This is a genomic window from Aureibaculum luteum (assembly GCF_003449015.1).
In the GTDB taxonomy this organism is placed as follows: domain Bacteria; phylum Bacteroidota; class Bacteroidia; order Flavobacteriales; family Flavobacteriaceae; genus Aureibaculum; species Aureibaculum luteum.
On the sequence record NZ_QRGD01000001.1, the window covers coordinates 173,014 to 403,699 of the forward strand.

General features: G+C 32.0%; 194 protein-coding genes, 2 tRNA genes and 2 pseudogenes (2 of these 198 running past the window's edge). 96 read left to right on the forward strand and 102 right to left on the reverse strand.

The genetic code is table 11. From position 1 onward, the window contains the following. Nucleotides 1-1,297, forward strand: partial view of a TrkH family potassium uptake protein gene (locus D3P13_RS00895; protein WP_117879418.1) — the 3' portion only. 221 nt of this gene lie to the left of the window's left edge; 1,297 of the gene's 1,518 nt are visible here — the last part of the coding sequence; the start codon falls outside the window, past its left edge; its stop codon occupies nucleotides 1,295-1,297. A gap of 66 nt (nucleotides 1,298-1,363) precedes the next feature. Here D3P13_RS00895 and D3P13_RS00900 read toward each other — a convergent pair whose 3' ends face one another. From D3P13_RS00900 to D3P13_RS00910, 3 genes are all read right to left on the reverse strand, one after another. Further along, entirely contained in the window at nucleotides 1,364-2,848 is a 1,485-nt protein-coding gene (locus tag D3P13_RS00900; protein WP_117879419.1) for a SusD/RagB family nutrient-binding outer membrane lipoprotein, read from the reverse strand. Nucleotides 2,849-2,860: 12 nt separating this feature from the next. Continuing rightward, entirely contained in the window at nucleotides 2,861-6,007 is a 3,147-nt protein-coding gene (locus D3P13_RS00905) for a SusC/RagA family TonB-linked outer membrane protein (protein ID WP_117879420.1), read from the reverse strand. A gap of 597 nt (nucleotides 6,008-6,604) precedes the next feature. Next, on the reverse strand, nucleotides 6,605-8,119 hold the full coding sequence (locus D3P13_RS00910; RefSeq protein WP_117879421.1) for a helix-turn-helix domain-containing protein: 1,515 nt from the start codon (nucleotides 8,117-8,119) through the stop codon (nucleotides 6,605-6,607). A 249-nt stretch (nucleotides 8,120-8,368) separates the two neighbouring features. Between D3P13_RS00910 and D3P13_RS00915 the strand changes: the two genes are divergently transcribed. After that, nucleotides 8,369-8,692 carry a hypothetical protein gene (locus D3P13_RS00915; protein WP_117879422.1) on the forward strand — a complete coding sequence of 108 codons (324 nt, stop codon included), beginning with the start codon at nucleotides 8,369-8,371 and terminating at the stop codon, nucleotides 8,690-8,692. A 123-nt stretch (nucleotides 8,693-8,815) separates the two neighbouring features. Next, entirely contained in the window at nucleotides 8,816-12,295 is a 3,480-nt protein-coding gene (locus D3P13_RS00920) for a methylmalonyl-CoA mutase family protein (RefSeq protein ID WP_117879423.1), read from the forward strand. A 186-nt stretch (nucleotides 12,296-12,481) separates the two neighbouring features. Here the strand turns inward: D3P13_RS00920 and D3P13_RS00925 are convergent, their stop codons facing one another. After that, the gene (locus D3P13_RS00925) at nucleotides 12,482-13,729 is read right to left on the reverse strand and encodes an MDR family MFS transporter (protein WP_117879424.1); all 1,248 of its coding nucleotides are present in this window, start codon (nucleotides 13,727-13,729) and stop codon (nucleotides 12,482-12,484) included. Nucleotides 13,730-13,938: 209 nt separating this feature from the next. Here D3P13_RS00925 and D3P13_RS00930 point away from each other — a divergent pair, with 209 nt between their 5' ends. Both D3P13_RS00930 and D3P13_RS00935 read left to right on the forward strand, forming a co-directional pair. Next, nucleotides 13,939-14,559: a DUF1684 domain-containing protein gene (locus D3P13_RS00930; protein WP_117879425.1), complete on the forward strand. Its 621-nt coding sequence runs from the start codon at nucleotides 13,939-13,941 to the stop codon at nucleotides 14,557-14,559. Next, entirely contained in the window at nucleotides 14,549-15,487 is a 939-nt protein-coding gene (locus D3P13_RS00935; RefSeq protein ID WP_198679934.1) for a pyridoxal-phosphate dependent enzyme, read from the forward strand. Before D3P13_RS00930 ends, D3P13_RS00935 begins: the two co-directional genes overlap by 11 nt. 12 nt (nucleotides 15,488-15,499) lie before the next feature. Here the strand turns inward: D3P13_RS00935 and D3P13_RS00940 are convergent, their stop codons facing one another. The 5 genes from D3P13_RS00940 to D3P13_RS00960 form a co-directional block, all read right to left on the reverse strand. Beyond that, complete coding sequence (locus D3P13_RS00940) at nucleotides 15,500-16,042, reverse strand: hypothetical protein (RefSeq protein WP_117879426.1); 543 nt, start codon at nucleotides 16,040-16,042, stop codon at nucleotides 15,500-15,502. 73 nt (nucleotides 16,043-16,115) lie between these two features. After that, nucleotides 16,116-16,649 carry a hypothetical protein gene (locus D3P13_RS00945; protein ID WP_117879427.1) on the reverse strand — a complete coding sequence of 178 codons (534 nt, stop codon included), beginning with the start codon at nucleotides 16,647-16,649 and terminating at the stop codon, nucleotides 16,116-16,118. 100 nt (nucleotides 16,650-16,749) lie between these two features. Further along, on the reverse strand, nucleotides 16,750-17,118 hold the full coding sequence (crcB, locus tag D3P13_RS00950; protein WP_117879428.1) for a fluoride efflux transporter CrcB: 369 nt from the start codon (nucleotides 17,116-17,118) through the stop codon (nucleotides 16,750-16,752). A 75-nt stretch (nucleotides 17,119-17,193) separates the two neighbouring features. Next, a complete protein-coding gene (locus D3P13_RS00955) occupies nucleotides 17,194-18,291 on the reverse strand; it encodes a BT_3928 family protein (protein WP_117879429.1) in 1,098 nt (365 codons plus the stop codon). Nucleotides 18,292-18,300: 9 nt separating this feature from the next. Further along, nucleotides 18,301-18,837 (reverse strand): DUF1599 domain-containing protein, encoded by a 537-nt coding sequence (locus D3P13_RS00960; RefSeq protein WP_117879430.1) that lies wholly within the window; start codon nucleotides 18,835-18,837, stop codon nucleotides 18,301-18,303. A gap of 154 nt (nucleotides 18,838-18,991) precedes the next feature. Here D3P13_RS00960 and D3P13_RS00965 point away from each other — a divergent pair, with 154 nt between their 5' ends. From D3P13_RS00965 to D3P13_RS00980, 4 genes are all read left to right on the forward strand, one after another. Further along, the gene (locus tag D3P13_RS00965; RefSeq protein WP_117879431.1) at nucleotides 18,992-19,591 is read left to right on the forward strand and encodes an LOG family protein; all 600 of its coding nucleotides are present in this window, start codon (nucleotides 18,992-18,994) and stop codon (nucleotides 19,589-19,591) included. Beyond that, a complete protein-coding gene (gene folP, locus D3P13_RS00970) occupies nucleotides 19,588-20,412 on the forward strand; it encodes a dihydropteroate synthase (RefSeq protein ID WP_117879432.1) in 825 nt (274 codons plus the stop codon). The genes D3P13_RS00965 and folP overlap by 4 nt, the downstream gene beginning before the upstream one ends. A gap of 140 nt (nucleotides 20,413-20,552) precedes the next feature. After that, the gene (locus D3P13_RS00975; protein WP_117879433.1) at nucleotides 20,553-21,158 is read left to right on the forward strand and encodes an ExbD/TolR family protein; all 606 of its coding nucleotides are present in this window, start codon (nucleotides 20,553-20,555) and stop codon (nucleotides 21,156-21,158) included. A 113-nt stretch (nucleotides 21,159-21,271) separates the two neighbouring features. Further along, complete coding sequence (locus tag D3P13_RS00980) at nucleotides 21,272-22,066, forward strand: diadenylate cyclase (RefSeq protein WP_232829108.1); 795 nt, start codon at nucleotides 21,272-21,274, stop codon at nucleotides 22,064-22,066. A gap of 362 nt (nucleotides 22,067-22,428) precedes the next feature. Here the strand turns inward: D3P13_RS00980 and D3P13_RS00990 are convergent, their stop codons facing one another. Both D3P13_RS00990 and truA read right to left on the reverse strand, forming a co-directional pair. Next, on the reverse strand, nucleotides 22,429-24,195 hold the full coding sequence (locus D3P13_RS00990) for an ABC transporter ATP-binding protein (RefSeq protein WP_117879436.1): 1,767 nt from the start codon (nucleotides 24,193-24,195) through the stop codon (nucleotides 22,429-22,431). A 3-nt stretch (nucleotides 24,196-24,198) separates the two neighbouring features. Continuing rightward, complete coding sequence (gene truA / locus D3P13_RS00995) at nucleotides 24,199-24,951, reverse strand: tRNA pseudouridine(38-40) synthase TruA (RefSeq protein WP_117879437.1); 753 nt, start codon at nucleotides 24,949-24,951, stop codon at nucleotides 24,199-24,201. Nucleotides 24,952-25,031: 80 nt separating this feature from the next. Here truA and D3P13_RS01000 point away from each other — a divergent pair, with 80 nt between their 5' ends. Next, nucleotides 25,032-25,529: a metallophosphoesterase family protein gene (locus tag D3P13_RS01000; RefSeq protein WP_117879438.1), complete on the forward strand. Its 498-nt coding sequence runs from the start codon at nucleotides 25,032-25,034 to the stop codon at nucleotides 25,527-25,529. 6 nt (nucleotides 25,530-25,535) lie between these two features. On the opposite strand, the gene D3P13_RS01005 is transcribed toward D3P13_RS01000, so the two are convergent. From D3P13_RS01005 to D3P13_RS01020, 4 genes are all read right to left on the reverse strand, one after another. Next, nucleotides 25,536-27,323 (reverse strand): tetratricopeptide repeat-containing sensor histidine kinase, encoded by a 1,788-nt coding sequence (locus tag D3P13_RS01005; RefSeq protein WP_117879439.1) that lies wholly within the window; start codon nucleotides 27,321-27,323, stop codon nucleotides 25,536-25,538. Nucleotides 27,324-27,360: 37 nt separating this feature from the next. After that, nucleotides 27,361-28,047 carry a response regulator gene (locus D3P13_RS01010; protein WP_117879440.1) on the reverse strand — a complete coding sequence of 229 codons (687 nt, stop codon included), beginning with the start codon at nucleotides 28,045-28,047 and terminating at the stop codon, nucleotides 27,361-27,363. A gap of 132 nt (nucleotides 28,048-28,179) precedes the next feature. After that, nucleotides 28,180-28,566, reverse strand: coding sequence for a hypothetical protein (locus D3P13_RS01015; RefSeq protein ID WP_117879441.1), 387 nt, complete (start codon nucleotides 28,564-28,566; stop codon nucleotides 28,180-28,182). 545 nt (nucleotides 28,567-29,111) lie between these two features. Next, entirely contained in the window at nucleotides 29,112-29,546 is a 435-nt protein-coding gene (locus D3P13_RS01020; RefSeq protein WP_117879442.1) for a DUF4293 domain-containing protein, read from the reverse strand. Nucleotides 29,547-29,764: 218 nt separating this feature from the next. Here D3P13_RS01020 and rho point away from each other — a divergent pair, with 218 nt between their 5' ends. The 7 genes from rho (at nucleotide 29,765) to D3P13_RS01055 (ending at nucleotide 37,481) form a co-directional block, all read left to right on the forward strand. Then, complete coding sequence (rho, locus tag D3P13_RS01025) at nucleotides 29,765-31,423, forward strand: transcription termination factor Rho (protein WP_117879443.1); 1,659 nt, start codon at nucleotides 29,765-29,767, stop codon at nucleotides 31,421-31,423. A gap of 265 nt (nucleotides 31,424-31,688) precedes the next feature. After that, nucleotides 31,689-31,761, forward strand: a tRNA-Met gene (locus tag D3P13_RS01030). A gap of 563 nt (nucleotides 31,762-32,324) precedes the next feature. After that, entirely contained in the window at nucleotides 32,325-33,230 is a 906-nt protein-coding gene (ligD, locus tag D3P13_RS01035) for a non-homologous end-joining DNA ligase (RefSeq protein ID WP_117879444.1), read from the forward strand. Between the two features lie 31 nt (nucleotides 33,231-33,261). Continuing rightward, on the forward strand, nucleotides 33,262-34,572 hold the full coding sequence (locus D3P13_RS01040) for an erythromycin esterase family protein (RefSeq protein ID WP_117879445.1): 1,311 nt from the start codon (nucleotides 33,262-33,264) through the stop codon (nucleotides 34,570-34,572). A gap of 84 nt (nucleotides 34,573-34,656) precedes the next feature. Further along, on the forward strand, nucleotides 34,657-35,508 hold the full coding sequence (locus D3P13_RS01045; protein WP_117879446.1) for an OmpA/MotB family protein: 852 nt from the start codon (nucleotides 34,657-34,659) through the stop codon (nucleotides 35,506-35,508). A 101-nt stretch (nucleotides 35,509-35,609) separates the two neighbouring features. Beyond that, entirely contained in the window at nucleotides 35,610-36,455 is an 846-nt protein-coding gene (locus tag D3P13_RS01050; protein ID WP_117879447.1) for a universal stress protein, read from the forward strand. Nucleotides 36,456-36,761: 306 nt separating this feature from the next. After that, complete coding sequence (locus D3P13_RS01055; RefSeq protein ID WP_117879448.1) at nucleotides 36,762-37,481, forward strand: peroxiredoxin; 720 nt, start codon at nucleotides 36,762-36,764, stop codon at nucleotides 37,479-37,481. A 98-nt stretch (nucleotides 37,482-37,579) separates the two neighbouring features. On the opposite strand, the gene D3P13_RS01060 is transcribed toward D3P13_RS01055, so the two are convergent. From D3P13_RS01060 to D3P13_RS01105, 10 genes are all read right to left on the reverse strand, one after another. Continuing rightward, a complete protein-coding gene (locus tag D3P13_RS01060; protein WP_117879449.1) occupies nucleotides 37,580-38,023 on the reverse strand; it encodes an Hsp20/alpha crystallin family protein in 444 nt (147 codons plus the stop codon). Nucleotides 38,024-38,225: 202 nt separating this feature from the next. Further along, the gene (locus tag D3P13_RS01065; RefSeq protein ID WP_117879450.1) at nucleotides 38,226-39,893 is read right to left on the reverse strand and encodes an alpha-amylase family glycosyl hydrolase; all 1,668 of its coding nucleotides are present in this window, start codon (nucleotides 39,891-39,893) and stop codon (nucleotides 38,226-38,228) included. A gap of 114 nt (nucleotides 39,894-40,007) precedes the next feature. Next, nucleotides 40,008-41,891: an alpha-amylase family glycosyl hydrolase gene (locus D3P13_RS01070; RefSeq protein WP_117879451.1), complete on the reverse strand. Its 1,884-nt coding sequence runs from the start codon at nucleotides 41,889-41,891 to the stop codon at nucleotides 40,008-40,010. A gap of 6 nt (nucleotides 41,892-41,897) precedes the next feature. Then, nucleotides 41,898-43,019, reverse strand: a complete 1,122-nt coding sequence (locus tag D3P13_RS01075; RefSeq protein ID WP_117879452.1) for an alpha/beta hydrolase — start codon at nucleotides 43,017-43,019, stop codon at nucleotides 41,898-41,900. A gap of 68 nt (nucleotides 43,020-43,087) precedes the next feature. Continuing rightward, nucleotides 43,088-44,968 carry a glycoside hydrolase family 13 protein gene (locus D3P13_RS01080; protein ID WP_117879453.1) on the reverse strand — a complete coding sequence of 627 codons (1,881 nt, stop codon included), beginning with the start codon at nucleotides 44,966-44,968 and terminating at the stop codon, nucleotides 43,088-43,090. A gap of 39 nt (nucleotides 44,969-45,007) precedes the next feature. Beyond that, the gene (locus D3P13_RS01085; RefSeq protein WP_117879454.1) at nucleotides 45,008-47,122 is read right to left on the reverse strand and encodes a glycoside hydrolase family 97 protein; all 2,115 of its coding nucleotides are present in this window, start codon (nucleotides 47,120-47,122) and stop codon (nucleotides 45,008-45,010) included. A 16-nt stretch (nucleotides 47,123-47,138) separates the two neighbouring features. After that, complete coding sequence (locus D3P13_RS01090) at nucleotides 47,139-49,430, reverse strand: glycoside hydrolase family 65 protein (RefSeq protein ID WP_117879455.1); 2,292 nt, start codon at nucleotides 49,428-49,430, stop codon at nucleotides 47,139-47,141. 57 nt (nucleotides 49,431-49,487) lie between these two features. Further along, nucleotides 49,488-50,147: a beta-phosphoglucomutase gene (gene pgmB, locus D3P13_RS01095; RefSeq protein WP_117879456.1), complete on the reverse strand. Its 660-nt coding sequence runs from the start codon at nucleotides 50,145-50,147 to the stop codon at nucleotides 49,488-49,490. Further along, nucleotides 50,148-51,512 carry an MFS transporter gene (locus D3P13_RS01100; RefSeq protein ID WP_117879457.1) on the reverse strand — a complete coding sequence of 455 codons (1,365 nt, stop codon included), beginning with the start codon at nucleotides 51,510-51,512 and terminating at the stop codon, nucleotides 50,148-50,150. It lies immediately after the preceding gene. Between the two features lie 181 nt (nucleotides 51,513-51,693). Further along, nucleotides 51,694-52,725: a LacI family DNA-binding transcriptional regulator gene (locus D3P13_RS01105; protein WP_117879458.1), complete on the reverse strand. Its 1,032-nt coding sequence runs from the start codon at nucleotides 52,723-52,725 to the stop codon at nucleotides 51,694-51,696. A gap of 208 nt (nucleotides 52,726-52,933) precedes the next feature. On the opposite strand from D3P13_RS01105, the gene D3P13_RS01110 reads away from it, so the two are divergent. From D3P13_RS01110 to D3P13_RS01125, 4 genes are all read left to right on the forward strand, one after another. Then, nucleotides 52,934-55,894 carry a SusC/RagA family TonB-linked outer membrane protein gene (locus D3P13_RS01110; protein WP_117879459.1) on the forward strand — a complete coding sequence of 987 codons (2,961 nt, stop codon included), beginning with the start codon at nucleotides 52,934-52,936 and terminating at the stop codon, nucleotides 55,892-55,894. A 10-nt stretch (nucleotides 55,895-55,904) separates the two neighbouring features. Continuing rightward, a complete protein-coding gene (locus tag D3P13_RS01115) occupies nucleotides 55,905-57,770 on the forward strand; it encodes a RagB/SusD family nutrient uptake outer membrane protein (RefSeq protein WP_117879460.1) in 1,866 nt (621 codons plus the stop codon). Nucleotides 57,771-57,788: 18 nt separating this feature from the next. After that, nucleotides 57,789-59,138, forward strand: coding sequence for a SusE domain-containing protein (locus tag D3P13_RS01120; protein WP_117879461.1), 1,350 nt, complete (start codon nucleotides 57,789-57,791; stop codon nucleotides 59,136-59,138). Nucleotides 59,139-59,255: 117 nt separating this feature from the next. Next, nucleotides 59,256-62,027 (forward strand): alpha-amylase family glycosyl hydrolase, encoded by a 2,772-nt coding sequence (locus D3P13_RS01125; RefSeq protein WP_117879462.1) that lies wholly within the window; start codon nucleotides 59,256-59,258, stop codon nucleotides 62,025-62,027. Between the two features lie 172 nt (nucleotides 62,028-62,199). Here the strand turns inward: D3P13_RS01125 and D3P13_RS01130 are convergent, their stop codons facing one another. The 5 genes from D3P13_RS01130 to D3P13_RS01150 all read right to left on the reverse strand — a co-directional run bounded on the left by D3P13_RS01130 (nucleotide 62,200) and on the right by D3P13_RS01150 (nucleotide 67,752). Next, a complete protein-coding gene (locus tag D3P13_RS01130) occupies nucleotides 62,200-63,636 on the reverse strand; it encodes a Gfo/Idh/MocA family protein (RefSeq protein WP_117880219.1) in 1,437 nt (478 codons plus the stop codon). 10 nt (nucleotides 63,637-63,646) lie between these two features. Continuing rightward, nucleotides 63,647-64,567 (reverse strand): hydroxypyruvate isomerase family protein, encoded by a 921-nt coding sequence (locus tag D3P13_RS01135; protein ID WP_117879463.1) that lies wholly within the window; start codon nucleotides 64,565-64,567, stop codon nucleotides 63,647-63,649. 63 nt (nucleotides 64,568-64,630) lie between these two features. Next, the gene (locus D3P13_RS01140; RefSeq protein ID WP_117879464.1) at nucleotides 64,631-65,458 is read right to left on the reverse strand and encodes a 3-keto-disaccharide hydrolase; all 828 of its coding nucleotides are present in this window, start codon (nucleotides 65,456-65,458) and stop codon (nucleotides 64,631-64,633) included. An 11-nt stretch (nucleotides 65,459-65,469) separates the two neighbouring features. Beyond that, nucleotides 65,470-66,054 carry a gluconate 2-dehydrogenase subunit 3 family protein gene (locus D3P13_RS01145; protein ID WP_117879465.1) on the reverse strand — a complete coding sequence of 195 codons (585 nt, stop codon included), beginning with the start codon at nucleotides 66,052-66,054 and terminating at the stop codon, nucleotides 65,470-65,472. Between the two features lie 3 nt (nucleotides 66,055-66,057). After that, nucleotides 66,058-67,752, reverse strand: coding sequence for a GMC oxidoreductase (locus tag D3P13_RS01150; protein ID WP_117879466.1), 1,695 nt, complete (start codon nucleotides 67,750-67,752; stop codon nucleotides 66,058-66,060). 167 nt (nucleotides 67,753-67,919) lie between these two features. Between D3P13_RS01150 and D3P13_RS01155 the strand changes: the two genes are divergently transcribed. From D3P13_RS01155 to D3P13_RS01195, 9 genes are all read left to right on the forward strand, one after another. Next, entirely contained in the window at nucleotides 67,920-68,882 is a 963-nt protein-coding gene (locus tag D3P13_RS01155) for a sugar phosphate isomerase/epimerase family protein (protein WP_117879467.1), read from the forward strand. A 17-nt stretch (nucleotides 68,883-68,899) separates the two neighbouring features. Beyond that, nucleotides 68,900-70,075 carry an MFS transporter gene (locus D3P13_RS01160; RefSeq protein WP_117879468.1) on the forward strand — a complete coding sequence of 392 codons (1,176 nt, stop codon included), beginning with the start codon at nucleotides 68,900-68,902 and terminating at the stop codon, nucleotides 70,073-70,075. A 20-nt stretch (nucleotides 70,076-70,095) separates the two neighbouring features. Further along, nucleotides 70,096-71,235 (forward strand): Gfo/Idh/MocA family protein, encoded by a 1,140-nt coding sequence (locus D3P13_RS01165; RefSeq protein WP_117879469.1) that lies wholly within the window; start codon nucleotides 70,096-70,098, stop codon nucleotides 71,233-71,235. A gap of 13 nt (nucleotides 71,236-71,248) precedes the next feature. Beyond that, nucleotides 71,249-72,301 carry a sugar phosphate isomerase/epimerase family protein gene (locus D3P13_RS01170; protein WP_117879470.1) on the forward strand — a complete coding sequence of 351 codons (1,053 nt, stop codon included), beginning with the start codon at nucleotides 71,249-71,251 and terminating at the stop codon, nucleotides 72,299-72,301. 37 nt (nucleotides 72,302-72,338) lie between these two features. After that, on the forward strand, nucleotides 72,339-73,070 hold the full coding sequence (locus D3P13_RS01175) for a 3-keto-disaccharide hydrolase (RefSeq protein WP_117879471.1): 732 nt from the start codon (nucleotides 72,339-72,341) through the stop codon (nucleotides 73,068-73,070). Further along, on the forward strand, nucleotides 73,070-73,882 hold the full coding sequence (locus D3P13_RS01180) for a 3-keto-disaccharide hydrolase (protein WP_117879472.1): 813 nt from the start codon (nucleotides 73,070-73,072) through the stop codon (nucleotides 73,880-73,882). Before D3P13_RS01175 ends, D3P13_RS01180 begins: the two co-directional genes overlap by 1 nt. Nucleotides 73,883-73,906: 24 nt before the next feature. Further along, nucleotides 73,907-74,359 carry a D-aminoacyl-tRNA deacylase gene (dtd, locus tag D3P13_RS01185; protein ID WP_117879473.1) on the forward strand — a complete coding sequence of 151 codons (453 nt, stop codon included), beginning with the start codon at nucleotides 73,907-73,909 and terminating at the stop codon, nucleotides 74,357-74,359. 78 nt (nucleotides 74,360-74,437) lie between these two features. Continuing rightward, nucleotides 74,438-76,351: a DUF3857 domain-containing protein gene (locus D3P13_RS01190; RefSeq protein WP_117879474.1), complete on the forward strand. Its 1,914-nt coding sequence runs from the start codon at nucleotides 74,438-74,440 to the stop codon at nucleotides 76,349-76,351. Nucleotides 76,352-76,384: 33 nt separating this feature from the next. After that, nucleotides 76,385-78,379: a transglutaminase domain-containing protein gene (locus D3P13_RS01195; RefSeq protein WP_117879475.1), complete on the forward strand. Its 1,995-nt coding sequence runs from the start codon at nucleotides 76,385-76,387 to the stop codon at nucleotides 78,377-78,379. A gap of 118 nt (nucleotides 78,380-78,497) precedes the next feature. Here D3P13_RS01195 and feoB read toward each other — a convergent pair whose 3' ends face one another. The 3 genes from feoB to D3P13_RS01215 form a co-directional block, all read right to left on the reverse strand. Beyond that, nucleotides 78,498-80,606: a ferrous iron transport protein B gene (gene feoB / locus D3P13_RS01205; protein ID WP_117879476.1), complete on the reverse strand. Its 2,109-nt coding sequence runs from the start codon at nucleotides 80,604-80,606 to the stop codon at nucleotides 78,498-78,500. Beyond that, the gene (locus tag D3P13_RS01210) at nucleotides 80,585-80,839 is read right to left on the reverse strand and encodes a FeoA family protein (protein ID WP_117879477.1); all 255 of its coding nucleotides are present in this window, start codon (nucleotides 80,837-80,839) and stop codon (nucleotides 80,585-80,587) included. The genes feoB and D3P13_RS01210 overlap by 22 nt, the downstream gene beginning before the upstream one ends. 99 nt (nucleotides 80,840-80,938) lie before the next feature. Next, nucleotides 80,939-81,610 carry an SCO family protein gene (locus tag D3P13_RS01215; RefSeq protein ID WP_117879478.1) on the reverse strand — a complete coding sequence of 224 codons (672 nt, stop codon included), beginning with the start codon at nucleotides 81,608-81,610 and terminating at the stop codon, nucleotides 80,939-80,941. 64 nt (nucleotides 81,611-81,674) lie between these two features. On the opposite strand from D3P13_RS01215, the gene D3P13_RS01220 reads away from it, so the two are divergent. Continuing rightward, nucleotides 81,675-82,604: a T9SS type A sorting domain-containing protein gene (locus D3P13_RS01220; protein ID WP_198679935.1), complete on the forward strand. Its 930-nt coding sequence runs from the start codon at nucleotides 81,675-81,677 to the stop codon at nucleotides 82,602-82,604. A gap of 188 nt (nucleotides 82,605-82,792) precedes the next feature. Then, a complete protein-coding gene (gene rseP / locus D3P13_RS01225; protein ID WP_117879480.1) occupies nucleotides 82,793-84,142 on the forward strand; it encodes an RIP metalloprotease RseP in 1,350 nt (449 codons plus the stop codon). A gap of 606 nt (nucleotides 84,143-84,748) precedes the next feature. On the opposite strand, the gene D3P13_RS01230 is transcribed toward rseP, so the two are convergent. The 4 genes from D3P13_RS01230 to D3P13_RS01245 form a co-directional block, all read right to left on the reverse strand. Beyond that, nucleotides 84,749-85,042 carry a F0F1 ATP synthase subunit epsilon gene (locus D3P13_RS01230; protein WP_117879481.1) on the reverse strand — a complete coding sequence of 98 codons (294 nt, stop codon included), beginning with the start codon at nucleotides 85,040-85,042 and terminating at the stop codon, nucleotides 84,749-84,751. A gap of 18 nt (nucleotides 85,043-85,060) precedes the next feature. Then, a complete protein-coding gene (atpD, locus tag D3P13_RS01235) occupies nucleotides 85,061-86,572 on the reverse strand; it encodes a F0F1 ATP synthase subunit beta (RefSeq protein WP_117879482.1) in 1,512 nt (503 codons plus the stop codon). 236 nt (nucleotides 86,573-86,808) lie between these two features. Continuing rightward, nucleotides 86,809-89,664, reverse strand: coding sequence for a TonB-dependent receptor domain-containing protein (locus tag D3P13_RS01240; RefSeq protein ID WP_117879483.1), 2,856 nt, complete (start codon nucleotides 89,662-89,664; stop codon nucleotides 86,809-86,811). 128 nt (nucleotides 89,665-89,792) lie between these two features. Continuing rightward, a complete protein-coding gene (locus D3P13_RS01245) occupies nucleotides 89,793-92,519 on the reverse strand; it encodes a zinc-dependent metalloprotease (protein ID WP_117879484.1) in 2,727 nt (908 codons plus the stop codon). 41 nt (nucleotides 92,520-92,560) lie between these two features. Between D3P13_RS01245 and D3P13_RS01250 the strand changes: the two genes are divergently transcribed. The 4 genes from D3P13_RS01250 (at nucleotide 92,561) to serS (ending at nucleotide 96,095) form a co-directional block, all read left to right on the forward strand. Next, nucleotides 92,561-93,136 (forward strand): hypothetical protein, encoded by a 576-nt coding sequence (locus tag D3P13_RS01250; protein WP_157972794.1) that lies wholly within the window; start codon nucleotides 92,561-92,563, stop codon nucleotides 93,134-93,136. A 15-nt stretch (nucleotides 93,137-93,151) separates the two neighbouring features. Continuing rightward, nucleotides 93,152-93,736 carry a CHAP domain-containing protein gene (locus D3P13_RS01255; protein WP_117879486.1) on the forward strand — a complete coding sequence of 195 codons (585 nt, stop codon included), beginning with the start codon at nucleotides 93,152-93,154 and terminating at the stop codon, nucleotides 93,734-93,736. A gap of 88 nt (nucleotides 93,737-93,824) precedes the next feature. Then, nucleotides 93,825-94,784: a bifunctional riboflavin kinase/FAD synthetase gene (locus D3P13_RS01260; RefSeq protein WP_117879487.1), complete on the forward strand. Its 960-nt coding sequence runs from the start codon at nucleotides 93,825-93,827 to the stop codon at nucleotides 94,782-94,784. A 36-nt stretch (nucleotides 94,785-94,820) separates the two neighbouring features. Further along, nucleotides 94,821-96,095, forward strand: a complete 1,275-nt coding sequence (gene serS, locus D3P13_RS01265; RefSeq protein WP_117879488.1) for a serine--tRNA ligase — start codon at nucleotides 94,821-94,823, stop codon at nucleotides 96,093-96,095. A 226-nt stretch (nucleotides 96,096-96,321) separates the two neighbouring features. Here serS and D3P13_RS22030 read toward each other — a convergent pair whose 3' ends face one another. Next, a complete protein-coding gene (locus tag D3P13_RS22030) occupies nucleotides 96,322-96,465 on the reverse strand; it encodes a hypothetical protein (protein WP_175418955.1) in 144 nt (47 codons plus the stop codon). Nucleotides 96,466-96,628: 163 nt separating this feature from the next. Here D3P13_RS22030 and D3P13_RS01275 point away from each other — a divergent pair, with 163 nt between their 5' ends. From D3P13_RS01275 to mgtE, 4 genes are all read left to right on the forward strand, one after another. Continuing rightward, nucleotides 96,629-98,413, forward strand: a complete 1,785-nt coding sequence (locus D3P13_RS01275) for a tetratricopeptide repeat protein (protein ID WP_117879490.1) — start codon at nucleotides 96,629-96,631, stop codon at nucleotides 98,411-98,413. 109 nt (nucleotides 98,414-98,522) lie between these two features. Beyond that, nucleotides 98,523-98,849: a DUF4286 family protein gene (locus D3P13_RS01280; RefSeq protein WP_117879491.1), complete on the forward strand. Its 327-nt coding sequence runs from the start codon at nucleotides 98,523-98,525 to the stop codon at nucleotides 98,847-98,849. A gap of 8 nt (nucleotides 98,850-98,857) precedes the next feature. Next, the gene (gene rsmA / locus D3P13_RS01285; protein ID WP_117879492.1) at nucleotides 98,858-99,634 is read left to right on the forward strand and encodes a 16S rRNA (adenine(1518)-N(6)/adenine(1519)-N(6))-dimethyltransferase RsmA; all 777 of its coding nucleotides are present in this window, start codon (nucleotides 98,858-98,860) and stop codon (nucleotides 99,632-99,634) included. Continuing rightward, the gene (mgtE, locus tag D3P13_RS01290; RefSeq protein WP_117879493.1) at nucleotides 99,624-100,973 is read left to right on the forward strand and encodes a magnesium transporter; all 1,350 of its coding nucleotides are present in this window, start codon (nucleotides 99,624-99,626) and stop codon (nucleotides 100,971-100,973) included. The genes rsmA and mgtE overlap by 11 nt, the downstream gene beginning before the upstream one ends. On the opposite strand, the gene D3P13_RS01295 is transcribed toward mgtE, so the two are convergent. Further along, nucleotides 100,970-101,179 (reverse strand): zinc ribbon domain-containing protein, encoded by a 210-nt coding sequence (locus D3P13_RS01295; protein WP_117879494.1) that lies wholly within the window; start codon nucleotides 101,177-101,179, stop codon nucleotides 100,970-100,972. The genes mgtE and D3P13_RS01295 overlap by 4 nt on opposite strands. A gap of 121 nt (nucleotides 101,180-101,300) precedes the next feature. Between D3P13_RS01295 and D3P13_RS01300 the strand changes: the two genes are divergently transcribed. From D3P13_RS01300 to D3P13_RS01310, 3 genes are all read left to right on the forward strand, one after another. Then, on the forward strand, nucleotides 101,301-103,421 hold the full coding sequence (locus D3P13_RS01300) for a glutamine--tRNA ligase/YqeY domain fusion protein (RefSeq protein ID WP_117879495.1): 2,121 nt from the start codon (nucleotides 101,301-101,303) through the stop codon (nucleotides 103,419-103,421). Nucleotides 103,422-103,627: 206 nt separating this feature from the next. Beyond that, nucleotides 103,628-104,605, forward strand: coding sequence for a polyprenyl synthetase family protein (locus tag D3P13_RS01305; protein ID WP_117879496.1), 978 nt, complete (start codon nucleotides 103,628-103,630; stop codon nucleotides 104,603-104,605). Between the two features lie 172 nt (nucleotides 104,606-104,777). Continuing rightward, nucleotides 104,778-105,695, forward strand: a complete 918-nt coding sequence (locus D3P13_RS01310) for a C1 family peptidase (RefSeq protein WP_157972795.1) — start codon at nucleotides 104,778-104,780, stop codon at nucleotides 105,693-105,695. On the opposite strand, the gene D3P13_RS01315 is transcribed toward D3P13_RS01310, so the two are convergent. Then, a complete protein-coding gene (locus D3P13_RS01315) occupies nucleotides 105,692-106,261 on the reverse strand; it encodes a sigma-70 family RNA polymerase sigma factor (protein WP_117879498.1) in 570 nt (189 codons plus the stop codon). The two genes, D3P13_RS01310 and D3P13_RS01315, sit on opposite strands and share 4 nt — an antisense overlap. A 316-nt stretch (nucleotides 106,262-106,577) precedes the next feature. Further along, a complete protein-coding gene (locus tag D3P13_RS01320; RefSeq protein WP_117879499.1) occupies nucleotides 106,578-108,104 on the reverse strand; it encodes a GH3 auxin-responsive promoter family protein in 1,527 nt (508 codons plus the stop codon). An 84-nt stretch (nucleotides 108,105-108,188) separates the two neighbouring features. On the opposite strand from D3P13_RS01320, the gene purE reads away from it, so the two are divergent. The 5 genes from purE (at nucleotide 108,189) to D3P13_RS01345 (ending at nucleotide 114,253) form a co-directional block, all read left to right on the forward strand. Next, nucleotides 108,189-108,680 carry a 5-(carboxyamino)imidazole ribonucleotide mutase gene (gene purE, locus D3P13_RS01325; RefSeq protein ID WP_117879500.1) on the forward strand — a complete coding sequence of 164 codons (492 nt, stop codon included), beginning with the start codon at nucleotides 108,189-108,191 and terminating at the stop codon, nucleotides 108,678-108,680. A gap of 122 nt (nucleotides 108,681-108,802) precedes the next feature. After that, nucleotides 108,803-110,839, forward strand: coding sequence for a M3 family metallopeptidase (locus D3P13_RS01330; RefSeq protein ID WP_117879501.1), 2,037 nt, complete (start codon nucleotides 108,803-108,805; stop codon nucleotides 110,837-110,839). Continuing rightward, entirely contained in the window at nucleotides 110,836-111,609 is a 774-nt protein-coding gene (locus D3P13_RS01335; RefSeq protein ID WP_117879502.1) for a hypothetical protein, read from the forward strand. Before D3P13_RS01330 ends, D3P13_RS01335 begins: the two co-directional genes overlap by 4 nt. Nucleotides 111,610-111,672: 63 nt before the next feature. Beyond that, the gene (locus D3P13_RS01340) at nucleotides 111,673-113,049 is read left to right on the forward strand and encodes a DUF1800 domain-containing protein (protein WP_117879503.1); all 1,377 of its coding nucleotides are present in this window, start codon (nucleotides 111,673-111,675) and stop codon (nucleotides 113,047-113,049) included. A 10-nt stretch (nucleotides 113,050-113,059) separates the two neighbouring features. Continuing rightward, nucleotides 113,060-114,253 (forward strand): DUF1501 domain-containing protein, encoded by a 1,194-nt coding sequence (locus tag D3P13_RS01345; protein ID WP_117879504.1) that lies wholly within the window; start codon nucleotides 113,060-113,062, stop codon nucleotides 114,251-114,253. Here D3P13_RS01345 and D3P13_RS01350 read toward each other — a convergent pair. Beyond that, on the reverse strand, nucleotides 114,246-115,484 hold the full coding sequence (locus tag D3P13_RS01350; RefSeq protein ID WP_117879505.1) for a glycosyltransferase: 1,239 nt from the start codon (nucleotides 115,482-115,484) through the stop codon (nucleotides 114,246-114,248). The two genes, D3P13_RS01345 and D3P13_RS01350, sit on opposite strands and share 8 nt — an antisense overlap. Before the next feature lie 18 nt (nucleotides 115,485-115,502). After that, a complete protein-coding gene (locus D3P13_RS01355; RefSeq protein ID WP_157972796.1) occupies nucleotides 115,503-116,003 on the reverse strand; it encodes a hypothetical protein in 501 nt (166 codons plus the stop codon). A gap of 145 nt (nucleotides 116,004-116,148) precedes the next feature. Between D3P13_RS01355 and D3P13_RS01360 the strand changes: the two genes are divergently transcribed. From D3P13_RS01360 to pabB, 6 genes are all read left to right on the forward strand, one after another. Further along, nucleotides 116,149-116,652 carry a GbsR/MarR family transcriptional regulator gene (locus D3P13_RS01360; RefSeq protein ID WP_117879507.1) on the forward strand — a complete coding sequence of 168 codons (504 nt, stop codon included), beginning with the start codon at nucleotides 116,149-116,151 and terminating at the stop codon, nucleotides 116,650-116,652. A gap of 54 nt (nucleotides 116,653-116,706) precedes the next feature. Beyond that, nucleotides 116,707-117,528 (forward strand): DCC1-like thiol-disulfide oxidoreductase family protein, encoded by an 822-nt coding sequence (locus D3P13_RS01365; RefSeq protein WP_117879508.1) that lies wholly within the window; start codon nucleotides 116,707-116,709, stop codon nucleotides 117,526-117,528. A 355-nt stretch (nucleotides 117,529-117,883) separates the two neighbouring features. Then, nucleotides 117,884-118,783: a TIGR01777 family oxidoreductase gene (locus tag D3P13_RS01375; RefSeq protein ID WP_117879510.1), complete on the forward strand. Its 900-nt coding sequence runs from the start codon at nucleotides 117,884-117,886 to the stop codon at nucleotides 118,781-118,783. Nucleotides 118,784-118,844: 61 nt separating this feature from the next. Continuing rightward, nucleotides 118,845-120,263, forward strand: coding sequence for a dihydrolipoyl dehydrogenase (gene lpdA / locus D3P13_RS01380; RefSeq protein WP_117879511.1), 1,419 nt, complete (start codon nucleotides 118,845-118,847; stop codon nucleotides 120,261-120,263). A gap of 142 nt (nucleotides 120,264-120,405) precedes the next feature. Continuing rightward, nucleotides 120,406-120,858, forward strand: a complete 453-nt coding sequence (locus D3P13_RS01385; RefSeq protein ID WP_117879512.1) for a YybH family protein — start codon at nucleotides 120,406-120,408, stop codon at nucleotides 120,856-120,858. A gap of 9 nt (nucleotides 120,859-120,867) precedes the next feature. Further along, on the forward strand, nucleotides 120,868-122,184 hold the full coding sequence (pabB, locus tag D3P13_RS01390; protein WP_117879513.1) for an aminodeoxychorismate synthase component I: 1,317 nt from the start codon (nucleotides 120,868-120,870) through the stop codon (nucleotides 122,182-122,184). 4 nt (nucleotides 122,185-122,188) lie between these two features. On the opposite strand, the gene D3P13_RS01395 is transcribed toward pabB, so the two are convergent. From D3P13_RS01395 to D3P13_RS01465, 15 genes are all read right to left on the reverse strand, one after another. Next, on the reverse strand, nucleotides 122,189-122,563 hold the full coding sequence (locus tag D3P13_RS01395; protein WP_117879514.1) for a hypothetical protein: 375 nt from the start codon (nucleotides 122,561-122,563) through the stop codon (nucleotides 122,189-122,191). A gap of 95 nt (nucleotides 122,564-122,658) precedes the next feature. After that, a complete protein-coding gene (locus tag D3P13_RS01400) occupies nucleotides 122,659-123,030 on the reverse strand; it encodes a hypothetical protein (RefSeq protein ID WP_117879515.1) in 372 nt (123 codons plus the stop codon). 44 nt (nucleotides 123,031-123,074) lie between these two features. Continuing rightward, entirely contained in the window at nucleotides 123,075-123,563 is a 489-nt protein-coding gene (locus D3P13_RS01405) for a threonine/serine exporter family protein (protein WP_117879516.1), read from the reverse strand. After that, on the reverse strand, nucleotides 123,560-124,327 hold the full coding sequence (locus D3P13_RS01410; RefSeq protein WP_117879517.1) for a threonine/serine exporter family protein: 768 nt from the start codon (nucleotides 124,325-124,327) through the stop codon (nucleotides 123,560-123,562). Before D3P13_RS01410 ends, D3P13_RS01405 begins: the two co-directional genes overlap by 4 nt. 104 nt (nucleotides 124,328-124,431) lie before the next feature. Beyond that, nucleotides 124,432-125,715 carry an argininosuccinate lyase gene (argH, locus tag D3P13_RS01415; RefSeq protein ID WP_117879518.1) on the reverse strand — a complete coding sequence of 428 codons (1,284 nt, stop codon included), beginning with the start codon at nucleotides 125,713-125,715 and terminating at the stop codon, nucleotides 124,432-124,434. Nucleotides 125,716-125,781: 66 nt separating this feature from the next. Further along, complete coding sequence (locus tag D3P13_RS01420; protein ID WP_117879519.1) at nucleotides 125,782-126,843, reverse strand: M20 family metallo-hydrolase; 1,062 nt, start codon at nucleotides 126,841-126,843, stop codon at nucleotides 125,782-125,784. Further along, nucleotides 126,840-127,622 (reverse strand): acetylglutamate kinase, encoded by a 783-nt coding sequence (argB, locus tag D3P13_RS01425; RefSeq protein WP_117879520.1) that lies wholly within the window; start codon nucleotides 127,620-127,622, stop codon nucleotides 126,840-126,842. Before argB ends, D3P13_RS01420 begins: the two co-directional genes overlap by 4 nt. Further along, a complete protein-coding gene (locus D3P13_RS01430; RefSeq protein WP_117879521.1) occupies nucleotides 127,615-128,559 on the reverse strand; it encodes an N-acetylornithine carbamoyltransferase in 945 nt (314 codons plus the stop codon). Before D3P13_RS01430 ends, argB begins: the two co-directional genes overlap by 8 nt. Continuing rightward, nucleotides 128,559-129,338, reverse strand: coding sequence for a glutamate 5-kinase (proB, locus tag D3P13_RS01435; protein WP_117879522.1), 780 nt, complete (start codon nucleotides 129,336-129,338; stop codon nucleotides 128,559-128,561). Before proB ends, D3P13_RS01430 begins: the two co-directional genes overlap by 1 nt. Then, entirely contained in the window at nucleotides 129,322-130,518 is a 1,197-nt protein-coding gene (locus tag D3P13_RS01440; protein WP_117880221.1) for a glutamate-5-semialdehyde dehydrogenase, read from the reverse strand. The genes proB and D3P13_RS01440 overlap by 17 nt, the downstream gene beginning before the upstream one ends. Nucleotides 130,519-130,522: 4 nt before the next feature. After that, nucleotides 130,523-131,653, reverse strand: coding sequence for an aspartate aminotransferase family protein (locus D3P13_RS01445; RefSeq protein ID WP_117879523.1), 1,131 nt, complete (start codon nucleotides 131,651-131,653; stop codon nucleotides 130,523-130,525). Beyond that, entirely contained in the window at nucleotides 131,650-132,450 is an 801-nt protein-coding gene (proC, locus tag D3P13_RS01450; protein ID WP_117879524.1) for a pyrroline-5-carboxylate reductase, read from the reverse strand. The genes D3P13_RS01445 and proC overlap by 4 nt, the downstream gene beginning before the upstream one ends. Nucleotides 132,451-132,473: 23 nt before the next feature. After that, nucleotides 132,474-133,451, reverse strand: coding sequence for an N-acetyl-gamma-glutamyl-phosphate reductase (gene argC / locus D3P13_RS01455; RefSeq protein WP_117879525.1), 978 nt, complete (start codon nucleotides 133,449-133,451; stop codon nucleotides 132,474-132,476). Next, nucleotides 133,448-134,635, reverse strand: a complete 1,188-nt coding sequence (locus tag D3P13_RS01460) for an argininosuccinate synthase (protein ID WP_117879526.1) — start codon at nucleotides 134,633-134,635, stop codon at nucleotides 133,448-133,450. Before D3P13_RS01460 ends, argC begins: the two co-directional genes overlap by 4 nt. Beyond that, on the reverse strand, nucleotides 134,632-135,261 hold the full coding sequence (locus tag D3P13_RS01465) for a GNAT family N-acetyltransferase (RefSeq protein WP_117879527.1): 630 nt from the start codon (nucleotides 135,259-135,261) through the stop codon (nucleotides 134,632-134,634). The genes D3P13_RS01460 and D3P13_RS01465 overlap by 4 nt, the downstream gene beginning before the upstream one ends. A gap of 446 nt (nucleotides 135,262-135,707) precedes the next feature. Between D3P13_RS01465 and D3P13_RS01470 the strand changes: the two genes are divergently transcribed. The 3 genes from D3P13_RS01470 (at nucleotide 135,708) to D3P13_RS01480 (ending at nucleotide 139,911) form a co-directional block, all read left to right on the forward strand. Beyond that, on the forward strand, nucleotides 135,708-137,126 hold the full coding sequence (locus D3P13_RS01470) for a lytic transglycosylase domain-containing protein (protein WP_117879528.1): 1,419 nt from the start codon (nucleotides 135,708-135,710) through the stop codon (nucleotides 137,124-137,126). 189 nt (nucleotides 137,127-137,315) lie between these two features. Continuing rightward, nucleotides 137,316-138,854, forward strand: coding sequence for a lytic transglycosylase domain-containing protein (locus D3P13_RS01475; RefSeq protein ID WP_117879529.1), 1,539 nt, complete (start codon nucleotides 137,316-137,318; stop codon nucleotides 138,852-138,854). A 91-nt stretch (nucleotides 138,855-138,945) separates the two neighbouring features. Then, on the forward strand, nucleotides 138,946-139,911 hold the full coding sequence (locus tag D3P13_RS01480; RefSeq protein WP_117879530.1) for a DUF4837 family protein: 966 nt from the start codon (nucleotides 138,946-138,948) through the stop codon (nucleotides 139,909-139,911). On the opposite strand, the gene D3P13_RS01485 is transcribed toward D3P13_RS01480, so the two are convergent. Further along, nucleotides 139,900-140,904: an FAD:protein FMN transferase gene (locus D3P13_RS01485; RefSeq protein WP_117879531.1), complete on the reverse strand. Its 1,005-nt coding sequence runs from the start codon at nucleotides 140,902-140,904 to the stop codon at nucleotides 139,900-139,902. The genes D3P13_RS01480 and D3P13_RS01485 overlap by 12 nt on opposite strands. A 148-nt stretch (nucleotides 140,905-141,052) precedes the next feature. On the opposite strand from D3P13_RS01485, the gene D3P13_RS01490 reads away from it, so the two are divergent. Beyond that, nucleotides 141,053-141,919, forward strand: coding sequence for an OmpA/MotB family protein (locus D3P13_RS01490; protein ID WP_117879532.1), 867 nt, complete (start codon nucleotides 141,053-141,055; stop codon nucleotides 141,917-141,919). A 235-nt stretch (nucleotides 141,920-142,154) separates the two neighbouring features. Here D3P13_RS01490 and D3P13_RS01495 read toward each other — a convergent pair whose 3' ends face one another. Next, nucleotides 142,155-142,520: a Na(+)-translocating NADH-quinone reductase subunit F gene (locus D3P13_RS01495; protein WP_117879533.1), complete on the reverse strand. Its 366-nt coding sequence runs from the start codon at nucleotides 142,518-142,520 to the stop codon at nucleotides 142,155-142,157. Between the two features lie 232 nt (nucleotides 142,521-142,752). Here D3P13_RS01495 and D3P13_RS01500 point away from each other — a divergent pair, with 232 nt between their 5' ends. The 3 genes from D3P13_RS01500 to D3P13_RS01510 all read left to right on the forward strand — a co-directional run bounded on the left by D3P13_RS01500 (nucleotide 142,753) and on the right by D3P13_RS01510 (nucleotide 146,625). Next, the gene (locus tag D3P13_RS01500) at nucleotides 142,753-143,595 is read left to right on the forward strand and encodes an energy transducer TonB (protein WP_117879534.1); all 843 of its coding nucleotides are present in this window, start codon (nucleotides 142,753-142,755) and stop codon (nucleotides 143,593-143,595) included. A gap of 45 nt (nucleotides 143,596-143,640) precedes the next feature. Beyond that, nucleotides 143,641-144,585 carry an acyltransferase family protein gene (locus tag D3P13_RS01505; RefSeq protein ID WP_117879535.1) on the forward strand — a complete coding sequence of 315 codons (945 nt, stop codon included), beginning with the start codon at nucleotides 143,641-143,643 and terminating at the stop codon, nucleotides 144,583-144,585. A 111-nt stretch (nucleotides 144,586-144,696) separates the two neighbouring features. Beyond that, the gene (locus tag D3P13_RS01510) at nucleotides 144,697-146,625 is read left to right on the forward strand and encodes an alginate lyase family protein (RefSeq protein WP_117879536.1); all 1,929 of its coding nucleotides are present in this window, start codon (nucleotides 144,697-144,699) and stop codon (nucleotides 146,623-146,625) included. Nucleotides 146,626-146,705: 80 nt separating this feature from the next. Here D3P13_RS01510 and D3P13_RS01515 read toward each other — a convergent pair whose 3' ends face one another. Then, on the reverse strand, nucleotides 146,706-147,374 hold the full coding sequence (locus D3P13_RS01515; RefSeq protein WP_117879537.1) for an aspartate/glutamate racemase family protein: 669 nt from the start codon (nucleotides 147,372-147,374) through the stop codon (nucleotides 146,706-146,708). 338 nt (nucleotides 147,375-147,712) lie between these two features. Continuing rightward, nucleotides 147,713-148,438: a flavodoxin family protein gene (locus D3P13_RS01520; protein WP_117879538.1), complete on the reverse strand. Its 726-nt coding sequence runs from the start codon at nucleotides 148,436-148,438 to the stop codon at nucleotides 147,713-147,715. Between the two features lie 382 nt (nucleotides 148,439-148,820). Here D3P13_RS01520 and D3P13_RS01525 point away from each other — a divergent pair, with 382 nt between their 5' ends. The 3 genes from D3P13_RS01525 to D3P13_RS01535 all read left to right on the forward strand — a co-directional run bounded on the left by D3P13_RS01525 (nucleotide 148,821) and on the right by D3P13_RS01535 (nucleotide 151,209). Next, complete coding sequence (locus tag D3P13_RS01525; protein ID WP_117879539.1) at nucleotides 148,821-149,483, forward strand: TonB-dependent receptor plug domain-containing protein; 663 nt, start codon at nucleotides 148,821-148,823, stop codon at nucleotides 149,481-149,483. An 18-nt stretch (nucleotides 149,484-149,501) separates the two neighbouring features. Then, nucleotides 149,502-150,494: a Gfo/Idh/MocA family protein gene (locus D3P13_RS01530; RefSeq protein ID WP_117879540.1), complete on the forward strand. Its 993-nt coding sequence runs from the start codon at nucleotides 149,502-149,504 to the stop codon at nucleotides 150,492-150,494. Between the two features lie 79 nt (nucleotides 150,495-150,573). Further along, nucleotides 150,574-151,209 (forward strand): hypothetical protein, encoded by a 636-nt coding sequence (locus D3P13_RS01535; RefSeq protein WP_117879541.1) that lies wholly within the window; start codon nucleotides 150,574-150,576, stop codon nucleotides 151,207-151,209. A gap of 170 nt (nucleotides 151,210-151,379) precedes the next feature. On the opposite strand, the gene nqrF is transcribed toward D3P13_RS01535, so the two are convergent. Genes nqrF through D3P13_RS01565 form a run of 6 tightly spaced genes read right to left on the reverse strand, consistent with a single transcriptional unit; the run spans nucleotide 151,380 to nucleotide 157,524 of the window. Beyond that, nucleotides 151,380-152,690 carry an NADH:ubiquinone reductase (Na(+)-transporting) subunit F gene (gene nqrF / locus D3P13_RS01540; protein ID WP_117879542.1) on the reverse strand — a complete coding sequence of 437 codons (1,311 nt, stop codon included), beginning with the start codon at nucleotides 152,688-152,690 and terminating at the stop codon, nucleotides 151,380-151,382. Nucleotide 152,691: 1 nt separating this feature from the next. Beyond that, the gene (nqrE, locus tag D3P13_RS01545) at nucleotides 152,692-153,438 is read right to left on the reverse strand and encodes an NADH:ubiquinone reductase (Na(+)-transporting) subunit E (RefSeq protein ID WP_117879543.1); all 747 of its coding nucleotides are present in this window, start codon (nucleotides 153,436-153,438) and stop codon (nucleotides 152,692-152,694) included. 51 nt (nucleotides 153,439-153,489) lie between these two features. Beyond that, a complete protein-coding gene (locus D3P13_RS01550) occupies nucleotides 153,490-154,137 on the reverse strand; it encodes an NADH:ubiquinone reductase (Na(+)-transporting) subunit D (RefSeq protein WP_117880222.1) in 648 nt (215 codons plus the stop codon). Nucleotides 154,138-154,187: 50 nt separating this feature from the next. Further along, nucleotides 154,188-154,937 (reverse strand): Na(+)-translocating NADH-quinone reductase subunit C, encoded by a 750-nt coding sequence (locus D3P13_RS01555; protein ID WP_117879544.1) that lies wholly within the window; start codon nucleotides 154,935-154,937, stop codon nucleotides 154,188-154,190. A gap of 3 nt (nucleotides 154,938-154,940) precedes the next feature. Further along, entirely contained in the window at nucleotides 154,941-156,167 is a 1,227-nt protein-coding gene (locus tag D3P13_RS01560; RefSeq protein WP_117879545.1) for an NADH:ubiquinone reductase (Na(+)-transporting) subunit B, read from the reverse strand. Between the two features lie 10 nt (nucleotides 156,168-156,177). Beyond that, on the reverse strand, nucleotides 156,178-157,524 hold the full coding sequence (locus D3P13_RS01565; RefSeq protein ID WP_117879546.1) for a Na(+)-translocating NADH-quinone reductase subunit A: 1,347 nt from the start codon (nucleotides 157,522-157,524) through the stop codon (nucleotides 156,178-156,180). 256 nt (nucleotides 157,525-157,780) lie between these two features. Here D3P13_RS01565 and D3P13_RS01570 point away from each other — a divergent pair, with 256 nt between their 5' ends. The 3 genes from D3P13_RS01570 (at nucleotide 157,781) to D3P13_RS01580 (ending at nucleotide 160,940) form a co-directional block, all read left to right on the forward strand. After that, on the forward strand, nucleotides 157,781-159,004 hold the full coding sequence (locus tag D3P13_RS01570) for a type IX secretion system plug protein (RefSeq protein ID WP_157972797.1): 1,224 nt from the start codon (nucleotides 157,781-157,783) through the stop codon (nucleotides 159,002-159,004). Nucleotides 159,005-159,093: 89 nt separating this feature from the next. Then, entirely contained in the window at nucleotides 159,094-159,480 is a 387-nt protein-coding gene (gene apaG / locus D3P13_RS01575; RefSeq protein ID WP_117879548.1) for a Co2+/Mg2+ efflux protein ApaG, read from the forward strand. Between the two features lie 116 nt (nucleotides 159,481-159,596). Beyond that, nucleotides 159,597-160,940: a DUF3667 domain-containing protein gene (locus D3P13_RS01580; RefSeq protein ID WP_117879549.1), complete on the forward strand. Its 1,344-nt coding sequence runs from the start codon at nucleotides 159,597-159,599 to the stop codon at nucleotides 160,938-160,940. Between the two features lie 3 nt (nucleotides 160,941-160,943). Here the strand turns inward: D3P13_RS01580 and D3P13_RS01585 are convergent, their stop codons facing one another. From D3P13_RS01585 to D3P13_RS01600, 4 genes are all read right to left on the reverse strand, one after another. Next, nucleotides 160,944-162,293 carry a hypothetical protein gene (locus D3P13_RS01585; protein ID WP_117879550.1) on the reverse strand — a complete coding sequence of 450 codons (1,350 nt, stop codon included), beginning with the start codon at nucleotides 162,291-162,293 and terminating at the stop codon, nucleotides 160,944-160,946. Between the two features lie 9 nt (nucleotides 162,294-162,302). Next, nucleotides 162,303-163,991, reverse strand: coding sequence for a hypothetical protein (locus D3P13_RS01590; protein WP_117879551.1), 1,689 nt, complete (start codon nucleotides 163,989-163,991; stop codon nucleotides 162,303-162,305). Between the two features lie 19 nt (nucleotides 163,992-164,010). Beyond that, on the reverse strand, nucleotides 164,011-164,682 hold the full coding sequence (locus tag D3P13_RS01595; RefSeq protein WP_117879552.1) for a hypothetical protein: 672 nt from the start codon (nucleotides 164,680-164,682) through the stop codon (nucleotides 164,011-164,013). Between the two features lie 110 nt (nucleotides 164,683-164,792). Further along, nucleotides 164,793-165,500 (reverse strand): NRDE family protein, encoded by a 708-nt coding sequence (locus D3P13_RS01600; protein ID WP_117879553.1) that lies wholly within the window; start codon nucleotides 165,498-165,500, stop codon nucleotides 164,793-164,795. A gap of 200 nt (nucleotides 165,501-165,700) precedes the next feature. Here D3P13_RS01600 and pruA point away from each other — a divergent pair, with 200 nt between their 5' ends. Beyond that, complete coding sequence (pruA, locus tag D3P13_RS01605) at nucleotides 165,701-167,329, forward strand: L-glutamate gamma-semialdehyde dehydrogenase (RefSeq protein ID WP_117880223.1); 1,629 nt, start codon at nucleotides 165,701-165,703, stop codon at nucleotides 167,327-167,329. A 133-nt stretch (nucleotides 167,330-167,462) separates the two neighbouring features. Further along, nucleotides 167,463-168,815 (forward strand): NHL domain-containing protein, encoded by a 1,353-nt coding sequence (locus D3P13_RS01610; protein ID WP_117879554.1) that lies wholly within the window; start codon nucleotides 167,463-167,465, stop codon nucleotides 168,813-168,815. Nucleotides 168,816-168,856: 41 nt separating this feature from the next. Here the strand turns inward: D3P13_RS01610 and D3P13_RS01615 are convergent, their stop codons facing one another. Beyond that, entirely contained in the window at nucleotides 168,857-169,036 is a 180-nt protein-coding gene (locus D3P13_RS01615) for a hypothetical protein (RefSeq protein ID WP_117879555.1), read from the reverse strand. Nucleotides 169,037-169,224: 188 nt separating this feature from the next. Here D3P13_RS01615 and D3P13_RS01620 point away from each other — a divergent pair, with 188 nt between their 5' ends. The 4 genes from D3P13_RS01620 (at nucleotide 169,225) to D3P13_RS01635 (ending at nucleotide 172,084) form a co-directional block, all read left to right on the forward strand. After that, a complete protein-coding gene (locus D3P13_RS01620; protein ID WP_117879556.1) occupies nucleotides 169,225-169,809 on the forward strand; it encodes a peptidylprolyl isomerase in 585 nt (194 codons plus the stop codon). A gap of 114 nt (nucleotides 169,810-169,923) precedes the next feature. Beyond that, on the forward strand, nucleotides 169,924-170,526 hold the full coding sequence (locus D3P13_RS01625) for a DUF502 domain-containing protein (RefSeq protein WP_117879557.1): 603 nt from the start codon (nucleotides 169,924-169,926) through the stop codon (nucleotides 170,524-170,526). A gap of 19 nt (nucleotides 170,527-170,545) precedes the next feature. After that, entirely contained in the window at nucleotides 170,546-171,139 is a 594-nt protein-coding gene (locus D3P13_RS01630; RefSeq protein WP_117879558.1) for a Crp/Fnr family transcriptional regulator, read from the forward strand. A 66-nt stretch (nucleotides 171,140-171,205) separates the two neighbouring features. Beyond that, nucleotides 171,206-172,084 carry a pirin family protein gene (locus D3P13_RS01635; protein ID WP_117879559.1) on the forward strand — a complete coding sequence of 293 codons (879 nt, stop codon included), beginning with the start codon at nucleotides 171,206-171,208 and terminating at the stop codon, nucleotides 172,082-172,084. 136 nt (nucleotides 172,085-172,220) lie between these two features. Here D3P13_RS01635 and rsmG read toward each other — a convergent pair whose 3' ends face one another. Beyond that, on the reverse strand, nucleotides 172,221-172,850 hold the full coding sequence (gene rsmG, locus D3P13_RS01640; protein ID WP_117879560.1) for a 16S rRNA (guanine(527)-N(7))-methyltransferase RsmG: 630 nt from the start codon (nucleotides 172,848-172,850) through the stop codon (nucleotides 172,221-172,223). Nucleotides 172,851-172,964: 114 nt separating this feature from the next. Between rsmG and D3P13_RS01645 the strand changes: the two genes are divergently transcribed. The 4 genes from D3P13_RS01645 to D3P13_RS01660 all read left to right on the forward strand — a co-directional run bounded on the left by D3P13_RS01645 (nucleotide 172,965) and on the right by D3P13_RS01660 (nucleotide 176,695). Next, nucleotides 172,965-174,059 carry a fatty acid desaturase family protein gene (locus tag D3P13_RS01645; RefSeq protein WP_117879561.1) on the forward strand — a complete coding sequence of 365 codons (1,095 nt, stop codon included), beginning with the start codon at nucleotides 172,965-172,967 and terminating at the stop codon, nucleotides 174,057-174,059. Nucleotides 174,060-174,262: 203 nt separating this feature from the next. Then, complete coding sequence (locus D3P13_RS01650; RefSeq protein ID WP_394336445.1) at nucleotides 174,263-175,447, forward strand: pyridoxal phosphate-dependent aminotransferase; 1,185 nt, start codon at nucleotides 174,263-174,265, stop codon at nucleotides 175,445-175,447. A gap of 1 nt (nucleotide 175,448) precedes the next feature. After that, entirely contained in the window at nucleotides 175,449-175,898 is a 450-nt protein-coding gene (locus D3P13_RS01655) for an acyl-CoA thioesterase (RefSeq protein ID WP_117879562.1), read from the forward strand. Nucleotides 175,899-175,900: 2 nt separating this feature from the next. Continuing rightward, complete coding sequence (locus D3P13_RS01660) at nucleotides 175,901-176,695, forward strand: DNA/RNA non-specific endonuclease (RefSeq protein ID WP_232829109.1); 795 nt, start codon at nucleotides 175,901-175,903, stop codon at nucleotides 176,693-176,695. A gap of 7 nt (nucleotides 176,696-176,702) precedes the next feature. On the opposite strand, the gene D3P13_RS21850 is transcribed toward D3P13_RS01660, so the two are convergent. Beyond that, nucleotides 176,703-176,846: a hypothetical protein gene (locus D3P13_RS21850; RefSeq protein WP_157972798.1), complete on the reverse strand. Its 144-nt coding sequence runs from the start codon at nucleotides 176,844-176,846 to the stop codon at nucleotides 176,703-176,705. Between the two features lie 504 nt (nucleotides 176,847-177,350). On the opposite strand from D3P13_RS21850, the gene D3P13_RS01670 reads away from it, so the two are divergent. The 5 genes and pseudogenes from D3P13_RS01670 to D3P13_RS01690 all read left to right on the forward strand — a co-directional run. Next, nucleotides 177,351-179,201, forward strand: coding sequence for a glycoside hydrolase family 36 protein (locus tag D3P13_RS01670; RefSeq protein ID WP_117879564.1), 1,851 nt, complete (start codon nucleotides 177,351-177,353; stop codon nucleotides 179,199-179,201). 15 nt (nucleotides 179,202-179,216) lie between these two features. Further along, on the forward strand, nucleotides 179,217-181,205 hold the full coding sequence (locus tag D3P13_RS01675) for a glycoside hydrolase family 97 protein (protein WP_117879565.1): 1,989 nt from the start codon (nucleotides 179,217-179,219) through the stop codon (nucleotides 181,203-181,205). Nucleotides 181,206-181,208: 3 nt separating this feature from the next. Beyond that, nucleotides 181,209-182,819, forward strand: coding sequence for a sulfatase family protein (locus tag D3P13_RS01680; RefSeq protein ID WP_117879566.1), 1,611 nt, complete (start codon nucleotides 181,209-181,211; stop codon nucleotides 182,817-182,819). Nucleotides 182,820-183,210: 391 nt separating this feature from the next. Further along, nucleotides 183,211-184,425, forward strand: coding sequence for a site-specific integrase (locus D3P13_RS01685; RefSeq protein WP_117879567.1), 1,215 nt, complete (start codon nucleotides 183,211-183,213; stop codon nucleotides 184,423-184,425). A 137-nt stretch (nucleotides 184,426-184,562) separates the two neighbouring features. Continuing rightward, nucleotides 184,563-184,730 (forward strand): annotated as a pseudogene (locus tag D3P13_RS01690) (tyrosine-type recombinase/integrase); the annotation flags it as partial. Nucleotides 184,731-185,207: 477 nt separating this feature from the next. Here the strand turns inward: D3P13_RS01690 and D3P13_RS22035 are convergent. Beyond that, on the reverse strand, nucleotides 185,208-185,759 hold the full coding sequence (locus D3P13_RS22035; RefSeq protein ID WP_198679936.1) for a BfmA/BtgA family mobilization protein: 552 nt from the start codon (nucleotides 185,757-185,759) through the stop codon (nucleotides 185,208-185,210). A gap of 1,384 nt (nucleotides 185,760-187,143) precedes the next feature. Here D3P13_RS22035 and D3P13_RS01700 point away from each other — a divergent pair. Next, entirely contained in the window at nucleotides 187,144-188,247 is a 1,104-nt protein-coding gene (locus tag D3P13_RS01700) for an endonuclease/exonuclease/phosphatase family protein (protein ID WP_117879568.1), read from the forward strand. A 184-nt stretch (nucleotides 188,248-188,431) separates the two neighbouring features. Then, a complete protein-coding gene (locus tag D3P13_RS01705; protein ID WP_117879569.1) occupies nucleotides 188,432-188,974 on the forward strand; it encodes a hypothetical protein in 543 nt (180 codons plus the stop codon). Between the two features lie 130 nt (nucleotides 188,975-189,104). Here the strand turns inward: D3P13_RS01705 and D3P13_RS01710 are convergent, their stop codons facing one another. From D3P13_RS01710 to D3P13_RS01725, 4 genes are all read right to left on the reverse strand, one after another. Then, nucleotides 189,105-190,520 carry an alkaline phosphatase gene (locus D3P13_RS01710; RefSeq protein WP_117879570.1) on the reverse strand — a complete coding sequence of 472 codons (1,416 nt, stop codon included), beginning with the start codon at nucleotides 190,518-190,520 and terminating at the stop codon, nucleotides 189,105-189,107. 241 nt (nucleotides 190,521-190,761) lie between these two features. After that, complete coding sequence (locus D3P13_RS01715; RefSeq protein WP_117879571.1) at nucleotides 190,762-192,486, reverse strand: RagB/SusD family nutrient uptake outer membrane protein; 1,725 nt, start codon at nucleotides 192,484-192,486, stop codon at nucleotides 190,762-190,764. A 17-nt stretch (nucleotides 192,487-192,503) separates the two neighbouring features. Next, complete coding sequence (locus D3P13_RS01720) at nucleotides 192,504-195,755, reverse strand: SusC/RagA family TonB-linked outer membrane protein (protein ID WP_157972799.1); 3,252 nt, start codon at nucleotides 195,753-195,755, stop codon at nucleotides 192,504-192,506. A 156-nt stretch (nucleotides 195,756-195,911) separates the two neighbouring features. After that, nucleotides 195,912-197,054, reverse strand: coding sequence for a FecR family protein (locus tag D3P13_RS01725; protein WP_198679937.1), 1,143 nt, complete (start codon nucleotides 197,052-197,054; stop codon nucleotides 195,912-195,914). A gap of 163 nt (nucleotides 197,055-197,217) precedes the next feature. Here D3P13_RS01725 and D3P13_RS01730 point away from each other — a divergent pair, with 163 nt between their 5' ends. The 3 genes from D3P13_RS01730 to D3P13_RS21855 all read left to right on the forward strand — a co-directional run bounded on the left by D3P13_RS01730 (nucleotide 197,218) and on the right by D3P13_RS21855 (nucleotide 199,880). Further along, nucleotides 197,218-197,820 (forward strand): RNA polymerase sigma factor, encoded by a 603-nt coding sequence (locus tag D3P13_RS01730; RefSeq protein ID WP_117879574.1) that lies wholly within the window; start codon nucleotides 197,218-197,220, stop codon nucleotides 197,818-197,820. An 883-nt stretch (nucleotides 197,821-198,703) separates the two neighbouring features. Further along, on the forward strand, nucleotides 198,704-199,558 hold the full coding sequence (locus D3P13_RS01735; RefSeq protein ID WP_117879575.1) for a CPBP family intramembrane glutamic endopeptidase: 855 nt from the start codon (nucleotides 198,704-198,706) through the stop codon (nucleotides 199,556-199,558). Between the two features lie 154 nt (nucleotides 199,559-199,712). Further along, entirely contained in the window at nucleotides 199,713-199,880 is a 168-nt protein-coding gene (locus D3P13_RS21855; RefSeq protein ID WP_157972800.1) for a hypothetical protein, read from the forward strand. A 790-nt stretch (nucleotides 199,881-200,670) separates the two neighbouring features. On the opposite strand, the gene D3P13_RS01740 is transcribed toward D3P13_RS21855, so the two are convergent. From D3P13_RS01740 to D3P13_RS01755, 4 genes are all read right to left on the reverse strand, one after another. Next, nucleotides 200,671-201,651, reverse strand: a complete 981-nt coding sequence (locus tag D3P13_RS01740; RefSeq protein ID WP_117879576.1) for an NAD(P)-dependent alcohol dehydrogenase — start codon at nucleotides 201,649-201,651, stop codon at nucleotides 200,671-200,673. A gap of 86 nt (nucleotides 201,652-201,737) precedes the next feature. Then, complete coding sequence (locus D3P13_RS01745) at nucleotides 201,738-202,796, reverse strand: serine hydrolase domain-containing protein (RefSeq protein WP_117879577.1); 1,059 nt, start codon at nucleotides 202,794-202,796, stop codon at nucleotides 201,738-201,740. A 98-nt stretch (nucleotides 202,797-202,894) separates the two neighbouring features. Continuing rightward, on the reverse strand, nucleotides 202,895-203,995 hold the full coding sequence (locus D3P13_RS01750; RefSeq protein ID WP_117879578.1) for an acyltransferase family protein: 1,101 nt from the start codon (nucleotides 203,993-203,995) through the stop codon (nucleotides 202,895-202,897). Nucleotides 203,996-204,071: 76 nt separating this feature from the next. Continuing rightward, nucleotides 204,072-204,647, reverse strand: a complete 576-nt coding sequence (locus tag D3P13_RS01755) for an ankyrin repeat domain-containing protein (RefSeq protein WP_232829111.1) — start codon at nucleotides 204,645-204,647, stop codon at nucleotides 204,072-204,074. Nucleotides 204,648-204,922: 275 nt separating this feature from the next. Here D3P13_RS01755 and D3P13_RS01760 point away from each other — a divergent pair, with 275 nt between their 5' ends. Further along, nucleotides 204,923-206,965: a helix-turn-helix domain-containing protein gene (locus D3P13_RS01760; RefSeq protein ID WP_117879580.1), complete on the forward strand. Its 2,043-nt coding sequence runs from the start codon at nucleotides 204,923-204,925 to the stop codon at nucleotides 206,963-206,965. Between the two features lie 34 nt (nucleotides 206,966-206,999). Here D3P13_RS01760 and D3P13_RS01765 read toward each other — a convergent pair whose 3' ends face one another. Beyond that, nucleotides 207,000-209,339, reverse strand: a complete 2,340-nt coding sequence (locus D3P13_RS01765) for an adenylate/guanylate cyclase domain-containing protein (RefSeq protein ID WP_198679938.1) — start codon at nucleotides 209,337-209,339, stop codon at nucleotides 207,000-207,002. Nucleotides 209,340-209,640: 301 nt separating this feature from the next. Here D3P13_RS01765 and D3P13_RS01770 point away from each other — a divergent pair, with 301 nt between their 5' ends. Further along, the gene (locus D3P13_RS01770; protein ID WP_117879582.1) at nucleotides 209,641-210,204 is read left to right on the forward strand and encodes a hypothetical protein; all 564 of its coding nucleotides are present in this window, start codon (nucleotides 209,641-209,643) and stop codon (nucleotides 210,202-210,204) included. A gap of 588 nt (nucleotides 210,205-210,792) precedes the next feature. On the opposite strand, the gene D3P13_RS01775 is transcribed toward D3P13_RS01770, so the two are convergent. Continuing rightward, nucleotides 210,793-210,874, reverse strand: a tRNA-Leu gene (locus tag D3P13_RS01775). A 209-nt stretch (nucleotides 210,875-211,083) separates the two neighbouring features. Here D3P13_RS01775 and D3P13_RS01780 point away from each other — a divergent pair. Then, on the forward strand, nucleotides 211,084-212,472 hold the full coding sequence (locus D3P13_RS01780; RefSeq protein ID WP_117879583.1) for a dipeptidase: 1,389 nt from the start codon (nucleotides 211,084-211,086) through the stop codon (nucleotides 212,470-212,472). 128 nt (nucleotides 212,473-212,600) lie between these two features. On the opposite strand, the gene D3P13_RS01785 is transcribed toward D3P13_RS01780, so the two are convergent. Next, nucleotides 212,601-212,804 (reverse strand): hypothetical protein, encoded by a 204-nt coding sequence (locus D3P13_RS01785; protein WP_157972801.1) that lies wholly within the window; start codon nucleotides 212,802-212,804, stop codon nucleotides 212,601-212,603. A gap of 166 nt (nucleotides 212,805-212,970) precedes the next feature. Between D3P13_RS01785 and D3P13_RS01790 the strand changes: the two genes are divergently transcribed. Both D3P13_RS01790 and D3P13_RS01795 read left to right on the forward strand, forming a co-directional pair. Next, complete coding sequence (locus tag D3P13_RS01790) at nucleotides 212,971-214,074, forward strand: DUF4407 domain-containing protein (RefSeq protein WP_117879585.1); 1,104 nt, start codon at nucleotides 212,971-212,973, stop codon at nucleotides 214,072-214,074. 36 nt (nucleotides 214,075-214,110) lie between these two features. Next, nucleotides 214,111-214,641 (forward strand): GNAT family N-acetyltransferase, encoded by a 531-nt coding sequence (locus D3P13_RS01795; RefSeq protein ID WP_157972802.1) that lies wholly within the window; start codon nucleotides 214,111-214,113, stop codon nucleotides 214,639-214,641. A gap of 40 nt (nucleotides 214,642-214,681) precedes the next feature. Here D3P13_RS01795 and D3P13_RS01800 read toward each other — a convergent pair whose 3' ends face one another. The 8 genes and pseudogenes from D3P13_RS01800 to D3P13_RS01840 all read right to left on the reverse strand — a co-directional run bounded on the left by D3P13_RS01800 (nucleotide 214,682) and on the right by D3P13_RS01840 (nucleotide 222,653). After that, on the reverse strand, nucleotides 214,682-214,951 hold the full coding sequence (locus tag D3P13_RS01800; protein ID WP_157972803.1) for a hypothetical protein: 270 nt from the start codon (nucleotides 214,949-214,951) through the stop codon (nucleotides 214,682-214,684). Between the two features lie 90 nt (nucleotides 214,952-215,041). Then, complete coding sequence (locus D3P13_RS01805; RefSeq protein ID WP_117879588.1) at nucleotides 215,042-215,353, reverse strand: hypothetical protein; 312 nt, start codon at nucleotides 215,351-215,353, stop codon at nucleotides 215,042-215,044. A 335-nt stretch (nucleotides 215,354-215,688) separates the two neighbouring features. Next, nucleotides 215,689-216,945, reverse strand: a complete 1,257-nt coding sequence (locus D3P13_RS01810; protein ID WP_117879589.1) for an NAD(P)/FAD-dependent oxidoreductase — start codon at nucleotides 216,943-216,945, stop codon at nucleotides 215,689-215,691. 14 nt (nucleotides 216,946-216,959) lie between these two features. Beyond that, nucleotides 216,960-217,970 (reverse strand): 4-hydroxyproline epimerase, encoded by a 1,011-nt coding sequence (locus D3P13_RS01815; protein ID WP_117879590.1) that lies wholly within the window; start codon nucleotides 217,968-217,970, stop codon nucleotides 216,960-216,962. Then, nucleotides 217,963-219,696 (reverse strand): DUF885 domain-containing protein, encoded by a 1,734-nt coding sequence (locus D3P13_RS01820; RefSeq protein ID WP_117879591.1) that lies wholly within the window; start codon nucleotides 219,694-219,696, stop codon nucleotides 217,963-217,965. The genes D3P13_RS01815 and D3P13_RS01820 overlap by 8 nt, the downstream gene beginning before the upstream one ends. A 201-nt stretch (nucleotides 219,697-219,897) precedes the next feature. Beyond that, entirely contained in the window at nucleotides 219,898-221,475 is a 1,578-nt protein-coding gene (locus tag D3P13_RS01825) for an aldehyde dehydrogenase (NADP(+)) (RefSeq protein ID WP_117879592.1), read from the reverse strand. 88 nt (nucleotides 221,476-221,563) lie between these two features. After that, nucleotides 221,564-221,694, reverse strand: a pseudogene (locus tag D3P13_RS22405) (DUF1272 domain-containing protein). 44 nt (nucleotides 221,695-221,738) lie between these two features. Then, nucleotides 221,739-222,653, reverse strand: coding sequence for a dihydrodipicolinate synthase family protein (locus D3P13_RS01840; protein WP_117879593.1), 915 nt, complete (start codon nucleotides 222,651-222,653; stop codon nucleotides 221,739-221,741). Nucleotides 222,654-222,788: 135 nt separating this feature from the next. Between D3P13_RS01840 and D3P13_RS22330 the strand changes: the two genes are divergently transcribed. The 4 genes from D3P13_RS22330 (at nucleotide 222,789) to D3P13_RS01855 (ending at nucleotide 226,553) form a co-directional block, all read left to right on the forward strand. After that, nucleotides 222,789-223,235, forward strand: coding sequence for a cupin domain-containing protein (locus D3P13_RS22330; protein ID WP_317124786.1), 447 nt, complete (start codon nucleotides 222,789-222,791; stop codon nucleotides 223,233-223,235). Between the two features lie 87 nt (nucleotides 223,236-223,322). Continuing rightward, entirely contained in the window at nucleotides 223,323-223,631 is a 309-nt protein-coding gene (locus D3P13_RS22335; protein WP_317124787.1) for a helix-turn-helix domain-containing protein, read from the forward strand. Nucleotides 223,632-223,783: 152 nt separating this feature from the next. Further along, nucleotides 223,784-224,149 carry a BlaI/MecI/CopY family transcriptional regulator gene (locus D3P13_RS01850; protein ID WP_117879594.1) on the forward strand — a complete coding sequence of 122 codons (366 nt, stop codon included), beginning with the start codon at nucleotides 223,784-223,786 and terminating at the stop codon, nucleotides 224,147-224,149. A 1-nt stretch (nucleotide 224,150) separates the two neighbouring features. Further along, nucleotides 224,151-226,553, forward strand: a complete 2,403-nt coding sequence (locus D3P13_RS01855; RefSeq protein ID WP_117879595.1) for a M56 family metallopeptidase — start codon at nucleotides 224,151-224,153, stop codon at nucleotides 226,551-226,553. A 93-nt stretch (nucleotides 226,554-226,646) separates the two neighbouring features. Here the strand turns inward: D3P13_RS01855 and D3P13_RS01860 are convergent, their stop codons facing one another. The 7 genes from D3P13_RS01860 to hemW all read right to left on the reverse strand — a co-directional run. Then, complete coding sequence (locus D3P13_RS01860) at nucleotides 226,647-227,225, reverse strand: PhnA domain-containing protein (RefSeq protein WP_117879596.1); 579 nt, start codon at nucleotides 227,223-227,225, stop codon at nucleotides 226,647-226,649. A gap of 185 nt (nucleotides 227,226-227,410) precedes the next feature. Continuing rightward, nucleotides 227,411-227,761: an MmcQ/YjbR family DNA-binding protein gene (locus D3P13_RS01865; RefSeq protein WP_117879597.1), complete on the reverse strand. Its 351-nt coding sequence runs from the start codon at nucleotides 227,759-227,761 to the stop codon at nucleotides 227,411-227,413. Next, nucleotides 227,758-228,159 (reverse strand): GNAT family N-acetyltransferase, encoded by a 402-nt coding sequence (locus D3P13_RS01870; protein ID WP_117879598.1) that lies wholly within the window; start codon nucleotides 228,157-228,159, stop codon nucleotides 227,758-227,760. Before D3P13_RS01870 ends, D3P13_RS01865 begins: the two co-directional genes overlap by 4 nt. Continuing rightward, nucleotides 228,156-228,512 (reverse strand): DUF4260 domain-containing protein, encoded by a 357-nt coding sequence (locus D3P13_RS01875; RefSeq protein WP_117879599.1) that lies wholly within the window; start codon nucleotides 228,510-228,512, stop codon nucleotides 228,156-228,158. Before D3P13_RS01875 ends, D3P13_RS01870 begins: the two co-directional genes overlap by 4 nt. Before the next feature lie 12 nt (nucleotides 228,513-228,524). Then, on the reverse strand, nucleotides 228,525-229,262 hold the full coding sequence (locus tag D3P13_RS01880; protein ID WP_117879600.1) for a cyclase family protein: 738 nt from the start codon (nucleotides 229,260-229,262) through the stop codon (nucleotides 228,525-228,527). A gap of 40 nt (nucleotides 229,263-229,302) precedes the next feature. Continuing rightward, nucleotides 229,303-229,584 (reverse strand): GIY-YIG nuclease family protein, encoded by a 282-nt coding sequence (locus tag D3P13_RS01885; RefSeq protein ID WP_117879601.1) that lies wholly within the window; start codon nucleotides 229,582-229,584, stop codon nucleotides 229,303-229,305. A gap of 69 nt (nucleotides 229,585-229,653) precedes the next feature. Then, on the reverse strand, nucleotides 229,654-230,686 hold the 3' portion of the coding sequence (gene hemW / locus D3P13_RS01890; protein WP_117879602.1) for a radical SAM family heme chaperone HemW. The gene runs 95 nt beyond the window's last position; only the last 1,033 of its 1,128 coding nucleotides appear in the window; its start codon lies off the right edge, out of view; its stop codon occupies nucleotides 229,654-229,656.

Consider the following 230,686-nt stretch of genomic DNA (forward strand, 5'->3'; position numbering starts at 1 on the left):
TATTGTTACCCTTGGTTGGGTTTTTATGTCTTTATCAGGTTCTTTACCCTATCTGTTCTCTGAAGCAATACCTTCATTTACCAATGCTTTTTTTGAAACTATGTCAGGCTATACCACAACAGGAGCCTCCATTTTAAATGATATTGAAAGTATGCCACAGGGTATACTCTTTTGGCGTAGTACAACACATTGGATTGGCGGTATGGGTATTATCGTTTTAACCATTGCCGTTTTACCTTTATTAGGAATTGGTGGTATGCAACTTTTTGCTGCAGAAGCTCCAGGGCCTTCTGCAGATAAATTACATCCACGTATTACAGACACTGCTAAAAGATTGTATTTAATTTATTTAGGCCTTACAGTAGCGGAAGCTGTATTTTTAAAACTAGCTGGAATGAGTGTTTTCGATGCTGCAAACCATGCTATGAGTACACTTTCTACTGGTGGATTTTCAACAAAAAATGCGAGCGTTGCTTTTTGGAATGACAAACCAATAATACACTATATCATAACCATTTTCATGATCATTGCAGGTACAAATTTTGTATTAACTTATTTTGCTTTCAGAGGAAAATTAAGTAATGTTTTTAAAGATGAAGAGTTTAGAGCCTATATTCTTAATATTATAGGAATTAGTGTTATTGTAGCGTTAATTATTTATTTTAGAGCAGATGTATCTAATCTTGCAACGGAGACACAGTTAATAGATCATCCTATGGTTTATGGCAGATTAGAAAGTGCCTTTAGACATGCTTTCTTTCAAGTAGCCAGTGTTATAACTACTACAGGATTTGTTTCAGCTGATTTTACCGTTTGGACTCATTTTTTAACCATATTGTTTTTTATCCTAATGTTTTTTGGTGCTTCGGCTGGTTCAACATCTGGTGGTATTAAATTTGTTCGTCATATTATAATGATAAAAAACGGTATTTTAGAATTTAAACGATCAATGCATCCAAGTGCGATTATACCCGTTTGGTATAATGGTAAAACAGTTTCTCAAGATATTGTATTTAACATTATGGCTTTTGTTATCCTCTACTTAATAGTATTTGCCTTAGGCTCTCTTGTCTTTGGATTACTTGGTCTTGATTTTATAAGTGCTATTGGTGGTTCTGCTTCTTCTCTAGGTAATGTTGGACCTGCATTTGGTCAATTAAGCCCGGTAAACAATTATGATAGTTTACCAAGTTTAGGTAAATGGTGGTCTGCCTTTTTAATGTTATTAGGTAGACTCGAGTTATTTACCGTTTTAATACTATTTACCCCTTACTTTTGGAAAACAGGGAAGTTCTAAATAAAAAAAATCCATCTTAAATTAATAAGATGGATTTTTGTTTGAATACTATCTTTCAATCAATTATTAATTTACATCCCACCATAATTTAGTGTGGTTGTCATCGGCTCCTTGAGCAGTAATAATTGCAGTATAATTTGTAGGGTTATTATCTTGTACCGAAGAATCATAAGAATCTCTAACAGGAATTCTAGGATCACCAGCATTTGTTGAAGGAACTAAAACAGGGTAGTCAAATCTTCTCCACTCAGCCCATGCTTCCCAACCGTTTAAATATAATGCTATCCATTTTTGATAAGCGATGTCATTCATGCTTGTCCAAGGATGTGCTGCTATATAAGCAGTTTTATCAGCAGCATCTACACCCCAGTAATCCATAGAAGCAGCAATACCTTCTTCATATAAAACAGTAGCAGCAGTTCCACCAACATTCCATCCTTTTACTGCAGCTTCCGCCATAGCTAATTTCATTTGAGCGGCTGTATAAAGTGGTGTAGGATAATCTTCATCATAAATTATAGTTGCCGTTGGGAAAGAATAATCTGATACATTACCATTTACTGTTCCATTTGGAGCACCTACATATTTTGCATCTGTATTATTAGGAAACATTGGGTTAGAAGCTGTTCCAGAAGTAGCAGGTTCAGCAAACTTAAATAACCTAGGATCAAGATTTGATCTTAACGTTTCCATCATCGTTACTGATAATATATAATCTTCTCTTTCTTTCCACCTGTCATGCCATAGGCTATCATCTACATCAGTAGTTCCATACGTATATTCTAAATTTTGAGCATTCGTAATTATATAAACACCAGATGCAATTACTTCTTCAAATTTAGATTTAGCTAATGCAGGACTAACATCAGAAATTCTTAGTGCCATTGTCATTTTTAACGAATTGGCAAATAACCACCATTTGTTCATGTCTCCGCTAAACATAACATCACCTTGGGGGCCTGTTTTAGTAGGATCAATAACACTCATTGCTGACTCCAAATCTGCAAATATGATGTTATATATTTCTTCTTGAGTATCAAATGCAGGTTGAGGTTGATCAATACCCTGAAAACCATCGGTATAAGGTAACCCTCCCCATTTGTCTGTCATATAATGTAAAATATAACCTCTTAAAATCTTTGCAGTGGCAATTTGGTTGTTGTTATCACCAAATTGAGCAGCAGTAGCTATTGTAGCCTCATCTTCATTAAGTTCTATAATTCGATTCAAATTTTGTATCGCACCCGTAAAGAAAGCATTGTAGCTTCTCGTTAAAGTTGCATATCTAGAATCTCCTGGATATTGCCCTTCAGTCAACTGTTGCGTGAAGAGTATTCCTTGCATGTTTGTAGCTATACCATTTATGGAATTACCATCATTGTCATCAAAACCACCTACGCGTTTCTGTGCTTGCGTAAGTAACTGTGAAGTTACCGCCGCTGTTGGCCCGTTAGGATTGTTATTTACATCTCCAAAATCTACAGTTTCACAAGAGCTGTAAATAAAAGAAATACCAAGAACCAATATTATGTTTTTTATTTTGTTATTCATTTCAGTTTTTTTTTAAAATGTTAATTTTACATTAAGTCCAAAAGATCTGGTAATTGGTAATTGACCAGCTTCTGCCCAGTTTACACCGCTTCTTTTTTCAATTTCAGAAGGGTCAACCCAATTTAAATCAGAATCAATCAACCAAAGGTTGTTACCGAATACAGACAATTGAAGTGCTTCTAATCCCATTTTCGAAACTAAATCACTGTTAAAGTTATAATTTAACCTCGCCGTTCTTAATTTTAGGTAAGTAGCATCATGTACATTATTTTCGTAAATGTTACCTAAGTTACCTAAGTTAAAATGATCTTGAGCATCAACATATTTATCAACTATAGTACCGTCAGAGATCGGTACACCGTCTGCATCTGTACCCGTTTGTAATACACCGACAATGTGTACACCACCACCAGAAGCTACGGGATCTCTTAAAGGATTACCCTTGTCATTTAAACCTGCAGTTTTTGCAGATAAACCTGAGTGATCCATATATCTTTCTGTTCTAGAATAATATAAACCTCCTTTTTGCCCGTCTAAACCAACAAATAAATCTAAATTTTTATATCTAATTGTAGACGTTATACCATACGTATAATCAGGTAATAAACTACCTAATTTCTTATTAGATTCTCTTGCAAACTGATCAGTACCTGTATAGATAATACTACCATCAGTGTGGTTAGCAAAACCTCTACCTAAGAATAAACCATATTCTTCACCAACTCTAGCTTGTAATTTCATACTAGAAGTGTAGGTACTAATATCATAAGAATCGACACCTGGGTAAATGGCATCAACAAACTTCTCTAATGTTGCAAAGTTCACGCCTAGATCCCATGTAAAATCATCCGTTTTAATAATAGATCCATTTAATCCAATTTCAATACCTGTTGAAGTATTCTTACCTGAATTCACAATAATATCTCCATAACCAGTAGAACCATCTAAATTAACTTCTACAGGTAAATCTTCATCAATTCTTTTAAAGTAAGTAACATCTAAACCAATTCTACTTTTTATAAATCTAAATTCAGCACCAACCTCAAATTCACCTCTTGTACCACCAACTAAGTTAGGGTTATTTTGGCGACTAGCTACTGATAATGTACCCTGTCCTTGATATAGACCATTAACATTATAAACACTAGAAATTTGATAAGGGTTTGGAAAATAAGGAGCTTTTGCATAACCAGCTCTAACTTTAAAGAATGTCATTATATTATTTTGAGGTAAAAGCTTGTTTACCAATAAACTTGTTGACACTCCATATGTTTCTACCCTATTATTGTCTGGATCAGCAGTAGAAGACCAGTCGAATCTGTAAGATCCATCAAGGTACAACAAGTTTTTAAAACCAAAAGATGCTTTTAAAAAGGTACCTCTACTTTCAAGTTGCTCTATCGATGTACCTGCAGAAACAGGATCCTTAGACCCAGCTAAGCTGTAAAACTCAGGAATCGTTAAATCACCATTAGTACTAGCAGCTAAACCTTTAAAGTCCTGATTAATAATTTCCCCTCCTAAACTAGCAGCTACATCTAAAGTACCATCTAAAAAGCTATTATTATAATTTAACATACTAAAATAATGCTCTTTATTATATCGTCTTTGATATTCTGAATAACTCGCAGCCTCCAATAAACTTTTAGTAGTACCACGATCATCATTAGCATAATTATGAAACGTTGATCTAACTTCAGCTATAATATTAAATTGGTCATTAAATTTGTAAGTACCCCCAATTTTACCATATGCAGAATTTTTATATTCATGTCTAAGGTTTTCAAAAGATTGAAAATCTGGCATATCCCAATATAATGGTCTTGCATCTCGTGCACTTCTTATGTTCCAAGATACTATTTGCCCATTACGTTCATAATCTCTTAATCTATCAAAATCAAGTTGTCTTTGCCACCATTGGTTCATATTTGAAGCTAAGTTGGCGTAACCTTGATCAGGATCATTTGTAGTTTTTCTATCTTGATAATTAACATTTACATTAACCGTAAATTTATCAGAAATGTCATAACTAGCATTTAAAGACATATTAATTGTCTTTTGATCAGAGTTTCTAATAATACCACCTTTATCTATAAGAGATATTGCTGATCTAATATTATAACCATCTCCACCTTTAGAAAAACTTAATGATGTATTGTTTGTGATACTAGTTCTATAAAATGAATCAACATCATTTGGTGTTGGTGACCATCCTCTTAACTCTCCAAATTCAGGAGTACCTTGTACCCATGAATCCCAATGACGCACTAAAGTACCATCTAATTTAGGACCCCATGACTCATCAGCGTTATATTCCGGTATATTTTGACCGTCAAAACTTGCCCAATCTGCTGGGTCAGTAGCTGGATCATAAGTAAACGTATTAAACGTTTGGCTATAACCACCACCGTATTCATTCTGATAATCTGGTACTATTGAAACATTACCAACAATAGTAGAATGATCAACAGTAAATGTTGCTTTACCATTTGTACCTTTTTTAGTAGTAATGATAATTACCCCGTTTCGACCTTCAGGACCATATATTGCTGTTGCAGAAGCACCTTTTAAAACAGACATGTCTGCTATATCATTAGTATTAATGTCTCCCGTTTCATATACTTGAATTCCATCCACAACATATAATACATCCGTTTCACCTCTTAATTTAATTTCAGAATCTCTAAAACCAGTACTTGCTTGACCTACAATTTGTACACCAGCCACTTTACCAGCTAAGGCGTTGTTTACGTCAATATCTTTACCTTTTTGAAGTTGTTCAGCATCTACAGATTGTTGAGAATACCCTAAGGATTTCTTTTCTCTCCTAAGACCTAAACCGGTAACAACTACTTCGTCTAGTACATTGTCAGCTTCTAGAACTACATTCATAGTACTTGATGCTCCAACAGTAACTTCTTTTGTAGTCATACCAATAAAACTAAACTTAAGTACATCTCCTGCTTTTGCTTTGATAGTATAAATACCGTCAAAATCAGTTTCTGTACCCGAGGTTGTACCTTTAATGACTACACTAACACCTGGCAACGGGCCTGATTCATCTGAAACAGTACCATTAATTGTTCTCTCTTGTGCATGCAGTAGAGAACCACATAAAACAGAAAAAACCAACAATAAATTGTAAAATTTAAATTTCATAAAAATATATTTGAGTTAATAAAAATTAAAAGAATGCCAAACAAATAGTATAGAAGGAACAATTAATTCAAATAAACTTCTTAGTATGAAAACAAAGGTTAATGGAGCTTTATTTTTTAAAGAAGAAAGTAACTTCAACGACAAGTGAATGACATTCGGAAACAAATGAAATATAAATTGCAAGTTTCATGGGAAGAGTTTATAATACTTTACGTTTCCGACAAATAATTACCGCCTATTTACCAATAAAACATCTTAAATAAAAATTTCAAAAGGAGTGTTATAAAATCGTTGAATCACATACGATAATAATACACTTACCCAATGTTTACAAGTAATCAAACAGTTACTATGAGTAGAAATAGAATTGAAAAATAGCTTAGGAAAGTAAGTTTAAATCAATTTTGACTTCAAAACACATAACCTCATCACAAAAAGGTTTGTGTTCCAATTAAAATAGAACATTTAAGAAGTATAATACCATCACTTTACTAGTATTATTGGATTATTAATTAAAAAAAAGTATGGTTAAACTACATCAGAATCTAAAATTCAGACGGATAAATACAGGGTGTATTTAGCACAGATTTATTCGGCTTACACCACTCTTCTAAGTAGAGTTGACCTGTATTGTGAAGGAGTAAGATTTGTTTCTTTTTTAAAAGCTTTATTAAAAGTAACTTTATTATTATAGCCGACGTCATAAGCGACATCAATGATACTTAAATCACCGCTTTCATCATTATTAAAAATATCTTGAGCCTCTTTTATTCTAAACATATTTATTAAAGTAAAAAAGTTCATTTTAAAATGCTCATTAATAACTTGTGAGGTACTATGCCTATCTGTTCCCAATCTTTCTGAAAGTTTTTTGAGACTAATATCACTAACTTTGTATACTTTTTCTTTATAGAACAAATTCAACAATTCATTCTTAAGTTCATTTGAAAGCTCTTCATTCAGTCTGGATTTTTCGTATTTAAAATTAAATATTTTTGTAAGACGGTGCTGGTTTGTAAATATACTAGGTTGCACATAAGCAGAATACCCAACAAACATAATGACAATTGACAAGGTAATCAACTGCGGATGCACATAATAACTTGATGTTAATAGTCCAGAAATTACAATCAGAAAAATCAATTGAGAAATTACAAATGCCCCATTTAGCACTACAACATTTCTAATCCACAATGTGATATTATTATGTTCATTATTCTTCTTAAATTTCAAATATTCATTTAATGTCAAAATTCCATATATGGTTAACGAAACCGCCTTCAAGATAAGTGAGTAATAAAAAAAGGGATCTTCCCATTCTTTATGATTAATTATAATATTTAATTTATCATTTACAGGAAGTACATAATATTTCATAAAATATATAAGCATAAAAACAAATGGTACTAAATGCAAGAGATCCAAAGTTTTGAATTTATACTTGTCACTTATCCTTCTAATATAAAAGTACAATAAAGGTCCATACAAAAAATTTAACGTAAATGTGGAAAATAAGGAATGTGGAAATTTTACTTGAATATTTGTTATGTAAATACAAACATGAATAATAAAAAGAGAACTAAATAAGATAAATAGACTGATCAACAAGTTAGCAATTCTGTCCTCTGATTTCTTAAAATTAATTACGAAAGCTATAAAAAGACCAATCAGTCCAGTATATAGATAAATCATAACCCAATACTCATACATCGGGGCAAATTTATCACTAACAGTTATAAAAGCTTTATCATCTCTAAATGAATCAAAAATATGTTGATTAAGAACATCGACATCATTTGATTTCCTTATATATATCTCTATAAATTTAGTTGAATTGGGAATATCTTTTAAAATAGCATGACTATAAGCCAATTCCTTAATTTCTTCATTTGACATGTTCACGTCATTGCCTTGAGAAATAAGTGTATTGTAAGAATCAACTATGACTTGTGCATTCTTATGATTCAGCAGACCCGGGTTATAATTAATATTTACAACATTAACTTCACTAGAATCAATTGCAACTGAGGTGTTTCCAATTACATCATTCTGAGAAAAAACGGCGATGCCAAAAAAAAAGAAAAGTATTTTAAAAATACTAAATCGATTCATAATCACTAATTAATTTTATAAAGTTTTAATTCACAGCCCTATGGCTATCGCCAAATATACACAATTTAGTTAAAAAAGTGTTAAAATAGTCTTGAAATGTTAAAGTTCGCCAAAAAACTGAATTTCTTGTTAATTATTTGTTCACAACTTTAGCCTTCTTAAAACACTGAATAATAATTATTTACTAATTTTAACGTTATAAGAGAAAAGAAGCTCCCAAAAAGAAATTATTGCTATTAACACATTGACATGATTCTATTTTCAAAATATTTAATTCCTAAAAATTATACGGGCTTAGCCATCTATCCCTTTATTTTTTTAAAGAATAAATCATTGTCAGATAATTGGGTATTGATAAATCATGAACGCATTCATTTAAAGCAGCAACTTGAATTGCTTTGGGTATTCTTCTTTCTCTGGTATATTTTAGAATTTCTTTTTCGCTTCGTTCAATTAAGAAATTGGAATGATGCTTATAAAAATATAAGTTTTGAAAAAGAATCATATGAAAATGAAGGTAACCCAAATTACCTGAATGAACGTAAAACTTGGTCTTTTATAAATTATCTATAAGGATAATTACTTTTTACTCGACAACTAGCATTGTTTTAAATTTTCTATTTCTTCCTACAATATTACTCCTCATTTTTCAATCAAATAAATTGTAAATTGCGTTTGCAAAATTAAAGATTGAAAATGAAAACTATAAAGTCATATATCCCTAAATATAAAATTAGAATTGTAACTGCAGCTTCGCTTTTTGATGGGCACGATGCCTCCATTAATATTATGCGTAGAATTATCCAAGCCACGGGTGTTGAAGTAATTCACTTGGGCCATGATAGAAGTGTAGAAGAAGTAGTGAACACGGCTATTCAAGAAGATGCAAATGCTATTGCGATGACTTCCTATCAAGGAGGACACAATGAGTATTTCAAATACATGTATGATCTGTTGCAAGAGAAAAACGCATCACAAATAAAAATATTTGGCGGTGGCGGTGGCGTAATTTTACCTGAAGAAATTAAGGATTTAATGGATTATGGAATTACCAGAATTTATACGCCAGACGATGGTCGAAAAATGGGACTCCAAGGAATGATTAATGATATGGTAAAACAATGTGACAACGCAGTCCTAACACTACCTGATGAAAACAACGTACTAAAATTAGTTAAAAAGAAAGATGTAAATACTATTGCTAGGTTAATTACATTGGCAGAAAATGACTACGAGACTTATAAAAAGACTTATGAAGATTTTTCTTCAAATATACCTGAACAAGCAAAGACTCCTGTATTAGGAATTACCGGAACTGGTGGTGCTGGAAAATCATCATTGGTAGATGAACTAGTACGACGTTTTTTAGCAGATTTTGAGGATAAAACCTTAGCGATAATTTCTGTAGATCCATCTAAAAGAAAAACAGGCGGAGCGTTATTGGGAGATAGAATACGCATGAATTCTATAAAAAATGACCGTGTTTATATGCGTTCCTTAGCAACAAGGCAATCGAACTTATCTCTTTCAAAAAATGTTGTAGATGCCATTGATGTTTTAAAGGCTGCCGAATTTGACCTTATCATTTTAGAAACTTCTGGTATTGGACAATCGGGAACTGAAATAATTGAACATTCAGATTTCTCTTTATATGTAATGACACCAGAATATGGTGCAGCTACACAGCTTGAAAAGATAGATATGATTGATTATGCTGACGTTATTGCTCTTAATAAGTTTGATAAACGTGGTGCTTTAGACGCTTTACGTGATGTAAAAAAGCAATACCAACGTAACCATAATCTTTGGGATGATAATCCAGACGACATGCCTGTTTTCGGAACCATTGCTTCACAATTTAACGATCCTGGCACAAACTCTTTATACAGTGTAATAATTAACAAACTTAACAATAAAACTCCAATTGATTTTAATAGCTCGTTTCAGATAACTGATGAAATGTCTGAAAAGCAATTTATAATTCCTCCAAACAGAACGCGATATCTTTCTGAAATAACCGATACCAATCGTAATTATAATCAGACAAGTATTGATCAAAAAGGAATAGCTCAAAAATTGTATGGAGTTTATGTGACAATATGCTCTGTACTAAATATTGATTCTGCTAATTGGGTAAAGAAATTCTTTAATGAGAGCGGAGCTAACGATGAAGAGATTCTTCGCTTTGCTATGAATAACAATGATAACAAATTAGATTCGCCAACAGAATTTCTAAAACTCCTTTTAAAAGAGTTTTCACGTACTAAAAAAGAACTGAGTCCTCAAAATTGGGAAACAATTTTAGCCTGGGAGGATAAAAAACAAGCTTATAAAAACCCTATTTATTCGTTTAAGGTTCGTGATAAAGAGATAAAAATTGAAACACATTCTGAGTCTTTATCACATTTACAAATACCTAAAATTTCTTTACCAAAATATGAAGCTTGGGGGGATGTTTTATTGTGGAGCCTGCAAGAAAATGTACCTGGAGATTTTCCGTATACTTCAGGAATATATCCTTTTAAACGCACTGGTGAAGACCCTACAAGAATGTTTGCAGGCGAAGGTGGACCAGAACGGACCAATAGACGTTTTCATTATGTTAGTTTAGACATGGATGCAAAACGTTTATCAACTGCTTTTGACTCTGTTACTTTGTATGGTAATGATCCTAACTTACGTCCTGATATTTATGGTAAAATTGGTAATGCTGGTGTTTCTATTTGCTGTTTAGATGATGCTAAAAAATTGTATTCAGGTTTTGAATTGACAAACCCTATGACTTCGGTTTCTATGACTATAAATGGTCCAGCACCAATGTTACTTGGATTTTTCATGAACGCTGCGATTGATCAAGAATGTGAAAAATATATAAAAACAGAAGGCTTAGAAGAGGAGATTGAGAAAAAAATTGAATCAATTTACAATAAGAAAGGCGTTAAAAGACCAAAATATCAAGGTGATCTTCCCAAAGGAAATAACGGATTGGGATTAATGCTTCTTGGGGTTTCTGGTGATGATGTTTTACCCAATGCCATTTATCAAAAAATTAAATTGGAGACTATCGCTAAAGTTCGTGGTACAGTTCAAGCCGATATTTTAAAAGAAGATCAAGCCCAAAATACATGTATTTTCTCAACAGAATTTGCATTGCGTCTCATGGGTGATGTACAAGAGTATTTTATAGAAAATAAAGTTCGGAATTTTTATTCTGTTTCTATATCTGGTTATCATATTGCAGAGGCAGGAGCAAATCCGATTTCTCAATTGGCTTTTACATTATCAAATGGCTTTACGTATGTAGAATATTACTTATCAAGAGGCATGGACATTAATAAATTTGGCCCCAATTTATCGTTCTTTTTCTCTAACGGAATTGACCCTGAGTATGCTGTAATTGGTCGTGTAGCCCGTAAAATTTGGGCAAAAGCTATGAAGTTAAAATATGGAGCCAATCCGAGAGCACAAATGCTTAAATATCATATTCAAACTTCTGGGCGATCATTACACGCCCAAGAAATTGATTTTAACGATATTAGAACAACCTTGCAAGCTTTGTATGCTATTTATGACAATTGCAACAGCTTACATACGAATGCCTATGATGAAGCCATTACTACACCAACAGAAGAGTCGGTACGTAGAGCCATGGCCATTCAGTTAATTATCAATAAGGAATTAGGTTTAACTAAAAACGAAAATCCAATTCAAGGTGCATTTATTATAGAAGAACTAACCGATTTGGTTGAAGAAGCGGTCTATGCAGAATTTGATAGAATTACCGACAGAGGTGGTGTTTTGGGAGCTATGGAAACAATGTATCAACGCTCAAAAATTCAAGAAGAGAGTTTGTATTACGAAACTTTAAAACACAATGGAGACTTTCCTATTATAGGAGTAAACACCTTTTTGAGCAGTAAAGGCTCTCCAACTATATTACCTCAAGAAGTAATTAGAGCTACTGAAGAAGAAAAGAAATATCAAATAGAAGTGGTTGATAATTTAGTCAAAGGTAATAGCGAAAAGTCTGCGGAACAACTCAAGTTATTACAAGAAAAGGCCATTAAAAACGGTAATGTTTTTGAGCAATTGATGGAAGCCACTAAAGTTTGTTCTTTAGGCCAGATAACCCATACGCTTTTTGAAGTTGGAGGCGAATATCGTAGAAATATGTAAGCGAAACCTCTAAACTTTTACTTTAAAGTAAAAGTTTAGAGGTTTTATCTTAAATGTCTATTCCAAAGATTAGGGTCTTTACCTTAGGTAATAAAATCACAACCATCAGGTACATCGTCAAATAAAATACTAGTAATCTTTATGAAGTTGCTACTGACATATTTTATATGAAATTATATAATAAACTTATTTATAACTTTCTATTTTTTCCAATCGCTCTTTTTCAACAGCAACTTTTAACCAATATAAAAGTAATAAACACAAAATTGTTAAGCCTGTCATGATATACCAAGTACTGTCAAAACCTAAATAATCTACAAAATGCATCCCCATATTATGACCAAAAACATGAGCAATTGAAAATGATATGGTATATAACCCCATATATTCTCCTTGTCGCCCACCTTTAGCTCGTTGCATTACAAATGCATTTGAAAAAGGGAAGAGTATCATTTCTCCTACAGTCATTAAAACCATTCCTATTATTATTATTCCAATCCAATGACTTAAATTTAAAATAAAGAGACTTGCCCCCATCAGGGCGGCTCCAAAAATCATCAAACCTACCATGTTCAGTTGCTTATCTTCTAGTTTTTTAATTAAAGGCATTTCCAACACAAAAATTAAAAAACCATTAAACCCCATCAATAGACCGATATGGAATTCTGATAATTGATATACATCTTTATAATATAAAGGCATAGTAGAAAAATATTGTAAGAATACAAAACCGAACAATACCATGGCAGCAAAAAAGATAAAGAATATTTTATCGTTATACACAGATTTAGGATTTTCTACAATAATATTATCCAAAACTCTCGCTTTTTTTGGCCGTAATACCATCACTAAAAGTATTGCCGCTAATAAACAAGTAATACCATCAATCCAAAAAAGTGATTCATAGCCAATTGCTGTAATTATTAAACCACCAATAACTGGCCCTCCAGAAAACCCTAAATTAATAGCTAATCGTACTAAAGTAACAGAACGTGCTTTGTTTTCTGTTTTACTGTAAGCATTTAAAGCCACAAACATGGCTGGCCTAAAGGTATCTGCTACCAACATTACTAAAAATATACCCATACAGATGGTATAAAATGTAGTTAAATATTGTAAACCAACAAATAGGAATCCCGTTCCTATTAAACTAAACACCATTACTTTATAATACCCAATTTTATCGGTAAGCTTACCTCCTATCCATGAACCAACGACCGAGCCTAAACCAAAAGCTGTCATAACCCAGCCTACTTTACTTACCGAAAAGCCCATGTGTTTAGTTAAATACAATGACAAAAATGGAATAACCATGGTACCTGCTCTATTAACAAAAGTTATTAAAGCAAGCCACCAAACCTCTCTAGACAAACCATTAAAGGTGTCTAGATATGGTTGGAAAATTTTATTATTTAAATAAGTTAGTAGCTTCATTTTTTCTAAAAACAAAAAACCCGGCAATTTGCCGGGTTTTTATAATATGATTTTTTATACCGATCAATTTATAACATACCCAAGCTTGTTCGTTCTTGAACAAATAAACTTGACATATTTTAAAGTGGTATACATTATTCTTTGTTTTAATAGTTCAAAACTACAAAATATTTTTTTAATCATTATATTTACCTCAAATTCTAGTTTTTATGCAAAGATTTATTGGATTACTTCTTTTAGTAATTACATCTATAGCCTGCTCACAAAAAAAGGCGATATTCGATGATTATATTGCTTCTATAAAAGGGTATCAAAACGAATTAAACATGGAATTTTCCGATCCAATGGAATCTCCATTAACGCAAGAAGGTAGAGTGAAATTTGAGAGCTTAGACTTTTTTCCAATTGATTCAACCTATAAGGTTACAGCCACTTTTGAATTGGATAAAAACCCAAAGACGTTTTCAATGCCTACCACTACTGATAGGTTACCTATTTATAAAACTTATGGAGCGGCAAAATTTAATTTAAATGGCAAAATTTTCACGTTACAAATTTATCAAAATCAAGATTTAATTCTACAACCAAAATATAAGAATCATTTATTCATTCCCTTTCGGGATAAAACAAACGGAAAAGAAACCTATGGTGGTGGACGCTTTTTAGACTTAGAAACTCCAGAAGGAAATACTATTGTTATTGATTTTAATAAAGCATACAATCCTTATTGTGCATATAACGGAAAGTACTCATGCCCCATTCCTCCCAAAGAAAATGATTTAGAAGTTGCTATAAAAGCTGGTGTAAAAAATTATAAAAATGGACATTAAACAAGATATTTTAGAAAGTTATAACCGAATCTTTCCATATATACATAAAACACCTGTAATTACCTCAAAGACCATTGATAAAATGGCAGGAGCCAAATTGTATTTTAAATGTGAAAATTTTCAAAAAATGGGTGCTTTTAAAATGCGAGGTGCAACCAATGCAATATTGCAATTAACACCAGAACAGAAACAAAAAGGGGTGGTTACACACTCTTCAGGTAACTTTGCACAAGCGTTAGCATTAGCTGCAAAAAACTTAGGTGTAAAAGCGTATATCGTTATGCCAAGCAATGCTCCAGAAGTTAAAAAAAGTGCGGTTAGAGGTTATGGTGGTGAAATTACCGAATGTGAACCTACACTGGAAGCTAGAGAAACCACAGCAAGTAAAATTCAACAAGAAAAAGGAGCCACCTTTGTCCATCCCTTTAATGATTTCAATGTCATACTGGGCAATGCTTCCGCAGGAAAAGAATTACTTGAAAAATATACTGACCTAGATCTTATAATTGCCCCCGTAGGTGGAGGCGGATTAGTTTCTGGAACGGCTCTAAGTGCTATTGCTTTTGGTAACAATTGTAAAGTTATTGGTGCAGAACCTTTTACCGTTGACGATGCTTACCGTTCACTAGAGAGCGGCAAAATAGAACATAATACAACTACTGATACTATTGCTGATGGACTAAAAACCTCATTAGGTGATATCACATTCAACTTAATTAACAACCATGTTGAAAAAATAATTCGTGTTTCAGAGGAAGAAATTGTATCTGCCATGCGGCTTATTTGGGAACGCATGAAGATTATTGTGGAACCTTCTAGTGCTGTGGCTTTAGCTGCAGTTCTCAATTCCAAAGCTGAATTTGTAAATAAAAAAGTAGGAGTTATCCTTTCTGGTGGCAATGTTGATTTAAAGAAATTACCTTTTTAATAATTATAAGAGCTAATTCATTTTCATCATAGCCTCCAAGTAATTATTGGTGTTCAAATATTCTTTTTTAATAGCTTTTAAATGATTTAATATAGCTATCCTATAAGGATAATTAGAGTTCAAACAATCTTTCATATCAGCATCATAGACAAAAAGTGCTAAATACCAGTTTCCTTTTCGATTCACTTGAGGATCATTAAAAACGGGACTTACACCTTTATTTTCCAAGGCCGCATTTGCAAAAAACGGTATAAGATTAATTGATTTATCAGAAATTTCAGTTTCATAAAAAGAAAGAAAAAATTCTTCTCCTTCAACATTTATTGGCACGTTATATTCAACCGTTTGATGATTTAATGAATACTTAGTATTAATAAAATTATAAAACTCATTGGCCTCTTTGGGATCTTCAAAAACAAATGCATTATCCTTTGGTAATTGTCGTTTAAATTTTTTACCTGTAGTTAATTTATAATCTTTTATAGTTGGAGCAATGCGTAAAGGAATACAAGAAGTAACTAATAAAAACACAAGAGCAAGATACACGTATTTCATAGGATGAACTGTTTCAACAAAAACATCAAATACTATACCACTCCAAGAATATTCCTAAAAATAATAAATAGTATTATATTCCTAAAATTTTAGCATCAACAAAAAATTCTGAATGAATATCAATTTGATGATCTGAAGTTAAAACTTCATCGGTAACCGCTTGAACTTTTAATGAAAACTTATCTTTTTTAATATACTCTTGAATGTCTACATCAACAGTTTCTAGTTCAAGTGTTTTACCCGTAGTTGCAGAAACATCTTCGTTAAAAGCAATTTCTAATTCCTGAAGACCCTCTGCGACAATATAAATCTTAATTGATTCTAAAAAACTAAAATCCTCATTGTCAGGAGAAACTAATGTTAAATCTAATACTCTTAAACGGATGTCTTCAATTAAATCTTTATGTGTATTGTTAGACTCAAACTCAGACTCTGAATTTGTTTCCATTTGTGGCGTATTTAAAACAAAAGGCAAATTTATACCTGTTGAAGAAGGAATTGTCATTGATGAGTCATAGTCCATTGTGAACTTAGTGAGGTTATCAATTTCATCACATGATATAATGGTTGCCATCATTAAAATTAGAACCAGAAAATACTTTTGCATATCTATAAAATTATGAATGTAGAAAGTCAAACGTAATTGATTGCAGAATATTTCAATTTTTATGGTTTATATAAAATTGGCAAGTAGTAAAAGTTAATTATTAGGATTTTACCAAATACATTCCTAAAAAAACAGCTCCAAAACCAAGAGCAACACTACCAATAGCATAAACAAAAAAGCTAGCAAAATCACCAGCCTTCAAAAACACATGATTTTCGTATGCAAATGTAGAAAAAGTAGTGAAACCACCGCAAAAACCAGTAGCTAACAGCAAAGTTTGGTTTTGTGTTAGTGTATCATTTTTAGCAGCTAATCCGAGAATTAAACCAATAAGCAGACTACCTAACACATTGGCCAAAAATGTACCATAAGGTATTCCACTAGAAGCACTGTTAAAGTATTTAGCCACTAAGAAACGAGCAACACTTCCAAAACCTCCCCCAATAAAAACTAATATTAGTTGCTTCATTTTTTAATAATCTATTTTAAATAAAATTCTGATCTTTTAGTAAAACCAATTCGCGTTTCAAAAAGTAAAATCCTTTTATAGCTCAACCTTATCGGCATCATTAGCATTCCATTTTCCAGTTATTGTCCCTTTATCTAAGGTAATTATTCCTGGGTTGGCACGTATCATTGTTTTCAGCGTTATATCATCACAAAACAGAGCATCAAAATCTAGATTATATTCCTCTTTAAGTTTTATAAAATCTGCCTCTTTATTTGAAGACATGGCATAAACATCATAACCCTCTTGTAAGGCTTTGGTTGAAAATTCTTTTATTTTTGGTAATAAAGAGGTTTCTGTTTTACTTAGGTTGTGCATTATAATTAATACTAATTTTTCTTTTTGCATTAAAAACTCAGTAAAATCGACACCATCTCGTTCCATGGAAAAATCATGAATTGGAACTTCATACCCTTTTTCTATTAAAACCGTTTTTCTATCCACGAAAGTGGCTCCTTCAATTTCCCAAGGTTTTTCAGCTGTAGTGTATTCTTTATCTTCTCCGTTAACTTTATAAATCCAAGTATCTTCATAAACATCAGGTTTTGCACCTTCAGGTATAACCATACCTTCGGGTATATTTTTACCAATTGCATAAGGTCTAAAATCAATTAATGGCAAATGCGTCAGCACATAATAAACAATGTATAAAAACACCATAAATGCAGCAAAAGAAATCCATTTGACCACATTTTTTCCAAAAATTGGTTTTATATTTTTAATAGTAAACAACAGTAAAAAAATGAGTCCAATAAGAATTACATTTTTATAAAAAGTTTCCCAAGGTGTTAATTTCACAGCGTCACCAAAACAACCACAATCAGTTACTTTATCGTAATAGGCTGAATACCATGTTAAAAATAAAAACACTAAAGTGAGCACCAGTAAACTCCAAACTGTCGTTTTGGGTTTAAAGCCAATTAACAAGGTAACACCCAGCATTATTTCTGCCAGAATTAACAGTATAGAAAAAGGCAATGCAAAAGGGCTTAAAAACTCTAAATTCAACACATCTGCAGCAAAATAATCTTGAAACTTATAGGCTGAACCCAAAGGATCTATCAACTTTACAAATCCTGAAAAGATAAATGTAGCTGCTACTAATAATCTGGCAATGTGTGTTAAATATTTCATTTTATATGGCTATTCATTCATTAAAATCAATGCAAAAACTGCGTAATTAATCATGTCTTGATAATTCGCATCTAAACCTTCAGAAACCAACAATTCACCTTTGTTATTTTCTATTGATTTAACCCGTAATAATTTTTGTAAAATCAGATCTGTTAAAGAACTTACACGCATATCTCGCCAAGCTTCACCATAATCGTGATTTTTATTTTCCATTAAGTTCTTAGTGATTGCAACATGCTTATCATACAACTCTTCCGTTTCTTTATCAGACAAATCTGGTTGATCTGCCACACCTTTTTCCAATTGTATCAACGCCATAATACAATAATTAATAATGCCTATAAATTCTGGTTTCTCGCCTTCATCAACCTTTTTAACTTCATTTTCTTGTAAATTTCGAATTCGCTGAGCCTTAATAAATATTTGATCCGTCAAAGATGGTAAGCGTAAAATTCGCCATGATCTTCCATAATCCTTCATTTTATTTATAAATAGCTCTCGACATATTGCAATTACAGCATTGTATTGTTCTGAAGTTTGGTGCATGTTATAGTTTAATTCTTTATAAGTAGCGAATTTATCAAATTCTATTTAAATTCTGTAACATTGACTTAATAAGTTATAAAAGAACATAGATATTAAGTTGCTCCTCTTAATTTTTCAAAATTTATAATTTACTACCTTTGAACAAACATAAACAATGAAAAGAATAGCAGTATTTTGTGGATCGAGTATTGGACATAATGCGATATATGCTAATGAGGCGAAAAAACTAGGGCTTCATATGTCTAAAAATAATATTGGTTTGGTCTATGGTGGTGGAAAAATTGGAATGATGGGGGTTATTGCCGATACAATAATGGAAAATAAAGGTGAAGTTATTGGTGTCATTCCACATTTGTTAAGACATGAAGAAGTTGCACATGCCACCATTACAAAAATGATTTTTACAAAAAAAATGTCTAAACGCAAAGTTAAAATTAGCCAATTGGTTGATGGATATATTGCACTAGCAGGTGGTTTTGGTACGTTAGATGAGATTTTTGAAGTACTCACATTAGGACAATTAGGTATTGAAAACAAACCTATCGGAATCTTGAATACCAATGGATATTTTGACCATACGCTACAGCAATTAGATGTAATGGTGAAAGAAGGCTTTTTAAAACAGGCAAATAAAAATATGCTTTTGGTAAGTAATCATGTAGAGGAGTTAATACAATTGATGGATAATTATACAGCACCAAAAATGACTAAGGTGATTAACAAAGTGGTAAAGGCTAACAACTCTAGTAAATGAATATAAACTGTAGCGGCAAACTTATCGATTTATCAACCCCAAAAGTAATGGGGATTTTAAACTTAACCCCAGACTCATTTTTTGATGGAGGTAATTTAAAAAACGATGAAGACATTCTTAATAAAGTAGAAAAAATGTTAAACGCAGGTGCTACTTTTATTGATGTGGGTGGTTATTCTTCAAAACCCAATGCGAATGATGTTAGTGAAAATGAAGAATTAAAAAGAGTTATTCCTGTTATTGAATTACTAGTAAACAACTATCCTAATATTTTAATTTCTATTGATACATTTAGAAGTACTATCGCTAAAAAAGCTATTGAAGCTGGTGCTTGTATGGTAAATGATATTTCCGCAGGTAATTTAGACTCGAATATGTTTGCAACCGTAGCAAATTTGAAGGTGCCTTATATTATAATGCATATGCAAGGAACGCCTAAAACCATGCAGGTAAATCCAACTTATAATGATATCACTCAAGATATTATCAAATACTTTTCTCAAAAACTAAACATGTTGAGAAAACTAGGTGTAAATGACGTAATTATTGATGTAGGTTTTGGTTTTGGAAAAACAATAGAGCAGAATTACGAATTGTTAAACAACCTAGACCTATTTAGCAATTTAGATATCCCCATTTTAACAGGTGTTTCTAGAAAATCTATGCTTTATAACGTATTAGAAACAACGCCAAAAGAAGCGTTGAACGCGACGACGGTAGCCAACACTATTGCCTTACTTCACGGTAGTTCCATTTTGAGAGTACACGATGTAAAAGAAGCGATAGAGGCCGTAAAGATTGTTAAAAATCTCAGAAAATAAGATTTTACCTCAGATTGCATTTCGGCATAATTTTTGTTAATTTTTTGTTAACCTTTCCTTGTAAAAAGATTATGTAATTATTTTAAGTCTTAAGATAATTATGTAATAAAATTAATTTTTTAACCTTTAATACTACAATTATGAGCGAAAGAAACACTCCTGAAGTTAATGCCGGATCAATGGCAGACATTGCATTTTTATTATTAATCTTCTTTTTAGTAACTACTACAATGGATACTGATATTGGAATTTACAAACGACTACCTGAAAAGCAAACAGACCTTACAGCAATAACTTTAAACGAAAAAAATGTTTTAGAAATTAACATCAATGCTAATGATGAAATTTTAATTGAGGGTGATCAAATTATGAAAATTGAAAATCTAAAACAGGTTGTCGTAGACTTTATAGATAATGGAGCGGGAACAAATAATAAGGGTAATAAATGTACATGGTGCAATGGTAAAAAAGATGTAACCTCATCTGACCATCCCGAAAAGGCAATGATTAGTTTTCAATCAAAAAGAAACGCATCATATACGACTTACATATCTGTACAAAACGAAATTTTAAGTGCATACGCACAATTAAGAAATGATTTATCACAATCTCTTTATAACAAAACCTTTAGTCAGCTAGAAACTGAATTAAAAAATAACAAAGGCAATAAAACATTGGCAGAAAACGTACAGTATATAAAAGCTAAATACCCACAATTAATAACAGAGCAAACCCCTAAAAAATAGATTGAGAAGAGCATAAGTAAAATCATAAAATAAGAATTGAAACATTTAAATTTTTGATATTAAATCTTTCAATGCTTTTAATCTTTTTACTACATTTACCAAAACCTTATTTTTTGGACGCATTCAAATTTTTAGACTTTAGTTTTTTAGATATTTTAGATATCGCTTTGGTTGCCATTTTACTCTATTATGTTTACAAACTTATTAGAGGAACCGCAGCAATCAACATATTTTTGGGTATTGCCATTGTCTATTTGATTTGGAAATTAACCGTCGCTCTAAAAATGGAATTGCTGAGTGATATTTTAGGCAAATTTTTGGGTGGTGGGTTTATTGCTTTAATTATTGTTTTTCAACAAGAAATCAGAAAGTTCTTATTAATGGTTGGTTCTACCAATTTTACCACAAAAAAAGGGTTTCTAAAGCGGTTTAAATTACTCTCAAATATGCGTGGAACTGATGATTTTATTTCCACAGATGTAGATAGTATAATTGACGCATGTGAAGAAATGTCAAATACAAAAACGGGTGCATTAATTATTATTCAACGCAATAATAATTTAGATTTAGTAAAACAAACTGGCGATAAAATGAATGCCGAAATCAACAAAGCTCTGTTGACTAGTATTTTTTATAAAAACAGTCCGCTTCATGATGGTGCACTTATAATTGAAGACAATTTTATTACAGCTACAAGAGTAATTCTTCCTGTTGAAAAAGACATTATAATTCCTGCTCGTTTTGGATTAAGGCACAGGGCAGCACTTGGTATTACCATACGTTCAGATGCCTTAGCATTAGCCGTTTCTGAAGAAACAGGACAAATATCATACATAAAAGATGGTGAGTTTATCTTATATAACGATATTAATAGTTTGAAAGATTTGATTAAAGAAGACTTAGATTAGTGAGTAGAGGTCCATGGTATGATATGAAAAAAAGGTAACAAAATTCTATTCACAATTCCATCTGTTCTGCTTCTAAGTTATATGTTCACTTTTTGGTTCCCTGAGAAATTTCATTGGCTTGTGCCAACAATAAAAATCTATTATATACAACTTGCGACTCTATATACATTAACAATAATACAATTGTCTGTTTTAATAAAAACGCTTTGGTCATTTAAAGCAATTGAAAAGTCTAAAAAAACCGAATGGACGTGGTTTTTAATAATTTTCTACTTTATAGGGCCCACTATTTTCATATGGTATAAAGTTGATGAATTCAAAGAAAAGAATTCTTTGATGAATCAAAAACAAAAGATTTAATGTTAACTCGCTTGAGCAGTTTCGAATTGAATTTCATACAACTTACTATAATACCCTTTCTGTATTAGGAGTTCTCTATGTGTACCCTGCTCTACTATTTTTCCTTTTTCCATTACAATAATTTTATCCGCTTTTTTTATGGTAGCCAATCGGTGAGCAATTATTATTGAAGTTCTATTTTGAGTAATTGTATTCGTAGCCTTTTGTATTAACCTTTCCGACTGAGCATCAATAGAAGAAGTTGCCTCATCTAAAACCAAAATTGCGGGTTTACTAACATAGGCTCTTAAAAAAGCAATGAGCTGTCGTTGCCCCACAGAGAGCATTCCTCCTCTTTCTTTTACATTATAATTATAGTTATCTGGTAGCGTCATTATAAAATCATGGATACCTATAATTTTTGCAGCTTCGGTAACTTCCTCCAAACCAATATCTTTATTATTTAAGGTAATATTATTTAAAATAGAGTCTGAAAATAAAAAAACGTCTTGCAACACTACACTAATCTGATTACGTAAAGACTCAAGTTTTATCTGATTAATATCGATACCATCAATCGTAATTGAACCCGAGTTTATTCTATAAAATCTACTTAGTAAATTAATAATTGTAGATTTTCCTGCACCCGTTGCACCTACTACCGCAACTGTTTGCCCTTGTTTTACTTCAAATGAAATTCCTCGTAATACAGGTTCATCTTTCAAGTATCTAAAGTAAACATTATCAAATTTAATATTGCCTTTAAGGTGCTCAATTTCAAGTGTACCCGTGTCCACTTCAGCGGCATCTTCGTCTAATACAACAAATACTCTCTCCGCCGCGACCATGCCCATTTGTAGGGTATTAAATTTATCTGCAATTTGACGTAATGGTCTAAAAAGCATATTGGTCATATAAATAAAACTGGTAATAACACCAAATGAAGTAGCCCCCTCAACAGCCGCCGTAAGGCCTCCATACCAAACAATTACCGCTAATGTTATTGAAGATAAAATCTCAACAACAGGAAAGAAGATAGAATAATACCAAACGGTTCTAATATGGGCTTTTTTATGTTTATCATTTATAGCTAAGAACTTGTCATGTTCAACTTTTTCACGTGTAAAAAGCTGAACAATCTTCATCCCTGAAATCCTTTCTTGTACAAAACTATTTAGATTAGAGACCTGATTTCTTACGTCCTGAAAAGTACCCTTAATTTTTATTTGAAATAATTTGGTAGCATAAACCATAATGGGTAAAACGGCTACTACAATTAATCCCAATCGCCAATTCATTACCATCATTATGATGATGATAACAAGCATTTGCAATAAATCACTGATAATAGCAAACAACCCTTGTCCAAATATACTTGCAATAGTCTCAATATCTGAGACCACTCTAGTTACCAATTTTCCAACAGGTGTCTTATTGAAATATTGCATTTTAAACTTTAAGACTTTTTCGAAAAGCTTTGTTCGAATATCTTTAATAATATTTTGCCCTAACCAGTTGGTATAATATATAAATAGGAACTGAAAAATGACCTCTAGAAAAACAACACCTAACATTATTAAACTAAAAACCAATAATAGTCTGGCATTATTCCCTAGAATATATTCATCTACTATCCATTGTAACAAAATTGGTCTTGCAGCGGCAAGTCCCGCTAACAAAAGTACAGCAACTGTAGACAAAACAAATTGAGATCTATACGCTTTCGCGTACGACATTAACCGTCTAAATATCTTAAAATCAAAAGCATTACCTGTTACTTTTTCGCTCATTTATTATAATTTATTTACTATAGATTTAGGGTATTTAACTTCAGACAAAAATAAGGCTTGTGGTGGAGCTGAAAATCCTGCATTTCGCCTATCTCTACTATTTAGGATTTCAACAAAGTCTTCAATTGATTTTTTATTTGATCCCACTTCAATTAAAGTACCTACAATTGCTCTAACCATATTCCTTAAAAACCGATCTGCAGTTATATAAAAAGTCAATTCGTTACCTTTTTTTAACCATTTCGCATCTGAAACAACACAATTATAGGTTCTAACATCTGTTTTGGATTTAGAGAAGCATTTAAAATTAGTATGCTCCTTAAGAATACTTGCTGCTTCATTCATTTTATTAACATCAAGTACTTTTTGGTATAACTGCCAAGTTGTATCAATTAAAAACGGATTTCTACCCAACCATATTCTATATTCATAGCTTCTGCTAGTTGCATCGAATCTTGCATGAGCATTATCATTCACCAAAAAAATCTTATCAACTACAATATCTTCTGGTAAAAACGCATTTATCTTGTTCGTTAAATGTTCTTCCTCAAAAGCAGTATCAACATCAAAATGTGCGAATAACTGCAATGCATGCACACCAGCATCAGTCCGACCTGCCCCAACAAGATCAATGTCAACTCTCAATATAGTTGTGAGGGCCTTTTTTACAATTTCTTGTACAGTAATTGCGTTTGGTTGCACCTGCCAACCATGATAGTTTTTACCATTATATGAAAGTTCAATAAAATACCTCAAGAAATCTTATTTTTGCTAAAAAAGCAAAGATAGGTATTCCAAATTTTAAATAACAAGCTATTAAATTCTAAAAAACAATCTTGAAAAAAATTCTTTTACTTTCCGACACGCATAGCTATATTGATGATCAAATATTAAAATATGTAAAACTAGCTGATGAAGTTTGGCATGCTGGAGATATTGGCGATCTAATAGTGAGTGATACTATAAAAAAACTAAAACCACTTAGAGCTGTTTATGGTAATATTGACAACAAGGATATTAGGACAGAGTTTCCATTAAATAATAGATTTACTATTGAAAATGTAGATGTATGGATAACACATATTGGTGGATACCCTAATAGATATGATGCTAGAATTAAAGAGGAAATTCAAAAAAATCCACCAAGAATTTTCATCACTGGGCATTCTCACATATTAAAAGTAATGAATGACAAAAAATTAAATCTTTTACATTTTAATCCTGGTGCAGCCGGCAAACATGGTTTTCATCAAGTGAGAACTATGTTGCGATTTAGTATTGATAATTCAAAAATTGAAAATCTAGAAGTAATTGAATTAAGTAAAAGAGTTTAAATTAGCTCACTTTAATCCATCAAGTTTATATTGAACGGGTACCAAAATAAAAATACTAGCCCCCTTACCCGGTGAAGACACAATATTAAAAACACCATTCATTGCTTTTATTCTGGCATTTATATGGCTTAAACCTAATCCATTTTTATTCTTTATCGTTTTAACATCAAAGCCAATACCATCATCACTTAATCGAACACTAAGCATATTATCTTCTCGTTGTACTAACATAATAGTTGCATTTGAAGCATTACTATGTTTTAAAATGTTATTAATTAACTCTTCTATTATGTTATATATTTTTATCTCAAAATCTTGATCATATCTTGTTAATCCTTTATCATCACTTCTGAAAGTAATTTCTGAATTAGAGTATTTTTGACAAATATCATGGACTGCAAAAGCCAATCCAAATTTTAAGAGTACAGATGATATTAATTCATGAGACAAATCTCTAATTTTAACCGAAGCTTCTTTTACAATACTTTGAGCTTTTGAAATCTCTTGTGGAGCATTAGTTTTTAATTGCGACTTTGTGGCTTGCAAATGTAAATTTGCAGATGATAGTAATGCACTAACGCTGTTGTGCAGTATCTCAGCAATTGTTTTTCTTTCTTTTTCTTTAGCGTCTATAGTAGCGTTAATAATTCTGGCCTGTGTTTCGTTTTCAAGTTGTTCTATTTTACTTTTTTGTTTTAATCTGTAATTTCTATAATAAATATACCCTAATATTATGAAGGCCAATAATGCCAAAGCGGAACCATAAAATAGAAATTGAGCTCTTAAACGTAAAGATTTTTCTTCTTCAATTTTTTGAGCCTGTTTTGCCGCATTATATTTAGCTTCAATTTCGGAGATGTTTTCAGCAACATTTACTTCATTAATACTACTTGTTAAGTCTGTTGCCTCTTCTAAATAAACATATGCTTTCTTAAAATCACCTAACTCTTCATTGGCATACGCTAAATTGTAGAGTGCATATTCTTTGACTTTTACAGCCTTTTCTGAATTTAAATTCTTTACAGATTCATATGCTTTAAAATAATTTTCATATGCTTTTTTAAATTGTTGTTTTTCATAATAAATTGCACCCAAATTCATTATTGCAGTTGCCAATCCTACCGTATCTTTTTGTTTTTCTTTGATAGCGAATGATTTTTTATAAAAATCTTCAGCCTCTTCTAAACTAGTTTCACTAGCAATAATACCTAAATTATTATAACTAAAGGAAATGAAATTTTCAGTTTTAGGGGTAATAGGATAATCCAACATTTTTGTGAAATTCAGCACTGCACTATCGTTTTCCTCCTTATTATAATAGTTTTTTCCAAGTGCTAAATAAGCATCTAATATCTCTATAGTGTCATTTAGTAATAAAGACTTTTCTAGCACTTCTTTATAATAATCATTTGACTTATTAAAATTTTGAGCCTCGTTAAAAATCTTTCCTAAATATTTTCCATATTTTAAATATAGGTGGTCTTGACTTGAATTACCTGACAATTCGGAATGTCCTTTCAATAATAAATTTACAGCTTCTTCATGCTGATTTGTATTATAATAAAATTTGGCTTTTAATAAATTTAAATTATTTTTTCTTGATCTAAGATAATATGAATTACTTTCTAACTTTTCAATATTACTTAATACTAGTTCGTATTCTTTACTTTGTAGATTTTTCTCGATCTCTTTTTCTAAAGAGTCAGTTTGTGCATAGAACCAAAATCCACTTAACATAAAAAAGAAGAAAGGTACCATTTTAAATGTACTCTTTTTAGGTGGAAAATGTAACATTATTATTAAGCTTAGTTAGGCAAAAGTAGCTATAAAGTTATACTATTTCATTCTTCATGGCAAAAATAGCCAAGCCGACTGTATTCTTTACATTAATTTTCTTAATCAAGTTTTTACGATGTGTCTCCACAGTACTTTCACTTATACCAAGGGCATCGCCAATTTCTCTTGTAGTATATTGCTGGGCAATAAGTTTTAAAATTTGATATTCCCTTCTCGTTAAAGAGTTTATTAATACTCCTTCAGGGTTATCTGTCTTGTGCATTGGTTTGCCCATTAGAGTTTTCATCATTTTCTCTTTTACTTCATCACTAAAATATTGCTCTCCTTGGCTTACCTTTCTAATCGCTTTTACAATATGTTCTCCGGCTGATTTTTTAGGCACAAACCCCATCGCCCCCATGCCTAGCACTTCTTTAATGAGTTTTATATCATCATAACTTGATAATATAATTATTTTAGGAACATCATCCATGGTTTGAAACTTCTTGAGCACTTCTAAACCATCTAATATTGGCATATTAATATCCAAAATAAGTATATCAGCTGAGTTTTCTTCAAACCATTCTATAACTTGTTCTCCATTTAAAGAATAGCCAACAACATCAACATCACGTTCTAAGCCAAGTACTGCCATAACACCATCAATTAAAATTTGATGGTCATCGGCAATATGAACGGTAATTTTATCGTTTAAAAACTCTTTTAAATCATCATTAACCATACTTAGACAAAAGATTTATTATTACCATAGTAAACTAAATAATAAGCATAATATTGTGTGTCAAATGGGATATTATGTTAAAAAAAAATCCGAAGTAAAAACTTCGGATTTAAATTACAAATATTTAGAAAATTATTCCATCAATTTTTTTGGCTTCCCTCTTTTAATCCTACTATAAGGAGCATCATCTTCAATAGAAGCTACATCAAAAGTACTTTCAAAAAAGCTATTGAAATCAACACTAGAAGTCTCAAAAGTAATAGTGTGTGTAACAACCTTATTCGAAAATCCATTTTCAATTAGGTTGATGTGTGTTTGATTTTCATTAACATTAGAAGTAACAATTATGTTAGCATTAACAGTAAAGGTAATTTCATATTTACCATCTAATGTTTCAATTACTGGATATGACTGTAATAATGTACCATCAATATCCTTCAAAATGGTTGTTTTTTTAGTGCTGTTGGTAAATGATGCTAATACCAAAACGGCACTCAATGCGAGTACTAATTTTCTCATGTTAGGGGATTTTAAAGTTATTAATTAATTTTTAATTCCAAATTCTTTGGAATCTATCAAACTTCATTTTTTATTTTAAAACTAACGATATTAGGTAATTTAAAAACTACCCATAAACCACTAGTTTTTAATTCCACAATGAAAATTTGACGTTTCACAATAGTAATATAACAAAAAAATGTTAATAAATAAGCTCTAAATTGTTGATAATTATAAATATATAATTTTAACAAACTGCATATCAATTGATTAACTCAAAGCTAAAAAAATATATCCAATTATACAATCGTTGCAATTAATTACTATATTAGCAACAGAGAAAAGAAAACTCCTATTATAATTGGAAAGTGGTTTAACTACTCTCCTTTCTCCCCTTTCTTTTCTCCCCTTATTTCAAGGAGTATTTATTATATATAAGTGTTTAGCGACAACGAAATACTCCCTACAATTACAGCCACATCTTCTGACGTGGCTGTTTTTTTTTGCATAAAAAAAAGCTTATCGTCTCCGATAAGCTTTCGCACAATATAACTAAGATGTTAGGTCTATCGCAATCTATCCACAGATTTTACAAGGTCTTCATCCTTTTTGATAGCTCTGTTTGCAATGGCTAGCAAAACAACAACTACAATAGGTAAAAACGCCCCAATACCCTTCTCAGAAATTTGACTTTCTCCAGATAATGTTAGCAGATGATAAATCAATATGCCTAATAAAATAAAGTTTACTAGAATGTTAAAACGATTAATAACAAACTGATTTTTTCTTTGTTTAAACATAAAAACACTTACAATACTCATAAAACCAGATATAACAAATAATACGGGTATTACTTTCAATGTAAACTCACTTTCTTTAAACAAGTCTAAAGCATAAAAAGATGCCCCCGACACATTGCTCCATAAATAAAACATTTGCATAAGTGCTACTGAACAAATAGCCGCCAGAAGTAAATACAATGATTGAATACGTTGAATCATGTTTTTTATTTAAAATAACTTTGCAAACTTAAGTTAAAGTTTTTAAGAAATAAACTTATATATTAAATTTAATTTGTATAATTGCATCACAAATTATCGCGTATTGTAGATTTTCTTCTTTTTACAATATTAAAAATTAAATTATATCATACAATTTATTTTACAACTCTCAGTTATAGGAAGCCCTCCTTATATTAATTAAATCACATTATTATTCAATGTTTGAAATAGAATCTTTAAAAGAGAAAAAATTACCAGAATTACAAGAAATTGCCGAGAAAATTGGCGTACCAAAATACAAGCAACTAAAAAAACTAGATTTAGTTTATCAAATTTTAGATGTTCAGGCGACTAAACCAGTGTCTACAGAGCCTAAAAAAGAACGCAAACCGGCAAACAAAGCACCACGCAAGCGAATTGGAAAACCTGTTCCTATCACACCTATATCAAATGAAGAAAAGGTAGTTGATAAAGTAGAAACAGTTGAACCAACAGTTGAGCCAACAGTTGAAAAAACTGAAAAGCCAAACAAACCAACACCTAAACCTGCTCCACGTAAGAAAGTTGAGAAAGAAGGTGTCGTTGCAGAAAACATACCTGTTACAGAAAATAAATCTAAGGAGAATACTCCAAAAAGTCCTAGACCACCCCGTAAGGAGCATAACCAAAACGGCCCTAATCCAAGAAATACAAACAAACAAAACAAGCCTCAACCAGGTGCAAATAGAAGACAGGGAAAATATAGAGATCCTGACTTTGAATTTGACGGCATCATTGAAAGTGAAGGTGTCTTAGAAATAATGCAAGATGGTTACGGATTTTTACGTTCATCTGATTATAACTACCTATCATCTCCTGATGATATATATGTATCTCAATCTCAAATAAAATTATTTGGATTAAAAACTGGAGATACCGTTAGAGGAATTGTTCGCCCTCCAAAAGAAGGTGAAAAGTATTTTCCATTAATAAGAGTATCATTAATTAATGGTTTAGACCCAAGTATTGTTAGAGACAGAGTAGCTTTTGAGCACTTAACACCATTATTTCCTAACGAAAAATTTAACCTTGCTGAAAAGGGAAGTTCAACATCAACGAGAATAATTGATTTATTTTCCCCAATAGGTAAAGGACAAAGAGGTATGATTGTATCTCAACCAAAAACGGGTAAAACAATGTTATTAAAGGATATAGCCAATGCAATTGCTGCTAACCATCCTGAAGTATATCAAATTGTTTTATTGATTGATGAAAGACCTGAAGAGGTTACAGATATGCAACGTAACGTAAAAGGAGAAGTTGTTGCTTCTACTTTTGACGAACCTGCTGAAAAACATGTAAAGGTTGCTAATATTGTATTAGATAAAGCAAAAAGATTAGTAGAATGTGGACATGACGTAGTTGTGTTATTAGATTCAATTACACGTTTAGCCAGAGCCTACAATACAGTTGCTCCTGCTTCTGGTAAAATATTATCCGGTGGTATTGATGCAAATGCATTACACAAACCAAAACGCTTTTTTGGTGCAGCACGTAAAATTGAAAATGGAGGTTCTTTAACCATCATCGCAACTGCATTAACTGATACCGGTTCTAAAATGGATGAAGTTATCTTTGAAGAATTTAAAGGTACTGGTAATATGGAGCTACAATTAGATAGAAATATTGCTAATCGTAGAATTTACCCTGCTGTTGATTTAGTTAAATCTAGTACACGTAGAGATGACTTGTTACTTGATGCCAAAACAGTACAACGTATGTGGGTAATGCGTAAATATTTAGCAGATATGAACCCTATCGAAGCGATGGAGTTTATTAGTGAAAAAATTAAGTATACTAAAGATAATGAAGAATTTTTAATATCCATGAATGGATAAAATTGCACTTTTTTTAGCCTAAAACTAGAAGGAGAGTAGTTTAAATTTAAAATTTTTTAACTCAAGTAATTGAGAGTCAAGCATTTTTTGTTTGACTCTTTTTTTTATATCAAATAGTTTTTTTAGTGATATAAATATATGTATCTTTGCCGTCCATATCACGGGATAGTTTATTACCCTTTGATAACGCTCAAGACAGGTACCTACCCAAATGAGCTGAACTATAAAAAATAGTGCTTACTTATTTTAGCACATAAACATATATCGCGGGATAGAGCAGTAGGTAGCTCGTTGGGCTCATAACCCAAAGGTCACAGGTTCGAGTCCTGTTCCCGCTACTAGAAAAAAGCTTCCATTAAATTGGAAGCTTTTTTTGTTTTAGATAGTTACAGAATTATTCTAAAAATTCCTTATTTATCTTTCTAAAAACACCAAGATATCGGCACCTTACATCAGTAGTATTAATTCTAAGCAATTTATAACATTTTAGTAGATATTATTTATGTGTTTTGCGTAGGTAACCTTTGATTCGATTATCGTGTTATCTAAATAACTCCTAACACAATTAATCTTTTATCAACCACAACTTCCGGAGCTAAAACTGAAATAAAGTAAAGGAAATTCCCAAGACATATTGCTAAGAACCTTTCTTAAAAACTTTCTTTTAACTGATGCAAGTCATTTCAATTGATATCTAACTAAAGTATTTTTGATATAATGATTAATCTCTATTTAAGAATTAAAGAACTTGGACTGAACAATCAATGATTATGTTCTGATTCCCTTTTTTGTAGCAAGTGTTTTTAAAGTAGGATAAGACCACATAATACTTACATTTTATTTAGAGACTTCTCACTATCGTATGTAGTTAGCATTGTTTTTTCATCTTTAAAAATTAATTATGAAAACAGACACACACAATATTAAAATATCTCATAGAGACAAGATACTATTTCCAACGTCTGCAATTACAAAAAATGATATTGTTATATATTATAAAAACATTGCAAACTACATGTTACCTTATTTATATAACAGGCCATTAACGATGCAACGTTTTCCAGAAGGGATTACCCAAACAGGTTTTTTTCAAAAAAATAAACCAACCTGTTTTCCGGATTGGATCACAACAAAAAAAATAAAAAAAGTTGATGGCTGGGTTAATCACATTATTTGTAATACAGAAAAAACACTCCTATATCTTGTAAATCAAGAGGTAATTACTTTTCATATTGCGTTAAGTCAAATTGGTAAAATAGACTATCCAAATAAGTTGGTTTTTGATTTAGACCCGCCTATTGGTAATTTTGATCTAGCTATCAAAGCAGCTAAAGCATTACGTTATCTTTTAAAAGAACAGCTAGAATTGAGAACTTATATTATGACTACTGGCTCTCGTGGACTACACGTAATAATCCCTTTAAAAAGTGATGAAAATTTTGATGAAGTTCATGAATTTTCAAAAATGGTAGCTACATATATCTCAAATAAAAATTCAAAAGAATTTACAACAGCCATCAGAAAAGACAAACGAAAAGGAAGACTTTACATTGATTATCTTAGAAATTCTTATGCTCAAACAAGTGTAGCCCCTTTTTCTGTTAGAGCCATTGAACATGCCCCCATTGCAACACCGATAAACTGGGATGACTTGAATGACAACTCACTCCATGCCCAATCTTATACTATTAGTAATATTTTTAAAAAATTAGAAAAAGATGGTAATCCTTGGGCTGATTTCAACATTAATTGTAAAAGTATTGGAAAATCAAAAATTCAAATGGAAAAATTAATAGAAAACATTTAAAGCATTATATGAATCACTAAAATTTAAAAAGATGGATACTACAGGTCATAAAATTTCGATCTTAAAAGATCTTGGAAAAAAATTAAAAACGGATAAAGATTTAGATTTGCTCATCGATAAATTAGCAGATTCTAGACTTGTATTATTAGGAGAAGCTTCTCATGGTACTTATGAGTTTTATACTTGGAGAGCGGCAATTAGTAAAAGGTTGATTGAAGAACATGGCTTTGACTTTATTGCCGTCGAAGGCGATTGGCCTGACTTCTATCAGGTAAATCGTTACATAAAACAATATAACACAGAATATAAAAACGCTAAAGATGTTTTAAAAAATTTCAACCGATGGCCTACATGGATGTGGGCAAATTGGGAAACTGAAGCCTTAATTAAATGGTTACATAATTACAATAAAAATATCACCACAAATAACCGTATAGGCATGTATGGTTTAGATGTTTACAGTCTTTGGGAATCTATGGTAACAATTGTTGATTACCTCAAAGTAAATGATCCTTCTTTATTGCCCACAGCTAACAAAGCTTTTAGCTGTTTTGAACCTTTTGGTGATGAAGCTGGTATGGCCTATGCTAGATTTTTACATCGGTTTGCCCCCAAAACTTGTGAAAATGAAGTAGTTGACTTGTTACAGGATATTTTAAGAAACGCAACGCATTATAATTCAGATTTAGAAGCATCTCTAAATATTGAGCAAAATGCTCATATTGCAAAAAATGCGGAGCAATATTATCGTTCTATTATTTCTGCTGACCAAAATTCATGGAATATAAGAGACCATCATATGATGGACACTTTGCGAAGGCTGTTGACTTTTCATGGAACAAACTCTAAAGCTATTATATGGGAGCACAATACGCATGTTGGTGATGCCAGAGCAACAGATATGCATCAAGAAGGGTTGGTAAATGTAGGTCAATTAGTTAGGGAAGAATTACCAAATCTTAATCCCAAAATTATTGGTTTCGGTTCCTATAAAGGTAGCGTGATGGCCGGTAAAGAATGGGGTGCAATCATGCAAAAAATGACGGTACCATCCGCTGAAAAAAATTCGTGGGAATACCTGTTACACAAAACAGGAAATGGAGATCAGTTACTATTTATGGATACTTTAAGGGACAATGATAACTTCAAGGCACCTATCGCCCACCGTGCTATAGGTGTGGTTTATCATCCTGAATATGAGAGTATCGGAAACTATGTACCATCTATTATGCCTGAAAGATATGATGCTTTTATTCATATTGAAAACTCAAAGGCCTTACATTCCATGCATGTGCATACAGATAAAACTCAATTACCTGAAACCTATCCATGGGCATTTTAAAATTTTATTTATAATGATGTAGGTCATTGTGAAATTACTTAAAATTATCATCCTTTACATTTCAATTTATTAAAATATAATATTATGAAAACTTTAAAATTTAGTGCCATACTTCTTATCGTATTTTTCACTTCTTGTGTAAGTCAAAAAAAATATACAAATCTCCAAAACATTGCTGATAATTGCGAAAGTAATCTTAAAAATGTCTCTAGCGAACGTCTTCTATTAGAAAATAATTTAGCCAATGAGAAAAATAAATCTAAAGCACTTGAACAACAAGTAGATTATTTTAAAAGCACCAATACAAACCTCTTGGATCGTCTTTCAGACCTCTCTGTTGTAAGTAAATCAGGAGCCGAGAGTATTAAAAAATCCTTGGAAGCTTTAAACGAACAAAATACCTATATAAAAAACTTAACCAGTTCAATGCAAAGAAAAGACTCTCTTAACCTTGCATTGGTAATGAATCTTAAACGTTCCTTAGTTAATTTTAACGATGAGGATATTAATATTGAAGTAAAAAAAGGAGTCGTTTATGTTTCTTTATCAGACAGAATGCTTTTTAAATCTGGGAGTTATACCATTAATGATTCAGCACAAGAAGTAATAGGTAAAATTGCCAAAATTGTGAATGACCATAACGAGTTAGACATTCTAATTGAAGGCCATACTGACACCGTACCAATCCACACAGCATGTATAGAAGATAATTGGGATCTAAGTACTAAAAGAGCGACCTCAATTGTTCGGTTAATGCAAACCAAATTTGGTGTACATCCTGAAAGAATGACAGCAGGAGGTCGTTCAGAATATATACCTAAGGCTTCAAATGACACTCCTGAAGGTAGAGCAGCGAATCGTAGAACAGAGATTATTATACTTCCAAAACTTGATCAGTTCTTTGAACTCTTAGAGCCACCAACAACCACCAAATAAATTGAAATTTGTTAGGTTAAATAAGAAATGATTATAAAAGGAAGCCTTTATTGATCGGCTTCCTTTTTTTCTAAGAGTATTTAAGATAAATACTATTCACTATGAAAAAACAAATTTTATGTTATACCGATTTTTCTAAGAATGCATTGAATGCCATTAATTATACTATAAAATTATATGAACAAGAATCTTGTGTTTTTTATATTTTAAATGCGTTTCAAGCTGATAAAGAAGCTTCCGATATTGAGGCTCTTGTGCCAGATCCAGAAAACAAAAACTACATAACCGCTAAGAAAACATCAGAAGTTGGTTTAAAAAATATTATAGCTACTTTAAATTCTAATGCTAAACATACATACAAAACCTTATCAAATTTTAATGCTTTACTCTATGCCGTAAAAGACACCATAAAAAATAAGAGTATTGATTTACTTGTAATTGGAACTAACAAAGCATCAGAAATTGAAAATGAAGATGGCATTCCTACGCTAAGTATCATGGAATATATTACAGATTGTTCCGTTATTGCCGTTCCTGGTGACTATAAATTTTCAGGACTTAAAAATATGGTGCTTCCACTTGATTATAAAGAAGCAATAAATGAAATCAATTTTACTGAATTGTTATCAATTGTTAACTTATACCATCCTGAAATACATATGGTACACATCAAAAATGAGTTTAATCTTAATGATCACCAATTAGAAAACAAAACCTTGTTAGAATCGATCTTTAGCGGATTAAAATATAGTTTTGATACACTTAAACTTATGAATATTAATAAAAGTATTCATTTGCTTATTGATAATAAACAATACGACCTCATCATTTTTCTAGATGAAAAATCGAATTACATTGGCAACGAATTACCTAGGTCTTTACGGAAACAAATAGATTCACATTTATCAATTCCTGTCTTATTACTTAATATTAAAGTAGCAGCGTAAAACTTTAAAACGACTGCACCAATTTAGCTTATTTCAACATTTTTAATTAGTATTTTACCACAGTCTAATTACTAATAACAAACATTTTCGGCAACAATAGAAAGTCTAAATTTAATAGTTAAACTCTAAAGTTTTGAGCAAAAAAAAAACAATTTATAGATAATAACATTATCCCAAATAAAATAATACGCTTAACATTATGGAGATACGATATGCATTACTGTAAAACTGACCTCGGTCATTTCAGTTACTAAACATGATCCATAATTTTGTTATTCAATAATAAATCATTTAATAACATTAAAAATGGAAACATTAGCAACAGAAACAGAAGTAACTTCAATGCCAAGAATAGGTGATGAAGCTCCAAAATTTAAAGCAGTAACTACACAAGGAGATATTAACTTTCCTGATGATTATAAAGGGGAATGGGTAATATTATTTAGTCACCCTGCAGATTTTACACCCGTTTGCACTAGTGAATTTATAACATTCGCAAATCTTGAAGGTAAGTTTAATAAAGCAAATTGTAAACTTGTTGGATTATCTATTGATGGTTTATACAGTCACATTGCTTGGTTACGAACCATTAAAGATAAAATTGAGTTTAATGGTATGAAAAACGTTGAAGTCAAATTTCCTTTAATTGAAGATATCTCAATGGAAATTGCCAAAAAATATGGAATGCTACAACCAGGAGAGAGTAAAACACAAGCAGTAAGAGCAGTTTTCTTTATAGATCCAGAAAGTACTGTTAGAGCCATTATTTATTACCCTTTGAGTTTAGGTAGAAATTTTGACGAGATTTATAGAGCTTTAATTGCGATGCAAACTGCCGATGCATTTAACGTTGCTACTCCTGCAGATTGGAATCCTGGTGATGATGTAATTGTATCACCCGCAGGTTCTTGTGGTGTAGCCGAAGAAAGAATGACTAATACCGACGAATTAGATTGTAAAGATTGGTTTTTCTGTACTAAGAAATTAGACAAAGATGAAGTATTAAAGAAACTTCTTAAAAGTTAAGTCATTCATTTTTTATGTTTAATCTATATAAATATTGAATTCAATTGCATTTAAAAAAATGAGGAGAATATAATTTTCTCCTCATTTCAAAATGATTTTTAAGAAACCTCAATTACTTTTGGTGCATGTTTTTTTAATGCTTCTTTTTTGGAAAGATTGAATTTTAAGATTCCATCTTTATAAGAAGCTTTTACTTTTTCATCCTCAATACTATCTGGCAGTAATAAAGATCTTTCAAAAGAATCATAACTAAATTCCTTACAGGTATAGTCATCTTCCTTCTCTTCTGTAGTGTTTGATTTTTTAGCCGAAATATTAAGATATCCATTATCTATATTTACGTCAAAATCTTTTTTTGAATAACCAGGAGCTGCTAACTCTACTTGAAAATCATCATCTGTTTCCTTAATGTTTAAAGCGGGTTCATCCATTTTTTTATTAAGAAAATTGTCTTTAAAAAAATCATCATTATTATTAAAAAAATCTGATGCCATAAGACTTCTTAATGGGCTTGTTCTGTGTTTAAATTTTACGAGTGACATAACTTTACATATTAAATTAAACAATTAATTTGATGTAAATTTATTACCATAAAACGCTATCAGAAATGACCTGAGTCAGGAAAGTCTTTTTTTTTATTACTATTAATCATTAAAAAAAGAACAGATTTAATAGCTTTACTTGTAACTATAAAACAAAAAAAAGCTCCCAATAAATTGGAAGCTTTTTTCTATTTTTAAAACTTTACATTTTGAGATGTTCTAATAACACAATGGTATAATTTGAATTCAGAATTACTTTTCCATTTTCAACTTTAGCAGAAGTATTTGAATATGCATCGTGCAACTCCATACCCTCTTTAAAAACTGAAGTCACCTTAATTTCTTTTTTCCCTTTTGGCAAATCCAAACCTATAACCACTGTATCTGTGAAATCTCCTTTCGTAAACACTCTTGAAAACACATACGGTGTATCAGATATTTTTTTATGCCTTCCGGCTCCAACTGCAGGGTGTAAATTTCTAAATTTACCCATCTTTTGCCAATGTAATAATATTCCTTTTGTTTTAGCACTAGCATTAATACTGTCCCAATTCATAAAAGAACGTAACGTGGCATCTCCTTGAGTACCTTCAATAATTAAGTCTCTTGCCGATTCATCACCATAATAGGTTTGTGAAGTACCTGGTGTTAAGTATAAAATATTGGCAGTCCGTTCCGATTTTTTTCTTTCCGCATCAAACGGTTGTCCATCATCATGTGAGGTTAGATAGTTTAAAACGCCGTACCCTTTTAAGTTTGTATTTAAAAGAGAATCATATTTTACAAAAATACTATCGTAGGTTTTTGTGGCATCATATTTTAATTCAAAATTGATTAATGCATTAAAACTTTTATCAAAATAATTGACTTTTTTATCACCAAAATCAAAGGCTTTCCCTGCACTTATACCATAATTATATACTTCACCCACCATATAAAAATTAGTATCATCTAACACTTTTTCAGGATTGTTTTTCTTCCATTCTGCAAAAGCAACATCACACGCTGTTCTAAACTCTTGCCATACATTTTCTTCTGTATGTTTAACCGTATCAACCCGATAACCATCAATACCAAATTCAGTAATATAATCTGTTAACCACTTTATGATGTAATAACGTGGAGCTCTAGGATAACCTGTTCTTTCAAAAAAAGCATCTAGCTCTTTCACTTCTTGAGGATAGCGTCCTTCTTTCTTCCATTTTTCGACCAATTGAGGAGGTAAGTCAACCTCTTCATTGCTTTCTGTTTTAATATCTGGTAGGTTTTCAACTAACGTACACGCAGTAGTACTTTCATAATCTTCATAGGTACAAGCAGGTGCTGTTCGTACCCATTCGGCAGGCCAAACGGGATCCTTTTCAGTCACAGGACCTGTATGATTTATTACGGCATCTAATAAAATCCGTATTCCATTTTTATGAGCAACTTCTACCAATTCTTTTACGTCTTCTTTCGTTCCAAAATTCGGATCAATAGCCGTCCAATCTTTTGTCCAATACCCATGAAAACCATAGGTAATTCCTGTTCCTTCATTTGTTCCACCGTGAATTTGTTCCACAATTGGTGTCATCCAAATCGCATTTATACCTAAATCAGTAAAATACCCTTCTTTAATTTTCTGTGTGATACCCTTTATATCTCCTCCTTCAAAACCTCTTAATTTGGCGGCTTCTTCGGTGCGTTCAAAATTAATATCATTAGAAGGATCTCCATTATTAAATCTATCCGTTAATAAAAAATATAGGTTTGCTGCTTCCCAGACAAACGGAGTTTCCGATTCTGTTATTTCTGTAGGTTTTTGTTCTTTTTTGTCTGAACAACTGAAAAGAATAAAAGAAATTAATAGCGGTAATAGGTATTTCTTCATTTTAATATTTTTAAAAATTTGGGACGCCCCACTTCTAAATTTCAATCTAACGTTTAGGCAACTCTACTTGCCATTCGACTCCGCTCAGGCTGAAGGAAGGGAATTTTATTACTCTTATTTTAATTTCAAAATAAAGGACTCTAAAGGTTCTACATCTATTCTAATATAACCCAACCCCTTTTCTACTTTTAATGTGGGTTTATTTTTATGATAGATTTGGTCTTCCGTTTCATATTCCCCATCCTTTAAATTCCATTTTTTGATAATATCATTGGGTACCTGCAAGTCAAATCCATAGTGATTACTGTCATTAAAATTTGAAACAATTATTAATTTTTCAGCAGCATCCCAACGTACATAAGACAGCACCTTATCATTATACCATTCCGTATGGTATCTATTATGATGATGAATATCTTGATACGCACCCATCATCGCTGAACTATTAATGGTAAAGTTTAACAACCGCTTATAAAAATCTCTTAGAGATTTTTCCTCATCGGTAGATGAACCTCCATCAAATTTTTTATCATTCACCCAGCGTTGTAAATTTGGTACGCCAATATAATCGAAAATAGAAGTTCTCGATGGACTTCCAAAACCTGCATTCTCTGCACCAGGCTCACCCAATTCTTGACCAAAATAGATTAAAGTTGGTGACGTACTAATAGTTGCAGAAACAACCATTGCCGGCTTTCCTTTTAAGGCATTACCCGCAAATTCAGGACTTGCAATTCGCTGTTCGTCATGATTTTCTAAAAAATGAAGCATGTTGTGCTCAATATCTTTCTTCCATTTTTCAATATCTGCAATATGATCAGTAGAGCCATGCCCTTGCATAATATTCTTAATGGTATCGTATAGTTGTACTTTATCGTATAGATAATCCATTTTCCCTTTACGGATATAATCTCGATACAAATCAGGATTGTACACCTCAGCCATTAAAAATGCATTTTCATTTTTCATCTTTATAGCAGAATTCATATAACTCCAAAACTCAACAGGAACCATTTCAGCCATATCATATCGAAAGCCATCTACTCCCATTTCTATCCAATACAAAGCAATATCTTTAAATTTAATCCAAGAGCTTGGCACTTTTTTATCCTTCCAAAAATCAAAATGCTTTTGATAATTTTTATTCTCAAAGCCTTCTGGTAATTCATTAAAGTCCTTTCTACCGTCGGGGCTCACCCCATAATTAATCTTCACCGTTTCATACCAGTCATTTACATCTGGTTGAGCTGCTCTTGAACCATTACCTGTCCATTTTGCAGGATATTCTTCAAACCTATGATCAGCAAGTGGATTATTTTCACCCCCTAGCGGTTGATACCCATTTTGCCATTCAGGTACTTTAAAGGCCTCTCCTGGAACATAATAAAAATTATTATTGACGTCATAAACAACTGTTTTGTCATCTTTAGCACCAAAATCATCTACCCCTTCTGGATTAGTTAATCCTTGATAATTACGAGCAACATGGTTGGGAACAATGTCAATAATCAGTTGTAATCCGACTTTGTGTGTGCGTTTTATTAAGGCTTTAAATTCGGCTAATCTTTTAGCAGGGTTATCGGCTAAATCAGGATTAACATTATAATAATCTTTAACGGCATAGGGAGAACCAGCACGTCCTTTAACGACGTCAGGGTCATCATTTGATATACCAAAATCTGTATAATCTCTAATTACATCATGATGAGGAATACCTGTGTACCAAATATGAGTTACCCCTAAATCCTTAATTTTCTTCAACGCTTTATCCGTAAAGTCACTAAATTTTCCAACTCCATTTTCCTCGATGGTTCCCCAAGGTTTATTTGTTGAATTTGTGTTTCCAAATAATCTCGTAAACACTTGATAAACCACTTTTTTATGAGTACTTTTTTCTATTATCATAGTTTGTTTTTCTTCTGGTTGTTTTTCTTTATCACATGCCATAAATAGGGTAACTAGCATAAAGAATGATATATATATATTATTTGATTTCATTGATTCCTATTTAAACAGCCATAGTATTGCTTCTTCAAATCCATTTCTCCATAAAGCTTCATTATGCTTACCTCCAAGAACTATTTTTTTTGCTAAATTCTTATGTTTAAAACCACTTTTTTTCATGGTCTCAATTACATTATCCATAGCTTCAATGGCACTATTATCCTCTTTATTTCCCATTAAAAAGTAAGCTTTTACAGTTGATTTTTTACTATGCTCCTTCGTAAAATCAATTACCTTGTCTGAAAACCAAAAAGAAGGTGAAAATACGCCCACCTTTCCAAAAACTTTAGGATATTTTAATGCAGCGTAATAAGAAATTAATCCGCCCATAGAGCTTCCCATAATGGCAGTATTTCTACCTTGTGGTTTGGTTCTAAAAGCACTATCTATTTTCGGTTTTAAAGTTTCCGCTATAAATTGGACATAGGCTTCACCTTTTCCTCCACCATAACTATTATTTCTCCAAGGTGAGTACTCGTCAATCCTATGTTTTGAACCATTGTCTATCCCTACCACTATTATTTTTAACTTCTTTTCAAGTGCCAATTTATTAAGTGTTTCATCGACAGCCCATTCGTCAGTAAAAGAAGTTGCGGCATCAAATAAATTCTGCCCATCTTGCATATATACAACAGGATATTTTTCTTTAGAAGAATTATAATCTGGTGGTAAATAAACCCAAATTCTGCGTTTTCTTTTAAGTTGTGGAATATGTATTGCTTTATAAAATAATTTCACATTTGGAGATGCCGTTGAATTCACAACTTTTTCTTGAGACCAATTTTCTATAGAAATATGTACCGTATCATTTGGCATATTAAAAATGTATTCTCGATTTTCAATTGTATAATAATCTTTATCCGTTTCAACGGACGCCCAAGAACCTTTTGTAAATTTAAAAAGAATAGCTTCTTCTTCAGGTAATGTAATTGAATAATTATTTTTTTGTTGCTTTAATTTATATTTTTCTTGACCTCCGGTCCACCCTTCAAAGTTTCCAGTAATATAAATATCCTCTTTGGTGGTGCTTTTAGGATATTTAGTAACAACAAAAGTGACTTGAGCCAGACTTATCTGAACTATTAATAAAAAACTTACTGTTGACAATATGGCTTTGTTCATTTTATTGAAGTCCTAAAAACATACCACTATCCCTTTTAGGAAAGGAACAGTTATTATTTACGGTAGCTTTACAGTTTTGTTGTTAATAATATCACTCCTCTGTCATTAATTTTTAATGGACCTTTCCAAGTAATTGAATCTTCTGAGATCATATTTTTTAAAGTTTTATCATCTAAACCCATTTCTTCAAAACGCTTTAAATCTAACGCAATCGAATTCTCATTTTTATTCAAAATCATTACCACAGTTTCATCGCCCTTCATTCGAAACAATACATAGATTCCATTTTCTGGTGCAAAATGTATGGTTTTACCTTTGTGAATGGCTTTACTTCCTTTACGATAATTCAATACTTTTTTAAGAAAATTCTGTACATCTTTTTGCTCATCTGTTAAGCCTTCTCCAGTAAAAGCATTTACCGTATCATTTTGCCAACCTCCTGGAAAATCAGTTCTTATTAAGCCATGGTCTCCTGGTTTTTCAGCATCACTCAATAACACTTCCGTACCATAATATATTTGAGGTACTCTGGGCAATAACAATACCGATGCTAAGGCCATTTTTGTTTTTACATAATCTTCATTCAGCTGTGTATGAATTCTACTCATATCATGATTGTCTGCAAAAATCATGATATCTTCCGGTGTTGCATAATGAAAATCATTCGCTAAGCCTTCATATAATTTCACCAACCCTTTATCCCATTCTTCATTTTCATTTAAAGCAGCTACAATATTATTTTGCATTGGAAAATCCATGGTAGACCTTAAATTGGACTCATAGCCATCCTTATTTTCAGCTCCAGTTTGCCAATACCCTACTAATAGCGGATTCATACTCCACTCTTCTCCTACAATACTAAAATTCGGATATTCTTTCATAATTGCCCCTGCCCAATCAGACATAAATTCCTTATCGGGATAAGGATAGGTATCTTGACGAATCCCTCCCAATTCCAACGTTTCTATCCACCAAATACTGTTTTGAATAATATAAGTGGCCATAAAAGGATTTTTCTGATTTAAATCAGGCATGCTATCTACAAACCAACCATCATTTAACTGTTGCTTGTCTAATTTAGAGGCATACATATCTTGATTAACTGTACGTCTATGGTTTGATTTTAAAATCTCTTTTTTGTTTAAGAAACTTTCTTGCTGATTAATCCAATCATTAAAAGGCAAATCTTTCATCCACCAATGTTCTATACCGCAATGGTTAGCCACTTGATCCATTACCAATTTCATCCCATTTTCATTTATTTTCCCAGCAAGTTCTTTATAGGCATCTAACGTTCCAAAACGTGGATCTACTTGATAAAAATCTGTGATTGCGTACCCATGATACGAAGATTCTGACATATCATTGGTCAACAATGGTGTTGGCCAAATTGTGGTAAACCCCATATCTTTTATATAATCTAAATGATTAATCATCCCTCTTATGTCACCACCATGTCTATTATAATCTTGTTCTCTATTTAAGGTTTGATCTTTTAGACCAGTTACTTGATCGTTAATAACGTTTCCATTTGCAAAACGATCTGGAGTAATTAAGTAAATGGCATCTGAGCTGTTAAAACCTTCATAGGTATCAGCCTTCTTTTTACGTGCATTTAACGTATAGGAATACCGAATTGTTTCCTTATTTTCTTGCTCAAAAACGATCTCAAACGCTCCCGGTTTGGTATCTGAATGGATGTTAAGATTTAGAAATAAATAATTTGGACTCGTCCCTTTTTTAATACTCATTAGATGAACACCATCGTAAGAGATACTCGGAACAGCATTGCTGATATCATTACCTTTTATCAATAATTGCAGATTATTGTTTTCAAAGCCTACCCACCAATTAAGTGGTTCTACGCGTTCTATTTGGGCACTTGCAGCTATACACATTGTCAGAAATATTTGACCTAAAATAATTAATCGTTTAAAATCGTTTTCCATAAATCTAGTCTTTTAAATTAAAATAAAAAAACAAGGGTATTATTTAATTTCCTTTATACTTATTGCATAACCTCCGCCAGGAACTGACAGTTGTGATAATTTAGATGTATTGGTTACTTTTTTAGTCTTAATAGTATACGCTTGGGGATTGGTTTTATAATGAGCATCCTTAGCATCTGCATAAATTGTTGCGATATACTTTTTCCCTTTTTCTAAAAAATTAAATTTTATGTTCGATTTTCTTGCATCATTTCCATTTACATTACCCACAAACCAATTATTTGATCCTTTTTCTTTACGTGCTACAGTGATATATTTTCCAGGCTCTGCTTCTAGATAGATACTTTTATCCCAATCAATGGCAACATCTTTTATAAATTGAAAAGCGTCCATAAATTGCTCATAATGTTCAGGCAAATCGGCTGCCATTTGCAACGGGCTGTACATGGTTACATATAATGCCAATTGATTCGCAATGGTACTATTAACATGAGAATTGTTGTTTGGACTAAATTTACTGATTTCCATTTCAAAAATACCAGGTGTATAATCCATTGGCCCACCGATTAATCGTGTAAAAGGTAAAATAGTGACATGGTTTGGTTTAGACCCTCCAAAGGCTTGAAATTCTGTACCACGAGCAGATTCATTTCCAATCAAATTAGGATACGTTCTACTAATACCAGTTGGCCTAACCGCCTCATGAGCATTAACCATAATTTTATAATCTGCTGCTTTTTCAATAGCATATTGATAGTGATTTACAATCCATTGGTTATAGTGATTTTCGCCTCTTGGTAAAATATCACCAACATAACCACTTTTAACAGCGTCATAACCATTGTCTTTCATAAACTGATACGCTTTATCAAGATGACGTTCATAATTTCTGGTTGATCCTGAGGTTTCATGATGCATTATCATTTTTACACCTTTTGATTTGGCATAAGCATGTATTTCTTCAACATTAAAATCGGGATATGGTGTAACGAAATCAAATACATAATCCTTCGTTTTTCCAAACCAATCTTCCCAACCTTCATTCCAACCCTCCACCAAAACGGCATCAAAACCATGTTTAGCAGCAAAATCTATATATCGTTTCACTTTGGTATTGTTTGCACCATGGGTAGCATTCGGTTTTACTTTTGAATAGTCCGTAACACCAAGTTGTATTGCAGATAACTCATCGGTATAAGCCCATGAGCTTTTACCCGTAATCATCTCCCACCAAACCCCAATATATTTAACGGGCTTAATCCATGAAGTATCTTCTATTTTACTAGGTTCATTAAGGTTCAACGTCATTTTTGAAGCTAAAATATCGCGAGCATCATCACTTACCATAACAGTTCTCCAAGGTGAATGTGAAGGTGCTTGTATATATCCTTTATCACCATTGGCATCTGGTGTTAACCATGATTCAAAAATCATATTTTCATCATCCAAATTAAGGTGCATGCATGAGTAATTAATCAATGCTGCTTCATGAAGATTAATGTACAAACCTGAATCTGTTTTCATAATTAATGCTGTTTGTACGCCTGTTGGCGAAAACTGTTCTTGAGAAGCATTATCTGTTATTGCAGCATCAAATTTCCCACGAATTTCTGACAATTTAGATTCTGTATAATTATATTCTTGCGTGTCATAATCTCCTGGAATCCAAAATGCAGTATGATCGCCTGTCATTGCAAATTGCGTTTTCTCCTCTTTTATCACAAAGTAAACAAGATTCTTTTGTTCAGGAAATTCATAACGGAATCCCAAACCTTCGTTAAATAGACGGAAACGAATTAAGACAATTCTATCTGTAGTTTTTTGTGTTAATGTAACCGCTAATTCATTATAATGGTTTCTAATTTCCTTTTCTTCACCCCAAACTGGAGTCCAAGTTTCATCAAACGTTGATGTTTCCGCTTTAGAAATTTCAAAATCATTCAACAATGATTTTTTATCATTTTTTAATTCTAAACCTAAACTACTCTTCTTTATAACCTCTTGTTCTTTATACTTGAGTTGATAGGTTGGCGTACCTTCATTGTTAAGTGAAAATTGCATTTTCATTTCCCCGTTTGGAGATTTCAACTCTTGTGCGGTTACCAGATTATTGATAACGAGAAAAGCGATGAGTGTAAAAATTATTGACCTCATTTTATACATTTTTAAATTATTTTATTGAAACAGTAACAGGTTTATCATTAACCATAATATCTATAGAATTGCCCTCTAACAATTCAAAAGTTGTTTCATTATGACTGGTATTTACTTTTATAATATGATTTCTAAAATTTACCTTAAAAGAATATGATTTCCATTGTTCAGGAATTTTTGGTTCAAATGACAGCGTGTTTTCCGTAATTCGCATTCCACCAAATCCCTCTACTATACTCATCCAAGTACCTGCCATGGAAGTGATGTGCAAGCCTTCCTCAACTTCATGATTATAGTCATCTAAATCTAAACGAGAAGTTCGTAAATAGAATTGATAGGCCTGTTCCATTCGGTCTAATTTTGCGGCTTGAATACTATGTACACAAGGTGACAATGAACTTTCGTGCACTGTAAATGGCTCATAGAAATCAAAATGACGCTCTAATTCTTCCGTAGTAAATTGATCTTCAAAAAAGTACATCCCTTGTAAAACATCAGCCTGCTTAATATATGGAGAACGTAAAATTCGATCCCATGACCATTTTTGATTTATTGGACGTTGCGATTTATCTAAATTGGCAACTGTAATCAATTCTTTGTCTAAAAAGCCATCCTGTTGTAAATAAATATCGTGCTCTTTTGAAAAAGGAAAATACATGTTATCTGCTACTTTTTTCCATTGCTCTAACTCTGAGGTAGAGATATTAGTTTTATGAGTAATTCTATCATAATCAGCAGTAAATTCTTTGGAAACTTTATTAATATTTTCCAATGCATAATTAATACACCATTTAGCTAAATAGTTTGTGTAAAAATTATTATTTACATTATTTTCATATTCGTTTGGCCCTGTAACACCTAGAATGACATACTTATTTTTAGCCGTAGAAAAAGTAGCACGTTGCTCCCAAAATCTAGCAATACCGATAAGTACCTCCAAACCCTTTTCAGGAATATAACTGTAGTCTCCAGTATATCGATAGTAGTTAAAAATGGCAAAAGCAATAGCTCCATTTCTGTGAATTTCTTCAAATGTAATTTCCCATTCGTTATGGCACTCTTCGCCATTCATAGTAACCATTGGATACAATGCTGCTCCATTTTTAAAGCCTAATTTTTCAGCATTTTCAATAGCTTTTTCTAAATGGTTATATCTATATTTTAATAAGTTTCTCGCTACTTGCTGATCTTTAGTTGCCATATAAAATGGGATACAATAGGCTTCCGTATCCCAATAGGTACTTCCTCCATATTTTTCACCAGTAAAGCCTTTCGGACCAATATTTAATCGTGAATCTTTACCTAAATAGGTTTGATTCAGTTGAAAAATATTAAATCGAATTCCTTGTTGGGCTTTGACATCTCCGTCGATGGAAATATCTGCCATCTCCCAAATTTTGGCCCATGATTCTTTTTGTGTATTCAACAGGTTATTAAAACCAAGTGCTTCTGTTTTTGCTAAAACATTTTTTGCAGCACTCACTAATTTATCAGCGGAATGATTACGATCAACCGTATACCCACCAAATTTGTGAATGGTAAACGTTTCATTTTGCTTTACATCCTGTTCATACATAAAAGCAATGAATTGTGGCTTTTTTCGTATAACTGGTTTTATGTTTAAAGAATTATTATTCAGAAAGAAATGGGATTCCATAAAGGTGCACGTATGAAAATTAGTTTTCATAGTATGTGCTTCTATAAAAGCCTGTTCGTCATTTTCTGTAACAGTTGTCGTATTCCAAAACGTATCATCCCAATTAGAATCTTCATTTGTAATGCCACTATCTAAATACGGTTCAAATAAAATAGTAACGTCATTATTTAATGGTGTAACTGTATATGAAATGGCTCCAACCTCGTCTAATTCTAAACTTAAAAACCGCTTAATATCAACCTGAACTTCTATTCCACTTTTTAGCGTAGCTTTAAAATTACGAGACAACCACCCTTCTTTCATATTGAGTTCTCGCTTAAAATTATCCACTTTTTCACAAGTAAATAAATCTAATTGCTCCCCATTTATAGCCACATTAATACCAATCCAACTTGGTGCGTTTAGTACTTTTGCAAAATATTCAGGATAGCCATTTTTCCACCAACCCACTTTGGTTTTATCAGGATAATAAACACCGGCTATATAACTACCTTGAAAAGTAGCTCCAGAATAATCTTCTTCAAAATTGGCACGTTGTCCCATAGCACCATTACCGATGCTAAATAAACTTTCTGAAGATTTTACCTTTTCTGGATCAAATCCTTCTTCAATTATTGACCATGCATTTGGTTGTATATATTCTTGGTTCATTTTGATATTAGTATTAAGGTATTAGAATTAAGTCGATTTTATGTACAATCTATCTACTTAGTTTCCGGCCAACAAACCGTTTAAAAAAGCATTGTCCATTTCTGTAAAATCGTTAAAATTATATTGAGCTTCTGATAAAATATTATTATCACCGATGCCAATACTTATCATATTTGCTTTGTTGGCAGCTTCTATACCAGCAACAGCATCTTCAAAAACAATGCAATTATCAGCCTTTACTCCCAATTGTTCTGCTGCTAATAAAAAAACTTCCGGATCTGGTTTTGCTTTGGTTACATTATTACCATCTACAATAGTATCAAAATAAGATAACAAGCCTACTTTTTCTAAAATAGGTTGTGCGTTTTTACTTGCCGACCCCAGTGCTATTGGAATTTTACGTTTTTTTAGAAAATCTAAAACTCTACCAACATCTGGTAGAATTTCAGATGCATCCATTTTATCAATATACTTTAGATAATCTACGTTCTTTTCGATCATCCAAGTATCAAACTGATTTTTAGTCGCTGCAATTCCACCAATATCAAGTAGAATTTCCATACATCTTTTTCGACTTACCCCTTTAAACATTTCATTTTGCTCAATAGTAAATTCAAAGCCTAATTCACTAGCTAAATCTCTCCAAGCCAAATAGTGATATTTAGCAGTATCAACTATGACTCCGTCTAAGTCGAATATAAATCCTTTTTTATTCATTTAATTTTCATTTAAATTTTCGTCAACATCTTTTACTTTTGCTACTAAGAGGGCAGCTATTAAGAAACTGACTCCACTTGTTACCAATGCAAAAATTGCATGATCGTTATATAAATATTTGACTAATGGCCCGCCGATTATAGCATTTATAATTTGAGGAATTACAATAAAGAAATTGAAAATACCCATATATACACCCATTTTTTTTGGATTGATTGAACCCGCCAAAATAGCATAAGGCATTGCCAAAATACTAGCCCAAGCAATACCCACACCTACCATCGAAAGGATTAACCAATCTTCGTTAGGCATAAAATAAATTGATATTAAACCTAGGCCTCCAATAATAAGAGAAGTAGAATGCGTTTTTTTCCTTCCTATTCTTTTTGCGATATAAGGAAGTGTAAATGCAAATAATGCAGAAACCAAATTGTAAACTCCAAATAAAATACCAACCCAATCACCAGCATTTTGATAGGTCTCACTGCTATTATCACTTAAAGGTAGTCCATATATATGTTGTGCAATTGCAGGCAGAGCAAAAACCCACATTCCAAATAGGCCAAACCAAGAAAAGAACTGTACCCAACTCAATTGCCGCATTGTAGCCGGCATTTTTTTAAAATCTTCAAAAATATCTAATAAGCTAGACTCTTTTTCTTCATCAACTATTTCTATGACACCATCTTCAGAAAGATTACTTTCAATTTGCTGAAGTTCTTCAGGAGAATACTCTTTCGTTGTAACAATTGTTATTAAAATGGATACTATCAAAATAATCGCTCCAATAACAAAAGACCAAATTAAGTGCATAGGTACACTTCCTTCTTCTGATACATTTGAAATTCCAAACCAATTGGTTAATACATACGGTAACCAAGAACCTATAACCGCCCCAAAACCAATTAAAGCCGTTTGAATACTGAATCCAGCTGTTCTTTGGTCTGTTCTTAAATTATCTCCTACTAAAGCTCGGAAAGGTTCCATAGCGATATTAAAAGAGGCATCCATAATCATTAAAAAACCAGCACCCACCCACAAAGCAGGTAAAAAAGCAATAAACATATCAGCTTGAGGCATCAATATTAATCCAATAGATGCCAATAAAGCACCTACTAAAAAATAGGGTTTCCTTCTACCAAACTTCCCCCAAGTTTTATCACTATAATGACCAACAATAGGTTGAACAATCAACCCCATTAGCGGTGCAATGATCCAAAACCATGAAAGCTCATGCACATCAGCACCGAAAATTTGAAGAATCCTACTGGCATTAGCATTTTGCAATGCAAAACCCATTTGTATTCCTAGAAATCCAAAACTCATGTTCCAGATTTGCCAGAAACTTAGTTTCCTTTTTTCCATAAATAAAATATTAACAACGAGATAATAGCCCAATGAAAATCATCGGCCAAATTTTTTGTGTGAAGTGTAAAACGTATTTTGAAACATTCACTCTTTTATCTAAAACAAAAGGGCAAATATCAAATTAAAACTTGCGTTTTGAAGTTCAAAGATATAAATAATTTTTTTATAAATAATTTTTTTATTCTATTTTTTCTGTAGACTCTCTAATTTTTAAATCAGTTGAAATCACTTTATAATCATAATTCATATCAGGTTCCTTTTTTTGAATTCTATCCAATAACATAGCTGTTGCCTGCTCCCCCATCATAAAACCATGTTGTACAATTGTAGACATTGCAGGTGTAGAAAATTGAGATATCAAACCATCTGTAAACCCTATAATAGCAACATCTTCAGGTATTTTATATTTTTTTTCTTTCGCAACTTTCATCGCAATTGCAGCAAAAATTTCATTTACACCTATTATAGCGTCTGGCCAAACTTCTAAACTATTTAAATACGTCTGAATTTGTAAGTAAAGATCCGTTTTATCATTCACTCGAAATAGTAAACGATCATCTACTTCTCCACCTCTTTCTTCAATCGCTTTTTTATACCCCAAACTACGTAGAGCACCAACATTAACATGATCTGGTGTTGACAATATACAAATACGTTTACGTCCAATATCCATTAAATAATTAGTAGCTTTATAACCAGCACCTTCATCATCAACCACTATTTTATCACAATTTACCTCATTAGAAACTCTATCAAATAAAACAAGTGGAATGTTATAATCTTCCAATTCTTTGAAATGATCATAATTTCCTAATTCCAAAGTTTCCTTGGCTATGGAAACCAAGACTCCATCTACACTTCCGTTAGATAACATGGCAAGGTTTAATTTTTCCTTTTCGTATGATTCACTAGACACACAAACCATTACATTATAGTTTCTCCCATTTGCCATTTTTTCAATACCACTTATAATTTCCGAGAAAAAATGATGCACAATCTCAGGAATAATCACACCAATAATCATGGTCTTCTTATTCCTTAGTTTTAAGGCCGTCATATTCGGTCTGTAATGATAAAAATCAGCGAAGGCTTTTATTTTCTCACGTAACTCTATACTAATTTCATTACTATCATTTAATGCTTTTGAAACTGTTGAAGTTGATACCTCTAATTCTTTCGCTATGTCCTTTAATGTGATTTTCGCTTTCATCGTAATTTATCAAATTCTAAAAATATTGGTCTTTTTTTGATGGATTTTATCGTTTTTCACAACGATTCTATCAAAAATACAAAAAGTTGTCAACACGAAACCGTTTTCGTAAGGTTTCGCTTTTGTTAATGTTACGTTAACGTGGTAACTTCACCAAGTGAAATGTAAAAGTATTGATTTTAATTAGTATTAACTCAAATTAAATTAAATGAGAAATTTTAGAAAAGCCTTTTTTGGCGTCTTATTTCTTTTTCCACTAATAGCAATGGCTCAAATTAGTGTAAAAGGAAAAGTAACTGATAAAGCCACCGGTACTGAATTACCAGGTGTAAATGTTATTGTAAAAGGTACTACAAATGGTACCGTAACTGATTTTGATGGTCTTTACACAATTGATAATGTAAATATTGGAGACATACTAATATATTCATTTATCGGATTTAACAATGTAGAAGTTGCCATAAAATCTAACGAAGATATTAATGTAATACTAGAAGAGTCAGCAGAAAGCTTACAAGAAGTAGTTATTATAGGTTATGGTACTACTACTAAAAAGGATGCTACAGGTGCTGTTTCATCTGTAAAAGCAGCAGACATTAATAAAGGTGCAATTGCCTCACCTGAACAATTATTGGTAGGTAAAGTTGCTGGTGTTCAAGTGACGACAGGTGGTGGAGCACCCGGTACAGGAAGTACCATTCGTATTAGAGGTGGTTCTTCATTAACGGCTACTAACAATCCTTTAATTATTATTGATGGTGTTCCTATCGATAATGAAGGTGTATCTGGAACTAGAAACCCATTAAATATTGTAAACCCAAATGATATTGATTCTTATAGTATATTAAAAGATGCATCTGCAACTGCTATTTACGGTTCTAGAGCATCAAATGGTGTAATAATCATTACTACTAAAAAAGGTAAAAGCGGTGGTATTAAAGCTAATTATTCAGCTAACGTATCTGTTCAAGAGAACACTCAATTTGTAGACGCCATGTCTGCAACTGATTTCAAAGGATATGTAAATGCTAATGGAGTAGCTACTGACATTGCCCTAATAGGAAACGCTAACAACAACTGGCAAGATGAGATTTTTCAAACCGGTATGGGTACAGACCATAATATAAGTCTTTCTGGCGGTAGCGATAAATTTAATGTAAGAGGTTCTATGGGATACACCAATTTAAATGGTACCTTAAAAACTTCTAAATTAGAAAGAGCGACCTACTCTATAAATATTGGTACTAAATTTTTTGACAATAAGTTAAAAATTGATCTAAACACTAAGGCTTCATTAATTGCCAACCGATTTGCTGATCAAGGTGCAATAGGAAATGCAATATCATTTGACCCTACACAACCTATTTATGACAACAGCTTACCTTTTGGAGGTTACTTTGAATGGACAAGCCCTATTGATGGTAGAGCTATCCAAACTGGAGCTCCTAGAAACCCATTGGCATTATTAGAACAAAGAAGAAACGAATCGAGTGTAAAACGTTTTATTGGAAATATTCAATTTGATTATAAAATGCATTTTTTACCAGATTTAAGAGCAAATCTTAATCTAGGTATCGATAAATCAAGTTCAAAAGGTTTTAATAATATCTTTAATTCTTCCACTACACAATTAGCAGATGGTACTAATTTAGGGAACATGGCTACTTATAATCAAGAAAAAGAAAATCAATTGTTAGATTTTTACTTGAATTATGTAAAAAACATTGAATCTATTGACAGTAAAATAGATGTAATGGCAGGGTATTCTTACCAAAATTTTTTAAATGAAGGTGGAGATGTCAGTAACTTACAAGATATGAGCATCAGCCAAATAAGCGACTATTCTAATATTCTTAATTTACAATCATTTTTTGGTAGATTAAATTACACCTTAGCAAATAAGTATTTATTTACATTTACCTATAGAGCAGATGGATCTTCTAGATTTAGAGGAGATAACAAATGGGGGAAATTTCCTTCAGCTGCCTTTGCTTGGAAAATGAAAGAGGAGTCCTTTTTACAAGATTCTAATACAATCTCAGATTTAAAACTAAGAGTAGGTTGGGGTATTACGGGGCAACAAGATATAGGTGACTATAATCCTGCTTTAGCAACCTATTTGCTAAGTAATAATACAGCCCAATATCAATTTGGAAATGGTTTCGTATCAACTTATAGAGCAGAACCATATAATACCACATTAAAATGGGAAGAAACTACTACCTATAACTTGGGTTTAGATTTTGGTTTTCTTAATGATAGAATTAATGGTAGTATTGATGGTTATTTTAGAGAAACCGTTGATTTGTTAAACTTTATCTCCTTTCCTGCGGGTTCCGCATTATCAAATGCAGATAACGCCAATATAGGGAGCTTAGAAAACAAAGGGGTTGAATTGACTTTGAATTTTATTCCTATAAAAACGGATGACTTAGATTTAACATTAAGCCTAAATGGAGCTTGGAATGACAGTGAAATTACCAAATTAACCACTAACGAAAGTGCCGATTATGAAGGAGAACCAACTGGTGGTATTTCTGGTGGTGTTGGAAACAACATTCAAATTCACTCTGTAGGCTATGCTCCAAGTACTTTCTATGTGTATGAGCAAGTTTATGATGCTAATGGAAAACCATTAGAAGATGTTTATGTAGATAGAGACGGAGATGGTTCAATAACTTTGGATGACAGATATAGATTTGAAAATCCGAATGCAGACATAACACTTGGTTTTGCTACTGATTTAAATTATAAAAACTGGAATTTTACAATGTCTTGGAGAGGAAGTTTTGGAAACTACGTCTATAATAACGTAGATTCTAATTTAGGATTTAAACTTAATTTATTAAATACAGCTTTCCCTGATGTTATTTCTAACGGTGTAGAAAACATTTTAGAAACTGGTTTTATAAATGGAGGAACTGAAAGATACTTATCAGATTATTACGTACAAGACGCTTCGTTTGTTAAATTAGACAATATTGGTATAGGTTATAATTTTAATAGTGTCTTTGGTGAAGGCACTAACTTGAAGCTAAATGCTACTGTACAAAATGCATTGATAATTACTGATTACGAAGGTTTAGATCCTGAAGTTTTTGGAGGAATTGATTACAATATTTATCCAAGACCAAGAATCTATACGTTAGGTCTTAATTTAAACTTTTAAATAGATAAAGATGAAAAAACATATTTTTAAAATAACCATTTTAAGTGTCGTGTTGGGTTTATTTACCTTAACATCATGTTTAAACGAATTAGACACGTTACCTAATGATGATGATATCGCATTAGCTGACGAAGTATTTAACGACCCTGCAGCTTACAAACAAGTATTGGCAAAACTATATGCTGGTTTGGCTATAAGTGGTCAAGAAGGCCCTGCGGGTGCTCCAGACATCTCAGGTATAGATGAAGGTTTTAGTCAATACTTAAGACAATATTGGTTGGCACAAGAAGTAACTACTGACGAAGCAGTTATCGGTTGGGCAGATGGAAGTTTACCAGATTATCACGAACAAGATTGGAATTCAGGTAACGAATTTATTAGAGCTTTATATAATAGAATTTTTTATCAAATAAAAGCATGTAATACTTTTTTAAGCCAAACCACACCAGAACTTTTAAGTAGTAGAGGTGTTGACGGTACATTATTGACAGAAATAAATACCTATCGTGCAGAAGCTCGTTTTTTAAGAGCTTTAAGTTATTATCACGCAATTGACTTTTTTGGAAACGTACCATTTAATGATGAAAATGATCCAGTGGGTTATTGGACACCTGAACAAATGAGCAGAGCTGATTTATTCAATTATGTTGAAAGTGAGTTGTTAGCTATCGAGAGCATATTAACTCCGCCTATGGCAAACGAATATGCAAGGGTAGATCAAGCAGGAGCATGGGCATTGCTAGCTAAATTATATTTAAATGCTGAAGTGTATACAGGTCAAGCAAAATATACAGAGACTATAACGTATGCAAATAAAGTAATAAATGCAGGTTATACCTTAGAACCTGATTATGAAAATTTATTCTTAGCAGATAACCATACGGCGAGTGGTGTTATTTTCCCAATAGCCTTTGATGGTTTACATACACAGTCTTATGGAGGAACAACCTTTTTAATACATGCGGCTATCGGTGGTTCAATGGCACCAGCAGATTTTGGAGTTAATAGTGGTTGGGGTGGTAACCGTACTACAAGTGCTTTAGTAAACTTGTTTAATTACACATTTAATAGTACTGCTGCAAATAATGCTATTGGAGCAGCTTCTAATTGGGGTATTGTAGGCGACCTTACTGATTGGGGAGGTCAATCTGATATGATACTGTACCAAACAGAAACTGCTAATGTGTATCAGGCATACTATCAATTACCTGATGCTGAATTAAAGTTCAGACCAGATAATGCTTGGGGAAGTGATTTTGGTGGTGCAGATGGAAATATTGTTGTAACTGCTGGTTTATATAAAATTACTGTAAATACAGCTGATAAAACATACACACTCCAGTCTTTAGCTGACGCAAGAGCCATGTTCTATACTGATGGTCAAAATTTAGAAATTACTGATATCCCTACATTTACAGAAGGTTATGCAATCTCTAAATTCAAAAATGTAGATAGAGACGGCAATGCCGGTTCTGATGCTAGTGGTAACTTTACAGATACAGACTTTCCTTTATTCCGTTTAGCAGATGTATATTTAATGTATGCAGAAGCTGTCTTAAGAGGTGGTTCAGGAGGTGATGAAACTACAGCAATGGGTTATGTAAACCAACTAAGAACACGAGCTAACAGCCCTGTTCAAGTTAGTTCAATTGATCTTGACCTTATCCTTGACGAAAGAGCAAGAGAATTATACTGGGAAGGACACCGCAGAACAGACTTAATTAGATACGGTAAATTTTCTGATGGAACTTATACTTGGCCTTGGAAAGGCGGTGCAGAAGACGGAGTTAGTACTTCAAGCCATTTAGATTTGTTTCCAATACCATCTACGGATATGAATGCAAATCCAAATCTGCAACAAAATACAGGTTACTAAATAAAAAAAATTAAACAGATGAAAAATATATTTTATAAATTATTGATCTTAGTTGTAGCTCCGCTTCTAATAGTGAGTTGCGATGACAAGGACGCTCTGGCTGAGTTAAATTCAAATGCCAGTGTAACTGCCAATTTATCGAATTCTAGTGTGGTATTAGAAGCTACAAATGCAGATGCAGAAGCCTTAACAATTACTTGGTCAGAACCTGATTTTGGTTATAATGCGGCTCCTTCGTACACTATTTACATGGATAATGCGGGAGATAATTTCAGCAAACCTGAAAAAGTTTCTGTGGGTAAAGAATTGCAAAAATCATTAACAGTATCACAGTTAAATGCCATCTTATTAAAATTAGAATTAGAGGAAGGTACACCTGCTGATGTTGAAGTAAAAGTAATTGCTGAATTAGGTGATTATAACGGTGTAGAATCTAGTGCTCTGGTTTTAAATGCTTCTGTATATCAAGATAAATTAGATTTATCTACTACTTGGGGTGTTGTAGGCTCTGCTACAGTAAATGGTTGGAACGGTCCAGATGTTCCATTCTATACAACAAGTACAGCAGATGTATATGTCGCTTATACGACATTAACTGATGGAGACATTAAATTCCGTCAAAATAATAGTTGGGAATCTCCGAACGTAAATTATGGTGACGACAATGCTGATGGTAGTTTAGAAGAAGGTGGAACAGATATTGCTGTTACCTCTGGAACCTATAAAATCACTTTAAACCTAAGTGCTTTAACCTATACACTTGAAGAATATTCATTAGGAATTACTGGATCTGCAACTCCTATAGGTTGGCCTGCTGACCCACAAATTATTCCTGATGCTCAATTTACATATGATTCTTATTCTGATTCATGGAAAGTAATCATTGCTCTATCTGATGGTGATATTAAATTCCGAACAAATGATAGTTGGGATACTAATTATGGTGATACAGGTGCCGATGGCACTTTAGAATCAGCAGGCGATAACATAACAGTTACTGCTGGAAATTATATAATTACCGTTGATCTTAACAATTCAGAATATGAATTGGAAGCAATAGATCATATTTGGGGAATTACCGGATCTGGTTCACCTACAGGTTGGCCTGCTGATCCACAAATTATTCCAGATGTGAAATTTACACGTGATTTTAGCACTGACGATGACATATGGGTGATTAATAGCATTGACCTTACTGCTGGTGAAATTAAATTCCGTGCAGATGACAGTTGGGATGTTAATTATGGTGATACTGGTGCTGATGGAACATTAGAATCAGGTGGTGATAACATTGCGGTTGACGCTGGTTCTTATAAGATTACTTTAGACTTAAGTGATTCTAGTAGTCCTAAATACATATTGGAATAATAAATACAAATTAGTTTTTATTATCTAGTTCATTAAAGGCTGTTTGTGTTTGCATAAACAGCCTTTTTTCTTTAATTTATAAACGAGCATAGAATCTTTAAATAAAAAATAAATACTATGAAGAAAATACTACTCTTATTAATTTTCCTAAGTTCTTTGCTTTCACAAGCACAATTATCATGGCAAGGAACCACTACTCCTGAAGCAAATTCTTCAGACCCTGTACTATTATTTGATGCTACGGGAACACCTTTAGAATCATATACCGGAACAATCTACGCACATACTGGGGTTACAACCGATGACACAAACAATTGGGTAAATGTAATTGGAGATTGGGGAGTCAATACTTCTCAGCCTTCTCTTACACTCGTATCAGGAAATTTATACAGTTTAACTTTTACACCTAGCATCCTATCGTTTTACAATAACCCTTCAGGCACAATCACTGCAATTGATATGGTGTTAAGGAGTGCAGATGCTAATTCACAAACCGGTGACTTAAACATTACTGTGGGAGGTTTTCAAATAACTATTACAGCACCATCCAATGATATTACATTATTAAATTCTGGAGAATCGTTGTCTGTTTCCGCAACCTCTTCCCTTGAAGCAAATTTTGTTTTAAAGGCTAATGGTACAATTATTGACACGAAAAATAATATCAAAACTTACAGTTATAGCCATACAAATATAACTGCAAACATCGATTACACTCTTGAAGTAACAAACGCAAGCCAAACAATTTCTAAAACTTTTATAGTCAAATTAATACCGACAGTTACCGAAGCACCAGTACCGACAGGAATGCTGGACGGCTTTAATCTCGATGCTTCTGATAACACAAAAGCCACTTTGGTTTTATATGCACCCGAGAAACAATTTGTAAATCTCATTGGCTCGATGAACAATTGGACGCCTGATGACACCAATTATCTACTAAAAAAAGACAGTTCAAAAGATCGTTTCTGGATAGAACTTACAGGCTTAACGCCTCAAACTAATATTCTTTATCAATATTTAGTTGATGGATTGATACGAATTGCAGATCCATATTCTACTACCATTTTAGATGAAAGTAATGACCAATACATCAACAATACAACCTATCCTAACTTGCCAGCTTATCCAACAGGGCTAACAACACATGCGGTTACATTATTAAGAACTGGAGACACACCGTACGCCTGGCAAAACACAAATTTCCAAGCTCCTGCAAAAACCGATTTGGTGATTTATGAATTACTCATAAGAGATTTTGATGCCCTACATAGCTTTGATGCTGTAAAAGCAAGATTAGATTATCTTCAAGATTTAGGAATTAACGCTATTGAATTGATGCCGGTAAGTGAATTCGAAGGTAATGAAAGTTGGGGCTATAATCCATCATTCCATATGGCATTAGACAAATATTATGGATCTCCAACTGCTTTTAAACAGCTTATTGATGAATGCCATAATCGTGGTATCGCAGTAGTATTAGATGTTGTGTATAATCATGCTTCAGATCAAAACCCTTTTTACAGAATGTGGAATACCGATAATGGTGGTTATGGTGGACAAGCAACGACAGATAGTCCGTTTTTTAATCAAGAAGCAACACATGCTTATAGTGTATCTAATGACCTTAACCATAGTAAACAAGCCACTAAAGATTATGTAAAACGTACTACTCAATATTGGATTGATGAATATAAAATTGACGGTTTTAGATGGGATTTGACCAAAGGCTTTACGCAGAATTGTACTTCCTTAGATGAAGGATGTACAGGGAGCTATCAAGCTGACCGAGTTGCGGTACTAAAAACATATGCAGATTATCAGTGGGAAAAAGACACTGATTTCTATGTTATTTTTGAACATTTAGGAGGAATTACAGAGGAGACAGAATGGGCAAATTATCGTTTGAATGAAGGTAAAGGCATAATGCTTTGGAGTAATCTTAACGGAAATTATAGTGAAGCTACGATGGGTTATAACGCTGATGGAAAATCAGATATTTCGTGGATAGATTACCACGAACGAGGCTGGTCAGTTCCTGCCAATGTCACCTATATGGAAAGCCATGATGAAGAACGCGTAATGTATAAAAACCTAGAATTTGGTAATTCAAGCGGTAGCTATAGTACAAAAACCTTAGCCACAGCCTTAGATCGTATGGAATTGGCAGGTGCCTTTTATTTTACAATTCCAGGTCCGAAAATGATTTGGCAATTTGGCGAATTAGGTTATGACATAGGTATTGACGAAGGAGGAAGAACAGGGAATAAACCTATTTTATGGAACTATTATACTGAACCTGATCGAAAAGCAATTTACGATACTTGGGCAAAATTAATAAAGCTTAAAAAACAAGTTCCCATTTTTAAAACCAATAATTTTAATTTAAACGTAGCTAATTCAAACGGACTAAAAAAGATTCATTTAACAAATGATGATTCAAATCCCGATGTAAAACACATTACTATTATTGGAAACTTTGGTTTAACAACACAAATAATAAGTCCTGAATTTCAACAAACCGGAACTTGGTATAATCTTTTAAATGATAATGAATCAATAACTGTAGTTAGTGTAAGTGCACCAATAAGCTTACTCCCAGGAGAATTTAAAGTATATGGAACAAGTGCAGTCACTTTAGGTGTTGAAAATGTCTCAATAAATGATTTGGTAAGTATTTATCCAAACCCAATAACGGATTCATTTAAAATTAGCACTGCAACCAATAAAGTAGCTATTTATGATATTTCAGGACGAATGGTAAAATCATTTAATGGAAGTTTTGAGCAAAATAAAAGTTTTGATATTTCTGATTTAAAACCAGCTATTTATTTAGTTAAATTACAGTCAGAATTAGGTTTTGCAACAAAAAAACTAATTAAGCAATAACTAAAAAGACCTCATAACACCGATATTTCGATGTTGTGAGGTCTTGGTTTTTGTGTCATTCCGACGAAGGAGCAACCTCATTAATAGTACTTGTCATTTGAACAGATTCCTCGTTCCTCGGATAACAGTAATAAATTAAATCTCAAGTCTATATCTTATCTCTAATACCTATTTAAAGCTTCCACCCTTCTCTATAGTTTCTTTTTACATATTTATTGGCTGCCTCAAAGTTAGTCACTCTCATATTTTCAGCATCCCACAACAAACGTTTTCTGCCATTATATTTTGAACCTCCCCAGAAACTAGCTTTATCTGCCTTAGGATCTACTTCAAAATAAGCTTTTAGAGCTAAGTTACCGATAAGAATACTTTCCGTAAATGGACCTGCGTAGTCAAAAGAAGAACTGGTTTCTGCATTTCCATATCCGGCAATACATGCATTAACCCATTGTAAATAATGTCCTTCAGGAACTCTAGCAATAGTTTGTTCAACTTCGAATTGTTCGTTTAACGATAAAGGAAGTAATCTTGGGTTAGCACCATAGCAATCTGCCAATAGTTTTCCTTTTGAACCAATAAATAAAACGCCACCATCCCAGTTTCCTAATGCCTCATCATCACCAAGTTCATCAGGTCTTTCGGGTAATAATCCACCATCCATCCAAGAAACTTTTATTGACCCCTTACCATCTGTTCTCGGATAACTTAGGTGAATTTTACTTGAATTTGGAAAACTTTTGGGGTAATCAGCAGTTTCAAACTTACCTTTAAACGAATCAGATACGCTACATTCCACTTTATTAGGATAAAGTATTGGTAAAATTCTGTAAACAGGATCCATTATATGACAAGCCATATCACCTAATGCACCCGTTCCAAAATCTGACCATCCTCGCCAATCAAAAGGTAGGTATGCATCATTATAATCACGCATTTCCGCGGTACCCAACCAAAGATCCCAATTTAATCCTTTTGGTATTTTGTGCTTTTTAGTTGGTGTTTGCAAGGCTTGTGGCCAAATAGCTCTATTGGTCCAACATTTAACCGTATGCACATCACCTATTATTCCTGTGTCATAAATTTCTTTCATTTTTCTAACCCCATCACCTGATCCTCCTTGGTTTCCCATTTGGGTAACTACTTTATATTTTTTTGCAGCCTCTGTTAACATTCTAGCTTCCCAAATATCATGCGTAAGCGGCTTTTGAACATAAACATGCTTACCCATTTGCATTGCCATATAAGCAGCAACGGCATGATTGTGGTCAGGAGTAGAAACAGAAACAGCATCAATGTTCTTACCTTCTTTCTCTAGCATTTCCCTAAAATCGTTGTAATAACTAGCTTTTGGAAAAGACTCTCGTGACTTAACAGCTTGTCTATCATCTACATCACAAAGTGAAACGATATTGACAAAGGGGCTTTTGGCAAAAGAGGAAATATCACTTGCTCCTTTTCCTCCTGCACCAATACCAGCAATATTTAATTTGTCACTTGGCGGAACAAATCCCTGACCCATAACGTGTCTCGGTATGATGCTAATTCCCGTAGCTATTACCGCTGATTTTTTAATAAATGATCGTCTGGTTGATTTACTTTTTTTACTCATTCTTATGTATTTAAAATTTTGAAACTTCTTTATATGCATTAATTACTGCTGATTCACCCTCTTTATTTTCCCTTGAATTTCCATGCTCCATTCCTAATATCCCTGTATAATTCTTCGAATGAATAAATTTAAAAATATTTCTATAATTAATTTCACCCGTAGTAGGCTCTTTTCTTCCTGGATTATCTCCTATTTGGAAATACGCAATTTCATCCCAAGACTGTTCTATATTTGGAATAAGGTTACCTTCTTGAATCTGTTGATGGTATATATCGAATAATATTTTACAAGATGGTGAATCTACAGCTTTGCAAATTTGATACGCCTGTGGCGATTCAGATAAAAACAAACCAGGATGATCTCTAAAATTCAACGGCTCTAAAACCATTGTTATATTATGGGGTTCTAAAATTGCCGACGCTTGCTTTAAAGTCTCTATGACATGTTCCGTCTGAAATTCTATATTTTGACGTAAATCTACATGACCTGGTACAACAGTCATCCATTTCGCATTTACTCTTTTAGCAATTTCAACAGAAGCAGTAATTTCAGCTAAAAACTCAGCTCTTTTTTCTTTATTTCCCGACGCTAAATTGGGCTCTTTCCAATAAATTTTATGTGCCACAAACACGCCCATTTCAAGATCTCGCTTTTGCATTATTTTTGCAATAGCCTCTTGTTCAACTACAGTTCTATTTCGCATTTCATTATCTTCAAAAGCAGTAAAACCCTGATCTGCTATAAAATTAAGTTGTTCACTAATAGCTTTACCTGCTAAATTTTCAAACATTCCTTCATGTGGAGCAAATTTTAAGGGAAAGATTTCCTTTTTAATACCCTTATTATTGCTATTCAAAGCAAATAAGGAAGTACTCGCCAATGCAAAAGAACTTGCAAGTGCCGTTTTTTTAAGGAAGTTTCTACGTTGCATGGTTTTATTTTATTGATTTTAGAATCTGTATTTCTTTACCTACCTAAAAGCATCATTTGTATTTTACTTTAACTCCATCAATTCAATATTTCGAAATTCTACGGGATGACTTTCACTTTGCAAAGAAAAATAACCACCTTTAACGGGTTCTCCAATTCTATCTTTATATTCACTATTGTAATCATCCATATCAGCACCACCAATTTGCGGCTTTGAATATCTCATCACTTCTTTATCATTAATTTTATGAATAATTAAAGAATCATTATGAACCTCAACTTCCAAATTAACCCATTGTTCTCCGTAATACGTTGGAGAATTTGAATCGTTACAATGTGCAGTAACCAATTCTCCATCCATAACCACATTTGTACCTGGTGTACAAAGATTTGCCGTTGGCCTTGGGTCTGTTGAACTTATACCACCCAACATTTGTACTTCAATACAAAGTGGGAATTTTTGATCTTTACTCATTTTTTTCGGATCTTCACAATGTATCATTACACCACTGTTTCTTTCAGCCCAACCCGGACCATCTTCTAATTGAGTTCCCGTAAAGCGATATTCCATCCTTAACCTGTAATTTGAAAAAGGTGTTTTATAAAAGAGATGTCCAAATGTTTCTTTAAATCCGTCCTCATACTCATCGTATGATACTTTGATTACTTCATCTTCAACTCTGAATGTATTGTGAATATTTTCACCTAAAGCATAGCCTCTAATTTTCGGAGTCCATCCCTCCAAATCTTTACCATTAAATAAAGAGATCCAATTTTCAGTTGTTTCTGAAACTAACGGGTTTGCTGTTTTTTCATTCTCCGTTTTTGTTTTGCAGCTAAATACCACAAAGATCAATAAGCAAATATATATAAGGTTTATTTTTTTATACATTCATTTCTGTTTTACAAGGACCACGCTTTACCTTTGGTTTCTTCTATTGATATACATCCTTTTTGAACGCCAGGAACGGGATCATAAGCCAATACATTTTCTCCAATTTCTTCACTTGTCCTATAGGCCCATACAGCTCTACCTCGAATTCCCTTTAAAGCATCAAAAACTGTTTTTTCTTTATCTGTAAATCCACTTTGTTGTTCTGAAGAACTTCGCAAATATTTTGACAACATATTTTCAAAGTCTGATGGCTTTAAAATCGTAGGATTTTTATCCAAAACACCCAATTCGTCTAGTAGTGCATCAATCTTATTTTTATAGTCTTCTTTACCTTCTACTGTTGCCGTTTTTGAAACGTATAAATCAATAAATTCAGGCACATTCACATCTAGAGCTCCTGGTGACGTGTCTGTTGTCGGCAAAATAAGATCAACTAAATTTCGTAAAACATAACCTTGGTTTACTGATAAAAAAACAGGTTTCCATAAATCCACTTCTGTTTTACACCCCTGAAGCATACTTACTATTGCTGGTGTAGCCACCACATAACCTAATGATAAGCCTAAGCCTTTAATGGCATCTCTTCTATTCATTATTTAAGCTTTTTTCGATTTGAATTGTTTTACTGCATGTTGAGCCGCTCTCGCTGTTATTGCCATATAAGTTAACGACGGGTTTTGGCAGCCCGCAGATGTCATACATGCACCGTCTGTAACATAGACATTGGGTACTGTATGGATTTGATTATTAGCATTAAGTACCGATGTTTTTGGATCTCTTCCCATTCTAGCCGTACCCATTTCGTGAATTCCTATACCGGGAGCATGTCTTGAATCAAACGTACTGACATCTTTAAAACCCGCTTTCTCGAGCATTTCTTCCGCCTGCTGTTTCATGTCTTCACGCATGGTCAATTCATTCTCTTTCCATTCAGCATCAAAAGTAATCGTTGGCAACCCCCAATCGTCTAACTTTTCATAATCTAAAGTCATTTTATTATCATGATAAGGCAAGCATTCTCCAAATCCGCCTAAGCTCATTTTCCATTCTCCAGGTTTTAACATCGCTTCCTTGTATTCTGCTCCATAACCCAATTCTGCCACATGTTCTGCAATTCCATATCTACCACCACCACCTTGATAACCATATCCTCTTAAAAAATCTTTTCTTTCTGTATTTTTATCTCCTAAATTTCTAAATCTCGGAATGTAAATTCCATTTGGTCTTCTTCCTTTATAATATTTATCTTCATAACCCGCTACAGTTGCACGAGCCCCTACTCCTAAATGATGATCCATAATATTATGACCTAACTCTCCCGAGTCATTACCTAACCCATTTGGAAACCGTTCTGATTTCGACTGCATCAAGATAGATGCCGAAGCAATGGCCGAAGCACAACAAAAAATAATATCTGCTTTAAAAACTTGTGTTTCTTTAGTGTCAGCATCAATAACTTTAACACCTATAGCCTTTTTCTTCTCGGTATCATATATAATTTCATGGACAATAGAATTTGGCCTTAGCGTCATATTACCCGTTATATCTGCGGCAGGTAAAGTTGAGGCATTGCTACTAAAGTAACCTCCATAAGGGCAACCTCTAATACATCTGTTTCTAAATTGACAGTTGGTTCTTCCATCGTGCGAATGATCGCCAGTAATATGAGCAACTCGCCCAATAGTTAGGAGTCTATCTATATAATTTCCTGCAATTTTTTCTTTAAACTCTTCCTCAACACAATTCAATTCCATTGGTGGACTAAAAATACCATCTGGCAATTGTGAAAGTCCAAGATTCTCACCACTAACTCCAATATACCGTTCCACATAATCATACCATGGTGAAAGATCGCTATAACGTATGGGCCAATCTACACCATGCCCATCTTTTATATTTGCTGTAAAATCTAAATCACTTAATCGATAACTCTGCCGTCCCCAAGTTATAGACCGTCCACCAACATGATATCCACGCATCCAATCGAACCGTTTTGTTTCATTATAGGGATGCTTCACATCATCGACAAACCAATGTTTACTTTCGGCTTTTGTTGTATACCCTGTTCTCCCCTGCTTTTCTTGTCTTTTTTGCTCTTCAGGTGTTGTACTTCCACGAAGCTCCATATCCCAAGGATCATCATTCATTGTTGGGTAATCTTCAACATGAGTAATCATTCTTCCACGTTCCAATACTAATGTCTTTAACCCACCTTCACATAATTCTTTGGCGGCCCATCCACCACTAATTCCTGTTCCTATTACAATAGCATCATAATCTTCTTTTATCATATTATGTTTTGGGTTTTAAACTTTTAAAGGCATTTTACTTAACAAAAAAAGCTCAATTAAATTAGGTATTGAATAATTTTAAAGTCTAAATTTAATCAAATTATTAATATTCTAATGAAACTTTTGTAATTTTATCATTCAGAAAAAATCAAACCATCCAAACAATTATGAATAAAAATTTATTTTTAACATTGACGGCATTGTTCTTTATAACAACATCAATTACATCTTGTAAAAAAACCACTCCAACAACAGAAAATAAAGATGAAACGGCTCAAGTAAATGAGGCTGAACCCTTTTTTAAAATATCATTAGCACAATGGTCTTTAAATAAAGCAATTCGAAATAAAAAAACATTAGACCCAATGGATTTTGCTAAAAAAGCCAAAGAATTAGGTTTTGACGGTATTGAATACGTAACTCAATTATATAATGAGCAGTTAAAAACGATGAGCATGGAAGCTCTTCAAGATTCTTTAAAAGCAAAAAGTACCACCTATGGTGTTCAAAACGTTTTGATTATGGTTGATGGAGAAGGAAATTTAGCTTCATCAAATGAAAAAGAAAGAAACGAAGCTATTGAAAATCACAAAAAATGGGTTGATGCCGCGGCATTTTTAGGGTGTCACGCCATCCGTGTAAATTTAAATGGAGCTACTGAAAAAGAAGCTTGGATAGAAGCTTCTGTTAAAGGCTTAGGTAATTTAGCAAAATATGGGGCAAGTAAAAACATAGAAGTGATTGTAGAAAACCATGGAGGTTTATCTTCAAACGCAGATTTATTAAGTGAGGTTATGACGAAGATAAATATGGATAACTGTGGCACGCTACCTGATTTTGGTAATTTTTGTATTACCAAAGAAGATGGAAAATGTATTGATATGTTTGATTATTATAAAGGCACTGAAATACTAATGAAACATGCCAAAGCAGTAAGTGCAAAATCTTACGATTTTGATGCTAATGGAAATGAAACGACTTTAGACTATGAACGCTTGTTACAAATAGTTAAAGATGCTGGATATACTGGTTATATTGGTATAGAATATGAAGGTGAACGTCTAAGCGAAGAAGAAGGTATACAAGCCACAAAAAATTTATTGATCAATGCTTCAAAAAAATTAAAATAATTAACCCAAACTAAATTATGAATGAAATAAATAAAAAAAGGCTTTTTTACGCCTCGTGTACGGCCTTATTAGTAACCGCCATGACTTTTGCAATTAGAGCTAGACTGGAAACCGTTTTTGGACCAGAAGGTGTTGGTTTAACGTTAGAACAAATTGGATATGCTTTTACACCAGCTTTTTGGGGATTTACGTTAGCGATGCTTTTTGGAGGTCCATTAGTTGATATTATTGGGATTAAAAAGATAACATGGATAGCATTTATTATGCATGCTATAGGAATTGTTTGGACTATAATGGCGAAAGACATGTCCTCTTTGTTTATTGCCACTTTATTTGTTGGCATAGGTAATGGAATGGTTGAAGCCGCATTAAACCCTATGATAGCATCGATGTACCCTGAAAACAAGACAAAAATGTTAAATCGTTTTCATGTTTGGTTTCCTGGCGGCATCGCGATTGGTGGGGTAATGGGATGGCTTGTTATGGATGTTATGGAGCTGAGTTGGCAAGTAATGGTAGGGATTTTATTTATTCCTTTAGTAATATATGCTTTTATGTTTTTAGGACAGAAATTCCCAGTTACTGAACGTGTACAACTAGGCGTGAGCACTAGTAACATGTTTAAAAGCCTTGGCAAACCCTTATTCATTTTTATGGCAGTGTGTATGATGCTTACGGCAGCATCAGAATTAGGTACTACACAACGTATTGAATCACTCTTAAAAGAGTCTGGAACGGTACCTTTATTAGTATTAGTATTTATTAATGGAATTATGGCTTTTGGAAGAGCATTTGCTGGTCCAGTAATTCATAAATTAAGTCCATCAGGAATGTTGTTATTTTCTGCCATTTTCACCTTTATCGGATTGTGGTTGCTTACCATAACTTCTGGAGGAATGATTTTTGCAGCAGCAGCCGTTTTCGCCGTTGGAGTAACTTTTTTCTGGCCTACCATGTTGGGATTTGTTGCCGAATATTTACCAGAAACTGGGGCCTTAGGCTTATCTATTATGGGAGGTTTAGGAATGCTATCTGTATCCATTGTATTGCCAATTATGGGAAAATTAATGGACGAAGCTAGTGCACATGAAGCACTTAGAACCATGTCTATATTACCTGCAATTTTAATCGCTGCCTTTATTGGGCTTTTCATTTATATGAAAAACAGAAAAACAAAAACAATAAAAGAATAATTATATTAAATTAATTTTAAATGCCAAAAAAAATAAAACTCGGAATTTTAGGTGGTGGCGGTGATTCTTTAATCGGCGTATTACATCGTATTGCCTCACATATAAATGATAATTATGAAATTGTGGGAGCTGTGTTTAATCCCGATCTTGGTGAAAGCATAAAATTTGCTAAAGAAATAGACATTCCCACCAACAGGATTTATAATGATTTTGAAACTTTAGTTGAGGAAGAGTTAAAACTACCCAAAGAAGAAAGGATTCAGGTGTGTTCTATTTTAACACCTAACTTTTTACACTTTCCAATGGCGAAAAAATTGTTGGAAAATGGTTTTCATGTGATCTGTGAAAAGCCAATGACAACGACCTATGAGGAAGCTAAAATTTTACAAAAATTATTAGATACATCTAATTTAGTGTTTGCGGTTACCCATACATATACAGGTTACCCAATGACACGTCAAATGCGTGAAATGATAAAATCTGGTGCACTTGGAAAAATTCAAAAAGTAGATGCTCAGTATTACCAAGGTTGGATTAACCCAATTATTCACGATAAATCAAAACGTGGTTCCACATGGCGATTAGACCCTGAGAAATCTGGAATTAGTTGTTGCATGGGAGATATTGGTGTGCACGCTTTTAATATGATTGAGTTTACAACAGGCTTGCAAATAAAATCAATTTTAGCGGACCTTAATTATTTATATGAAGACAATAAAATGGATATTGACGGCACTGTTTTAGTGCGATTTGAAGGTAATGCCAAAGGTGTTATTCGCTCTAGTCAAATAGCAACAGGCGAAGAAAATGGGTTAACCATTGCTGTTTACGGAGACAAAGGAGCATTGAAATGGGAACAAGAAAATCCTAATTTTTTATATGCTATGAGTGATGATAAACCCGTGCAAATATATAAACCTGGACATGCTTACAATTCTGAATTATCGTTAGATGGCACCAAATTACCACCTGGACATCCAGAAGGTATTTTTGACGCTATGGCTAACATTTATTTAGGTGTAGCCAGAGCAATTAGAGGTGAGAAATACAATTCAGGAGAATTTCCAACAATGAATGACGGTGTTCGTGGACTTAATTTTATAGAAAGTACTGTAAAATCTCATCAACAAGGAAATAGTTGGGTAAATTTGATCAAATAATTAAAATTAAAAAATGAAAACAATAAAAGGACCTGCAGTATTCTTAGCTCAATTTATGGGCGACACTGCTCCGTTTAATTCTTTAGATGGTTTATGTAAATGGGCAAGCGATTTAGGATATAAAGGCATACAAATTCCCACTTGGGAAACTAGGTTAATTGATATTGATAAAGCTGCAGAAAGTAAAACTTATTGTGATGAATTAAAAGGCAAAATTAATAGTTACGGTTTAGAAATTACGGAACTCTCTACGCATTTACAAGGACAATTGGTTGCCGTACACCCTGCCTATGATATTATGTTTGATGGTTTTGCACCAGATAAGGTAAAAAACAATCCGAAAGCAAGGACTGAATGGGCGGTACAAACGGTTAAAAACGCAGCCATTGCGAGTAAACATTTAGGTTTGAATACTCATGCTACTTTTTCAGGATCTTTACTTTGGCATACGATGCATCCTTGGCCTCAAAGACCTCCAGGATTAGTAGAAATGGGATTTGAAGAATTAGCAAAGCGTTGGTTACCTATTTTAGATGTTTATGACGAAAATGGTGTAGATGTTTGCTATGAAATTCACCCAGGAGAAGACCTGCATGACGGCGACACTTTTGAACGCTTTTTAAAAGCTACCGGCAATCATAAACGTGTTAATATTTTATATGACCCCTCACATTTTGTACTACAGCAACTGGATTATTTAGCATATATAGATCATTATCATGAATTCATAAAATCTTTTCATGTAAAAGATTCTGAATTTAATCCAACGGGTAAAAAAGGAGCCTTTGGCGGATATAATAATTGGGTAGACAGAGCCGGCAGATATCGTTCTCTCGGCGATGGTCAAATAGATTTTAAAACAATTTTCTCAAAACTTACGCAATACGGATGTGATGTTTGGGCGGTAATGGAATGGGAATGTTGCATTAAAAGTCCTGAACAAGGGGCTAAAGAAGGTGCTGTTTTTATTAATAATCATATTATAGAAGCCACAGAGAAAGCTTTTGATGATTTTGCTGGAGCAGATATTGACAAAGAAAAATTAAAAAAAATATTGGGCATTTAATAAATGCATCATTAAATATGAATTATAAATAAGTACAATGAAAAAAATAACAATACTCTTACTTGCCGTTTTAACTTTTTCATCGTGTAAAAATGACAAAAAAGAAACAGCCTCTGCGGAAGAAACTGAAACCGTTTTAGATAATGAAACGAATAATGATTGGATAGTTCTTTTTGATGGCAGCTCTTTAGATGCATGGCGAGGATATTTAATGGACACCGTCCCCTCTGGATGGTCGATAGAGGAAAATACCTTGGCTTTTACACCAGGCAATGGCGAAGGTCAAGATATTATTACTAAAGAAAAATTTGAAAATTTCGAATTATCAATAGATTGGAAAATATCTGAAGCTGGTAATAGCGGAATTTTTTGGGGTGTTTTAGAAGATAAAAATGCCAAAATTTATGAATCTGCATTAGAAGTTCAAGTTTTAGATGATGAAAGACACCCAGATGCAAAGGCTGGCACAAGTCATCAAGCAGGGGCGTTATATGATTTAGTTTCACCAACTTCCAAAGTAGTGCACCCGGCCGGAGAATGGAATACAGCCGTTATCAAAATAAATCATAATACCAATGAAGGTTCTTCTACACTAAATGGAACTCTAGTTGCTACTTTTACACTACAAGGAGAAAAATGGGACGAAATGATTGCCAACTCAAAATTTAAAAATTGGGCAAATTTCGGTAAAATACATAATGGATATTTAGGCTTGCAAGACCATGGCAACAAAGTATGGTTCAGAAATATAAAAATTAAAAAAATATAATGATTAAAAAATTAATTCTTTCAGTTGTTGTTCTGTCTTTTTTCGGATGTAAGGAAACAGTAAAATCAAATGACGTATCTGAATCACCCCTTGATACTATTAGTAACATTTCTAATCAAGAAAAAGAGCCTACAAAACCAGAAGAAACTGAAATTTGGGAACCTAAACCTCCAAAAGTAAACCTCGGTGAAAATAATGTCCCTTCTGATGCTATTGTTTTATTTAATGGTAAAAATCTAGACGAATGGATTGTAGCAGAAGATTCTACCGCTGCCAAATGGATTGTAAATAAAGATGGAAGTATGACCGTAAACAGTGGTTCTGGCACATTACAAACCAAACGCAATTTTGGAAGTATCCAGTTACATCTAGAATGGAAATCGCCTACTGAAATTTTAGGTAAAGGCCAATCTAGAGCCAATAGTGGTGTTTTCATTCAACAGCGATACGAAGTACAGATATTAGACAATAACGATAACGACACTTATGTCAACGGACAGGTTGGAGCCATTTACAAGCAATCTATTCCGGCGGTAAATGCTGCCGTTCCCACAGGAGAATGGAACAGTTACGACATTATTTTTCATGCTCCAGAATTTGATGCTGGTGGTGAAAAAATAAAATCTGGAACAATGACTGTTTTACATAATGGAGTTTTAATTCAAGATCACTTTGAAATTCAAGGAGCAGTAGCCTATATCGGTTGGCCAACCAACGAACCTCATGGAAAGGCTCCCCTACAATTACAGGATCATAATGATGGAAGTAAGCCAAGTTTTAGAAACATATGGGTAAGAGAGCTGAAAAACTAAAAAAAAAATAAATTTAAGTAAAAAGTGAAAGCTGTAATTCAAAGAGTAAGTTATGCCTCTGTAAGCGTTGATAACAACATAATTTCTTCTATTAATAATGGACTATTGGTCTTATTAGGCATCACAGAAAATGACACCAAAGATGACATTGATTGGTTGTCCAAAAAAGTATTGAATCTTAGAATTTTCAATGACGAAAATGATGTTATGAACAAATCTCTTATTGGAATAGATGGAGAACTTATTCTAGTTAGCCAATTTACGCTCTTAGCAAGCACAAAAAAGGGAAATAGACCTTCTTATATTAAAGCAGCAAAGCCTGAAGTTGCAATACCTTTGTACAATCAATTCATTTCTGTAACGGAAAAAGAGTTTGGCAAAAAAGTTGGGACCGGCATTTTTGGTGCAGATATGAAAATAAACTTATTGAATGACGGACCCGTAACTATTGTTATAGATACTGAAAATAAAATATAAAATATTATAAAAATTGTAACGTTTTAGGTATAAGTTTGATATATTTGTGTATCAACAACCCATGCTAAACACTACATTATGTCTTTTAAAAAGTTACTTCTTCTTGTAACCTTATTTTCCATTCAATTTATTTATTCACAAGATTTTGACGTAAGTATTTTAACTATTCCAGATAGTTTAAAACAAAATGCTAATTCTGTCGTACGGAATTCAAGTACTAAAATAGTATTAGAATCATCAAAAAAAATGATTGTAACTCACAGAGAAACAGTTACTGTTCTTAATAAACTTGGGAATCATAATTCTGAAATTGTAATTCATTACGACTCCTCTAACAACATAAAAAATGTAAGAGCTTATGTATATAATGCGTTAGGTGTTGAAATTAAAGACATAAAAAAACGCGATTTTATAGATAGAAGTGCCGCTGATGGTATTTCACTATTTAATGATGGCAGACTTATTTATTACGACTATGTTCCAACTACATATCCATATACAATTTCTTATGAATATGAAATAGAGTCAGTAAATACTGCACATATACCGAAGTGGTTTCCTTATAGTTACTACCAAGGCATTGTTAAAAGTAGTTATCAAATTGTTTTTCCTAATGAAATAAAAATTCAAAAATTAGAAAAAAACTTTGAAAATTTTAACATTATAAAATCGGAGAAACCAACCACTATTAGTTATGAAATCAATAACTCACCTGCAATTAAATATGAAGATTTAGCACCTTATTATTTTAACATTATGCCTTGGGTAATGGTATCATCTAATAAATATCATTTAGAAGGTGCAGATGGAAGTGCAAATAACTGGAAAGATTTTGGAAAATGGAGATATGATTATTTATACAATGGTAAAGATAAAATAAATGAAGCCACCAAAATAAAAGTAAATAACCTGGTGAAAAATGCAACTAGCGATATTGAGAAAGCTAAAATTATTTATGATTTTGTTCAAAAAAAAACAAGATATATTAGTATTCAAGAAGGAATTGGAGGTTGGAAACCGATGAAAGCCGACGATGTTGACAGACTAAGCTACGGTGATTGTAAAGGCTTAACCAATTACACCAAAACATTACTCGACGCCGTTGGTGTAAAATCAAATTACTCAGTAATTTGGGCTGGTGAAGAAAAAAGAAACGTAGAGAAAGAAATTTTCTCTATGCAAGGTAATCATGTTATATTAAATATACCTACAGAAAATGGAGATGTTTGGTTAGAATGTACTAGTCAAATTAAGCCATTTGGCTATAAAGGTACATTCACAGATGACAGAAATGTATTAGTAATTACACCAGAGGGTGGTGAAATTAAAAATACTGGCACCTATAAAATTGAGGAAAGCCTTAAACACACTCTCTCAAATTATTCCATTAATATAGACGGTAATTTAGAAGCTAATGTTAAAATAGCCTCAAGAGGAATACAATATAACAACCATTTTAGAATCGAAAAAAATAACCAAAGAGATATAGAAAAATATTACAAGTCTAACTATTGGTCATATATTAATAATATGACCATAAAAAAGTATGACTTCTCAAACAATAAAGATAGTGTAATATTTAATGAAAATATTGAGCTCACCGCCTCGAAATATGCATCTTTCAGTGGTGACCGAATGTTGTTTACTATAAATGCTTTTAATCGAGCATTAGAAGTACCTAAACGTTATCGAAACCGAAAACTTCCCTTTGAAATATCACGTGGTTTTATTGATACGGACGAATTTAAAATAACATTACCTGAAAATTTCAATATTGAAGCCTTACCTAACAATATAAAAATTGATAATAAATTCGGGAGCTATGAATTGAGCATTCAAAAAATTAACAAAAAAGAATTAAAATATAGTCGAATATTTAGGTTAAAGAGTGGCAACTATAAAGCTAAAGAATATAAAGCTTACAGAGATTTCAGAAAGAGTATTGCCAAGCAAGACAAGTCAAAAGTTGTGCTTACAAAAGCAACTCCATAACATCATTAATAGGGATAATACAAAGATTAAATTATGAAAAAATTAATTATTACCGCACTAGTAATGCTATTAAGTTTACCTATTATAGCACAAGACACTAAATTAGGAAAAGCAACTAAAGAAGAGTTAACTGAAAAACTTTACCCTTTAGATTCTTCTGCCAATGCCGCAATATTGTTTAAAAAAAGAAGGTCACATATTGAGTATTCTCAAGGAGAGGGTTTTTACTTAGTTACAGACATTCATGAACGTATTAAAATATATAATAAGGATGGTTATGATTGGGCTACTAAAAGCATTTCTCTATACCAAGGTAGTGATGATGAAAAAGTTTCTATTAAAGCCAACACCTTTAACTTAACAAATGGAAAAATTGAAAAAACGAAGCTTAGCAATAAAGATATTTTTGTTGAAAATGTAAATAAATATTGGAAACGTTCAAAATTTACAATGCCCAATTTAACAGAAGGCTGCATTGTAGAATGGGACTATACAATTACTTCCCCTTATTATTCACGTATAGACGATATGGAACTACAGTCTTTTATACCTATTAAATATATAGAATCAAAAGTTGAGACACCTGAGTATTTTGTTTTTAAAAATGTAATGAAAGGTTATTACCCCGTTGATTTAGTGCGTGATTCTAAACGATCTTCTATTACATTTAACAACAAAGAACGGAATGGTAACGGAGCGGCATCGTTCAGCCAAAGTAAAGTAGACTACCAAACGAATATAATTGAATGTACATTAAAAAATGTACCCCCACTAAAAGAAGAACCTTATGTTAATAATATTAATAATTATATTACGGCATTAAAATTTGAATTAACAAGTACTCAATTTCCAAATTCACAGATGAAATTCTATAACACGACTTGGGAAGATGTTACTAAAACCATTTATGAAAGCAGTAATTTTGGTGGACAGCTCGATAAAAAATCATATTTCAAAGACGATTTAGCAGCATTAATTAATCTAACTGCTCCTGAAAATGAAAAAATCAATAAGATCTTTGCATTTGTAAAATCAAAGATTAAATGGAATGATTTCACTTCTAAATACACCAATGATGGTGTGAGAAAAGCGTACAAAGAAGGCGTTGGTAATGTTGCAGAAATTAATTTAACTTTAGTAGCCATGTTGAGAGAAGCTAATTTAAAAGCGAACCCTGTATTAATAAGTACTCGTGATCATGGAATCCCTTTTTTCCCGACTCAAGAAGGATTTAATTATGTAATTGCAGGTGTTGAAACGTCTAACGGGATTGTATTACTTGATGCTACTGAAAAATATAGCACACCTAACGTACTCCCTCTTAGAGATTTAAATTGGAACGGCCGTTTAGTAAGAGAAGATGGTAGTTCAAATGAAGTCAGTCTATTTCCTATTGAAGAAGCTAAAGAGATGGTATATGTTATGGCTGAAATAGATGATGAAGGTATTTTAATAGGTACTGAAAGGTCTAGTTATAATAACTTACTTGCTCTAAAAACTAGAGCTAATCAGAATAACACAAGTGAAAATGATTTGATAGCGAAGTTTGAAAAAGACAATGATAATATTGAAATTAGCGAATTTAAAGCCAACAATAAAAATGATATTTACAAACCAATCTCCTATCAATTTGATTTTGAAAGTGATAATCAAGTAGAAATTATTGGTGATAAAATCTATTTCACGCCTTTATTTTTTCACACAGAAAAAGAAAACCCATTCAAATTAGATGTGAGACAATTTCCTATAGATTTTGGTACACCTTTTCAAGAAAAATTTAATATTACACTAAAACTACCTGAAGGGTATAAAGTAGAATCAATGCCAGAAAGTATAGCGTATTCGACACCAGAAGACAACGGTTCATATACATTTTTGTGTAAAATAACAGGTAATAATCTTCAAATATCGTCTGTATTACATATGAAAACATCTATTATCGCATCTCAAAATTATGGAGCTATAAAAGAATTTTATAAACAAATGATAAGTAAACAATCAGAGAAAGTTGTGTTGTCAAAAATTTAACAGCCACAATCACTTTTACAGCCTGATTTCTTTTTTGATTTAAAAAAGTATTTTTTTATCAAAAAGGATATAGCTAAAGCAAGAAATATATATACTAAAACAGATTGAATCATAATTTTTAACTTAATACAGTAAAGGTAATAAAAGAAGCCAAATAAGCCAAGGCCGTCATGCCGAAAAGCTGTAGCAATGGCCATTTCCAACTATTTGTTTCTCTTTTTACAATAGCCAAGGTACTTACACATTGCATGGCAAAAGCATAAAAAACCAATAACGACATTCCTACGGGGAAATTGAAACGTTTTTTTCCAGTATCCTGGTTTATTTCTGCCCCCATGCGTTCCTTAATCGTGTTGGTATTCTCATTATCTTCTACGCTGTAAATAGTTGCCAAAGTACTTACAAAAACCTCTCTGGCAGCAAATGAGGTAATTAAGGCAATTCCAATTTTCCAATCGTAACCTAAGGGTTTTATAGCGGGTTCAATAGCCTTACCTGCAATACCTATATATGAATTTTCTAACTTATAGGTCGCAATATGCTTTTCTAATTCATCTTTATTCAATTGCTTGTTTTCCACTTTACTCTTAACAATTTCTTCAGCATTATCAAAAGAAGCTGGACCATTAGAAGCTAAGAACCATAATATAATAGAAATTGCTAAAATGATTTTACCAGCACCAAACACAAATGCTTTTGTTTTTTCTAAAACAGTAAATACTATATTTTTTAATGAAGGTATTTTATAGGCAGGCATTTCAATTATAAAGAAACTTTTACCTTTTACTTTTAACGTTTTATTTAATAACCATCCTGATGCAATAGCAGACGTAAAGCCCAATAGATACAATGACATTAATGCCAAACCTTGTAAGCTAAAAATACCCAAAATTCTTTGTTGTGGTATTATTAAGGCAATTAAAATAGCATAAACAGGTAAACGAGCAGAGCATGTTGTAAATGGTGTAACCAAAATAGTTACTAAACGTTCTTTCCACCCTTCAATATTTCGTGCAGCCATTATTGCCGGAATTGCACACGCAGTACCAGAAACTAATGGTACAACACTTTTACCACTCATACCAAAACGACGCATAATCTTATCCATTAAAAAAACAACCCTACTCATATAGCCCGTTTCTTCAAGAATTGCAATGAATAAAAATAATATGGCTATCTGGGGTATAAAAATAACTATACCTCCAATACCAGGAATAATACCTTCAACTAATAAATTACTAAATACACCTTCCGGTAATTGATTCTTCGTCCATTCACTTAAATTGGCAAAAGTGGAGTCTATTAAATCCATCGGAACGGTAGCCCAATCAAAAATTGATTGAAAAATCAGTAATAATATAAAAGCAAAAATTAAATAACCAAAAATTTTATGGGTAAGTACTTTATCAATTTTATGACGCATACCCGTTGCTTTTTCAGCATCAGTTGTATATGTTTTTTTAAGTATGTGATTAATGTACTGATACCGCAGAATCGTTTCCTTATTCTGCATTTTATTGAATTTTACCTTGTCAGCTTTAAAACTCTCAATACGGTCTATAAATTTAGGAGGTACTGAAGTAAGGTTATGGCTTTGTGTTACTAAAAGCCAAGCTTTATATAAAGAAGTATCATTAAATTTTTCTTTTAATTCTTTAAAAAACTGTGCATCTATTCTATCAGCTATATCTGCAATTTTTAATGTATTCGCCTCTTTATAGTTGATTATTGCACGTTTTACTTTTCCAATTCCCAATCTTTTACGAGCACTAATTAGTACTACTTCTGATTTCAATTCCTTTTTAAGCAATTCAATATCAATGGAAATACCTCTCTTTTCCATGCGATCGGACATGTTGATAACCAAAATTGCAGGAATTTCTAAATCTTTAATTTGGCTGAACAAAAACAAATTACGCTTCAAATTCTCAACATCAGCAACCACGACAACAACATCAGGATAATTTTTTTTATCAATACCTATAAATGTTTGTAAAACAATATTTTCATCTAAACTTGAAGGGTTTATACTATAGGTACCAGGTAGGTCAGTAATCTTAGCAAAAACTTCTCCTTGCATCTTAGATGTTCCTGTTTTTTTTTCTACAGTTACACCCGGATAATTGCTTACCTTTTGATTTAAACCTGTTAACTGATTAAATAAAAGGGATTTACCAGTATTAGGATTCCCTACTAAAGCTACATTTATGACTTCAGAATGTCGCATAAATTTTTAATTTTGGTAACTTTTATAAGTGAAGCTGTTTCTTTTCTAATTGCCAAATGACTACCATTTACTTTAATATATAAAGGATCTTTTAAAGGTGCAATTTGCATCAACTCCACCTGTTTACCTGGTAAGCAGCCCATTTCCAATAGCTTTAAAGGAACGCTATCAATTGGAATATCATCAATAATTCCAATTTCTCCGACAATAAGATCTGCTAAAGTAGTACTCAATTTTTATTTAGATTGATTATAAATACTGTGCGAAAATACACAATTTTTAATAAATCAATATGATAATTGTCATTAAAAACAAATGATCTTTTACATATGTCAATTATTTTTCTTTAATAATTGAATATCCTTTATAATTTGTTGAATTTCTTCTTTGTTGGTTCCATCATAGAAGCCCCTTATCTGTCTTTTTTTATCAATTAAGATAAATTGCTCCGTGTGAATAAAATCCTGTTCACCTCCATCGCCTTCATCTAGTACTGCAAAATATGACTTTCTTGCCAAATTATAAATTTGTTTTTTGTCTCCAGTAACCAGATTCCACTTACCATCAATCACTCCTTTTTTATCCGCATAAGCTCTTAAAATTGGTATACTATCAATTATAGGTGTTACAGAATGTGACAAAAATTTCACTGTACTATCATTTTTAAAAAAGGTTTGAAGATCTACCATATTTGTTGTCATTATAGGACAAATACTTTGGCATCTCGTAAAAAAGAAGTCAGCTACATAAATTTTATCTTTATAATCATGTTCTGTAATTGTTACTCCATTTTGATTTGTTAAATGGAAATTAGATATTTTATGATTGTATTTAATATGCTTTACAGAATCGTCAACTAATCGTGGATTTACATCGGCAGGATTATAAACTGGTAATCTCTTTTTGGGAACCATTAAAAAGTACCCAATAATGACAAGTACTATAAATAAAACGCCAATTCTGAGAACTGATGGAAATGATTTTTTAAAGAATGATAAATCCATAGCATTTTTTTTATATATTTGGGGTGCCTTTGCATTTCCCCTATCCTATGCAAAGTTATTGCTTATGAAGAAAAAATTACCCCTAATTCTATTAATTTTTTCATGTTTTTTATTCAGCCAAGAAAATTTGAATATACATGATGCGTATTTACAGGAACTGATTTCAATTCCTGAAGATGACGTTGCTATAAATATAGAAACGAAAGATCCCAATTGGCGAAAAACAACTATTGAAAAAATTACATCAGAAAGTTATCGAGAACCAAGTTTTTTAAAAACTGCCATGGTTTTGCATATGCTCAACTATAAGCTAGGTGATGAAAACTATATAAATGGTATTGACGCGTATTTATTAGAAATTAATGACAACAAATCAACAGCTTCAATTAAAGATTTTCAACACTCTTTAGAAGGGCAAACAGGTGAAGATTTATCTGACTTCTTTAATGACTGGACTGTTGGTAAGGGCTATCCTTCCTACGAAATAAGTTGGTTTCAAAATGGAAAAACGAATGAAATAACTATCGTTGCATCTCAAATGCAATCAGACCCATCAGTGACATTTTTTGAAATGCCAATTCCGATTAAAGTTAGTAATGATAATGGTGATTCTCAAATAATAAGACTTAAGCTGTCTGAAAACAAACAAAGTTTTACAGGTAAATTACCTTTTAAAATTGATACCGTTGAAGTTGATCCGGAACACCATATAATTAGTAAAAACAATACTGTGAAAAACGGTGTAGATCAAGAAATTCTAAGTACTAACATTTCAATATACCCAAACCCTGCTAAGAACGCATTAAATATTCAAAATACTAGTGATGCAATTGTAGAGAAAGTATCTATCTACAATATGTTAGGTAAATTGGTATTAGAAGAAAGCAACCCTTTATTGGCAATTAATTTAAAGCCGCTTTCTTTCGGTATACATTTAGTTAAAATTGAAACCAATCAAGGTGTTTTACATAAGACCATTTTAAAAGAGGAATAAAATATCTACATTCTAAAATTTATAATTATATATTAAATTATCAGAATACTTTTTTTATATAATTATCATAGTCATCAAGTAACAACGCCTCTACTTATTTTTAACAAACATTTTAAAATGCCCTTTTTATGTAATTGGTTATAAAACCTTACATTTGCAAACTGATTTTTAAAACGATAATATAGCAGATGGAGATTTTTATTAAGGTATCACAATTTATTCTTAGTTTATCTATTTTAATAGTACTACACGAACTAGGGCACTATATACCGGCAAAAATATTTAAAACACGAGTCGAAAAATTCTATTTATTTTTTGATTATAAGTTCTCAATTTTTAAAAAGAAAATTGGTGAAACTGTCTATGGTATAGGATGGATACCTCTTGGTGGATATGTAAAAATATCTGGTATGATTGATGAAAGCATGGATACCGAACAAATGCAGGAAGAACCTAAACCATGGGAATTCCGTTCCAAACCAGCTTGGCAACGTTTAATTATTATGTTAGGTGGTGTTACGGTGAATTTTCTATTGGGAATCTTTATATACATTCTAATGATGAACATTTGGGGTGAGCAATATTTACCTAATGAAAATTTAACAGATGGCGTTTGGGTACAAAACGAATTGGGTGAAGAATTAGGCGTTAAAACAGGAGATAAAGTACTTACTATTGATGGAGAGAAAGTTGAAAAATTTAGAGATCTTTTTATTGGTTTTATAAACGGTAATTCATATACAATAGAAAGAGATGGTGAAGTTATTGAAAAAGACATACCTGTTGATTTCATCTCTAAATTAGTTGATGGAGAAAAAGAAGATGCTAATTTCTTATCGCCGAGAATACCTTTTTTTATAGGTAAGGTAATTGACACCTTACAAAATGCAAATAGTGGATTAAAAGCGAAAGATATTGTTGTAGCTATTAATAAAAACCCTATCAAATACTTTGATGAAGTTGATGCTGAATTCAGTAAACATAAAAATGAAAAAGTTACGCTAACTGTTAAACGAGACAACAGTACAGAAGATATTGATGTAACATTAGATAATGATGGAAAAATTGGTGTACAACTTGCGATGATGCCTCAAAGTGATATGGAAAAATTAGGGTATTATCAATTTGAAACCAAAACGTACACTTTTGTTGAAGCTATACCCGCTGGTATGAATAAGGCTTGGACAACGTTTTCGAGCTATTTAAAACAACTTAAAAAAATCTTTAATCCAAGTACTGGTGCGTACAAAGGATTAGGTGGATTCATCTCTATTGGGAGTATTTTTCCATCAACTTGGGATTGGCAAACATTTTTAAGTATTACAGCCTTTTTATCTATAATGTTAGGAGTAATGAACTTATTACCAATACCTGCTTTAGATGGAGGTCATGTAGTCTTTACATTGTATGAAATGATTTCAGGAAGAAAGCCAAGTGATAAATTTTTAGAATATGCCCAAATTGCAGGATTTATCTTTCTAATTGCACTGTTATTATTCGCTAATGGTAATGATATCTATAGGCATTTATTTAAGTAGTGTTTAGACACAAAAATTTATAATAAAAAATGCCGCTCAAAATTCGAGCGGCATTTTTTATTATATCTAAACTATAAATTATTCTTTCTTAGAATCTTGTTTTTTCTGCCCATTCTTTAACTCTTTCTGCACGTTTAACATATCTTGAACAAGAAGATGTTAAAGAACCTTTACCTCTTCACATCTTCGCTCAAATTTGCTAACTTTTAAAAAACTCCATGTATTACGTGGTAATTCATTGCATGTTTTAACATAAACTGAAAGCTATACTCATCAGAAGCGGATTCATGCGTTTATAAAAACTGTATAATAATAGTAACCATAGAAAAAGTAATTAACACAAACATTATTTTTATGCTCCTTTTTAATTTACAAATTATAGTTATTAATAGCGGTTAACGTTCATAGAAATAATAAACCTCCTTTACTATTTTCAGTTTAATGAATAAAAATTGAACAATAAACGTTTGGACTTTACATCTGCTGATAGTTAAAAAAAACTTGAATATTTAGAGGTATTGAGGGGTAGGCTAATAAAAAACCTCAACGAATTAATCATTGAGGTTTTAAAATTTTATTAGAATATTATAATTTTAGATAATTGACTTAATCAGCTAAAATAATTACTTTGTTATCTTTCAATTCGATAGTTCCTGATTTAATAGGAAATACTAAAATTTTATCATCATCAGGATGCTTTGTTAATTTTCCTGATAAATCGCTAAACTCTTCATGATCTTGCGTATGTGTATGTACTTTTACAACGCCTTCAATTAATAAAGAAACGATTGGTGCGTGATTCTCAAGCATTTGAAATTCACCATTAATTCCAGGTACAGATACCGAATCAACATTCGCATTAAATATAACTGCTTCTGGACTTACTATTTCTAATTTCATGATGTTTTGATCTTTAGTCTACGCTTCTTCTGCCAACATTTTCTCACCAGCTTCAATAGCTTCTTGTATAGAACCTTTTAGGTTAAAAGCAGATTCTGGAAAACGATCTAATTCACCATCCATAATCATATTAAAACCTTTTATAGTATCTTTAATATCAACTAAAACACCTGGAATACCAGTAAACTGTTCTGCTACGTGGAAAGGTTGAGATAAGAATCGTTGCGTTCTACGTGCTCTATGTACAACTAATTTATCTTCTTCACTTAATTCTTCCATCCCTAAAATAGCGATGATATCTTGTAATTCTTTATAACGTTGTAATAATTCTTTTACATTTTGTGCACAATCATAATGTTCTTGACCTAACGTCTCAACATTTAAAATTCTTGATGTAGAATCTAACGGATCAACTGCAGGGTAAATACCTAATTCAGAAATTTTACGAGAAAGTACTGTAGTTGCATCTAAGTGAGCAAATGTTGTTGCTGGTGCTGGATCTGTTAAATCATCTGCAGGTACATATACCGCTTGTACAGAAGTAATAGAACCTGTTTTTGTTGAAGTAATACGCTCTTGCATAGCTCCCATTTCAGTAGCTAAGGTTGGTTGATAACCTACCGCCGATGGCATACGACCTAATAAAGCCGAAACCTCAGAACCCGCTTGTGTAAAACGGAAAATATTATCTACAAAGAAAAGTACATCTTTTCCCTGACCATCTCCTGCTCCATCACGGAAATATTCAGCAATGGTTAAACCTGATAAGGCAACACGTGCACGTGCTCCAGGTGGTTCGTTCATTTGTCCAAAAACGAAAGTCGCTTTTGATTCTCTCATGCCTTTTTTATCTACTTTAGATAAATCCCATCCGCCTTCTTCCATAGAATGCATAAAGTCATCACCATATTTAATAATGCCAGACTCTAACATCTCACGTAGTAAATCATTTCCTTCTCTCGTTCTTTCACCTACTCCGGCAAAAACTGAAAGTCCACCATGTCCTTTAGCAATATTATTAATTAACTCCATTAACAATACTGTTTTACCAACTCCTGCTCCACCAAATAAACCAATCTTACCCCCTTTTGCATAAGGTTCAATTAAATCAATTACTTTGATACCTGTAAATAAAACTTCTGTTGAAGTTGATAATTCATCAAATTTTGGTGCATTACGGTGAATAGACAAACCGTTTTTTCCATCTTTAGGTAAATCACCTAATCCGTCAATAGCATTTCCAGTTACATTAAACAATCGTCCATAAATATCATCACCAATAGGCATTTGAATAGGATTACCCGTTGCAACAACTTCATAACCTCTACTTAAACCATCAGTAGAATCCATTGCAATACAACGAACAGTATCTTGTCCAACATGTTGTTCAACTTCTAGTACTAGTATTGAACCGTCTTTTCTGTGAATCTCTAAAGAATCATGAATTCTAGGAAGGTCAGATTCAGTCAAAAATTCAACATCTATTACTGGACCAATAATTTGAGCAACTTTACCTGTAACTTTAGCCATTATTTATAATTATTTTGGTTTCAATTTAATTCGAAATTATTGCAATTAATTAACCCAATATATGGAATGCAATATATTCTCGTTTTTACGAAGTGCAAAGGTAAATTATTTATACTTATTCTAAAAGTGTTTTTTTAAATAATTTTTAAATCATAGCACTATGATTATCAGTACTTATTAGATACTAAAAAAAAACCTCACTAAAAAGTGAGGTTTTTAAAATTCTTTCTTAATTATTACAAATTAATTACCCAAGAAACATAATACATAGAACCTAGTGATCCTGTACCAGGAGCAGCTCTAAATTCTTTTCCTCCAATATTAGTTCCACCTAATTTAAATGTTGATTTCATACGAGGAACAGAATAGTTAATTTGAGCATCTACAACGCTTCTAGCATCTATCATAGCATCTGCAAAAGATGATTCCCATAAATACTCATCACTCCATCTATAGTCAACTTTAAAACCAAAGTTTTTAAATAGACTTGTATTTCCAAAACCAACTTTCACCTTATGCTCAGGAGTATTAAATCCAGCTTCATAATCAGGATCTGTATCTTGATCAAAATCAAATTTAGCAAACGTATAGTTAATACCAAAATCAAAAGTACTAAACACTTTAGTATTGATTCCTATAGTAGCACCATATGATGAAATATCTGCTTCTGAATTCGTATACACTTGAAATGGTTGGTAATCTCCGTTACCAATAGCTATTAAAGCAGTTGGAATCGGACCTCCTAATTCAGGTGGTAAATTGGTAATGTCTGAAGCTAAGTTCACACTTCCGTAATGAGGTGAAACTACTGTTTTATTACCGATAAAGTCTTGATATATATTATAGTAAGCACTAGCATCTAACATTAACTTACCAAAACCAGCTCTATAACCTAATTCAAAAGCTTGAACTCTTTCTGGTTTTACATAAGCAAAATCAGCAACCTCTAATAAGGCTGGATTAGGTGTACCTTGAGCTGCACTTGCTCCAAAAGCTTGTAACGACGCCAATGTAAATGCGTTTTCATATGCAGCCCTTCCTGATAATTCAACTGTTGCAGGAAAGCCTAAGAATTGAGCTGTTGGACTATTATCTAATGGTTTAGAAGTATATCTATCTAGATTATCAGGAGCAGAACCAATTAAAATTGCCTGACCCGCATCTAAACCAATGTATTGATCTTGTGTAGTTGGGTTTCTAAATCCTGTTTGATATGAAAATCTTAAATTCCTCGTTTTACCCTCACCTAATGAGTAAGAAATAGAAATTCTTGGAGAAATATTTCCATCAAAATTTTGTGCTTTGTCATATCTAACTGATCCTGTAAGTTTCAGCCTATCATCAATTAACTTTTTCTGTACTTGCATATAAGCTCCATATTCGTCATAATGAATTGGACCATCATAATCAGTAAATATAGTACCATTAGAATTCAAAACATATTGCCTGTATGAACCACCAATTTGTATTTCAGCAAAATCAATTGCTTTATGAAAATTATAATTTCCATCTGCATGATACAATTTTGTTTGATCTTGAAATCTGGCTCCAGTATTTAAATCTGGATCTGAAGTAATAGCATCTAATTGAGCTTTAAACTCAGGAGTTCCAGGTTGCAAAGTAACATTGGCATCAGCAAACTGTCTAGCACCTGCATGTGCAGCATCTTGTGTTGACCCCTGTGCAATAGCACCTAAAAACGTTTGAGCATAAGCACCAAACCATTGGTTTGCATTTGCTTTGTTCATATTAATACCCGCAAACCTCATATCATAAGAATCTCCAGCATCTTCATCAGTAACGTAACCTCTAATAAAAAAGTTATCATTTCTAATTTCAATTTTATGTTGTTGCATAAAGAAATTATTGATATTGTATCTGTTCGCACCTTGATAGATAGTGTTTCCTATTCCGAATTTTGCATTATAGATCATTTCTAAATCATTTGCAAAAGGCCTGTAATGGAAAGCAAAACTAGCCTTAATACTTTCCGCTTCGTAATCGGTTAAGTCTGATTCTTTATAACCAGTTCTAGAGATAGTTTGCTGACCTAAAGCAGACGCAACTGAAGCAGGAAAACCTGCCCCCAAAGCAGCAGCTTCAAAATCAATTGGTACAGCAACTTCATCACCATAAATATTTGCTTGATCAAATGATGTAGCATTCCCAACATTTGAAATTATATCATCCGGATTACCAGCTCCGGCATCAATATATTGATTATAATCAGTAGCATACCATTCAGTACCTTGTAAATAAGATAATGTTGCCTTAGCAGCAAACTTTTCACTAAATTTATATGCGGCTCTAATTCCAAGATCATAATACGGATTATCTCCGGCAGCATCTTGCATGGTAAGTCCCGTTTTAAAATAAGTACTTATACCAGCATCATCAAAAGGACTTTTACTAGTCATAAAAAGTACACCATTAAAAGCATTTGCACCGTATAATGCAGAAGATGCTCCTGGTAATAACTCAACAGTATTAATGTCTAATTCAGACATACCAAGTAAATTACCCAATGCAAAATTTAAAGCAGGTGAAGAGTTATCCATTCCATCTACCAGCTGCATAAAACGAGTATTAGCGAATGTAGCAAAACCTCTAGTATTAATAGACTTAAAAGTTAAACTACTCGTACTAACATCTACACCTTTCATATTTTCTAATCCATTATAAAAACTTTCTGAAGATGTGTTTTTAATATCTCTAGCATCCATACGTTCAATAGTAACTGGAGATTCAAGAATACGCTCTGGTGTTCTAGAGGCAGAAATCACAACTTCATCAAGTTGATTACTTTCATTAAGCATAAAATCCAACGTCTGAGTTGCCATAGTGACTTCAGCAGTAACTAACTCTAAACCTAAAAAACTAGCTTGAATAGAAAATGGTGGTGATTGATCTACTTTTAAATTGTAGAGACCATCAAAATCAGTAGCTGTACCAATAGTGGTACCTACTACAATAATACTAGCACCCGGAACCGGATCGCCATTCGAATCTGTTACTTTTCCTGAAACCACAGTTTGGGCCCCAATTAAAGTGACAAACAATAAAGTAAATGCAAGAGCAAAATATTTGTTCATAATACAATCAATTTGAGTTAATATTGTCGCAAAATACAATATTTTTCGAATAAATTTACAATGCACGCATAATAAATCCATGAAAAGCATTACGAAATTCAGATTATTTCGTGTTAATTATTATTAAATCAATATTTTATAATCTTTTTTGAAGTTCCAAATTTTCCTTTTTGTATTTTTAATATATATACCCCTGAAGATATATCATTGAATTTTAATGACTTATTAAAAGAGGAAGCTTGACTTGTATATTTCTTTGTTAAAATTCGCCTACCCGTAACATCAAATAATGAAATTAACACGTCTTCAAAAGAATCAGTTTGAAACGATAATTGGATTTGATTATTAAAAGGATTTGGATAAATATTAAGATCATTAAATTCATAATCATCAACACTAACCGTTTGATTTGTTTGACATAATTCTATAGACCAGTCATTTAGCACACCAACATCTCCATGAGAATTATCTACAACTTTTAACTGCCATGTTCCTATTGATGATATTCCATTAAAGGCAGATAATAAATTTTCAGACTTCGTAATTCCAGAAATTGCTGGTGAAGCATTATTACACGCAAATGAAATTGCCTCATCATCAAAAGTAGCATTAATACTCTGTCTTTGCTGCCCTGAAGAACCGCAAGTTCTATCATAAATCAAAATCTCTGTTCCATTAGGTGCTTTTAAAAAAATCTGTAAATCCCACAACCATGAATGCGAAATATTTAAGGATACATTGACATCGGAAACCAAAAAATTACTAGGTACATTTATTGTAGAAACCACTCCCGCTGTATTTGCATCAGGAATCGTCTTTGGAATATTAGTCGATTGAAATGTTGTACAAGAAGTTTGAAAAGACCCAATAGAAATATTTTCATTATTAATCGCAAAGAAAATATTAGCTACGGCCTGCACCATTATTCTAACATTAGGTGATGGTGTGTTTGGAACAATAATACTTTCACTACCATCATTAGGAGTATTGGCAACCAACACTGTTGGAAAGGTGAGGCCACCATCTAAGGATAATAAAATACTAACATGACTTTCATTTATTCCATTACCATCTGTACCAGCAACATCCCAAGTAATAATTTCACTATCATTTTCAGTCCATGAAACCCCTGTTGTATTTTGTGAAGTGACAAGAAATGGGCCGGCAACATCATTTACAGTAATTGTAGTATTATCTGAAACGGCCTTACCTTCTCCAACAACATTATCTCTAACCGTTAATGCAAATTCCATAGTTCTTGAAACACTTGGTAAAACTTCCCAAGTAGAAGTGCTAGCAGATGCTATAGTTTGTATATTCGGGAAATACCTGTCTTCCTCTAGAGTTGGTGGAAACGAACGAAATATTGCTCCAACGGTTTGTGTAGAGGTTGGCGGAATTGAAATTCCACTAACTTCGTTATCAATCTGCTCCCAATCATAAGTCAAAGCATCACCATCTAAATCTGCTCCTTGACCTCTTAAAACAAAAGGTGTAGATTTTGGAATAACATAATCACTTCCTGCATTTACAGTTGGTACATTCAAATTAAACACAAAATTAGAAACAGCCGCACATTGTGACACCCCGTTAATTAAGTTATCATATATTTCATTAATACTCACAATATTAAAGTAACTATCACTATTGCTTTGAATATTTTGTTGAGGACCGCATATACCAGCATACCCCATTAAAGTAGATCCACTTCCTGGCTCTACGGCAGTGGCATTATTTCTATTTCCATTTGCACAATTACCTGCAGTACCATTAAAAGTATGGTTTGCACCAAATTGATGCCCCATTTCATGAGCTACATAATCAATATCAAAACTATTACCCACAGGGAGACTAGAACCCGTTACGCCTTTCGCTTTATCAGTATCACAAACCGAAGCGAGATTGGCAACACCACCACCCCCCGTGCTAAAAACATGCCCTATATCATAATTAGCAGAACCGATACTACTATTTAAGTTATTTTGGTTTTGAATTAACATGGCTGAACCATTATCATTGGTATATGGATCAGTTCCTGGATCGGTCTCTAAATAAATAATCTGATCATTATTAGCCACTAACTGCATGGTTAAAGCCACATCACGTTCAAAAATTGGGTTTACTCTATTCATGGTTACTACTATGGCAGAAAGCACAGCACTAATAGAATCCATCCTTGTACTTCCAGTACCAACTCCAGCAGCATCAACATGAAAAGTCGAATATTCTTCAGTGGCTGCAATTGCTAATCTAAAAGTTCGTAGTTTTAAATCAGATGATGAACTTTTTTTAGCAACACTCTTAACTTTAGTAATTTCGTCTTCAATTGCTGAACACTCAAATGACTTATCGTTGATAACATCCTTTTTATAGTATACACTATATTTCTTTCTATTTTTAGTATATGGATCAATATACATTGTTCCTTTTTCCGGTGACAAGATCATAGCATACATACCTAATGAACTCGTTGTAAAGTGTACACTTGTAGATTTATCATCAACTGCATGTCCACGATATGACTTTATAGCTGGAAATTTCTTAGCTAGTTCGGCATCTAAGATTGAACTTTCTTTAACGTTAAATTTAATAAGATTTCCTTCTGCATCTGGAAACGTAACAGTTTGAGTTGCTTTATTAGATTTTGTATTAAATTGAAGTGTCTCTTTCAACTTTTCAAGATCTAAGGAAAAAAGTTCGAATTTCGTTGATTCAGTTTTGGCATCAATGAATTGTTCCGTTTTATCTATTGCTGAAACTTTTGACCAAAACTCCTTTTCTTGAGAGAATCCATCAACGCAAACCAGCAATATAATTGCTACAGAAAGGAAATAATCGAAATTTTTCTTAGACATAAATAATGTAATCCTATAACAAATATAAAAGAAGTTTTTAAATGAGATTTAATATCTTTACCCAAATTGATTCTATGAGGCTTCTAATTATTTGTATTTTGATGATTTCCTTTGTGAACTGTAAAAGTAAATCAAATACAATACCAACTTTAAAAACACATCAAAAACAAGCATTTGAATTAGAAAAATGTGCTATAGACTCAGAGTGTTCCATTGAAATAATACCTAATTCAAGCCTATTAATAAAACAAGATGAATTACAAAATACTTACATTAAATTAGAACACGGAAACAATACAATTGTTAAATACGAATTCAAAAGAAAAGAGATACCGGACATAGCTGATGGCAACTATAGTGAATTGATCTATTTTGAAATTGACGAAAACAACAAACAATTATTTTTAACTAATGGAGCCCTACAAAATGTAAAAATGATTTATGGAAGGTTTTGTTATTGTAAAGATGGCACTTCAGGTTACTTTAAGGTAACTGAAGGAAGGCTTAAACTAATTAAAAATGATAAAGAATTAAGTATTGACTTAAACTTTAAAGTGGGTAAAATCCCACAATTACTTACCGAAATTAAAGAAACCATAACACTTAAAGAAATTTAACATTCTATAGTTTAAATGACAAAAAAAGTACTACTTGCTATCATAATTTTAATAGCCTCTTATTTAATATTCAATCAAGTAAAAAAGCTAAACTTTAGTAATAAATATGAGGTTGGTCAACCGATAGATAGTTTAAACAATGTTATCGTTTTCTTTAACGGTGGGGTTGGTAATGTCGTTCAAAGAAACACAAGAGATGGCTACAACCTCGGATTAGAATATCAATGTGTAGAATTTGTTAAACGATATTATTATGAACACTACAAACATAAAATGCCCGATAGCTATGGACATGCCATTAGTTTTTATGACAATAACCTAACTGACAACAAAATAAACAAACAACGAAACTTAACACAATTTAGTAACCCGAGTCAATTCAAGCCCCAAATAGGGGATTTAATTGTTATGAGAGGCACACTCTTTAACAAATACGGACATGTTGCTATAGTATCAAATCTATTTATGGATAAACTAGAAATTATTCAACAAAATGCAGGTCCGTTTTCCTCGTCAAGAGAAAATTTTGAATTGACTAAAAACAATGACAAACAATGGGAAATAAAAAACGAAAGCATATTGGGCTGGTTAAGAAAATAAAAATCCATTAGTTTTAATTATTTTTGCCTGACAATGGTTTTAACTATTTACAATAAAAGTATAAATCAGCACCTTTTAAAACAACTTTGTGAAAATATATCATTCCATTAAAGAATTTACCGGAAAAGAAAACAGCTCAATTATAACTATTGGGACATTTGACGGTGTTCATATTGGACATCAAGAGATTATCAAAAAACTGGTTAAACAAAGTTTAGAAAATGAGAATAACTCTATTATTCTTACTTTTTTTCCACATCCTAGAATGGTATTGCAACAAGGCACTGATTTAAAACTATTAACTACTTTACCTGAAAAAATAGCCTTATTAGAAAAAACAGGATTAAACAATTTAGTTATTGAGCCTTTTACAAAAGAATTTTCCAGATTAACGGCAATAGACTTTGTGAAAAATATCTTAATTAAACGGTTAAAGCTTAAAAAATTAGTGATAGGCTACGATCATCATTTTGGAAGGAACAGGGAAGGGAATTTTAAACAGTTAGAAGAGTACGGTTCTCTTTATGGGTTTAAAGTAGAAGAAATTCCAGCACAGGACATAAAAAATATATCCGTTAGCTCAACTAAAATTCGCCAAGCATTATTAGATGGCGATATTCAAAAAGCTAATAATTTCTTAGGCTATGAATATTTACTCACAGGAAAAGTTGTTCATGGTAAAGGTTTAGGCAATAAACACAACTACCCAACCATTAACATACATATAGAAGAGTCTTACAAATTAATACCCAAACCTGGTGTTTACATTGTAAAAACAACAATAAATAATCAACATTTATTTGGAATTATGAATATTGGCTTTCGCCCAACAGTTAATGGAAAGCATGAAACCATTGAAGTACATTTACTAGATTTTAATGCTGATTTGTATGGTGAAACCATTTCAATTTCAATTGCACATCGTTTACGAGACGAACAGAAATTTGATTCTTTAGAAGATTTATTTACACAAATTAAACAAGATGAAAAATCAGCAAGAACATTGATTGAAAGTAGTGAGATTTCATTTAGTGAAAAGAAGTTTTAATCCTTATCTTTGTCCGCTTAATATCAAAAAATAAACATGTTACAAGTAGCTTTTATTAGAGAAAATAAAGATCACGTACTAAAAGGATTGGCAAAAAGAAATTTTACCGATGCTAGTAAAAAGATCGAAGAAGTTTTAACTACCGATGAGAACCGAAAAACTATCCAAACTGAATTGGAAAACATTTTGGCAGAATCTAATAAACTTTCAAAAGAAATTGGCCTCCTTTTCAAATCTGGAGAGCAACAAAAAGCCACTTTATTAAAAGAAAAAACAGGTCAATTAAAGGAAAGTTCAAAGCAATTAAACGAACAATTAGCAACCGCTCAAAATGACTTGGATAATTTACTTTATCAAATCCCAAACATTCCAAACACTCTTGTTCCAGAAGGAAAAGGAGAAGAAGATAATGAAGAAATTTTTAGCGAAGGTGATATTCCTGAATTACATGATAAAGCCTTGCCACATTGGGAATTGGCAAAGAAATATGACATTATTGATTTTGAGCTAGGTAATAAAATTACTGGAGCTGGTTTCCCTGTATATAAAGGTAAAGGTGCTAAATTACAACGTGCCTTAATTAATTATTTTTTAGATAAAAACACTGACGCAGGTTATCAAGAAGTTCAAGTTCCTTTAATGGTAAATGAGGCATCTGGCTTTGGCACTGGACAACTTCCAGACAAAGAGGGACAAATGTATCATGTAACTGGAGATAATTTGTATTTAATTCCTACAGCAGAAGTCCCTGTTACCAACATGTACAGAGATGTTTTACTAAAAGAAAGTGATTTCCCTATTCTTCATACAGGATATACACCTTGTTTTAGACGCGAAGCGGGTTCATATGGAGCCCATGTAAGAGGTTTAAACAGATTACATCAATTTGATAAAGTTGAAATAGTAAGAATTGAGCATCCAAATAAATCTTATGATGCCCTTGACGGGATGGTTAATCACGTAAAAGAAATTTTACAAGAGCTAAAGTTACCTTATCGTATTTTAAGATTATGTGGTGCGGATATAGGATTTACGTCTGCCCTAACTTATGATTTTGAAGTGTTTTCAACAGCTCAAGACAGATGGCTAGAAATCAGTTCTGTTTCAAATTTTGAAACGTTTCAAGCAAATCGATTAAAATTACGTTTTAAAAATGAAGATGGGAAAAGTGAATTGGCACATACGCTAAACGGAAGTTCATTAGCATTACCAAGAGTTTTAGCTGGAATTTTAGAAAATTATCAAACCGAAAATGGAATTGAAATTCCAGAGGTTTTACAAAAATATACAGGTTTCAACACCATAGACTGAAATATTTCCGATAAATAACATTCAATTATATTATTAAAAAAAAGGAGCAATTGTCGATTCGAAACTAAATTCGAATCGACAAGACGGTCTTTCTAAATCAATTTTGTATCATGATTGAAGGCAATTAGCTTCTAAAACTATAAGCTTATGTTTTTAAACGAAAAAAATATTATCACAGAGAGCTACATAGAAAAATTCTAATAAAAAAAATTAGAACTTTTAATGACTAATTAGCGACAATAGCCACCATTAATCTTTTATAACGATTTATTTCTAGTAACGCTTTAAAATAGTCATTGATCTGACCATTTTTCATAAAAAAAGTAGCTTGTTCTTTTGCGTTTTGATGTTGTTGTTTTAACTCGTTCATGGTAAAAAAATTAGTTGATTTTAACTTTAAGGCAATCATTATGCCAAAATGCAAATTGGGTTAAGTAATTTTTTTATCTCACGTATTATTTTTAATTAGTTAAAACTTCTTTTATTACCTTTGAAGCTTATGTCAAATTAATTTCGACACAAGCTATAACGACATGCCATCTAAAATTATTGTACTGTTTTTTTTAATTTCATCATTTTGTAGTGCACAAAATGCTAATTTGGCTAACATGTACTTTGAGCGTGGCGATTATATACTCGCCAAATCACTTTACGAGCAGCTCTATAAAAAAAATGATGTAAGACGCGATTATTTTAAACGGTTACTCTCTTGCTACCAGGCACTTGAAAACTACGAAGAAGCTACCTCGCTACTAATTAAACATCAAAAAAAGTTCAGAGATCAAACTAATTTATGGGTCGAAATAGGTTATAATTTCCAATTACAAGGTAAAACAGAAGAGGCTGTAATAAATTATGAAAAAGCCCTACAATATATTGAAAACGACCCCTATCAAGGTAATGTGATGGGCCGTGCTTTTGAGGAAAATCATTTAACTGATTACGCCTTACGATCCTACAAAAGAGCAATGGAGTTGAATCCTAAATTAAATTTGGACCTCAACGTTGCCTATCTTTATGGTGAAAAAGCAGATATTGAAAATATGTTTGACAGCTATTTAAACTTAGTTGAAAAAAACGAAAAGTATTATGCTACGGTACAGCGATATGCTGGAAGATTTATAACTGAAGATAGTGAATACCCTAATAATGTTCTCTTCAGAAAGTTAGTTTTAAAAAGACTACAGAAGAATCCGAACAACTCATGGAACAAATTATTGAGTTGGCTATTTACACAACAAAAAGAGTACAACAAAGCTCTAGTTCAAGAAAAAGCTCTTTTCAAAAGAAATTCAGAAAATCTGTTCAGAATAGAAGAACTGGGTGACATTGCCTTTTATAACAATGATAACGCTACCGCAAAAGAAGCCTTTAGCTATGTTTTGGTAAATACCAAAGATCAAAATTCAATATTAAATGCTCATTACTACTTATTAAATGTGGCTATTAAAACTGCGGTGACAAAGAAAGAAATACAAACTGTTGAAAAACAGTTTCAAGAATTATTCACTGAATATGGACGTACTTTTACCACTTTAGATTTACAAATGGCTTATGCCGATTTTTTAACTTTCACAAAAAACGAACCTGAAAAAGCGATTGCTATTTTAAAGGATGCACTAAAAGAAACCACTTCTGATTATCAACATGGTAATTTTAAGTTAAAATTAGGAGATGTATTGGTGTATACAAATAGATTTAACGAAGCATTAATCAATTATTCACAAGTACAAACAGATTTAAAAAACAGCTCACTTGCACAAACGGCTCGCTTTAAAGTAGCTCAAACTTCTTATTTCAAAGGCGATTTTAAATGGGCGTTATCACAATTAAAAGTATTAAAAAAGTCAACATCACAATTAATTGCCAATGATGCCTTAGAACTTCATTTATTAATTTCTGATAATATTATAGGTGACACTTTACACACCTCATTAAAAATGTATGCCAAAGCAGATGTATTAGCATATCAAAATAAAACACAAGCAGCTATCGATACATTAAACGCTGTTTTAAAAAAATTTAAAGGTGGTGCTATTGAAGATGAAACCATATATAAGCAAGCAGAGCTCTATACTAAAATCAAAAAATACAACTTAGCTGAAGGCAATTATTTACAACTAATAGAATTAGATAAAACAGGCATTCTAGTAGATAATTCTTATTTTAAATTGGCCGAATTATACCAAAACAACTTAAATAATAGAGATAAGGCAAAAGAAATGTATCAAAAGATTATTTTTGAATTTCCAAATAGTATATATTTAGTTGAGGCAAGAAAACAATTCAGGAAACTGAGAGGTGATGTGCTTAACTAATAATACTATTACTAAATTATATTTAGGAATAATCAAAACTAATTCAAATTTATAACAAGTAACAAAACTTGATGCTCTGCATCTATTTATTAAAATAATTAAATAATAAATGTATATCTATAATGTAACTATAAACATAGACAGTTCTATTGAGCAAGAATGGCTTAAATGGATGCAAAAAGAACACATACCTCAAATGTTAGAAACAGGTAAGTTTTTTGAAGCTAAAATGTGTCAAGTAATGGTTCAAGAAGAAACGGGCGTTACCTATTCTATTCAGTATACTGCTGAAGACAAAGAAGCAGTAGAAAGGTATTATAAAGAAGATGCAGACGAGCTTAGGCAAGAAACTACAAAATTATTTGGCAGTAAATTTGTAGCATTTAGAACAGAATTAAAGGTAGTAAATCACGTTAAGAATTTTATAAAATCATAAATGATTCAATGTCAGTAAGAGCAAAAAAACACTTAGGTCAACACTTCTTAAAAGATGAAAATATAGCGAAAAAAATCGCTGATACACTTACTGAAAACAATTACGATACGGTTCTTGAAATAGGTCCTGGTATGGGCGTATTGACTAAATATTTATTGCAAAAAAAACTAACTACACACGTAATAGAAATTGATACAGAATCTGTAGAATACCTAAAAGCCCACTATCTCAATTTAGCAGATAGAATTATTTCAAAAGATTTTTTAAAGTTAGATATTAGCACCATTTTCGACAATGAACAATTTGCTATTATAGGCAATTTTCCATATAATATATCTACCCAAATCGTTTTTAAAACTATTGAAAACAGAAATCTCATTCCTGAATTATGTGGAATGTTTCAAAAGGAAGTTGCCAAACGTATTGCTGAAAAACCAGGTAGTAAAGCTTACGGTATTCTATCCGTTTTAACTCAAGCATTTTATGATGCTGAATATTTATTTACTGTTCCCCCAACTGTTTTTAACCCACCACCAAAGGTAGATTCAGGTGTTATTCGTTTAATCCGTAAAGAAAATTATAACCTTCCAGTAGACGAAAAGCTTTTCTTTAAAGTTGTAAAAACTGCATTTAACCAACGAAGAAAAACAATGCGGAACAGCTTAAAATCATTCAATTTATCAGATAAATTAAGAGAAGATACTATATTTGCCCAACGCCCAGAACAATTATCTGTTGAGGAGTTTATAAACCTTACTAAAAGTATAGCAAACGATGCCATTTGAAATTACAGATGAACTGATTAAACAAATTGAAGAGCTTATCTTAAAACAAGATAATGAAACACTCTTAGGTTTGCTGGCAGAGGAGCATCATGCAGATATTGCAGAACTACTAGAGGACTTAAATCTAGAAGAGGCTACTTATATCATAAAATTATTAGATAGTGAAATAACATCAGACATTTTAATGGAAATGGATGAAGACGATCGTGAGAAAGTCTTAAAGAACCTATCGTCCAAAGAAATTGCAAAAGAGCTTGATGAATTAGACACCGATGATGCGGCGGATATGATTGCCGAACTTCCTGAAGAACGTCAGGAAAAAGTAATTTCAAAAATTGAAGATGAGGAGCATAAAGCTGATATAAAAGAGTTACTAAAATATGACGAAAATACGGCAGGTGGTTTAATGGCGAAAGAGCTGGTTAAAGTATATGAAAACTGGAATGTATTAAAATGTGTGCGAGAAATGAGAGCACAGGCAGAATTTGTTACACGTGTACATTCTATTTATGTGGTTGATGAAAATGACAAATTAAAAGGAAGACTTTCTTTAAAAGATTTATTAGTAACCTCAACAAAAACACATATTTCTGAAATTTATATTCCAAAAGTTGATTCAGCAAATGTTCATGACAAGGCAGAAGATGTAGCTAGGGTAATGCAAAAATATGACTTGGAAGCGATACCAGTGGTTGACGATAAAAATCATTTACTAGGTAGAATTACCATTGATGATATTGTTGATGTAATTAAAGACGAAGCTGATAAAGATTATCAAATGGCAGCCGGTCTATCACAGGATGTAGAAGCAGATGATACACTATGGCAGCACACTAGAGCTCGATTACCTTGGTTATTTTTGGGACTATTGGGAGGAATTGGGGCTGCTTCCATTATGGGCGGATTTGAAGACCTCATTAGTAAACATGCAGTACTTTTCTTTTTTACCCCATTAATTGCAGCTACTGCTGGAAATGTTGGAGTGCAATCTTCAGCTATTATTGTTCAAGGTTTGGCCAATAACGACCTAAAAGGTAGTATTGGAGAAAGACTATTTAAAGAATTCTCTCTATCGCTAATAAACGGTTTAGCACTATCATTATTTTTACTTCTCTTTACATGGATTTGGAAAGGAAATATGCTCACTTCCATAGCAATTTCTATATCTTTATTCTCGGTAATAGTTGTAGCGGGTATAATAGGAACTTTTATTCCGTTATTTTTAAACAAACGAGATATAGACCCAGCCTTAGCTACGGGACCATTTATAACTACAAGTAATGATATTTTTGGTATCCTAATTTACTTTTGGATTGCCAAAATGGTGTTGGGTATTTAATTTGTAAACAAATCAAATATATTACTTAAAGCACTTGTCTTCGCTTTATAAAATTCAGTATAAGAACATTTTTCACAAGTTACCGAAGTATATTTTTGACTTTGAACATCAAAAATTTTACTGAGCGTTCCTCCAGTTCCTCTCATCTGCCCTACTTTATAAGTTCTGTTATTACATTTTGGACAGCTATAATTTAATTTTCCCATTTTTATGATTGTTTTATGTTACAACTATAAGTAGTGAAAATTAGTAAAACGTTACAGTAATCAAGGTACTTCACTATTATTATTTTCCCTACTTTTGTAGCCTATTTCAAATTAATATTGGATGTCTGAAGAAAAAAAATCGCTCAATTTTTTAGAGCAAATCATTGAAGAAGATTTGGCTAACGGGCTTACTAAAGATAAATTACACTTCCGTTTTCCACCAGAACCAAATGGGTACCTCCATATTGGACACGCTGCATCAATTTGCTTAAATTTCGGATTAGGAATAAAGTATAATGCACCCGTAAATTTACGTTTTGACGATACCAATCCTGCCAAAGAAGAACAGGAATATGTAGATGCCATAAAAAAAGACATACAATGGTTAGGCTTTAAATGGGCTAACGAATTCTATTCGTCAGATTATTTTCAACAGCTATATGACTGGAGCATACAACTTATTAATGATGGATTGGCTTATGTTGATGATCAATCATCTGAAGAAATGGCCATCCAAAAAGGCACACCTACTGAAGTTGGAACTAATAGTCCAAATAGAGATAGAAGTATTGAAGAGAACCTAGAATTATTCATGAAAATGAAAAATGGTGAATTTCAAGAAGGATCTCATGTATTACGTGCAAAAATTGACATGGAGCATGTAAATATGCATATGCGTGACCCAATTATGTACCGTATTTTGAAGAAACATCATCACAGAACTGGAGATGATTGGTGTATTTATCCAATGTATGACTGGACCCATGGTGAATCTGATTATATTGAACAAATTTCTCATTCAATTTGCACCTTAGAGTTTAAAAGCCATAGAGAGTTGTATGATTGGTATGTTGATCAAGTATATTCTGGTGATAACCTAAGACCTAAACAACGTGAATTTGCTCGTCGTAATTTGAGTTATACGGTAATGAGTAAACGTAAATTACTCCAATTAGTACAAGAAGGACATGTAAATGGGTGGGATGACCCTAGAATGCCTACCATTTCAGGATTACGTAGAAGAGGTTACACGCCAAACTCAATTAAAAAATTTAGTGAAATTGCAGGTATTTCAAAACGTGATAATGTGACCGATGTGGCATTACTAGAGTTTTGTATTAAAGATGATTTAAACAAAACTGCCCCAAGAGTTATGGCCGTTTTAAATCCTGTAAAAGTGATCATTACAAATTATCTAGAAGGTAAAGAAGAATGGTTAACTGCAGAAAACAATCCTGAAGATGATAATGCAGGTAACAGAGAAGTTCCTTTTTCTAGAGAACTTTATATTGAGAAAGAGGATTTTAGAGAAGAAGCTAATAAAAAATTCTTTAGATTAAAATTAGGTAAAGAAGTACGTTTAAAAAACGCATATATTATTAAAGCGGAATCCGTAGTAAAAGATGAGCATGGAGAAATTATGGAGATACATTGTACTTACGACCCTCTATCTAGAAGTGGTAGTGGTACGGAAGAAAGCCAACGTAGAGTAAAAGGCACATTGCATTGGGTATCTATTGCTCATGCAATTAAAACGGAAGTTAGATTATATGACCGATTGTTTATTGATGAAGCACCGGACAGCCATAAAGACAAAGATTTTAAAGAATTTATAAATCCGAATTCTTTAGAATTAAATACAAATGCTTTTGTGGAACCTAGTCTAAAAGAAGCATCTATCGGTGATAGGTTTCAGTTTCAACGTTTAGGCTACTTTTGTGTAGATGATAACAATACCGCAGAACATTTAGTCTTTAATAGAACCGTACCCTTAAACGACAGTTGGGCTAAAATAGAAAAAAAAGGGGAACAGAAAAAACCCGTTAACAATAACTCTATCAATGAATTATTAGCTATTTCTGGTAAATATTTAAAGTCAAAAGATAATGATGATCGATTGAGTTTATTAGATAAAATGTCTGATTTAAGCAAAAAAATTGAATTTAAAAACTTGCCTGACTTATTAAAAACGGCGGCTAGCAATAAAGAATATTTCACTTATTTAGTTGTTTTTAATAACTCAAATGCGTTAGAAAACCTAGTTAAAGATTATTCTAATATAGTGACAGAATTTATTAGTTCTGCATTACAAATGAAAAACTCTTATGTACGTTACCAGGCAGTGGACTTTATATATATCAATAATAGTTTGAAAGATAATTTTATCACGATACTAAAAGGTATGGAAGCTGAGGAGCGGAATTCTATGATTGCTGATCGTTTGAAACTAATTTTAAACTAAAAATATTAAACTGAGGTGTTGTTCCTTTGGAATCCTTAATTTGTATTATTATCACACAAGATTGCAACTCCATAGAACTGATTTAATTTAATTATATTTATTCAAGCGAATCAACGGCTTTGTTACAGTATTATTTTATAGATTAGTTATGCCCATTTGGTGCTTAATTATAAATCGTTATTCATATAAAATCGTAGAGACCACATTTGAAAATCATAGAGCAAATAAAACTTCCTATTAAAGAGGAAATGGATTTTTTTGAAGACAAATTCAAAGCTTCAATGATTTCTAATGTGCCATTGTTAAATAAAATAACGCATTTTATTATTCGTAGAAAAGGCAAACAAATGCGACCTATGTTCGTTTTTTTGGTTGCTAAAATGGTTTCTGGTGGTAAGGTAAATGACCGTACCTATAGAGGAGCGTCTTGTATTGAATTGATACATACAGCCACCTTAGTACATGATGATGTAGTTGATGATAGTAACCGTAGACGCGGTTTCTTTTCTATTAATGCGTTATGGAAAAATAAAATTGCTGTGTTAGTAGGCGATTTTTTATTATCTAAAGGCGTTTTGTTATCCATTGACCATAGTGATTTTGATATTTTAAAACTGATCTCGGTTGCTGTACGAGAAATGAGTGAAGGCGAATTACTTCAGATTGAAAAAGCGAGAAAACTAGACATTACTGAAGATATCTATTTTGAAATTATCCGACAAAAAACCGCTACTTTAATTGCTGCTTGTTGTGGTATTGGAGCTTCATCTGTAAATGCCACTCAAGAAGAAGTTGAAAAAATGCGAAAATTTGGTGAAATTATAGGAATTGCTTTTCAAATTAAAGATGATCTTTTCGACTATTCAGAAGCTAATATAGGCAAACCAACGGGTATTGATATTAAAGAGCAAAAAATGACATTGCCTTTAATTTATACTTTAAATAATTGTTCTGAAAAAAATAAAAAATGGATAATCAACTCTGTAAAAAATCATAATAAAAATAAGAAACGTGTTAAGGAAGTTATTGACTTTGTAAAAGACAATGGAGGTATCGATTATACCATTAAAAAAATGAACACCTACCATTTAGAAGCTTTGGCTATTTTAGATTCTTATCCCGATTCACAGTATAAAAAATCATTGACAGAAATGGTTAATTATGTAATTGAGCGAAAAATTTAGCAATCTAAAATACAATACCGTTTTTATTAGACTCCAAACTTAATTCACAAGTGAATTACCATTTTCACAAATTAAATTCTAATATTATAATAATTTGGAACGAAATTTGATGAATTCTTATCAATCATCGCTAAGAAAAGAAATATTACTATTAATTTTAAAATGGTTTCACATGAGAAAAATTGTATTTCTTTCATTTATATTTTTATTGTTATTAAGTTGTGATGATCTTGAATTAACTATTAAAGACAAAATCATCAAAAATGATGTATTTGTAATTGACCCTGATAATCAAAATTTCGGAGCGGAAGGTTCTTTTTGTTACGGATTTTCTGAACCCACTACCAGTAATAAAGCCAATATTGATATTCCATTAGAATTTCCAAATTCAGTAGATATCTCCACTTTATTACCACCAATTGGAAATCAAGGCAAACAAGGTTCTTGCGTGGCATGGGCCGCAGGATATTACCTAAAAGGATTTCAAGAAAATCTTGAAGACAAAAACAACAGCATTCAAAGTCCTAACAACTTATTAAGTCCTGCTTTTATTTACAATCAAATTAAGGTTACTGACTGTGCCAGTGGTTCGCAAATACCTAGTGCCTTAGAACTAATTTCTAATACTGGTATAGTGTCACTAAATGAAATGCCTTATAATGAAAATGAATGTGACAAACAGCCTTCTGAAGAACAAATCAATCTAGCAGAAGAGAATAAAATTCTTTCATTTTCTTATTTGGATGGCAATGAACTTTTTGATCAGGCTAAGGCTTTCTTAAATAACAATCAACCTATTGTTATTGCTATTTCTATTGACAGAAATCATTTTGGAAAAATAGATATCAACGGAGATTCCGTTTACCGAGAATTTGAGAATACTGATGGAGCACATGCAATGTTAGTCGTTGGCTATAATGACGATAAAAGTGCCTTTAGAGCTGTAAACTCCTGGGGAGAAAACTGGGGAAACAGTGGCTTTGTTTGGATAGATTATAAAGCATTTAAAGATGTATTGAATACAGACTCAGAATTCAAAATATTATGCGAAGCTTGGGTTACTGAAGACAAAATAATACCTGCTATTTAACTACATACCTTGCAGTCTTCTTTACTTTTAAGTTCACCTACCAATTTCCCTTTTTCATTCAATTCGTAACCGCAGCAATCCATAAAACCCTGAGCAATCAATTTTCTGCCTCGCTGAATTTGTGACTTGACGGTTGGTAATGGTAAATCTAAAATTTCGGCTATTTCTTGATGTTTAATCCCCTTTATATCAGCCATAAACAAAGGGTCTCTATATTTCTTTTCTAAGCTTCTAATAATTCCGTATAAACAATCATGTTCTGTATGCTCAAAGAAATCTGCTGTATGATCATCTAAATCCACAATATCCATCTCCATTTTTTCAGCAGCTGAAATACTATATTTTCTTTTAGAAGACCTAAAATAATCCATTATGGTATTATTAGCCACTGTAAAAAGCCAAGATTTTAGTTTATGCACATCTTGTACACTAGATATTTTAGTATGTACTTTTACAAATACCTCTTGTAGTAAATCATCCGTTATATTTTCGTCTTTTGTTTTAGACAAAATAAAGTGTTTTACATCTTCAGAATAAGTATTCCATATAATTTTTGTGTCGGTCATAAAAAATAATTCTTAAATTCAATAGTTGCAAAAGGCTGTCAGGTTGAGCCGAGTTTAAACCTCTTTATCATTAGATGAAAAGTTCTCAACTATACTCAACCGACAACATTAAACTTTATTTCTTAAATATATTCAAGAAAGCAGTTTTTAACAATTACACCCTGAACAATTACAATTATCGCAAGTGCAATTTGCACAGGTTCCGTTTTTACACCCATCACAATCACAGGTACATGTTGTATCTTTCATAATATTAAGTTTAAATTATACTTCTTTTCTATCAATAAGACGAAGAAGTTTTAAAAAAGATGCACTTTTAAACCACTTTTTCTGAAGTAGACATTTCTAACAACTCATCCATAAAACCTCTACTATTAGATAGTCTTGGTACTTTGTGTTGTCCGCCTAGTTTATTTTTAAACTTTAACCAATCGTAGAACAGACCTGTTTCGGCTTGATGGACTTTAGGCATGGTTAAGGTCATATCATTATAGCGTTTGGCTTCATAATCTGAATTAATAGACTTTAAAGCATTGTCCAATAATTCTGTAAAGTAATTTAAATTCTTGGGAGCTTTTGTAAATTCAATCATCCATTCATGAGAACCTTGTATTTTACCGTCCATAAATATAGGTGCCACAGTATAATCAGTAATTAACGTTTTTGTTTTTTCGCAGACTTGTCTTAAAGCCTCCTCTGCGTTTTCGATGATTAATTCTTCACCAAATACATTAATAAAATGTTTAGTTCTACCCGTAATTCTAATCCGAAAGGGATCTAAAGAAACAAACTTAACGGTATCTCCAATTAAATACCTCCACAATCCAGCATTGGTTGTAATTACGATTGCATAATTAATGTCTAATTTTACCTCATCTAACGGAATAGCTATTGAATTTTCTCCATTAAATTCTGACATCGGAATAAATTCGTAGAAAATACCATAATCTAACATTAATAATAAATCTGTAGAATCATTGGTATCCTGCAACGCAAAAAAACCTTCAGATGCATTATAGGTTTCGTAATATCTAAAGTCTTTTTTAGGAATTAATTTCTTGTATTGCTCTCGATAGGGATTAAAGTTTACTCCACCATGAAAATACACTTCCAAGTTGGGCCAAACTTCTAAAATATTATCCTTGCCTGTTTTTTTCAAAACAGCATTTAATAAAACGAGCATCCATGAAGGTACACCAACTAAACTGGTAATATTTTCATTAATAGTTTCATTAACAATGGCATCCATTTTAGTCTCCCATTCGCTCATTAAAGCCACCTCTGTTTTGGGAGAAGAACTAAAATCTGCCCAAAATGGCATGTTTTCAATAATTATAGCCGATAAATCGCCAAAATAAGTATTATTATCTTCATAAATAGCACTACTTCCTCCTAAACGCAATCCACGTCCGTTAAACAAACCAGCATCTTCATTATTGTTTATGTAGAGAGCAAGCATGTCCTTTCCTGCCTTTAAATGGCAATTTTCTAAAGCCTCGTTACTTACCGGAATAAACTTACTTTTTGCATTTGTGGTACCACTAGATTTAGCAAACCATTGTATTTGCGTAGGCCAAAATAAGTTTTGCTCCCCTTTTCTAGCCCGCTCAATTAAAGGTTCAAAAGTTTCATATTGCTGAATAGGAACTTTATTTCTAAACGTTTCATAATTGTATATGGAAGCGAAATGATACTGTTTACCAAACTCCGTATTTTTAGCCATTTCAACTAAGCGTATCATGAGCTCATGTTGAACATCAATAGGGTATTTAAGAAAAAGCTCCATTTGATGCTTTCTCTTTTTTAAAAACCAAGAAACTACGGTGTTAAATAAAGGCAACATTTTCTAAATTTCTATTTGATGTTTTATATCTTTGAACAATAAAAATACGATTTTTCTTAGTATAAAATTAAATATAATCAAATTATGGCTAAAGTAGGTATAATTATGGGTAGCAATTCTGATATGCCCGTGATGCAAGAAGCAATTACAATACTACAAGATTTTAATATTGAAACTGAAATTGATATTGTTTCGGCTCATAGAACCCCTGAAAAATTATATGATTATGCTAAGAATGCTCACTTGCGTGGAATTCAAGTTATTATTGCTGGTGCTGGTGGTGCCGCACATTTACCAGGCATGGTAGCTTCAATGAGCCCTCTACCTATAATTGGTGTACCCGTAAAATCTAGCAATTCTATTGATGGCTGGGATTCTATATTATCTATACTTCAAATGCCCGGTGGCGTTCCAGTAGCTACTGTAGCCCTAAATGGAGCTAAAAACGCTGGAATATTAGCGGCTCAAATATTGGGAAGTAGTGACAAAAAAGTACAGCAAACAATTATAGATTATAAGGAGGAATTGAAAGTAAAGGTGGAGAAAGCGTCTGAAGATTTAAATTCCAAAAAATAATTTACTAATCCCCTGGTCATTCCCAGGCACGAGGAATCTCATAAATATTCCCTTTAAGCTTTAGCAGATTCTTCGTTGCACTTCGTTACGCTCTGAATGACAGCTCTAATAAATAAAAAATTATGAAAAATCCATTATTACAATCATTCAATACGCCATATACAACCGCTCCATTTTCACAAATTAAAAACGAGCATTTTAAACCTGCCTTTGAAGAAGCTATTAAAATAGCGAAAGCTGAAATTGATGAAATTACAAGTAACTCAGAAATTCCTTCTTTTAAAAACACCATAGAAACGTTAGATTTTTCTGGATATACGTTAGATAGACTATCCTCTATTTTCTTTAATTTGAATTCTGCAGAGACCAATGATGAAATTCAAAAAATAGCCCAAGAAGTTTCACCATTATTGTCCGAGTTCTCGAATGATATTCGATTGAATGAAAAACTATTTGAACGTGTAAAATCAATTTATGATGACAGAAAAAAATTAAACTTAACAGTTGAACAAGCTACCCTTTTAGATAAAAAATATAAAAACTTTGCCAGAAATGGTGCCAACTTAAACGACAATGCTAAAGCCAAATTAAGAGAAATTGATATGAAATTATCAAAACTCTCACTACAATTCGGAGAGAATGTGTTGGCAGAAACCAATGCTTTTGAAATGCTATTAACCGATGAAAATCAATTAAAAGGATTACCTGATGGTGCAAAAGAAGCTGCAAAAATGGCCGCTAAAGAAAAAAATTTAGAAGGATGGCTAATTACCTTAGATTATCCTAGTTATGTGCCTTTTATGACTTATGCTGACGATCGGAGCTTACGTAAAAAATTAGCTATCGCTTTTGGAGCAAGAGCTTTTAAAAATAATGAATATGACAATCAAAAAGTTGTATTAGATATTGTAAATCTCCGCCACGAAAGAGCCAACTTATTAGGCTATAAAACACATGCTCATTTTGTGTTGGAAGAACGCATGGCAGAAACACCTGAAAAAGTATTATCATTTTCAAATGATTTATTAGAAAAGGCAAAACCGGCTGCTGAAAAAGAATTTAAACAATTATCAGATTTTGCTAAAAAAGACGGTATTGAGCAATTACAAAAATGGGATGGGGCTTACTATTCTGAAAAACTAAAAAAACAAAACTTTGACTTAGATCAAGAAGCCTTAAAACCGTATTTTAAATTAGAAAATGTGATTGACGGTGCATTTACAGTTGCCCATAAATTATTTGGGTTACAGTTTAAAGAAGTTGAAACTATAGACAAATACCATAAAGACGTAAAAACTTATGAAGTTACAACTACAAATGGTGACTTTATAGCCGTTTTTTATGCCGATTTCTTCCCAAGAAAAGGGAAACGTAATGGAGCATGGATGACTTCTTATAAAAGTCAATGGAAAAAAGACAATGAAAATTCGAGACCACATATTTCTATAGTATGTAACTTTACGAAACCTACAGAAACGAAGCCTTCGTTATTAACGTTTAATGAAGTAACCACCTTGTTTCATGAATTTGGACATGCGTTACATGGAATGTTAGCAGATACCGTTTACCCTAGCCTATCGGGAACTAGTGTGTATTGGGATTTTGTAGAGCTTCCTAGTCAATTGCTAGAAAACTGGTGTTACGAAAAAGAGGCCTTAGATCTATTTGCAAAACACTATGAAACTAATGAACCTATTCCTATGGAATTGGTTCAGAAAATTAAAGACTCTTCTAACTTTTTAGAAGGTATGCAAACGATGCGTCAATTAAGTTTTGGTCTTCTAGATATGCAATGGCATGGAGCAGACCCGACAAATATTAAAAACGTAAAAGAATTTGAAAACCAAGCTTTTGCAGATACACAACTCTATCCCGATGTTGCCGAAAATTGTATGAGCACTGCTTTTTCTCATATATTTCAAGGTGGGTACTCTAGTGGGTATTACAGTTATAAATGGGCTGAAGTTTTAGATGCTGATGCTTTTGAATATTTTAAAGAAACGGGGATTTTCAATAAAGAAACTGCTAAAAAATTATTAGATAACGTATTATCACAAGGAGGTACAGATAAACCGATGGATTTATACAAACGCTTTAGAGGATCTGCTCCAAGTAATAAAGCCCTGCTAAAAAGAGCGGGACTAATTGGTAAAGATTGAAATTTATAATCCATATTATATTCATAATTCTCCTAACCATATTTACACAAGTTGGGGGAATTATTTGGATTGCTACATTAATCATATCAAACAAATTAAAATATAAAAAAAAATATCTTTTTATTGGATTGTATTTCCTATTCAACTTGTTGATTATTCCTCCAATTGCAAATTATTTTGGTAGAGTTCCATTGCCTTATTTTAGTGAAAATCTAAAACCAAAAAATATAATTTACCCATTGCTATTTAGAAATTATGTAAGGCCTGAGCTAAAAGTACTATTAGAAAATTCTGCAAAAACCATTAAGACTCTACATAAATTTCAATTAAACTATCTCGATGCCAACTTCCCTTTTTATAATGGCTTTCCGCTGTTACCACATCTAAGCCATAACGATGGAAAAAAGGTAGACATCTCATTTATGTACAAAACTAAAGGTGGAGAAAGCACCAATAAGAAGCCCTCTTTATCTGGTTATGGAGCTTTTGTCAGTACCAAAAACCCTACATGTTCAGATTGTCTAGACAAAGGGTATTGGCAATATGATTACACCAAGTATTTCACTTTAGGTACTTTTAATGATTTGGATTTTGATGAAAATAAAACTAAAATTATAGTAAAAGAATTACTAAGCCAGCCAAAAATTCAAAAGCTATTTATTGAACCTTATCTAAAAACCCAAATGGGCTTAAGTGATTTTGATAAAATACGGTTTCAAGGTTGCAGAGCAGTTAGGCATGACGACCATATCCATTTGCAAATAAAATAAGCGTACCTTTTATATTTAGTAAGTAAAATTAAACCTTAACCATTTCTTTATGTCTAATCAATCATGAAGGCAAAACACATACAACATTTATTTTGGCGTGCAGGATTTGGAATAAAACCTGAAGCTTTAGAAATACACTCTAAAAAGAATAGAAAAAAAGTTGTTGCTGAACTTTTTGAGGATTCCTTTAACTCCAATCCGTTACTAATAGATACTTCTGAATTGGTAAGTGCTTATTTAAATATGGACAAGTCAGATAAATTAGCCAAACAAAAACTTGCTAAAGAAAATAGAAAAAAACAATTAGAATTTAATTCCGCGTGGTTAAAGCGGTTAATGACTTCTAAAGAAATGTTGCGTGAAAAAATGACCTTGTTTTGGGCTAATCACTTTGTTTGTCAAGACAATAATATCGTTTACATACAAAAGTATAACAACACTTTACGGAAACATGCCCTTGGTAATTTAAATGATTTTGTAAAAGCCATTTCGAAAGAAACAGCAATGATACGCTACTTGAACACAAAACAAAATAGAAAATCAAAACCCAATGAGAATTTTGCCCGAGAATTATTAGAATTGTTTACGCTTGGCACAGGCAATTATACTGAAACTGATATTAAAGAAGCTGCCAGAGCCTTTACAGGATACAACCACAATTTAAAAGGGGCATTTAATTTTAATAAAAAACAACATGATTTTAAATCAAAAACATTTTTAGGAGAAACAGGAAATTTTGATGGTGATGCTGTTATAGATATTGTCTTGAAGCAAAAAGCCTGTGCAACATTTATCTGTGAGAAAATTTATCGAAATTTTGTAAATGAAATCCCGAACAGTGAGCATATTAACCAGATGGCTCAAGTATTTTATCCAAGGTATGATATTGAGAACCTGATGCAATTTGTTTTTAACTCGGATTGGTTTTATGAAGAGATCAACATAGGATGTTTGATAAAATCGCCAGTTGAATTAATGGTTGGAATGCACAACGTTGTTCCTTTTGAATTTCAAAATCCTAAAAACGCTTATTATATTCAAAAATTATTAAATCAAGTATTGTTGCGACCTCCAAATGTGGCAGGTTGGAAAGGTGGCAGAACATGGATAGATAGTAACACCATTTTAATTCGATTAAAGCTACCTTCCATCCTATTGAACAATGCCATTATTGCTTTAGAGGAAAAGGGTGAATTTGAAGATTCTTACCAGAAGTATTATGCTAAAATGAACACGAGAAAAAAGACAATTAAAACTACCGTTGATTGGAATACGTTCGATAAATATTTTAAAACGATAAATATTTCAGATATGAAAGATCTTTTATTAGTGAGCCCTATAAATAAAGGAACAGAAGATTTACTTCATCAACTTACAATGGACAACAAGCAAGAAGTTTGTATACAATTAATGTCATTACCTGAATATCAACTTTGTTAAATCCTAGCTTATGAAACGTAGAGATTTTTTAAAAAACACAGGTTTAGCGAGTAGTTTATTTTTAGTACCTAGTTTTGTAAAAGCATTTGAAAAAATAGCCACAGAACAATTGGGCTTTAAAAGACTTGTAATTATACAGCTTTCTGGTGGTAACGATGGCTTAAACACCGTAATTCCTTTTAGGAATGATATTTATTATAAAAAAAGACAAGACATTGCCATTCCCAAAAGCAAGATAATTTCTTTAACTGACGACCTTGGTTTTCATGAAAGTTTATTACCACTAAAACAGTTGTATGACCAAGGTTATGTTTCAATTATTAATAACGTAGGCTACCCTAACCCAGATCGATCACATTTCAGATCGACTGACATTTGGCACACAGCAACTGACGCAGACAAATATGCCACTTCAGGATGGTTAGGTAGATATTTAGATCAATATGGTCAGCATCCATTTAATGCTATAGAAGTTGATGATAGTTTGTCATTAGCTTTAAAAGGAGAAATTAACAACGGAATTGCTACAAAAAACGCGGCTCTTCTTTTTAATTCAGCACGGGAACCTTATTTCAAAAAAATACTAGCCAACCAACAAGACGCTCATTTGAGTGAGCATAATTTGGGTTATTTATACAAAACGTTAATTGCGGCTGAATCATCAGCAAAGTACATTTACGAAACTTCAAAAACTTTTAAATCTAAACAAGAATATCCGCAAAGTCCATTTGCAAAACAATTAAAAACTACCGCTGAGTTTATCAATAGTGGCTTAGACACCAAAGTGTTTTACACTTCATTAGGTGGATTTGATACACATGCCAATCAACTTAACAAACAAAAACAGTTATTAAAAGTTTATGCTGAAGGTATAGAAAGTTTTGTAAAAGATTTAAAGGAAAATGACACATTTAAAGACACATTAATACTTACCTTTTCTGAATTTGGACGACGTGTTCAACAAAATGCCGCTAATGGCACCGACCATGGCACTGCCAATAATGTCTTTATTATTGGTGAAAATTTAAAACAAAAGGGCATTTACAATGGTGCTCCAAATCTTTTAAAATTAGACACTAACGGAGATTTAATCTATGAGATTGATTTTAGACAAATCTACGCGACCGTTTTAGAAAATTGGTTAGGTGTTGATGCTAAAGCTATATTATTTGAGAAATCTTTTAAAAAGTTACATTTTATTTAGTGCTATTTTTCTCTTGAATCCACTTAGAGAGATACTTTGTACTTTGTAAAGAATGATGCTGTAACATGCTACCCATAAAATTTTGATTTCTATGAGAATTCAAATCACTTTGAATTTCATGGATTTTAGTATTCAGTTTCTTCGAGAGTTCTTCTTTATGGTAAATAGTAGTAATTATTTCAATTCCATTTTGTTGTGATTGCTCCCAAATATCTTTATCCGTATAAAGTTCAACTGCCTTATTGGCAAATGTTTTTGAATTATCATTTACAAAGCCATTCCATGGTAAATTATTATGCATTCCTTCTGCTCCAATAGTTGTGGTTACCGACGGGGTTCCGTTTAACATGGCATCTATAAGTTTCCCTTTGAGTCCTGCCCCAATTTGAAGTGGAGCTAATAGTACTCGAGCATTAGAGACAACCTTATGAGCATCTTCTGCCCTGCCCTTTACAATAAATCCTTCCTTTTCATTATGTAAATCGGTTACTTTTTGGGAAGGATACGATCCGTAAATCAATAGTTTTGCTTTGGGTAATTGTTTTCTTATAAATGGCCAAATGGTTTTCTTTAAATACAATACCGATTGCCAATTGGGCTCATGTCTAAAGTTCCCTATACTAATAAAATCATGTCGCTCTTCAAAAGTTGGTTTTTCTAATAACGTATCTTTTGAAAGACCATCAAGCATGAAAGGCAATTCAATTAAAATAGTTTCAGGAATTTTAAAGTGATTTAGTAAAAGTTGATACTCGTATGGAGAAATAATTAATGATAAATCACATCTATAAATACTGGCAATTTCTCTCTTCGTAATATCTAATCTATTCAGCTGTTCTAACTTGAAACTTTCTTCTTTTTTAAAAGCTTCACCTCTTGCTTGCCGCAAACAATGTAAATCTTCGGTATCTAAAACTCGTATTGCATTTGGGCAATTTTCGACAACACGCCAACCAAACTGCTCTTCACTTATAAAGCGATCAAAAACGACAATGTCAGGCTGTAACCTTTTAATAAAATTATCGAAACTGGTATTGTTTAACTCAATAGTAACACTGGCAATTCCTAAACTTTCAAGATTATCAACATATGGTGTTGTCTGTGCTGCACTAGAAAATGTAATGTGATAATTTTCCTCTAAAAAAAAGTGAAGTAATTGCAGCATCCTACTTCCGGCAGCTGTAGAAGTTGATTCAGGAAAAACCAATCCGATAAATAGGACTTTTTTCATTATGTATATTGGATAATTTTAATTTAATTTATATGGTCCATTTATTCCCAAATTAAAATACTCTTCTTTGTCGATATTAATATTAATTCGCCAATAACAAGGGCCACCATCATCTACTTTGTAAAATTCTTTTTTCCAATCCATCAGTTTACTTTCATGCTTTCCGTTTATCTCTTCAAAATGCTCCTCTGGGGGTAAACAAAATGTATTTAAAAGAATTATTCTACTACCATTATTATCTATGTAAGGCACGTATTGTTTATATAAATTCTTATGAATGTTTTCTAATACGTGCTCTTTAATAAATTTAAATTCATTATTATCAATTGCCTTTTGTAAAACTACATCTACAACATCAATATCTTTCTCTTTGGGTTTCCAAACTGAATAACCATAAGTTGTATTTAGCCAATTATTGTATTTTGAGTCCAATAAAATTGTAGATTTCTTATCAATTGTCTTTGAACATGAAGTCAAAACTAGAAAAAATGAAACTGCGAACATCAGTTTATACTTCATAAGTAATATAATTGATATGATAATAACTTGAACTAAACAAAGTTAATTATTCTTTAATTAATAACTAACCATAAATATAATTTCATAAACACTAAACAAACTTTCAATAATTATTGAAAGTTTAAAAATAATTGTATATTTGCATATGGAATATCAAGAAGCAAAAGAAAAATTTATTAGCACTTGGGGTAGTTTAGGTACGATGTGGGGTATTAATAAAGCCATGGCAATGATTCAAGCCTTACTTTTTGTTTCTACCAAACCATTGTCTATGGAAGACATTATGGAAGAATTGCAAATATCTAGAGGTAACACCAGTATGAATTTACGTCAATTGATGGATTGGGGTATTGTAACTAAAGAAATAATTCCTGGAGAACGCAAAGAGTTTTTTACTACGGAAAAAGATGTACAAGAATTGGCAAGACAAATTGCTAAAGAAAGAAGCAGAAGAGAAATTCAGCCGGTAATTAAAGTCTTAAAAGAAGTCTCAAGTATAAAAGATGATAAAACAGACAAAACGAAAGAACTGATAAAACAAACCAAAGCTTTGCACGAATTAACCGAAAATGCAGACAAAATGTTAAACAAATTGATTAATCAAGAACAAAATTGGTTGACAAAGTCTTTGTTCAAACTTATTAAATAAAAAAATTTAAACCATACTTTCAATATTTTCTGAAAGTTTTAAAATAACAAAATTATGGCAACACTTAAAAATTATACCTTACTCTATGATGATGATTGCCCGCTATGCAAAACCTATACTTCCGCATTTATAAAAACAAAAATGTTAGATAAAAAGGGGAGACAGGCGTATAGTAGCATATCACAAATGGAATACGATTATATAGATTTGGAAAAAGCTAAGAATCAAATTGCCCTAATAAACCATGACGATAAAACGGTTTTTTACGGAATTGATAGCTTATTAAAAGTTATCGGATACTCGTTCCCTTTTGTTGAAAAAATTGGACAAATTAGTCCAATCAAATGGTTCTTAAAAAAGCTATATTCTTTTATCTCTTACAATCGAAAAGTGATAATTCCGATTAAGAAACAGGACTTTCAATGTATGAGTTGTGAGCCTGAATTCAATATCAAATACCGTATTATTTATATTCTCTTTGCTACCTTAATTACCAGCTTGGTACTTTATCAATATTCAGAACAATTATCCTTTTTACCTGATTCTACGATAGGAAGAGAAACAGTATTAGCCATAGGACAAATTGTATTTCAAAGTGTTTTCTTATTAAAAATAAACCGTAATGATTTACTAAACTATATTGGTAATTTAATGACCGTTTCTTTAATGGGCTCTCTTCTATTAATGCCAATTATTATCATCAACCATTTTATCATGTTACCTACATTGATCCTACTTAGTTGGTTTGGTCTTACGGCACTATTAATGTTTATGGAACATTATCGTAGAGTTAACTTACTAAGCCTACCTACTTATTTATCGTACACATGGGTGTTGTTTCGCGTTATCGCGTTACTATTAATTTTAAACTTATAATTATGAAAACATTGCATTATATAAATCTAACAGCTTTCCTCATAACATTTGGTCTATATGCAAGTATTCATTTCGTAATATATGGTATGATTGCTTCTTTATGTCTGGGTGTAATCCAACTTTTCCTTGGAATTGTCTTGGTCGTTTATTCAAAAGAATTTAGCAAAAAGCATCAAAATTATCTTAAAATATATTGGATTCTAGCGATACTAAATATAATGGCTCTTATAATTATCTCTGAAACCCGACTTAGCATAAATAGTTATTATGCTGCAACGCTTACCTTTATAATTCCAATGTTTATTGCATCATATTTTGTCTATTTAACATATCAAATTCAAAAACCCATCCAATTATGAAAACAATTGTAATAGCTGGAGGCAGTGGCTTCCTTGGTCAAGTTTTAGAAAATCAATTAACTAAAAATGGATATACAGTTAAACTATTAACGCGTTTCCCGAAAAAAGAAAACGATGTGTATTGGGATGCCAACACATTAGGCAAATGGACCATTGCATTAGAAAATTCTGAAGCACTAATCAACTTAACTGGAAAATCAGTGGATTGCCGTTATACGGATAAAAACAAAAAGGAAATTTATGAGTCCCGAATCAACGCAACTCAAATTTTAGGAAAAGCCATTCTGCAATGTAAGCAACCTCCAAAAATTTGGATGAACGCTTCCACAGCTACAATATATCGTCATTCAATAGATAAAGAAATGACCGAGCAAAACGGCGAAATTGGTAACGATTTTTCAATGAATATTGCTAAATCTTGGGAAAAAGAATTTAACCAATTTGATACCCATAAAACGAGAAAGGTTATTCTTAGAACATCTATTGTATTGGGTAAAAACGGTGGAGCATTCATCCCGCTAAAAGCTTTAGCAAAATTTGGTTTGGGCGGTAATCAAGGAAAGGGAAATCAAAAGGTTAGTTTTATTCATGAAAAAGATTTTGTGAGAGCCGTTGAATTTATCATAAACCGTCCCAACCTCAATGGTGTTTTCAATGTGACCGTTCCAAACCCAACTAACAATATGATATTAATGAAAACCATCCGTAAAAAAATAGGAATGCCTTTTGGTATTTCACACCCCGAATGGTTATTGAAAATTGGTGCCAAAATAATTGGAACAGAAACAGAATTGGTTTTAAAAAGCAGGAATGTTATTCCTGAACGTTTATTACAGCATGGCTTCAGTTTTAAGTATCCAACCATAGAAACTACCATATCTAATTTATTAAATTAATACAGGTTATTCAATTACACATATTATCCCTATTTTTGTGTTATAAAAATATTTTTTACTTATGAGTACATATGATGTAGCCATTATTGGTTCTGGTCCTGGAGGATACGTTGCAGCCATTCGCTGTGCACAATTAGGCATGAAAACTGCCATTATCGAAAAATATGATACCCTAGGTGGTACATGTTTAAATGTTGGTTGTATTCCTTCAAAAGCATTATTAGATTCTTCGCATCATTATCATGATGCCATTGCACATTTTGAAGAGCACGGTATTGAGATTTCAGGCGATATAAAAGCCAATCTTAAAAAAATGATTGACCGTAAACAAAACGTGGTAGACACCAATACAAGTGGAATTAAATACTTGATGGATAAGAACAAGATTACTATCTACCATGGTATTGGTTCTTTTATTGATGCCACTCATATTAATATTACTAATCCCGATGCTTCGGGAGATGGTAAATCGGAAGAAATTGAAGCTAAAAATATCATTATAGCAACAGGTTCTAAACCTTCAACGTTACCATTTATTAAATTAGATAAAAAACGAGTAATCACCTCAACTGAAGCGTTGAGCTTAAAAGAAATTCCAAAACATTTAGTCGTTATTGGTGGTGGTGTTATCGGATTAGAACTCGGTCAAGTATATAAAAGATTAGGTGCAGAAGTTTCTGTAATTGAATATATGGATAGAATCATTCCTACGATGGATGCTTCTTTATCTAAAGAATTGCAAAAAGTACTTAAAAAACAAGGTGTAAAATTCTATACTAAACATAAAGTAACAGCAGTTAAAGCTGGAGCTAAAGAAGTAACTATTACTGCAGATGATAAAAAAGGTAACCCCGTTGAATTTAAGGGAGATTACTGTTTAGTTTCTGTAGGTAGAAAACCATATACTGATGGTTTAAATCTTGATAAAGCAGGTGTAAAAGCCAATGAAAAAGGGCAAATTGATGTAAATGATCATTTACAAACAAATGCTTCCAATATTTACGCCATTGGTGATGTTATTAAAGGAGCTATGTTAGCTCATAAAGCGGAAGAAGATGGTGTTTTTGTTGCAGAAACAATCGCTGGTCAAAAACCACATATTGATTATAATTTAATTCCTGGTGTTGTATACACATGGCCAGAAGTTGCTGCTGTTGGTAAAACAGAAGAACAACTTAAAGAAGCCGGGGTTGATTATAAATCAGGACAATTTGCAATGCGTGCCTTAGGACGTTCTAGAGCAAGTGGCGACATTGATGGGTTTGTAAAAATATTAGCAGATGCAAAAACAGATGAAGTACTAGGCGTACACATGTGTGGAGCCAGAGTAGCTGACTTAATTGCAGAAGCTGTAGTAGCAATGGAATTTAGAGCATCAGCAGAAGATATTGCAAGAATGAGTCATGCTCATCCAACATATGCTGAAGCTGTTAAAGAAGCTGCATTAGATGCTACCGGTAAAAGAGCGTTACATAGTTAGACAAACTAGGAATCCGCTAATTTGTCATTCCGAAGGAGCGACCAAAGGAGCAACGAGGAATCTTTTAAATTTAGGCTATGCATTTAAAAGATTCTTCGCTTAACTATGTTTCGCTCTGAATGACAACTAATAATTAGCTTACATGAAAATTTACAAATTATTATTCAATTTAGTGATAGTATTGCTATTTACTGCATGCAACACACAAAAAGCAACCACTGCAAATTACCAAATAAGTACACAAGAAATTACTGCCATGATGATGCAACAAGCAAAAGATTGGTCAAATGGCGATTTAGTAGCTTTTATGCAGGGGTATATAAAATCGGATAGTCTAAAATTTGTGGATAGTAGAGGCATAACGTACGGATGGGAGCAAACCTTAGCAAACTATAAAAAAGGCTATCCAACAAAAGAGCATACCGGAACCTTAACGTTTAAATTACGTGATTTTGACCAATTGGCAAATGATGTGTTTTTGGTTATTGGTGAATTTCATTTAAAGAGACAAGTTGGCGATGCCGATGGAATGTTTTCCATCATCCTAAAGCGAATTAAGGGGGAATGGAAAATCATTGCCGATCATTCTTCTTAAAATAACTGTTTGCGATCTTCAAAAAAAATAACACTAGAAAATTCAGCTGGATTCAAGCACAAATTGCTGATTTGGGCTCAACAGTATCATGAATTTGTGTGGCTAGACAGTAATGATTATCCACAATTCTATTCTAACTATGATGCCGTCTTAGCGGTTGAGGCCCATTCGGTACTACAGAGTAATTACCTCAACGCATTTACTAAATTAAAGAACTACAAAAACGAGGTCAACGATTTTATTTTTGGGTATTTAAGCTACGATTTAAAGAATGATACCGAACTCTTAAGTTCCAAAAATGATGACGGATTACATTTTCCTGATTTGCACTTTTTTCAACCCAAAAAACTATTCCTTTTTAAGGATAATGTGTTGGAGATTCAGTATTTGGTGGAGAATAAGAATGATATCAATGGTGATTTAAAAAGCATTGAACAGATTACTTCGTCCCAAAAAGGGACTCGCAATGACAGTAATTCGACTTTGGAACAGCATAACGTCAAAATAAAAAAACGTATCACTAAAAATGAATACCTTAATCAATTAGATAAAGTTTTAGAACACATTCAAAGAGGTGACATTTATGAAGTAAATTTTTGTCAGGAATTTTATGCAGAGAACGCATCTATCAATCCACTCAATGTTTATCATCATTTGAATGAAATTTCTAATCCGCCCTTTGCGAGCTTCATTAAACTCAATGACAAGTATGTGATTTCCGCATCTCCCGAAAGATTTGTAAAAAAAGAGGGAAATAAAATCATTTCTCAACCTATAAAAGGCACGGCAAAACGACTGGTAGATAAAATTGCTGATAAGCAACTCGCCAACGCTTTAGCTAGCGATCAAAAAGAGCGTTCAGAAAATATAATGATTGTAGATTTAGTACGTAACGATTTATCTAAAACAGCCCTAAAAGGTTCTGTAAAGGTTGAAGAGCTCTGCAAGGTTTATTCGTTTGATCAAGTGCATCAAATGATTTCCACCATAAGTTCGACCGTAGAAGATACTACTGATTCCATAGATATTATTAAGAGTCTATTTCCTATGGGAAGCATGACTGGTGCACCTAAACTATCCGCTATGCAGATAATTGAAGAATTAGAAGCCTCGAAACGCGGAATATACTCAGGAGCTATTGGTTATTTTACACCTACGGGTGATTTTGATTTTAGCGTCATCATTCGAAGTATATTATATAATCAAACGAAAAACTATGTATCTTATTCAGTAGGTGGAGCAATAACTTCAAAATCTGAACCAGAAAAGGAATATGAAGAATGTTTATTAAAAGCTATTGCAATGAAAAAGGCGTTAATTAATTAATCTCTTAAAAAGCACATTGATAACCTTCAGTTTTCCAAATTACAATTCCTTCCTGCAATAATTCAACAGGAAATTTATCATCACCAAGATACCCTATATTTTCTCCACTACAGTTATAAACCGTAATTACAGAATTTGTAAGAGGATTACAATCTCCATAAATAAAAATATCTTGCTTTTCAAAAAAAGTTTGCATTATATAAGAATATTGATAGTCAACTACCTCATCCTGTTCTCTCTGCTCAATCGCACTTTTTAACCAAGCCAAATTTTCAATCGGATTTTCTAATCCACAAGCTGATTTCTCGTTAGATTCATCATTATTGTTACAACTATACGTTAAACAACAAAAAAATAGAATAAAAGCTACATTTTTCATAATTTATTGATTTATTGAAAGACGTAGATTATTACAAAAGGTTGCGTTTACCTTTTATAAACGTGCATCAATAAGCTCAAGAAAAAAACTTTATCTTACTTATCACATTCATTATCTTTACTTTTCCAAATTAAAATCCCATTTGCAAGTAAATCTGACGGAAATTCAGGATCATCAATATAACCAATTTCTTCTCCTTTACAATTGAATACTACATTTCCAGAATTACAAGTGGGACAACAATTGGCTACAATAAACAAAGTTTCGTTATTACTATCTGATTGGACTATGTAATTATATTTAGAAAATTCTTCATCTTCTCCTAATGCTGTGGATAATTTTTTTAACCAAACCAAATCTTCTATAGGATTATCTACCGAGCAAGCCGATTTAACACTTGATTTTTCATTATTGTTACATCCTAAGAATAAGAAACTAGTCAATAAAACGAAAACTAATTTTTTCATGATTTATTTTTATTTAAAGTTAAGAATTACAAAATAACGATGTCTTAATTTTCTATTTTTTTTACGGTATCTTTTCGCAACAAAAGTAGTGGTAAAGATACGCCAATAGATAATGAAATTAAGATGAACAACATGGTAAAACCATTTGAAAATATAGCATCCATAAATACTAATCTTTTTGCATCATCTTTTTCTAGAAAAGTAAAAGACATGATTGACAACACCGTCTCATAGGCATAAAACCCAGGAATCATTGGAATTACGGCAGGTATAGAAAATACTACAGGAGGCTGATGAATACTATGAGCTAAAGGTATACTTAACAGACCCACAAATGAAGCTGAAACCAAGCTAGCTAAAACAATATTAATTTGAAAATGCAATAAAAAAGTCTTGATAAACCCAGCCCCAAAACCTAATAAGAAAACGGTAAGAATGGCTTTTTTAGGTATATTAAATAATATACCAAAGCCAACGGCAGCGATACCTGCCCAAATGGAAATTTCTAAAATGTTTAATATAGTTTCTATCATTTTAATTCAAAAATTAACATGGCTATAAAAAGTCCAAGTGCCATTGCTAAAACGGTCATGACTCCGTTGGCAAATCTTACCATTCCATTCAAAACATTTTTATCTAATAAATCCGAAAAAGAGTTAATTAAAGCAACTCCCGGAACTAAAAATAGTATAGAAGTAGCCAAAGCTGCCTCAGGTTGTGTACCTAAATTAAAATAAACACCCAAAGAGGCTATTGTAGAAGCTGTTAGTGATGCTAAAAATACATTTATATAAACATTAAATAATCTTCTATGTGTTTCTTGAAGCATCAGTAAACCAAAAAATGTACTTATAAATGCAACTAGCAAATTTAAATAATCACCTCCAAATATTTTACAAAAACCTGCACCCGCAAAACTTACCGCTATGAGCACAACGATTCTTGGATATCTTTTTTGATCTTTTAAGCTTTTAATTTCGTTTCTAATTCGAGACAATGACCAATCTTGATCAATTGCATTCCAACTGGCTTTACTAATTAAAGAAAGTATTGTAAAATCTATTTTATGGGAAGGTAAATTTTTAACTTTAGTGTAATTTTCACCCGTTTTAATATCTACAACCGTTAATATAATAGTCTTCTGACTGATTAAACTAAAAGATTCACAATTTAAAACAGATGCAAAACGGTCAATATTTAAGTCCACTCTATTCGTATTTGCTCCAGAAACCATCAATAGTGATGATATTTCTAATAACAAATCCGCTACTTGTTTTAACCGATTGGTAGTATCCATTTTTATGAATTAATACCCTGTAAATTTAACATTTTTACAGGTGTTTTCCTTAGAAAACTAATAGTAATTTTGACGATTTTCAAAAGGTGATTATTCAATAATAATTATTTTAACGCCGTAATCATTTTTTCAGTAATCTCTTTCAAACATAAATTACCTATACTTCCTAAATGCGTATGATTAACATTTTTATCAGGTTTAAACTCCCCTTTTTCTACCTTAGCCCCTACTATTTTATAAGCATCTCTAAAAGCAACACCTTCTTGTACCAATTTATTAACCTCTTCAACTGTAAACAAATAATCATATTTCGGGTCTTCCAAAATTTTAGTATTTACACGTACATTTTCAATAGAAAAGGTCATCATCTCTAAACAAGATTTCAACGTTTGAATTGCTGGTAAAACAGCCTCTTTTAACAATTGCAAATCACGCTGATAACCACTTGGCAAATTGTTAGATATTAAAGTCAGCTCATAAGGCAGAGCTTGTAGTGCATTACATTTACCACGTATCAATTCAAAAACATCAGGGTTCTTTTTATGAGGCATTATACTAGAACCTGTAGTCAACTCATCTGGAAAGGACACAAAATTAAAATTCTGACTCATGTATAAACAAATGTCCATGGCAAATTTTGAAAGCGTCCCCGCTACAGTACTCAGTGCAGAAGCCAATGCTTTTTCTGTTTTACCTCTACTCATTTGAGCAGCGACTACATTATATTTTAAGGTTTCAAACCCAAGTAACTCTGTTGTCATTTGACGATCAATATCGAAGGAACTTCCATAACCAGCACCAGAACCTAACGGGTTTTGATCTGCTATTTTAAAAGCGGCATTCAACATATAAACATCATCAATTAAACTTTCGGCATACGCAGAAAACCACAAGCCAAATGAAGAAGGCATGGCAACTTGTAAATGGGTATATCCTGGTATTAACACCTCTTTATGCTCTTCTGCTTTTGACATTAACTCGTCAAATAATGATTTTACTAAATTTTTAATCTCTGAAATTTCATCTTTAAAATACAAGTGCAAATCAACTAAAACTTGATCGTTCCTTGACCTTGCCGTATGTATTTTTTTACCAGTATCGCCCAACATTTCAGTAAGCATGAATTCCACTTTAGAATGAACATCTTCAAAGGTATCTTCAATAACAAAATTTCCTTTTTCTATATTTTGTAAAATACTGTTAAGCTTTGCCTCGATTATAACAATTTCTCGATCTTGTAAAATTTCTATTTTATGCAACATTTTGGCATGGGCAATTGAACCCAACACGTCATATTTAGCAATGATCAAATCTAATTGACGATCATTTCCGACAGTAAACATGTCAATTTTTTTATCAGTACTAAAGCCTTTATCCCAGAGTTTCATAATTTTTAATGTTTAAGTATTTTTAATCTGTTTAATTGGTCTACAAATTACAACTAACGGAACTGATTATACAATAACGTCTGTTAACAAATCAATATAAATTTTTATTCCTTCTTCAATTTCATTCACATAAATAAATTCATCTGCGGTATGTGAGCGTAATGAATCACCAGGACCTAATTTTAAGGACGAACAAGTTAATACTGCTTGATCTGATAAGGTTGGAGAACCATACGTTTCTCTACCTAAAGCAATACCAGCTTTGACTAAAGCATGTTCTTTGGGTATAGATGATGAATTTAATCGTAAAGATCGTTCTTTTACTTCAACCTCAACATGACTCTTAATAATTTCCAACACTTCTTTATTACTATAAGCATCAGTAATACGAACATCTACTACAAAATGACATTCGGCAGGTATCACATTATGCTGACTACCCGCATTAATTTGCGTAACTGTCATTTTAATCTCCCCTAACGTTTCTGAGATTTTCGGAAACTTATAGGTTCTAAACCATTCTATGGCCTCCATGGCTTTATAAATTGAATTATCACCCAACCCATGTGCGGCATGACCTGCCTTTCCGTGAGCAATACAATCTATAACTAACAATCCTTTTTCCGCCACTGCCAATTGCATTAAAGTGGGCTCACCCACAATAGCAACATCAATTTTTGGAAGTATTGGCAGCATACTATTCAATCCATTTTGACCAGAACTTTCTTCTTCGGCAGAAGCTACAATAATCAGATTGTATTTTAAATCCTTGTGAGTATAAAAATATGTAAATAACGCTATCAACGAAACCAAACAACCGCCAGCATCGTTACTTCCAAGACCAAATAATTTCCCTTCAATAATTTCAGGCTTTAAAGGATCTCTTGTATACGCCGAATTTGGTTTTACAGTATCGTGATGCGAATTCAATAATAAAGTAGGCTTTTCTGCATCAAAATATTTATTAAAGGCGTAGACATTATGATTACTACGTTTAAATTTAATATCATGTGTAATAAACCAATCTGCTATCAAAAGAGCCGTTTCAGCTTCCTCACTTGAAAACGATTGGGTTGCGATAAGCCTTTGTAATAGAGCAATGGCCTCTTTGGTTAGTTTTTCAATCATAAACTTAATGTTGTGTGTTGAGTGTTTTTATTCGTTATAAAATCAGGATTAGCAATATGAATTTCTGCAACACCTTTACCTAATGCATAAAAACAATTTTCTAATTTTGGTAGCATACCTGCGGCAATTATATTATTATTTTTAAGGGTTTTATAAATGTCAGAATCTATACTTTCTATTACAGAATCTTCATCATCTATACTTTCTAAAACTCCCTTTTTTTCAAAAATATACGTCAAACTAACCTCATATTTTTCTGCCAAGCCAGATGCTAATTCTGAAGCAATGGTGTCGGCGTTGGTATTGAGTAACTGACCTTCTTTATTATGCGTAATTGCACAAAAAACGGGAATTAAATTATTCTCTAATAATACAGTAATAGTATTCGTATCAACCTCATCTACATCACCAGCAAAACCATAATCAATTTCTTTTACTATACGTTTATGAGCCTTTATAGCATTACCATCTGCTCCAGAAAGTCCTATCGCATTACAATTATTTTTTTGCAAATTTGCAACAATATTTTTATTTAGCAAACCTGCATACACCATCGTTACTACTTCTAAATTATCAACATCAGTTATCCGTCTTCCGCCAATCATTTTAGGTTCTAATTGTAGTTTCTTAGCAATCTCCGTTGCTTTTTTTCCACCACCATGGACTAAGATATTTAACCCCTCTAACTTTGAAAAAGCCACTAAAAAAGAAGATAAATTTTCCTCATGGTCAATAACATTACCTCCAATTTTTATGATATGTAGTTTTGGTTTACTCATTTTTCAAAATCTTTTTTAATACCAACTGTGCGGCATAGGTTCTATTATTGGCTTGCTCTATAACCAAGGAATTTTCTCCATCTAACACTTCATCAGTAACAATAACATTTCTTCGTACTGGTAAGCAATGCATAAATTTTGCATTGTTGGTCAAATTCATTTTTGGTTGATCAATCATCCAATTTTTATCTTTTGAAATTACTTGTCCATAATCGGAAAAAGAACTCCAATTTTTAACATAAATAAAGTCTGCATTTTTAAATGCTTCCTCTTGGTTATATTCAATTTTTGAATTTTTTGTAATTTCTGGATCTAACTCATATCCTTCAGGATGTGTAATCACAAATTCTGCATCTTGCAATTGCATCATTTGCACAAAAGAATTGGCAACGGCATGAGGCAATGCTTTTGGATGCGGAGCCCATGACAACACTACTTTTGGCGATTTCTTTTGATTATATTCTGCCAACGTAATAGCATCAGCCAAAGCTTGCAATGGATGCCCTACCGAACTTTCCATATTTACAATAGGAACCGAAGCGTATTTTTTAAAATTTAAAAGCACCTCTTCCGCTTGATCTTTTTCTTTATCCTCTAACAACGCAAATGCTCTAATTGCAATAATATCACAATATTGAGAAATTACTTGAGCAGCTTCTTTTATATGTTCCGATTTACCCTGATCCATAATAGTTCCATCCTCAAATTCTAACGCCCATCCTTCATTAGAAAAATTCATCACAATCGGATTTAACCCCAAATTTAAGGCTGCTTTTTGCGTACTTAATCGCGTACGTAAACTAGAGTTAAAAAACAATAGCCCAATAGATTTATCTTTTCCAAGCGTATGATATTTTAAAGGATCTTTTTTTATACTTATCGCTTCTTGCACCCAATCATGCAAAGAGTTAATATCATTAATAGAGAGGTAATTCATTAGTTTTTGTTTAATATTTTGGTAAATGTAATTTCATTGTTGATTGCTTTTTGTATAAATCCATCAACTATTCCATTAACTATCCAAGTTTCAATATTGTTATTTTTTAAAATTCGAGCGGCATCAATTTTAGATTGCATACCTCCTGTACCTCGAGAGGATTTATCAGTTGAAATTTCACTTTGCAATTTATCTATATCTTCAACAAGCTGAATGGTCTTTTGTTCATTTTCATTCATAGATACTTTCGTATAGATACCATCGGTATTTGTGGCAATTATTACTAAATCTACATTTAACAAACTACCGGTTAATGCCGCCAACTTATCATTATCTCCGAATTTAATTTCATCTGTCGCAACAGTGTCATTTTCATTAATGATAGGTATATAATTATTTTCCAACAACACATTAATGGTATTCATAATATTTTGCCTCGAAATTTCTCTTTCAAAATCTGCATAAGACAATAAACATTGAGATGTTAAAAGCCCAAGTTCCCAAAAATTATCATGAAATATCCGCATTAAATGCGGCTGACCAATTGCCGCTAAGGCCTGTTTCACATTAATTTCTTTACCATTACCTTCTAATTTCACAAACTGTTTTGCAACGGCAATAGCCCCAGAACTGACAATGATAAATTCGTAATCATCCTTTAATGCTGATATTTGTCTACCAATATCTTCAATTTTACCTCTTGAAATCTGATCAGTTTCTTTAGTAAGTGCATTGGTTCCTATTTTTAATAGTACTCTTTTTTTACCTAATTTGCCCATCTCCAAAAATATACCATTTATTAGTTACTAAATGTTGAAGACCAATTGGTCCTCTCTGGTGTAATTTATCTGTACTAATAGCGAGTTCACCACCTAAGCCAAATTGAAATCCGTCTGTAAAACGTGTAGATGCATTTTGATATACAGCAGCAGCATCAACAGACTCCATAAAAAGTTTAGCTTCAGTATCATCGCTGGTTATAATTGACGCCGAATGACCACCACAGTACTTATTTATTTTAGCAATTGCAGCCTCTGAATTGTCTACAAGTCCAATTACTATTTTATAATCCAAAAATTCTTCAAACCAAATCTCTTCATTTGGTATTAGATTGACATTCGCCAACCCCTCCAATGATGCATCTACTAAAACGGTTACATTACTCGATGATAGTTTTGTAATTAGCTCTTCTAAAAAACCATGATAATTTGGCAATTCTGAATCTATCAACACTTTATCTAAAGCGTTACACGCAGAAATTTTTGCCACTTTTGCATTCATAATTATATCAAAAGCTTTTTGCTTATCTGCTTCCTTGGACACATAAACAAAATTATTACCTCTACCACTTACAATCACGGGACAGGTTGCGTTTTCTTTCACAAAAGCAATTAACTTCTCACCGCCACGAGGTATAATTAAATCAATTTTTTGAGTTGGATTTTTCAAAAAAACCTGTGTTTCATTTCGATTATAATTCAAATACTCAACCCAATTTTTATCAATTTCATTTTCTTCTAAAGCACGATGCCAAAGGTTAACAATTGCTAAATTTGAATTCAACGATTCCTTACCACCTTTTAATAAAATTTTATTACCAGATTTAAATGCTATTCCACCTGCTTCTACCGTAACATCTGGTCGTGATTCATAAATAATCATTACTGTACCAAAAGATGCTGTTTTATTTGAAATTTTCAATCCATTCTCATGGGTAAAATTAAACCGCTCTTGACCTACAGGATCTTCTAGACTTGCCAATTGCTCTAAAGACAAAATCATACCTTGAATTTTATCTTCGTCTACTTTTAACCTGTCAAACATTGCCAAATCATTTACCGCAAAAGTTGCAATATCCTCTTTATTAGCATTCATTATAGCTTCAGTTTCCTGAGCCACTAACTTTGCCATACTAAGCAATACGGCATTTCTTTGCGATATAGATAAAATTGTATTCATTTTTTTATTCGTCAAGTAAAACTTTTAAAGCTTCAAAAAATTGATCAATATGATCTTTTTGTATTGTTAATGGCGGTAAAATTCTTAGTAGCTTTTTATTACTAGCACCACCAGTAAATATGTGCTTATCATAGATTAATTTTTTTCTTAATTCACCCACTTCAAAATCAAATTCAAGACCAAGCATTAAGCCCTTTCCTTTTATCTTTTTTACTTGTGGCATCTCCTTCGCGATTTCTATAAAATAAGCCGACATTTTTGCCGCATGGCTAATCAACTGTTCTTTTTCAAGAACTTCTAACACTGCTATTGAAGCTGCACAAGCTAAATGATTTCCTCCAAAAGTGGTTCCTAGAAGTCCATAACTAGCTTTTAGTTTTGGTGCAATTAGAATTCCACCAACGGGAAATCCATTACCCATACCTTTTGCAACCGAAATAATATCCGGTTCTATATTATGATGTTGAAAGGCAAAGAATTTACCACTTCTACCATAACCCGATTGAATTTCATCGGATATTAAAATAACATCATATGTATCGCATAATTTTCTTAAATCCTGAAAAAAAGCTGTTGTTCCTTCATCTAAACCCCCAACACCTTGAATACCCTCAATAATTACGGCACAAACATCCCCTTTTAACAATTCGCCTTCCAGTAATTCACTATTGTTTAAAGGTAAAATTGTAACAGGGTTACAGGCATTTATGGGTGCAATTATTTTTGGATTATCGGTTACAGAAACGGCTCCAGACGTACGTCCGTGAAAAGAATTTTTAAAAGCAATCACACGCCTTTTACCGGTATGAAATGATGCCAATTTCAAAGCATTCTCATTTGCTTCTGCCCCAGAGTTACATAAAAATAGACTAAAATCTGGGCATTGAGAAATGGCACCTAATTTCTGAGCTAATTCTACTTGTAGCGGGTTTTGAACAGCATTAGAATAAAAACCAAGAGCCTCTAATTGCTCTTTAATTTTTGCAACATAATGTGGATGTGCATGGCCTATAGAAATGACTCCATGCCCTCCATAAAGATCTAAATATTCTACTCCATGATCATCAGTAACAAAGATGTCTTTACCTTTTACAGGGGTAACAGAATACAATGGATAAACGTCAAATAAATTCATGTGTTTGCTTCGGTTATTTGGTTAATTTTATTAAAAGAAGAGACAATCCCTTTTATTAGAGAAGAACTTAAACCACTGTGCTCCATCTGGTTTAACCCTTCAATTGTACAACCTCCTGGGGTAGTAACTCTATCTATTTCCTCTTCGGGATGGTTCCCTGATTCTACCAACAGCGTGGCCGCTCCTAAACAGGTTTGCATCGCCATTTCTTGAGCTATGTCAGCTTCAAAACCCAACTGAATTGCTCCTTGCGTTGTTGCTCTTATCAATCGCATCCAAAAAGCAATACCACTTGCACAAATAACAGTTGCAGCACGCATTTGCTCTTCAGGAATTTCAACAGATGTACCTAACCTATTAAAAATAGACTTGGCAATATCAATACGCTTTTTCCCTTTCTCATTACTACATAAGCAGGTTATTGATTTGCCTACTGAAATAGCCGTATTCGGCATGGACCGGATTATAAAATTATCTGAACCAATAACGGCTTCAATACTAGAAATTTTGAACCCAGTTATTGTAGAAATTAAGACGTGATTTTCGGTTAGAATATCAGAAATATCATTAAGAATACCGTCAAAATGTTTCGGTTGTATTGCAAAAATAATAATATCTGAATTTTTAACTGCCTCTCTGTTATCGGTCGTTATTTTAACATTGTCATATTCCGACCACTCTTCAATACTAAGTGTATGTCTTTTTGTTAAGTACAAATGGGTATATGCATTGTTTACAATAAGCCCTTTTGCAATTGACAACCCTAAATTTCCCGCTCCTATTATTGCTATTTTCATTGTTTTATTTTTTAATACGCCTATTAGAAGTAAGTTGCTTTTAAATTTAAACCCTCACTTTCTTCAAATCCAAGCATTAAATTCATATTATGAATTGCTTGACCAGAAGCTCCTTTTAATAAATTATCTGTAATACTACTGATTAACAATTTATCATTGTGCTTGTGTAAATGCACTAAACATTTATTTGTATTTACCACTTGTTTTAAATGCAATTCAACATCACTTAGAAAAGTAAATTTTGCGTCCTTGTAAAAATCTAAATATATTTGTTTAGCCTCTTGTAAAGTACCTTCAAATTTTGAATAGGCAGTGGCAAAAATCCCTCTACTGAAGTTACCTCTATTTGGCATAAAGTTCACTTCATTACTAAATGAAGTTTGCAATTGCGTTAGACTTTGATTTATTTCACCTAAATGTTGATGGGTAAAGGGTTTGTAATACGAAAAATTATTATCACGCCAAGTATAATGTGTTGTTTTAGATAATGATGTTCCCGCACCTGTTGCCCCAGTTACCGCATTTACATGGATGTCACTTTGTAATAAATCATGTTTTGCTAGTGGCAATAACGCCAACTGAATAGTTGTAGCAAAACATCCAGGATTTGCAATATAATTAGCTGATTTAATAGCTTCTAAATTAAGTTCTGGAAGGCCATAAACAAATTCTTTGCCTTGAAAAACACGATCGTTCAGCAACCTAAAATCATTACTCAAATCGATAATTTTTGTAGCATTAGAAAAGTGATTATTTTCTAAGAACGCTTTGGAGTTTCCATGACCTAAACAAAGAAAAAGTACATCAACCTCAGTATTAATTTTATCAGAAAATTTTTGATCTATTTCACCAATAAGATCTTGATGAATATCACTAATTTTATTGCCCGCATTTGAAGTACTATAAACAAAATCAATTTTAACTTCTCTATGATGAATCAGTAATCTAATTAATTCGCCTGCCGTATACCCTGCCCCACCAATAATTCCAACTTGTATCATTCGTTGTTATTTACTTGATTAAAAATCTTATTTTGATTGGATAGAATCTTAATAAAGCCTTTTGCATCATCAGCAGTCCAACCTTCATTCATTTCTCCATATGCAGCAACTTTAGAATTCATCAAATCGTGACGCGACTGAACTCCATCAAGGCTAAACCTATATGGATTTAAGGTGACGATAACATCTCCATTTACATTTGCCTGAGAATCTTCCAAAAACGCTTCAATATTTCGCATAACAGCATCTAAAAACTGCCCTTCATGTAACATTGTGCCATACCAATTTGATAAATACTCTTTATGGTGCTGTTGCCATTTTGTCAACACATGTTTTTCTAATAAGTGATGTGCTTTAATAATAATAAGTGGTGCTGCAGCTTCAAAACCAACTCTACCTTTTATCCCAATAATTGTATCTCCAACATGAGTATCACGGCCTATGGCATATTTAGAAGCTAATTCATTAAGAATTCTAATATTTTCTATTGGACTATTTTTTACATAATCAATGGCTACCAATTCACCTTTATCAAAACTCAACTTCACTTTTTCAGAACCTTCTTTTTCTAACTGGCTTGGGTACGCCGATTCTGGTAACGGTTCATTTGAGGTTAGTGTTTCTTTACCACCTACACTAGTACCCCACAACCCTTTATTAATAGAATATTGAGCTTTTGCCCATGACATTTCAACGCCATGCCCTTTTAAAAACTCTATTTCATCCATTCTTGAGAGCTTTAAATCTCGAATAGGTGTTATAATTTGTATTTCTGGAGCTAATATTTGAAAAATCATATCAAATCGAATTTGATCGTTCCCTGCACCAGTGCTTCCATGAGCGATGAATTTAGCTCCTATATTCTTTGCGTACATTACTATTTCAATCGCTTGAATTATACGTTCTGAACTAACAGATAAAGGATAGGTATTATTCTTTAATACATTTCCAAAAATAAGATACTTCACCACCTTTTCATAAAAGGTTGAAATTGCATTAATATTTTTATAAGATTTAACGCCTAAAGCATATGCTTTTTTTTCAATATCATTGATTTCTTCATCTGTAAACCCACCTGTATTTACACTTACAGCATGAACTTCGTGACCTTTTTCAGCAGACAAATATTTTGCACAATAAGATGTATCTAATCCGCCACTATATGCTAAAACTAATTTATTCATTTGTTTTTATTTTTTAAGAATACTGTTTCTTTAATGTTTTTTAATCTTTGTAAAACTCTTTTATTATAAGGGTGCTTTTGCTCACTTTCCTCTTTTACTTTTTTATCATTGGGGTCATAAAGCATCCCTGTACATAAGCACATTTTTCGTTCTGTACGCGTTAATATATCGTAATTTTTACACGTTTGACAACCTTTCCAAAAAGCATCATCAGTTGTTAACTCAGAAAAAGTAACGGGTTTATACCCCAATTCATAGTTAATCTTCAATACGGCTAAACCAGTAGTTATGCCAAACATTTTAGCATCTGGGAATTTCTTTTTCGAATAATCAAAAATTACTTTTTTGATTTTTTTTGCCAAACCTAGGCTTCTGTAATCAGGATGCACAATCAGTCCTGAATTAGCCACAAACCTTCCATGGTCCCAAGCTTCGATATAACAAAACCCTGCAAATTTATCACCATCTAAGGCAATTACAGCATTCTGATTTTCAAGTTTAGTCATGATATACTCTGGAGTACGCTTGGCTATTCCAGTCCCTCGGACTTTTGCTGATTCCGCAATGGTATCGCAAATAATGGCAGCATACTTATTATGCTTTTTTGTAGCAATAACAATATCCATACTATGATAATAGTTTAATTAAAATGTGTTTGTAAAATTGTATGTTTGAAAAAAGAACCGGACTCACCTAAGTTCATTAAAATATAAGATACCCTTACGGGCGACGAATCCCAGATGGGCGACTAAAATATGTAGAAACTATATGTATTTGTAACACTTTCACATAGCAATATTACAACTTTTTATTAAAGGCATAAAAAAATTTATATTATTTATTTTAGAATTGTAAATTATTTTGACTTAAACAATTTAAAGACCATCTAATTACATTTTTGTTAATCAAAACAGAGATTAACTAACTATTTTTCAATATGCTCAATGGAGATTTACGCAACATCTTCTATTAGAGATTATTACATCTAAAGTTTTTAGCATTAATTAACAATTTTGCTATTACCCTGTGATGCTTTGCTACTTTTGATTTGTTACAAAATCTATCAACCGCAATGAAGAAGCTTTTTACTTTTATTTTATTCTGTAATTTTTTAATAGCTGTTGCTCAGAATCCTTTGGCAGATAGTTATGAATATACAACAAACACTACTGAGGCGAATGTTGATAACACCATTCCCTACAACACAGCAGATACTAAAATAAAACATAACATACTTGAGAATTTCTCAAGTATGTTATTAAAGGACAGGTTGGCAATTCTAAATGACAAAACTCCTTTTGACGTACCTTATAACGCCACTGTTGAACGTTTTATTCGCTTGTATATAAAGGATAAAAAAGAGGCCATTTCAAATTTAATGGACAGAGCTGAATATTACTTTCCCATTTTTGAAGAATATTTAGACAAATATGATATCCCCCTTGAAATTAAATACCTCGCTGTAGTAGAATCTGCTTTACTACCAACAGCAACATCACATGCAGGGGCAAAAGGTATTTGGCAATTTATGTATCATACAGGTAAAGAATATGGTTTAGATGTGACTTCATATATTGATGAACGCACTGACCCTATAAAAGCTACTGAAGCAGCTTGTAAGTATTTAAAAAAATTGCACGATACTTTTAATGACTGGGACTTAGCTTTGGCCGCATATAATTCTGGACCAGGCAATGTAAACAAAGCTATTAGACGTTCTGGAGGAAAAAGAAACTATTGGAACATTAGACAATTCTTACCACAAGAAACAAGTAGTTATGTCCCTGCTTTTTATGCCATGTTTTATCTTTTTGAATATGGAGAAGCACATCAAATTTATCCCAACAATATTGAAATTGATTATTTTGATACAGACACGCTACATATTAATCAAAGACTAAGTTTTTCAGAAATTGAAAAAAGAACTGGTGTCCCCAATAAATTCTTAACCTCATTAAACCCTCAATATAAGTTAGAGATTGTTCCGTTTAACAAAAACAAAACCCATGTATTAACATTACCAAAGAGTGCCATTGCAAAGTTTTTAAGTACAAATTATGAAGAAGACAACACCCTAGACAATAAAGAAAAACCACATAATATTATTCCGAATACTGAAAACAGCTATGTTGTAGAAAAATTAGACAACTTGCCTAAAATTGCGAGAAAATTTGGAATAACATTACAGCAATTAAAAGATTGGAATGGCTTACAAACAAACTTTCTTATTGAAGGACAGCGTTTGGTGATAACGAACAAGAAAAACGAAGTTGCGATAAAATCATCAACAGAACCTATAAAAACCAATGAAGTTTCTGTAAAACCTGATGTTTTTAAAGTCTACACCGTAAAAAAAGGTGACTCTCTTTTTATTATTTCCAGAAAATTTCAAAATGTTTCAATAAATCAACTTCGTAATTGGAACAATATTTGGGGTGTACCTCACATTAAACCTGGTACTGAACTGAAAGTTTTAACAAGTACTGAATAATTTGTAAAGGTATTTTACGTTATGCTAACAGTTTAATATCACAAACTAATTTCAACCACTTGTTTATCAGGTGGCTAAGTTTTATTTTGAATAGGAATTGGGTTTGTAGGATTGACTTAAAAATAATTTTTCTATTTTTGTTTTCTTCTAACCCTAATTTACAGCAGTCAATATTTCTAAATATTTAACATGATGAGATTCGTTTATATATTCATTTTAGTATTATCCCCTAGTCTTTTGTTTGCTCAAAAAACAGCGATTGAACTTAAAGATAATACGACTACAAAGGCATTGAAAATAAATGGAGATAGCCTAAAAATAAACCCTCCTGAATTAATTGACCATAGTGATGCTAATTTAATTGATAGTTTATGGGTGGCTAGGTTAAGAGCGTCATCACTAGATAATGATTTTCAATATGTTGACCCTGATGAAGAGATTTCTGATACATTAAATAGTGAACTTAGCACTGAACTTTTAAAAGAAAGGCTGGCTCACCTGAACAGCACAACGCCATTTAATGTTGAGTACAACTCCTCTCTAGAACGATTAATAAAGCATTATTTAAAAACACGTAAAAAATCACTTGGTATTTTAATGGGAAGGGCAGAATACTACTTTCCTATGTTTGAAGAACACTTAGATAAATACAATATCCCTTTAGAAATTAAATATTTAGCTATTGTAGAATCAGCACTACGACCAACAGCAAGGTCTAGAGTCGGAGCATCTGGTTTATGGCAGTTTATGTATTATACTGGCAAGCAATTTGATTTAGAGGTAAATTCTTATGTAGACGAAAGACATGACCCAATTAGGGCTACGGAAGCAGCCTGTAAATTTTTATCTCAACTATATAATACATTTAACGATTGGGATCTTGCATTAGCCGCATACAACTCTGGTCCTGGAAATGTTTCAAAAGCGATAAGACGCTCAGGTGGTAGCCGAAATTATTGGAATATTAGACACAATTTACCTCGAGAAACAGCTGGTTATTTGCCTGCATTTTACGCAACACTGTATTTAATGGAATATGCCGATGAACACAGCATTAGGCCTCAAAAATTTATAACCAAAAGATTTGAAACCGACACCATTGTAGTTAAACATCAAATTACATTTGACGAAATTAATAAGGTTTTAAATACAGATAATGAATTGTTAGAACATTTAAATCCGCAATACAAGTTAAAAATAATTCCTTTTGTAAAGGAAAAGAAATACACCTTACGCTTACCTGTTAATTTGATTGGAAAATTCGTCTCTAATGAGGAGCAAATTTATGCGTATGCAAAAGCAGATCTTGCTAAACGCGAAAAACAACTACCAAAATTTCAAACAGCTTCTGATAAAATCAGATATCGCGTTAGAAATGGCGATTATTTAGGTAAAATAGCTAAACGTTATGGCGTTGGAGTTTCTCAAATAAAAAGATGGAATGGTTTACGTTCAAATAATCTAAAAATTGGACAACGATTAACTATTTATCCTAAAAATTATAAAACTGCTTCTTCTAAAAGTAAAACAACAACTACAAAAAAAACGGCTACCAAATCTACTCCAACAGGTAAGTATACTACCTATACAGTTAAAAAAGGAGACTCTTTATGGATCATATCAAAAAAATTTCCTCAAGTTTCTGTTGAACAAATCAAAAATTGGAACAATATTTGGAGTGTTAAAAGTTTAAAACCAGGTACAAAACTTAAAATTTATAAAAGTTAAACCAATCGATATTGGTTTGATATTGTATAATTTTTAAGTATTATGCTTGGCTAAAAGAATAAACATCTAACATTAAAACCAATTCAAACCCATGAAAAACCTATTAGCAGTAGCTTTACTTAGCGTTTTTTTTATTTCTTGTAATTCAAAAAACACCAAACTAACATTAAAAGAATCTTATAGTAGAATTAATTTCTTAACAATTGTTATTGAAAACAATCTGTGGAAAGGTCAAGTTGGAGATTCGCTTAGAGATATTATTGCCGCTCCTGTGTTAGGTCTACCTCAAGAAGAAACACAATTTTCAGTAAATCAAGTTAGCCCGGCGGCTTTCTCTAATTTATTTGAAACCAATAGAAATATCCTATTTGTTGGTGTTAGTGAAAAAGAAGGTTATTTTCTAAAGAAAGATGTTTATGCAGCCCCTCAATTGACAATGACCATATTTGGTAAGGATGAAAATAGTTTGACTGCACTAATTCAAGCTCATAAAAAAGATATAATTTCAGTTTTTAAAGAATCCGATTTAAAAAATTATCAAAAAGAAAACATTAAAAATAGCTATGAAATAAAAGAGATTAAAACCTTAAATAAACTTGGAGTCTCAATAAAAATACCTCGTAATTTTGCAATTGTTGATGACACTGGTGATTTTTTATGGCTTAGACAAGATATTACAAAAGGTAGTTTAAACATTATAGCTTATGCCCTTCCCTTAATGGAAAAAGATAGCATTGCAAATAATATAGTAAAAGCCCGAGACTCCATTGGAAAAAACCACATTCCTGGACCTGCTGACGGTTCTTATATGGTTACAGAAGCTGCTTATACACCATTTACTAAGGAGGTTGTTATAGACGACAAACCAACCTTTGAAACAAGAGGCACTTGGGATGTTAAAGGAGATTTTATGGCTGGTCCTTTTTTAAATTACACAGTTTTAGATAAAAAAAATAATAGACTTTTAGTGGTTGAGGGATTTACTTATGCTCCTTCAATAAATAAACGTGATTTTATGTTTGAACTAGAGGCCATTTTAAAAACTTTAAAAATTTGATGTTGCAAATGTTTTTACGACTCCAGAATCGTCACTAAAAATAATAAATCCTTTTAACTCCTTTTTACTTTCTAAGAAGTTTTTAGCCTTTATCAATGGCATTGCCATAACGGCAGTTGCATAAGCATCAACATCCGCACAATCTTTCTCTGCTATTATCGAAACACTTAACAAATTACTTTGTGAGGGATATCCATTTTTAGAATTAATTATATGTGCATATTTTTTTCCAGTGACGGAGTCAATTTTAAATTTCCTATAATTACCAGAAGTCGCCATTGATTGATTATTCAATTCAATGATTTTCTCAAATGAACGAGTCCCATCATAATTGGGATGCTCTATACCTACCTTCCATGACGTATTTTTACCTTTATTTATTCCTTTAGACCGTATTTCACCACCAATTTCTACCAAGTAATTCGATATATTTTTCATTTCTAAAAACCTACCCGCTACATCAACTGCGTAACCTTTAGCTATTGCATTAAAATCAAAATAAATACTATCATTATCCTTAACTACTTTACCATTTAGAAGATTCACTTTATTAAAACCAACCAAATTCAGTAAATGTTTTATGTTAATTGAATCTAACTTTTGAGAAGCTTTCTCAGGGCCAAAACCCCAAGCATTAACAAGAATACCAATTGTAGGATCAAATACACCATCCGTATCCTTATAGATAACCAATGACTTTTTAAACACTTCACTAAAAAAGTGATCTACAACAATAGTGCTATCACCACGATTTATTTTAGAGATATCAGAATTTGAAATATAAGTAGATAACGAATTATTTACCAGAGAGAATAAACTATCGATAGATTTAGAAAAATCAATTTGATTTGCATCAAAATAAGTTATATGAAAAGAAGTACCGAAAGCTGAGCCTTCCAATTTTACAAGTTTTTCATGTTTTAAATCGTTACAAGAACCTAAAACAACTACTACAATAAAAAAAAGAGTAAATCTCTTGAACAATGCATTCATATTGAATAAAATTTCATATTTTTATACTATTGCAAAGGTAAAGATTAATTTTTCAGAATTACTTTGTTAAATTCTTATTAAATATTCTTTGCTCAAATAAATTTTTAATAACTTCGCTTACTAATTAAACAAAAACAACTATTAAATCATGAAAAAAATACTTTTTCTTTCTCTATCATGTGCAATTTTATTATCATCTTGTGTTTCTCAAAAGAAATATGACGATTTATTAAGCCAGTATGATACCGCAAAAACTGAATTAACTGACGCTAAGGCAAAGGTCTTAGATTGTCAAGTTGAAAAAGACAAGTTTGCAGGTATGGTTGCTAACTTAGAAGCACAAAATAAATTTTTAACAGAAAATCATGCACAATCCATAAGACAGATTGAAAACTTAACTACGTTATCTCAATCGGCATCTGGTAACATTAAAGATATTGTTGCTCAATTGAGCGAAAAAGACAAATACATTAATGGTATCCGTGGTGCTATGTCTAGAAAAGATTCTATAAACTTGACATTAGCAGTACATTTAAAAAGTGCTTTAGCTGATGGTATTCAAGATGAAGATATCATTGTAAATGTTGAAAAAACGGTAGTTTACGTTGAAATTAACGATAAATTATTATTTAGAAGTGGTAGTTCTATAATTTCTAATAAAGCAAAAAATATTTTAGACAAGGTAGCTACTGTAATTGCTAGTAGACCAGAAATGGAAGTTATGGTTGAAGGTTACACAGATAGCCAACCAATTAGCACAGCAATTACTAAAGATAACTGGGACTTAAGTACACAACGTGCAACTGCTGTTGTAAGAGTGTTACAAGATGATTTCAAAATAGATCCTAAAAGATTAATTGCTGCTGGTAGAAGTGAATATTTACCATTAGCAACAAACAATACTGCAGAAGGTAGATCTAGAAATAGAAGAACAAGAATTGTTATTTTACCAAAATTAGATCAATTCTTTGATATCTTAGAGCAAAAGCCTGATGGCACTCCAAAATCTGAATAAGAATTATAAATCTTAGAAAAAAGGCGATAGTTTTAAAACTATCGCCTTTTTTTATTTTAATAGAGATTATTTAAATAAATGTGCTATTTCCGACTTCTTGATTTGCATATATAAAAACAAAGTATACAGAAATTAATATTATTATTAGAAGATAATTTTTCCAATAAAAAGAAAAAAAACTAGAATCATCTTCTCAAGAATTTTAATTAAGCTGTGGTTTGTTATAAAACAAATATTAATCCAACACCTTAATGAACTCATCGAAGGCCATATAGTACGGCTGATCTTTGAATACTGGCATTTCTACACTCTCTGCATTAGCAATACCCACACCAGCAAACCAAACCTTTGCATTTTGTTTTATGGCATGTTGCTTAAAGGTTTCCATCCAAATAACATCATAATCTTGGGCATTTTGTATGTTTGAAGTCACTTTAACTAACACAAAAATAGTAGGTTCGCCTTTTTTATAAAGCACATATTGAGGGTGACTTTTAAGCTTACTATTAATTGCTACAAATTCATAGCCCATTTGTTGCAATTTTTCTCCAACAATATTCATTCCTAAATTATGTAACTCTTGTTCAGTAAGTGGTACCATTAATTATAATTTAATTAGAGGCTAAATTTACAAAATATAATAATTTAGTATGCTCCATAAAAAAATAGATATTCCTACCAAACTATGTCATAAAACATGTTTTAATTTTACAATTGGCATTTTATCGTTAATAAGTAATAAAAACTACAAAAGAAATGGCAGTCAATTCTTATTACCTTTAAACGCTAGAACCTAACAACATAGGTTAGTTTATTCTTAAACAATTATTGCCATGAAAAAAACAATACTTATTATCCTTTGTGTTTTATCTTTTAGTCCTATTTTTTCTCAAAAAACAGTTAAAGTAATTAGCTCTAGAGATCAAAAAATTGAGACCTATTACGTGTTTGATACCAATCGTAAAATGAAACATGGAAAATACCTACTAACCTGGGATGCAAACCTATACAAATCTATCATTGAAGAAGGTAACTATGACAATGACAATAAAGATGGCATTTGGAAAGCATATTACCCGTTTGAAGGTAAGTATGATAAAAACGATACTCGAATACATTATCTTACCACTTATAAAGACAATAAAAAAAATGGACTTTTTGTCGAGTTTGGCTATGGAAAAGACACGGTAGAGGTTGGTGAATTTTTAGAAAACAAAAGATCTGGAATATGGAGAAAGTATCAAAACGGAAAATTAGTAGGCAAATACAACTTCGATACAAATGATAATTTGACAGATAGAATTGAAATTAAAAAACAAGGTTCATATAAACTTCCTACATTAATAAAAGACAACTTAAATTTATATCTTATTAATAATTTTCATCCGATAAATCATAAAAAAATAAAAAGGTTATTTGGCATTGTAGATGTTACTATGACTATAGAAAAAAACGGAAGTGTTGAAAATGTCATCGTAAAAGGTGCGGAATATCCTGAATTGGAAAAAGAATTTATTTCAGTTTTAAAATCTACTTACGGCTTATGGAATCCAGCATTAAAAAACGCAGAACAAGTATCAGTTGATATCGCTATACCAATCAAATTTTTGATAGAATGGAAAAAAAAGGGACATAGAGTAGGTGTTCAATGTGGAACGCTGGAAATTATTGAGTAATTATTATATGTACATAAGGTTATGCATTAAACAATTATTCTATTGATGACACAAAGAATTAAAGGAAATTTTGGAAAAGACATCTCAACCATGCTTAAAGGCTTATTAGCAGTTGGAATTGTTTTACATCATTTAGCTGAAAAAACAAATGTTATATTCATAATTGATTTTTTTAAATATTTAGGCAGTCCAATTGTATCAATTTTCTTTTTCATATCAGGTTATGGATTATTAAATTCTCTATTAATAAAAAAAAGCAACTATCTAAATACTTTCCTTAAAAAAAGGTTTACTACACTACTTACACCATTCTTATTAGCCATATTTACGTTTCAAATTTGTGCATATATAGATAATCAATCCATTAATATTAATTTAATTTTTAAAAATCTGATTACTGGAAACACCGATTCTCTCTTACCTTTTTCTTGGTACATATTTACTATTATATTTTTTTATTCAATATTTTATATAGTTTTTAAAACTAAGCAAGGTGCATTACTTTATGGCATTTTTATAATATTATTTTTGTCCATTACCTACGTAATTGTATTAAAATATTTTAATTATGGAGATTGGTGGTATCTTTCAACCTTCGGATTTATTACTGGTTTTTTTATTAAGTATTTCGAAAACCTAATAGATAAAAAGATGCTAAACTTTAAATATATACTTCTAATAGTTGTAATCATTTTACTATTAATTCCAATTTTGGGAGTTTACAGTTACCTGTCAATGTGCCTTTATCCAATAGCTACCTTTTTATTTCTTAAGCAATTTTATTTCCCAAGAAATAAATCACTACTATTTCTGGGTAAAATATCTTATGAAATTTACTTAATACAAGGTCTTTCAATTTTCTTTTTAAGAGGTAATCACATTTTCATTACAAATGATTATTTGTATATTATATTAACCATTATTATAACAATCCCATTAGCAATAATATTAAACTGGTTTTCTAAAATAATTATTAAGAAGTTAGTCTAAGTTTTAAAAAGATAAAACAATTCTTTTAAGTCATTTACATTTATAAAAATCACATCATTATGACCTATGTAAAATAACGGCTACATAATTAACTTAAATCAAACAACTCACATGGCATTCTTATATAACAAAAGAACCTATAATATATTTATTATAACTGTTTTTTTACCAATAGTAATTTTCTCACAATCCTCTATTGTTGCATTAAAATCAGAAGTCCTTTTTAACAGATTGGATTCCGTATTTATAGATTCCGTATTTTCCACCAAGAGTGACTCTAAAACCAATGTCAAAAATCTACTATACTTCTATAGAAACCGAACTTCGGTTAAGCATTCTGTCAATACTTTAATAAAACCAACTATTACAGATAAAGACCTAAAATATGCCAATGATGCATTAAGACATATTTTTGTTGGACAACCAGCATACCCTTCTCATTATTGTGGTGAAGATATCAATTGGAATTATAGACCTGTAACTGATAACGAATGGGTATGGCAACTCAATCGCATGTATTTCTGGAATGCTATGGGAAAAGTCTATGCAAACTCCAATGACGAACGATATGCCAAGGCATGGAGTGAACAGATTATTGATTGGATTATCAAAAACCCACGAGATAAAGATCATGGATATGCATGGAGATCTATTGAAGCAGGAAAAAGGGGGAAAAGTTGGACCACACAATTCTACCGATTTTTACAATCCGAATACTTTACTCAAGAAGTTCTAGTTGCATTTATGAACAGTTGTTTTGACCACGCACAATATCTAATGGAAACATATAGTACAGGAAGTAACTGGGCACTTATGGAAGCAGAAGGTTTAGCATTTATTGCATTTACTTTTCCTGAATTTGAACAAGCTAAAGAATGGAAAAAAGAAGCTATTCGTAGATTTAACATTGAGATTAACAATCAGATTTATCAAGATGGCCATCAACGAGAATTGAGTATGGGATATCATATGGGCAGTATCAGTTGGTTTTATAGAACTTTTGAATTAGCTAAGCTTAACGGTGAAAAGAATCTTTTTCCAAAATCGTACATTAATAAACTGGAAAAAATGAGTGAAGTACCAATGAAACTTTGTCTTCCGGATGGAACTAATGCACAATTTGGTGATTCTTGGGCTGGAACACCTGGTCAATATGATAAACAATTTAAAAAATGGTCCATCCTTTTTAACCGAAATGATTTTATGTTTTTGGGAAGTAAAGGAAAAAAAGGTAAGATGCCAAAAAATACTGCCTTTGCTCTAGAAAATAGCGGGCTATATTCAATGAGGAGTGACTGGAGTAATAAAGCTATCTGTTTAGTCTTAAAGTGTGGTCCCGATGCTGGTTTTCATGGCCAACCTGATAACGGATCCTTTACTTTGTATGCCGGAGAACGAACTCTTATGCCTGATTCCGGTAGTTATATATATGACGGAGATCCTGAATGGCGAAATTGGTTTCGTCAAACTAAAGTTCATCAAACTCTTACGTTAAACGGAAAAAATACGGATTTTAAACCAAAGCTTATAAAATGGGAAACAAGTACTAATTTAGATGTATTAGTAATTGAAAATGCCGGGTACTCAGATTTAACGCATCGGCGTTCACTATTTTTTATTGATAAAAAATATTTTATTATCGTGGATGAAGCCATTGGAACAGCTGTTGGAAATGTAGATATCCATTTTCAATTAGCACCGGGTAAAGCTATATATAATAACAAAAAATTCTCCGTTCAATCTGATTTTAAAGATGGCTGGAATGTTTTTGTACGAACGAACAGGCAACAAAATCTTGAACTTAACAAAGAGGAAGGTTGGGTATCTTTTAAATACACAACAAAAGAAACTCGACCTGCTTTTCATTATAGATTAAAAAAAACAAATGCAAGTCAAACAATGCGATTTATAACCGTGGTTGCTCCTTTTAAAAATGAAATACCTAATATAGAAGTTGAATTACTAAACCCTACCGAAGTAGCATCTAATAATTTAAAATTTTTATTATATGAAAATGGAAAATCTAGATTAATTGAGTAAAGAAAGAATCAAAAAGAAAAGATGAAAGTAAAAACAGTTAAATAAAACTACAGCTGAAAGATAAGCTATAGTTCATTAACCTATTCTCTTGACTTATTTCTAGTTGTAATTTTTAAACTTTCTTTACATTGAAGCATTGACAAATCGATAACATGTGCATGCTCACTTGTATTAATTATAGACAATTCTGTACATGCAATAATTACAATATTATTTATAGAATACCTCGCAATCATTTCATTGTATATGATAACATCTTGTGAAGTTTCTACATTAGCATAAACCTTTTTCCTTAAATCATCCAAAAAAATTATCTCCTTATTCTTCAATTTCACTATTGATTTGTCAGTAATATAAGATGATAAATAAGAATTGCTATTTGTAAACTTTGTTCCAAAAAATACCAAATTATTCAATTTTTTATTGGATAACTCTTTAACTAATAATTTATAAGGGTGTATTAATTGCAAGTTGAATTCTATAGTGTCAAGTATTTCATGTATGGTAATATTTGGAACTAACAATCTAACTTCTGAATAATTATATACTTTAAGTTCCTCTTGAAGTATTGGTGATAAAACAGATGTATTGTTAGGCAAATAGGGATTAATAGTATTAAAATCTAATTGCTTTAATGTAAAAGGGAATGTTGTATAAGCTCCTTCTTTCTTAAAATATAGCTCATGTAATTTTTTTTGATAAAACAAGGTGCTTCTGGCACCTAAACCCAAAATAACTAAATGTTTCATTTTAATAATATTTTAGTATGTCACTGGTAAAAAACAAAATAAATTCTCCATAAAAATTATGAAAATAGTTTTAAAACAATTCTTAAAAACAATGGAATTTATATACCTACTATTTGCCATTATTTATACACCAAATTAACAATATTCTTTTTCGTTTAAAGTATTCATTACTGTTATTTCTTAAATATGTAATTTGTTGTCAGACGTATTTTTCCTAGAAAACTTACCTGCTATTCTAAACACATAGTTATAGTCAAGAAAGTTATAATCATAACGATTAATGCCAATATGGTTACATATTTCATGCTACAGTTACCATGTATTCATGCATCAGGAATTTATCTGTATTCTGGATTTTCAAAAGCCCAATGTGTGCCGTCGTCCCATTTATCTCTAGAATTTCCATAATTCGGATATCCATTATTCTCTTTTAACATTTTTGCCAAATGCAATAAATTATACGTCATAAATGTAGTATTTCTGTTGGTAAAATCTGAATCAAAACCAACTGGAATATTTAATTTTTCGTCTTTCCATTCTGTATCACCATAACTTGGTCCAGGGCCAACCTTACCAATCCAACCAGAATCTGCTTGCGGTGGTATTGAGTAACCCACATGTTGTAATGCATATAAAATACCCATTGCACAATGCTTAACACCATCTTCATTACCCGTTATCATACAACCACCAACTTTACCATAAAAGATGTATTGCCCTTTATCATTTGTTTTAGAACTCATAGCATACAAACGTTCAATAAGTTTTTGAGCTTCAGAAGATTTCTCACCTAACCAAATTGGTGTTCCCACAATTAAGATGTCTGCGGCTATAATCTTTTCAAAGATTTCTGGCCAAACATCTTTATCATAACCATGTTCAGTCATGTCTGGATAGATTCCTACAGCAACCTCTTCATCAATTAACCTAATGGTTTCATAAGCAACATTTTCTTTTTTTAAAATATTTTGAGAGACCTCCATCAACGTTTCAGTATGGCTTTTTTGGGGTGACTTTTTTAATGAACAATTAATATAAATAACTGAAAGATTTGAAAAATTCATATATAGATTTAAATTAAGGCGAAACTTATCATTTTAGGCATGTAACAATCCATTTTGATAGAATATTTAAAACTACATACACATATTGCTTTACCTGTGCTCAAGAACAATTAATGTTAACCCATTTGACTAAATTCAGCTTTTGAAGCCTTTTTAATCAAAACTAATAGACAACACCTCTCATTTACCATAGTTTAAAGTACCAAAAATAGTAGCAAATGTAATCTTAGTTTTTTTTTAGTAAAAAAGTACGGAAATATGTTAGAAATTGTGTTCCTCAATTGAAACTAAACTAAGAGGACCTTTACAAAACAAATTATAAGTTTTATCTTCGTGTATTACGAAGTTGCTAAATGCAATTTTTCATTAAATTAATAAATGTATGTATAAAGTCGTATTAATTCTGATCGTTTTATTTAATTCATCCACAATATGCTTCAGTCAAAGCAAAACTGTTCATGGAAACGTTTATGCTTTTAAAGATTTAGCACTACAGAATATAAAAGTAGTATCTAAAAAATCAAAACTATCTGTATTGACGGACTCTCTCGGTAATTATACTATTAATTGTATGTCCAAAGACAGATTGATCTTTTTAGGAGCTGGATTCGAAAAAATGATAAAAAGAGTTAATAATAAAGATACCATTAATATAAAAATGGTCTTGAAAGAGGATGAGAAATCAATTGCCGAAGCTAAAGAATTTGGTCATGTATCTGAATCAAACCTTTCTTATTCATTGGCGAATTACGCTGAATACAACAATGATTTCTCCAATTACCCAGATATTTTCGCAATGCTTCAAGGAAAATTTCCAGGTATTCAAATAATCAATAGTCCACTTGGTAGAAAAATACAAATTAGAGGTAAAAACTCAATAACGGGAAGTTCAGATGCTCTTTATGTTATAGATGGAGTGATTAGCCAAAGTATTGAAAACATAGAGCCTTTTAATGTTAAAACGATCAAAATTTTAAAAAATGCTGCTATTTATGGTGCACGCGGGGGTAGTGGTGCCATAGTAATTACGACTAGAATTAAATAAAAATAAATTTTCATAAAAATGTCAAACTACACTAAACCCATTAAATGGGGCATTATAGGTTGTGGAGATGTTACCGAATATAAAAGTGGACCAGCCTATCAACAAACTGAAGGATTTACTATTTCAGCAGTAATGCGGCGTAATGCTAAAAAAGCAAAAGATTATGCTACACGTCATAAAATAGATAAATACTATGATAATGCTGACTTGCTAATTAATGATAGTAATGTTGATGCTGTTTATATTGCTACTCCACCAGACACGCATAAACTGTATGGATTAAAAGTTGCAATGGCAGGTAAACCGTGTTGTATTGAAAAACCATTGGCCCCTACATATAAAGATAGCCTCGCCATCTATGAAGCATTTAAGGCTGCTAAAACACCTTTATTTGTCGCTTATTATAGACGTTGCCTTCCTCGCTTTACAAAAATTAAAGAGTTGTTAGATAAAAATACTATAGGAGATTTAAGACATGTCAGTTGGCAATTAAGTAAGCCTCCAAGCTCTATAGATTTGTCAAAAGCAGATAATTGGCGTACGAATCCTGATGTAGCCCCTGGTGGCTATTTTGATGATTTGGCCAGTCATGGGCTCGATTTATTTACCTGGCTGTTAGGAAACGTAAAAAAAGTAAACGGCATTAGTTTAAATCAACAAGGATTATATAAAGCTAAAGATGCTTTTACAGCGTGCTGGGTACATGAAAACAACGTTACTGGAAGTGGCTTTTGGAACTTTGGCAGCTCACAGAACGTAGATAAAGTTTCCCTTTGGGGAAGTAAAGGAGAAATCGTTTTCTCCATTTTTAATGAAAACCCCATTGAATTGAATCTAGAGGGTAAAATATCTGAAATTGAAATTAAGCATCCTAAGCACGTACAATTACATCATGTAGAGAGTATGAGGAATCAACTATTTGATAACGTAATGGCCCCTTCTAACGGAGAAACAGCAACCCACACTAGTTGGATAATGGATCACATTGTCGGGGATCTTCAATTTTTCTAAGCTTATAAAAACAATTGACAAAAAAAGAACCCAACAGCGTTCCTTTTAATTTGATTAAAAACGTAAACATAAAAACATATTGAAATCAAAAACATTATATTCGAGATTAGTTCAACTACTCCTTTTATTGATAACCATTGTTACCTTAAATAGTTGTGGATTTTGTAATGTTTTTTCAAAACAATACTATTTTACTGACAATGGTGGAGTTAGACCCGGAAAAACTAAGTTTGATTTGAGTAAAAATATTTACGACTTAAAAAAAGACGATTTTATTAAAACCAATGTTGTATATCAATCCTGTTCTAAATGGAATAAGGAGGCACTAAGATATGAAGCCGCTGATTGTAGCGACGCTACTGCAACTATCTCATTTATTCGTTTCTTTGAGAATGGCAGGGTATTGATCAATTCTATATCAGATGACAAATTACCATTAGATCAATATAATAATTTAGAAGGTGGCACCGTTGGTTATTATAAAATTGAAGAAAATGAATTAATTATAGAATACTTTTCCGTTAATATTGGAGGAATGGCATCTGATTGTGGAAAATATTATGTAGACAAGTACAAGTTAAGTGGTGAAGGGATCGAGTTACAAGAAATCAGAAGATCTGACAATGGGATATTTTATGGATGGAGAAAAGTTGAACATAGTGTACCGTATATTAAAAACGGTGCTGAAGGGTTAAAAGGAGATCCTACTTGGTAGGTATATTCCATTTTTAATGGCATAACCATAAAGTAATGAAACTGGAGGGAAATTTAAAAATTCAGGGTATCCATTAACTTTGACAATAATTATCTATAAATAATAAAAATCACTTGAAAACAAAAAAACTGAAGGAATAACCCTTCAGTTTTTTATATAATTTATAATTTTTACCCTCCAAAGTCATCAAAGCGTATGTTCTCGTCATCCATACCAAAATCTTCACCCATTTTCTGAACAGCATTATTCATTAATGGTGGACCACAGAAATACAATTCTAAATCTTCTGGTGAATCATGCTTAGATAAATATTGATCTATTACTACTTGGTGAATAAAACCAACAAACCCATCACCTTCATCATCTACATCTTTTTTAACTTTCCAATTATCTGCTTCAGTTGGATCTGATAACGCAATATAGAATTTGAAATTTGGAAAATCTTTCTCTAATGCTCTAAAATAATGTATGTAAAATAATTCCGCTTTAGAACGTCCTCCATACCAAAACGTAACTTTACGACCCGTTTTTAAAGTTCTAAACAATTGATACAAATGCGAACGCATTGGAGCCATACCAGCACCACCGCCTACATATAACATTTCTGCATCAGACTCATTTATGAAAAACTCACCATAAGGTCCAGAGATGGTTACTTTATCTCCAACTTTCTGATTAAAAATATACGAAGAAGCAATTCCCGGATTAACATCCATCCAACCACCTTTGGCACGATCAAAAGGAGGTGTTGCAATACGTACATTCAGCATTATTTTTCTTCCTTCAGCAGGATAAGAAGCCATTGAGTATGCTCTTTCTACAGTTTCAGTATTCTTCATCACTAAAGGCCAAAGTCCAAACTTTTCCCAATCTGGCTTAAATTTATCTGGTTCACCTGGATGATCTTGTGGATGTGCTTCAACATCCATATCTGAATATTTAACTTCTATTTCAGGAATTTCAATTTGGATATAACCTCCTGCTTTGTAATTCATATCTTCTGGGATTTCAACTACAAATTCTTTAATAAATGTTGCAACATTATAATTTGAAACTACTGTTGCTTCCCATTTTTTAATCCCAAAAATCTCTTCAGGGATAGTAATATTCATGTCCTGTTTTACCTTAACCTGACAAGAAAGTCTTGCACCTTCTTTTAATTCTTTACGTGAAAAATGAGGAGTTTCAGTCGGCAATGCCTCTCCACCACCTTCTAACACATGACATTCACACTGAATACATGTTCCACCACCACCACAAGCTGATGGCAAAAATATTTTTTGACTACCTAAAGTAGATAGTAATGAATCTCCAGAAGGTACTTCTATAACTTTCTCACCATTTATGGTAATTTTTACAGGACCAGAAGGAGCTAATTTTTGTTTTACAAATAATAAAAGTGATACCAATAAAAGTGTAATTGCTAAAAACGCAACTACAGTAGCTATGATTACCCCTGATGTACTTACTAATAATAACATATTATTGATTTAAAGCGGTTGTATTTTCTACTAATTTTTCTTCTTTATTTAAAATAACATCAGCATCGTTATCTTTCTGATCTATTTGAATAGCTTGTTCTGTTGGTGCAGGAGTTTCTGCTCCTTCATCACCACCAGTTAACATTCCTCCAAAACTCATAAAACCGATAGCCATTAATCCTGTTAGAATAAATGTTATACCTAATCCTCGTAATGCCGGAGGAACAGACGAATATCTAATTTTCTCACGAATGGCTGCAATGGCAATAATGGCTAAAAACCATCCAATACCAGAACCTACACCATAGGTTAAGGCTTCACCCAATGTTGGTATTTCACGTGATTGCATAAACAGCGAACCTCCTAAGATAGCACAGTTTACAGCAATTAAAGGTAAAAAGATACCCAATGAATTATATAACGAAGGTGAAAATTTTTCAACTACAATTTCTACCAATTGTACCATGGTTGCAATAGTTGCAATAAACATAATAAATGATAAAAAGCTAAGATCGTATTCAGCGTATTCAGGACCTAACCAAGCTAGGGCTCCTTCTTGCAATACATATTGATCTAACAACCAGTTTAAAGGTACAGTAACTGCTAATACAAAAATAACAGCAGCACCTAAACCTACAGCGGTAGATACCTTTTTAGATACAGCTAAGTAAGAACACATTCCTAAGAAATATGCAAATACCATGTTATCTACAAATATTGATTTAAAAAATAATTCTATATATTCCATATTGTTTAGTATTGAAATTCTGATATAAATAATCAGAATGACGCAGTACGTCTAATTTTCTTCTATTAACTCTTTATTATTACTACGTTGTACCCATATGATAAGACCTACAACAATTAATGCCATTGGAGGTAAAACCATAAATCCATTATTTTCATATCCAATACTATACAATCCCGTTTTTTCAACAGAATCACCTAATACTTTAAAACCAAATAATGTACCTGAACCTAATAATTCTCTAAAAAAACCAACAATTATTAATATAAGTCCATACCCAGCAGCATTACCAATGCCATCAAGGAAAGATTTCCACGGACCATTTGCCAATGCAAATGCTTCAAAACGCCCCATAATTATACAGTTCGTAATAATTAAACCAATGAAAACCGAAAGTTCTTTACTAAGCGTATATGCAAAAGCTTTTAGCACTTGATCTACAATAATTACCAATGTAGCCACTACTATTAACTGTACAATAATTCTAATTTTTGACGGAATAATGTTTCTCATCAAGGAAATAACGACATTCCCTAAACCTAATACAAACATTACAGAAACTGCCATAACAATCGATGGCTTTAATTGAGCTGTAATTGCTAATGCAGAACAAATACCTAATACCTGTATGGTAACAGGGTTGTTATCCGTTAAAGGATCTGTCATTAACTTTCTATTCTTTTTAGAAAACAAAGGCACTTTAGGCACCTTTACTATTTCTTCTTTTTCTGCTACTTCTGCCATTTTAATTATTTTAAAGTTTTAAAATAAGGTACATACATTGCTAAATCTTTTTTAATCATTGCTGTAACGCCATCACCAGTAATGGTAGCTCCAGCAATAGCATCAACTTCATTATCCTTTTTTTCTTCATTTTTCGGGTCTGCATTACCTTTAGCTACAGTAACTCCTTTAAAGGAACCTGAATCACTTAAAACATGTTCTCCTGAAAAATCATCCATAAAGTAACGTTGTTTAATTTCTGCACCCAAACCAGGAGTCTCTCCTTTATGGTCAAAATATACACCTTGAATAATCATTGATTTATCAACGGCTACAAATCCCCAAATAGCATCCCATAATCCTTTACCGCGAATGGGAATTACATAAATAGGATTACCATCCTTTTCACCTTCAAACAAAGGTAATTTCCGTGTGTAATTAGGGCTCTTAGCTTTTGTCTCTTCCTTTTTAATATCTATCATGTACGCTTTAGCGTCTTCAGTAACCTTATCACCTTCAATCACATATTGTTTGGTAATGGCTTTGTTAAAGACATCTTCAACTTTATCAGTTGAAATAAACTCAACATCTCCAGCCCCTTCATTATCGTTAATGCCCATGGCATACAATATATTTTGTTGCTTTTCAAAACGCTTATTGGCATCAACTAAAGGTTTTAAACCTTGAGCAAGCCCTGCGAGTATAGACCCCACTACCAACACCATAACAATGGCAAAAATAATGGTATAACTATTTTTATCTGTATTGATTGCCATAACTTAAGCTGTTTTTAATTTTGCTCTTTTTAATCTTTTTTTCACATTGCCCTGCACTACATAATGATCTATTGTTGGTGCAAATACATTCATTAATAATATTGCTAGCATTACACCTTCAGGATATGCCGGATTAAATACACGGATCATTATTGATATAAAACCAATTAAGAAACCGTAAATCCATTTTCCCTTATTCGTTTGTGCTGCAGTTACCGGATCGGTTGCCATATAAACTATACCAAATGCCATACCCCCAATTAATAGGTGATGCCAAAATTCAGTACTCATTAATCCGTAAAACTTACTAGTATCTGTTATCCAACCAGCGGCAACTACCATATTAAAGATATAGCCCATAACCAAAGCACCAATAACAGCACTAAGCATTACTCGCCAACTTCCAATTTTAGTAAAAATGAGGAATAACCCACCTAGTAATATTAAGAGTGTAGAGGTTTCACCGACAGAACCAGGAATAAAACCAAAAAACATATCCATAACTGAATAGTCAACTGGATTTGATTGAGCCAAGCTACCTAATATCGTTTCACCAGAGATGGCATCAGCAGTTGAACCATTTGCAATTTCTTTCGTTCTTTCTACAGCACCTTGAACCCAAACTTTATCACCACTCATCCAAGTAGGATATGCAAAGAACAAAAATGCTCTAATGGTTAAAGCGGGATTCAAAATATTCATCCCCGTACCACCAAATACTTCTTTACCGATAACAACACCAAAAATAACGGCTACAATTAACATCCACCAAGGAATATCAATAGGTACAATTAATGGCACTAACATACCAGTTACTAAATACCCTTCTTCTACTTCGTGTCCTTTTATAGTTGCGAAAATAAATTCAACACCTAAACCAACACCATAAGAAATAATTATTAAAGGTAATATTTTCCAAAAACCAAGACTAAAGTTTTGCAATGACCAAAATTCACCACTAAAAAAACCTCCAGAAACGGATTGTATTTCGCCTAACGCCAAGTAATGCTGGTAACCTGCATTAAACATGCCGAAAATTAAACATGGAATTAAAGCCATAATTACCGTATTCATGGTACGCTTTAAATCGTCAGCTGCTTTTATGTGAGTACCACCATGTGTAGTATCATTTGGCGTATATAAGAAAGTATGCAAGGCGTTAAAGGCTGGTGCCATTTTAGTTCCTTTATACTTTTCTTTTAAATTATGTAAGTTCTGTTTTAAACCCATTGTTTTTATTTTAACCTATTTCTTCAATCATTAAGTCCAAACCTGCTCTGATAATTTCTTGATGTGGTTGTTTAGACACACAAACAAACTCCGTCAATGCAAAATCTTCTGGTGCCACTTCATACATCCCTAAAGCTTCCATTTCATCTAAATCTTTATATAAACAAGCTTTTAAGATTTGCATAGGATAAATATCTAAAGGAAATACTTCTTCATAATTACCTGTGAGCACGAAAGCTCTATGTTCACCATTAGTATTGGTATCTAAATCATACTTCTTTTTAGGACTTAACCATGAAAAGGTTAACGCTCTAGTATTAGATATTTTATTAAAAACAGGTACCGTCCAACCAAAAAGTTCATAATCATCTCCTTCTTTTATAGCAGTTAACTGATTATCGTAATAACCAAGATATTCTTCTTGAGAAACTCGTTTACCAGATAATACATTACCACTAATAATTCGTGTATGGCTGTCTAAATTTTCTGAAACAATATCAGATATAATAGCTCCTGCAATAACTTCTACATATTGGTTTTTGATGAAATGTGATCCTGTTAAAGCTACAGTTCTTTTAATATTAAAATTACCTGTAAGTAATAACTCACCTATAACCACTAAATCTTGAGGTGTAACTACCCAAACAACTTCACCTTTGTTAATAGGATCTATTTTAGCAATTTGCGTACCTACGTTACCACTAGGGTGTGGCCCAGAAACCTTGTGAATTTCTGCACCTGCCAAGTTAGCTAATGGCGAAATTGAATTTTTACCAATACTAACATGTACTTTCCCTTCAGTTAATTTTGATAATGCAGTTACGGCAGCTTGTAATTCAGCTTCTTTACCTTTTAAGGTATAGTCATAATCTGCAGCTAAAGGAGCACTTGCATAAGCAGAAATAAAAATTGCCTTTGGTGTTTCTTCAGGATTGGCTATAACGTCATAGGGACGTCTTTTAATAAAGGGCCAACAACCAGAAGCTAACAAATGTGTTTTCACTTCATCTGCCGTAAGACTATTAGCGTCTTTTTTACCAAAATTTTGATATTGCTGTTGTTTATCGGCTAATATTTTAATTTCAAGTATTTTCCTTTTAGCTCCTCTAACAATTTCAATGACCTCACCACTAACTGGAGAAGGAAACATAATACTTTCAAATTGTTTGGAATGAAAAAGGGCTTCACCTGCTTTAACCTCTACCCCTTCTTTAACAAGAAGTTTCGGTTTTATTTTATGAAAATCAGCGGGCTTCAAAGCATAAACACTAGTAGAAGGTAGTTTGGCTGTAACCTTATCGGCTTCACCTACAAGCCTAATATCTAAGCCTTTTTTGATACGAATGTCTTTTGACATATTAATTTTAGTCTAGTTAATTATCAATAAAAAACGGTGCAAATTTAATTATTTTGTACGTGTTATCTATGTTTTTATATTATAAATTTCTATTTATAATCATTCTAAATAGAAATTTTATTCTTCTTAATGATCCTCTAAAACTAAACCTAATTATTAAAATCAAATTAATTGATTAATTTTGGTACAACTTTTGTTTTTAACTACACAAAATTAATCGATGCAATACCCTAATTTTCGTTATATATTCACGCTATTGCTTACAATTACAATTGGCGTCAGCAATGCCCAATCTGATGTAATTGTTGACCCTCCAGAATATATAAAAACTATTGTATTACGTTCTCTACAAACAAACAATTATGTGCCCATTCTGAAATTAGGCGATCCATTGCTTTTAGAGTTTGACGATTTAAGTGATAGCCAAGCGGAATATACATATAAAATAGAACATTACGATTATGACTGGAAGGTTTCAAAGATGATAGCTACAGAATATATAGGCGGATATGATAATGATTGGATAAGAGAATTTGAAAACTCATTTAACACCTTACAGCCTTACACATATTACAAATTAATATTACCCAACGATAAAACACAAATAAAAAAAACGGGTAATTATTTGATAAGTATTTTAGATACCAACAACGAGATCTTATTTACAAGGCCATTTATTGTTTATCAAACTTTAGTTGATGTAGGAGTTAGTGTTCATAAAAGCAGAGATATTGCAACAATAAATTCAAAACAAAATGTTGAGTTTAGTATTAACCATCCTGATTTACTAATTAATAATCCTAGTAAAGAAATTAAAGTGGTTGTTTATCAAAACAATGATTGGAATACTGCAATTAAAAATATAAAACCACAATTTTACCGAGGTACGCAGTTATTATATAAATATTCTGACAAAGTATCTTTCTGGGCAGGCAATGAATACTTGTTTTTTGACTCTAAAGAAATTCGAAACGCCACCAATAACATTGCCAAAAGCAGACTTGATGGACTGTTTCACACCTATTTGTATACTGATGAAATGCGAAAAAACAGACCATACACCTTTTACCCTGATGTTAATGGTAATTTTGTAGTTAGAACAATTGACAGTGATGTAAGTGCTACTGAAGCTGACTATTCTTATGTACACTTTACATTGCAGGCCTACACCGATCTTGGTGAAGATGACATATACGTATATGGAGATTTTAATGACTGGCAACTTACAGAAGAGAACAAGATGAACTACAACGAACGTTTAAAGCTATACGACTGTACAATGTTAATAAAACAAGGGTTTTACAACTACACCTATGTTACCGCCAATAATAAAGGTATCATTAGCAATGATGCTGTTGAAGGTTCCTTTTATCAAACAGAAAATGACTATTCAGTTCTTGTTTATTACAAACCAATTGGTAGCAGATATGATCAGGTGATTGGTTACGGAAAGGCAAATTCTGAAAATTTACGCAACTAAACCTCTTTTTCTGCATCTACTTTATACTTAACCACGATTTATCAACAAAAATATGTATATCTTTGTTATAACTCTTCCACTATATAGCTATGGTACAACAAGTAACAAATGGAATTAAAATATCTGTAAAAACAAAGTTTGAAGGCATGAGTAATCAAAACCGCAGGTTGCTTTTCACTTTTAGCTACGAAATTACCATAGAAAATCAAAGTAATGCTTCTGTACAACTAATGAGCAGACATTGGAAAATTTTTGATTCATTAAAAAGTTTAGAAATTGTTGAAGGCGAAGGCGTTATTGGTAAAAAACCAGTATTAGCACCAAAAAAATCGTACACCTATAGTTCGTATTGTAATCTAACTTCACCCACTGGAGCCATGAAAGGTTTTTTTAATATGATAAACTTCACGAACACCAGTAGATTTAAAGTTTACATCCCAACCTTTCAATTAACGGTTCCCGCTGTATTAAATTAACATCATCACAAACTATTAGCTGGCATTAATATATCAGCAAAACCATTGCACTTTTTTTTGTAGTTTAGCAGTATTGAAATTAGATTGGAATTGGGACAACAAGTTCTAAACAATATATGAAATCAACTACCCGGTTTTCTAAAAATATACGTGGAATAGAATGCTTAAATTGCAAGCAACCCTTATCTCACCAAGATAATTTCTGCTCTAACTGTGGACAAGTAAATGATTTACAACCTTTAAGTGTTAAACAGTTTTTTTCTGAATTTTTTTCAGGTTTTTTCTCATTTGACTCTCGTTTTTTCAGAACCTTTATTCCTTTAGTATTTAAACCCGGTAAAGTATCCAAAAGTTATATTGAAGGCAAACGCATGCAATATGCAAATCCATTCCGATTATATCTAAATGTTACTATCGTTTTCTTTTTGTTACAAAGCTTGTTTTCTGTAGTTGATAAATTCAGCCTCAATGAATTTTCATCAGAGAATAGTAATAATAATATCATTAAAGATTCTACTCATATTAACACAACGCCTCCGGATAGTATTTTGAAAGATTTACCACTCTTTAAATCTAATGAAAATACATCAAATGATTTAACGCAAAACCTTTTATTACGCATTGATTCAATTTTTACATCAACCAATCTCCTTGAACAACTTAAAACAGATTCAATCCCTAAAACTATAAAGGATTCTATCTATAAAGACTTCTTTAATTCTAATAACAAATATATTTCTGAACAAATAAATAATGCTGTAGAAAATAACGATTGGAATGTAATTCAGTCCATGTCAACCCTTGACAAAGATACTTATGAGCATGTAGAAAGCATTCTTAAAGAAAATGAAGTAGATTATGTTATACCAGAGGAATATAAATCACAGACAGAAGCCGATTTTAACAAATTTAATTTTTTTAAAAAACTCAATAAATTTTCAAAGTATGATAAAGCTCACCCTGATGGAACGGCTTTAGGCGCCATGGAAGAATTGGGTGTGGCAAAAACACGTTTAAATGCATTTAACTATAAGTTAGCTCAAAACTATAATAAAATTCTAGATGACCCCACTTTCAGAGAATCCTATGTAAACAGTGTAATTTCAAAAATATCAATTGCATTATTCTTCTTACTTCCTATTTTCACCTTAATACTTTCCCTACTTTATTATAAACATAAATGGAACTACACGGAGCATTTAATATTTGTATTTAATGTGCAAACCGTATTTTTCTTGTTGCTTTTAATCTTCACCATATTTGATAGATTTTTAGCTACAAACACTAGAATGTACATATTTGTGCCTTTATTCTTATTTTATTTGTTTAAGGCCTTGCATAATTTTTACGGACAACATTGGTTTAAAACGGCTTTGAAATTTATATTGTTAAATATATTCTATTTTATTCTGTCAGTTACTGGATTAATTGTGGTAATGTTTATCGTTTTTATTCTATAACTTTTAATCCTTTATCAATTGACCTAGAAAGTTTCGACTTGAATCTTTAAGGTTAATATTCAAAGAAAATCGATTATCCTCTTCCCATACCAAATTTGTGGTTTTAACTAATTTTAGAAGTTTTTCTTGATCGTTATTTAACGGAATATCTAAAGAGTTTTGCACGTATTTTTCCACATCAATGTATAGATTCAGTTTTGATGCTTTAGTAGCTTCATTTGAGGTGTTCCCTCGTTTATTTACTCGTAATTCAAAATTATCATTAGCGTTAGTTACTAAAAATTTAAAAATTGGAATGGTTGTAAATACAGTGTCGTTCTCAATAATTTGAATAGCATTTTTACTGTAGAAATAATCCGACAAACTAGAAGTACTTTCTTGACCTAAGCCTAAATATAATTTAGGAATGCTCTTTTCTTGAGTAGATTTGATTTCTACTTTATTAAAATCATCATCATATTCATAAGAAACTATAGTATCTGTTTTCTGTTCAATGGAAGTGATATTCATATCGAATTTCCCATTCCATTTATTAACAATAGAATCTAAAGACAAATGGGTAAACGCATTGAACTTATCTCTTTTATCCGTTAAAAATTGCTCGAATAAAGCATTTTCCCTGTTTACCTTACCTGACATTGAAATAACCTCATCCGTATCTGTTATTGGATTCTCATTAGCTAAAAACAAATCAGATTTTAGAGAACCTTCTAACTCAAACAATCCATCTTTAAAATTAGCATTTAGTTCATCTTCACCCAATGAGAAACATATATCATTACTGCTATTCACTATAGGTTTTAAAATTTCAGCATCTTTTGTCAAATAATCTTCTTCACTAAATAACGCTAATATAGTAGCGTTTATAGGTACTTTACGGTTCGTTTTTAAGGCAATAATTAACCGCTCTCCTTTTATGGATAAAACAAAATTATCTTTGCTAAAAAAAATAATGCCCTCATTTTCACTTCTCTTAAAACCTTCCTTAAGCAAAAATTTAAATAATTCATCTGTATCATTAATGGCAACAATACTGCTAAACCAATTATTATTTAAATCAGTTGGATTGGTATAAAACAAAACATTGCGGGGAATACTCACCCCTTTGGTTAAAGAGGTTCGTGGTATTTTTATTGAATCTTTCTTTTTACGAGACTTTAAATAGGTAATGGGGTGGGTTAAAAAATCAAATAATAAATGATTTTCTATCTGCCTGAGATTGACATTAACCACATTTGTTGCGTTAGCCGGAACTCTATTTTCAAATATTTGTGCTTGCTTATATCGCCATACATAAAGTACAACCAATACAATCACAAATACAATAAAAAAATAGAGTCCCTTCTTACGCATATTAAACTATTACTTCATCATAAAATCCATAAAATCTAACAATACTTTTAGTGAGTTTTCACGATTATCTGCTGTATCAACTACAAATTCAGAAACCATGTTATTGCCTTTCATTTTCCCTGTTTTATAATGAACACTGTTTATGTTATCACTAGCAAATGAGAACATCTTCTTTTCATCGCGTCTTAAGTCTTCACTTGGAATTTTTGCCAATAATTTTTTAACATCCAAATACATAACTGCTGCATTTTTACGAATCAATTTTTTATGTTCTCCAGTAAATGAAACAGGGTTAGGGCTAATTATGTTTGCCAATTGTTTTTCTGATGAAGTAATAAATACAATTTCGTCTTTAATTACAGCATACAAATCAAATGGCGTTTTATTAGGTAAATTAAGCTTGTAGTAATTCGCATTTTGTTCCAATGCCTTGTGCTTAACACCTAACTTAATTAATTTAAAAAGTAATTTTTCATTTTCAGAACCTACCATAATTGTAAATTCAGGATTCATTTCCGTTTTCGTTTTTGTTACTTCAGTTTCTTTATAGTCATCATCATATTCATAAGTTGTATAAGTAACTTCTTTTTCTCCCAAATCATTTAAAACAAATAACATATTACCAGTAATTAAATCACCAACAGCCTCTTCGTCTATAAGCACAGAAAACAATTCTGCACTAACTTCCATTTCCTCTTTAAAGTCTGGTAACATACCTCCATAAATTTGAGATATTAAATTAGGATATTCATCTAAGACAGCTTCTGTGTTCATTGCAACACTGGTATAACCAATAATTTCATTTTCATTAAAGTACTTAAAAAATGATTGATCAATTTTAGATTTATAGATGCTTTTAATTGCCTTTTTCCATGTATCATCGACTTCCATGTTCGTAGTTATTTTGGCTTCACCTTTTTCAAAATATAAATGAGCATTCATAGTTCCGAACCCTATATTAGTATAATCGGGGCTTATACCACCCATATAATAACTTAGTCCACCCATAACACCACCCATTAACTCACCATAACTATTAATCCATGCTGATGCTTCGGCATTTTTATCGATAGATTTTACGTAGTTTTTATTAGAAAGTATTGAAGCTCCGTTATAATTAAATATTTTACTCGAATAATTAGAAATCCATTGAGCTACAACTACTTTTTTAACATCGTAAAAGTCTTGATCTTCTCCTCCAAACTCACTCATAAGTCTTTCTTTATGTTCGTCAAAATAACTATAAGACTTATCTCCGCCTATAAACAATAGAATATTATCATTCCACATAATAGCCGTATTATGATCTGTAAAACTACTTACATTACCTTGTTTCACGATTTCATTTTTACTAGACATGTTGAAAATAGCCTCAAATTGTTTTCTATCTTTAATTTTTAAAATAAAACTATGATATGAAATACTATCTGAAGGTTGGTAAAAATAAAATGCTTTAGAATCTAAATCAACACCAAAATCGGCTAAACCATTAAAGTCTTCATTTTCTCGTTTAAATTCCTTAATCATTTCTTTACCTAATGCATTCGTATCAAAATCTGTTAAGGAAATTAAGTCAAAAACATTATTACCATTAACTGAAATTACAGCTTGTGCATTTGCGGGTATCTTACTTTCTAATTGTTGTGCAAAACTAAACGTTGTTGCAGCTAGGGCTAGGGTTAGCATTATCTTTTTCATATACTAATTTTAGTGATTTTTATTTCTGTAATTTGATTTGATTTTTAATTGATTTATTTTGATTGATAATATCTTGTGCAGATATTTTTAACATAATTGCTTTTTTACTTTTTGAAATTTTTGCTGCATTATTACTGCTAGAAGCTATTCCTTTAGGAAAACGATATATGGTTGTAATGGATGCTGTTTTAAAAACTTCCCTATCTTCCATTTTCGTTTTTTTAATTTCTTTAGCTAAATCGTAATGATAGCTCCTTGTAAAAAGTTGATTCGTTTTATCATAACTAAAATGTTTATGATTCTTTATCCTTTTGGCTTCTTCTTTAGAGCTAAAATTTGAAACTACCATATTTAGAGCATCAACATCATTAAAATCACATGAAAGCGTAAAAATATAATCTTCTAGATTTATAGAATTGGTTACATTAGTTATACCTCCAGTATTTTTTACTGTTTTTACCATATCAGCAAAATGTTGCCTGATTTCTTGCTCTGATGGAACTTCGTAATTATTAACACTATCTAATAGCATTATTGAATTTATTTTTGTTTTACTTCTGCTTAGGTTTAGTGTTAATGTAACTTTACCTGAGCCATCTTCATTTAAACTAACCTCTTCAATAATTTCGAAGCAGCTTGTACAAATTAACAGCAAAGCAAAAACAAAAATGTAATTAATTTTTTTTATCATAATATCATGTGCGAATTATAACGTACTTTTTTTATTAGAATTACATAACCTCACCTAGAATTGTAAAAAAAGTCAATTCTAACCTCTCCAAAGGAAAAATCAATTAGAAGTTATTGAATTATTAATTTAGATTTTTTATACGTTTTAACATCTTCATAAACCATACCTAAACTATTCTTTTCTTTATAAATAGAAGTAATACTTACTGTACCTCCTACTTTTCTATCCATCATCACATCAATAGTAGGATCTCCAATACCCGCATTATGATGAAACTTTAATATATTTTCTTGATTAATTTTATTGTCCTTTTGCCATTGCTCAAACCAATTTCGTCGTAACTGTTTTACACTTTTGTCATATAATGTTGAAGAAGACCAAATCTGTGGCTCTAACTCCATATTTTTTATATGTTTATTTTCTCCATCCCAAACAAACTCAATCAACTCTAAAGCTTTATTCCAATCTACAATAACTAATGTGAATTGCTCTACTCCCATTAGATCCAATGCTTTTAATCCGTTATAGATATTTTCAACTTTAAGGAGCTCTTTTACAATTAGTCCCCTACTCATTTTATAATCCGCTAAAGAAATATGATTGGCAAACCCACCATTTAGCAAACAGATTAGCCTGTTTTTAGAGCTTGTACCTATCCATGAACCTCCTGCCTTTCCATCTTTTGGATAGCTTAGTTTTACACCATCTTCTTCGTAATTTTTCGGCGGCAAAGCCTTTTCGCGAGAAAACGGAATATCCCTACTCGAGGTCAGGATAAAATCCGTCTTATTTAAAGGAAGAAAGGTAACCGTACACATACTTATTTGTTATGAGTTTATAGTTTTAAAATCTTAGTACAAAAATGACACAAAATTAAATGTTACAAAACACGCTAAACCGTAAAAAATACACCCCTGTAAATGGGGTTCTAGAATTTACAATTAGTGCTTCGTTTTTGTTATTTACTATTTGTAACTTTGTGGCAAAATTAGTCGAATTTTATAAAAACACATTACATATGGCAAGCGGATTTTATAATGTACCCAAAGCAGTAAACGAACCTGTAAAAACTTATGCACCTAATAGCCCTGAAAAAAAGAGTTTATTAGAGACTTATAAAAAAATGTACAATGAAAAAGTGGACATCCCCTTTTACATTGGAGGTAAAGAAATAAGAACAGGTAATACTGTATCTATTCACCCACCTCATGACCACCAACATACTGTTGGGCACTATCATAAAGCAGAAAAATCACATGTTGAACAAGCAATTGCTAATGCACTTGAAGCTCGTGAAGCTTGGTCTAAAACACCATGGGAACACCGTGCTGCTATCTTTTTAAAAGCAGCTGAACTACTTGCTGGACCTTATAGAGACAGAATGAATGCCTCGACAATGATATGTCAATCTAAAAACGTAATGCAAGCTGAAATTGATGCAGCTTGTGAAATGATAGATTTCTTTAAATTCAACGTTGAATTTATGACAGAAATTTATGCAAATCAGCCTATTTCAAGTCCTGGTATTTGGAACAGAATGGAATACAGACCATTAGAAGGCTTTACCTATGCAATCACTCCTTTTAATTTTACTTCTATTGCCGCCAACTTATGTGCAGCACCAGTTATGATGGGTAATGTTTGTGTTTGGAAACCTTCTGATCATCAAATATATTCTGCTCAAGTAATCGTAGAATTGTTTAAAGAAGCAGGTTTACCTGATGGCGTAATTAATGTAGTTTACGGAGATCCGGTTATGATTAGTGATACTATTTTAAACCATCGCGAGTTTTCTGGCATACACTTTACGGGTTCAACGCATGTTTTTAAAATGTTATGGAAACAAATTGGTGAAAATATTGGTAACTATAAAACCTATCCAAGAATTGTTGGTGAAACCGGAGGGAAAGATTTTATCTGGAGTCATCCATCTGCTGACGCAAAACAACTTGCTACTGCAATTACCAGAGGAGCATTTGAATACCAAGGTCAAAAATGTTCGGCAGCCTCTAGAGCTTACATCCCAAAAAGCTTATGGGCTGATGTTAAAAAATATGTAGTTACCGATTTAAAATCGATTAAAATGGGTAGCCCTGACGATACTTCTAATTTTGTAAATGCAGTAATCCACGAAGCTTCTTTTGATAAAATATCAAGCTTTATAGATCAAGCTAAACAAGATAAGGATGCTGAAATTGTAGCCGGTGGTAATCATGATAAATCAAAAGGTTATTTTATTGAGCCTACAGTTATTTTAGCCAAAGATGCAAAATACACTACCATGTGTACAGAATTATTTGGCCCTGTAATCACCATTTATGTCTATGAGGATAAAGATTGGAAGAATTCTTTAAAATTAGTTGATGAAACTTCTGAATATGCATTAACTGGAGCTATTTTCAGTGCAGATAGATATGTTATTGACTACGCCACAAATGCGTTAGAAAATGCTGCAGGTAATTTCTATATAAATGACAAACCAACAGGAGCTGTTGTCGGTCAACAACCTTTTGGCGGAGCGAGAGCTTCAGGAACAAATGACAAAGCGGGTTCTATTTGGAATTTATTGCGTTGGGTGAGTAACCGTACCATTAAAGAGACTTTTGTAACGCCAACAGATTATAAATATCCTTTTTTAGGTGAGTAAATCTAATCGCTTATAAAGCTTATATTCTAAAAACCCTTCATTAAAATTAAATGAAGGGTTTTTCTTTATTATATATTTCAAATACAAGAAAAAACAGATATTTTTGTTGCCTTAAATTTTAAAACACTTATATATGAAACATTTTTACTTTTTGATTTTATTATTATGCTTTCAATTCTCATTTTCGCAATATGGAAATGTTTCTACCATTGCCGGTAATGGTACACAGGGATATTCCGGAGACGGAGGTCCAGCTACGTCAGCAGTCACTAACTTACCTTCAGATGTGGTTATAGATAATGCAGGTAATATTTATTTCTCTGAAATTACCAACTGTGTGGTTAGAAAAATAGCAACTGACGGTACTATTTCTACCGTTGCAGGTATTGTAGCTCAATGCAGCTTCAGCGGTGATACAGGATTGGCAACCGCGGCAAAATTAGATTTTCCTACAGGACTAGCAGTAGATGCAAGCGGTAATCTTTTCATAGCCGATAGAGATAATCATAGAATAAGAAAAGTGGATACCAATGGAATTATTACAACGGTTGCCGGAAATGGAACTAGTGGTGACGCAGGAGATGGCAGTGCAGCAACTTCTGCTGAATTAGATAGTCCGCAAGATATAGTTATTGATGTTGCTGGAAACATTTACATTTCAGATTGGCTAAATCATAAAATAAGAAAAGTGGATACTAGCGGAAATATTTCAACTTTCGCTGGGACAGGATCTAGTTCATTTTCTGGAGATGGAGGTCAGGCAACTGCTGCTCAATTAAAAAGCCCTGATGGTATTACCATTGATGCTGCTGGTAATATTTACTTTTCAGATAGAGGAAACGATAGAATTAGAAAAATAGATACAAATGGTATTATAACCACGATTGCCGGGAATGGCGGATTTAATGCTTTTAGTGGTGATGGGGGGCCGGCAACTAGTGCCGAATTTAATGACCCAAATGGGATTGACATTGACGCAAGTGGAAACATCTATATTGTTGATAGAGACAATCATAGAGTTAGAAAAATAACTACTGATGGCATAATCAATACAATCGTTGGTACAGGTAGTACTGGTTTTTCTGGTGGTGGATTTAATGGAGATGGTCAATTAGGAACAGCAACAATAATTAACAAACCTACGGGTGTAGCTGTTGATAATGATGGAAATGTGATTTTTGCTGATTATAACAATCAAAGAATTAGAAATTTATCGGCTTCATCATTAGCAGTTAATAAATTTGTTTTAAACAAGGCTAAAATCTATCCAAATCCGAGTAAATCTAATGAAGAAATAACTATAGAAGGAACTGAATCTATTTCTAGTATTTTAGTTTATAATGCACTTGGAGAAGAAATTAAAAGGATGAACCCTAATTCAAACACCCACAAACTAAACGTGAAAAATATTAACTCAGGCATTTATTTCATAAAATTAACAACCACAACAAAAAATATAATTACCAGAAAGCTAATTATCAATTAAAGTAATTATAAATATAAAAACTCGTCAAATGGCGAGTTTTTTTATACCCCTTTTAATTTATCTGCACCGTCTAGCAAACCAATCAATTCTTGTGGCTTATGTATTAAAACAGGTATATGTTGTGGACAGATATAAAATTTACTGTCTTGGTAATTAAATTTTGTAACTGGAATTTCTTCAGAGGTCTTATTACAAACCAAACATGCTTTTACTTTACTCATTATTATAAATTTACTTCAAAAGTATTTATTATTTATTTCTAAAAACATAACAAATGTCATATAATTTCAAATCGATAATGAGGAGAAGTTTATCATATATAACGAAACACTTCAGATTTTGTTAGGTATTTAAATGAGAATTATTGGGTTAAATTAAATTAGTAATTTTAGGCTCTAAAGTCTTCTTAATGAAAAATATAAAAGTAGTTTTACTTCTATTAGTAATTACCGGTATTTCCAACTCAACACATGCACAAAAATCAATAAAATGTTTAATTGATACTTCTCTTGGCGAAATAGAAATTGAACTCTATCAAGACAAAGCACCTATTACAGTTCAAAATTTCTTACAATATGTAGATAGTGCTACCTATAATAACAGTAGCTTTTTTAGAACCTGTACTAAAGAGAACGAAGTTGATAGAGAGATAAAAATTCAAGTAATTCAAGGTGGTACTATTCCTAAAAAGACCGTGCGAGCACCCATAAAAATTGAAACCACAGCAATAACTAAAATTTTACATAAAAACGGTACCATATCAATGGCAAGAAGCGAACCGGATAGTGCTACAAGTAGCTTTTTTATTTGTATAAATGATCAGCCTGAATTAGATTTTGGAGGAAAGAGAAATCCAGATGGACAAGGTTTTGCTGCATTTGGAGAAGTAACAAAGGGTATGGATATCGTTTTGAAAATCCAATCACAAAAAAACAAAAACCAACAACTTTTAGAACCAATACAAATTCACGCTATAACTAGAGTTACCAATTAAAAACTAACTCTATTCTTTTATCATCATGCAATGCCATTATTTTATACTTTTACACCAGATTAAAGATTAAAATGGTATTCTATATGACCAATAAAAAATTATAAATATTATCAAATGAAAAAACTAGTCAATTACTTTTTACAAGGCTTATTATATATTGCCCCTTTGGGTATAACCGCTTATATTATATATGCTGTTTTCACTTTTTCGGACGGGCTATTACAAGATTTATTACTTAAATTTTTCGATATTAAAATTCCCGGATTAGGAGTTTTAACACTAATATTATTTTTAATCTTCGTAGGGTTTTTAGGTCGTACAATTATTGCGGATCCATTGCGAAAATTGTTTAAAAACCTGATTGAACGTGTTCCGTTGTTAAATTTTATCTACTCTGCTTTTAATGACTTATTTTCTGCTTTTGTAGGTAAGGAAAAGAAATTTAGCAAACCAGTACTAGTTAAAGTTAACTTGAATTCTGATTTAGAAAAATTAGGATTTATTACGGAAGAAAATTTAGAGCTATTAGGAGAAATGGATAAGGTTGCCGTCTATTTCCCTCATTCTTATAATTTTTCTGGTGAATTATTTATTGTACCTAGAGCCAATATCAAAACAGTTGATATAAATTCTAGTGATGTAATGAAGTTTGTAGTTTCTGCTGGATTAACGGGATGGAATAAAGATGAAGTTACTGAACATGAAGAGACAAATTAATCCTTAATAAAAGGTGAAAATGAATACTTTTAATTTAAAAACATTCTTGACTTCAAATCTTGATATTGACAAAAAAGAAATTTTGTCAATAGTAGATAACTGCACCATTAAAAAGGTTAAAAAAAACGAGTTCTTATTACAAAAAAACGAACACTGTAAGCATACCTTTTTTATAGAAAAAGGTCTATTGAGACAATATTCAATTGACGAAAAAGGCAAAGAGCACATACTTTCTTTTGCAGCCGAAAATTGGTTTGTAACCGACAGAGAAAGTGCCTATTTTAATAGACCTTCTACCTATTACATCCAAGCATTGGAAGAAAGTCAAGTAGCAATGATAGATAAAAATTTCATTCAATTACTTTCTGAGAAAATACCATCGTTTACAGATTTTAACAATAAATTACTACACAATCATATTCTTCATTTACAAAAAAGAATCAACTTATTACTTAGTGCTGCTGCGGAAGACAGGTATTTACAATTTGTTAAAATGTACCCAGATATTCTTTTGAGAGTTCCACAAACAATGATCGCCTCTTATTTAGGTATTACCCCAGAGAGCCTAAGCAGAGTCCGCAAAGAATTGGCTCATAAAAATTTTAAAGGGTAGTTCTTATCATACATCAATGCACAGGTTTTTTACTCATTGTACATTTGTGGTATAAAATTAAATGATATGAAAACAAAAACAGTAGAATTAGTAGCAAGTCCAAAAGCTCCACATTTTGTTGGAGATGGCTTTCGTGTACATAACTTTATCCCTAGTGGATTTAGACTTGACATGCAACGGATGAACCCGTTTATAATGTTAGATTACAATTCAACCTACCACTTCCCTCCTTCTAATAAACCAAAAGGGGTTGGTGTGCATCCTCATAGAGGTTTCGAAACCGTTACTATAGCCTATAAGGGCAAAGTAGCCCATCATGACAGCAGTGGTGGTGGCGGAGTTATAGAAGAAGGTGATGTGCAATGGATGACTGCAGCAAGTGGTGTGTTACATAAAGAATACCACGAAAAAGAATGGAGTAAAACGGGTGGCGATTTTCAAATGGTACAACTATGGGTGAACTTGCCTAAAAAGAATAAAATGAGTACTCCAAAATACCAAGCTATAAAAAATGAAGCCATTAACTGTTTTCAATTAGAAAGTAATGCTGGACAAATTGAAGTAATTGCAGGTGAATATAAAGGTATTAAAGGAGCTGCTTCAACATTTACACCATTGCACATGTTTAATGCTAAACTGAACAAAGGTGGTAAGGCTGCATTTAATTTTCCAGCCAACTATAACACAGTATTACTTGTCGTGGAAGGTAATATATTAATAAATGGGAATGAAAAAACTCCAACAGACCATCTAGCACTCATGGCGACCGATGGCGAAAATTTTGAGGTTGAAGCCACAGATGATGCTATTGTTTTAGTTTTAAGTGGAGAACCTATTGATGAACCTATTGCCGCCCATGGTCCTTTTGTAATGAATACCAAAGAAGAGTTAATGGACGCCTTTAATGATTTTAATAATGGCAAGTTTGGCTATTTAGAAGATTAGAAATCTTTAATAATATATTATTAAAAATAAGATGCCAGAAGTATCAGGTTTTACAACTTATGCTTCTGGTTTTCTCATAGCAACTATAAATAAAAAGATTTTTAATTATCTCATAACAATTGGATCTTAATTATTTCTAAGGCTTATACTTCAATGGTAAATGCACCACTTTTTTGGTTTCAAAAAAGTCTTCTTTAAAATAATCGGACAAGTTATAGGTAGTTGCTTTAGGAAAATTAGCTAACTCTTCAGTTAAATCGCCACCCTTTAAGTAAAGAATACCATTTTTAAGTTCGTGTCGCTGTTTTTTAGTTACCTTTTTACGGGTCCATTTTACAAAATCGTCCATATTAGTAACGGCACGGCTTACAATAAAATCGAATTCTCCTTTTACGCTTTCCGCTCTAATGTGTTGGGCTTTTACATTCTGAAGACCCAACGCCTTGGCTACTTCTTGTACTACTTTAATTTTTTTACCAATAGAGTCTACTAATAAAAATCGTGTTTCAGGAAACAAAATTGCAAGAGGAATTCCAGGAAAACCACCACCTGTACCTACATCTAAAATTTTTGATTTTGGCATAAAAGGCTGCACCTTAGCAATACCCAAAGAATGAAGCACATGTCTTTCATACAAGGTTTCAATATCCTTTCTAGATATTACATTAATTTGTGCATTCCATAATGCATACAATTGCTCTAATTGTTTAAACTGACTAATTTGCTCATCAGAAAGTTCCTTAAAATATGTCGAAATTATTTCCATAATATAAACGACAAAGCTACCATCTTTTGTTAAATATTTAACAATTCAACCCTAAAAACCTACAGAAAAACAAAAATTGCGTAAATTTGCAGTTCATTAAACTACCTAATACACATGTCTCAAACGACTATAAAATATTCACGAGTAGATTCTGCGAAGTTTTTCAGGACGCTCAATAAGCGAATTAATACTTATTTTAAAGAAAAAAATATAAAAAAAACAGGAAACGTTCAATTATACATTAAAACAGTTGTAATGTTTGTTTTGCTTATAGCTCCTTTGGTTTTAGTTCTTACCTTACCTATGGCTTGGTGGGCTCAAATTATTTGCATGATAGTTGTTGGCATTGGCATGGCTGGTGTTGGAATGAATGTAATGCATGATGCCAATCACGAATCTTTTTCTAGCAAAAAGTGGGTAAATAAATTAATGGGAAGTAGTATTTACATTCTTGCAGGTAATGATTACAATTGGAAAGTTCAACACAATGTACTACACCATACATATACAAATATTCAAGGACACGATGAGGATATTGATGCAGGTAGAATAATCCGTTTTTCAAAACATGCTAAATGGCATAGTTTTCATAAATATCAAAAATATTACGCCTTTTTTCTTTATGGATTATTAACCGTAAACTGGGCTATTACTACCGATTTTAAACAAACTTATCAATATTTAAAACGTAAGTTATCTTATGGAAAAATGCCAAATCCTGCTTCACAATGGACAAAATTAATCATTGGTAAAATAATTTATTATGCCATTTGGGTAGCTCTACCATTATTTGTAGGCATCGTTTGGTGGAAAGTCCTTATCGGATTTCTTATTATGCATTACACGGCGGGTATTATTTTAAGTGTAATTTTTCAATTGGCACATGTTATGCCAAATACAGAAATGCCAATGCCAGATGAAGTAGGTAATATGAAAAACACTTGGGCAATTCATCAATTATTTACAACATCTAATTTTGCTCCAAGAAACTGGTTAGTGCGTTTTTATACTGGTGGATTAAACTATCAAGTGGAGCATCATTTATTCGCAAATATTAGTCATGTTCATTATAAAAAATTAGCTGAAATTGTAAAAAATACCGCTAAAGAATTTAGCCTTCCGTACAATGAGTATAAAACTTTTAGAAGAGCTGTAATTGAACATTACAAGCAGCTAGAAGTCTTAGGAAAAAAACCTTCTATTGCTTAAATAGATTTCACAAATAATTAAAAACTGCTGCGACATATCGCAGCTGTTTTTCGTTATATTTCATACCAATATTCTATTCATCAATATTTTCACTATTATTAGTAATTAGTTTAAAATCTAACTTTTAGTTAATTAATAATTATTTAAGGTTGTTTCTACATTATTCTTTTTAATTTTGTTGTCTAAATATTTATCAAACAATTATGCAACAACTTTCCGATAGAATTAATAATCTACCCGTTTCAGAAACCTTAGCAATGGCGGCAAAAGCCCGTGAATTAAAGGCTGAAGGCAAAGACATTATCAGTTTAAGTTTAGGTGAACCAGATTTTAATACACCTGATTTTATCAAAGATGCCGCTAAACAAGCCATTGATGATAATTACAACTCTTATTCACCAGTTGATGGTTATTTAGATCTACGCGAAGCAATTTGCAGAAAGTTTAAGCGTGATAATAATTTGACTTATAGTCCAAATCAAATTGTAGTTTCTACAGGTGCAAAACAATCTATTGCTAATATTGCATTAGTATTATTAAACCCTGGAGACGAGGTTTTATTACCAGCTCCATATTGGGTAAGCTATTCAGCCATCGCTACTTTGGCAGAAGCCACTTACAAAGAAATACCTTCTAGTATTGATACAGACTTTAAAATTACACCTGAGCAATTAGAAGCTGCAATTACGCCAAAAACGAAATTAATTTTCTTTAATTCACCTAACAACCCAAGTGGTACCGTTTATACGGAAAGTGAATATAGAGCATTTGCTAAAGTTTTAGAAAAATATCCAAATATCTATATCTTATCAGATGAAATTTACGAGCATATCAATTATGGTCAGCCTAATTTTAGTTTTGCCAGTATTGAAAGCATGTACGATAGAACCATAACTGTAAATGGAGTTGCTAAAGCTTTTGCCATGACTGGTTGGAGAATTGGTTACATGGGTGGTCCGGCTTGGATAGCAAAAGCGTGTACTAAGATACAAGGTCAAATTACTTCTGGTGCTAATTGTATAGCACAACGTGCAACAATAGCTGCGTTAGATGCTCCGGTGTCAAAAATCCAGTTTATGGTTGATGAATTTCATAAAAGGCGTGACTTAGTTTTAGAGTTACTCTCTGAAATTAAAGGAATCAATATAAATACACCAAAAGGTGCGTTTTATGTTTTTCCTGATGTATCTTCTTATTTTGGAAAAACCATTGATGGTGTTACCATTAATAATGCTGGAGATTTTTCTATGTTTTTATTAGAAAAAGCGAATGTAGCTACGGTTACAGGAGGTGCTTTTGGAGCTCCTGATTGTATCAGACTTTCTTATGCTGCGTCAACAGAAGAATTAAAAGAAGCGTTTAAACGAATTAAAAATGTATTGAATTAGTATGGTTTTTAAATACACTTTCAAAACACGTTGGTCAGATTTTGACCCAAATAGACATTTACGCCATACGGCTTATAATGATTATGCAGCAGAAAGTAGGGTTCGATATTTAAACGAACACAACTTTGGCATGGATAGATTTCAAAAAGAAAATATCGGTCCCATTTTATTTAAGGAAGAAACTACCTTTTATAGAGAAGTAAATTTAGGGGAAGACATCACGATTGAATTATTTTTAGAAGGACTATCTAAAAATGGAGAGCGATTTAAATTCTTACATAAAATATATAGAGAAGACGGTGTACTAGCTGCTGAAATTATAGTTCTGGGTGCTTGGTTAGATTTAACCAAAAGAAAACTAATACAACCTCCTTCAGATATGGTAAAAACTTTTAAAGACCTTACAAAATCGGAAAATTTTGAAGAAATTCCTTTAAAAAGTAAGTCATAGGTTTGAAAAGAAAAGCCCTTGTTTATCCTATTATAATACTCTTATTGGGTTTAGTGATGTATCTTTTTATTCCAAAGAATGATACCATAGATACTGAAGTAAACCCAGTAGTAGTTTCAGGTTTTAATTACTTACCTACATCAACTACAAATACAATAGTTAACCATCAATATTATAGTCTTTCGTACAATGAAAATTATGAGCAGGCAGAATGGGTTGCGTATGAATTAACAAATGACCATCTTTCAGGTTCAAATAGGAAACGCCCTTATTTTATTCAAGATAAAAAAGTAAAAACACAGTCAGCAGATTACAGAAATTATAAAAAATCAGGGTATACCAAAGGTCATTTATGTCCTGCAGGTGATAGAAAATTTTCTAAAGCAGCCTTTGATGAAACTTTTTTAACATCGAACATTTCTCCTCAAAAAGCGGACTTTAATGGTGGTGTATGGAATAGATTAGAGCAAAAAACACGTTATTGGGCTAGCAAAGACAAACAATTATTTGTAGTTACCAGTGGTGTATTGTCAAAAAACTTAAAAACAATAGGATACGAGAAAGTTGCAGTTCCTACTCAATTTTATAAAATTCTATTGGATTATTCTGAACCTAAAATTAAGGCCATAGCCTTTTTAGTGCCACATGAAGCGTCAAAAAAACCACTCTATACTTTTGTAGTATCAATAGATCGTCTTGAAAAATTGACAAATATTGATTTTTTTCCGGCGTTGCCAGATGATTTAGAAACCAAATTAGAAGCTAGCTCTAGTTACAAAGATTGGAGTTTTAACTAAAATAAGACTAAAACTCTGTACTTGTCTTTAAAACCATTAGTAATTTACTCATTTCCTTATTTTGGTTGGTAAAAAGCAATAAAGCCAGCAATGGTAAGGCTATCATATAATTTATAAAACGGATACTTAGTTTGGCAACTCTTTTTTTCATTTTTAGGTTGATTTTGCTTTGAGTAAAATTATAACGTAAAAGACTCCTAAAAAATTGTTTTCGAAAAAAAAATTCTATAAACACAGCACTTATACATTCAAATAAATATGGATCTTTAATGTAAGCTTTCAACGAAACGTGCTATCAAAATTATCTATTGCAAAACAACCATTTCAATGCTATAAGAAAGTAGAAAATAGCATATTTAAATATTGATTAGATCCAGAAATAGATCTACTCAAATAGTTATTGACTATATTAATCTCACCGAAAATAGAGCTACATTAATTGCCTTAAATTTAGCAAATTTGATAAGTAAACAAACTTTAAGAGCAACTATTCTAGATAAAAGAATGATTTCCATTTTGAAGGAAAAAAAAGAGTCCCCACTTGGCAAAATGAACTATTTCGGCTAAGTGTTAATTTATTTTATAATAACTTATCTTTAAACAATATAAAATAATAGCTAAATCTACTTACATTAACAATTTAGAATTTATTACAATGAAATTAAACAGTATATTTATTACTCTTTTTTTGCTCAGTATCTCTAGTGAAAATTTGTTTTCTCAAACACAAAATCCGATATATACTATTAATGGATTTGATATAGAGATTATTGGACATTTAAACGGTTTTTCTCTTGATTGGAAAACAGAGAAAGTCGAAGAAGGCTTAGAAATAGCAACAATTACTTTAGATCATGCTAAAGGAGCTATTCCATCTCAACTTTCATTAAAATGGGCCGTCCCTTCTAATAATATTGCTGGATATTGGAGTAGTAGTGCTTTCTTAGACAAAACAATAAGTCCAGACTGGGGCCCAACACAAGTAAAATCCATGCTATCTAGACATTCACCAGTAATTAGCTTATTTGGTCATAACGACATTAACCGGCAAACTTTTGCAGTATCGGAAGCTTTAAGTACTGTTATAACAAGTACTTCCGTAAAAGAAGAAAATGGTATGATGTATAATGAAATAAAACTTTTTACAGAAAAGCATAAAAAATTAAAAACGTATCAAATACAATTTAGACTAGATACACGATCTATACCTTTTTCAGAATCATTAACAGATGTAGCTTCATGGTGGGCTTCTTTTGATTTATATACACCATCAAAAGTACCAGAAGCTGCTAAATTACCCGTGTATTCTAGCTGGTACAGTTACCACCAAAACGTTACAAAAGATGCTTTAATAGAAGAGTGTAAACTAGCTAAGTCTATAGGGTTTGAATCCATTATTGTAGATGACGGCTGGCAAACATTAGACAGTAATAGAGGCTATGCATATACAGGAGACTGGAAACCTGAACGAATTCCAGAGATGAAATCATTTGTAAGTGCTGTACATGAATTAGATATGAAATTTATTTTATGGTATGCAGTACCGTTTGTAGGAGAAAAATCTCAAGCTTATAAACAAATGAAAGGAAAATTTCTTGATTACTGGGAAAGTCAAGGCACTTATGTTGTAGATCCAAGATTTCCAGAAGTACGTAAATTTATTATTAATACGTATATAAAAGCAGTAAATGAATGGGATTTAGATGGTTTTAAATTAGATTTTTTAGGACGATTTAGAGCAGGGAAAAACACAAGATTAGTAGCGGATGAAGGCAGAGATTACGCCTCTATCAACGACGCAACAGATAGATTAATGACAGATCTGATGACTTCTTTAAGAGCTATAAAACCAGACATTATGATTGAGTTTAGACAACCATATACAGGACCAGCTATGCGAAAATATGGTAACATGTTACGAGCTTCAGACTGTCCTAATGTGGCCCTAATTAATAGAGTTGGCACAACAGATTTGAGATTATTAAGTGGCAATACTGCTGTACATGCAGATATGCTTATGTGGCACAATAGTGAATCTGTAGAGAATGCCGCACTTCAACTATTAAATGTTATTTTTTCGGTGCCTCAAATTTCAGTGAAACTGGCAGACATCCCGGAAGATCATTTTGAAATGATTCGTTTTTATACAGATTATTGGTTAAAAAACAGAGCGATACTTTTAGAGGGTACTTTTATACCTTCAAGTCCATTAATGAATTACCCAATACTATCGGCTGATAGTAATGAAAAGAGAATTACAGCTATTTATAATGATTTATTCATTCCAGTTACAACGAGCACCATTAAAAAAATAGATGTTATTAACGCAAAAAGTTCTAAAAGAATAATATTAGATGTTACGGGCGAAAAACAATCATATAAATATATAATATTCGACTGTAAAGGTAAAGAAACTGCTAATAAAATTATTGAATTTGATAAAGACGGAGTATATGCATTTAATGTTCCACCTTCAGGGTTAATATCATTAATTCCAATTAAATAATTTAAATTTAAAAAAATGAAACATAGTTCTTTTAGGTTAAATATAATAGCATTCATATTGATTTTTTTGAGTTTTCAGGCACTTTATGCTAAAGATTACAAACTTACTTCACCAGATGGAACCATTCTATTAACAATCTCGGTTAAGGATAAAATTACTTACACACTGTTTGTTGATGGGCAGCAAGTTATGGATCACTCAATGTTGTCTATGGTTGTTAATGGTAATACTATTTTAGGGGAATATCCAAAAGTGCTTAAAAGCAAATATCGATTGATAAATCAAAAATTATATCCTCAATTACAAGTTAAAAGTAAAGAGATTGTCGATAATTTTAATGAATTAACGTTGTCATTCAAAGGTAGGTATAGTATATTTTTTAGAGCATATAACAATGGTGTAGCCTATCGATTTAAAACAAGTTTTAAAAAAGAACTCATTGTAAACTCCGAAGAAGCTAAATTTAATTTTATTGAAGCTACTAAAGTTTATTTTCCTCGTGAAGACGAATTCTTTTCTCATAACGAACGTTTATACGAATACAATGCTTTAGATACTTTGTCTACAACAGATTTATGTAGCTTACCTATTTTAGTGGAACCATCATCAAATACAAAACTTTTAATATCTGAAACGGCTTTACTCGATTACCCAGGTATGTGGCTTACTGGTGATAAAGGAAATCTTATGACGGCTACATTTCCACCATATGCTTTAGAGGTAAAAGAGGATAATGTGAGATGGAAGGAAGATGATCGTAGTATAAGGGTCTCTAAAAAAGCTGATTTTATTGCTAAAACAAAAGGGAACAGAACATTTCCATGGAGAATTATTTGTATTTCAAAGGAAGATGGAGATTTAATTACCAACCAATTAACATACCAATTAGCTGAACCCACTCGAGTTGAAAATGCATCATGGATTAAACCTGGAAAAGTTGCTTGGGATTGGTGGAATTATAATAATATTTATGGTGTTGATTTTAAGGCAGGCGTAAACACAGATACCTACAAATACTATATTGATTTTGCTTCAAAATATGGTATTGAATATATTATATTAGATGAAGGATGGTATAAGCTAAGAGATGTGCTAAGTGTAGTTCCAGAAATAGATATCCAAGAACTTATTGACTACGGTAATAAAAAAAATGTAGGACTAATTCTTTGGGTTACATGGAGTTCTCTTGATCAAAAATTAGAGAAAGCTCTAAATACTTTTCAAAAATGGGGTGTAAAAGGATTAAAAATAGATTTTATGCAACGCGATGACCAATGGATGGTTAATTATTACGAACGAATTGCGGCTGAATGTGCAAAACGTGAATTATTAGTAGATTTCCATGGATCATATAAACCGGCAGGTTTACGAAGAACATATCCCAATGTGTTAACGCGAGAGGGAGTTAAAGGAGCCGAAAACAACAAATGGGCAGATTACATAACACCACAGCACAACTTAACAATACCTTTTATTAGAATGGTTGCCGGTCCAATGGATTATACTCCAGGTGCCATGGTTAATGCACAAAAAGAAAATTTTGCCATCACTTGGAATAAACCAATGAGTATGGGGACAAGAGCACATCAAGTGGCTATGTATACTTTATTCGAAAGTCCGTTACAAATGTTATGTGATAATCCAAGTAACTATCTTAAAGAAGATGCAACCACAAAATTTATTGCACAAATACCAACCGTTTGGGATGAGACAAAAGTATTGCATGCAAAAATTGAAACATATTTAGCAGTAGCAAGAAAAAATGGTAATAAATGGTTTGTTGGCGTTATGAATAATCAAAAAACTAGGACATTAGATATTGACTTTTCATTTTTAGAGGCAGGTAATTATTCTATAGAAATATTTAAAGATGGTGTAAATGCAGACAGGTTTGCGAGTGATTATAAATTAGAAAAAAAGCAAATAACAAAGACAGATACTATTGAGGCAAAACTTGCTCCAGGCGGAGGTTGGTCAGCGATAATATCTAAATCAATCGATTAAATTATGGCGAAATTCAATAAGAAAACAAGTACAATAATAAGTGTTTTAATAATATTGCTATTTATTACCAATTCTTGCGTTAAGAAAGAAAAAGACACCCTAACTTCAAAAGTTAAACCAAATATTTTATGGATTTATTTGGAAGATACAGCACCATTATTAAGTAGTTACGGTACAACTATTATTTCTACGCCTAATATAGATAGTCTTGCACAACAAGGTGTTTTGTTTAAGAACGTTTATGTACCAGCTCCTGTATGTTCTGCAAGCCGCTCAAGTATTATAACAGGAGTAATGTCAACAACTACTGGCACACATAATCATCATAGTTCAAGAACAAAAGAATCAGCCATTTATTTACCTGATAGTTTAAAAATTATTCCGGAATTATTTAAAGAGGAAGGCTATTTCACATTTAATAATGGAAAGGATGATTACAATTTTATCTATAACAGAAGAGATTTATACAATCAAGATTTTAAAATGCATCCGCTATATGGAAAGAGTGGGATTCGATTAGATTTAGCATCATTAAAAAATAAGCAACCGTTCTTTGGGCAAATTCAAATGTATGGAGGAAAAGAAATCTTTTCATCTACGTTTAAAGATCGAGTAAAAACACCAGTCGATAGATCAAAGATAGAACTACCACCTTACTTACCAAATCACCCAGCTATTATAGAAGAATATGCCAATCATTTAGATGCAATTCAAATAACTGATGAAAAAGTGGGTACTATTATTAAAACTCTAAGAGAAAATAATTTACTTGAAAACACCATTATTTTCTTCTTTTCAGATCACGGAATGCGTTTAACGCGGAACAAGCAATTTTTGTATGATGGTGGATTACATGTACCGCTTATTATAACAGACTTTACTAAGAAAAATAAAGAACTAACATCGGGAACTATAAATCATGATTTAGTTGCAGGTCTGGACATTGGAACGAGCTCTCTGGCTTTGGCAGAAATTCCAATTCCTAAATACATGGAAGGTAAAAATATGTTTAACAATTCCGATAAGCGTGAGTATGTAATCTCTACTCGAGATCGTTGTGATTTCACTATTGACCGTATTCGATCTGTGCGATCTAAAGAGTTTAAATACATCCGCAATTTTCTAACAGACAGGCCCTATACACAACCAACTTATATGGATTTTGATGGTATTGAGTTTGTTAAGGTGATGCATCAACTGCATGCAGAACATAAATTAAATACAATACAAGATCGATTTATGTCTGATAAAAGGCCAGTAGAAGAATTATATGATTTAAAAAAAGATCCTTATGAATTAAACAATCTTGCGTTAAATCCAGAATATAACACTACTTTAAAAAAACATGCAGAAGTTTTAGAAAACTGGATAGTACAAACAGGAGATAAAGGGCAATATCTTGAGAATGAAGAAAATTTAAAATTGATGTTAGGTATTTGGGGTAAACATGCTGTAAATCCGGAATATGATGCCTTAAGAAAAAAATATCCAAATCTTGGAGGCTCATTAGTTTTTCTAAAAAGTGCTTCTTCAAAATTAATAGATTCAACTTTTACTGAAGACCCTTTAGTTAAAGTTAATGAATCAATAGTTGAAGAAAAAAATGGAAAATAGATATATCAATACCCCAACTTTAATTAAAACTAATTGTTTCCATTTGAAATAAAATTAATTTCATAAAAAAAGCTCCCTATTTCTAAGAAGCTCTACTGTACAGGCGGAGAGACTCGAACTCTCACACCTTGCGGCACTAGATCCTAAGTCTAGCGTATATTTGCCCAAACAACACCAAAGTCATTCATTTACAATTAGTTAAATGATTAGTAATTTTTATTGATGTTATCTAATATTAATTGATATCAGCATTTGTTGTACCTATGTTGTACCTAAAGAACGCAATGAATTCGTATCTTTGGGTAACTTCAAAAGTATAATGATCATTCAGAATTGAATGTTGTACCTATGTTGTACCTGATTTGACTTTCGAATATAAAACAGTTAAATTATGTCATCAAATGCTAAAATAGTTTTAAGAAAGAAACCCAATGTAAAAGGGTTATATCCAATTGCTGTAAGGATTACTAAAAATCGTCGTACCACTTATCAATATATCGGTCATTATATTGAGCTAGAAGATTGGGATGAAAAGAACCTTCGAGTTAAGAAATCCAGTCCAAATTCTAATAGCTTAAATAATCTTATTTCTTCAAGATTATATGAGGCTAACAAAATGCTTATATCTCTTCAATCTGAAAATAAAGATACCTCTGTAAATCAAATTAAAAAGAAAATATATCATTCAGGGGACAACACTACTTTTTTTGAAATCGCACAAGAACATCTTAATGATTTGGAAAGGTCAAATAAATTGAATCGGCTTTCTTCAGACAAAGCTTGGATTGGTTCCATTCTAAAATACCATAAATCAAAGCAACTTCCTTTCCAAGAAATAACTGAAAGGTTCTTAAAAAAATTAATCATATATCTCAAAGCAGAGCATTCTCTTTCACAGACATCGATAATGAATATTCTTGTATTAATTAGATTAATATATAATAGAGCAATCAAACAAAAAATAGCAAACAAAGAACTATACCCTTTCGGGTCCGATAAAATAAGAATCAAGTTTCCGGAGACTACAAAAATTGGTTTGAATATTTCGGAAATACAAAGAATTGAATCTTTAGAAGAATTAACTTTTCGTGAAGTACATGCTAGAAATATTTGGCTGTTTAGTTTTAATCTTGCTGGTATGCGAATATCGGATGTTCTTAAAACAAAGTGGAATGATATTTATGACAATCGATTTCATTATAGAATGAACAAAAACTCAAAGCTTCTATCTCTAAAAATACCTGATAAAATAGTATCTATTTTAGAGTATTACATTAAGGATAGACGAAGTGAGGATGATTTTATATTTCCAGAATTGAAGAAAGCAAACCTAAACAATCCTAAAGATGTCTTTAAAAAACTCAAAACTGCCAATAAAAAATTCAATGACCGATTGAAGTCAATCGGCAAAAAAGCTGAGATAAATAAAAAACTGACAATGCATATTGCCAGGCATAGTTTTGGAAATATTGCTGGTGATACCATACATCCATTAATGTTACAAAAACTGTATAGACATAGCGACTTGAAAACAACATTAAATTATCAAGCAAACTTCATTCATAAAGAGGCTGATGAAGCATTAGAGAGTGTAATAAATTTCTAATAGATAATTTCTGGTTATATAGAAATATTATAAAAATTTACTAATGGCTCTAGTTATGGTAACATAATTCCCAATTATTCCTAATTAAAATTCAATTAATATCTCAACATAGTTGCATTTTACCAATGAATTACTAAAACCTAACTTTTCATATGGCTCGGCATACATTTATCACGACGGTCACATTGAGCAACGGTGTACCTATCGAGACCGTTTCAAAATTACTAAATCACTCCAGAATGGCTCCTAAACAAATTTACACTAGGGTCGTTGAGCGAAAAGCAGGTGTTGATATGCAAAAATAACAAGAACAATTCAAAGAAAAATCATCAGGGAATAATTTTATCAAAAACAAAAGTAAATAGTTTTCAAAAAATAAATTATCTAAAAAAGTAGTTGCCGTCTTTTTGCTTAAAGTTGTCTTTAACTTGTCCCAATTTTGGTCAACTGCTTTTTTTGTTTTGAAAACTTTCAGTCCATAAAATTTGCATCGATTTGATATCTTCCATTTTTTGAAAAGTATTAAAAAAAACTTGAAAAAATTGGCTTGCTTTTTTCTTTTTTCAAGTTTAGCCCTGTTTGTATTGTTTATTACTGTTTTATAATGTTTGTATTCAGATACCACCGCTGGTTCATAGCTAGTCCCAATTTTGGTCAAGTATCGGAACAGAGGTTGTCCCGATTTTGGTACACAGAAGATTAGAGCTAATTCACAGCATATCCTTATTTTGGACATGTTGATTAGTAATAATTTTTGCACTATTTTAATCAAGATTGATAGGTTAAATATTATTCTCATTTTTGAATTTTTCAAAATCTTTTTTTGTGGTATTTAGTTTAAAATAGTCTTTTCCCAACGTTCGTTTTTCAAGACTAATTTTATTCATAAATTTTCTAACTTCAAATTTAAACCCATTGAGTTCTTTTTTCATCTTGTAATAATGATCTCGATAATAAGTTAATTCTTCATCTTCTGTAATTAAAATAGGGTCCATAAATTTCTTCTCGACCAACATGGGCACTTCTTCCTTTGCCTTCTCCTCAAAAAGAGAAAACAACATCGCATTAGTAGGTTTCGTTTGATTTTTTTCAATATCTTTGATAATGGAAATGACCCCATTGATTCTTTTTTTGATAAGGTTTTCCAACGTTTGCATTTTTGGCCCTAACGATTCGTTCGGTGAAATCCCATGATTCGCAAAAAATTCTATCATCAATAACAAAGTCATGGACTGTGATTCTGACATCGCTTTAGAAAAACGTCTAAACTTTTTAGCCACAGAGCCTTTTATGCTCAAGCTCTCAAACCGTTCTTTTTCATATCCTTTATCCATTTTTCCGTGAAAAAATTACCTGTTTTACAGGGCTGTCGAGATTTTTCCGTGAAAAACAAAACAAAACCCCATTTTAAATTCTTAAATTACATATTCAACATATTGACAATCAATTTGTTAAAATAAATAATTATCATGTAACATCGCGAAGCGTGTTACCCTCTTGCTCTTCCATTTCGTCCCGATTTCTCGGGACAAAATTATCAGACAACCGATTATCATCGATTGCATTTTTCAAAGTTCAGATACCGAAGTTCTATATTTTGTCAACATCATATCTACCCACTGATGAGTTTTCAAATGAAATAACTTTAAGATCAAAAAAAAAAACTCTATTACCCATTAAAGATATTTCATTTATCCAAAACATGGAAATACAGATTATTGTCAAATGGATCGCTTTACCATCAAAAAATAAAATTTAAAGAAAATCATTCTTCAAAGACGTCAAGTTTTCATAATTTGTTTGTTAAAGTTTTATAACATGAAATGAAAAAAGTGGAAGGATTTATAATTACTCCTATGAATTTTAACTAAAACCAATTTTAAGGGGTGCTTGTTTGATTTCTTTCATACACAACACAATAGATGAAGTGGAGCTTGTCAAGACTTTTAGAAAAGAAATTAGGAGTGTATGCAACGTAGTAAAACCTTTAGGTTTTCAAGGCAGTAGAAACCTTATTTTTTTCTAAAACTTTGTACAGTCTTTACAAGTTCCATAATGGCATTAGCAATTCTTTTAAGACCATTTGTGACGAGAGCGTTACAGGCAGTTTAGTGAACAGAACAAATGGTTTTAATTTAGAATTGGTTATGCCATACCTGTTTTTCGCTGTCCCGAAAAACAACATAGGTTTCCTCTATTATAAACCCCTTAAAATGTTTTGCTTTCTGATAAAAAACGGACTTCCTTCCAAAGAGTATAATTTTTGATAATTCAATCCAAAAAGACTCTAACTAAAAATTTTATTGAAAATTATACTCTTTGGAAGGGTGTCTAAGACTTTTTTAGTGAAGCTCTTTCCTTGAAATGGAGTGCAACGGAAAGAAAGGAATGTGCTGAAAGGTTTCTTAAGGAATTTCATAATTGTAACTATATATCCTAAAAAAAAGCATGTATTGATGGAGTGAATTGCAACTAAATAAAAAAGCTAATTTGGCTTTTGAAGAATAGCTAATTATCGGCGTCAGTATTTTCAAAATAATACAGAAAAAAGTAAAATTCAATCCACAAAATATTAAGAAATTTTGAGAAACAGGAAAAACCCCCTATATAAAAAGGGGGAAAATCCTATTGATTTACAATTTGATTTAATTTATATTGCAATGTATTATATTATTTTGTTGCTAAATCATACTTATATATAAATAAAATCCGTCTATTATGCCATGGTACAATGACCTTCGCCCAATCTCAGATGACAAAAAAATTGATTACGCTTTAATATTCCCATCACTTAACAATTCAGATAGAAAAAGAATAATTAAGGATATTCTTGATTTAAGAATTGACCTTGATGAAAAAATCCCAGGTAAAAATATTGATACAAGTCTATTGTTGGCTTCATGGAATATTAAAGAGTTCGGCCATTTAAAAGAACGCATTCCCGAATCCTATTTTTATATCGCAGAAGTAATCAATAGATTTGATTTGGTAGCTATTCAGGAAATCAAATCAGGTTTAGATGATTTGTTTATCATCATGAGATTATTAGGAAGTAATTGGAGCTACACCATAACGGATATAACAGAAGGAACCGATGGGAATAAAGAACGCTTCGCATACATATTTGATAAGCGAAAAGTAAAACCTTCTGGATTATCAGGTGAAATAGTACTTTGGGATAAATTGACCAAAGACTCAGCAATAAAACAACTTAAAAGATCACCAGCAATAACAGGATTTATAGCAGGTTGGAAATCATTTTCTTTATTAAACATTCATTTGCAACCAGGCAAAGGAGATGCAAGTAAGGAATTCAGAAAAGAAGAAGTTCGACTCTTGATGGAAGCCATAAAAGAGAAACTAAAAAGACAGCACTTTTGGAATGAAAATTTAATTATGCTGGGCGATACAAACCTTTATAAGAACGATGACGATATTGTAGATATCATTAACAAAACGGATTTTAGAGAGGCTGAAAATTTAATTGGTAAGGTTACTAATGTGAGCGAAACAGAGGTATATGATAGAATATTTCTAAATGTTGATAAAACCTTTTTTCATTTAGTTAAAGATAAAGAGGGTAAAGAAAAAGGAAACGTGTACAAGCCTTTTGAAGTAATTTATACAGAAAATAAGAGAAAGGCATATCATAATTTTATGTTAGCACATAAAGATGATTCATCTACTTTAGTTTCTGATGAAACATTTGAAAAATACTACCATCAATACTGGAAACGAAATCAAATTTCTGACCACAATCCAATATGGATAGAAATAAAAATTGATTCTACTGATGAATTTTTAAGAAGCAAGTTGAATTAAGAAATTGTAATACAATTTGATAATCCAATCAATAAAAATAATAATTTGTAGACATATCGGGTAGAGCCAAAATACAGATATAAATATGTTATGGTGAATAAGAAAAATAAATACAAAAACAAACTGTTAAAGGTGTTTAGGGCAGTTTCTCAAATGGAAGCAGAATTATTAAAACTCACGACCAATGCAGGATAATTATATTTATGTTGAAAACGTAAAAGAAAGTGATCTTTTAAAAGCACTTCAAGACTTAGCAAACCTTTATTCTGACACAGGTTTTACAGACGAAATCAATCTTTATCGTAAAAAAGACAACTCTGATTTATATTCAATCGTTTTTACAAATTTGCCTGATTTTGATAGATTTTCATATTTTGTAAATTACCTATACCTCCCCATTGAATTGGATAATTTTGAACCTAAAATTAGAGGGTTTTATCAAGTCAAAAACATAACAGATGATCTAGTATTCAAAACAGGAAATTGGATCCAATTGTTTATGACAAAGAATGAAACTGGCGTAGATGAAGTTAGTGTTGCTAATGAAAATAATGAGAATTATAATATTGATTTTGGAGGTCGTGTAAAAAAATTAAATAAAAAGCTAGAAACTTATCATTTTATTGAGTTTGATTTAAACGATTATTATTTTGTGAAAGTTATAAAACCAAATGAAAAGATGAAATCAACAAATTTAGAATTAAAACCTTGGTGGAAATTTTGGTAAGATTACACCTTTTCCTTTTTATAAAAAAAAAGCGGAGACATGCTCCGCTTTCCTACTAACTCAAAACTACAGTCAAATGTAAAACTGTAAACTTTTAACTTATGGCGATGTAAAATAAAAATTATTCTTTTTAAAAATTATTCTCAACTTCTGCCGCTTCTAGCATAAAATAATGTAATTCTGTGTTTTTAATAAATGGTTTTAGCATTTGGCTTCCTGGTCCAAACATTGCTAATTCTACATAATCAGCTGAATGTTTCATACTAATCCAACCTACCGAATTATGTTGTTGTTGAATTTCCGCTAATACTTTAAAAGGTAGATGTCTGGGATTGTACAATCCATCTTCAGTTTTTAAATCGGTATAATAACTTAATAACTTTTTCGCCTCATCATCAGATAGTATAACATCATTGGCATATTTTACACGTTCTTTTATTCGAGACATAGAAGTTTCTTTTCCTAAACCTTTTAAAATCCAATCATTGGTATGTTTATAATGTTGAATTGAATCAAAATTATCATTAGCTTCATTACCGTAAATTAAACCTGGATTTGCATTACCATGATCTGTGGTTATAATCACTAAAGTTTCTTCATCTTTAGTTGCGAAATCAATAGCTACCTTTATGGCCTCATCATGAGCAACCTGATCTCCAATAAGACCCGAAATATCATTTCCGTGTGCTGCCCAATCTACTTTTCCTGCTTCTACTTGAAGTACAAACCCTTCAGAATGATCTTTCATCAAACTTATTGCTTTCTGAGTCATTTCAGCTAAACTTGGAACATTTTGCAGTAGTTCTTTACTGTTCTCTCTATCTATTGAATAAGGTAAGCCATCATCCGCAAAGACACCTAGAATAGGTCTATTATCTTCCGCCCCCATCATCTGCTTCCTAGTTTTAACTACTTGATATCCGGAAGATATAAAACTAGCATACATATCTTTTTTATCTTTCCTTTTTTCTGAAGAAAAATAATTATCACCACCCCCCATCATTACATCAAATTTCTGCTCTAAGTATTTTTCTGCTATCTTATCTTGAGCGTGTCGCGACTTTTCATTTACGCAAAATCCTGCTGGAGTAGCATGAGTAATCGATACAGTTGTTACGCACCCAGCTTTTTTACCTACACTCTTAAATTTTTGCCATAATGGCATATGAGCTTCTCCTTTGGTGCCCATATTTATAGAACCGCTATATACACGTTCACCTCCACCCCATGAAGAACTTGCAGCGGCAGAATCTGTTACGATAGAACTTGCTGAAGCCATATCCATTAACCCTCTACTTACCAGATTATCCTTGTACAGTTGTAACCAATTAGTCCCCATCCCCGTCTTTCTCGAGAGGTATAAGTCCGCCATATTTAAGGTACCTATACTCATCCCATCACTAATTATTATAATTATATTTTTAGCTTTTTTCCCTCTAAATGTTAAATCATTATTGGTACCACTGGCAAGAACATTGATAGGATTTAATAAAGTTGCTCCTAACGTAAGAAGCGATCCGTTTTTGAAAAATTTTCTTCTGTTCATTATTCTATTATTTTTAATAAAAGTTATTCATAGAATCCGTCTAATCTTTTAGTTTTTGAAGTAGTAAGGCAAAGCATGAGCCTTTAATAATTAGAAAACGGAGTAATGTAATATGTATATAAAAACAGGTTAAGTAATAGATAGAATAGTATGACACTATCCTATCTATTAAAATAATTTTAACCTTACTTATAATGCTTATTGTAAATACTATCTATAACTTCAAAATACATTTAACAAATTACATATAATCTGGATTTTGAGTTAAATTTGGATTATACAGTATGTCATCTTGTGGAATGGGATACAGATTGTACTTTTCATCAACATCTTTACCTTCATGATCTGTATTATTAGATGTCTCCTGACCTTTCCAATCCCAATTATATCCCTTTGTAAATTTATTGAAACGAATAAGATCCGTACGTCTTACACATTCAGTCCATAATTCCCGGGCTCGTTCGTCAAGAATAAAATCGAGGTTTAATTCATTATCAGAAATAGCTCCATTAGCAATATTTTTACTTGAAAAATAATTACCTGAATTATAAGCACGGTTCCGTACTTCATTTACATAATTTAATGCTTCTGTCCTAGAGCCTCCTCCCCCACGCAGAATAGCTTCTGCCGCCATAAGATAAGCATCGGCCTTTCTAAACATTGGATATGCTACACTTACGTACGATTCTCTTTGCTCTTCCCCACTCATTCTATCTTTAGTTACATTTCTCCATTTTGTAAAGGTATACCCAAGAGTAATATTTTTTTCAAAAGACTTGCCTTCTCTCCAAGTTTCCTTTTGATGTGGTTGAACTGGTGATTTACTTTGATCACCGGTAAGTGGTCCTCCATAAAACAAAGCTCGTTTATCTTTTTTATTATCACACCATGGGTCGGAAGGATCATAAGGTTGATCGTCAAGATCAAATTTATTAACTAAGTTGGTTTTTAAACGTCCATTTATATTCCACGGACTGTCATTTGTAATACCCAACTCCAATCCTTGATTTATCATAAATTTATGACTCGAATATTTAATTAAAAAATTTGTTCCTCCACTACTCTGACTATTATCAGCATCATGCGGTTGTGCCCAAATAATTTCTGGACTACCATCATTATCTTTCAAAAAGTTTTCAATATAATTAGGAGCTAACGAAAAATTTGAATTATCAATAACTTTTTTAGAGTATATATATGCCTGCTCATTGTAATCTTTTTTCGTATAAATCTCCCCATTTAAATATAATCGACTTAAGGCAAACCAAGCAGCCACTTGATTAACTCGACCAAATACTTTTTTATCTGCTGGCATTAACTGATCTTCAATATCCAGTAATTCACTTTCGACATAATTAAATATTTCAGTTCTAGTTTTCTGTACCGGATATGTTCCATTGGGAGACGAATCATCTACCCAACCTACTGAACCATATAGATCACAAAGAAGGTAATAACAATAAGCTCTCAAAAATCGTGCTTCTGCACGCCATTGACCAACATCATTTTTAGCCTCGTTATAAACACCATACTCCTCCATAACGTCTTTTTCTGTTTTTCTAATAAACTCATTACAAAGTGCAACAGAAATCCAAAGTCGATAATACATATTACCAACAATCTCCGTGGCTGGGTTCCAATTCATTGTAATCATAGTCCAAGTTCCATTTCCACTTGATGAGTGAAATAAAACTTCATCAGTTGGACATTCTTGCAAATAATACAGGGCACGGTTAAATGTACTTCTTCCTCCATTTTTAGAAATATCGACGTCACCATCTCCTTGGCCTTGAAGCACAAATGATGCGTAACATTTTGCTAATACACCTAAATAACCATCATAAGTTGAATAAACTTCATCCTCTAATAATGAAGTTGATGATATTGGTTGTAAATCTAATTTTTCGCAAGAAGAAAATAGAAAGAGAGCTATAAGTGAAATCTTTATGTATATATTATTTTTCATTGTTTTTGTGCTTTTAATTAAAATTTTAGATTTGCCGTGAACATGAACATTCTAGGTCGAGGGTAACTTGAACCATCAATACCACTGTAAACTTCTGGATCTATACCAGGGTATTTAGTAAGCATTAAAACATTCTGCACACCACAAGATAATCTTAAAGAACCAGCGTCTTTTATTAGTTCTGACATCGTGTATCCTACCGTAATATTATCTAACTTAAAGTAATCTCCTTTATGTAACCAATAATCAGAAAAACGATGTTCTTGAGACCATTCTGGTGTATTATCAAGAGAGTTTTTAGGATTCAATCCATAACTGTCATATAGCGACTCGTTTGATCCACGAGAAGCTGTTTCCCAAAACACATATTGTCCAAAGGCAAAATGACAATTTAATCCAAAATCCCAATCCTTATATCTAGCAGATGTCGATAAACCACCATAATAAGGTACTAAAGAACTTTTTCCTGTATCAAACTTGTTAGAATCATTCGCATCATCATATACAAACTCTTCAGAGCCACTAACACTAGCGTCATAATTAGGATTATAAAATACACCGTCTAAAGGTTTTCCCGTTTCATCATCATAAACCTGTTTTGCTAAAAAGTAAGTATAAGGTGTGTTACCTACTTTATGAATTTGTGAGTATCGACTAGAACCTATACTTCCTGTTTTTATATATGTATCTTCAGGAGCACCGTCATAAACCGTTAATTTTTTTATTTTCGAATTATTATATGCGAAATTTGCATTCACAGACCATTCTAAGTCATCTGTTCTTAGAAGAATTGCACCCAATGAAAATTCAACACCATTACTTTCCATCTCACCAATATTCTGATCTAAGGTGTCCGAAAAATTACTACCTGCCGAGACTCTCACATCTTCCATTAATAAATTATCCGTAAAACGCTTATAAATATCTAAACTACCATATATACGATTATTGCTAATACCCCAATCTAGTCCATAGTTATAGGTAGATGTCACTTCCCATTGAATATTGCGATCAAAGGCATTTGGACGATAGGTTGTATAAAAAACATCTCCAAATCTATATCGTGAATCATCCGTAGACGAGCGGTATGATGCCTGATAGGCATAGTTGTTATTAATATCTTGCTGTCCTGTTTGACCATAACTTAATCGAAGTTTTAAACTAGATAAGTTATCTATATTTTCTAAAAACTTTTCTTCATTAAGTTTCCAGGCAAATGCACCTGATGGAAAATATCCCCATCGCGTTTCTGGAGCAAATCTTGACGAGGCATCTGCACGCATTGTGAAAGTAAATAAATACCTATCGTTTAAGTTATAATTGGCACGTCCAAAGTAGGACATTAAAGCTCGTTCTGAAGCCCCAGAAGAACCTATTTCATAAACTTCATCGTTATCATTCATTAATACAGGTGAATTTTCATATCTACTATAATACTTCTCATAAGTGTGCCCAAATGTTACATCAAGAGCATGTATATCAGCAAAAGTATGTTTATAGTTGGCATAGTACTCTTGAATAGAAATCTTAGAATATGAATCATTTGAAGAATATATACCTATCCCTGTTCCTCCATAACCTCCCCATGTACTAGGAGAATTATCTAATACATTTCTAGAACTAGAATAATCATTTGCAGTGATACCTAAATTTGCAGTTAATGTTAAATCTTCAAACCCATGAATATTATAACTTAGTTTAAAATTTGTTGCCGTGCGGTAATTTTTAGATTCTCCACGTGCCAAGTTTATTGATGCTACCGGGTTTGAAGTATTTGTTGGTAATGTACCCATTTCATCTGCCCCAAACATATAATACCCAAGACCCATATTATTTGGATAAGTTGCATAAACAGGAGCTGTTGGATCCATAAATGCAGCAGATTCTACTGGGCTTGAACTTTCTGGTACATTTCTATAAGTTTCTTTAAAAGTAATATTTGCTTTAAGATGATCATTTAAGAAACTTGGAGAAAGGTTAATAGCAACAGTAGCTAAATCTTTCTTAGAATTCTTAATTGTTCCCTTATCACTTTGATAACCTAAAGAAACACGATAAGGTACATACGGCAGTGCTCCAGTAGCCGAAAAAGTATGCTTTTGTGTAAAACCTAATCTGTAAATTTCCTTTTGCCAGTCAGTATCACTATCCCCTAGCACTGAACCCAAATCTGGATATCTTTTTAAAAACTCAGTTCTAAATTCATCTGCATTATAAACATCTAAAGTTTTAATATTTTTATTAATTGAAAAATCACCACGATAATTAAAAGAAGGAGAAACAGATTTTCCGTCGAATGAAGCTTTACCCCTTTTTGTGGTAACTATTATTACACCGTTAGCTCCACGTGAACCATAAATTGCAGTTGAAGAGGCATCTTTTAGAACCGTAATATTCTCTATATCATCACTATTTAGTTGATTAAAACTTTCACCTGCTATTCCATCAACAACAATTAATGGTGAATTAGAAGCATTCAGGGATGCTCCTTGCCTTATTCGAATGGTACCATCTGAACTCGGACTTCCTGACGGCATCGTAATTTGTAAACCTGCTACCTTTCCTAATAACAAATCTGTAGTTTTTGTTGCACTACCTCTATTATTTTCTTCAGGTTTTATGGAGACAACAGCACCTGTCGCATCTTTTTTACGAACTTGACCATAACCAATAATAACTACTTCATCAAGTTTACTAGCATCTTCATCGAGTATAATGGTTATATTTTTCTCATCACTAACTATAATCTCTTTCGTTATAAACCCAATGTAAGAAGCAATTAATGTAACATTCGCGTTTGAAACCTTTATAGAAAAATTACCATCAAAATCTGAAACGACTCCATTTGTAGTACCCTTTTCAATTATGTTCGCTCCTATTAATGGCACTCCGTTTATATCTTTAATATTCCCAGTTATCTGAATTTCTTGAACTATTACAGAAGCATTCGTGTTTTTACTTTTTTTAGCAGTTTTTATAATAATATTATTGTTTTCTGATAATTCAAAACTCAAATCATTACTTATTAAACTCAATCGAAGCAAATCTTCAACTTTTATAATTCCTTTTTTCAGTTGTAACTTAGGCTTGTTTTCAAAAAGTTTTTTGGGATAGATAAAACGATAGTCTGTTTGTTTTTTAATAATTTCAAATACTTTATCAATTGTAACCATTTGGTCTTCATTAATAGTTACTTTTTGTTGTGAAAAAGCAATATCTGAAGTGAGTCCGAAAACTGATGTACATAATAAAAAAATAAAAGTTCTCATAATCATTGTTAAATACCGCTTTCCACGTAGGAAACGAATATTGATAATTTTAATTTTCATAAATTTGCATGGTGTTAGTTAAACATTTAATTAATACATAGTGGAGGGGCGGAGTTTGATACCGTCAAATTTCAAAACTTCGTTCCCTTTTTTTATTTATTTCAAGATTATTGTTTTTTCAATAATTTTATATTCTTTAATTATTCCAAAATTCTTAATACTAGATAATATATCTTCAATATTTTGGTCTTTACTTAAACTTCCCACGAATTCCTCATCGCTAATTTGTTCATTTTCAAAAACTACATCTATATCATACCATCTTGATAAAACTTTCATTATTTCTCGTAATGATTTACCATTAAAATTAAATAGGCCTTCCTTCCATGATATTTCATTACTAACATCTACTTTTTTTATCAATGATTTTTTTGTTTCCACATCATAATTTAACTGTTGGTTCGGAATAAGAATTTGCTGACTATTACTAAAATTTACAGATACCTTACCTTCAACTAAGGTTGTATAAATATTAGATTCATCTTCATATGCTTTAACATTAAACTCTGTTCCCATAACCACTATTTCTTGAGATTCATTAATTACTACAAATTTTGAATCTCCATTAATAGTACTAGGAGAAACATCAAAAAAGGCTTCACCATAAACTAATTCAACTTTTCGAGTTTCTCCTTTATTAAAACTTACAGGATACTTTAATTTTGAATCTGAATTTAACCATATTTTAGTTCCATCCGAAAGTTTAATAAAAAAATATCCCCCCCGCGGTATGGTCAAATAATTATATGCAACTTCTCCAACATTTTTCTGTTTTGCTTCATAAATAAGTTCCTCACCATTACTCTCCGCATTTTGTGTATGTAAAGTATCTCCTTTCTCTAATGTGAGTTGTGAGCCATTATCTAAAGTTAATATCGCCTTATTTATACCAGGGTTAATTTCATTATTTACAATGATAGGTTCTTTATTCGCTGTTCTATTATGAAATACCTGGTCCTTAAATAAGTAAATAGAAAAAATCAATCCAATGATCATAGCAGCCGCTGCATATCTATAACCTATTTTATTTTTTATTCTATAAGCTAATGATTTTTCCTTTTTTATTACAAAAAGTAGTTCTGCAAGTGTTTTTTTATGGTCTGGATCATTCATATTATAAGTTATGGCATAATGCATTTGTACAAACTCACTAAATAATTTCTTATTCTCAGGTAGCTTAATCCATTCAAAAAGTAAATCCAATTCATGAGCCGTAGCTGACTGATTTAAGTATTTCACTATTATTTTTTCAATTTGCACAGACATCTTTATTTTGATTTCTTTATTACCTATTACAATACAAAAGTCAATAACCCTTCCTTTTTGTAAAAAAATATTTCACTTTTAATTATTAAATTAAGATATTTATGCTCTAAAAAATATGAATTTGTAAATTTTATCTATGCTATTTTCATTTAAAGATGATTCTAAATTGATTGAGCAACTTATGATTGGCAACGAAAATGCTTATACATACTTGGTCACTAGTTATCACAAACCCTTATATATTTATGCTTTAAGTCTTACCAATGATAATGCTAGTGCTCAAGACATAATTCAAAACGTATTCTTAAGAACATGGAAATTCAGAAAACGCTTAAATCCTGATTTTTCTATAAAAAACTTTCTTTACAAAACAACTTATAATGAATTTATAAATGATTATCATAGGACAAAAGCCATCTCCCTTTTAGAACGCACTTATATTGAAGCTTTAAATGAAAGTATTGATGAAAACAATTCTGAACTAATAAAAAAGAAGATAGACTTTGTTAATGATGGCATCTCCAATTTACCACCTAAATGTAAAAAAACATTTTTGTTAAGTAAAAAAGAAGGGCTTACTAATATTGAAATATCTGAATATCTTGATATTTCAATTAAAACTGTTGAAGGTCATATCTCTAAGGCATATTCAATACTTCGGAAAAAATGTGGGGGTAAATTAAGCAATATTCTCATTATCCTATTTAACAATAAGCAATTGAAATCTAAATATTATTAATTCTTATATATTAAATAAATTGATTTTTTGAATAATTGTATTATAACTTCAATTCAATTATAATGTTAAGTTAAAAAATGTCTTAAAAAGTATGGTTAAATAGACTAGAGATGACAAGCAAGTTTCTAAAAAGAGCTATAATTTTAATTAATCTCTCTTAACCCATTTCAAAAATCTCACCATAAGCAATATCAATTCCTTAACAATCAAAAACGGCATCAAAAACAACCGTTCATATTGCTTCATCTTATTGTCAAAATGAGTGTTATATCGCTTTTCATTTCTCATCCTTTAATTTACAAAAAAGGTTGCGGAAAAAGTAAAATTTACACCCTCAATTCTTCATAAAATTCGGTTGCATTTATACCAAAAACCAATGGCAACATTATCCGTATTTTGTTGCATTAGTGCTATTCCGTATATTATTTTTTAACAAGGTCAATGCTGAGAATTTTACAAACTATAAAGTTAAATATAGTTTCATATAAAATAATTTATATAAGCATAATCTACTGAATTCAAAACTTCTAAAAAACGAGATCCAAGTCACCCCAAATTTAACCAGATTTAAAATAGAAAAAAGAGAGAATAATCAATTTTGACGAAGTCTAGAGCTTCACCGTGTATAGTGACCTAATTCTCTCAATCATTCTTTTTGATTAAGGTCAAATTTATTAAAAGACAAATCTAAGACATGTAAAATTAATTGCTAGTGCAAGCCCACTTACGAACTCCGAAACGTCTGAACTCGCGATTTTTTTATTCGATTTTATTTGTTAAATTAGTTACCTAAACACATACAGAAAGTCATACACAGACTCTTTAGGTAAATTGTAACAAAACAATATTGAATTCGTCATCTTTAAAACCTAACTCAAAGGAAATGTCAGAAACTGCATCGAAAATTAAAGAAGCCTGGAAAACAATAATTTTATTTTTAATAATACTTACGGTTTTAAGTTCAATAGCATATTATGCAATTTTAAAATTAAACCCAACAAGTCTTTATGTTGGTTCTCTGATGATTTCGCCAGCTTTAGCAGCATTCATTACACTAAAAATTAAGAAAAGACCAATTTCAAGTTTACCTTGGAGCTTAAAACGCCTTAAATACCTGAAACTTTCGTATATCACTCCAATACTATATGTTTCGATTGCATATCCCTTAATTTGGTTATTTGGTTTAGGAAAAATTATTAATACCGAAACAATTACAGACTGGAGTAATGAACTAGGTATAGCCGAATCTAATCAATCACTTGTAATAATAGTAATGATTGTTCTATTATTAACTGTCGGTGTAATCAAAAATTTGGGTTCTACATTGGGTGAGGAAATTGGATGGCGTGGTTTTTTAATATTCGAATTGAGAAAAGTAATGTCTTTTAAATCACTAGCCATTGTAAGTGGAATAATTTGGGCAATTTGGCATTTCCCTATAATCAATTTGATGTATGGAAGTGGTGAATACCTTTTTTTACATATAAGTGCTTTTACTATAATGATAATTGGAATATCGGTAATATTGGCCTATTACACTTTCAAATCCAATAGTTTGTGGCCAGCAGCTATCTATCACTCTATTCACAATATTTATATTCAAAAAATATGCACTCCTTTAACCATTTCTAATGATAAAACTTCCTTCTGGATTGATGAATATGGCCTCATGATTCCTATTGTAACGACAATTTTTGCTATATACTTTTGGAGAAAAGCTAGTAAAGAGAATTTATAAAATTTGAACCATTTATTTGAAGAATGTATAACTTGTGGTATTAATGAATATAAAGATATTGAGCAAACGATTTTTACAATGGTATTAGAAATAATATCGTATTAGTAATGTAATAATATTACTGTCGTCTATACTCTAAATATCAAACTTAAAAATGAACTTATTATTCAAATCTATACAAGGAAAAAAAGAAATTTTAAGTCTATATGACGAAAAATTGAAAAAATTAAATATTGTTGTAAAATTACAAGGTCGTTGGTACCAATCTAATTACGATTATTGCAGCCAATCTATAGAGGGAAAATCACCCATTTTGAGCTAAGAAATAAAATAATTTTTGAAGTATAAAAAAAGGATAAGCCTATTAAGTCTTATCCTTTATCCGATTGATAGAATAGTTTTCATATTAATTAAGTTAATAACTATTTTGTCTATAATTTGACCAAAATGTTCTTTTTCCAATTTTTGATGGAAAAAACGGTATAATTTCCCATCTTTCTGATGATGTTTTAAGTATAGTGTTCATAATTTAAAGTTTTAAGAGATTATTGTTTTTTTTTTAATCTAACTGTATCGTCTATTAGTATTCCAAATAATACTTGATGCATTTCCTAAAGATAATTTCACTCTGTTTTTTAATGTTCTCATAATTTTTGTTTTTTTAATTATTAATTGTTTTATTCTAGTTGTATCTTCTATTGTCATTCCAAATACGACTTGATGCGGTTCCTAATGTTAATTTCAATTTGTTTTTTAATGTTCTCATTTTATTTGTTTTTATAATTAATAATTCTTGTTATTTAGTTGTATCGTCTTTTTGTATTCCAAATACAACTAGATGCGTTTCCTAAAGCTAATTTTACTTGATTTTTAATAGTTCTCATTTTATTTATTTTTTAATTAATGAAGGTCTACCCCTATAAATGGCTGATTAGTTGATAAACAACTTTGAATAAAAAAAACTTGGTTCTGTCCAACGAATTTTTCTACTATCTTTTATAGTTAAATAGTAAACTATACTTCTAGATTCAGATGGCACTTGATTGATGAAATTTCTCATGATTGATGTTTTTAGATTTTATGTATTGTTTGTACTTAAATAATAATTGTTTTTATTTTTTTTTGATACTTAAGACTACATTTCCTGTTTTATGTCCAGTTTCAATATATCGGTGAGCATCGGCAACTTGTTCCAATGAATAGTGTCTATCGATTACGGACCTCAATTGTCCGTTCTCCATAAGTTCCTTGATTTCTATTAAAAAAGTTCGAATTGTTTCAATAGGAAGTGTTCCTGTTGCCGAAAACAAAGCCTTTTTACTCCCGAAAATAGCCGTTTTCACCATCTGAAAAAGTAGTGACATACTGAGTACAGGCGAAATAAAAGCTCCGTTTTTCGTCAATGAATTTTTACACTTTGCAAACGTACTTTTTCCCACAGTATCATAAATAATATCATAAGTTTTGCCGTTGTTAGTAAAATCTTCATGGGTGTAATCAATTACGTTATCGGCTCCGAGGGACTTTACCAATTCTAAATTTCGAGTACTACAGACGGCTGTAATTTCAGCTCCAAAATGTTTAGCAATCTGTACCGCTGCTGTACCTAAACTCCCAGAGGCACCATTGATCAAAATACGTTGACCGACTTTGATCTTTGCCAATTTCTTAAGAAAATTCATCGATGTTATATGTCCGTCTCCGACAACTGCGGCTTCTTCATACGATATATTTTCAGGTTTTAAGGCAATTATCCCTTCCTCTTCAATACAAACATACTCTGCATGGGTTCCGAAATGGAAAAGTGATTCCCCAAAAACGGAATCTCCGATTTTGAACAATTGCACTTTTTCTCCAATAGCTTCTATTTTACCTGAAAAACCAGTTCCTGCAATTGCATTCTTCGGCTTTGTAAGTCCCATAAATAATCTTCCTATGAGAGGATACCCAGTTCGCATCATAGTCCCCGCGGTGGTAATAGTTGCGGCGTAAATTTTTATAAGAACTTCGTTGTCCTTTGGAACAGGTTTTTCAACATTCCTTAGTTGAAGTACATCTGGTGATCCGTATTTTGTAGTTATTATTGCTTTCATATTTTAGTTTTTATTTAAGGCAAATGTAAGTGTAGGGTATAAGCCAGTCGTTCGGGTTTGAAAATCAGAACTAATTTGAAGAATCCTTAATTTTCATAAAAATCCCAGTTATGAGCTTTTCTTTTGCGTATTATTTTCACAATGCGGCTATAAAAGACTTCTGATAAGTTCCAGTTGTATCCGTCAAAATTGGTAGTATTGGTAAATTGAACTACAACTACGTCAATGTCTTTGTGGTATTTTGCAATACTCTGATAACCCACAACCAGTCCTGTATGTTCGTACTCATAGATAGACGAATATATTTCTTGTTCACCCGCTTTAAACACAGAACCGTCGTTTAAAGCTCGGATGAATATACCTACATCTTCTGCGGTAGCCACCATACCTTGATCTTCAAACTTAAAATCTTCATCAAATCCAACATAATAACCACTCATCATGTCGTCAATATTTACATCATTCACTGATCCAAAAGTGTTTTTTAATCCGAGTGGCATTAATATTTCTTCTTTGATGTATTGAAAATGATCATAACCCATTATCTTTTTAATAAGTTCACGAAGTAATAAATAATTGGTGTTTGAATACCCATAATCAGTATCTGGTGCAAAACTTGCTGGCATATCAAATGCGTAGGCAAGAGCTTCCTGGTGATTTGTGGAAGGTTTGTCCCAGAACTTAGGATGGTCAACGTAATTGGGTATGCCACTGCGGTGCTGAACCATCATTCTTAACGTGATTTTATCTGCATGTTCAATTTTACCAACCATTTCAGGAAAATGATGGGCAAGGGTTTCATCTAAAGATATTTTTTTACCATGTACTAACTTGGTAATCGACACCGCAACATAAAGCTTACTGATACTAGCAATCTTAAATAATGATTTTGGGTTCGCAGGTATTTTGTACTCTCTGCTTTTTAATCCTGAAGCATAGAATGCGGGTGCCTTACCAGCTTCATCAATATATACAATCATGCCGTCAAATCCGTATTCAATAGCAGTATTCATTTGTTCTTGAACAGTATCAGGTAGTGGTGTAACCCATGCTTTAACAATGGTCCAAGGTACAAACCATAAAGAGCCAATGCTTAGAGCAATAAATAGTATTCTTAATATATTTTTTGTTTGTCTTTTCTTCATGATTTCATATTTATTTTGAACGTTTGTTTATCTTTCTTTTATCAGTATCAGATGAGTCTTCTATAGCAAAATCTAATGGACTTTTTATATTCAACAAATCAATTTTTTTGTATTCTATTATCCTCCAATTTTTGCCTTTCTCTTTTGTTGAATTTCCATTTCAAACCGAATAATGGTTTTAAGAAACCAATTCTTCTAATGATAAATTCATAAATGACGTAACACGCCAAACCAGTAAAAGCTACTATGGTTATAAATTTTAAGAGAATGGGTATTTTCAATGGTAATATGAGCATAGCACCAGCATACAATACAAACATGTGAATTATATACACCGGATATGCTGCTTGGCTTAAATAGCTTAGTGTTTTATTGGGTTTGTTCAAGTATTTATATCCAAAACCAAATACTCCAAAAATCCAGAAATTAGATTCTATTGCCATAAGATACCCAGGTGCTTCAGTAGCAAAGAGTACGAATCTGATACCATACAGACTGATAGCTAAACCAGTATAAAGCCATCTCCATTTCAAAACAGTTTGCCAGAATGTTTTACCACTATACACAAAAAGGAAACCAAAAAAGAAGGCAAGAAACCCATTAAAAAAGCCATGCCAAGTCTGGGCATACATTGCGAACTGTTGAGGTTTTATTAATAAAACCTCAATAACAAAAAACAGGGATATCAATAAAGGTCCACTGGGATGGCTCATTACAGCCGATAAAAATCTTTTGAATTTACCGTTTTTATGCTTTTTCAGATAGTAATAAAGCGGTAAAAGTAAGAGTACATACACAAAAATATTACCTAGAAACCATAAATGACCTTGATGGGGGTAATAGCCTAGTGTCATATTATAGTATTTCTGAAAAATAAACATGTGCAATGGTGCAATGGCCAAAATACCAAAGGTAAAAGGCAACAAAATTCGTTTTGTCCGTTCCAAAAGTAATTGCTTCCAGTTACGTTTACGCATGGCGAAATAGAGCCCCATTCCTGATACGTAAAACAAAAGTGGAATTCTCCATACGTTGAGCATGGTCATAGGTGTCCATAATGCCTCTATAGCTTCATTACTCTTTATAAATCCAATAAATAGGGCCCAAGGTTGAAAAATGATGGCTATATGATAGATAAGTAATAAACCAATAGCAATTACCCGTAACCAATCGATATCATGTCTTCTTTCTGATGTCATTATAGTTTTTTTAATTAATTAGTGTCTGTTCTTAGTATCAGTGTCTGAGTTAGAATGTATCTTGTTGGTCTTTAATTTATTCTAGCATCATAGCAATTACTGGACGCGTTTTTTCAATTTCTGTCAAATCAATCTGTAAGCCAAGTGGACCTAATTGCTGTTGAAGCATTTCATAGAAGGGTTTTACTTCCGTAAAAGGCCCCATAACACTTTCTCTTGGTGTTGCACCAAAGTTGTTTTTTGAAGTCTTATCAGCTTTGGCATCAATAAGTAGTTGAACTATTTCAACCCTACAAAAGAATGCAGCGACATGCAAAGCTGAAGCCCCATCATTATTTTTAATATTCAAATCTGCTTTAGCTTCCATTAATATTTTTACCATATTGATTTTTCCAAAAGTTGCAGCTGAAATTAAAGGTGTTGCCCCACTCATTTGATCTTTCATATTGATGTTGGTACCTGCTGCTATATGTTGTTTAACAATTGAGAGGTCACCGGACATTATAGCCGTTTGAATGTCAGTTTTTGGTTGCTCTACTTTGGTTTCAGATTTTAAATTATTTTCCGACCTAGTGTCAGTGCTTTTTGTTGATTTTGTGCATGCATTGGTTATTAATAGGATAATGAATGGAATGATAATTAATGTTTTCATTGAATTAATTTTAAAAGTTTTCATGATTTTGATTTTTAAGATTATAATTATTAATTTTTGTTGACACAAAGATGCAATGAAAGGAAAGGCGGTACTTATAAGCTATGTTACTTAATATGTAAAGTTTGAGAAAACAATAAAAATTATGATGCAGAAGTATAAATTATGACGCAAATTTTAATTATTGAAAAAATATGCAAAGGCATATTGTGTATGTAATTGTATTAATTTTGCTAATTTAGGCACAGCAAAAAAAGTATGTCAAACGGACCAAAATGGAATTAGATTTTATTGATCAAATAGAATTTATTGTTTTAGAGAATCTTTCTAATGAACAATTTGGTGTTTCTGAATTGGCAGAAATTATGAACATGAGTCGTTCTAACTTGCTCAGAAAAATTAAGAAGAATACCAAACTCTCAGCAAGTCAATTCATCCGTCAGGTGCGTTTAAAAAAGAGTATGGAAATGCTCAAGGAACCCTCATTAAATATTTCTGAGATTTCTTTTCAGGTTGGCTTTGGTAGTACTTCCTATTTTATTAAGTGCTTTCGAGAATTTTATGGGTATCCTCCTGGTGATGTAGGAAAAAGAACATTAGTAGATGAAAATGTAGCTATTAAAACTAGTCCTTTTAAAAAATACAAGTGGCACATGTTAATAGCGGTGTCTCTGATAGTAATCGTTGTTTCAGTCTTGCTACTCAATAAAAAAAGTATAGATATTACTAAAATTGAGCTTGAAAAATCTATTGCGGTATTGCCTTTCAAAAATGAAAGTAACGATTCTTTAAACCTATATTTTGTAAATGGGCTTATGGAATCTGCTTTGAACAACCTACAGAAGATTGGAGACTTACGTGTTATCAGCAGAACCTCTGTAGAGAAGTATAGAAATGCTAATAAAGGAATTCCAGAAATAGCAAAAGAGCTCAATGTTAATTACTTAGTAGAGGGTAGTGGTCAACGCATTGGAGATCAAGTTTTGCTCAATATCAAATTGATTGAAGCTTCAAGTGATAGACCTATTTGGGTTGAACAATATAGTCGTGAAATTGAAGATGTATTTACACTACAGAATGAAGTAGCAAAGAAAATAGCAGCTGCTATTGAGGCCATTGTGACACCTGACGAATTAAAACAAATTGAGAAATTACCTACTGAAAATTTATTGGCCTATGATTATTACCTCCAAGGGCTTGAAATTTATAATACAAGACCCAAGGAAGGTTGGATAAAGGCCATTCCGTTATTTGAGAAAGCCATCGAGCAGGATTCTCAATTTGCGTTGGCCTATGCCAATATTGCTTTTTCCTATTACTATATCGACATATTTCAAAAGGAAAAACAATATACTGAACAAATTAATTCTAATGCAGACAAGGCGTTATTATATGATGCCAAATCTGCCGAAAGTCTTATCGCTAAGGCCTTATATTACATGCATATAAAGGAATATAGATTAGCAGTACCTCACCTTGAGAAAGCACTAGAATATAATCCTAATTCATCTTCAGTGGTTAATTTGCTTTCTCATTTATACGCCAATTACATACCCAATACTGCAAAATATCTTACATATGCTTTAAAAGGAATACGGCTCGATATTGCCACTAATGATTCAATTATACAAAGTTTTACCTATTTACATCTAAGTAATGCATTTATTCAAAATGGTTTCATCAAGGAAGCAAACACTTATATTGATAAGTCTTTAGGGTATAATCCAGACAATTATTATGTTCCCTATATAAAAGCGTTTATCTTGTATGCTAAGAATAAAGATATTGAACAAACTAAAGCATCTTTAATAGATGTGTTGCAAAAGGATTCTACAAGGTTAGATATATTACAAGAAGTAGCAAAGTTGCATTATTATCAAGAGGATTATGATACTGCTTTTTTATATTATGAAAAATTTGTTGAAACTAGAAAAAAACATGGTATAGATATCTATCCTCAAGAAGATGTCAAGATTGCTTTGGTCTATAAAAAGAAGGGTTTGGATACGGAAGCTGCAGAACTTTTCAATTCATATGTCAGATATTGTGAAAAGGACCAATCCATATACAAAAGTGCTAGTATGGCGGTAAAGTACGCGTATGAAGGTAAAAACGATAAGGCGATAGAGCAACTCAAAGTTTTCGCAACACAAGATAATTTCCAGTATTGGTTATTGCTATTCATGGAAATAGACCCGCTCATTACACCATTGAAAAGTCATCCAGAGTTTGACGAGGTTATCAAAAAAATTAGTGACGGGTTTTGGGAAAATCATACTCAACTCAAAAAGTCGCTAGAGGCAAAAGGATTGATTTAATTACACAACTAGTCCTATTTACACTCAAGAAACGCTAATCAATTGTGATTACTTCTTTCCAATAGGCTCTTGGAGTAATGCCTGTTGTCTTTTTGAAATAGGTATTAAAAACGGTTTTGGAGTTAAAACCGCTATCGTATGCCAATGCAAGAATAGTCAAGTGTCGTTGTGAAGGATCAGCCACTTTTGATTTGAAAATTTCCAAACGATATGAATTTACAAATTCCGAAAAGTTCATGGTAAAACCTTCATTGAGTAATTGAGACATATGATTCGGAGGAAGCTCAAGCATCTCCGCCATGTCTCTAAGGGTCAGCTCAGGGTTAAGATAAGGTTTTTCTGCTAACATCAATTGCTCTAATTGTTCATGATATACTTTTAAATCCTTTTTATCTAGTAGAGATTTTTTATATTTTCTTTTAGGTTTCTTAAAGGCAGTTCCGTCTCCCAATACCTGTTGCATCAACTCTTGAAAACGTGGATTCGAACGAAGTGGTTTTAATATGGGTTCTGTGTAGAGCAATAATATTCTAGGCAACCTATATTCTATGCCTTTCTCAATCAACGCGATGACCTCCTTTTGATTGCCGTTCATTGTATGACAGAGTATTAAAAAGAATATGGCACTTCCCATAGAATCCGTTTGAATGGCAGCTTGTAGTTTAGTCATACCCTCTTCCGCTTTGACCGAATCGCCTAATGCTATATGGGCCATTGTAGTGCCTCCCAATTTTGTTAAATTCTCTTCTCCCAACTGGGGTAGGTTCTGAAAGTAGTCTAATCCTTCCTTATAACGGCCTTCCAACACCGATATGCTTCCTAAATATAGCGGAGGAAAAGGTAGATCGGGTTTTAAACCTAATGCTTTTTCAAAGAATGGTATCGCCTTTTCATATTCTTCCATGAGGTAAAACAGAAAACCTTTATAATGAATGTTCATTGCAGATATAGGATCCAACTCTAAAGCTTTGTCTATATAATTTAGGGCGGCCTTTAATTTCCCTTCGAGCGTAAGTGTATTTGAAAAAGTCAGATAAATTTTATCTGAAGGCCTCATTTCCAGTGCATTATTGAGATGACGATATGCTCCCTCCAAATCCCAATTTTGCCAACAGCTTATCCAAGCAAGGTTGAGTTGTGATTCAGGTAAATTTTCATCTAATTCGAGGGCTTTGTCTAAAAAAGGTTTGCCCTTTTCAAAAGCTTCACGGGCAGGCAATAATCCCATAGTTCCCAAAAACGCATAACCTTGGTTGATATCTAGATAGGGCAAAGCAAAACTTGGTTCCTCTTTGGTAACCTCCTGAAAAATCGAGATGGCTTTTTCTGTTTCGGGTAGTGTCAATTTCATCAAATGATACCTACCTTTTAAGTACTTTTTATATACATCGACAGGTACGTTCAAAGCGTCTATAAGCTGGTTGTCAATATCAAAATGTCCTATATGTTCACGTAACTTGTCGGCAATGAGGAGGCTTATTTCATCTTGAACCGCAAAAATATCGGCTACTGGACGGTCAAAGGTTTCCGACCAAAAATGAACATCATCAACTACATCAATTAACTGTGCAGTTATTCTCATTTTTTTTCCAGACAGGCGAATGCTCCCTTCTAAAATAGTGGAAACATCCAATTCTTCACCGATTTTTGAAATCGGGATATTCTTATTTTTAAAATAGAAAGAGGAAGTCCTAGAGGTTACTTTTAAACCTTTGATCTTGGCGAGAGCGTTGATAATTTCTTCAGTCATACCATCTGAAAAATACTCATTATCTATATCATTACTCATATTGACAAATGGCAATACAGCAATGGTTTTGGCTTCTTTCATCGAAACTCCTTTGAGTTCTGATCGTTCAGGTATTTTTATTCCTTTATCAGTGACAGCAAATACTTCAATGGGTTTTGTTATGTTTTTTAGTTCAAAAAAACCAAGGGACTTCGTAGAAATCTGAGGTTGATTTTTAAGTTCATCGTTTAACTTTCCCGATAAGAGAATTGAACCTGCAACTCCCAAACTTTCAATTCGCGAGGCTAGGTTTACACCGTCGCCATAAACTTCGGTTCCATCAAAAACAATGTCCCCTAAATGTATTCCTATACGTAAGGGTAGTGGTTTTTCTTTTCGCAAAGCCTTCTGAATGGCTATGGAACACTCAACGGCTTCCACTCCGCTCGAAAATGTACTTAAAGTTCCATCCCCATAATATTGAACAATTTCCCCATTGTATTCTTCATGATTTTTTTTAAAAATTGTACGATGACGATTTCTCATGCTAATTGCTGCCGCTTCATCTTTTTGCATCAAAGCGGTATAACCAACAATGTCAGTAAACATAATAGCAGCGATATGACGATTTTTTTTAGTAGGCATGTGATACGTTTGGGCCATGTATTGAGATTAAACACAATTATGCCCTAGTGAAATTTTTGTCATTTTTAAAAATACAATAATTATTCATTTTAAACTCTGAACTAAAAAAATATTTCGACTAGTCATTTCTCTTTGAATTCTTTCCTCGAATCAGAGATTGTCAATATTTACATCCTGTTTACAAGTCTAGATCAACAATACTTCTGCATTTTTGTCTTAAACTGATGAAACAGCCAGTTGTTGTATAAATTGTCTATCTTACCATTCAGATGTATTTGAAATGCACTAAAACTAAAATCAAATGAATCGATTAACTAAAATTATTGAACGGAACATATCAGGAAAAAAAGTTTTGATACTTTTTATTCTGACCAATGTGGTTTATGCTTTTATGCTGACGGTTACAATTCCAAAAACAATGGAATTCTCAAATGGAATGAATTTGTTGGATATGATGCCTAAGGGATATGATTTAAATTACGTAAGCGAGTTATTTAATGCTCTTGGTGAAAATGGACGTGATACCTATCTAACCAGTCAAATTCCCATTGATATGATTTATCCAATTCTTTTTGGACTTTCTTATTATTTGATTCTAGGATATTTTCTAAAAAAACTCAATAGACTCTATACACCATATTCATATTTATGCCTTTTACCGATAATTGCAGGAGCTTCGGATTACTTCGAAAATTTCGGAATAATTACAATGTTGGTTGGCTATCCAGACTTGACAAAGGTTTCTGTAGGTATAACAAATACATTTACAATTGTAAAAAGTATATCAACAAGTCTATTTTTCATTGTATTAATAATTGTTTTGATATCACTTGGAATATCAGTTATAAAAAGAAAAAAACAATAAGGTTTTTATATCCTTAAATCCTGAACCTAGTAAGTTTCACATTTTGAAGGAACTAATTCACTTAAGAAAAAAGCCTAATTCATATAATCATTTCAAAATTTAAATTAGTTTTCAGCTAATGGACCATTTATTGAAATAGAATAACGCTTCCTTCAGTCGAGTTATTTCCAGTTCAACAATTCTCCAATAAACATCATTAATTTTGATTTATAAGGAAATCAAATTAATTCAATTTGTAGTTAATTAGTTATAATTGTATTATATTTAGACTGAGATTGAAGTTAATTGAAAACAATCTAGTATAATATAAAAGGTCGTTATTCGACTACCAAATATCATTTCAGTTTACAAAACACTGTAAAAAAGATACTTACAAGACAGGTTTGAATCCTGTCGAGAATAAATAAAATCTTACAATAAATATTAGAATTACTTCTTATTAATTTAATTAAGAACTAGTTGTTTCGATTTGATGATAATATGAATTTGAGTTTAAAAATAGCAAATTGTTGTACCTATGTTGTACCTAAACAAAAAAAGCCCCTCAAATTGAGGGGCTTTTGACTGCATAATTTTGCAGTCTCTAAGTACAGGCGGAGAGACTCGAACTCTCACACCTTGCGGCACCAGATCCTAAGTCTGGCGTGTCTACCAATTCCACCACGCCTGCATTTTTAATATTTTAACAACATTTATTAGGTTAAATCCTAAGTCTAGCGTGTCTACCAATTCCACCACGCCTGCATAATTCTAAAATTTTATACAAATACACATATAAAATTTGTTAATTGGGGTGCAAATATAATCAATCTTTATAAAAAGCCATACGGTTCATTTATATTTTTATTACTTTTGAGTATATTAATCATTAATCTAAACATGGACAACTTAAAACCTTACGTACAACAACATAAAGAACGTTTTATAAATGAACTCATTGAGATTTTAAAAATACCCTCAATTAGTGCAGATTCTGCTTTTAGTCAAGATGTTATAGACACCTCTGAAGCTGTTAAAACGGCTTTAGAAAATGCAGGTTGTGATCATGTAGAAATATGCGAAACACCAGGCTACCCAATAGTTTATGGCGAAAAAATAATTGATAAAAATTTACCTACTGTTTTAGTTTATGGTCATTATGATGTGCAGCCACCAGATCCGTTAAATTTATGGAACTCACCTCCTTTTGAACCTGTTATTAAAAAAACAGAAATTCATCCTGAAGGTGCCATTTTTGCGAGAGGATCTTGTGATGATAAAGGTCAAATGTATATGCACGTTAAGGCATTGGAATACATGACGGAAAATAATAATTTGCCTTGTAATGTAAAGTTCATGATTGAAGGTGAAGAAGAAGTTGGCTCTGAAAGTTTAGCATGGTTTGTTAAGCAAAATCAAGAAAAACTTGCTAATGATGTGATCTTAATTTCAGATACTGGCATGATCAGTAATACGCAACCATCTATTACCACAGGCTTACGCGGTTTAAGTTATGTTGAAGTCGAAGTTACAGGCCCAAATAGAGATTTACACTCAGGTCTGTATGGTGGTGCCGTAGCTAATCCTATTAATGTGTTAGCGAAAATGATTGCTTCATTACACGATGAAAACAATCATATTACCATACCTGGGTTTTATGACAACGTTGAAGAGCTATCGGCTACTGAACGTGCTGAAATGGCTAAAGCTCCTTTTTCATTAGAAGATTATAAAAATGCAATAGATATTGATGCTGTTTATGGCGAAAAAGGATATACCACAAATGAAAGAAACTCGATTAGACCCACTTTAGATGTTAATGGTATTTGGGGAGGCTATACTGGTGAAGGTGCAAAAACAGTTATTGCCAGTAAGGCTTTTGCAAAAATTTCTATGCGTTTAGTACCGCATCAAGATTGGGTTGAAATTACTGAATTATTCAAAAAACATTTTGAAAGTATTGCCCCAAAAGGCGTACGTGTAGTAGTTAAACCTCATCATGGTGGACAAGGATATGTTACACCAATAGATAATATTGGCTATAAAGCAGCTGCAAAAGCTTATGAAGACAGTTTCGGTGTAACTCCAATACCACAACGTAGTGGTGGTAGCATACCTATTGTAGCTTTATTTGAGCAAGAGTTAAAAAGTAAAACTATTTTAATGGGCTTCGGTTTAGATAGCGACGCTATTCATTCACCTAATGAACATTTCGGAATATTTAATTATTTAAAAGGCATTGAAACAATTCCTTTATTTTATAAATATTTTACAGAATTAAGTTCTTAGTTGTAATCATCACTAAAACGAAGACATACCACGAGGCATATTGCAGATTACCTCTTCATAAAAAATCATTTCACAGCCACCGGCTCTGAAATGATTTTTTATTTTTCGAGTATTTCAATTTTTTAAACCTAGTGATTCACAGAAAGTACTGACCATGATTCTGGACATACATTATTCATATTCACATATTGATTAAAATCTAATGGCCAAGCATTAGACTCACTTTTACTATTTTTACTAGAAATCATGCGTTTATATTGCTTAGCAATATGTGCATTGAATTTACTTTTTTTTGTTTTCATTTCTAATGTTGTTGTTGTTGTTGTCATCATTTATAGTTTTTATAGTTTATTATAGAACAACTTATTCTAACAAATTCCTACCATGACCTACTAACGTTTTAAAATAAAATAACTTTTAAACTTTAACATTTAATTCACTCACTGTTAAACAACAATGAGGATTTCAAAATCGTTTTACTATTATATCCCCTTAATTATGATAAAAAACTTCTTTTGGATGTGCTCTGGTGCTGATCCTGATTTATTAAATGAAAGTCCCAAATCGGAACAAATAAAATATGCTGGCATTGGTGGTACTATATTTTTCACTGCTGTTATGGCCTTTATTGCAAGTTCATACGCTTTATTTACGGTTTTTGACAATGCCTATATGGCAATCTCATTTGGTTTAGTTTGGGGATTACTTATTTTTAACCTAGACCGTTTTATTGTTTCTACAATTAAAAAGCGTAACAATGCCTGGCAAGAATTATTACAAGCATCGCCGAGGATTGTTCTAGCCATAATTATAGCCATTGTTATTTCTAAACCACTTGAGATGAAAATATTTGAAAAAGAAATAAACCAAGTGTTATTGGAACAAAAAAATGAACTTACACTGCAAAATAAGAATCAAATAGCAAATCAATTTACTCCAGAAATTGAGAGAATTCAGTCCGAAATAAAGGCTATAAAAATTAAAGTTGACACTAAAGAAAAAGAAGTTAATGATTTATATACGACTTACATTTCTGAAGCAGAAGGAACTTCAGGTACAAAGAAACTTGGTAAAGGACCTGTTTATAAAGAAAAAAGAGAGAAGCATGATGCTTTACTAAATGATCTGCAACAACTAAAAAAAGAGAGCTCTACAAGTATCTCTGAAAAGGAGGCATCTATAGCACTTTTAAGAAATAAACAAGAGCAACAAATTACTCGAGACCAACCTATTATTGATGGATTTTACGGGTTAATGGCTAGGATTAATGCTTTAGACGAATTGGCATGGTTGCCTTCATTTTTTATTTTCTTATTGTTTGTAGCTATTGAAACTGCACCTGTCTTAGCAAAAATTATGGCAACAAAAGGTGCTTATGATTTAAGATATGAAGAGCAAGAAGATGCCTTGAAAGTTTGGGTTGAACAACAAAAGAATCAAAGAGCTGCTTTATTATCTACAGACGTTGCTTTAAATGAAAAGGTGTATTATGATGTTGCTAAAGATGAAGAAATTTACAACTACAAAAAGCAAAAAGCTAAAGACTTATTAAAATTACAGTCGGATAAATTCTATAAAAAACAAAGTGAAATTATTGGATAATTTTTAATGCTTATTTTTGATAAACAATTTATCATAATGAGATTACTATCCACCTCTAGACTTGAATTAGACTTTGCTACTAAGAAAGATGCTGCATTTTTATTTGAATTGATGAATGACCCTGCGTATCTAAAAAATATTGGAGATCGGAATATAAAAACAATTACTGATGCTGAAAATTTTATAGCTGATAAATATATTAAGAGTTATAAAGACAATGGTTATGGTTATTATATTATCAAATTAAAAGAAAATCTAAAACCAATTGGAATATGCGGAATAGTAAATAGAGAAGAAATGAGTTTCTTTGATATTGGATATGCTGTCTTACCTGAACATAGAAATAAAGGGTTTGCATATGAAGCAACCAAAGCATTGTATGATTTTGCCCAGAGTACTTTAAAAATTAATGAAATTGCTGCTATAACTGATCCTGAAAATCATGAATCAATAGCATTGATTAAGAAGCTGGGAATGAAATACAAAAAAAAGATACAGTTACCGAATGATGACATTGAATGTCATTTATACTCAAATAAAAACAAGAATAAAAAACTACATTCATAAAAAGAGTGAATGCGTTCTACAATTTAAAAATACTTTGAAATTATTTTGTTTTTTCTGATTTCAGAGAAAGTTTCTCTGAATGGTGATGATGTTCTTTTTTAATGTCACTTAAAACATTTTTAGCAAAGTCATAATCTACTTTTCTAAACCGATCTCTAGCGTAAGCATTGTGTCCGCTTCTTATAGATTTTGTTTCCTTAAGGACTAAACCATCGTCGTAAGGATTAAACCCTACAACTGTGTACATTTCATTTTCCTTAAGATTTCCTAATTTGTACCATCTGCGTCTAGCATCGACGCAAACTACCATTTCACCAATTTTAAACATATTATTATTTAATTTTCCCGTGGTGAATATAGGAATATTATTTTAAGTCTAAAAGTTAATTAATGTTAAATATTAGTTTAATAATGAAAGTGCGAATATTTGAGGTTGTAATTCACGCTCTACTTCTGGTTGTGGAATTGGTTGTTGTTCAGCTTGCATTTCTTTTAAAATACTAGTTGCAAAATTATAATCTACTTTTCTAAATCTATTTGCTGCAAATGCATTACATCCACTTCTTGGACTTTTAATTTCATCAAGTATCAAACCACCATCATAAGGATTAAAACCAGTTACAGTATACATTTCATTTTTCTGTAAGCCACCAAGTCTATACCATCTTCTCTTTGCATTTACACAAACTACTATTTCTCCTACTTTAAACATAATTTCCAATTTTATTTATTAATTGCTTTCGTATTTAAAACAATTTCCAATTAAAAACTCCCCTTAGTTATTTACTTTTTTTTTAATATTTTATCTAAGTAGCTATAAATCAAGTAAAAAAATTGCCACTTCTTTTTGTATAAACGAGTAATTATTTCGATTATTTTATAAACGTACTAAATGAATCTAAAGGAAATCTCAAGATTCTTTACTTTTCCAGTATAATTTTCTATTTTTTTCCCAATACATAAGAAGGTCTCTTCTATAACTTGGTGTACGTAAACATTGTTAAAAAAAAGCTAAAATTCACCATTTTAGTACAACCTGTATTCTATTTAAAATTTTCGGTCGGGATTAAATGGTGTTAGATCTATTGAAGATTTCCTATCCGTAATAATTTCAGAAATCAATTTTCCAGTAGCAGGCCCAAGGCTCCACCCCATCATTGCATGTCCAGAACCTATGGTTAAATTTTCAAATTTGGAAGTTCTTCCAATATAAGGTAAGCCATCAGGTGAAACAGGACGTAACCCACATTGTGCATTGTCTATATTATATTGTGGAATCTTTAAACCCTCATAATACTGTTCTGATGCATTTGCAATAGCATCAACTCGTTTCTTATTAATTGTATGATTAAGACCAGACATTTCCATTGTGCCTGCAAATCGAGTAAAGTCCTTCATTGGAGTTACCGCCACTTTTTTCTCCATTAAAATTGCAGGATAATTGATTCCTGTCTCTTCTTCCATATTAATTCTATAGCCCTTACCTCCTTCCATTGGAAGTTTTAAATGCATTTTTTTTGCTATAAGACCACTCCAAGAACCCGTAGCCAAAATTATTTCATCTGCCTTATAGCTATTATTTGCCGTTATTACCTCCGTTATATTTTTATTCTTAATCGCAAAATCAACAACCTTTTCATTTTTAAGGAATACAACACCCTTTTTGTCTAAAAAGATTTTCATACTACTCATTATTTCATTTGGACTGGTATGAAAATCACATAAGTAATGGATAGCTCCTTTTACCTCTAAACTTACTTTCGGTTCTATAGCTTTTAATTCTTTCGCATTTAAGACCGTAGATTCTAGATTCATACCCTCTGCTACTCTAGCAATTTTTGACTCTGCTTCACCTGCCTTATCTGTTTTGTAAAGCATGAGCAATCCTTTTTTTTCTAATTGAAATTGCCCCAAATCATTTGAAGTATAAATCTCTTCGTATAAATCTCTACTCAGAAGGTTTATATCTTTAATCACTGGCATGGCCCGTTCAACTTTATATTGAGTTGCAGATTTTTTAAAATACCAAGTCCATTTTAAAAAATCTAGATCTAACCGAGGCTTCATATAAAATGGACTCGTACTATTAAACATATATTTAATACCCTTAGAAATCATTCCAGGTGCCGCCAATGAAATAATATGACTAGGCGTAAGGTAACCAGCATTAACATAAGAAGCACCTCCAGCGAGGCCATCCATATTAGTTTGATCAATAACCGTAACCCTGCAACCTTCTTTCTGCAAGAAATAGGCGGTACTTAATCCAATTATACCACCACCGATGATTATACAATTCTTCACTTTCTATTAGTAGTTTAAATTACTTGAAACCCAAACGCATAAGGATCATCCTCATCAATATTAATGGTATTATACCCATAAATTCTTGCCCAACCTTGGATACTTGGCACTATTGCCTTAATACCATTAGCTAAGTTAGTTTCTTTTACAATACGTCCAATAAATTTACTTCCGATAAAACTTTCATGAACAAATTTTTCTCCAATTTTTAACTTACCCTTTGCATATAATTGTGCCATCCTTGCAGATGTTCCAGTACCACAAGGACTTCTATCAATGGCCTTATTACCATAAAAAACAGCATTCCTACCAGAAGACAATTGGTCTATTGGGTTGCCCGTCCATAACATATGTGTTACATCTCTAATGGTATCATTTTCTGGATGAATAAACATATTGGAATATTTCTGATTAATTCTTTCTCTTACAACTTGTGAAAATTGAATAATTTTACTTGCTGTAAAATCGTGCACGCCAGAAAAGTTTTTTTGTGAATCTACAATGGCGTAATAATTACCGCCATAAGCTACATCAAAAGTGATTTCGCCTAATTCGGGACAATCAATCTTTAAATTTTCAGCTGCTAAATAACTTTTCACATTATTTAATTTCACCCAATCTACTTTATTATTGGTTTGTTGATATTCAATTTCAATCAAACCTTCTGGAGCTTCCATTCTTATTTTTCCAGAATTTTTTGGTTTTACTAACCCCTCCTCAATAGCAATGGTTATTGTTCCAATAGTACCATGTCCACACATTGGCAAGCAACCAGAAGTTTCAATAAAAAGAATGGCAAAATCATTTTCAGGATTATGGGGCGGAAACAAAATGCTTCCACTCATCATGTCATGTCCGCGAGGTTCAAACATTAAGCCTTTTCTAATCCAATCATATTCTTTTAGAAAATGCTGGCGTTTTTCACTCATATTGCTACCCTTTAAAGTTGGACCACCTTCGGTAATTACCCGAACAGGATTACCACAAGTATGAGCATCAATGCATTTGAATATATACTTACTCATTTTTTACGCTATTAATGTAATCAAGGATTCTAGTCTCAAGAATTGGCAAAGTAACTGTACCTTCTTCTAAAACTATTTCATGAAATTCGCGAATATCAAATTTAATACCTAATTCTTTTTCTGCCTTTGTACGCAATTCTCTAATTTTTAATTCCCCTATTTTATAGGACAAAGCTTGGCCTGGCCAAGAAATATATCGGTCTGTTTCTGTATTTATTTCATGTAATGATAACGCTGTATTTGAAGACATAAAATCGACTACTTGCTCTCTAGTCCAACCTTTAGCATGTATTCCGGTGTCAACTACCAATCGGCAGGCTCGCCACATTTCATAAGTCAATTGCCCAAATTTTTCATAAGGGGTTGTGTACATACTCATTTCTTCAGCTAAAAATTCACAATACAGGCCCCAACCTTCACCATATGCAGATAGGTACATATTTTTTCTGAATTCGGGAATACTATCACCTAATTCATTATTTAAACTTATTTGTAAATGATGTCCTGGTACAGCCTCATGAACAGTTAACGAAGGTAACGTATATAAGGTTCTACTTTTTAAATCGTAGGTATTAACCCAGTAATAACCAGGTTCTGTACTGTTTTTCGTTGTACCAATATATCTTCCTGCTGTATATTTAGGAGCAATAGCATCTGGGACAGGAGCAACGCCATATGGTTTTCGAGGTAAGGTTTTAAAGAATTTTGGTAATTGAGCATCTACACGTTTTGCCATATCTCTTGCAATCATCAATAATTCGTTGGGAGTTTTAGCATAAAACTGTTCATCGGTTCTTAAAAATTTTAAAAAGTCGGCAAAACTTCCTTTAAAGTTTAAATCAGTTATTATTTTTTCCATTTCAGCCTTTATCTTCGCTACTTCCTTTAAACCAATTTGATGAATATCATCAGCCGTATATTGTGTACTGGTGGTATAAAAATTAATTCTGTTTTGATAAAACGCTTTCCCATTTGGTATTTCAGAAATACCAATACTTTTTCGGGCATTCGGAAAATATTCTACTTCAAAAAAGTTCTTTATTCTTTTAAACTGAGGCACAACAATCAACTCTATTAACGCCTTAGCTTGTTCAATGACTGAGTCTTTTTGAAAATTAGTTAAGGTAGAGGGTAAATCTTTAAAGGGAGAATAGAAAAAATTATCTACTGGATTATCGGTAATATGCGTATTATAAGTTGACTCATATCCTTTAAAAATAACTTTAGGTTGCGTTATACCTTTCACTAATGCTAATTGCAATAAATCTAAATGTTGATCTACAAAAACCGGCAAAGCAGTTAATTTATTTAAATACTTCTTTACATCATCGTAGTTGTTCAGGTGATGAACCATATAGGGCAGATCAACATGAAACCCTGAATCAGAAAGCAATGGATTAAGATATTGCTCAAAACTATTATAATCGATCGTTTCTTGCAGTGTGAATTTTAATAACGTTAAGGATATTTTTTCTGTATCAGATAGATCGTTTTCGTTAATTTCATTCAATAAATCTAATTGCTCTTTCGCATAATTAGCTTCTTTCTGATAGAATTCTTTTGTTGAAAGTCCTAATGGAAATTCTTTATCATCATAACCTTTGTGCTCTTGGTAAGTTTCAATAATTTCATTCAACACCACTGAAGCATTTTTTATTTGCTGTTTTTCATTACAAGCAGATGAAAATGCCAAAATCAATAATAATGATACTATATAATTCTTCATGTTGAATTTATTTTTATAATCTAAACTATTATACTTCCTTATAACCATTTAGAATATATTTATTTCCAATACTTTATATCACTTTGATGGAGCTTTTCAATATTTTTCCATCTTATTATTTCAAAGACATTACCCAAGGGGAAATTTCATTAAAAGTAAAATCGCCTCGATATCTTACACTTTTTTTAGACACTTTGTGAATTAAGGTATTATTATTTTACCATTAACCTCTCTTACAATATGCAACGGATTACTATCCTTTAACTCTTTTGGTAATAATTCTTGAGGCCAATCTTGAAAGCTAAATGGACGCACCCAACGTTGTATGGAATGAACTCCAACTGCTGTAAACCTACTATCGGTTGATGCTGGATAAGGACCACCATGTTGCATTGACGGACAAACCTCAACACCTGTTGGCACACCATTAAATATAATTCTACCAACTCTATTTTGCAAAGCATCTATTACGTCAGAATAGTTAATTAATTCTTCATTATCTGAAATAACAGTCCCAGTCAATTGTCCTTCTAATTTTGAAATTATAGTTTCTAATTGTACTGCATCTTCGCATTGTACTACCATAGAAAATGGACCAAATATTTCTTGGTGTAAGGTTGTGTTCTCTAAAAATGTATTGCCTTGGACTGTAGTAATTGCTTGTCTAGCATAATTAGGTTTTACTTCTCTATCGAAATCTGCTGTTACTTTTAATCCAACTTGCGATAATGCTCTTTCTTTATTCTTTTCATAGGCTCCAACAATATTTGGATGCAACATCACAGACGGATCAATTTTTACAATTTCTTGTGATAAGCAATTAATAAATTTAGTTAATACTTCACTTTTAATTCCTAATATCAAGCCTGGATTGGTACAAAACTGACCAGTACCCAAAGTAACAGAACCAGCATAAGTTTTGGCTATAGCGTCTGCCCTATTTTTTAAAGCTTCTGGCAAGATTATAACTGGATTTACACTACCCATTTCTGCAAAAACTGGAATTGGCTCTTTACGTTTTGATGCAATATCTAATAGAGCTCTACCACCTATAATACTACCTGTAAACCCAACTGCTTTTACACCAGAGTGTTTAACCAATTGTCTACCTACTTCAATACCACTACTATTTAAATTTGAAAAAACGCCATTTGGCATACCTGTTTTCTCAGCTGCTTTTAGTACTGCAGAAGCAACCATTTCACCCGTACCTGCATGCATAGGATGCGATTTTACGATAACCGGACAACCGGCAGCTAATGCCGCCGCAGTATCACCACCCGCCGTAGAAAATGCAAATGCAAAATTACTAGCACCAAAAACAACCACTGGCCCTAAAGGAATCTTCATTTTTCTAAGGTCAGATTTAGGCATTGGTTCTCTATTTGGCTGAGCCATGTCAATAGTCGCTTCAACCCAAGAGCCTTCTTTTAGTAACGCAGCGAAATCTCGTAATTGCCCAACTGTTCTACCACGCTCTCCTTTTGCTCTCCCTTCTGGCAAGCCTGTTTCAGAACAATAAGTTTGTATCAATTCATCATCTAAAGTCAAAATTTCATCTGCAATGGCATTTAAAAAATCGGCTTTTTTTGCACCTGATACTTTTCTATATTGCTTAAAAGCATTGGTTGCTAAATTAACCGCTGCATGAATTTCTTCTGAAGTTGCTTCCGTGAAAGTGGAATTATTTTCCGTATTCAATACCGGGTTAAATGTTTTATATGTTTTTAAGCCTTTGGCTGATAATGTATTGCCAATGTAATTTTTTCCTGAAATCATTTTGAATTTATTCTTTTTAAATATGTTTCTAAATCAACCAGTTTAAGAACAATTTTTGTTGAAACCGGATTTTTTTTAATAAATGTTTCTATCTAATTGGACATGGCTCAAAATCACCTCCACAATTGGGACAAACATGCATTAATATTTGCTCTTCACAATAATTGCAAAAGGGCATTCAAAAGTGTGTATTGTAGCTTTATCAATATCAAATACCAATGATGTATTGCAATTATTACATGTTGGTCTTATTTTAAATATTACTACAAATTTTTATAGTCAGGCAAAGTGGGTCTCGTTTTTAAACTATTCTCTATAACACCAATAACCTGTTTACGTTCTTCTCCAAATAATGGCAATCTCGGTTCACGCACATATTCAGTACCTATGCCCGTATAAACTTCTGCCAGTTTAATATTTTGGACTAATTTAGGGTTAATATCCAACTCTAACAAAGGCATAAACCATCTATAAATTTCAAGAGCTTCTTTAATTCTTCCTGCTTTTTGTAATTCGTATATAGCTACTGTTTCTGCCGGAAAAGCACAAACCAAACCTGCCACCCACCCATCTGCTCCTAGTAATAAACTCTCTAAAGCTACTGTATCAACACCTGTCATAATCTTTAATCGATCTCCAAAACGATTTTTAATACGAGTTACATTTGTAGTATCACGTGTTGATTCTTTTACAGCCTCAATATTTTCACATTTTAACAACTCATCGAACATAGTATGCGTTACTTCAATCTTATAATCAACAGGGTTGTTGTATATCATAATGGGTAATGAAGTATTATTGGCTACTGCTTTAAAATACTCAACGGTCTCTTTGTCACCAGATTTATATCTCATTGGCGGTAACATCATCAACCCACTTGCTCCTGCTTTTTCTGCATTTTGTGCGGCTTCGATTGCGGTTTTTGTTGATTGCTCTGCAATGTTCATCAATACAGGCACTTTATCCTTTACCATATCAACTGTAGCTTCTGTTAACACTTGCTTTTCAGCATAAGACAAGGTACTGGCTTCTCCTAAGGTACCTCCTAAAACTATTCCATGTACGCCAGCATCTAATTGTGCTTTAATGTTGGTTTCAAACATTATTAAATCCAAATTATCATCTTTGGTGAACTTAGTAGTAACTGCAGGCATTATACCCTCCCATATAAATTTCATATTCTATTGTTTTATATAATAGATGTAAAATTATAATCATTCTATAAATTTTTCTAACACCGTTTTATCCACTATTAATACTATATTATCCTTTTTTACATAAATTGTTATATTTTTGAATATTTTACCAAACAAATGAAAGTATTTCCATTCAAAATTCCAAAACCAGAAAATAACGCTTTAGTCTATCAAGAAGATATTAGTGTTTCGTTTTATGACAAATTACATCAACATGAGGAAATACAAATTAGCTTTATAGTTGAAGGGGAAGGTACTTTAGTTGTTGGTGATTCCATAAATTATTATAAACCCAATGATGTGTTGATTATCGGTAGCAATCTGCCACACATTTTTAAAAGCGATACCTCTATAGTAAAAAATTCGAAAATGTTCAGTCTGTTTTTTACCAAAATATCATTCGGAAATCATTTTTTTGAGCTTGAAGAAATGAGGGCTTTACAACCTTTTTTTAAAAGAGCTACTCACGGTTTTAAAATGGTTACACAACAAAAGGTGACCAAAAATTTGTTCTTAAAACTAAGTAAGACTAACAAACTTAACAGATTTATTATTTTAGTATAACTATTAAAAATAGCATCTACCTGCCGCTATAAAAGCCTTTCTTCCTTTATAAACGAAAAACAATATTCTGATAATGAAGGACATAGAATGCGAAACGTTTTTGAATTTACAATGACACATTTTAATAGAGAAGTTACTTTAGAAAAAGTAGCAACAATTGCAAATATGACCAAAAATGCTTTTTGCAAATATTTTAAAAAACGAACTAATAAAACATATTTTCAGTTCTTATCAGAATTAAGAATAGAACATGCCAGTAAATTACTGTTATCTGAAACTAATTATAGCATTTCTGAAATAGCATTTGAATCGGGATTTAAAAATATTTCAAATTTTAACAGACAATTTAAAACTATAAAAAATTGTAGTCCATCGAAGTATAAAGATTATATGTAATGGATTATTAACTTTTCTAAAATCTTAAAACACACCGGTAAGCCACTATATAGTGAAATTCTCTTCTTAATGAAATATTTTATTCGCAAATTAATTTGCATATTACAATTTTTACTCTACATTTGTAGAGTTAATTCTAAACATGTAGAGCAATGGCCTTATCAAAAACTGAAGAACAACTAATGCAATACCTCTGGAAGCTAGAAAAAGCTTTTATGAAAGATTTGTTAGCTATATACCCAGAACCTAAACCAGCAACTACAACTATTGCAACATTGTTAAAGCGAATGATCGGTAAAGGTTTTGTAGCGTACAAATTGTACGGAAATGCAAGAGAGTATTACCCATTAGTTAAAAAGAAAGATTACTTCGCTAAACATGTAAACGGATTGATTAAAACATTTTTTAACGATTCCGCATCACAATTTGCTTCATTTTTCACGGAAGAAACGAATTTGACCAAAGAAGAATTAGAAGACTTAAAAAAACTGATTGACAAACAAATAAAAGAAAAATAATATGTTAGACTACTTATTAAAATCAGGAGTTTGTTTGGCTGCATTTTATCTGTTTTACAAACTATTATTAGAAAAAGAACCTATCCATATTTTTAAAAGAATTTATTTATTGGGTGGATTACTATTGGCGTTTGCTATACCATTAATCACGTTTACAACAACTGTAGAAGTTGCCCCTGTTGTATTGTCTCCAATTACATATTCGGAAATTACTTTTGAACCTGCGTTAATAGAAGAAACAGAAGCTGAAGCAAAAAACTATTGGCCCCTTATTTTATGGACTGTTTATGGATTTGGTGCGGTACTGTTTGGATTAAAATTTCTTTTCAATCTATTTCAAATTGGTAGTAAAATAAGAAGAAATCCAAATCAAAAAGCTAAGGGGTTAACACATGTTTTATTGCAACATTTAATCACTCCACATACATTTTTCTCCTATATCTTCTTAAACAAGCAACAATATGAAGAACACAAAATTCCACAAGAGGTATTTTGGCATGAGGAAACCCACGCCAAGCAAAAGCATAGTTTTGATGTTGTTTTAATGGAAATTTTACAAGTACTTTTTTGGTTTAACCCACTACTTTATTTTATAAAAAAGGACATCAAACTAAACCATGAATTTTTGGCAGACAAAGCCGTACTTAACAAAGGTGTTTCGTTGACTACTTACCAAGAAATTCTATTAGCATTTTCAATTAGCTCAACTGAACCAGTACTAGCCAATGCGTTAAATTATTCATCTATCAAAAAAAGATTTACTATTATGAAAACAAGAACCTCAAAAAAAGCAGTTTGGATCAAAAGCCTGATTTTACTACCATTAATCGCAATGTTAATATATGGGTTTAGTGAGAAAGTAGAGATTGAAAAATTTATTGAACCGTTAGTTGCATCAGAGAACCTAAGTACTAATAAAAATGACATCAGGATTTATATCAATGAGAAAAAAGAAGTGACTATCAATAATATACCAATTGCTTTTAATGCTGTTTCTAAAGAATTAATAAAAATATTGAAAGAAAATTCTACCAATAAACCTAAGCTTTTTATTGAAATTGAGGGACATCTAAGAAACGCTTTTCTAGATGAATTGGAAAAAGAAATATCAAAGACCAGTTTTTCTATTTATGAAATTAAGGCAACTTCGTTAACTCTTAATGAAAAAGAAAAAAATGATTTTTTTAAAGGTACTGCATTCACAACGGATAGTATAGTTGTTAATTTAAAAGATGACAAGCAAATTATAGGAATTTCAATACAGGGAAAAGAACAACAAAACAAAGCTAATCCACAAGAAATAGCGGAATACAATAAAACTGCTAAGCATTATAACAACATGTCAAAAAATGATATGGTTGTAAAACTAATGGATGTACAACGGCTTCAATTTATCTTTAATAAGATGACCGTAAAACAAAAAAATAATGCAGAACCTTTTCCTAATTTTCCACCGCCACCACCGCCAGTAATAAATAGCCAAGAAGAAATCATTGAGGTGCCAATGAAGAACCCACTACCGCCACCAATTCCTGAAGACTCTACTCCTGAAGAAAAGGAAAAAAGACTAAAAGCAATTCAAAAATATGCTAAAGAAAATCCTGATAAAGTAACTAAACGAAAAAGCAAAAGTGGGGAAACCATCGAAATTGTTGAAATGCCAATTAATGAAGTGCAAGACGCCCTCGAAAATTATATTATTAAGAATAACAAATACGAAAAGACGAGAAACGAAGAGCCTCATTATAAGGACAGATCATTATCTGAACAAAAAGAATTGGACAATTCATTTTCTGAATTAAATAATTTGTATAATAGTCTTCCAAGAGAAAATCAACAAAAAACAAAAAGACCTATTTACCCTTTAATGCCATATATTAAAATAATGAAAGATGGTAAAAAGTATTATAAAAAAGAAAGCGAATTAACTAAAGAGGACTGGGCCTTATTACCACCTCCACCTCCACCACCAGTAATGAGTCAAGATATGATTAATACAGGCTCAAAAGAATTGCAAAAAGCAAATAAGAAATTATTGGAAGAAGCTAAATCTTATGGTTTAGCGGTAAGAAACCAAAAAGGAACAGCGAAAAACAACAATGAAATCAATGTGAAGTATAAAAAGACAATGGAACTCTATAAAGTTTATAGAGAGTTGGCCATAGCAGAAGGATTTTTACCCGCTCCTCCACCTCCACCACCAACACCACCAAACGCAACTGACCATATGATTGCTATGGCAAAAAAAGGAGCCTTATTCTATTATGATGATAAAAAAATAACATCAGATAAGGCAATAGAACTTACAAAAGAGAATAAAAGTTTACATATCCAAGTACTCAGTGAAGGTTCAAGCAAGCCTATTGTAAAATTATCTAAAAAGCCAATTACTGTGGAAAAATAAAACCTTATTAAAAGACACTACTTCTTTATACAAATTAAAAAAGGGTAAAACTATGTTTTACCCTTTTTTAATTCACTCGAAGTGAGTTTAGCACTATAACTTCTTTACGTATTTTGTGATAATCACAATTTGTTGCCCGTCCACTTTTCCTTCTATATATTCAGCATTTTCGTGATCTAAAGAGACACGTCTCACTGCCGTACCTTGTTTGGCTACCATACTAGAGCCCTTCACTTTTAAATCTTTTATCAATACTACAGAATCACCTGCTTCTAAAATAACACCGTTAACATCTCTATGAACAATAGCATTTGCTTTGTCTAAATGCTCGCCAGACGCTCTTGCAAAAGCCATGGCTTCATCATCCAAATACATCATGTCTAACAAGTCTTGCGGCCAACCTTCGGCACGCAATCTTTGTAACATCCTCCAAGAGAGAATTTGTACCGGTTGGTGCTCACTCCACATACTATCATTTAAACATCTCCAATGGTTAGAGTCCATTTTATCTTCATCTTCTATTTGCTCTAAGCACGTACCACAAACCAATACCGCTTCATCAACGGTTTCGTTTAAGGCTGGAGGTAATTTATAAATACTTAAGTTATCTGTGGCTTTACACATTTCGCAAGTTGAATTGCTTCTTTCTTCTAAGGCTGTTTGTACGCTCATTTTTTATTTTTGGATGTTGCAATATTAGGATTAAATTATTTGGTTTGCAAGTCCGACACCCCTAAAGTGGTGTCAAGGTGCCAATCTTTTTAATTATCTTAAAGTCAACATAAATAATTCTAAAGTCAACCGAAAAATTAGATTTTTTTTTACAGTCCTCTCCGATCTTGCGACTTTCAGCTTTCTTAGAGCTTATCTCGTAATTTTCTCGGCATGCCAGCCACCACTAAATCATACGAATGATCAATAAGTTCATGCAATAATGATTCGGGTAATCTACTATCAAAAATAATGGTATTCCAATGTTTTTTACTCATATGATAACCAGGAATTATAATTCCATCATATTCTTCACGAAGTTCCATAGCTCGTTCAGGGTCACATTTCAAATTTACTGCGGCAGGTTTACGATTCAATCCTGTTAAGGCGAACATTTTTCCCAGCACTTTAAAAACAAGCGTAGATTCGTCAAAAGGAAATGCTTCTGTCACCCCTTTTTTACTTAAACAATAATCACGAAAGTCTTCTATGTTCATTCCCTAATTTTTTCCATTACTTTTTCCGGATATTTTAATTCTGTAAAGCCATATTGCTGATATAAACCATGAGCATCAGACGTTTTTAACATCCAAACCGTGCAACTTTGCAATTCCGGTTCATCGAACACACGTTGCATCAAAAGTTTTGAATACCCTTTACCTCTAAAATTAGGTAAGATAAACACATCCATAACATAGGCAAACACCGTATAGTCTGTACAAATTCTAGCAAAACCAATTTGTTCACCTTCTAAATAGACACCAAAACAAAGACAGTTATCTATTGTTTTTTGAACCTCTTGAAGTGTTCTACCTTTTGCCCAATACGCTTGGGTTATAAAATTGTAAATGGTATTAACATCCAACAAACTTTTATCAGTGGAAATTTTAATCATTTTTCTTTACCTATTTTACCCAAATGCGTGTTATTAAAACTGTCTTCATATTTAAGACCATAACCCAATATTCTATCAAAGGACGAATGACCAAAAAATACGAGACCCACCATTTGTAATGTTTCATTTTGAAAGTAAATTCCCAGAAAATAACTAAGTATCATTATCCCTTTATGATGTAAAATATTATAAGCATAGGCCCCAATTTTGGAATTAACTGCATAAGCTACAAAACTAACATCTGGAAGAAAAAACAAGACCAAATACCACCACCAATCAAAATCTAAGAACGAAAATAAGTATATAGAAAGGGCAAACATTGCAATTTCTTCTAGCTTTAAAACATTCTTCATCTTTATTAATTTTTAATTTAAGACTTCATACAATATAGGCTTACTAGGTGTTGCATTATTCTCAAAAGGAGCAATTTGAAGATTTAAAAAATACTTTCCGTCTTTTATCTTATTGGAGACAAAAATCATCTCTGTAATTGTAGCTGAGAGTCTCTTTTTACCTTTTGTATTCCAAAATGCATTATGAGCCAACAATTCTCCTCCATCTTTCTCTTTATCAATAGAAGGTAAGTCAATCAATAAATGTTCAATGCCTTTATCTTTTAAAAGCAACACAGCTTCTTCCAATAAATATGGCGGATTGGTTTTAGAGTAGTTTTTATTAAGTTTATCAGTCATGTTAGGCATGGTTCGTATAATAATAGCTTCACGCTTTTTATTACCGAGAACAAACTGCATTTGTTTTTTTGATATCACAAAGTCCCCATTTATTTTTTCTGGAGCTACAGTAACTACTTCTGCCAAAAAGAAAAATTGTTTTAAAGTTTTGTTTATAGATATAAACTCATGTGTAATATGCCCTATACATTCGGTATGTGTACCATGTGCATGTGGCATAAAAAGAATGGAATTAAAATTAGTAGAATGCTTTTTTCTTACACTTCTAAGTTTTTTTAGCCTAGGGCTTTTTTGGTCCCAAGCAAGTACACCCACATTATCTCGTGTTAATGGTAAGGGTATTGAAATATCTAATGGTTCTGACAAATTTATTTTTAATTTTTGTGAACCGTATTGAATGGTTGTTAGCATATATATTTTGCGTCATGCTGAACTTGTTTCAGCATCTAGTTTAGTCTATTAATAAATCTTTTAATTTCAGATTGGTTTCTTTTATTAGTTTCCATTTCCATTCTTTATGCCAGTTTTTTAACTGTTTTTCTCGAGCAATTGCTTGGTTAATATCTGAAAACTTTTCAAAATACACAAGATATTTAATATTATATTTATTGGTGAATTTTGAACCTATTCCTTCCGCATGTTCATTGACCCTTTTTAACAAATTTGAAGTTACCCCAATATATAACATAGTCCTAGTTTTATTCGTTAATATATAAATGTAACTTTCTTTCATTTCATTCAATACTCTGAAACGATACTGAAATAAATTCAGCACATGGTTCAGAGTGACGTATATCTTCAACTAATTCACCAAAAACAGATCACTAGCAATTCCATCAGCCAAAAATCTACCTTTTTTAGTGGTTTTTAATTTTTGGTCTGTGGTAAGCTCCAACAGCTCTTTTTGAATAAATTTGTCGGCATTTTCCATGAGTTTTTCTTTAAAATTAACACCGAATTTATTTTCTACTTGTTCTAAATCTACTCCCCAAATGGTACGCAAACCTATCATCACAGTTTCATTAAAAACATCTTTCTGAGACAATGTTTCTGTTTCATTTGGAACAATATTTTCACGTAAAGCTTTATTATATTTTATATTATTTGACACATTCCAACTTCTTTGTTTTCCGTTAAAGGAATGAGCTGAAGGTCCAAATCCCAAATACGATTTACCTAACCAATAGGACGTGTTATGTTTTGAAAAATAATTAGGCTTACCAAAATTAGAAACCTCATAATTTATAAATCCATGTTTTTCTGTAGCTGCCACCAAAATATTAAAATGTTCTAACGCCAGTTCTTCTGATACATCAGGGTATTTACCGTTTCGGATAAAACTTGCCAATGCAGTTTTAGGCTCAACCGTTAAGGCATAACTAGAAATATGATTGATACCAAAATCAAAAACGGTTTGTAAATTTTCTTTCCAACGTTCTTTTGACATATTTGGAATTCCGTAAATTAAATCGACCGTAATATTATCAAAATGACGTGTGGCTTCTTCTAAACATTTTTTTGCTTGTTCTGAATTATGAGAACGATTCATAATTTTCAAATCTTCCTCAAAAAAAGATTGAATTCCTATACTTAATCTGTTGACTGGAGAAACGGCAAGCTCTTTAATCTTTTCATTTGTCAGATCATCTGGATTAGCCTCTAACGTAATTTCTGGATTATCAATAACAGTATAATTTTCATAAACCGTATCTATTAAATATTGTAATTCTACAGTACTTAAGAGAGATGGCGTTCCTCCACCAAAATAAATAGTTTCAACCTCTTCATTAAGTTCTTTTTTACGCAATACGAGTTCCTTAGCCAATGCTTGAATC

What these genes read in the sequence shown, in the direction of transcription:
- D3P13_RS00900 (WP_117879419.1), bottom strand. Translation starts at nt 2,848, where the DNA reads ATGAATAACAAAATAAAAAACATAATATTGGTTCTTGGTATTTCTTTT.
- D3P13_RS00905 (WP_117879420.1), bottom strand. Translation starts at nt 6,007, where the DNA reads ATGAAATTTAAATTTTACAATTTATTGTTGGTTTTTTCTGTTTTATGT.
- D3P13_RS00910 (WP_117879421.1), bottom strand. Translation starts at nt 8,119, where the DNA reads ATGAATCGATTTAGTATTTTTAAAATACTTTTCTTTTTTTTTGGCATC.
- D3P13_RS00915 (WP_117879422.1), top strand. Translation starts at nt 8,369, where the DNA reads ATGATTCTATTTTCAAAATATTTAATTCCTAAAAATTATACGGGCTTA.
- D3P13_RS00920 (WP_117879423.1), top strand. Translation starts at nt 8,816, where the DNA reads ATGAAAACTATAAAGTCATATATCCCTAAATATAAAATTAGAATTGTA.
- D3P13_RS00925 (WP_117879424.1), bottom strand. Translation starts at nt 13,729, where the DNA reads ATGAAGCTACTAACTTATTTAAATAATAAAATTTTCCAACCATATCTA.
- D3P13_RS00930 (WP_117879425.1), top strand. Translation starts at nt 13,939, where the DNA reads ATGCAAAGATTTATTGGATTACTTCTTTTAGTAATTACATCTATAGCC.
- D3P13_RS00935 (WP_198679934.1), top strand. Translation starts at nt 14,549, where the DNA reads ATGGACATTAAACAAGATATTTTAGAAAGTTATAACCGAATCTTTCCA.
- D3P13_RS00940 (WP_117879426.1), bottom strand. Translation starts at nt 16,042, where the DNA reads ATGAAATACGTGTATCTTGCTCTTGTGTTTTTATTAGTTACTTCTTGT.
- D3P13_RS00945 (WP_117879427.1), bottom strand. Translation starts at nt 16,649, where the DNA reads ATGCAAAAGTATTTTCTGGTTCTAATTTTAATGATGGCAACCATTATA.
- crcB (WP_117879428.1), bottom strand. Translation starts at nt 17,118, where the DNA reads ATGAAGCAACTAATATTAGTTTTTATTGGGGGAGGTTTTGGAAGTGTT.
- D3P13_RS00955 (WP_117879429.1), bottom strand. Translation starts at nt 18,291, where the DNA reads ATGAAATATTTAACACACATTGCCAGATTATTAGTAGCAGCTACATTT.
- D3P13_RS00960 (WP_117879430.1), bottom strand. Translation starts at nt 18,837, where the DNA reads ATGCACCAAACTTCAGAACAATACAATGCTGTAATTGCAATATGTCGA.
- D3P13_RS00965 (WP_117879431.1), top strand. Translation starts at nt 18,992, where the DNA reads ATGAAAAGAATAGCAGTATTTTGTGGATCGAGTATTGGACATAATGCG.
- folP (WP_117879432.1), top strand. Translation starts at nt 19,588, where the DNA reads ATGAATATAAACTGTAGCGGCAAACTTATCGATTTATCAACCCCAAAA.
- D3P13_RS00975 (WP_117879433.1), top strand. Translation starts at nt 20,553, where the DNA reads ATGAGCGAAAGAAACACTCCTGAAGTTAATGCCGGATCAATGGCAGAC.
- D3P13_RS00990 (WP_117879436.1), bottom strand. Translation starts at nt 24,195, where the DNA reads ATGAGCGAAAAAGTAACAGGTAATGCTTTTGATTTTAAGATATTTAGA.
- D3P13_RS01005 (WP_117879439.1), bottom strand. Translation starts at nt 27,323, where the DNA reads ATGTTACATTTTCCACCTAAAAAGAGTACATTTAAAATGGTACCTTTC.
- D3P13_RS01010 (WP_117879440.1), bottom strand. Translation starts at nt 28,047, where the DNA reads ATGGTTAATGATGATTTAAAAGAGTTTTTAAACGATAAAATTACCGTT.
- D3P13_RS01015 (WP_117879441.1), bottom strand. Translation starts at nt 28,566, where the DNA reads ATGAGAAAATTAGTACTCGCATTGAGTGCCGTTTTGGTATTAGCATCA.
- D3P13_RS01020 (WP_117879442.1), bottom strand. Translation starts at nt 29,546, where the DNA reads ATGATTCAACGTATTCAATCATTGTATTTACTTCTGGCGGCTATTTGT.
- rho (WP_117879443.1), top strand. Translation starts at nt 29,765, where the DNA reads ATGTTTGAAATAGAATCTTTAAAAGAGAAAAAATTACCAGAATTACAA.
- ligD (WP_117879444.1), top strand. Translation starts at nt 32,325, where the DNA reads ATGAAAACAGACACACACAATATTAAAATATCTCATAGAGACAAGATA.
- D3P13_RS01040 (WP_117879445.1), top strand. Translation starts at nt 33,262, where the DNA reads ATGGATACTACAGGTCATAAAATTTCGATCTTAAAAGATCTTGGAAAA.
- D3P13_RS01045 (WP_117879446.1), top strand. Translation starts at nt 34,657, where the DNA reads ATGAAAACTTTAAAATTTAGTGCCATACTTCTTATCGTATTTTTCACT.
- D3P13_RS01050 (WP_117879447.1), top strand. Translation starts at nt 35,610, where the DNA reads ATGAAAAAACAAATTTTATGTTATACCGATTTTTCTAAGAATGCATTG.
- D3P13_RS01055 (WP_117879448.1), top strand. Translation starts at nt 36,762, where the DNA reads ATGGAAACATTAGCAACAGAAACAGAAGTAACTTCAATGCCAAGAATA.
- D3P13_RS01060 (WP_117879449.1), bottom strand. Translation starts at nt 38,023, where the DNA reads ATGTCACTCGTAAAATTTAAACACAGAACAAGCCCATTAAGAAGTCTT.
- D3P13_RS01065 (WP_117879450.1), bottom strand. Translation starts at nt 39,893, where the DNA reads ATGAAGAAATACCTATTACCGCTATTAATTTCTTTTATTCTTTTCAGT.
- D3P13_RS01070 (WP_117879451.1), bottom strand. Translation starts at nt 41,891, where the DNA reads ATGAAATCAAATAATATATATATATCATTCTTTATGCTAGTTACCCTA.
- D3P13_RS01075 (WP_117879452.1), bottom strand. Translation starts at nt 43,019, where the DNA reads ATGAACAAAGCCATATTGTCAACAGTAAGTTTTTTATTAATAGTTCAG.
- D3P13_RS01080 (WP_117879453.1), bottom strand. Translation starts at nt 44,968, where the DNA reads ATGGAAAACGATTTTAAACGATTAATTATTTTAGGTCAAATATTTCTG.
- D3P13_RS01085 (WP_117879454.1), bottom strand. Translation starts at nt 47,122, where the DNA reads ATGAGGTCAATAATTTTTACACTCATCGCTTTTCTCGTTATCAATAAT.
- D3P13_RS01090 (WP_117879455.1), bottom strand. Translation starts at nt 49,430, where the DNA reads ATGAACCAAGAATATATACAACCAAATGCATGGTCAATAATTGAAGAA.
- pgmB (WP_117879456.1), bottom strand. Translation starts at nt 50,147, where the DNA reads ATGAATAAAAAAGGATTTATATTCGACTTAGACGGAGTCATAGTTGAT.
- D3P13_RS01100 (WP_117879457.1), bottom strand. Translation starts at nt 51,512, where the DNA reads ATGGAAAAAAGGAAACTAAGTTTCTGGCAAATCTGGAACATGAGTTTT.
- D3P13_RS01105 (WP_117879458.1), bottom strand. Translation starts at nt 52,725, where the DNA reads ATGAAAGCGAAAATCACATTAAAGGACATAGCGAAAGAATTAGAGGTA.
- D3P13_RS01110 (WP_117879459.1), top strand. Translation starts at nt 52,934, where the DNA reads ATGAGAAATTTTAGAAAAGCCTTTTTTGGCGTCTTATTTCTTTTTCCA.
- D3P13_RS01115 (WP_117879460.1), top strand. Translation starts at nt 55,905, where the DNA reads ATGAAAAAACATATTTTTAAAATAACCATTTTAAGTGTCGTGTTGGGT.
- D3P13_RS01120 (WP_117879461.1), top strand. Translation starts at nt 57,789, where the DNA reads ATGAAAAATATATTTTATAAATTATTGATCTTAGTTGTAGCTCCGCTT.
- D3P13_RS01125 (WP_117879462.1), top strand. Translation starts at nt 59,256, where the DNA reads ATGAAGAAAATACTACTCTTATTAATTTTCCTAAGTTCTTTGCTTTCA.
- D3P13_RS01130 (WP_117880219.1), bottom strand. Translation starts at nt 63,636, where the DNA reads ATGAGTAAAAAAAGTAAATCAACCAGACGATCATTTATTAAAAAATCA.
- D3P13_RS01135 (WP_117879463.1), bottom strand. Translation starts at nt 64,567, where the DNA reads ATGCAACGTAGAAACTTCCTTAAAAAAACGGCACTTGCAAGTTCTTTT.
- D3P13_RS01140 (WP_117879464.1), bottom strand. Translation starts at nt 65,458, where the DNA reads ATGTATAAAAAAATAAACCTTATATATATTTGCTTATTGATCTTTGTG.
- D3P13_RS01145 (WP_117879465.1), bottom strand. Translation starts at nt 66,054, where the DNA reads ATGAATAGAAGAGATGCCATTAAAGGCTTAGGCTTATCATTAGGTTAT.
- D3P13_RS01150 (WP_117879466.1), bottom strand. Translation starts at nt 67,752, where the DNA reads ATGATAAAAGAAGATTATGATGCTATTGTAATAGGAACAGGAATTAGT.
- D3P13_RS01155 (WP_117879467.1), top strand. Translation starts at nt 67,920, where the DNA reads ATGAATAAAAATTTATTTTTAACATTGACGGCATTGTTCTTTATAACA.
- D3P13_RS01160 (WP_117879468.1), top strand. Translation starts at nt 68,900, where the DNA reads ATGAATGAAATAAATAAAAAAAGGCTTTTTTACGCCTCGTGTACGGCC.
- D3P13_RS01165 (WP_117879469.1), top strand. Translation starts at nt 70,096, where the DNA reads ATGCCAAAAAAAATAAAACTCGGAATTTTAGGTGGTGGCGGTGATTCT.
- D3P13_RS01170 (WP_117879470.1), top strand. Translation starts at nt 71,249, where the DNA reads ATGAAAACAATAAAAGGACCTGCAGTATTCTTAGCTCAATTTATGGGC.
- D3P13_RS01175 (WP_117879471.1), top strand. Translation starts at nt 72,339, where the DNA reads ATGAAAAAAATAACAATACTCTTACTTGCCGTTTTAACTTTTTCATCG.
- D3P13_RS01180 (WP_117879472.1), top strand. Translation starts at nt 73,070, where the DNA reads ATGATTAAAAAATTAATTCTTTCAGTTGTTGTTCTGTCTTTTTTCGGA.
- D3P13_RS01190 (WP_117879474.1), top strand. Translation starts at nt 74,438, where the DNA reads ATGTCTTTTAAAAAGTTACTTCTTCTTGTAACCTTATTTTCCATTCAA.
- D3P13_RS01195 (WP_117879475.1), top strand. Translation starts at nt 76,385, where the DNA reads ATGAAAAAATTAATTATTACCGCACTAGTAATGCTATTAAGTTTACCT.
- feoB (WP_117879476.1), bottom strand. Translation starts at nt 80,606, where the DNA reads ATGCGACATTCTGAAGTCATAAATGTAGCTTTAGTAGGGAATCCTAAT.
- D3P13_RS01215 (WP_117879478.1), bottom strand. Translation starts at nt 81,610, where the DNA reads ATGGATTTATCATTCTTTAAAAAATCATTTCCATCAGTTCTCAGAATT.
- D3P13_RS01220 (WP_198679935.1), top strand. Translation starts at nt 81,675, where the DNA reads ATGAAGAAAAAATTACCCCTAATTCTATTAATTTTTTCATGTTTTTTA.
- rseP (WP_117879480.1), top strand. Translation starts at nt 82,793, where the DNA reads ATGGAGATTTTTATTAAGGTATCACAATTTATTCTTAGTTTATCTATT.
- D3P13_RS01230 (WP_117879481.1), bottom strand. Translation starts at nt 85,042, where the DNA reads ATGAAATTAGAAATAGTAAGTCCAGAAGCAGTTATATTTAATGCGAAT.
- atpD (WP_117879482.1), bottom strand. Translation starts at nt 86,572, where the DNA reads ATGGCTAAAGTTACAGGTAAAGTTGCTCAAATTATTGGTCCAGTAATA.
- D3P13_RS01240 (WP_117879483.1), bottom strand. Translation starts at nt 89,664, where the DNA reads ATGAACAAATATTTTGCTCTTGCATTTACTTTATTGTTTGTCACTTTA.
- D3P13_RS01245 (WP_117879484.1), bottom strand. Translation starts at nt 92,519, where the DNA reads ATGTCTAAGAAAAATTTCGATTATTTCCTTTCTGTAGCAATTATATTG.
- D3P13_RS01250 (WP_157972794.1), top strand. Translation starts at nt 92,561, where the DNA reads ATGAGATTTAATATCTTTACCCAAATTGATTCTATGAGGCTTCTAATT.
- D3P13_RS01255 (WP_117879486.1), top strand. Translation starts at nt 93,152, where the DNA reads ATGACAAAAAAAGTACTACTTGCTATCATAATTTTAATAGCCTCTTAT.
- serS (WP_117879488.1), top strand. Translation starts at nt 94,821, where the DNA reads ATGTTACAAGTAGCTTTTATTAGAGAAAATAAAGATCACGTACTAAAA.
- D3P13_RS22030 (WP_175418955.1), bottom strand. Translation starts at nt 96,465, where the DNA reads ATGAACGAGTTAAAACAACAACATCAAAACGCAAAAGAACAAGCTACT.
- D3P13_RS01275 (WP_117879490.1), top strand. Translation starts at nt 96,629, where the DNA reads ATGCCATCTAAAATTATTGTACTGTTTTTTTTAATTTCATCATTTTGT.
- D3P13_RS01280 (WP_117879491.1), top strand. Translation starts at nt 98,523, where the DNA reads ATGTATATCTATAATGTAACTATAAACATAGACAGTTCTATTGAGCAA.
- rsmA (WP_117879492.1), top strand. Translation starts at nt 98,858, where the DNA reads ATGTCAGTAAGAGCAAAAAAACACTTAGGTCAACACTTCTTAAAAGAT.
- mgtE (WP_117879493.1), top strand. Translation starts at nt 99,624, where the DNA reads ATGCCATTTGAAATTACAGATGAACTGATTAAACAAATTGAAGAGCTT.
- D3P13_RS01295 (WP_117879494.1), bottom strand. Translation starts at nt 101,179, where the DNA reads ATGGGAAAATTAAATTATAGCTGTCCAAAATGTAATAACAGAACTTAT.
- D3P13_RS01300 (WP_117879495.1), top strand. Translation starts at nt 101,301, where the DNA reads ATGTCTGAAGAAAAAAAATCGCTCAATTTTTTAGAGCAAATCATTGAA.
- D3P13_RS01310 (WP_157972795.1), top strand. Translation starts at nt 104,778, where the DNA reads ATGAGAAAAATTGTATTTCTTTCATTTATATTTTTATTGTTATTAAGT.
- D3P13_RS01315 (WP_117879498.1), bottom strand. Translation starts at nt 106,261, where the DNA reads ATGACCGACACAAAAATTATATGGAATACTTATTCTGAAGATGTAAAA.
- D3P13_RS01320 (WP_117879499.1), bottom strand. Translation starts at nt 108,104, where the DNA reads ATGTTGCCTTTATTTAACACCGTAGTTTCTTGGTTTTTAAAAAAGAGA.
- purE (WP_117879500.1), top strand. Translation starts at nt 108,189, where the DNA reads ATGGCTAAAGTAGGTATAATTATGGGTAGCAATTCTGATATGCCCGTG.
- D3P13_RS01330 (WP_117879501.1), top strand. Translation starts at nt 108,803, where the DNA reads ATGAAAAATCCATTATTACAATCATTCAATACGCCATATACAACCGCT.
- D3P13_RS01340 (WP_117879503.1), top strand. Translation starts at nt 111,673, where the DNA reads ATGAAGGCAAAACACATACAACATTTATTTTGGCGTGCAGGATTTGGA.
- D3P13_RS01345 (WP_117879504.1), top strand. Translation starts at nt 113,060, where the DNA reads ATGAAACGTAGAGATTTTTTAAAAAACACAGGTTTAGCGAGTAGTTTA.
- D3P13_RS01350 (WP_117879505.1), bottom strand. Translation starts at nt 115,484, where the DNA reads ATGAAAAAAGTCCTATTTATCGGATTGGTTTTTCCTGAATCAACTTCT.
- D3P13_RS01355 (WP_157972796.1), bottom strand. Translation starts at nt 116,003, where the DNA reads ATGAAGTATAAACTGATGTTCGCAGTTTCATTTTTTCTAGTTTTGACT.
- D3P13_RS01360 (WP_117879507.1), top strand. Translation starts at nt 116,149, where the DNA reads ATGGAATATCAAGAAGCAAAAGAAAAATTTATTAGCACTTGGGGTAGT.
- D3P13_RS01365 (WP_117879508.1), top strand. Translation starts at nt 116,707, where the DNA reads ATGGCAACACTTAAAAATTATACCTTACTCTATGATGATGATTGCCCG.
- D3P13_RS01375 (WP_117879510.1), top strand. Translation starts at nt 117,884, where the DNA reads ATGAAAACAATTGTAATAGCTGGAGGCAGTGGCTTCCTTGGTCAAGTT.
- lpdA (WP_117879511.1), top strand. Translation starts at nt 118,845, where the DNA reads ATGAGTACATATGATGTAGCCATTATTGGTTCTGGTCCTGGAGGATAC.
- D3P13_RS01385 (WP_117879512.1), top strand. Translation starts at nt 120,406, where the DNA reads ATGAAAATTTACAAATTATTATTCAATTTAGTGATAGTATTGCTATTT.
- D3P13_RS01395 (WP_117879514.1), bottom strand. Translation starts at nt 122,563, where the DNA reads ATGAAAAATGTAGCTTTTATTCTATTTTTTTGTTGTTTAACGTATAGT.
- D3P13_RS01400 (WP_117879515.1), bottom strand. Translation starts at nt 123,030, where the DNA reads ATGAAAAAATTAGTTTTCGTTTTATTGACTAGTTTCTTATTCTTAGGA.
- D3P13_RS01405 (WP_117879516.1), bottom strand. Translation starts at nt 123,563, where the DNA reads ATGATAGAAACTATATTAAACATTTTAGAAATTTCCATTTGGGCAGGT.
- D3P13_RS01410 (WP_117879517.1), bottom strand. Translation starts at nt 124,327, where the DNA reads ATGGATACTACCAATCGGTTAAAACAAGTAGCGGATTTGTTATTAGAA.
- argH (WP_117879518.1), bottom strand. Translation starts at nt 125,715, where the DNA reads ATGAAACTCTGGGATAAAGGCTTTAGTACTGATAAAAAAATTGACATG.
- D3P13_RS01420 (WP_117879519.1), bottom strand. Translation starts at nt 126,843, where the DNA reads ATGATTGAAAAACTAACCAAAGAGGCCATTGCTCTATTACAAAGGCTT.
- argB (WP_117879520.1), bottom strand. Translation starts at nt 127,622, where the DNA reads ATGAGTAAACCAAAACTACATATCATAAAAATTGGAGGTAATGTTATT.
- D3P13_RS01430 (WP_117879521.1), bottom strand. Translation starts at nt 128,559, where the DNA reads ATGAATTACCTCTCTATTAATGATATTAACTCTTTGCATGATTGGGTG.
- proB (WP_117879522.1), bottom strand. Translation starts at nt 129,338, where the DNA reads ATGGGCAAATTAGGTAAAAAAAGAGTACTATTAAAAATAGGAACCAAT.
- D3P13_RS01440 (WP_117880221.1), bottom strand. Translation starts at nt 130,518, where the DNA reads ATGAATACAATTTTATCTATATCGCAAAGAAATGCCGTATTGCTTAGT.
- D3P13_RS01445 (WP_117879523.1), bottom strand. Translation starts at nt 131,653, where the DNA reads ATGAATTTATTTGACGTTTATCCATTGTATTCTGTTACCCCTGTAAAA.
- proC (WP_117879524.1), bottom strand. Translation starts at nt 132,450, where the DNA reads ATGAAAATAGCAATAATAGGAGCGGGAAATTTAGGGTTGTCAATTGCA.
- argC (WP_117879525.1), bottom strand. Translation starts at nt 133,451, where the DNA reads ATGATACAAGTTGGAATTATTGGTGGGGCAGGGTATACGGCAGGCGAA.
- D3P13_RS01460 (WP_117879526.1), bottom strand. Translation starts at nt 134,635, where the DNA reads ATGAATAAATTAGTTTTAGCATATAGTGGCGGATTAGATACATCTTAT.
- D3P13_RS01465 (WP_117879527.1), bottom strand. Translation starts at nt 135,261, where the DNA reads ATGGATATTGTTATTGCTACAAAAAAGCATAATAAGTATGCTGCCATT.
- D3P13_RS01470 (WP_117879528.1), top strand. Translation starts at nt 135,708, where the DNA reads ATGAAGAAGCTTTTTACTTTTATTTTATTCTGTAATTTTTTAATAGCT.
- D3P13_RS01475 (WP_117879529.1), top strand. Translation starts at nt 137,316, where the DNA reads ATGATGAGATTCGTTTATATATTCATTTTAGTATTATCCCCTAGTCTT.
- D3P13_RS01480 (WP_117879530.1), top strand. Translation starts at nt 138,946, where the DNA reads ATGAAAAACCTATTAGCAGTAGCTTTACTTAGCGTTTTTTTTATTTCT.
- D3P13_RS01485 (WP_117879531.1), bottom strand. Translation starts at nt 140,904, where the DNA reads ATGAATGCATTGTTCAAGAGATTTACTCTTTTTTTTATTGTAGTAGTT.
- D3P13_RS01490 (WP_117879532.1), top strand. Translation starts at nt 141,053, where the DNA reads ATGAAAAAAATACTTTTTCTTTCTCTATCATGTGCAATTTTATTATCA.
- D3P13_RS01495 (WP_117879533.1), bottom strand. Translation starts at nt 142,520, where the DNA reads ATGGTACCACTTACTGAACAAGAGTTACATAATTTAGGAATGAATATT.
- D3P13_RS01500 (WP_117879534.1), top strand. Translation starts at nt 142,753, where the DNA reads ATGAAAAAAACAATACTTATTATCCTTTGTGTTTTATCTTTTAGTCCT.
- D3P13_RS01505 (WP_117879535.1), top strand. Translation starts at nt 143,641, where the DNA reads ATGACACAAAGAATTAAAGGAAATTTTGGAAAAGACATCTCAACCATG.
- D3P13_RS01510 (WP_117879536.1), top strand. Translation starts at nt 144,697, where the DNA reads ATGGCATTCTTATATAACAAAAGAACCTATAATATATTTATTATAACT.
- D3P13_RS01515 (WP_117879537.1), bottom strand. Translation starts at nt 147,374, where the DNA reads ATGAAACATTTAGTTATTTTGGGTTTAGGTGCCAGAAGCACCTTGTTT.
- D3P13_RS01520 (WP_117879538.1), bottom strand. Translation starts at nt 148,438, where the DNA reads ATGAATTTTTCAAATCTTTCAGTTATTTATATTAATTGTTCATTAAAA.
- D3P13_RS01525 (WP_117879539.1), top strand. Translation starts at nt 148,821, where the DNA reads ATGTATAAAGTCGTATTAATTCTGATCGTTTTATTTAATTCATCCACA.
- D3P13_RS01530 (WP_117879540.1), top strand. Translation starts at nt 149,502, where the DNA reads ATGTCAAACTACACTAAACCCATTAAATGGGGCATTATAGGTTGTGGA.
- nqrF (WP_117879542.1), bottom strand. Translation starts at nt 152,690, where the DNA reads ATGTTATTATTAGTAAGTACATCAGGGGTAATCATAGCTACTGTAGTT.
- nqrE (WP_117879543.1), bottom strand. Translation starts at nt 153,438, where the DNA reads ATGGAATATATAGAATTATTTTTTAAATCAATATTTGTAGATAACATG.
- D3P13_RS01555 (WP_117879544.1), bottom strand. Translation starts at nt 154,937, where the DNA reads ATGGCAATCAATACAGATAAAAATAGTTATACCATTATTTTTGCCATT.
- D3P13_RS01560 (WP_117879545.1), bottom strand. Translation starts at nt 156,167, where the DNA reads ATGGGTTTAAAACAGAACTTACATAATTTAAAAGAAAAGTATAAAGGA.
- D3P13_RS01565 (WP_117879546.1), bottom strand. Translation starts at nt 157,524, where the DNA reads ATGTCAAAAGACATTCGTATCAAAAAAGGCTTAGATATTAGGCTTGTA.
- apaG (WP_117879548.1), top strand. Translation starts at nt 159,094, where the DNA reads ATGGTACAACAAGTAACAAATGGAATTAAAATATCTGTAAAAACAAAG.
- D3P13_RS01580 (WP_117879549.1), top strand. Translation starts at nt 159,597, where the DNA reads ATGAAATCAACTACCCGGTTTTCTAAAAATATACGTGGAATAGAATGC.
- D3P13_RS01585 (WP_117879550.1), bottom strand. Translation starts at nt 162,293, where the DNA reads ATGCGTAAGAAGGGACTCTATTTTTTTATTGTATTTGTGATTGTATTG.
- D3P13_RS01590 (WP_117879551.1), bottom strand. Translation starts at nt 163,991, where the DNA reads ATGAAAAAGATAATGCTAACCCTAGCCCTAGCTGCAACAACGTTTAGT.
- D3P13_RS01595 (WP_117879552.1), bottom strand. Translation starts at nt 164,682, where the DNA reads ATGATAAAAAAAATTAATTACATTTTTGTTTTTGCTTTGCTGTTAATT.
- D3P13_RS01600 (WP_117879553.1), bottom strand. Translation starts at nt 165,500, where the DNA reads ATGTGTACGGTTACCTTTCTTCCTTTAAATAAGACGGATTTTATCCTG.
- pruA (WP_117880223.1), top strand. Translation starts at nt 165,701, where the DNA reads ATGGCAAGCGGATTTTATAATGTACCCAAAGCAGTAAACGAACCTGTA.
- D3P13_RS01610 (WP_117879554.1), top strand. Translation starts at nt 167,463, where the DNA reads ATGAAACATTTTTACTTTTTGATTTTATTATTATGCTTTCAATTCTCA.
- D3P13_RS01615 (WP_117879555.1), bottom strand. Translation starts at nt 169,036, where the DNA reads ATGAGTAAAGTAAAAGCATGTTTGGTTTGTAATAAGACCTCTGAAGAA.
- D3P13_RS01620 (WP_117879556.1), top strand. Translation starts at nt 169,225, where the DNA reads ATGAAAAATATAAAAGTAGTTTTACTTCTATTAGTAATTACCGGTATT.
- D3P13_RS01625 (WP_117879557.1), top strand. Translation starts at nt 169,924, where the DNA reads ATGAAAAAACTAGTCAATTACTTTTTACAAGGCTTATTATATATTGCC.
- D3P13_RS01630 (WP_117879558.1), top strand. Translation starts at nt 170,546, where the DNA reads ATGAATACTTTTAATTTAAAAACATTCTTGACTTCAAATCTTGATATT.
- D3P13_RS01635 (WP_117879559.1), top strand. Translation starts at nt 171,206, where the DNA reads ATGAAAACAAAAACAGTAGAATTAGTAGCAAGTCCAAAAGCTCCACAT.
- rsmG (WP_117879560.1), bottom strand. Translation starts at nt 172,850, where the DNA reads ATGGAAATAATTTCGACATATTTTAAGGAACTTTCTGATGAGCAAATT.
- D3P13_RS01645 (WP_117879561.1), top strand. Translation starts at nt 172,965, where the DNA reads ATGTCTCAAACGACTATAAAATATTCACGAGTAGATTCTGCGAAGTTT.
- D3P13_RS01650 (WP_394336445.1), top strand. Translation starts at nt 174,263, where the DNA reads ATGCAACAACTTTCCGATAGAATTAATAATCTACCCGTTTCAGAAACC.
- D3P13_RS01655 (WP_117879562.1), top strand. Translation starts at nt 175,449, where the DNA reads ATGGTTTTTAAATACACTTTCAAAACACGTTGGTCAGATTTTGACCCA.
- D3P13_RS21850 (WP_157972798.1), bottom strand. Translation starts at nt 176,846, where the DNA reads ATGAAAAAAAGAGTTGCCAAACTAAGTATCCGTTTTATAAATTATATG.
- D3P13_RS01670 (WP_117879564.1), top strand. Translation starts at nt 177,351, where the DNA reads ATGAAATTAAACAGTATATTTATTACTCTTTTTTTGCTCAGTATCTCT.
- D3P13_RS01675 (WP_117879565.1), top strand. Translation starts at nt 179,217, where the DNA reads ATGAAACATAGTTCTTTTAGGTTAAATATAATAGCATTCATATTGATT.
- D3P13_RS01680 (WP_117879566.1), top strand. Translation starts at nt 181,209, where the DNA reads ATGGCGAAATTCAATAAGAAAACAAGTACAATAATAAGTGTTTTAATA.
- D3P13_RS01685 (WP_117879567.1), top strand. Translation starts at nt 183,211, where the DNA reads ATGTCATCAAATGCTAAAATAGTTTTAAGAAAGAAACCCAATGTAAAA.
- D3P13_RS22035 (WP_198679936.1), bottom strand. Translation starts at nt 185,759, where the DNA reads ATGGATAAAGGATATGAAAAAGAACGGTTTGAGAGCTTGAGCATAAAA.
- D3P13_RS01700 (WP_117879568.1), top strand. Translation starts at nt 187,144, where the DNA reads ATGCCATGGTACAATGACCTTCGCCCAATCTCAGATGACAAAAAAATT.
- D3P13_RS01705 (WP_117879569.1), top strand. Translation starts at nt 188,432, where the DNA reads ATGCAGGATAATTATATTTATGTTGAAAACGTAAAAGAAAGTGATCTT.
- D3P13_RS01710 (WP_117879570.1), bottom strand. Translation starts at nt 190,520, where the DNA reads ATGAACAGAAGAAAATTTTTCAAAAACGGATCGCTTCTTACGTTAGGA.
- D3P13_RS01715 (WP_117879571.1), bottom strand. Translation starts at nt 192,486, where the DNA reads ATGAAAAATAATATATACATAAAGATTTCACTTATAGCTCTCTTTCTA.
- D3P13_RS01720 (WP_157972799.1), bottom strand. Translation starts at nt 195,755, where the DNA reads ATGAGAACTTTTATTTTTTTATTATGTACATCAGTTTTCGGACTCACT.
- D3P13_RS01730 (WP_117879574.1), top strand. Translation starts at nt 197,218, where the DNA reads ATGCTATTTTCATTTAAAGATGATTCTAAATTGATTGAGCAACTTATG.
- D3P13_RS01735 (WP_117879575.1), top strand. Translation starts at nt 198,704, where the DNA reads ATGTCAGAAACTGCATCGAAAATTAAAGAAGCCTGGAAAACAATAATT.
- D3P13_RS21855 (WP_157972800.1), top strand. Translation starts at nt 199,713, where the DNA reads ATGAACTTATTATTCAAATCTATACAAGGAAAAAAAGAAATTTTAAGT.
- D3P13_RS01740 (WP_117879576.1), bottom strand. Translation starts at nt 201,651, where the DNA reads ATGAAAGCAATAATAACTACAAAATACGGATCACCAGATGTACTTCAA.
- D3P13_RS01745 (WP_117879577.1), bottom strand. Translation starts at nt 202,796, where the DNA reads ATGAAGAAAAGACAAACAAAAAATATATTAAGAATACTATTTATTGCT.
- D3P13_RS01750 (WP_117879578.1), bottom strand. Translation starts at nt 203,995, where the DNA reads ATGACATCAGAAAGAAGACATGATATCGATTGGTTACGGGTAATTGCT.
- D3P13_RS01755 (WP_232829111.1), bottom strand. Translation starts at nt 204,647, where the DNA reads ATGAAAACATTAATTATCATTCCATTCATTATCCTATTAATAACCAAT.
- D3P13_RS01760 (WP_117879580.1), top strand. Translation starts at nt 204,923, where the DNA reads ATGGAATTAGATTTTATTGATCAAATAGAATTTATTGTTTTAGAGAAT.
- D3P13_RS01765 (WP_198679938.1), bottom strand. Translation starts at nt 209,339, where the DNA reads ATGCCTACTAAAAAAAATCGTCATATCGCTGCTATTATGTTTACTGAC.
- D3P13_RS01770 (WP_117879582.1), top strand. Translation starts at nt 209,641, where the DNA reads ATGAATCGATTAACTAAAATTATTGAACGGAACATATCAGGAAAAAAA.
- D3P13_RS01780 (WP_117879583.1), top strand. Translation starts at nt 211,084, where the DNA reads ATGGACAACTTAAAACCTTACGTACAACAACATAAAGAACGTTTTATA.
- D3P13_RS01785 (WP_157972801.1), bottom strand. Translation starts at nt 212,804, where the DNA reads ATGATGACAACAACAACAACAACATTAGAAATGAAAACAAAAAAAAGT.
- D3P13_RS01790 (WP_117879585.1), top strand. Translation starts at nt 212,971, where the DNA reads ATGATAAAAAACTTCTTTTGGATGTGCTCTGGTGCTGATCCTGATTTA.
- D3P13_RS01795 (WP_157972802.1), top strand. Translation starts at nt 214,111, where the DNA reads ATGAGATTACTATCCACCTCTAGACTTGAATTAGACTTTGCTACTAAG.
- D3P13_RS01800 (WP_157972803.1), bottom strand. Translation starts at nt 214,951, where the DNA reads ATGGTAGTTTGCGTCGATGCTAGACGCAGATGGTACAAATTAGGAAAT.
- D3P13_RS01805 (WP_117879588.1), bottom strand. Translation starts at nt 215,353, where the DNA reads ATGTTTAAAGTAGGAGAAATAGTAGTTTGTGTAAATGCAAAGAGAAGA.
- D3P13_RS01815 (WP_117879590.1), bottom strand. Translation starts at nt 217,970, where the DNA reads ATGAGTAAGTATATATTCAAATGCATTGATGCTCATACTTGTGGTAAT.
- D3P13_RS01820 (WP_117879591.1), bottom strand. Translation starts at nt 219,696, where the DNA reads ATGAAGAATTATATAGTATCATTATTATTGATTTTGGCATTTTCATCT.
- D3P13_RS01825 (WP_117879592.1), bottom strand. Translation starts at nt 221,475, where the DNA reads ATGATTTCAGGAAAAAATTACATTGGCAATACATTATCAGCCAAAGGC.
- D3P13_RS01840 (WP_117879593.1), bottom strand. Translation starts at nt 222,653, where the DNA reads ATGAAATTTATATGGGAGGGTATAATGCCTGCAGTTACTACTAAGTTC.
- D3P13_RS22330 (WP_317124786.1), top strand. Translation starts at nt 222,789, where the DNA reads ATGAAAGTATTTCCATTCAAAATTCCAAAACCAGAAAATAACGCTTTA.
- D3P13_RS22335 (WP_317124787.1), top strand. Translation starts at nt 223,323, where the DNA reads ATGCGAAACGTTTTTGAATTTACAATGACACATTTTAATAGAGAAGTT.
- D3P13_RS01850 (WP_117879594.1), top strand. Translation starts at nt 223,784, where the DNA reads ATGGCCTTATCAAAAACTGAAGAACAACTAATGCAATACCTCTGGAAG.
- D3P13_RS01855 (WP_117879595.1), top strand. Translation starts at nt 224,151, where the DNA reads ATGTTAGACTACTTATTAAAATCAGGAGTTTGTTTGGCTGCATTTTAT.
- D3P13_RS01860 (WP_117879596.1), bottom strand. Translation starts at nt 227,225, where the DNA reads ATGAGCGTACAAACAGCCTTAGAAGAAAGAAGCAATTCAACTTGCGAA.
- D3P13_RS01865 (WP_117879597.1), bottom strand. Translation starts at nt 227,761, where the DNA reads ATGAACATAGAAGACTTTCGTGATTATTGTTTAAGTAAAAAAGGGGTG.
- D3P13_RS01870 (WP_117879598.1), bottom strand. Translation starts at nt 228,159, where the DNA reads ATGATTAAAATTTCCACTGATAAAAGTTTGTTGGATGTTAATACCATT.
- D3P13_RS01875 (WP_117879599.1), bottom strand. Translation starts at nt 228,512, where the DNA reads ATGAAGAATGTTTTAAAGCTAGAAGAAATTGCAATGTTTGCCCTTTCT.
- D3P13_RS01880 (WP_117879600.1), bottom strand. Translation starts at nt 229,262, where the DNA reads ATGCTAACAACCATTCAATACGGTTCACAAAAATTAAAAATAAATTTG.
- D3P13_RS01885 (WP_117879601.1), bottom strand. Translation starts at nt 229,584, where the DNA reads ATGAAAGAAAGTTACATTTATATATTAACGAATAAAACTAGGACTATG.